Annotated in this window: 202 protein-coding genes, 6 tRNA genes and 1 pseudogene (2 of these 209 cut by a window edge); 74 read left to right on the forward strand and 135 right to left on the reverse strand. The window is 67.8% G+C overall.

The features are described 5' to 3' along the window. The 4 genes from O5M90_RS07820 to O5M90_RS07835 all read left to right on the forward strand — a co-directional run. Positions 1-144, forward strand: partial view of a hypothetical protein gene (locus O5M90_RS07820; RefSeq protein WP_137941733.1) — the end only. 204 nt of this gene lie to the left of the window's left edge; the window shows 144 of its 348 coding nt (coding positions 205-348); its start codon lies beyond the left edge, outside the window; its stop codon occupies positions 142-144. An 80-nt stretch (positions 145-224) separates the two neighbouring features. Continuing rightward, the gene (locus O5M90_RS07825; RefSeq protein WP_269840576.1) at positions 225-1805 is read left to right on the forward strand and encodes an ABC transporter substrate-binding protein; all 1581 of its coding nucleotides are present in this window, start codon (positions 225-227) and stop codon (positions 1803-1805) included. Between the two features lie 101 nt (positions 1806-1906). Beyond that, on the forward strand, positions 1907-3502 hold the full coding sequence (locus O5M90_RS07830) for an ABC transporter substrate-binding protein (RefSeq protein WP_269840577.1): 1596 nt from the start codon (positions 1907-1909) through the stop codon (positions 3500-3502). A gap of 116 nt (positions 3503-3618) precedes the next feature. Further along, positions 3619-5019 (forward strand): IS1182 family transposase, encoded by a 1401-nt coding sequence (locus tag O5M90_RS07835; protein WP_262968893.1) that lies wholly within the window; start codon positions 3619-3621, stop codon positions 5017-5019. A gap of 199 nt (positions 5020-5218) precedes the next feature. On the opposite strand, the gene O5M90_RS07840 is transcribed toward O5M90_RS07835, so the two are convergent. The 4 genes from O5M90_RS07840 to O5M90_RS07855 form a co-directional block, all read right to left on the reverse strand. Then, positions 5219-6172, reverse strand: coding sequence for an NAD(P)H-dependent flavin oxidoreductase (locus tag O5M90_RS07840; protein WP_269840578.1), 954 nt, complete (start codon positions 6170-6172; stop codon positions 5219-5221). 31 nt (positions 6173-6203) lie between these two features. Then, positions 6204-7994, reverse strand: coding sequence for an acyl-CoA dehydrogenase (locus O5M90_RS07845; RefSeq protein WP_269840579.1), 1791 nt, complete (start codon positions 7992-7994; stop codon positions 6204-6206). Between the two features lie 76 nt (positions 7995-8070). After that, complete coding sequence (locus O5M90_RS07850; RefSeq protein WP_262969575.1) at positions 8071-9003, reverse strand: electron transfer flavoprotein subunit alpha/FixB family protein; 933 nt, start codon at positions 9001-9003, stop codon at positions 8071-8073. 1 nt (position 9004) lies between these two features. Beyond that, the gene (locus O5M90_RS07855; RefSeq protein ID WP_137941728.1) at positions 9005-9754 is read right to left on the reverse strand and encodes an electron transfer flavoprotein subunit beta/FixA family protein; all 750 of its coding nucleotides are present in this window, start codon (positions 9752-9754) and stop codon (positions 9005-9007) included. A gap of 166 nt (positions 9755-9920) precedes the next feature. On the opposite strand from O5M90_RS07855, the gene murI reads away from it, so the two are divergent. Next, complete coding sequence (gene murI / locus O5M90_RS07860) at positions 9921-10715, forward strand: glutamate racemase (RefSeq protein WP_269840580.1); 795 nt, start codon at positions 9921-9923, stop codon at positions 10713-10715. Here the strand turns inward: murI and O5M90_RS07865 are convergent. The 13 genes from O5M90_RS07865 to O5M90_RS07925 all read right to left on the reverse strand — a co-directional run bounded on the left by O5M90_RS07865 (position 10712) and on the right by O5M90_RS07925 (position 23193). Further along, the gene (locus O5M90_RS07865; RefSeq protein ID WP_440401928.1) at positions 10712-12037 is read right to left on the reverse strand and encodes an MFS transporter; all 1326 of its coding nucleotides are present in this window, start codon (positions 12035-12037) and stop codon (positions 10712-10714) included. The two genes, murI and O5M90_RS07865, sit on opposite strands and share 4 nt — an antisense overlap. Continuing rightward, positions 12037-12123 (reverse strand) — tRNA-Leu (locus tag O5M90_RS07870). Before O5M90_RS07870 ends, O5M90_RS07865 begins: the two co-directional genes overlap by 1 nt. A gap of 64 nt (positions 12124-12187) precedes the next feature. Next, positions 12188-12263, reverse strand: a tRNA-Gly gene (locus O5M90_RS07875). A gap of 59 nt (positions 12264-12322) precedes the next feature. Beyond that, a tRNA-Gly gene (locus tag O5M90_RS07880) sits at positions 12323-12398 on the reverse strand. 10 nt (positions 12399-12408) lie between these two features. Then, positions 12409-12482, reverse strand: a tRNA-Cys gene (locus O5M90_RS07885). Between the two features lie 86 nt (positions 12483-12568). Further along, a tRNA-Gly gene (locus O5M90_RS07890) sits at positions 12569-12644 on the reverse strand. 131 nt (positions 12645-12775) lie between these two features. After that, a complete protein-coding gene (gene lon / locus O5M90_RS07895) occupies positions 12776-15187 on the reverse strand; it encodes an endopeptidase La (RefSeq protein WP_137941725.1) in 2412 nt (803 codons plus the stop codon). A 72-nt stretch (positions 15188-15259) separates the two neighbouring features. After that, a complete protein-coding gene (gene clpX / locus O5M90_RS07900; RefSeq protein WP_266005794.1) occupies positions 15260-16528 on the reverse strand; it encodes an ATP-dependent Clp protease ATP-binding subunit ClpX in 1269 nt (422 codons plus the stop codon). A gap of 114 nt (positions 16529-16642) precedes the next feature. Beyond that, positions 16643-17251 carry an ATP-dependent Clp endopeptidase proteolytic subunit ClpP gene (gene clpP, locus O5M90_RS07905; protein ID WP_137941723.1) on the reverse strand — a complete coding sequence of 203 codons (609 nt, stop codon included), beginning with the start codon at positions 17249-17251 and terminating at the stop codon, positions 16643-16645. Positions 17252-17377: 126 nt separating this feature from the next. After that, positions 17378-18691 carry a trigger factor gene (gene tig / locus O5M90_RS07910; protein ID WP_269840582.1) on the reverse strand — a complete coding sequence of 438 codons (1314 nt, stop codon included), beginning with the start codon at positions 18689-18691 and terminating at the stop codon, positions 17378-17380. A gap of 23 nt (positions 18692-18714) precedes the next feature. Then, a tRNA-Leu gene (locus O5M90_RS07915) sits at positions 18715-18801 on the reverse strand. A gap of 129 nt (positions 18802-18930) precedes the next feature. Then, positions 18931-22071, reverse strand: a complete 3141-nt coding sequence (locus O5M90_RS07920; RefSeq protein WP_262969587.1) for an efflux RND transporter permease subunit — start codon at positions 22069-22071, stop codon at positions 18931-18933. 18 nt (positions 22072-22089) lie between these two features. Further along, positions 22090-23193: an efflux RND transporter periplasmic adaptor subunit gene (locus tag O5M90_RS07925; protein ID WP_269840583.1), complete on the reverse strand. Its 1104-nt coding sequence runs from the start codon at positions 23191-23193 to the stop codon at positions 22090-22092. Positions 23194-23335: 142 nt separating this feature from the next. Here O5M90_RS07925 and hpnC point away from each other — a divergent pair, with 142 nt between their 5' ends. The 3 genes from hpnC to hpnE are packed head-to-tail and all read left to right on the forward strand — an operon-like array spanning position 23336 to position 26294. Continuing rightward, positions 23336-24199, forward strand: a complete 864-nt coding sequence (gene hpnC / locus O5M90_RS07930; RefSeq protein ID WP_269840584.1) for a squalene synthase HpnC — start codon at positions 23336-23338, stop codon at positions 24197-24199. Then, complete coding sequence (gene hpnD / locus O5M90_RS07935; protein WP_269840585.1) at positions 24196-25044, forward strand: presqualene diphosphate synthase HpnD; 849 nt, start codon at positions 24196-24198, stop codon at positions 25042-25044. The genes hpnC and hpnD overlap by 4 nt, the downstream gene beginning before the upstream one ends. Next, the gene (gene hpnE, locus O5M90_RS07940) at positions 25041-26294 is read left to right on the forward strand and encodes a hydroxysqualene dehydroxylase HpnE (protein WP_269840586.1); all 1254 of its coding nucleotides are present in this window, start codon (positions 25041-25043) and stop codon (positions 26292-26294) included. Before hpnD ends, hpnE begins: the two co-directional genes overlap by 4 nt. Here the strand turns inward: hpnE and O5M90_RS07945 are convergent, their stop codons facing one another. After that, complete coding sequence (locus tag O5M90_RS07945) at positions 26295-27371, reverse strand: TIGR03790 family protein (protein WP_269840587.1); 1077 nt, start codon at positions 27369-27371, stop codon at positions 26295-26297. Between the two features lie 42 nt (positions 27372-27413). On the opposite strand from O5M90_RS07945, the gene O5M90_RS07950 reads away from it, so the two are divergent. Beyond that, on the forward strand, positions 27414-28181 hold the full coding sequence (locus tag O5M90_RS07950) for an IclR family transcriptional regulator (protein WP_137941716.1): 768 nt from the start codon (positions 27414-27416) through the stop codon (positions 28179-28181). A 58-nt stretch (positions 28182-28239) separates the two neighbouring features. On the opposite strand, the gene pbpG is transcribed toward O5M90_RS07950, so the two are convergent. From pbpG to O5M90_RS07985, 7 genes are all read right to left on the reverse strand, one after another. After that, a complete protein-coding gene (gene pbpG / locus O5M90_RS07955) occupies positions 28240-29223 on the reverse strand; it encodes a D-alanyl-D-alanine endopeptidase (RefSeq protein ID WP_332909498.1) in 984 nt (327 codons plus the stop codon). A 157-nt stretch (positions 29224-29380) separates the two neighbouring features. Beyond that, the gene (locus tag O5M90_RS07960; RefSeq protein ID WP_269840588.1) at positions 29381-30922 is read right to left on the reverse strand and encodes a 2-isopropylmalate synthase; all 1542 of its coding nucleotides are present in this window, start codon (positions 30920-30922) and stop codon (positions 29381-29383) included. Between the two features lie 23 nt (positions 30923-30945). Further along, the gene (gene leuA, locus O5M90_RS07965; protein WP_269840589.1) at positions 30946-32634 is read right to left on the reverse strand and encodes a 2-isopropylmalate synthase; all 1689 of its coding nucleotides are present in this window, start codon (positions 32632-32634) and stop codon (positions 30946-30948) included. Positions 32635-32827: 193 nt separating this feature from the next. After that, positions 32828-33676: a CDP-diacylglycerol--serine O-phosphatidyltransferase gene (gene pssA, locus O5M90_RS07970; protein WP_262969594.1), complete on the reverse strand. Its 849-nt coding sequence runs from the start codon at positions 33674-33676 to the stop codon at positions 32828-32830. A gap of 83 nt (positions 33677-33759) precedes the next feature. After that, on the reverse strand, positions 33760-34776 hold the full coding sequence (gene ilvC, locus O5M90_RS07975; protein ID WP_137941711.1) for a ketol-acid reductoisomerase: 1017 nt from the start codon (positions 34774-34776) through the stop codon (positions 33760-33762). Positions 34777-34832: 56 nt separating this feature from the next. Then, a complete protein-coding gene (ilvN, locus tag O5M90_RS07980; RefSeq protein ID WP_137941710.1) occupies positions 34833-35324 on the reverse strand; it encodes an acetolactate synthase small subunit in 492 nt (163 codons plus the stop codon). Positions 35325-35483: 159 nt separating this feature from the next. Next, a complete protein-coding gene (locus O5M90_RS07985; RefSeq protein ID WP_440401932.1) occupies positions 35484-37271 on the reverse strand; it encodes an acetolactate synthase 3 catalytic subunit in 1788 nt (595 codons plus the stop codon). Positions 37272-37526: 255 nt separating this feature from the next. Between O5M90_RS07985 and O5M90_RS07990 the strand changes: the two genes are divergently transcribed. The 4 genes from O5M90_RS07990 (at position 37527) to O5M90_RS08005 (ending at position 39962) form a co-directional block, all read left to right on the forward strand. After that, on the forward strand, positions 37527-38093 hold the full coding sequence (locus O5M90_RS07990) for an RNA polymerase sigma factor (RefSeq protein ID WP_137941708.1): 567 nt from the start codon (positions 37527-37529) through the stop codon (positions 38091-38093). After that, entirely contained in the window at positions 38090-38584 is a 495-nt protein-coding gene (locus tag O5M90_RS07995; RefSeq protein WP_137941707.1) for a DUF3619 family protein, read from the forward strand. Before O5M90_RS07990 ends, O5M90_RS07995 begins: the two co-directional genes overlap by 4 nt. A 75-nt stretch (positions 38585-38659) precedes the next feature. Then, positions 38660-39436, forward strand: a complete 777-nt coding sequence (locus tag O5M90_RS08000) for a DUF3106 domain-containing protein (RefSeq protein WP_269840591.1) — start codon at positions 38660-38662, stop codon at positions 39434-39436. A 7-nt stretch (positions 39437-39443) separates the two neighbouring features. Continuing rightward, positions 39444-39962 (forward strand): RDD family protein, encoded by a 519-nt coding sequence (locus tag O5M90_RS08005; RefSeq protein ID WP_269840592.1) that lies wholly within the window; start codon positions 39444-39446, stop codon positions 39960-39962. A gap of 27 nt (positions 39963-39989) precedes the next feature. Here the strand turns inward: O5M90_RS08005 and O5M90_RS08010 are convergent, their stop codons facing one another. After that, a complete protein-coding gene (locus tag O5M90_RS08010; RefSeq protein ID WP_102769755.1) occupies positions 39990-40328 on the reverse strand; it encodes a P-II family nitrogen regulator in 339 nt (112 codons plus the stop codon). Between the two features lie 55 nt (positions 40329-40383). Then, positions 40384-42426, reverse strand: coding sequence for an NAD(+) synthase (locus O5M90_RS08015; RefSeq protein ID WP_269840594.1), 2043 nt, complete (start codon positions 42424-42426; stop codon positions 40384-40386). A 58-nt stretch (positions 42427-42484) separates the two neighbouring features. Here O5M90_RS08015 and O5M90_RS08020 point away from each other — a divergent pair, with 58 nt between their 5' ends. Continuing rightward, positions 42485-43645 carry a GNAT family N-acetyltransferase gene (locus O5M90_RS08020; protein WP_269840595.1) on the forward strand — a complete coding sequence of 387 codons (1161 nt, stop codon included), beginning with the start codon at positions 42485-42487 and terminating at the stop codon, positions 43643-43645. 53 nt (positions 43646-43698) lie between these two features. Here O5M90_RS08020 and ppa read toward each other — a convergent pair whose 3' ends face one another. Beyond that, on the reverse strand, positions 43699-44238 hold the full coding sequence (gene ppa / locus O5M90_RS08025; protein ID WP_137941702.1) for an inorganic diphosphatase: 540 nt from the start codon (positions 44236-44238) through the stop codon (positions 43699-43701). A 212-nt stretch (positions 44239-44450) separates the two neighbouring features. Here ppa and O5M90_RS08030 point away from each other — a divergent pair, with 212 nt between their 5' ends. Beyond that, positions 44451-46607, forward strand: coding sequence for a sodium-translocating pyrophosphatase (locus O5M90_RS08030; protein ID WP_262969602.1), 2157 nt, complete (start codon positions 44451-44453; stop codon positions 46605-46607). A gap of 106 nt (positions 46608-46713) precedes the next feature. Then, positions 46714-47562 (forward strand): J domain-containing protein, encoded by an 849-nt coding sequence (locus O5M90_RS08035; protein WP_137941700.1) that lies wholly within the window; start codon positions 46714-46716, stop codon positions 47560-47562. Between the two features lie 23 nt (positions 47563-47585). On the opposite strand, the gene polA is transcribed toward O5M90_RS08035, so the two are convergent. Beyond that, positions 47586-50351 (reverse strand): DNA polymerase I, encoded by a 2766-nt coding sequence (polA, locus tag O5M90_RS08040; protein ID WP_269840596.1) that lies wholly within the window; start codon positions 50349-50351, stop codon positions 47586-47588. 52 nt (positions 50352-50403) lie between these two features. Between polA and O5M90_RS08045 the strand changes: the two genes are divergently transcribed. The 3 genes from O5M90_RS08045 to O5M90_RS08055 are packed head-to-tail and all read left to right on the forward strand — an operon-like array spanning position 50404 to position 52555. Next, a complete protein-coding gene (locus O5M90_RS08045) occupies positions 50404-50697 on the forward strand; it encodes a hypothetical protein (protein WP_137941697.1) in 294 nt (97 codons plus the stop codon). A gap of 44 nt (positions 50698-50741) precedes the next feature. Beyond that, entirely contained in the window at positions 50742-51713 is a 972-nt protein-coding gene (locus O5M90_RS08050) for a homoserine kinase (RefSeq protein WP_269840597.1), read from the forward strand. Positions 51714-51718: 5 nt separating this feature from the next. Further along, complete coding sequence (locus tag O5M90_RS08055; protein ID WP_137941695.1) at positions 51719-52555, forward strand: BPSS1780 family membrane protein; 837 nt, start codon at positions 51719-51721, stop codon at positions 52553-52555. 10 nt (positions 52556-52565) lie between these two features. Here O5M90_RS08055 and O5M90_RS08060 read toward each other — a convergent pair whose 3' ends face one another. The 11 genes from O5M90_RS08060 to O5M90_RS08110 form a co-directional block, all read right to left on the reverse strand. After that, complete coding sequence (locus O5M90_RS08060; RefSeq protein ID WP_137941694.1) at positions 52566-53726, reverse strand: aromatic ring-hydroxylating oxygenase subunit alpha; 1161 nt, start codon at positions 53724-53726, stop codon at positions 52566-52568. 72 nt (positions 53727-53798) lie between these two features. Beyond that, positions 53799-54536 carry a siderophore ferric iron reductase gene (locus O5M90_RS08065; protein ID WP_269840598.1) on the reverse strand — a complete coding sequence of 246 codons (738 nt, stop codon included), beginning with the start codon at positions 54534-54536 and terminating at the stop codon, positions 53799-53801. Then, positions 54533-56416, reverse strand: coding sequence for an IucA/IucC family protein (locus tag O5M90_RS08070; RefSeq protein WP_269840599.1), 1884 nt, complete (start codon positions 56414-56416; stop codon positions 54533-54535). Before O5M90_RS08070 ends, O5M90_RS08065 begins: the two co-directional genes overlap by 4 nt. Then, a complete protein-coding gene (locus O5M90_RS08075) occupies positions 56413-57021 on the reverse strand; it encodes a GNAT family N-acetyltransferase (protein WP_269840600.1) in 609 nt (202 codons plus the stop codon). Before O5M90_RS08075 ends, O5M90_RS08070 begins: the two co-directional genes overlap by 4 nt. Continuing rightward, complete coding sequence (locus O5M90_RS08080) at positions 57011-58216, reverse strand: MFS transporter (RefSeq protein ID WP_269840601.1); 1206 nt, start codon at positions 58214-58216, stop codon at positions 57011-57013. The genes O5M90_RS08075 and O5M90_RS08080 overlap by 11 nt, the downstream gene beginning before the upstream one ends. A gap of 14 nt (positions 58217-58230) precedes the next feature. After that, complete coding sequence (locus tag O5M90_RS08085; protein ID WP_269840602.1) at positions 58231-59556, reverse strand: lysine N(6)-hydroxylase/L-ornithine N(5)-oxygenase family protein; 1326 nt, start codon at positions 59554-59556, stop codon at positions 58231-58233. A 41-nt stretch (positions 59557-59597) separates the two neighbouring features. After that, positions 59598-61976 (reverse strand): TonB-dependent siderophore receptor, encoded by a 2379-nt coding sequence (locus O5M90_RS08090; RefSeq protein ID WP_269840603.1) that lies wholly within the window; start codon positions 61974-61976, stop codon positions 59598-59600. Between the two features lie 76 nt (positions 61977-62052). Further along, complete coding sequence (locus tag O5M90_RS08095; RefSeq protein WP_269840604.1) at positions 62053-63069, reverse strand: FecR family protein; 1017 nt, start codon at positions 63067-63069, stop codon at positions 62053-62055. Next, complete coding sequence (locus O5M90_RS08100) at positions 63066-63614, reverse strand: sigma-70 family RNA polymerase sigma factor (protein WP_440401934.1); 549 nt, start codon at positions 63612-63614, stop codon at positions 63066-63068. The genes O5M90_RS08095 and O5M90_RS08100 overlap by 4 nt, the downstream gene beginning before the upstream one ends. Before the next feature lie 171 nt (positions 63615-63785). Next, a complete protein-coding gene (locus O5M90_RS08105) occupies positions 63786-65990 on the reverse strand; it encodes a PhoX family protein (RefSeq protein ID WP_269840605.1) in 2205 nt (734 codons plus the stop codon). Positions 65991-66168: 178 nt separating this feature from the next. After that, entirely contained in the window at positions 66169-68571 is a 2403-nt protein-coding gene (locus O5M90_RS08110) for a UvrD-helicase domain-containing protein (protein WP_269840606.1), read from the reverse strand. Between the two features lie 65 nt (positions 68572-68636). Here O5M90_RS08110 and O5M90_RS08115 point away from each other — a divergent pair, with 65 nt between their 5' ends. Both O5M90_RS08115 and O5M90_RS08120 read left to right on the forward strand, forming a co-directional pair. Continuing rightward, positions 68637-69593, forward strand: a complete 957-nt coding sequence (locus O5M90_RS08115; protein ID WP_269840607.1) for a bifunctional helix-turn-helix transcriptional regulator/GNAT family N-acetyltransferase — start codon at positions 68637-68639, stop codon at positions 69591-69593. 5 nt (positions 69594-69598) lie between these two features. After that, a complete protein-coding gene (locus O5M90_RS08120) occupies positions 69599-69997 on the forward strand; it encodes a YchJ family protein (protein WP_269840655.1) in 399 nt (132 codons plus the stop codon). Here the strand turns inward: O5M90_RS08120 and O5M90_RS08125 are convergent. Further along, entirely contained in the window at positions 69990-70121 is a 132-nt protein-coding gene (locus O5M90_RS08125) for a hypothetical protein (protein WP_262969680.1), read from the reverse strand. The two genes, O5M90_RS08120 and O5M90_RS08125, sit on opposite strands and share 8 nt — an antisense overlap. A 187-nt stretch (positions 70122-70308) precedes the next feature. Between O5M90_RS08125 and O5M90_RS08130 the strand changes: the two genes are divergently transcribed. Further along, a complete protein-coding gene (locus O5M90_RS08130; RefSeq protein WP_269840608.1) occupies positions 70309-71034 on the forward strand; it encodes a pseudouridine synthase in 726 nt (241 codons plus the stop codon). Here O5M90_RS08130 and O5M90_RS08135 read toward each other — a convergent pair. Continuing rightward, positions 71013-72095 (reverse strand): WD40/YVTN/BNR-like repeat-containing protein, encoded by a 1083-nt coding sequence (locus O5M90_RS08135; RefSeq protein ID WP_440401935.1) that lies wholly within the window; start codon positions 72093-72095, stop codon positions 71013-71015. The genes O5M90_RS08130 and O5M90_RS08135 overlap by 22 nt on opposite strands. Positions 72096-72099: 4 nt before the next feature. Beyond that, positions 72100-72369, reverse strand: a complete 270-nt coding sequence (locus tag O5M90_RS08140; protein ID WP_262969683.1) for a MoaD/ThiS family protein — start codon at positions 72367-72369, stop codon at positions 72100-72102. Positions 72370-72538: 169 nt separating this feature from the next. On the opposite strand from O5M90_RS08140, the gene rarD reads away from it, so the two are divergent. Beyond that, positions 72539-73447: an EamA family transporter RarD gene (gene rarD / locus O5M90_RS08145; protein WP_269840610.1), complete on the forward strand. Its 909-nt coding sequence runs from the start codon at positions 72539-72541 to the stop codon at positions 73445-73447. A gap of 49 nt (positions 73448-73496) precedes the next feature. On the opposite strand, the gene O5M90_RS08150 is transcribed toward rarD, so the two are convergent. The 4 genes from O5M90_RS08150 to lysA all read right to left on the reverse strand — a co-directional run bounded on the left by O5M90_RS08150 (position 73497) and on the right by lysA (position 78054). Then, positions 73497-74153 carry a PEP-CTERM sorting domain-containing protein gene (locus O5M90_RS08150; protein WP_269840611.1) on the reverse strand — a complete coding sequence of 219 codons (657 nt, stop codon included), beginning with the start codon at positions 74151-74153 and terminating at the stop codon, positions 73497-73499. A 228-nt stretch (positions 74154-74381) separates the two neighbouring features. Beyond that, the gene (gene ahpF, locus O5M90_RS08155; RefSeq protein WP_269840612.1) at positions 74382-75947 is read right to left on the reverse strand and encodes an alkyl hydroperoxide reductase subunit F; all 1566 of its coding nucleotides are present in this window, start codon (positions 75945-75947) and stop codon (positions 74382-74384) included. 160 nt (positions 75948-76107) lie between these two features. Beyond that, positions 76108-76671, reverse strand: a complete 564-nt coding sequence (gene ahpC / locus O5M90_RS08160; RefSeq protein WP_137941677.1) for an alkyl hydroperoxide reductase subunit C — start codon at positions 76669-76671, stop codon at positions 76108-76110. 141 nt (positions 76672-76812) lie between these two features. Continuing rightward, entirely contained in the window at positions 76813-78054 is a 1242-nt protein-coding gene (gene lysA, locus O5M90_RS08165) for a diaminopimelate decarboxylase (protein WP_269840613.1), read from the reverse strand. Between the two features lie 107 nt (positions 78055-78161). Here lysA and O5M90_RS08170 point away from each other — a divergent pair, with 107 nt between their 5' ends. Further along, positions 78162-79067, forward strand: coding sequence for a LysR family transcriptional regulator (locus O5M90_RS08170; protein ID WP_269840614.1), 906 nt, complete (start codon positions 78162-78164; stop codon positions 79065-79067). On the opposite strand, the gene dxs is transcribed toward O5M90_RS08170, so the two are convergent. From dxs to O5M90_RS08185, 3 genes are read right to left on the reverse strand one after another with little or no spacing between them, the layout of a single operon-like run. After that, positions 79064-80956, reverse strand: a complete 1893-nt coding sequence (gene dxs / locus O5M90_RS08175; protein WP_137941674.1) for a 1-deoxy-D-xylulose-5-phosphate synthase — start codon at positions 80954-80956, stop codon at positions 79064-79066. The genes O5M90_RS08170 and dxs overlap by 4 nt on opposite strands. Positions 80957-80998: 42 nt before the next feature. After that, positions 80999-81886: a polyprenyl synthetase family protein gene (locus O5M90_RS08180; RefSeq protein ID WP_269840615.1), complete on the reverse strand. Its 888-nt coding sequence runs from the start codon at positions 81884-81886 to the stop codon at positions 80999-81001. Positions 81887-81888: 2 nt separating this feature from the next. After that, positions 81889-82143, reverse strand: coding sequence for an exodeoxyribonuclease VII small subunit (locus tag O5M90_RS08185; RefSeq protein WP_137941672.1), 255 nt, complete (start codon positions 82141-82143; stop codon positions 81889-81891). 329 nt (positions 82144-82472) lie between these two features. Between O5M90_RS08185 and O5M90_RS08190 the strand changes: the two genes are divergently transcribed. From O5M90_RS08190 to O5M90_RS08205, 4 genes are all read left to right on the forward strand, one after another. Beyond that, on the forward strand, positions 82473-83588 hold the full coding sequence (locus O5M90_RS08190; RefSeq protein WP_262969691.1) for an aromatic ring-hydroxylating oxygenase subunit alpha: 1116 nt from the start codon (positions 82473-82475) through the stop codon (positions 83586-83588). An 84-nt stretch (positions 83589-83672) separates the two neighbouring features. Next, positions 83673-84566: a DMT family transporter gene (locus O5M90_RS08195; RefSeq protein WP_137941670.1), complete on the forward strand. Its 894-nt coding sequence runs from the start codon at positions 83673-83675 to the stop codon at positions 84564-84566. Then, entirely contained in the window at positions 84563-85408 is an 846-nt protein-coding gene (locus tag O5M90_RS08200) for a sulfurtransferase (RefSeq protein ID WP_269840616.1), read from the forward strand. The genes O5M90_RS08195 and O5M90_RS08200 overlap by 4 nt, the downstream gene beginning before the upstream one ends. 94 nt (positions 85409-85502) lie before the next feature. Further along, positions 85503-85937: a universal stress protein gene (locus O5M90_RS08205; RefSeq protein ID WP_137941668.1), complete on the forward strand. Its 435-nt coding sequence runs from the start codon at positions 85503-85505 to the stop codon at positions 85935-85937. 19 nt (positions 85938-85956) lie between these two features. On the opposite strand, the gene O5M90_RS08210 is transcribed toward O5M90_RS08205, so the two are convergent. Then, complete coding sequence (locus O5M90_RS08210; protein ID WP_137941667.1) at positions 85957-86733, reverse strand: ZIP family metal transporter; 777 nt, start codon at positions 86731-86733, stop codon at positions 85957-85959. A gap of 73 nt (positions 86734-86806) precedes the next feature. Then, the gene (locus O5M90_RS08215) at positions 86807-87682 is read right to left on the reverse strand and encodes a dienelactone hydrolase family protein (protein ID WP_269840617.1); all 876 of its coding nucleotides are present in this window, start codon (positions 87680-87682) and stop codon (positions 86807-86809) included. A gap of 96 nt (positions 87683-87778) precedes the next feature. On the opposite strand from O5M90_RS08215, the gene ppx reads away from it, so the two are divergent. Then, entirely contained in the window at positions 87779-89287 is a 1509-nt protein-coding gene (gene ppx, locus O5M90_RS08220) for an exopolyphosphatase (RefSeq protein WP_269840618.1), read from the forward strand. 74 nt (positions 89288-89361) lie between these two features. On the opposite strand, the gene ppk1 is transcribed toward ppx, so the two are convergent. Further along, on the reverse strand, positions 89362-91428 hold the full coding sequence (gene ppk1, locus O5M90_RS08225; RefSeq protein WP_137941664.1) for a polyphosphate kinase 1: 2067 nt from the start codon (positions 91426-91428) through the stop codon (positions 89362-89364). Continuing rightward, on the reverse strand, positions 91425-92291 hold the full coding sequence (locus O5M90_RS08230; RefSeq protein WP_269840619.1) for a UDP-2,3-diacylglucosamine diphosphatase: 867 nt from the start codon (positions 92289-92291) through the stop codon (positions 91425-91427). Before O5M90_RS08230 ends, ppk1 begins: the two co-directional genes overlap by 4 nt. An 88-nt stretch (positions 92292-92379) precedes the next feature. Here O5M90_RS08230 and O5M90_RS08235 point away from each other — a divergent pair, with 88 nt between their 5' ends. Then, entirely contained in the window at positions 92380-93309 is a 930-nt protein-coding gene (locus O5M90_RS08235; RefSeq protein WP_269840620.1) for a hypothetical protein, read from the forward strand. Then, the gene (gene recJ, locus O5M90_RS08240) at positions 93306-95039 is read left to right on the forward strand and encodes a single-stranded-DNA-specific exonuclease RecJ (protein ID WP_269840621.1); all 1734 of its coding nucleotides are present in this window, start codon (positions 93306-93308) and stop codon (positions 95037-95039) included. Before O5M90_RS08235 ends, recJ begins: the two co-directional genes overlap by 4 nt. Before the next feature lie 15 nt (positions 95040-95054). On the opposite strand, the gene O5M90_RS08245 is transcribed toward recJ, so the two are convergent. The 5 genes from O5M90_RS08245 to O5M90_RS08265 form a co-directional block, all read right to left on the reverse strand. Further along, entirely contained in the window at positions 95055-95681 is a 627-nt protein-coding gene (locus tag O5M90_RS08245; protein WP_262969699.1) for a hypothetical protein, read from the reverse strand. 597 nt (positions 95682-96278) lie between these two features. Next, positions 96279-96737, reverse strand: a complete 459-nt coding sequence (locus tag O5M90_RS08250) for a GNAT family N-acetyltransferase (protein ID WP_269840623.1) — start codon at positions 96735-96737, stop codon at positions 96279-96281. Positions 96738-96839: 102 nt separating this feature from the next. Then, the gene (locus O5M90_RS08255; RefSeq protein ID WP_269840624.1) at positions 96840-97370 is read right to left on the reverse strand and encodes a DUF4259 domain-containing protein; all 531 of its coding nucleotides are present in this window, start codon (positions 97368-97370) and stop codon (positions 96840-96842) included. Further along, a complete protein-coding gene (locus O5M90_RS08260; protein ID WP_269840625.1) occupies positions 97367-97666 on the reverse strand; it encodes a BrnA antitoxin family protein in 300 nt (99 codons plus the stop codon). The genes O5M90_RS08255 and O5M90_RS08260 overlap by 4 nt, the downstream gene beginning before the upstream one ends. A gap of 142 nt (positions 97667-97808) precedes the next feature. Next, a complete protein-coding gene (locus O5M90_RS08265) occupies positions 97809-98432 on the reverse strand; it encodes a DUF3885 domain-containing protein (protein ID WP_269840626.1) in 624 nt (207 codons plus the stop codon). Positions 98433-98579: 147 nt separating this feature from the next. Here O5M90_RS08265 and O5M90_RS08270 point away from each other — a divergent pair, with 147 nt between their 5' ends. The 5 genes from O5M90_RS08270 (at position 98580) to O5M90_RS08290 (ending at position 102627) form a co-directional block, all read left to right on the forward strand. Next, complete coding sequence (locus tag O5M90_RS08270; protein ID WP_269840627.1) at positions 98580-98705, forward strand: hypothetical protein; 126 nt, start codon at positions 98580-98582, stop codon at positions 98703-98705. A gap of 233 nt (positions 98706-98938) precedes the next feature. Continuing rightward, positions 98939-100078 carry a PEP-CTERM sorting domain-containing protein gene (locus O5M90_RS08275; RefSeq protein ID WP_269840628.1) on the forward strand — a complete coding sequence of 380 codons (1140 nt, stop codon included), beginning with the start codon at positions 98939-98941 and terminating at the stop codon, positions 100076-100078. Positions 100079-100171: 93 nt separating this feature from the next. Further along, positions 100172-101053 (forward strand): 3',5'-nucleoside bisphosphate phosphatase, encoded by an 882-nt coding sequence (locus O5M90_RS08280; protein ID WP_440401941.1) that lies wholly within the window; start codon positions 100172-100174, stop codon positions 101051-101053. Then, complete coding sequence (locus tag O5M90_RS08285; RefSeq protein WP_269840630.1) at positions 101050-101991, forward strand: DMT family transporter; 942 nt, start codon at positions 101050-101052, stop codon at positions 101989-101991. Before O5M90_RS08280 ends, O5M90_RS08285 begins: the two co-directional genes overlap by 4 nt. Before the next feature lie 9 nt (positions 101992-102000). Then, positions 102001-102627 (forward strand): L-threonylcarbamoyladenylate synthase, encoded by a 627-nt coding sequence (locus tag O5M90_RS08290; protein ID WP_269840631.1) that lies wholly within the window; start codon positions 102001-102003, stop codon positions 102625-102627. Between the two features lie 6 nt (positions 102628-102633). On the opposite strand, the gene O5M90_RS08295 is transcribed toward O5M90_RS08290, so the two are convergent. From O5M90_RS08295 to O5M90_RS08380, 18 genes are all read right to left on the reverse strand, one after another. Then, complete coding sequence (locus O5M90_RS08295) at positions 102634-103386, reverse strand: class I SAM-dependent methyltransferase (protein ID WP_262969708.1); 753 nt, start codon at positions 103384-103386, stop codon at positions 102634-102636. A gap of 162 nt (positions 103387-103548) precedes the next feature. Then, positions 103549-104010 carry a protein tyrosine phosphatase family protein gene (locus O5M90_RS08300; RefSeq protein WP_269840632.1) on the reverse strand — a complete coding sequence of 154 codons (462 nt, stop codon included), beginning with the start codon at positions 104008-104010 and terminating at the stop codon, positions 103549-103551. A gap of 99 nt (positions 104011-104109) precedes the next feature. After that, complete coding sequence (locus tag O5M90_RS08305) at positions 104110-105174, reverse strand: DUF1513 domain-containing protein (RefSeq protein WP_440401944.1); 1065 nt, start codon at positions 105172-105174, stop codon at positions 104110-104112. After that, positions 105158-106150 (reverse strand): imelysin family protein, encoded by a 993-nt coding sequence (locus O5M90_RS08310; protein WP_269840634.1) that lies wholly within the window; start codon positions 106148-106150, stop codon positions 105158-105160. Before O5M90_RS08310 ends, O5M90_RS08305 begins: the two co-directional genes overlap by 17 nt. Then, on the reverse strand, positions 106150-107559 hold the full coding sequence (locus O5M90_RS08315; RefSeq protein WP_269840635.1) for a di-heme oxidoreductase family protein: 1410 nt from the start codon (positions 107557-107559) through the stop codon (positions 106150-106152). The genes O5M90_RS08310 and O5M90_RS08315 overlap by 1 nt, the downstream gene beginning before the upstream one ends. Next, a complete protein-coding gene (locus O5M90_RS08320) occupies positions 107556-108752 on the reverse strand; it encodes an imelysin family protein (RefSeq protein WP_269840636.1) in 1197 nt (398 codons plus the stop codon). The genes O5M90_RS08315 and O5M90_RS08320 overlap by 4 nt, the downstream gene beginning before the upstream one ends. A 54-nt stretch (positions 108753-108806) precedes the next feature. Next, the gene (locus tag O5M90_RS08325) at positions 108807-109175 is read right to left on the reverse strand and encodes a glutaredoxin family protein (RefSeq protein WP_137945186.1); all 369 of its coding nucleotides are present in this window, start codon (positions 109173-109175) and stop codon (positions 108807-108809) included. Between the two features lie 9 nt (positions 109176-109184). Then, a complete protein-coding gene (locus O5M90_RS08330; protein ID WP_269840637.1) occupies positions 109185-109961 on the reverse strand; it encodes an MBL fold metallo-hydrolase in 777 nt (258 codons plus the stop codon). 72 nt (positions 109962-110033) lie between these two features. Then, the gene (locus O5M90_RS08335; protein WP_262969717.1) at positions 110034-110381 is read right to left on the reverse strand and encodes a RidA family protein; all 348 of its coding nucleotides are present in this window, start codon (positions 110379-110381) and stop codon (positions 110034-110036) included. Next, on the reverse strand, positions 110378-111100 hold the full coding sequence (gene plsY / locus O5M90_RS08340) for a glycerol-3-phosphate 1-O-acyltransferase PlsY (protein WP_262969718.1): 723 nt from the start codon (positions 111098-111100) through the stop codon (positions 110378-110380). Before plsY ends, O5M90_RS08335 begins: the two co-directional genes overlap by 4 nt. Before the next feature lie 6 nt (positions 111101-111106). Next, positions 111107-111613 carry a Cys-tRNA(Pro) deacylase gene (gene ybaK, locus O5M90_RS08345; protein WP_440401948.1) on the reverse strand — a complete coding sequence of 169 codons (507 nt, stop codon included), beginning with the start codon at positions 111611-111613 and terminating at the stop codon, positions 111107-111109. A 102-nt stretch (positions 111614-111715) separates the two neighbouring features. Beyond that, positions 111716-112138, reverse strand: coding sequence for a thioredoxin TrxC (gene trxC / locus O5M90_RS08350; protein ID WP_269840657.1), 423 nt, complete (start codon positions 112136-112138; stop codon positions 111716-111718). Between the two features lie 84 nt (positions 112139-112222). Then, positions 112223-112885: a GntR family transcriptional regulator gene (locus O5M90_RS08355; RefSeq protein WP_262969721.1), complete on the reverse strand. Its 663-nt coding sequence runs from the start codon at positions 112883-112885 to the stop codon at positions 112223-112225. A 68-nt stretch (positions 112886-112953) separates the two neighbouring features. After that, entirely contained in the window at positions 112954-113868 is a 915-nt protein-coding gene (locus O5M90_RS08360; protein WP_269840638.1) for an SMP-30/gluconolactonase/LRE family protein, read from the reverse strand. Further along, a complete protein-coding gene (locus O5M90_RS08365; protein WP_269840639.1) occupies positions 113837-114649 on the reverse strand; it encodes an NAD-dependent epimerase/dehydratase family protein in 813 nt (270 codons plus the stop codon). Before O5M90_RS08365 ends, O5M90_RS08360 begins: the two co-directional genes overlap by 32 nt. A 1-nt stretch (position 114650) precedes the next feature. Beyond that, complete coding sequence (locus O5M90_RS08370) at positions 114651-115400, reverse strand: ribonuclease activity regulator RraA (protein ID WP_269840640.1); 750 nt, start codon at positions 115398-115400, stop codon at positions 114651-114653. Further along, positions 115400-116599: a mandelate racemase/muconate lactonizing enzyme family protein gene (locus O5M90_RS08375; protein WP_269840641.1), complete on the reverse strand. Its 1200-nt coding sequence runs from the start codon at positions 116597-116599 to the stop codon at positions 115400-115402. Before O5M90_RS08375 ends, O5M90_RS08370 begins: the two co-directional genes overlap by 1 nt. A gap of 5 nt (positions 116600-116604) precedes the next feature. Next, positions 116605-117588 carry a Bug family tripartite tricarboxylate transporter substrate binding protein gene (locus O5M90_RS08380; protein ID WP_440401952.1) on the reverse strand — a complete coding sequence of 328 codons (984 nt, stop codon included), beginning with the start codon at positions 117586-117588 and terminating at the stop codon, positions 116605-116607. 115 nt (positions 117589-117703) lie between these two features. Here O5M90_RS08380 and O5M90_RS08385 point away from each other — a divergent pair, with 115 nt between their 5' ends. The 4 genes from O5M90_RS08385 to O5M90_RS08400 all read left to right on the forward strand — a co-directional run bounded on the left by O5M90_RS08385 (position 117704) and on the right by O5M90_RS08400 (position 122511). After that, on the forward strand, positions 117704-119152 hold the full coding sequence (locus O5M90_RS08385) for an aldehyde dehydrogenase family protein (protein WP_269840107.1): 1449 nt from the start codon (positions 117704-117706) through the stop codon (positions 119150-119152). Positions 119153-119217: 65 nt separating this feature from the next. Further along, positions 119218-120207, forward strand: coding sequence for a porin (locus tag O5M90_RS08390; protein WP_269840108.1), 990 nt, complete (start codon positions 119218-119220; stop codon positions 120205-120207). A gap of 55 nt (positions 120208-120262) precedes the next feature. Next, the gene (locus O5M90_RS08395) at positions 120263-121888 is read left to right on the forward strand and encodes a hypothetical protein (protein WP_269840109.1); all 1626 of its coding nucleotides are present in this window, start codon (positions 120263-120265) and stop codon (positions 121886-121888) included. A gap of 14 nt (positions 121889-121902) precedes the next feature. Next, positions 121903-122511, forward strand: a complete 609-nt coding sequence (locus O5M90_RS08400; RefSeq protein WP_269840110.1) for a PEP-CTERM sorting domain-containing protein — start codon at positions 121903-121905, stop codon at positions 122509-122511. Here O5M90_RS08400 and O5M90_RS08405 read toward each other — a convergent pair. From O5M90_RS08405 to O5M90_RS08420, 4 genes are all read right to left on the reverse strand, one after another. After that, positions 122470-123966 carry a PepSY domain-containing protein gene (locus O5M90_RS08405; protein ID WP_269840111.1) on the reverse strand — a complete coding sequence of 499 codons (1497 nt, stop codon included), beginning with the start codon at positions 123964-123966 and terminating at the stop codon, positions 122470-122472. The two genes, O5M90_RS08400 and O5M90_RS08405, sit on opposite strands and share 42 nt — an antisense overlap. Positions 123967-123968: 2 nt before the next feature. Continuing rightward, positions 123969-126101, reverse strand: a complete 2133-nt coding sequence (locus O5M90_RS08410) for a TonB-dependent receptor (protein ID WP_269840112.1) — start codon at positions 126099-126101, stop codon at positions 123969-123971. A gap of 78 nt (positions 126102-126179) precedes the next feature. After that, positions 126180-126584, reverse strand: coding sequence for a DUF2946 family protein (locus O5M90_RS08415; protein WP_269840113.1), 405 nt, complete (start codon positions 126582-126584; stop codon positions 126180-126182). Between the two features lie 27 nt (positions 126585-126611). Then, entirely contained in the window at positions 126612-127667 is a 1056-nt protein-coding gene (locus O5M90_RS08420; RefSeq protein ID WP_269840114.1) for an aldo/keto reductase, read from the reverse strand. Between the two features lie 164 nt (positions 127668-127831). On the opposite strand from O5M90_RS08420, the gene O5M90_RS08425 reads away from it, so the two are divergent. The 4 genes from O5M90_RS08425 to O5M90_RS08440 are packed head-to-tail and all read left to right on the forward strand — an operon-like array spanning position 127832 to position 129976. Continuing rightward, on the forward strand, positions 127832-128389 hold the full coding sequence (locus O5M90_RS08425) for a DUF2975 domain-containing protein (RefSeq protein ID WP_137945175.1): 558 nt from the start codon (positions 127832-127834) through the stop codon (positions 128387-128389). Between the two features lie 14 nt (positions 128390-128403). Beyond that, positions 128404-128640 carry a helix-turn-helix domain-containing protein gene (locus O5M90_RS08430; protein WP_137945174.1) on the forward strand — a complete coding sequence of 79 codons (237 nt, stop codon included), beginning with the start codon at positions 128404-128406 and terminating at the stop codon, positions 128638-128640. Further along, positions 128637-129191 carry a hypothetical protein gene (locus O5M90_RS08435; protein ID WP_440401957.1) on the forward strand — a complete coding sequence of 185 codons (555 nt, stop codon included), beginning with the start codon at positions 128637-128639 and terminating at the stop codon, positions 129189-129191. Before O5M90_RS08430 ends, O5M90_RS08435 begins: the two co-directional genes overlap by 4 nt. Before the next feature lie 35 nt (positions 129192-129226). Continuing rightward, the gene (locus O5M90_RS08440; protein WP_269840116.1) at positions 129227-129976 is read left to right on the forward strand and encodes a hypothetical protein; all 750 of its coding nucleotides are present in this window, start codon (positions 129227-129229) and stop codon (positions 129974-129976) included. Here the strand turns inward: O5M90_RS08440 and O5M90_RS08445 are convergent. After that, positions 129942-131681: an acyl-CoA synthetase gene (locus O5M90_RS08445; RefSeq protein WP_269840117.1), complete on the reverse strand. Its 1740-nt coding sequence runs from the start codon at positions 131679-131681 to the stop codon at positions 129942-129944. The two genes, O5M90_RS08440 and O5M90_RS08445, sit on opposite strands and share 35 nt — an antisense overlap. A gap of 84 nt (positions 131682-131765) precedes the next feature. On the opposite strand from O5M90_RS08445, the gene arsC reads away from it, so the two are divergent. Then, the gene (gene arsC, locus O5M90_RS08450; RefSeq protein ID WP_137945244.1) at positions 131766-132110 is read left to right on the forward strand and encodes an arsenate reductase (glutaredoxin); all 345 of its coding nucleotides are present in this window, start codon (positions 131766-131768) and stop codon (positions 132108-132110) included. Here arsC and O5M90_RS08455 read toward each other — a convergent pair. Beyond that, positions 132096-133544, reverse strand: a complete 1449-nt coding sequence (locus O5M90_RS08455) for an aminotransferase-like domain-containing protein (protein WP_269840118.1) — start codon at positions 133542-133544, stop codon at positions 132096-132098. The two genes, arsC and O5M90_RS08455, sit on opposite strands and share 15 nt — an antisense overlap. 190 nt (positions 133545-133734) lie before the next feature. On the opposite strand from O5M90_RS08455, the gene O5M90_RS08460 reads away from it, so the two are divergent. Beyond that, entirely contained in the window at positions 133735-135018 is a 1284-nt protein-coding gene (locus tag O5M90_RS08460; RefSeq protein WP_269840119.1) for an MFS transporter, read from the forward strand. Between the two features lie 24 nt (positions 135019-135042). Here the strand turns inward: O5M90_RS08460 and O5M90_RS08465 are convergent, their stop codons facing one another. Both O5M90_RS08465 and O5M90_RS08470 read right to left on the reverse strand, forming a co-directional pair. Then, on the reverse strand, positions 135043-135984 hold the full coding sequence (locus O5M90_RS08465) for a hypothetical protein (RefSeq protein WP_269840120.1): 942 nt from the start codon (positions 135982-135984) through the stop codon (positions 135043-135045). Positions 135985-136032: 48 nt separating this feature from the next. Further along, entirely contained in the window at positions 136033-136782 is a 750-nt protein-coding gene (locus tag O5M90_RS08470; RefSeq protein WP_269840121.1) for a DUF6345 domain-containing protein, read from the reverse strand. Positions 136783-137034: 252 nt separating this feature from the next. Between O5M90_RS08470 and O5M90_RS08475 the strand changes: the two genes are divergently transcribed. Then, positions 137035-140250 carry a hypothetical protein gene (locus tag O5M90_RS08475; protein ID WP_269840122.1) on the forward strand — a complete coding sequence of 1072 codons (3216 nt, stop codon included), beginning with the start codon at positions 137035-137037 and terminating at the stop codon, positions 140248-140250. A 10-nt stretch (positions 140251-140260) separates the two neighbouring features. Here O5M90_RS08475 and O5M90_RS08480 read toward each other — a convergent pair whose 3' ends face one another. Genes O5M90_RS08480 through O5M90_RS08495 form a run of 4 tightly spaced genes read right to left on the reverse strand, consistent with a single transcriptional unit; the run spans position 140261 to position 144975 of the window. Next, on the reverse strand, positions 140261-142795 hold the full coding sequence (locus O5M90_RS08480) for a chemotaxis protein CheB (protein ID WP_440401961.1): 2535 nt from the start codon (positions 142793-142795) through the stop codon (positions 140261-140263). A 58-nt stretch (positions 142796-142853) separates the two neighbouring features. Beyond that, positions 142854-143603: a Crp/Fnr family transcriptional regulator gene (locus O5M90_RS08485; RefSeq protein ID WP_269838888.1), complete on the reverse strand. Its 750-nt coding sequence runs from the start codon at positions 143601-143603 to the stop codon at positions 142854-142856. 22 nt (positions 143604-143625) lie between these two features. After that, on the reverse strand, positions 143626-143985 hold the full coding sequence (locus O5M90_RS08490; RefSeq protein WP_137945163.1) for a hypothetical protein: 360 nt from the start codon (positions 143983-143985) through the stop codon (positions 143626-143628). Between the two features lie 57 nt (positions 143986-144042). Beyond that, positions 144043-144975: a LysR family transcriptional regulator gene (locus O5M90_RS08495; RefSeq protein ID WP_137945162.1), complete on the reverse strand. Its 933-nt coding sequence runs from the start codon at positions 144973-144975 to the stop codon at positions 144043-144045. 163 nt (positions 144976-145138) lie between these two features. Here O5M90_RS08495 and O5M90_RS08500 point away from each other — a divergent pair, with 163 nt between their 5' ends. The 7 genes from O5M90_RS08500 to O5M90_RS08530 all read left to right on the forward strand — a co-directional run bounded on the left by O5M90_RS08500 (position 145139) and on the right by O5M90_RS08530 (position 152571). After that, positions 145139-146617, forward strand: a complete 1479-nt coding sequence (locus tag O5M90_RS08500; RefSeq protein ID WP_269838887.1) for an ABC transporter substrate-binding protein — start codon at positions 145139-145141, stop codon at positions 146615-146617. Between the two features lie 26 nt (positions 146618-146643). Then, positions 146644-147564: an ABC transporter permease gene (locus O5M90_RS08505; protein ID WP_137945160.1), complete on the forward strand. Its 921-nt coding sequence runs from the start codon at positions 146644-146646 to the stop codon at positions 147562-147564. Between the two features lie 6 nt (positions 147565-147570). After that, positions 147571-148467 carry an ABC transporter permease gene (locus tag O5M90_RS08510; protein WP_269838886.1) on the forward strand — a complete coding sequence of 299 codons (897 nt, stop codon included), beginning with the start codon at positions 147571-147573 and terminating at the stop codon, positions 148465-148467. A gap of 10 nt (positions 148468-148477) precedes the next feature. Further along, positions 148478-149479 carry an ABC transporter ATP-binding protein gene (locus O5M90_RS08515; protein WP_269838885.1) on the forward strand — a complete coding sequence of 334 codons (1002 nt, stop codon included), beginning with the start codon at positions 148478-148480 and terminating at the stop codon, positions 149477-149479. Next, complete coding sequence (locus O5M90_RS08520) at positions 149476-150306, forward strand: ATP-binding cassette domain-containing protein (protein ID WP_269838884.1); 831 nt, start codon at positions 149476-149478, stop codon at positions 150304-150306. Before O5M90_RS08515 ends, O5M90_RS08520 begins: the two co-directional genes overlap by 4 nt. Before the next feature lie 23 nt (positions 150307-150329). After that, on the forward strand, positions 150330-151733 hold the full coding sequence (locus tag O5M90_RS08525) for a M20 family metallopeptidase (RefSeq protein ID WP_269838883.1): 1404 nt from the start codon (positions 150330-150332) through the stop codon (positions 151731-151733). Positions 151734-151818: 85 nt separating this feature from the next. Next, on the forward strand, positions 151819-152571 hold the full coding sequence (locus O5M90_RS08530) for a sulfite exporter TauE/SafE family protein (RefSeq protein WP_137945155.1): 753 nt from the start codon (positions 151819-151821) through the stop codon (positions 152569-152571). Positions 152572-152589: 18 nt separating this feature from the next. Here the strand turns inward: O5M90_RS08530 and O5M90_RS08535 are convergent, their stop codons facing one another. The 3 genes from O5M90_RS08535 to O5M90_RS08545 form a co-directional block, all read right to left on the reverse strand. Next, positions 152590-154302: a GGDEF domain-containing protein gene (locus O5M90_RS08535; RefSeq protein WP_269838882.1), complete on the reverse strand. Its 1713-nt coding sequence runs from the start codon at positions 154300-154302 to the stop codon at positions 152590-152592. 96 nt (positions 154303-154398) lie between these two features. Continuing rightward, complete coding sequence (locus tag O5M90_RS08540) at positions 154399-155082, reverse strand: response regulator transcription factor (RefSeq protein WP_269838881.1); 684 nt, start codon at positions 155080-155082, stop codon at positions 154399-154401. Beyond that, complete coding sequence (locus tag O5M90_RS08545; RefSeq protein ID WP_440401964.1) at positions 155079-156980, reverse strand: sensor histidine kinase; 1902 nt, start codon at positions 156978-156980, stop codon at positions 155079-155081. Before O5M90_RS08545 ends, O5M90_RS08540 begins: the two co-directional genes overlap by 4 nt. 257 nt (positions 156981-157237) lie before the next feature. Between O5M90_RS08545 and ggt the strand changes: the two genes are divergently transcribed. Then, a complete protein-coding gene (ggt, locus tag O5M90_RS08550) occupies positions 157238-158923 on the forward strand; it encodes a gamma-glutamyltransferase (RefSeq protein ID WP_269838902.1) in 1686 nt (561 codons plus the stop codon). Between the two features lie 142 nt (positions 158924-159065). Here the strand turns inward: ggt and O5M90_RS08555 are convergent, their stop codons facing one another. The 3 genes from O5M90_RS08555 to O5M90_RS08565 all read right to left on the reverse strand — a co-directional run bounded on the left by O5M90_RS08555 (position 159066) and on the right by O5M90_RS08565 (position 161243). Continuing rightward, positions 159066-159638, reverse strand: a complete 573-nt coding sequence (locus O5M90_RS08555) for a hypothetical protein (RefSeq protein WP_269838879.1) — start codon at positions 159636-159638, stop codon at positions 159066-159068. A 118-nt stretch (positions 159639-159756) separates the two neighbouring features. Next, on the reverse strand, positions 159757-160167 hold the full coding sequence (locus O5M90_RS08560) for an SRPBCC domain-containing protein (RefSeq protein ID WP_269838878.1): 411 nt from the start codon (positions 160165-160167) through the stop codon (positions 159757-159759). 248 nt (positions 160168-160415) lie between these two features. Continuing rightward, positions 160416-161243, reverse strand: a complete 828-nt coding sequence (locus tag O5M90_RS08565) for a hypothetical protein (protein ID WP_269838877.1) — start codon at positions 161241-161243, stop codon at positions 160416-160418. Between the two features lie 162 nt (positions 161244-161405). Here O5M90_RS08565 and O5M90_RS08570 point away from each other — a divergent pair, with 162 nt between their 5' ends. Next, positions 161406-161558, forward strand: a complete 153-nt coding sequence (locus O5M90_RS08570) for a hypothetical protein (RefSeq protein WP_269838876.1) — start codon at positions 161406-161408, stop codon at positions 161556-161558. Positions 161559-161825: 267 nt separating this feature from the next. Beyond that, positions 161826-162746 carry a dienelactone hydrolase family protein gene (locus tag O5M90_RS08575; protein ID WP_269838875.1) on the forward strand — a complete coding sequence of 307 codons (921 nt, stop codon included), beginning with the start codon at positions 161826-161828 and terminating at the stop codon, positions 162744-162746. 4 nt (positions 162747-162750) lie between these two features. Here O5M90_RS08575 and bla read toward each other — a convergent pair whose 3' ends face one another. From bla to O5M90_RS08595, 4 genes are read right to left on the reverse strand one after another with little or no spacing between them, the layout of a single operon-like run. Continuing rightward, entirely contained in the window at positions 162751-163677 is a 927-nt protein-coding gene (bla, locus tag O5M90_RS08580) for a class A beta-lactamase (RefSeq protein WP_269838874.1), read from the reverse strand. A 33-nt stretch (positions 163678-163710) separates the two neighbouring features. Continuing rightward, positions 163711-165531, reverse strand: coding sequence for a M56 family metallopeptidase (locus tag O5M90_RS08585; protein ID WP_269838873.1), 1821 nt, complete (start codon positions 165529-165531; stop codon positions 163711-163713). After that, positions 165528-165932 carry a BlaI/MecI/CopY family transcriptional regulator gene (locus O5M90_RS08590; protein WP_137944617.1) on the reverse strand — a complete coding sequence of 135 codons (405 nt, stop codon included), beginning with the start codon at positions 165930-165932 and terminating at the stop codon, positions 165528-165530. The genes O5M90_RS08585 and O5M90_RS08590 overlap by 4 nt, the downstream gene beginning before the upstream one ends. Before the next feature lie 58 nt (positions 165933-165990). Next, positions 165991-166500 carry an Lrp/AsnC family transcriptional regulator gene (locus O5M90_RS08595; protein ID WP_262969763.1) on the reverse strand — a complete coding sequence of 170 codons (510 nt, stop codon included), beginning with the start codon at positions 166498-166500 and terminating at the stop codon, positions 165991-165993. Positions 166501-166650: 150 nt separating this feature from the next. On the opposite strand from O5M90_RS08595, the gene O5M90_RS08600 reads away from it, so the two are divergent. After that, positions 166651-167667 carry a 1-aminocyclopropane-1-carboxylate deaminase gene (locus tag O5M90_RS08600; protein WP_137944615.1) on the forward strand — a complete coding sequence of 339 codons (1017 nt, stop codon included), beginning with the start codon at positions 166651-166653 and terminating at the stop codon, positions 167665-167667. A gap of 23 nt (positions 167668-167690) precedes the next feature. Then, positions 167691-170354, forward strand: a complete 2664-nt coding sequence (gene mdeB / locus O5M90_RS08605) for an alpha-ketoglutarate dehydrogenase (RefSeq protein WP_269838872.1) — start codon at positions 167691-167693, stop codon at positions 170352-170354. On the opposite strand, the gene O5M90_RS08610 is transcribed toward mdeB, so the two are convergent. Continuing rightward, on the reverse strand, positions 170351-171784 hold the full coding sequence (locus O5M90_RS08610; protein WP_269838871.1) for a sensor domain-containing diguanylate cyclase: 1434 nt from the start codon (positions 171782-171784) through the stop codon (positions 170351-170353). The genes mdeB and O5M90_RS08610 overlap by 4 nt on opposite strands. A 99-nt stretch (positions 171785-171883) precedes the next feature. Next, positions 171884-172369, reverse strand: coding sequence for a GNAT family N-acetyltransferase (locus tag O5M90_RS08615; RefSeq protein WP_269838870.1), 486 nt, complete (start codon positions 172367-172369; stop codon positions 171884-171886). Positions 172370-172440: 71 nt separating this feature from the next. Between O5M90_RS08615 and O5M90_RS08620 the strand changes: the two genes are divergently transcribed. Continuing rightward, positions 172441-173367 carry an alpha/beta fold hydrolase gene (locus O5M90_RS08620; protein WP_269838869.1) on the forward strand — a complete coding sequence of 309 codons (927 nt, stop codon included), beginning with the start codon at positions 172441-172443 and terminating at the stop codon, positions 173365-173367. A 55-nt stretch (positions 173368-173422) separates the two neighbouring features. Beyond that, entirely contained in the window at positions 173423-175444 is a 2022-nt protein-coding gene (locus tag O5M90_RS08625; RefSeq protein ID WP_269838868.1) for an alpha/beta hydrolase family protein, read from the forward strand. On the opposite strand, the gene O5M90_RS08630 is transcribed toward O5M90_RS08625, so the two are convergent. The 6 genes from O5M90_RS08630 to O5M90_RS08655 form a co-directional block, all read right to left on the reverse strand. Then, positions 175445-176722, reverse strand: coding sequence for a TIGR03862 family flavoprotein (locus tag O5M90_RS08630; RefSeq protein WP_269838867.1), 1278 nt, complete (start codon positions 176720-176722; stop codon positions 175445-175447). A 41-nt stretch (positions 176723-176763) separates the two neighbouring features. Next, entirely contained in the window at positions 176764-178449 is a 1686-nt protein-coding gene (locus tag O5M90_RS08635) for an ATP-binding protein (protein ID WP_269838866.1), read from the reverse strand. A 75-nt stretch (positions 178450-178524) separates the two neighbouring features. Continuing rightward, complete coding sequence (locus tag O5M90_RS08640; RefSeq protein ID WP_137944601.1) at positions 178525-179421, reverse strand: SDR family oxidoreductase; 897 nt, start codon at positions 179419-179421, stop codon at positions 178525-178527. After that, positions 179418-179891, reverse strand: coding sequence for a GNAT family N-acetyltransferase (locus O5M90_RS08645; protein ID WP_269838865.1), 474 nt, complete (start codon positions 179889-179891; stop codon positions 179418-179420). The genes O5M90_RS08640 and O5M90_RS08645 overlap by 4 nt, the downstream gene beginning before the upstream one ends. After that, the gene (locus tag O5M90_RS08650) at positions 179891-180907 is read right to left on the reverse strand and encodes an NADP-dependent oxidoreductase (protein ID WP_269838864.1); all 1017 of its coding nucleotides are present in this window, start codon (positions 180905-180907) and stop codon (positions 179891-179893) included. Before O5M90_RS08650 ends, O5M90_RS08645 begins: the two co-directional genes overlap by 1 nt. Before the next feature lie 97 nt (positions 180908-181004). After that, positions 181005-182423, reverse strand: coding sequence for a short-chain fatty acyl-CoA regulator family protein (locus tag O5M90_RS08655; RefSeq protein ID WP_269838901.1), 1419 nt, complete (start codon positions 182421-182423; stop codon positions 181005-181007). A 125-nt stretch (positions 182424-182548) separates the two neighbouring features. On the opposite strand from O5M90_RS08655, the gene O5M90_RS08660 reads away from it, so the two are divergent. Next, a complete protein-coding gene (locus O5M90_RS08660) occupies positions 182549-182983 on the forward strand; it encodes an acyl-CoA thioesterase (protein WP_269838863.1) in 435 nt (144 codons plus the stop codon). Between the two features lie 120 nt (positions 182984-183103). Next, a complete protein-coding gene (locus tag O5M90_RS08665; protein WP_269838862.1) occupies positions 183104-183943 on the forward strand; it encodes a sterol desaturase family protein in 840 nt (279 codons plus the stop codon). Here O5M90_RS08665 and O5M90_RS08670 read toward each other — a convergent pair. Together O5M90_RS08670 and O5M90_RS08675 are read right to left on the reverse strand one after the other, a co-directional pair. After that, positions 183940-184686: a helix-turn-helix transcriptional regulator gene (locus O5M90_RS08670; protein WP_269838861.1), complete on the reverse strand. Its 747-nt coding sequence runs from the start codon at positions 184684-184686 to the stop codon at positions 183940-183942. The two genes, O5M90_RS08665 and O5M90_RS08670, sit on opposite strands and share 4 nt — an antisense overlap. Beyond that, a complete protein-coding gene (locus tag O5M90_RS08675) occupies positions 184683-185606 on the reverse strand; it encodes a LysR family transcriptional regulator (protein WP_137944596.1) in 924 nt (307 codons plus the stop codon). The genes O5M90_RS08670 and O5M90_RS08675 overlap by 4 nt, the downstream gene beginning before the upstream one ends. 108 nt (positions 185607-185714) lie before the next feature. Here O5M90_RS08675 and metE point away from each other — a divergent pair. Further along, a pseudogene (metE, locus tag O5M90_RS08680) lies at positions 185715-188029 on the forward strand (5-methyltetrahydropteroyltriglutamate--homocysteine S-methyltransferase). A gap of 10 nt (positions 188030-188039) precedes the next feature. Here the strand turns inward: metE and O5M90_RS08685 are convergent. The 6 genes from O5M90_RS08685 to O5M90_RS08710 are packed head-to-tail and all read right to left on the reverse strand — an operon-like array spanning position 188040 to position 194871. Beyond that, the gene (locus O5M90_RS08685; RefSeq protein WP_137944594.1) at positions 188040-188498 is read right to left on the reverse strand and encodes a PaaI family thioesterase; all 459 of its coding nucleotides are present in this window, start codon (positions 188496-188498) and stop codon (positions 188040-188042) included. A gap of 6 nt (positions 188499-188504) precedes the next feature. Beyond that, the gene (locus O5M90_RS08690) at positions 188505-189296 is read right to left on the reverse strand and encodes an SDR family oxidoreductase (RefSeq protein ID WP_137944593.1); all 792 of its coding nucleotides are present in this window, start codon (positions 189294-189296) and stop codon (positions 188505-188507) included. A gap of 31 nt (positions 189297-189327) precedes the next feature. Next, on the reverse strand, positions 189328-191145 hold the full coding sequence (locus tag O5M90_RS08695) for an acyl-CoA dehydrogenase (RefSeq protein WP_440401967.1): 1818 nt from the start codon (positions 191143-191145) through the stop codon (positions 189328-189330). Between the two features lie 13 nt (positions 191146-191158). Then, positions 191159-191581, reverse strand: a complete 423-nt coding sequence (locus tag O5M90_RS08700; protein ID WP_269838860.1) for a PaaI family thioesterase — start codon at positions 191579-191581, stop codon at positions 191159-191161. Further along, positions 191578-192753 carry an acetyl-CoA C-acyltransferase gene (locus O5M90_RS08705; protein ID WP_262969783.1) on the reverse strand — a complete coding sequence of 392 codons (1176 nt, stop codon included), beginning with the start codon at positions 192751-192753 and terminating at the stop codon, positions 191578-191580. The genes O5M90_RS08700 and O5M90_RS08705 overlap by 4 nt, the downstream gene beginning before the upstream one ends. A gap of 24 nt (positions 192754-192777) precedes the next feature. After that, positions 192778-194871, reverse strand: coding sequence for a 3-hydroxyacyl-CoA dehydrogenase NAD-binding domain-containing protein (locus tag O5M90_RS08710; RefSeq protein ID WP_440401968.1), 2094 nt, complete (start codon positions 194869-194871; stop codon positions 192778-192780). A gap of 288 nt (positions 194872-195159) precedes the next feature. On the opposite strand from O5M90_RS08710, the gene O5M90_RS08715 reads away from it, so the two are divergent. Together O5M90_RS08715 and O5M90_RS08720 are read left to right on the forward strand one after the other, a co-directional pair. Then, on the forward strand, positions 195160-195573 hold the full coding sequence (locus O5M90_RS08715) for a hypothetical protein (protein WP_269838858.1): 414 nt from the start codon (positions 195160-195162) through the stop codon (positions 195571-195573). A 134-nt stretch (positions 195574-195707) separates the two neighbouring features. Continuing rightward, positions 195708-198170 (forward strand): PAS domain-containing hybrid sensor histidine kinase/response regulator, encoded by a 2463-nt coding sequence (locus O5M90_RS08720; RefSeq protein WP_269838857.1) that lies wholly within the window; start codon positions 195708-195710, stop codon positions 198168-198170. A gap of 19 nt (positions 198171-198189) precedes the next feature. Here O5M90_RS08720 and O5M90_RS08725 read toward each other — a convergent pair whose 3' ends face one another. Next, a complete protein-coding gene (locus tag O5M90_RS08725; protein WP_269838856.1) occupies positions 198190-199716 on the reverse strand; it encodes a TonB family protein in 1527 nt (508 codons plus the stop codon). A gap of 200 nt (positions 199717-199916) precedes the next feature. Here O5M90_RS08725 and O5M90_RS08730 point away from each other — a divergent pair, with 200 nt between their 5' ends. After that, positions 199917-200474, forward strand: coding sequence for a GNAT family N-acetyltransferase (locus O5M90_RS08730; protein WP_269838855.1), 558 nt, complete (start codon positions 199917-199919; stop codon positions 200472-200474). Positions 200475-200515: 41 nt separating this feature from the next. On the opposite strand, the gene O5M90_RS08735 is transcribed toward O5M90_RS08730, so the two are convergent. The 6 genes from O5M90_RS08735 to O5M90_RS08760 form a co-directional block, all read right to left on the reverse strand. After that, a complete protein-coding gene (locus O5M90_RS08735; RefSeq protein WP_269838854.1) occupies positions 200516-201220 on the reverse strand; it encodes an ABC transporter ATP-binding protein in 705 nt (234 codons plus the stop codon). After that, the gene (locus O5M90_RS08740; protein ID WP_269838853.1) at positions 201217-202005 is read right to left on the reverse strand and encodes an ABC transporter ATP-binding protein; all 789 of its coding nucleotides are present in this window, start codon (positions 202003-202005) and stop codon (positions 201217-201219) included. Before O5M90_RS08740 ends, O5M90_RS08735 begins: the two co-directional genes overlap by 4 nt. Then, complete coding sequence (locus tag O5M90_RS08745; RefSeq protein ID WP_269838852.1) at positions 202002-203312, reverse strand: branched-chain amino acid ABC transporter permease; 1311 nt, start codon at positions 203310-203312, stop codon at positions 202002-202004. Before O5M90_RS08745 ends, O5M90_RS08740 begins: the two co-directional genes overlap by 4 nt. Before the next feature lies 1 nt (position 203313). Beyond that, positions 203314-204264: a branched-chain amino acid ABC transporter permease gene (locus tag O5M90_RS08750; protein WP_440402511.1), complete on the reverse strand. Its 951-nt coding sequence runs from the start codon at positions 204262-204264 to the stop codon at positions 203314-203316. A gap of 164 nt (positions 204265-204428) precedes the next feature. Then, positions 204429-205670 carry a branched-chain amino acid ABC transporter substrate-binding protein gene (locus tag O5M90_RS08755; RefSeq protein ID WP_137944582.1) on the reverse strand — a complete coding sequence of 414 codons (1242 nt, stop codon included), beginning with the start codon at positions 205668-205670 and terminating at the stop codon, positions 204429-204431. An 80-nt stretch (positions 205671-205750) separates the two neighbouring features. Next, the gene (locus O5M90_RS08760; protein WP_269838851.1) at positions 205751-207397 is read right to left on the reverse strand and encodes a 3-(methylthio)propionyl-CoA ligase; all 1647 of its coding nucleotides are present in this window, start codon (positions 207395-207397) and stop codon (positions 205751-205753) included. 219 nt (positions 207398-207616) lie between these two features. Between O5M90_RS08760 and O5M90_RS08765 the strand changes: the two genes are divergently transcribed. From O5M90_RS08765 to O5M90_RS08785, 5 genes are all read left to right on the forward strand, one after another. Beyond that, positions 207617-209161 (forward strand): methyl-accepting chemotaxis protein, encoded by a 1545-nt coding sequence (locus tag O5M90_RS08765; RefSeq protein ID WP_269838850.1) that lies wholly within the window; start codon positions 207617-207619, stop codon positions 209159-209161. A gap of 56 nt (positions 209162-209217) precedes the next feature. Next, positions 209218-209631: a peptide-methionine (R)-S-oxide reductase MsrB gene (gene msrB / locus O5M90_RS08770; RefSeq protein WP_137944579.1), complete on the forward strand. Its 414-nt coding sequence runs from the start codon at positions 209218-209220 to the stop codon at positions 209629-209631. Beyond that, entirely contained in the window at positions 209628-209891 is a 264-nt protein-coding gene (locus O5M90_RS08775; RefSeq protein WP_137944578.1) for a BolA family protein, read from the forward strand. The genes msrB and O5M90_RS08775 overlap by 4 nt, the downstream gene beginning before the upstream one ends. 55 nt (positions 209892-209946) lie before the next feature. Then, positions 209947-210750, forward strand: coding sequence for a peptidylprolyl isomerase (locus O5M90_RS08780; RefSeq protein ID WP_137944627.1), 804 nt, complete (start codon positions 209947-209949; stop codon positions 210748-210750). Positions 210751-210829: 79 nt separating this feature from the next. Next, entirely contained in the window at positions 210830-211387 is a 558-nt protein-coding gene (locus tag O5M90_RS08785; protein WP_262969790.1) for a DUF2062 domain-containing protein, read from the forward strand. Here the strand turns inward: O5M90_RS08785 and O5M90_RS08790 are convergent. The 4 genes from O5M90_RS08790 to O5M90_RS08805 all read right to left on the reverse strand — a co-directional run bounded on the left by O5M90_RS08790 (position 211378) and on the right by O5M90_RS08805 (position 214571). Continuing rightward, entirely contained in the window at positions 211378-211893 is a 516-nt protein-coding gene (locus O5M90_RS08790; RefSeq protein WP_269838849.1) for a protocatechuate 3,4-dioxygenase, read from the reverse strand. The genes O5M90_RS08785 and O5M90_RS08790 overlap by 10 nt on opposite strands. A 17-nt stretch (positions 211894-211910) precedes the next feature. Then, positions 211911-212603: a protocatechuate 3,4-dioxygenase subunit beta gene (pcaH, locus tag O5M90_RS08795; RefSeq protein WP_269838848.1), complete on the reverse strand. Its 693-nt coding sequence runs from the start codon at positions 212601-212603 to the stop codon at positions 211911-211913. Between the two features lie 22 nt (positions 212604-212625). Continuing rightward, complete coding sequence (pobA, locus tag O5M90_RS08800; protein WP_269838900.1) at positions 212626-213792, reverse strand: 4-hydroxybenzoate 3-monooxygenase; 1167 nt, start codon at positions 213790-213792, stop codon at positions 212626-212628. 92 nt (positions 213793-213884) lie between these two features. Next, complete coding sequence (locus O5M90_RS08805; protein ID WP_137944574.1) at positions 213885-214571, reverse strand: ABC transporter ATP-binding protein; 687 nt, start codon at positions 214569-214571, stop codon at positions 213885-213887. A 15-nt stretch (positions 214572-214586) separates the two neighbouring features. On the opposite strand from O5M90_RS08805, the gene O5M90_RS08810 reads away from it, so the two are divergent. Next, positions 214587-215231 carry an arylesterase gene (locus tag O5M90_RS08810; RefSeq protein WP_269838847.1) on the forward strand — a complete coding sequence of 215 codons (645 nt, stop codon included), beginning with the start codon at positions 214587-214589 and terminating at the stop codon, positions 215229-215231. Between the two features lies 1 nt (position 215232). Here O5M90_RS08810 and O5M90_RS08815 read toward each other — a convergent pair whose 3' ends face one another. Continuing rightward, positions 215233-217068 carry a DUF6600 domain-containing protein gene (locus tag O5M90_RS08815; protein WP_269838846.1) on the reverse strand — a complete coding sequence of 612 codons (1836 nt, stop codon included), beginning with the start codon at positions 217066-217068 and terminating at the stop codon, positions 215233-215235. 84 nt (positions 217069-217152) lie between these two features. Then, positions 217153-217689, reverse strand: coding sequence for a peptide deformylase (gene def, locus O5M90_RS08820; RefSeq protein WP_269838845.1), 537 nt, complete (start codon positions 217687-217689; stop codon positions 217153-217155). Between the two features lie 49 nt (positions 217690-217738). Between def and O5M90_RS08825 the strand changes: the two genes are divergently transcribed. After that, positions 217739-218701, forward strand: coding sequence for an MBL fold metallo-hydrolase (locus O5M90_RS08825; RefSeq protein WP_269838844.1), 963 nt, complete (start codon positions 217739-217741; stop codon positions 218699-218701). A gap of 12 nt (positions 218702-218713) precedes the next feature. Here the strand turns inward: O5M90_RS08825 and O5M90_RS08830 are convergent, their stop codons facing one another. The 7 genes from O5M90_RS08830 to O5M90_RS08860 form a co-directional block, all read right to left on the reverse strand. Continuing rightward, positions 218714-220345: a GGDEF domain-containing protein gene (locus tag O5M90_RS08830; protein ID WP_269838843.1), complete on the reverse strand. Its 1632-nt coding sequence runs from the start codon at positions 220343-220345 to the stop codon at positions 218714-218716. A gap of 24 nt (positions 220346-220369) precedes the next feature. Beyond that, a complete protein-coding gene (ntrC, locus tag O5M90_RS08835) occupies positions 220370-221833 on the reverse strand; it encodes a nitrogen regulation protein NR(I) (RefSeq protein WP_269838842.1) in 1464 nt (487 codons plus the stop codon). A gap of 30 nt (positions 221834-221863) precedes the next feature. Beyond that, the gene (gene glnL / locus O5M90_RS08840) at positions 221864-222958 is read right to left on the reverse strand and encodes a nitrogen regulation protein NR(II) (RefSeq protein WP_137944567.1); all 1095 of its coding nucleotides are present in this window, start codon (positions 222956-222958) and stop codon (positions 221864-221866) included. A gap of 33 nt (positions 222959-222991) precedes the next feature. Continuing rightward, positions 222992-223489, reverse strand: coding sequence for a hypothetical protein (locus O5M90_RS08845; RefSeq protein ID WP_269838841.1), 498 nt, complete (start codon positions 223487-223489; stop codon positions 222992-222994). Positions 223490-223609: 120 nt separating this feature from the next. Next, a complete protein-coding gene (glnA, locus tag O5M90_RS08850; protein ID WP_262969798.1) occupies positions 223610-225025 on the reverse strand; it encodes a type I glutamate--ammonia ligase in 1416 nt (471 codons plus the stop codon). Positions 225026-225277: 252 nt separating this feature from the next. After that, a complete protein-coding gene (locus O5M90_RS08855) occupies positions 225278-226084 on the reverse strand; it encodes a competence/damage-inducible protein A (RefSeq protein WP_269838840.1) in 807 nt (268 codons plus the stop codon). Further along, positions 226081-226167: the 3' end of an EI24 domain-containing protein gene (locus O5M90_RS08860; RefSeq protein WP_269838839.1), read on the reverse strand. It continues 795 nt past the right edge of the window; 87 of the gene's 882 nt are visible here — the last part of the coding sequence; its start codon lies beyond the right edge, outside the window — the gene reads right to left on this strand; the stop codon is at positions 226081-226083. Before O5M90_RS08860 ends, O5M90_RS08855 begins: the two co-directional genes overlap by 4 nt.

Genomic DNA, 226167 nt, shown 5'->3' on the forward strand with positions numbered 1-226167 from the left:
ACGGCCCTGGGCTGGGCCCGCCCGGGGCCGCGCTGGCTGAACCGCCTGATCGGCGCCTGGGCGCGCCGCATGATCGCCGCCGGCAAGGGTTGTGATGCCGATCTGCTGGTACAGCCGGCACCGGGCGAACAGCGCCCGCACTGAGACCCGGGCAAGCCACTAGAGCAGCGCACAGACCCACGGGCTAGGATCAATCTTCCTAACAGTTGTGGAGTGCGCAGACTATGAATCATCAGCTCAAGCTGGCTTCGATTTCGCTGGCCCTGGGCCTGTTGGCCGCGACCTCGGCCCATGCCGTACCGCTGCGCTGGGCAGCGCAGAACGACATCCTGACGACGGATCCGCACTCGCAAAACCATGCGACCACCAATGCGATCCTGATGCACGCCTATGAAGGTCTGACCCGCTACAACACCAAATACGATGTCGAGCCGGCCCTAGCCACCAAGTGGACCTTCATCAGCCCGACCCAGGTGCGCTTCGAGCTGCGCAAGGGCGTCAAGTTCCATGACGGCACGCCCTTCACCGCCGACGACGTGGTGTTCTCCTTCGGCCGCATCAAGCAGCCCCAGGGCACGATGCAGATCTATGTGACCGGCATCAAGGAGGTCAAGAAGATCGACAGCCACACCGTCGATCTGATCCTGGAAGCGCCCAACCCCATCCTGCTGCGCAACATCATCGACTTCCGCATCATGAGCAAGGCCTGGGCGGAGAAGAACAACACCGTCAACACCCAGGACTACAAGGCCAAGGAAGACAACTACGCCTCGCGCAATGTGATGGGCACCGGCGCCTACAAGATCACCGGCTGGCAGCCCGACCAGAAGATCTCGATGGTGCAGAACCCCGACTGGTGGGACAAGGCCCGCGCCAGCAACATCACCGAGGTCAGCTACCTGCCGATCAAGTCGGACCCGACCCGCGTCGCCGCCCTGCTGTCCGGCGACGTCGACCTGCTGACCGACCTGCCGACGCAGGACGTCGCCAAGCTCAAGTCCGACCCCAAGCTCAAGGTCGTCGAAGGCCCCGAGGTGCGCACCATCTTCCTGGCGCTGGACCAGGGCAGCGACGAACTCAAGGGCTCCAATGTCAAGGGCAAGAACCCCTTCAAGGACAAGCGCGTGCGCGAGGCGCTGAACCTGACCGTGGACCGCGAGGCGATCAAGCGCACCATCATGCGCGGCCTGTCGATCCCGGCCGGCATCATGGTGGCGCCGGGCGTCAATGGCAACACGCCGGACATCGACCAGCCGCTCAAGGTCGATGTCGAGAAGGCCAAGAAGCTGATGACCGAGGCCGGCTACCCCGAGGGCTTCGAGATCCAGATGAACTGCCCGAACAACCGCTACGTCAACGACGAAGAGGTCTGCCAGGCGGTCGTCGCGATGTGGGCCAAGATCGGCGTCAAGGGCCGCCTGGTGGCCACGCCTATGGCCCAGCACAGCGTGACCTTCCAGAAGTTCGACACCTCGTTGTACATGCTGGGCTGGGGCGTGGCCACCTATGACGCGCAGTACGCGCTGCAGTCGCTGGTGCGCACCAAGACCACCGGTGCCGACGGCAACTTCAACTACTCCAAGGTCAGCGACGCCAAGATCGACCAGCTGGTCGATGCGATGAAGACCGAGGTCGACATCCCCAAGCGCAACGCGATGATCCGGGAAGCCTTGCTGCGCACCCGCGACGAGTACCTGTTCGTGCCGCTGCACCACCAGGTCCGCCCCTGGGCGATGCGCGCCAATGTGACGACCGAGCACCGCTCGGATGACCGTCCGGAAGCGCGCTTCACCAACATCAAGTAAGCCGAGGCTGCCCGGGGCATAGGCCCCGGGCAAGTCAGTAGAGCTGCTCCGTGGATGCCGGGCTAGGATGCCCGCTTTTCAGTATTCCACGGAGGATGAAGATGCCGAATCGCAAGTTCAAGCTGGCCGCGCTGTGCCTGTCGCTGGGCCTCTCGCTTGGCATGATGGCCGCCAGCGGTGTGCAAGCCGTGCCGCTGCACTGGGCCGCGCAGAACGATGTGCTGACCCTGGATCCGCATTCGCAGAACCATGGCACCACCAGCGCCATCCTGGCCCATGCCTATGAAGGCCTGACCCGCTACAGCAAGACCTACCAGATCGAGCCGGCGCTGGCCACCAAGTGGACCCACATCAGCCCGACCCAGGTGCGCTTCGAGCTGCGCAAGGGTGTCAAGTTCCATGACGGCACACCCTTCACCGCCGACGACGTGGTGTTCTCGCTGGCCCGCATCAAGCAGCCCCAGGGCACCCTGCAGGCCTTCGTGAACGGCATCGCCGAGATCAAGAAGATCGACAGCCACACGGTGGACTTCATCCTGTCGGCCCCCAACCCCATCCTGCTGCGCAACATCGTCGACTTCCGCATGGTCAGCAAGAGCTGGGCGGAGAAGAACAAGTCGGTCAACCTGCCGGACGTGAAGGTCAAGGAAGAGACCTTCGCGACCCGCAACACCAACGGCACCGGCCCCTACAAGATCACCGGCTGGCAGCCCGACCAGAAGATCAGCATGGTGGCCAACAAGGACTGGTGGGATGCTGCCAACGCCAGCAATGTCGACAGCGTCACCTACTCGCCGATCAAGTCCGACGCCACCCGCGTCGCGGCCCTGCTGTCCGGCGAGGTGGACCTGCTGACCGATCTGCCGACCCAGGACGTGCAGAAGCTGCGCAACGACGCCAAGCTGGCGGTGCTGGAAGGCACCGAGATCCGCACCATCTTCATCGCGATGGACCAGGGCAGCGACGAGATCCGCGGCTCCAACATCAAAGGCAAGAACCCGCTGAAGGACAAGCGCGTGCGCGAGGCTCTGTCGGTGGCGATCGACCGCGAGGCGATCAAGCGCGCCATCATGCGCGGCCTGTCGGTGCCGGCCGGTCTCATGGTCGCCCCGGGCGTCAACGGCAACACACCGGACATCGACACGCCGCTGAAGGTCGATGCCGACAAGGCCAAGAAGCTGCTGGCCGAGGCCGGCTATGCGGACGGCTTCGAGGTGCCGCTGAACTGCCCGAACAACCGCTACGTCAACGACGAGGAGATCTGCCAGGCGGTGGTCTCGATGTGGGCCAGGATAGGCATCAAGGCCAGGCTGCAGACCGAGCCGATGTCGACCTTCAGCCCCAAGATCCAGGGCTTCGAGCACCAGCTCTTCCTGTTTGGCTGGGGCGTGCCGACCTATGACGCGCTCTACACCATCCAGTCCCTGGTGCGCACCAAGACCACCGGTGCCGATGGCAACTGGAACTACTTCCGCATCAGCGATGCCAAGATCGACCAGCTGACCGATGCGATGAAGATCGAGTCCGACGTCAGCAAGCGCAACGGCCTGATCCGCGAGGCCCTGCTGCGCATGCGCGACGAGCATCTGTTCATCCCCATCCATCACCAGATGCGCCCCTGGGCGATGAAGAAGGGCGTCTCGACCGTGCACCGCTCGGACGACCGCCCGGAAGCGCGCTTCACCAACATCAAGTAAGCAAGCGCAGCGCCTCAACGCGAAGGGCCACCCTCGCAGTCCGTGTCAATACTCTGACGCTAAGCTGAAGGCCTGAAGACAATGCCCTGCAACGCAAGTTGCAGGGCATTGTTCTTATGGGCTACGTGCAAGGACAGAGTCGAGACCAGGGCAGCCTGTTTCCGGTGTCGCTGGACGAGTTGATCGGACCGGAGCATGTGTGCCGGGTGATCGCGGCGTTCGTGGCGCGGCTGGACCTGAAGGCGCTGGGTTTTGCTCGAGCCCACAGCAAGGCCACAGGCCGCCCGCCGTACGACCCGGCGGACCTGCTGATGTTGTACCTGTACGGCTACCTCAATCGGTTGCGCTCATCGAGGCGTCTGGAGCGGGAGTGCCAGCGCAACATCGAACTGATGTGGCTGCTGCACCGGCTCACGCCCGACCACAAGACCATTGCCGAGTTCCGTCGCTGCAACGCGCAGCCGCTACGCCGAGCCGGGGCCGAGTTCGTGCGCTTTTGCGCCGAAGCCGGTCTGATCCGCGGAGAGTGGGTGGCCGTGGACGGGACGAAGTTCCAGGCCGTGGCCAGCGGCAAGGCCATCCTGGACGAGGTCCAGCGGGCCGAACTGCAGGCCAAGCTGGAGCAGCGCATTGCGCAGTACCTGCAGGAGTTGGAGGCGGCCGACCAGCAGCAAGGCGAGGCGGAGCTGGACGCTCAGGCGCTGCGCCAGGCGCTGGCGCGGCTGCAGCTACAGCAGGCCGAGCTGGCGAAGGTGGACAGCGACAAGCAGCGCTACGTGAGCACCGAGCCCGAGGCTGTAGTGCTCAAGGGCAAGGGCCCGGGCTACAACGTACAGACCGCCGTCGACGCCGAGCATGCCCTGATCGTGGCCCACGAGGTCAACGCGCAGGCGGGTGACAACGGCTGCCTGCAGCGCATGGGCGAATCGGCGCAGCAGACCCTGGGCGGCACGGAGCTCAAGCTGGTGGCGGATGCGGGCTATGCCAATGGCGAACAGGCGCAGGCGCTGGAGGATCAAGGCGTGCGGGTGCATGTCCCCGTCAAGCGCGCGGTCAACAACCAGGGCGAGGGGGACTTGTTCGACCAAGGCCGCTTCACCTACGACGCACAGGCTGACGCCTACGTCTGCCCGGCAGACAAACTGCTGCAGCGCAAGCAGTTGCATCGGGCGGGTAAGGTCGTGATCTATGCAGCGCAGCCCGGCGATTGCGGCGCTTGCGCGATGAAGGCGCGCTGCACGCAGGCCCCACGGCGCACGCTCAGTCGCCATCTCTACGAAGAGGCATTGCAGCGCATCCACCAGCGCGCTACACCCCAGGCGATGAGGCTGCGCCGCTGCACCGTCGAACACCCGTTTGCGGCCCTGAAGTTCCACATCTTCGAGAAGCCCCGCTTCCTGATGCGAGGCCTGACGGGGGCCGGCGCGGAGATCGCGTTGGCGACACTGGCCTACAACGTCAAACGGGCACTGGCGGTGCTGGGTGGGCAGCAAATGTTGCAAAAGCTAGCTATGTGATGCCGGTGCCAGTGTTTGTTGCGGTCCGACACAAGGCTTCGGCTGTTCAGCCCACCGTCACGCAATACGCTCCAATGGACACCTCGCGCGCGCCCAAACAAAAGCGCTCCGAGAAACTCGGAGCGCTTTGCTCTTGGCGCCCTTCGCAGCCGTTTTGACACGGACTGCGAGGGTGGCCTTTTTCAATGCAGGCGCCGTATCAGGCCAGGACCAGACGCTCGCGGGCCGCCCGGTACTCGCGCGCCAGTCGCTCGACCAGTGCTCGTGCCGGCACGATCTCGCGCACCGCGCCAATGCCCTGGCCGCTGCCCCAGATGTCCTTCCAGGCCTTCTTCGAGTCGCCGCCGAAGTTCATCGCGCTGGGGTCGCTCTCGGGCAGCTTGTCGGGGTCCATGCCGGCGTTGACGATGGAGCCGCGCAGATAGTTGCCGTGCACGCCGGTGAACAAATTGCTGTAGACGATGTCATCGCTGTTGGAGGCGACGATCATCTGCTTGTAAGCCTCGGTGGCACGTGCCTCCTCGGTCGCGATGAAGGCCGAGCCGATGTAGGCGAAGTCCGCGCCCATCGCCTGGGCGGCCAGCACCGCATCGCCGCTGGCGATCGCGCCCGACAGCGCGATCGGGCCATCGAACCACTCGCGGATTTCCTGGATCAGCGCGAACGGGCTCTTGACCCCGGCATGGCCGCCGGCCCCGGCCGCCACCGCGATCAGGCCGTCGGCGCCCTTCTCGATCGCCTTCTTCGCGAACTTGTTGTTGATGATGTCGTGCAGCACCACGCCACCCCAGGCATGCACCGCGGCATTGACATCCTCGCGCGCGCCCAGCGAGGTGATGATGATGGGCACCTTGTACTTGGCGCACAGCGCCATATCGTGCTCCAAGCGGTCATTGCTCTTGTGCACGATCTGGTTGATCGCAAACGGCGCGGCCGGCTTGTCGGGATGGGCCTTGTTATAGGCCGCCAGCTCGGTGGTGATCTCGTTGAGCCATTCATCCAGCAGCTCGGCCGGACGGGCATTGAGTGCGGGCATAGCGCCGACGACGCCGGCCTTGCACTGCTCGATCACCAGCTTGGGATTGCTGATGATGAACAGCGGCGAACCGATGATGGGCAGGGGCAGGTTTTGCAGGACGGGAGGCAGGGCCACAAAGGTCTCCGTTCGTTGTGTCAGTGGGCGATCAGAAGGCGTCCAGCGCCAGCGCGGTGACGCTGTCAGCGCCTTCGACGATGGCGTCGCGCAGGCCCGAGCTGCGGCTCAGGATGTGCTCGGCATAAAAGCGCGCCGTCGCGATCTTGGCGCTCATGAAAGGCACCTCCTCGCCGGCGGCGACCTTGTCCTCGGCCACGATCAGCGCGCGCGCCAGCTGCCAGCCGGCCACCAGATTGCCGGCCAGCATCAGATAGGGCACCGAGCCGGCATAGGCCGCGTTCGGATTGCCCTTGCCCTGGGCGGCGATAAAGTCCACCACGTCGAGATAGGCCTGGCGGGCCGCGCCCAGGCGCTTGGCCACGGCCTTGGATGCCGCGCTGCTGCGCTGTTTCAGCAGCCCTTCGGTGGCCTCGATCTGGCCGGCAATGGCGCGGGCGAGCTGGCCGCCGTCGCGCGTGGTCTTGCGGCCGACCAGGTCATTGGCCTGGATCGCGGTCGTGCCTTCGTAAATCGTCAGGATCTTGGCGTCGCGGTAGTGCTGGGCCGCGCCGGTCTCCTCGATGAAGCCCATGCCGCCATGCACCTGCACACCCAGGTCGGTGACCTCCAGGCTCATCTCGGTGCTGTAGCCCTTGACCAGCGGCACCATGAATTCGTAGAAGGCCTGGTTCTGCTTGCGGGTGTCGGCGTCGGGATGGTGGTGGGCCGCGTCATAGGCTGCGGCTGCCACGCTGGACATCGCACGGCAGCCCTCGGTCAGCGCGCGCATCGTCATCAGCATGCGGCGCACATCAGGGTGATGGATGATGGCGGCGCTGCCGGCCACCGAGCCGTCGACCGGTCGCGACTGCACGCGGTCGCGCGCGTAGCTCACCGCCTTCTGATAGGCCCGCTCGGCCACCGCGATGCCCTGCACGCCGACGCCGAAACGGGCGGCATTCATCATGATGAACATGTACTCGAGGCCGCGATTCTCCTGGCCGACCAGGGTGCCGATCGCGCCGCCGTGGTCGCCGAACTGCAACACCGCCGTCGGGCTGGCCTTGATGCCCATCTTGTGCTCGATCGACACGCAGTGCGCGTCATTGCGCGCGCCCAGCGAGCCGTCCGCATTGACCAGGAACTTGGGCACGATGAAGAGGCTGATGCCCTTGACGCCCTCGGGCGCTCCGACCACGCGGGCCAGCACCAGATGGACGATGTTCTCGGCCATATCGTGCTCGCCATAGGTGATGAAGATCTTGGTGCCGAAGATCTTGTACGTGCCGTCAGCCTGCGGTTCGGCGCGGGTGCGCACCTGGGCAAGATCTGACCCCGCCTGCGGCTCGGTCAGATTCATCGTGCCGGTCCACTTGCCGGCCACCAGATTGGGCAGGTAGATGGCCTTCTGCTCATCGCTGCCGGCCGTCAGCAAGGCCTCGATGGCGCCATCGCTGAGCAGCGGGCACAGCGCGAAGCTGACATTGGCGCTGTTGATCATCTCGCCGCAGGCCGCGCCTATGGTCTTGGGCAGACCCTGGCCGCCGAATTCGGTCGGGTGCTGCAAACCCTGCCAGCCGCCGTCGGCGAACTGGCGGAAAGCCTCCTTGAAACCCGGGGTCGTGAAGACCTGGCCGTCCTTGAAGTAGGAGGGGTTCTTGTCGCCTTCGAAGTTCAGCGGCGCAATCACGTCCTCGTTGAGCTTGGCGCATTCCTCCAGCACGGCCTGGGCCGTATCGATGCCGAAGTCGGCAAAGGCCGGGATCTCGGTCAGCGCCTGCAGGCCGGCAAGCTCCTGCATATTGAACAGCATGTCTTTGACGGGGGCACGGTAGCTCATGGTGTCTTGTCTCCAGATACAACAAGGGCGCCGCGACCAGACAGTCGGGCGCCCTTCATCGGTTTCGAGCGGGCGCTCAGAGGGCGTTGATCAGCTCGGGCACGGCGGTGAACAGATCGGCTTCCAGGCCGTAGTCGGCCACCGAGAAGATCGGGGCTTCCGGATCCTTGTTGATCGCGACGATCACCTTGGAGTCCTTCATGCCGGCCAGGTGCTGGATCGCGCCGGAGATGCCGGCGGCGATATAGAGCTGGGGCGCGACGATCTTGCCGGTCTGGCCGACCTGCCAGTCATTGGGCGCGTAGCCGGCATCCACGGCGGCGCGCGAGGCGCCCAGCGCCGCGCCGAGCTTGTCGGCCAGCGGGGTCAGCACCTCGTTGAACTTGTCGCTGCTGCCCAGGGCACGGCCACCGGAGACGATGATCTTGGCGGCGGTCAGCTCGGGGCGGTCGCTCTTGGTCACTTCACGGCCGGCGAAGCTGCTCTTGCCGGAATCGGTGGCGGCGGCCAGCGTTTCGACGGCGGCCGAACCGCCCGCAGCGGCGGCAGCGTCAAAGCCGGTCGTTCGCACGGTCAGCACCTTGGTGGCGTCGCTCGACTGCACGGTGGCGATCGCGTTGCCGGCGTAGATCGGGCGCTCGAAGGTATCGGCGCTGATGACCTTGGTGACATCGCTCAGCTGGGCCACGTCCAGCAGGGCCGCAACGCGCGGCGCAACGTTCTTGCCCGAGGCGGTGGCCGGGAACAGGATGTGGCTGTAGCCACCGGCGATGGCGACCACTTGCGCGGCCAGGTTCTCGGCCAGGCCATCGGCCAGTTGGGCAGCGTCGGCATGCAGTACCTTGCTGACGCCGGCGATCTGCGCGGCGGCGGCGGCAGCGGCGGCGGCATTGGAGCCGGCGACCAGCACGTGGACATCACCACCGCAGGCGGCGGCCGCGGTGACGGTGTTCAGCGTCGCGCCCTTGATGGAGGCGTTGTCGTGTTCAGCAATTACCAGAGCAGTCATCTCAGATCACCTTCGCTTCATTCTTCAACTTGTTCACCAGCGTGGCCACATCCGGCACCTTGATGCCGGCGCTGCGCTTGGGCGGCTCCTCGACCTTCAGGGTCTTGATGCGCGGCGCCACGTCCACGCCCAGATCGGCCGGCTTGACGATGTCGAGCTGCTTCTTCTTGGCCTTCATGATGTTGGGCAGGGTCACGTAGCGCGGCTCGTTCAGGCGCAGATCGGTCGTGATCACGGCCGGCAGGCTCAGCTTGACGGTTTCCAGGCCGCCGTCGACTTCGCGGGTCACGGAGACCTTGCCGTCGGCGACTTCGACCTTGGAGGCGAAGGTGCCCTGCGGCAGGCCGGCCAGCGCGGCCAGCATCTGACCGGTCTGGTTGCAATCGTCGTCGATGGCCTGCTTGCCGAGGATCACCAGCTGCGGCTGCTCCTTGTCGACCAGGGCCTTGAGGATCTTGGCGACGGCCAGCGGCTGCAGCTCGGCATCGGTCTCGACCAGGATGGCGCGGTCGGCACCGATGGCCATCGCGGTGCGCAGGGTTTCCTGGCACTGGGTCACACCGCAGGAGACGGCGATCACCTCGGTGACCACGCCTTTTTCCTTCAGGCGCACGGCTTCTTCGACGGCGATCTCGTCAAAGGGGTTCATGGACATCTTCACATTGGCGATGTCCACACCGGTGCCGTCGCTCTTGACGCGCACCTTGACGTTGTAATCGACCACTCGTTTGACAGGAACCAAGACCTTCATCGAAGTACTCCAAGGCTAATTGACGTTAACGTTAATCGGATTCTACGGGCCAGCCCCGGCAACGCTGAGTCATCCAGGCGTCAAATGTCCGAAAAAATAGCACGACCGTTCTATTCTAGCGACGTCTTGGGCGCGAGCGGCCCGACAAACTAGACTGCGCAACCTGATGACAAGCACCTCCAGCCCCACTTCCCCCTGCCTGGGCGTTTTCGATTCCGGTGTCGGCGGCCTGACCGTGCTGCGCGAATTGCGCGAGGCCCTGCCGGGCGCGCCGCTGCACTATCTGGCCGACACCGCTTATGCGCCCTATGGCGAGAAAAGCAGCGACTTCATCGCCGCCCGCAGCCTGGTGATCGGCGAGTACCTGCTGAACCGAGGCGCGGTGATGCTGGTCGTCGCCTGCAATACGGCCACCGCCCACGCGGTCAACGCCTTGCGCGAGCGCTGGCCCGAGTTGCCCATCGTCGGCATCGAACCCGGCATCAAGCCAGCCGTGGCCGCCAGCCGCAATGGCCGCATCGGCGTGCTGGCCACACCGGCCACCATCGCCAGCGCGCGCTACCAAACCTTGATTGAGGCCCATGCCCGAGGCGTGCAGGTCTTCAGCCAGCCCTGCCCCGGACTGGCCGACCTGATCGAGACCGGTGAGTTGGACGGCCCGGCCCTGCGGGGCCTAATCGAGCGCTGCTGCGCACCGCTGCGCGAGGCCGGTGTCGACACCGTGCTGATGGGCTGCACCCATTACCCGCTGGTCCAGCCCCTGTTCCAGCAAGCACTGGGCCCAGAGGTCCAACTGCTGAAGATCGAGGCGGCCGTTGCAAAGCAGGCCCAGCGCTATTGGGCCGGCGACGGTACGCCGAGCCTGATCCTGGAAAGCACCGGCGACCCCACCATACTGAGGCGCCTGGCCGCTAGCGCCATGGGTGGAACCACGCCGTCAACGCGCCAGGTCCGTATCTAAGCGCGCGCGGCCGCCACGCCGCGCTGCACATTAACGCCGGCCAACACCCACCAGCCGAGCAGGAAGAAGACGCCGGTGCTGAGGATGGCCAGGCGGTGGTTACCGGCCGTCAGCCAGGTCACCAGGCCATAGGTCAGCGGCCCGATGATGGCCGCCAGCCGGGTCGCAAAAGCCCACAGGCCGAAAAACTCGGCCAGGCTGGCCGGCGGCGCCAGCGCACCGACCATCGCTCGGCCGCAGGACTGGCTCGAGCCCATGCACAGGCCCGCCAGCACGGCGGCCACCCAGAACAACGCCGGCCCCTGAGCGACAAAGGCCAGCAGAATCATCGCCACCCAGCCCAGCAGGGTGAACTTCAAGGCCCGGCTGTGGCCGACACGATCCTCGAAATAGCCGAAAACAAAGGCTCCGACCGCCGACGCGATATTGACCAGGAACACCAGGGCCATGGTCTCGGCCTGCTTGAAGCCCAGGGTCTGCTCGGCATAGACCGCCGCCAAGGCGATCACCACCGCAATGCCCGCCTGATAGCTGACACCACAGGCCAGAAAGCGCATGAAATCGGGGTAGCGCCGCGCCCGCTGCCAGGACGCCTTCAGGCGATTCAGCGCCGATTGCGCCGGCGCCGGCTGCGTCTGAACCTGGGCGCGCTCGCGCAGCAGCACAAAGGTCGGCAGCGCGGCCAGCGCGTAGACACCGGCCGTGATGTACATGGTCACCGGCACAAACTCGCTGGCGCTCAGCCCCGCCGCCTGCGCATGCAGCACATAGGCCAGGCTCAGGCCCAGCGCCAGCATGCCGCCGAAATAGCCGAAGGCCCAGCCCCAGCCGGACACCCGCCCCAGCGAATCGCGCCGCGCCAGTTCGGGCAGGAAAGCCCCGATCAAGGCCTCTCCGCAGGCATAGCAGGTATTGGAGACAACGACCGCCAGAGCGGCCCAAGCCAGTTGTCCCTGACCGGCCAGGCCCAGCCCTATCGTCGAGATGACACAGCCAGTGGTCATCAGCATCAGCAGCCGCTTCTTGGCCGCGCGCGCATCGGCATAAGCCCCCAACGCCGGCATGATCAGCATGACGAGAAAGCTGGACAGCGCGATCAGCGAGGTCCACAGCAAGGTGGCCGAAGCGCTGGACTGCGCGATGACGCCGACGAAGTAAGCGTTGTATACCGCCGTCAGCACCACTGTGGTGTAACCGGAGTTGGCGAAGTCATACATCGACCAGCCGAACACCTCACGCTTCTTGACGCCCGGATTCAGCAACTCTTGCGCAAACAGTCCCACCGCCACCCCTCGTTGGTCGTTATGGCCCTCGAAGGGCATGGTGCCCAGGACGGGAATCGAACCCGTACGACCGCAAGGTCGGCGGATTTTAAGTCCGCTGCGTCTACCAATTTCACCACCCGGGCGTGGGCTGCATTATCACTGCGGCACAAATGAGAAAGGGAAGCCATCAGGCTTCCCTTTTCATTTTGGAGCGGGTAACGAGGCTCGAACTCGTGACCTCGACCTTGGCAAGGTCGCGCTCTACCAACTGAGCTACACCCGCATTTCATTCGCCGCATTTTGTTCCAGCCTGCTGGCCGAACCCGGTGCGAGCCGGTTTTCTGGAGCGGGTAACGAGGCTCGAACTCGTGACCTCGACCTTGGCAAGGTCGCGCTCTACCAACTGAGCTACACCCGCATTGAATTCTTGGAGGCGCGGTCCGGAGTCGAACCGGACTAACCGGATTTGCAATCCGGGGCATAACCGCTTTGCTACCGCGCCTTAGAAATCAGATTTTCTTACCGCCATCACTGCTTTTGGTGAAGCACTGATGGAAATGGGAAGCCGGGGCTTCCCATTTATATGCCTGGAGCGGGTAACGAGGCTCGAACTCGTGACCTCGACCTTGGCAAGGTCGCGCTCTACCAACTGAGCTACACCCGCATAGTTTCAACACACTGCTCGCTGGATGTTTGAATTTCTTCAATCGTCCTGCGCCGTTTGCGCTGAAGCAGCTATTCTATACCGGATTTTAGAACTCATGCAAGGCCTCGAGGCCTTGCATGACTCAAATCTCAGTGCGTCGCCGCCGGAGGCGCCGCCACGGCCGCTTCGGCCTTGGCCGCCACGGCCGGCTCTTCATCAGGCAGTGCCACCGGCATCGACTCCAGCGCCACTTCCAGCACCCGATCGATCCAGCGCACCGGCACGATCTCGAGCTGGTTTTTGACGTTCTCCGGAATGTCCTGCAGGTCCTTGACGTTCTCTTCCGGAATCATCACGGTCTTGATGCCACCGCGGTGCGCGGCCAGCAGCTTTTCCTTCAGGCCGCCGATCGCGGTGACCTCGCCACGCAACGTGATTTCGCCGGTCATCGCCACATCGGCACGCACCGGGATGCCGGTCAGCGCCGAGACAAAGGCCGTCGTCATCGCCGCGCCGGCACTGGGACCATCCTTGGGCGTTGCGCCATCGGGCACATGGATGTGCACGTCGCGCTTCTCGAAGGCCTCGTCCTTGATGCCCAGGCGGCGGGCGCGCGAACGCACGACGGTGCGGGCCGCCTCGACCGATTCCTTCATCACATCGCCCAGCGAACCGGTGCGGATGATGTTGCCCTTGCCCGGCATCGCCGTGGCCTCGATGGTCAGCAGATCGCCGCCCACCTCGGTCCAGGCCAGACCGACCACCTGGCCGACCTGGTTCTTCTTCTCGGCACGGCCGAAGTCGTACTTGCGCACGCCCAGGAAGTCGTTGAGATTGTCCTCGGTGACGACGGCCTGGCCCTCGACGGTCTTCAGCGCCAGGTTCTTCACCACCTTGCGGCAGATCTTGGAGATCTCGCGTTCCAGCGAGCGCACGCCAGCCTCGCGGGTGTAGTAGCGGATGATGCCGCGGATGGCCGACTCGGTGACGTCCATCTCCTCGTCCTTGACGCCATTGTTCTTGCGCTGTTTGGGCAGCAAGTAGCGCTGGGCGATATTGACCTTCTCGTCCTCGGTGTAGCCGGACAGGCGAATGACCTCCATACGGTCCAGCAGGGCCGGCGGGATGTTCATCGAGTTCGAGGTAGCCACGAACATCACATCGCTAAGGTCGAAATCGACCTCGACGTAATGGTCGCCGAAAGTGTGGTTCTGCTCGGGGTCCAGCACCTCCAGCAGCGCCGATGACGGATCACCGCGGAAGTCCATGCCCAGCTTGTCGATCTCGTCGAGCAGGAACAGCGGATTGCGCGTGCCGACCTTGGACAGCGATTGCAGCACCTTGCCCGGCATCGAGCCGATATAGGTGCGGCGGTGGCCGCGGATCTCGGCTTCGTCCCGCACACCGCCCAAGGCCATGCGCACGAACTTGCGGCCGGTGGCGCGCGCCACGGACTGACCCAGCGAGGTCTTGCCGACACCCGGGGGGCCGACCAGGCACAGGATGGGCGCCTTGACCTTGTCGACGCGCTGTTGCACCGCGAGATATTCGAGGATGCGGTCCTTGACCTTGTCCAGGCCGTAGTGGTCTTCATTCAGCACGCCTTCGGCATTGCTGAGGTCGTACTTGATCTTGGTCTTCTTGCTCCAGGGGAGGTTGACCAGGGTCTCGATGTAGTTGCGCACCACGGTGGCTTCGGCCGACATCGGCGACATCAGCTTGAGCTTCTTCAGCTCGCTGTCGGCCTTCTTGCGCGCTTCCTTGGGCATGCGGGCGGCCTGGATCTTCTTGTCCAGGTCTTCGAGGTCCGCGCCCTCTTCGCCGTCGCCCAGTTCCTTCTGGATCGCCTTGACCTGCTCGTTCAGGTAGTACTCGCGCTGGCTCTTCTCCATCTGGCGCTTGACGCGGCCGCGGATGCGTTTCTCGACCTGCAGGATATCGACCTCGTGCTCGAGCAGATCGAGCAGCTTCTCCAGGCGCTTGCCGACCTCGGACAGGTCCAGCACCGACTGCTTGGCGTCGAGCTTGAGCGGCAGATGCGCGGCGATGGTGTCGGCCAGGCGCCCGGCATCGTCGATGCCGGCGATCGAGGTCAGGATCTCGGGCGGGATCTTCTTGTTGAGCTTGACGTACTGGTCAAACTGCTGGGTCACCGCGCGACGCAGCGCCTCGACCTCGGGCTTGGTATCGGCCTCCGGCGGGATCGGTACGACCTCGGCAACGAAATGCTCCTCGGTCTCGGTGATGCTGCTGGTGCTGGCGCGCTGCAGGCCTTCGACCAGCACCTTGACCGTGCCATCGGGCAACTTGAGCATCTGCAGAATGCTGGAGACGCAGCCGACCTCGAACATATCGTCGGGCTTGGGTTCGTCCTTGCCGGCGGCCTTCTGGGCCACCAGCATGATTTGACGACCGGCTTCCATCGCGGCTTCCAAAGCCTTGATGGACTTGGGGCGACCCACGAACAGCGGGATCACCATATGCGGGAACACCACCACATCGCGCAGCGGCAGCAGCGGCAGGGTGATGGGTTCGGCGGGCAGAACGGGATGACCGGACATGAAAACCTCTCTTTCTCAGGCCCATCTGCGGCCTGAGGGGGTAAATGCAAGACGCCGAAGGGGAAGGATAGATCAGGCGCTGGCCTTGGCCTGCTCGCGATACACGAGCAGGGGTTTGGCCTCTTCCTCGATGTTGTGCTCGTCCAGCACCACCTTGGCCACACCGTCCAGGGCGGGCAGTTCGAACATGGTGTCGATCAGCGACTGCTCCATGATGGAGCGCAGGCCGCGGGCACCGGTCTTGCGAGCCAGGGCCTTGCGGGCGATCGCCGCCAGGCCGGAGGGTCGCACTTCCAGCTCCACACCGTCCATTGCGAACAACTGCTGGTACTGCTTCAGCAAGGCGTTCTTGGGCTCGGTCAGGATCTGCACCAGCGCGTCCTCGGTCAGCTCGCCCAAGGTGGCCACGACCGGCAGACGGCCGACAAGCTCGGGAATCAGACCGAACTTGATCAGATCCTCGGGTTCGACCTCGCGAAACACCTCGGAGACGCGGCGCTCCGACTTGGTCTTGACCGTCGCACCGAAGCCGATGCCCGACTTCTCGGAGCGGTTCTGGATCACCTTCTCCAGGCCATCGAAAGCGCCGCCGCAGATGAACAGGATGTTGGTCGTGTCGATTTGCAGGAAGTCCTGGTTCGGATGCTTGCGCCCGCCCTGCGGCGGCACCGAGGCCATCGTGCCCTCGACCAGCTTCAGCAGCGCCTGTTGCACGCCCTCGCCCGAGACATCGCGGGTGATCGAGGGGTTGTCAGCCTTGCGGCTGATCTTGTCGATCTCGTCGATGTAGACGATGCCGCGCTGGGCGCGCTCGACGTCGTAATTGCAGTTCTGCAGCAGCTTCTGGATGATGTTCTCGACATCCTCGCCGACATAGCCGGCCTCGGTCAGCGTGGTCGCATCGGCGATCACGAAAGGCACGTTCAGCAGGCGCGCCAAGGTCTGGGCCAGCAAGGTCTTGCCAGAGCCGGTGGGGCCGATCAAGAGAATGTTGCTCTTGGACAGTTCGACCGAATCCTTGTTGCCGGCCATATGGCGCAAGCGCTTGTAATGGTTGTAGACCGCCACCGCCAGGGTGCGCTTGGCGACGTCCTGGCCAATCACATAGTTGTCGAGGCTGGCCTTGATCTCGCTGGGCACGGGCAGATCGGACTTGCTGGCGCGCGCCGGCGTGCTGTCGGCGGGCACTTCATCGCGAATGATGTCGTTGCACAGCTCGATGCACTCGTCGCAGATGAATACCGACGGGCCGGCGATGAGCTTCTTCACCTCATGCTGGCTCTTGCCGCAGAAGGAGCAGTACAAGACTTTTTCGCTGGAGTTGCCTTTTTTCTCGGCCATGGATCTGCTTCAAATTCAGGCGTGAGTGCCTGATGGGATGATAGTTCAAACGCCGACGGGGCCCTTGCGTCGATAAGGGCCCCGATCCAGCACCAGTTGAGTCCGGCCCCGAGCTCAGGGGCGCTTTTCGAGCACCTGATCGATCAGGCCGTAGCTCTGCGCCTCGGGAGCGGACATGAAATAGTCGCGCTCGGTGTCCAGCTGGATCTTCTCCAGGCTTTGACCGGTACGCTCTGCCAGGATGCGATTGAGCTGCTCGCGGGTCTTCAGGATCTCGCGGGCATGGATCTCGATATCGGTGGCCTGACCCTGGGCGCCGCCCAGCGGCTGGTGGATCATGATCTTGGCATTGGGCAGCGACATGCGCTTGCCCTTGGCGCCGGCCGCCAGCAGGAATGCGCCCATGCTGGCCGCCATGCCCATGCACAGGGTCGCCACCTGGGGCTTGATGAAATTCATCGTGTCGAAGATCGACATGCCGGCCGAGACGCTGCCGCCGGGGGAGTTGATATACAGGGAAATGTCCTTGTCCGGATTTTCGCTTTCCAGGAACAGCAGCTGGGCCACCACCAGATTGGCCACCGCGTCATTGACCGGGCCGACCAGGAAGACGATGCGCTCACGCAGCAGGCGGCTGTAGATGTCATAGGCGCGCTCGCCGCGGCCCGATTGTTCGATGACGATGGGCACCATGCCCAGATTGCTTGTTTCCAGCGCGCTCATGAATTTCCTCGCAAGTGATGCTTTGTTATTGGGGCTGATTATGTCGCTTCAAGACGGGAGGCCGCAGAAAGGGCAAAGGCGCCGGCCTTGCGGCGCGGCGCCCTTGCGCTCAGCTCAGACCAACGCTCAGTTGGCAGTCGCCATCAGCTCGTCGAACGGCAGGGCCTTGTCGGTGACCTTGACCTTGGACAGCACGAAGTCCGTCACATTGTTCTCGATCACGACGGCCTCGACCTCGGCCAGACGCTCGCGGTCGCTCAGGTACCAGCGCACCACCTCGGCCGGCTTCTCGTAGCTCTGTGACAGCTCTTCGATATGGGCTTGCAGCTGCTCGGGCTTGGCCTGCAGGCTGTTGGCGCGCACCAGCTCGGCCACCACCAGACCCAGGCGCACGCGGCGCTCGGCCTGAGGCTTGAACAGCTCCTCGGGGATCGGTGCCTTGTCGGCGTCCTTGATGCCGCGCTTCTTCAGGTCTTCGCGGGCATTGGCCACCAGACGCTCGGTCTCGCTGGCGATCAGCGCGTTCGGCACGTCCAGCTCGGCAGAAGCCACCAGAGCATCCATCACGGCGCCCTTGTTGCGGGCCAGCACGCGGAACTTGACCTCGCGCTCGAGGTTCTTCTTGATGTCGGCGCGCAGCGCCTCGACCGTGGCTTCCTTGATGCCCAGCGACTTGGCAAAGGCCTCGTTCACTTCGGGCAGGTGCTGGGCCTCGATCTTCTTCAAGGTCACCAGGAAGTCGGCTTCCTTGCCAGCCACGTCCTTGCCGTGGTAGTCCTCGGGGAAGGCCAGCGGGAAGGTCTTGGACTCGCCCGACTTCATGCCGCGCACGGCCTTCTCGAAGGCTTCCAGCATCTGGCCTTCGCCGATGATGAACTGGAAGGCCTCGGCCTTGCCGCCGGCGAAGGGCTCGCCGTCGATCTTGCCTTCGAAGTCGATCGTGACGCGGTCCTCGTCGCTGGCAGCCTCGGCGGCGGCGCGCTGAGCAAAGGTGCGACGCTGCTTGCGCAGGATCTCGACGGTCTTGTCGATCGCGGCATCGGTCACTTCGCTGCCGATGCGCTCGACTTCGGCGGCCGACAGGTCGCCGATCTTGACCTCGGGATAGACCTCGAAGGTGGCGTCAAATGCCATCTGGCCTTCGCCGGCCTCGTCCTTCTGGGCAATGCGGGGCATGCCGGCCACACGCAGCTTGGCTTCGTTGGCGGCGCTGGAGAAGGCCTCGCCCAGCTTGTCGTTCATGACCTCGTACTGGACCGAGTAGCCATAACGCTGGGTGACCACGCTCATCGGCACCTTGCCGGGGCGGAAGCCGTCGGCCTTGACCGTGCGGGCCAGCTTCTTCAAACGGGTTTCGACTTCGCTGTTGATGTCAGCGGCCGCCAGCGTGAGCGTGATGCGGCGTTCGAGCTTTTCGAGGGTTTCGACGGTGACAGCCATAGTTGACTCAATACAAAGTTATCTGGTGCGCGGGGCCGGACTCGAACCGGCACGCCCGTGAAGGCGTCAGGACCTAAACCTGGTGCGTCTACCAATTTCGCCACCCGCGCGAGTGGATCCAGGATTGTGTCGATGCCGAAGAAGATCCCCGGCGCCGCCTCAACCCTGTGGCAATTCGGCAAACCGGAGATTGTAGCCTCTCGCCGGCATGAAAATTTGGCCCAGGTAAACCCGGCCCGTCAGAAGCGCGACGCGGCGTCGCTCGGGCGCTGGATGCGGAACCAGGCCGCATACATCGCCGGCAGCGCCAGCAGGGTCAGCGCGGTCGCGACGATCAAGCCGCCCATGATGGCCACGGCCATCGGCCCCCAGAACACCGAGCGCGACAGGGGCACCATGGCCAGCACAGCGGCGGCGGCCGTCAGCACGATGGGTCTGAAGCGCCGCACGGCCGATTCGACAATCGCCTGCCAGGCCGGCACCCCGCGCTCGCGGTCCTGCTCGATCTGGTCGATCAGGATCACCGAGTTGCGCATGATCATGCCCATCAGCGCGATCACGCCCAGCAGCGCGACAAAGCCGAACGGCCGGTCCAGCAGCAGCAGCGCCGCCGCCACGCCGGCAATGCCCAGCGGCCCGGTCAGGAACACCAGCATCGAGCGCGAGAAGCTCTGCAGCTGCAGCATCAGCAAGGTGAAGGTGATGAACAGCATGATGGGCACACCGGCCGCGATCGAGCCCTGGCCCTTGCTGCTTTCCTCCACCGCCCCGGCCACATCGATCGAATAGCCCAGCGGCATCTTGGCCTGCAGCTCCTTGAGCTGCGGCCAGATCTGGGCCGAGACCGTGGCTCCTTGCAGGCCCTCGGCCACATCGCCCTGCACGGTGATCGCGTAATTGCGGCCCTCGCGCTGCAGCAGACCCGGCTCCCATTCGAAGCTGACCTTGGCGATCTGGGTCAGCGGAATGCTGCGCCCGCTGGCGGTCGGCACATAGGCATTGCCCAGATCGGTGATGGCCTCGCGCTCGGCCAGCGGCTGGCGCAGCACGATGTCGATCAGCTTGTCGCCCTCGCGGTACTGGCCTATCGTGCTGCCGGACAGCAGGGTGCGCGAGGCCTGCGCCAGGCTCTGGCTGCTGACGCCCAGCGCGCGCGCCTTGTCCTGATCAACCTCCAGGCGCAGCGACTTGACCGACTCGTTCCAGTTGTCGTTGACGCCCCGCATATTTGGGTTGGCGCGCAGAATCGCCTTGGCCTGGTCGGCCCACAGCCGCACGGTCGCGACATCGCTGCCGGCGACGCGGAACTGCACCGGATACGACACCGGCGGCCCGTTGGGGAGCAGCTTGACGCGGCTGCGCACCTCGGGGAACTCGGCCGCCACCAGCGCCGGCAGGCGCTTGCGCAAGGCCTCGCGCTCGCGCAGGTTCTTCGGCAGCACGATGGCCTGGCTGACGTTGGGCGCCGGGAATATCTGGTCCAGCGGCAGATAAAAGCGCGGCACGCCGCTGCCTATCCAGGTGCTGACCGAGTCGACACCCGGCTCGCGCATCATGCGTGCCTCGAAGCGCTGCGCGATCGCGCGGCTCTGCTCTATCGTCGCGCCCTCGGGCAGCGTGAAGTCGACCAGGATCTCCGGGCGGCTGGAGTCCGGGAAGAACTGCTGCTGCACCCGCCCCATGCCGACCAGGCCCAGCGCGAAGATCAGCACCGTCATGCCGATGGTCTTCCAGCGGTTCTGCACGCACCACAGCACCAGGCGGCGGAAGCGGTTGTAGAACGGCGTGTCGAACAGCTCATGCGCCCCGCCCTCGCCGGCCACATGGCTGCGCAGCAGCAGCGAGCCCAGATAGGGCACGAAATAGATAGACACCACCCAGGAGATCACCAGCGCGGCCGCCGTCACCGCGAAGATCGCGAAGGTGTATTCGCCGGTGGCCGACTGGGCCATGCCGATGGGCAGGAAGCCCACCGCCGTGATCAGGGTGCCGGTCAGCATGGGCATTGCCGTCGCGTCGTAGGCAAAGGTCGCGGCGTGCATCTTGTCGTAGCCCTCTTCGAGCTTGCGCACCATCATCTCGACCGCAATGATGGCGTCGTCGACCAGCAGGCCCAGCGCGATGATCAGCGAGCCCAGCGAGATCTTGTGCAGGCCCACGCTCCAGTAAAACATCGTCACAAAGGTGATCGCCAGCACCAGCGGGATCGTGATCGCCACCACCAGGCCGGGCCAGATGTCGATGCGCAGCGGCTTGGTGTGCAGACCCAGCGCGATGAAGCTGACCGCCAGCACGATCACCACCGCCTCAATCAGCACCTGCACGAACTCGTTGACCGAGCGCGTCACCGCTTGCGGCTGATCCTGGATCTGTGCCAGCTCGATGCCGGCCGGCAGCTCCTTGCGGATCTTGGCGCTGGCCGCCTGCAAGGCCTTGCCCAGCGCGATGATGTCGCCGCCCTTGGACATCGAGATGCCCAGCGCCACCACATCCTTGCCCTGGTGGCGCACCATGATGGACGGCGGATCGGCATAGGCGCGCTTGATCTCCGCGATGTCGGACAGGCGGATGCTGCTGGCGATGCCGGTGGCCGGATTGATCGCGCGGATCGGGAAGTCCTTCAGCGCCTGCACCGAATTGAGCTGGCCGCCGATACGAACCTGCAGATTGCCGCTGCCGGCATTCAGCACGCCGGCGCCCTCGACGGCGTTCTGCGCCCCGAGCTGATTGATCACCTGGCCGAAGTCCAGGCCCAGTTCGGCCAGGCGCTTCTGCGAGATCTCGATGAAGAGTTTTTCCGCCTGGGCGCCAAAGGTTTCGACCTTGGCAACATCGGGCAGCTTCAGCAGCTGGGCCCGCACCCGGTCGGCATGCTCGCGCAACTCCTCGCGGCTGAAACCATCGGCCGACAGCGCCAGGATGGAGCCGTAGACATCGCCGAATTCGTCATTGAAGAGCGGCCCGAGCACCCCCTGGGGCAGGGTGTGGCGCATATCGCCGACCTTTTTGCGCACCAGATACCAGGTGCCCGCGACCTCCTTGGCCGGCGTGCTGTCCTTCAGCTGGAACAGGGTCAGCGACTCGCCCGGCTTCGTGAAGCTGCGGATCTTGTCGGCATGCGGCACCTCCTGCAGCGTCTTCTCGATCTTGTCGGTCACCTGCTCGGCCACCTGCTGCGCGGTCGCGCCGGGCCAGAAGGCCTGGACCACCATGATGCGGAAGGTGAACGGCGGGTCCTCGTCCTGGCCCAGCTGGAAATAGGCGGCGAAGCCCATCACCATCAGCACCACCATCAGATAGCGGGTCAGGGCCGGATGCTCCAAGGCCCAGCGGGACACATTGAAGCGTGAGCCCACATAGGGCTTGGTCGAAGTGCTCATGCGCGCCTGGCCTTGTTCTTAACGGGAAGCGGCCGCGGCTGCGGGCTCGGCATAACGCTTGACCTTCAGGCCCGGTGTCAGCACATGGACACCGGCGGTCACGACTTCCTGGCCGGGCACCAGCCCGCCGGACACAACCACCTCATTGCCATCGGCACCGGCCACCTGGATCGGCTGCAGCTTGATCGTCATGGTCTTGCCGTCGAGCAGCCAGACCGAGGTCTTGCCCTGCTGCTCCAGCACCGCCGTCAGCGGCAGCTTGATCACATGGGCCTGCTTGGGCAGCTCCAGCAGCACGGTCGCCGTCTGGCCGAGCCGCGCATCGAGCTTGCCGGCATCGGCCTTGACCAGGAAGGTGCGCGTGGTCGGATCGGCCGCCGCCGACACCTCGCGCAGCTGCACCGGCTGCGCCGCCTGCTCGCTGCCCCAGAGCTTGACGGTCAGCGCGCCGGGCCGGCTGGCCGCCGCGCGCAGGCTGGCGATCATCTGCTCGGGCACCGAGAACACCACGTCTTTGGGCCCCGCATGGGCCAGCTGCAGCACCGGCGTGCCGGCCGCCACCACCATGCCCGGCTCGGCATACACCGCCGTCACCACACCGCCGGCATCGGCCGTCAGCTGCGCATAGGCCGACTGATTGCTCTGCGCGCTGGACTGCGCCTTGGCCTGGTCCAGCTGGGCCTGGGCGGCCTTGAAGGCGGCGTCGCGCCGCTCCAGCTCGGCCGCGCTGATGAAGCCCTGCTGGTGCAGCTCGATGAAACGCTTGTAGTCGGCACCGGCCTGGTCGCGGTTGACGCGGGCGGCCTGCATGCCGGCGCGCGCCGCGTCCTGGGCGAGCAGCAGGTCCTGCGCATCGATGCGGGCCAGCAGCTGGCCCGGCTTGACGGTATCGCCCAGATTGACGCGGCGCTCCAGCAGCTTGCCGCTGACCCGGAAGGACAGGCGCGACTCGGTGCGGGCGCGCAGCTCGGCCGCGTACTCATGGGTCAGCCCGGCGCTGTCACTGGCCACCACCAGGGTGCGCACGGCCCGCTCGGGCTCGGGCGCGGGAGCGGGCTTGCTGCAGGCGGACAGCAGCAGGGCCGACGCCAGCAGCAGACCCAGGGATTGGACTTGGGACATGGGTAACCTCATCAAAGCCGGCAGCGCCGCAGTAACTGACTAATTGGTCAGTAATGTATTTGTCGCTTTGAGGCCTGTCAAACCCGGCTGTGCCTTGTTTTGGCGACCTCGCGCATCGGCACACCCTCCGGCTGCGCACACAATGCCGGCCGTGAGCATAGAACACTACGAAAATTTTCCCGTCGCTTCCTGGCTCTGTCCGCCGGCCCTGCGCCCGGCCATTGCCGCGATCTACCACTTCGCCCGCACCGCCGACGACATCGCCGACGAAGGCGAGGCCTCGGCCGAGCAGCGCCTGGCCGAGCTGCGCGCCTACCGCGCGGATCTGCAGGCGGTCTCGCGCGGCCAGCCGCCCTCGCCGCGCTGGGCCGCCCGCGTCTTCACTCCACTGGGCCCGGCGCTGCAGCGCCACCGGCTGCCGCTGCCCCTGCTCGAAGCGCTGCTGGACGCCTTCGAGCAGGACCTGGTCAAGACCCGCTATGCCGACCGCGCCGAGCTGCTCGATTACTGCCGTCGCTCGGCCGACCCGGTCGGCCGGCTGCTGCTGCATCTGTATGGCGTCGGCGACGCGCAGGCGCTGCGCCAGTCGGACGCGATCTGTTCCAGCCTGCAGCTGATCAATTTCTGGCAGGACATGAGCCGCGACGGCCCGCGCGGCCGCGTCTACGCGCCCCAGCAAGACCTGGCACGCCACGGCCTGAGCGCCGAGGCCCTGCAGCGCTGCGAAGACAGCCCCGCCGCCCGTGCCCTGCTGCGCGAGCTGTGCGACTGGGCCGAGCGCCTGATGCACGAGGGCGCGCCGCTGGTGCACCGCCTGCCCGGCCGGGCCGGCTGGGAGCTGCGCCTGGTGGTACAAGGCGGCCTGCGCATTCTTGCGAAAATCAAGGCCATGGATCACGCCACCCTGCTCACCCGCCCCCGTCTGCATGCGATAGACCTGCCCACGATGCTGTGGCGGGCCCTGCGTATGAATGCGAGCCTGAACGCTCGCATGGAGGTCCAGTGACACCCGAGCAATACGTTCAGGACAAGGCGGCCAAGAGCGGGTCGAGCTTCTACTACGCCTTCCTCTTTCTACCGCCGCCGCGCCGCGCCGCGATCACCGCCTTCTACGCCTTCTGCCGCGAGATCGATGATGTGGTGGACGAAATCCAGGACCCCGGCATCGCCGCCACCAAGCTGGCCTGGTGGCGCAAGGAAGCGGCCGGCGCCTTTGCCGGCTCGCCCCAGCATCCGGCGATGAAGGCGCTGATGCCCCATGTGGCCGACTACGACATCCGGCTCGAGCATCTGATGGCGGTCATCGAGGGCTGCCAGATGGACCTGGAGCAGACCCGCTATCTGGACTACCCGGGCCTGCAGCGCTACTGCCATCTGGTGGCCGGCGTGGTCGGCGAGGTGGCCTCGGGCATCTTCGGCCGCAGCGAGCCGGCCACCATCGCCTACGCCCACAAGCTGGGCCAGGCCCTGCAGCTGACCAATATCATCCGCGACGTCGGCGACGATGCGCGGCGCGGCCGCATCTATCTGCCGATCTCGGAGCTGCAGCAGTTCGACGTCAAGGCCCACGAGATCCTCAAGCGCGAGAAGCCCTGGGGCTATAGCGAGCGCTTCAGCGCGCTGATGCAGTTCCAGGCCCGGCGTGCCCATGCGCTCTACGACGAAGCCTTCGCGCTGCTGCCCGAGACCGACCGCCGCACGCAAAAGCCCGGGCTGATGATGGCCCATATCTACCGCGCGCTGCTGCGGGAGATCGAGGCCGAGCAGTTCCAGGTGCTGCATCAGCGCATCTCGCTGACGCCGTTGCGCAAGCTCTGGATCGCGATGAAGACCAATTGGCGCGGCCGGTGAAGCGCGTCGCCGTCATCGGCGGCGGCTGGGCCGGCCTGGCGGCGGCGGTGCGGGCCACCGACGCCGGGCACCGCGTCACGCTGATCGAGATGGCGCCGCAGCTGGGCGGCCGCGCGCGCAGCCTGGCGCAGCCGCCACGGCTGGACAACGGCCAGCACATCCTGATCGGCGCCTATGTGGAGAGCCTGGCGCTGATGCGCCGGGTCGGCGTCGACCCCGCGGTGGCGCTGTGGCGCGCGCCGCTGCGGCTGCGTTATCCCGAGCATGAGGGCCTGCGCCTGCCGCCGGGGCCGCCGCTGATCGCCTTCACCCGCGCGGTGCTGGCGTGCCGGGCCTGGCCGCTTGGTGCCAGGCTGGCACTGCTGCGCGCCAGCCTGGGCTGGGCGCTGGCGGGGTTTCGCTGCGATGAGAAGCTCAGCGTTGACACACTGTGCCGCGCCCTGCCCGCGCCGGTGCGGCAGGAGCTGATCGACCCGCTGTGCGTGGCCGCGCTGAACACGCCGGCGACCGAGGCCAGCGCGGCGGTGTTTCTGCGCGTGCTGCGCGATGCATTGTTCAGCGGCCGCAGCTCGGCCGACCTGCTGCTGCCGCGCCTGCCCTTGAGCGAGCTGCTGGCCGCGCCGGCGGCGCAATGGCTGCGCGCGCGCGGCGCCGAGCTGCGGCTGGGCCGGCGCGTCGATCATGTCGATGCCCATGGCCGGGTCGATGGCGAAGGCTTCGACGCCGTGATCCTGGCCTGCAGCGCCACCGAGGCCGCGCGCCTGGCCGAGCCGCTCGCGCCCGGCTGGGCCGCGCTGGCCCGCGGGCTGCGCTTTGAGCCCATCGTGACCGTCTATCTGGAAAGCCCCGGCTCGGCGCTGCCTGCACCGATGCTGGCCTTGCACGAAGGCCCTGAGGCGCCGGCCCAGTTTGTCTTTGACCTCGGCCAGCTCGGCCATGCCAGCGGCCGCTTCGCTTTTGTGATCAGCGGCGCCGCGCCCTGGATCGAGCGCGGCCTGGAGGCGGCCGGCAGCGCGGTGCTGGCCCAGGCGCTGGCGGTGCTGCGCTGGCACAGCCCGCCGAGCATGCTGCGGGTACTGGCCGAGAAGCGCGCCACCTTTGCCTGCACGCCGGGGCTGCGGCGCCCGCCGGCGGCGATCGCGCCGGGGCTGTGGGCCGCCGGCGACTATATCGACGGCCCCTACCCGGCCACGCTGGAGGGCGCGGTGCGCGCCGGTCAGGCGGCTGCGGCCGCCGTCCAGCAGGGCTGATCAGGGCTGATCCGGCTGACGCGCAAACGGTGCCGCCAGCGGCTCGCCGACGAACACACTCTGCGTCGGCCAGAGCACGCTGCGCCAATAAGCCTCCAGCGCACTGACGCCCTGCAGATAGTTCAGCAACAGCAGCTGCGGATGCGGGAACTTTTGCAGATGGTTGCAGGGTTCGCTGACCGCGCCGTGGCTGGCGGTGGCCCCCGCCGCTAGCCAGTCCAGCGCGCTCATCTGGGGACCCGTCGTGCGCTCCAACTGGCCGCCCGACGAGGTCAGATGATCGGCCAGCGCGCCGGGCAGGAAAGGGATCTGGTCCAGGCCCTCGACCCGGGCCAGCCCAGTCTGGTAGAGCACCACCTCGGCCAGCGGCGGCAGCTGGTCCTGATCGAGCTGGCGCACCTCGACACCCCAGGCCCACAGCCGACCCGGCGGCGGGAACAGCGGCGCGCGCACATTGCGGGCCTTGTCGGCCGTGCTGGCGAACACCGCCTGCACCGGCGGCGTGCCGCGCTGCGCCAGGCTGTGATCGGCGGCCACGCCGCGGTCGATCAGCGCCCGGGCCTGCTCGACCGAGCGGGCGGCCAGCAGCATGGCCGGCCGCCAGCCGAGATCGCTGAAGGGCTTGTGGCCGGTATAGGCCACATAGGGCGAGGGCTTGGAAGGCGCGCAGCTCTGCTTGCAGAGCTCGGCCTGAAAGCCCAGCGCCAGCGCGCCGGTGATGGAGTTGCAGGCCACAGCATAGGGCTGACTCCAGGCCAGCGCCAGTGCCTGTACCCGACCCGGCAGGCGGCGCTGCAGCTGCGCCTGCCACTCATCGAACTCGGCCGGGCTCAAGCTCGGCCGCAGCGGCAGCTCGACCCGCAGGACCTGCTCGGCGGCCAAGCCGCGCCGCCGGGCGTAGTACTCGCCCACCGCCACCGAATAGGGATCGGCCGTGTTGATCACCACGGCAATATCGGCGGCCGTCAGCCGGCCCGTCACGGGCGGCACCCGCAGCCATTGCGACTGGGCCGGGGCCTGCGCCTGAGCGAGCCCCACCAGCATCAGCCCGGCCAGCAGCGCGGCCACTGTCTTCATTTCGCCATGTAGAAAATTCACAAAATCCCGCACAATGAAAGCATGAAAAACAAAGAGGGGCAGACGCCCGCAGTTCAAGTCCTGGAACGCGCCTTTACCTTGCTGGACGTTCTGGCCAGCCATCAAGACCCCGTTTCACTGAAGCAGATCAGCGAAACCACCGGTCTCCACCCCTCGACGGCGCACCGCATTCTCAACGACCTGGCAATCGGCCGTTTCGTCGACCGGCCCGAGGCCGGTAGTTATCGGCTGGGCATGCGCTTGCTGGAGCTGGGCAATCTGGTCAAGGCGCGGCTGGATGTGCGCGATGCGGCGCTGGGGCCTATGCGCGAGCTGCACAAATTCACCCACCAGCCGGTCAATCTGTCGGTGCGCCAGGGTGACGAGATCGTCTATATCGAGCGCACCTACAGCGAACGCTCGGGCATGCAGGTGGTGCGGGCCGTCGGTGGCCGGGCGCCGCTGCACCTGACCTCGGTGGGCAAGCTCTTCCTGGCCAGCGACGACGCCCAGCGGGTGCGCGCCTACGCGACCCGCACCGGCCTGGCCGGCCACACCAAGAACAGCCTGACCGAGATCGGCGCGCTGGAGCGCGAAATGGCCCTGGTGCGCCAGCGCGGCGTGGCGCGCGACGACGAGGAGCTGGAACTGGGCGTGCGCTGCATGGCCGCCGGCATCTATGACGACCAGGGCAAGCTGATCGCCGGTCTGTCGATCTCGGCGCCGGCGGACCGGCTGGAGGAGAGCTGGCTGGCGCGGCTGCGCGAGACCGCCGCCCAGATCTCGCAGGCGCTGGGCTATCGCGGCTGACCCAGCGCCCAATCAAAAAAGCGCGCCAGTGGCGCGCTTTTGTACTGATGGGCTCAGTTCAGCCCGAGATGCCCGGCAGCGCGGCGCTGACTTCGGGATTGGCGCTGATCCATTTGCGCACCCGCTCGGCATCGCCGATACGCGAGTACTTGCCGGCCGAGTCCAGGAACACCAGGATCAGCTTGCGGCCGGCCATCTGCACCTGCATCACCAGGCAGCGACCGGCCTCGTTGATGAAGCCGGTCTTCTGCAGGCCGATATCCCAGGAACCGCTGCGCACCAGGCCGTTGGTGCTGTGGAAAGCCACCTGGCGACGGCCCAGGGTCACCAGATGCTCCTTGGAGGTCGACAGCTCGCGCAGCAGCGGGAACTCATGCGCCACCCGCACCAGCGCGGCCAGATCCTTGGCGCTGCTCTGATTGCGGCTGGACAGGCCGGTGGGCTCGACGTAATGGGTGTCGCTCATGCCCAGGGCCTGAGCCTTCTGGTTCATCGCCGTGACAAAGGCCTTCAGGCCGCCGGGATAGTGGCGACCCAGCGCATTGGCGGCGCGGTTCTCGGACGACATCAGCGCCAGATGCAGCATCTCGCTGCGGCTCAAGGTGGTGCCGATCGCCAGACGCGAGCGGGTGCCCTTCTCGGTGTCGATGTCTTCGTCGGTGACGGTCAGCATCTCGTCGAGCGGCTGCTTGGCCTCGACGACGACCAGGGCCGTCATCAGCTTGGTGATGGACGCGATCGGCAACACCGCCTGGGAATTCTTGGACAGCAGCACCTCGTTGGTCTCCTGGTCCATCACCAGGGCCACGCTGGACTTCAGATCGAGCGGGTCTTCGACCGCATGCAGGCCGTAGATCTGGCCAAACGAGGGCCGGGCCGGGGCGGCAGCCATCACGGCCTTGCGCGGCGCGCGCAGCGTGCGGGAGGCGGGCTTGGCCTTGCGCACCGTCTTGCCGGCCTTGCTGCTGCTCTTGCTGGCGCTGGCCGCATGGGCTTGCTGGGCCGGCAGCAGCGATCCGCCGGCCATGAGGGCGCAGCTCATCACCGCGCTCGACAACAAAGTCACAAAAGTCTTCAATCCAGCCCCCAATGCTTGCGTCGCAAGTGTAGGTCAAAGGAAAAAGTCGGGCAAGATCAAAAACTTATGCGCGCCTCCTAAAGTGAAGCATCGCGTAACTTAGTTCCCAACCGGCCCCGGTTCAGCCCTGCGCCGCGACTCTTTCGGTCTTGCTTTGCAGCTTGTTCAGTGCGCTCAAATATGCCTTGGCCGAGGCCACGACGATATCGGGGTCGGCACCAACGCCGTTCACCACGCGCCCGGCATGCTGCAAACGCACCGTGACTTCGCCCTGCGATTCTGTGCTGCCGCTGGTGATCGCATTGACCGAATAGAGCAGCAGTTCGGCGCCACTTTGCACCTTGGACTCGATGGCACGCAGGCTGGCGTCGACCGGGCCGTTGCCGTCGCTCTCGGCATGGTGCTCGACGCCGCCGGCCGCAAAAGCGACCTTGGCATGGGGGCGCTCGCCGGTTTCCGAGTGCTGGGACAGGGCCAGCAGGCGGTAATGCTCCTGCTCGGCGGTGACCGACTCGTCCATCACCAGCGCGATGATGTCCTCGTCGAAGATCTCGTTCTTGCGGTCGGCCAGGTCCTTGAAGCGCACGAAAGCGGCATTGATCTCGGCCTCGGACTCCAGCGCAATGCCCAGCTCCTGCAGGCGCTGCTTGAAGGCATTGCGGCCGCTGAGCTTGCCCAGCACGATCTTGTTGGCACTCCAACCCACGTCTTCAGCCCGCATGATTTCGTAGGTGTCGCGCGCCTTCAGCACGCCGTCCTGGTGGATGCCGGAGGCATGGGCGAAGGCATTGGCGCCGACCACGGCCTTGTTGGGCTGGACCACGAAGCCGGTGGTCTGCGAGACCAGGCGCGAGGCCGCGACGATCTGGGTCGCGTCAATGCCGACGTCCAGGCCGAAGTAGTCGCGCCGGGTCTTGACCGCCATCACCACCTCTTCCAGCGAGCAGTTGCCGGCGCGCTCGCCCAGGCCGTTGATCGTGCATTCGATCTGGCGCGCGCCGCCTATCATCACGCCGGCCAGCGAGTTGGCCACCGCCATGCCCAGGTCGTTGTGGCAGTGCACGCTCCAGATCGCCTGGTCGGCGTTGGGCACGCGCTCGCGCAGGGTCTTGATGAAATTCCCGTACAACTCGGGGATCGCATAGCCGACCGTGTCGGGGATGTTGATCGTGCGCGCGCCTTCCTTGATCACCGCCTCGACGACGCGGGCCAGGAACTCCGGATCGGAGCGGTAGCCGTCCTCGGGCGAGAACTCGACATCGTCGGTCAGATTGCGGGCGAAGCGAACCGCCTGGATGGCCTGCTCCAGCACCTGCTCGCGTGTCATGCGCAGCTTCTTCTCCATATGGAGCTCGCTGGTGGCGATGAAGGTGTGGATGCGCGAGCGCGCCGCGCCCTTCAACGCCTCGGCCGCGCGCGCGATGTCGCGGTCATTGGCGCGCGCCAGCGAGCAGATCGTGCTCTCGCGCACCGCGTCGGCAATCGCCTTGACGGCTTCGAAGTCACCATTGCTGGAGGCCGCGAAGCCGGCCTCGATCACATCGACCTTGAGCCGCTCCAGCTGGCGCGCGATGCGCAGCTTCTCGTCCTTGGTCATCGAGGCGCCGGGCGATTGCTCGCCGTCGCGCAAGGTGGTGTCGAAAATGATCAGCTGCTGGCTCATGAGCGGGCTCCCGGTGGATGTGTTCAGGCGGTGATGGAGGTGGCGAACTGCAGCTGGCCGCGCTCGGCGGCGCGGCGCAGGCCGGAGCTGATGGCCTTCAGCGAGGCCGAGACGATGTTGGCATCGATACCGACACCGAAGAGTGTCAGCGCGTCCCCGATGCGCAGCTCCAGATAGGCCACGGCCTTGGCGTCGGCGCCGCTGCCTATCGAATGCTCGTGGTAGTCGAGCACGCGCACGGCGGAGCTCAGCTGGGCGTTCAAGCCGTTGATGAAGGCGTCGATCGGGCCGCTGCCCTCACCTTGCACTTGCAGCTGGCGCTCGCGCAGATCGGCGCTGGCGCGCAGGCTGACCCGGCCCTCGGCCGACTCGCTGATTGCCGGATGCAGGGCCGCACCGGCGCTGATGCCGTATTCGCGGTCGAAGATGCCCCAGATGTCGGCGGCGCTGAGTTCCTTGCCGCTGTCGTCCATCACGGCCTGCACGACCTGGCTGAACTCGATCTGCAGGCGGCGCGGCAGCTCGACCCCGTACTCGGCCTCCAGCAGATAGGCGATGCCGCCCTTGCCCGACTGGCTGTTGACGCGTATCACCGCGTCATAGCTGCGGCCCAGGTCCTTGGGATCGACCGGCAGATAGGGCATGTCCCAGATGTCGCCGTCCTTGCGGGCGGCGAAGGCCTTCTTGATCGCGTCCTGGTGCGAGCCCGAGAACGAGGTGTAGACCAGGTCGCCGGCATACGGGTGGCGCGGATGCACCGGCAGCTGGGTGCAATGCTCGGCGCAGCGGCGCACCTCGTCGATGTCGGAGAAATCCAGCTCGGGCGAGACGCCCTGGGTGTAGAGGTTCAGCGCGATATTGACGATGTCGACATTGCCGGTGCGCTCGCCGCTGCCGAACAGGCAGCCCTCGATGCGGTCGCCGCCGGCCATCAGCGCGAACTCGGCCGCGGCCGTGCCGGTGCCGCGGTCGTTGTGCGGATGGATGGACAGCACGACGCTATCGCGGCGCTCGATATGGCGGTGCATCCACTCGACCATGTCGGCAAAGATATTGGGCGTCGAGTGCTCGACGGTGGCCGGCAGATTGATGATGACCTTGCGCTCGGGCGTCGCGCCCCAGGCCTCGGTCACCGCATCGACGACGCGCTTGGAGAAGGCCAGCTCGGTGCCGGAGAACATCTCGGGCGAGTACTGGAAGCGGAACTCGGTCTCCGGCTGCGCCTCAGCCATGCGGCGGATCATCTGCGTGTGCGTGACGGCCAGCGCGACGATCTGGTCCTCGTCCATGCCCAAGACGACCTTGCGCATCACCGGCGCGACCGCGTTGTAGAGATGGACGATGACGCGGCGCGCGCCGCGCAGCGACTCGAAGGTGCGCTCAATCAGCGGCTGGCGCGCCTGGGTCAGCACCTGGATGGTCACGTCATCAGGGATCAGGTTCTGCTCGATCAGCAGGCGCACGAAGTCGAAATCGGTCTGCGAGGCCGAGGGGAAACCGACCTCGATCTCCTTGAAGCCGATGCGCACCAGCATCTCGAACATGCGCAGCTTGCGCTCGGCATCCATCGGCTCGATCAAGGCCTGGTTGCCATCGCGCAGATCGGTGCTCAGCCAGATCGGTGCGCGGCTGAGCTGGGCGTCCGGCCAGGTCCGGTCGCGCAGACCGATGGCAGCGAAGGCGCGGTACTTGACGTTGGGTTGCTTCAACATGGATCTTGCTTCCTGGTGAGTCTGGATCGCAACCTGCAGACTCGAAAAGACCAACGGCCCGCTGCAGGGTGCATACGGGCCGTTGAGATCAAAAACGCTTGGACGTGCGCGATCAGCGAACCCGAGGTTCACCTAGTAGTAGCAGCGCGAACGCGAACAAGGTCTTCATGGGCGATGAATATAGCACGTGAGTTCAGCGATGCAGGCCCTGCTCATCGGGCTCGTCGGTCGATGTGGCAATCATGCTGACCTGCTTGCCCTTGGCCTTGCGCCAGAAATAGATCACGTAGCCCGACAGGCCATAGGCGCAGAAGATCGCGAACAGCCCCAGCGGCGGGTTCTGGCTGATCAGCACGATGGCCAGCGCGATCGCGACCAGCACCACGAAGGGCACGGTGCGCCGGGCGCCCACCACCTTGAAGCTGTAGAAGGGCGCATTGGTCACCATCGACAAGCCGGCGAACAAGGTCATGCCGAAGGCGGTCCAGACCACCCAGGGCAGATGGGTGACCTGCTTGAAGCCATAGTCATCGAAGGCCCAGATCATGCCGATCACGATGGCCGCGGCGGCCGGGCTGGGCAGGCCCTGGAAGAAACGTTTGTCGACCACGCCGATATTGACGTTGAAGCGCGCCAGGCGCAGCGCCGCACCCGAGATATAGACAAAGGACGGGATCCAGCCGAGCTTGCCCATGTCCTTGAAGGCCCAGACATAGACGATCAGCGCCGGTGCTGCGCCGAAGCTGACCATGTCCGACAGGCTGTCCATCTGCTCGCCGAAGGCGCTCTGTGCATTGGTCATGCGCGCGACCCGGCCGTCCAGGCTGTCCAGCACGGCGGCGCAGAAGATTGCGATGCAGGCCAGCTCGAAGCGGCCATTCATCGACATCACGATCGCGTAGAAGCCGGAGAACAGCGCTGCCAGCGTGATGGCATTGGGCAGCACATAAATGCCCTTGCGACGCGGGCGCACCGGCGCCGGCACGGTGTCCTCGTCCTCGTCCGGCAGCTCGGTCGGGCTCTTCTTGTTCGGTTCGGTCATGGGGCGGGAGGATACAACAGGCACTCCATAGAAAAAGCCGCGAGGCCTGAGGGCTTCGCGGCTTTCAAGTCCGGCTTGACGGATCAGTTCTTGCTCTGGTCGACCAGGCGGTTCTTCTTGATCCAGGGCATCATCGCGCGCAGCTTCTCGCCAACCTGCTCGATCTGGTGCTCCGAGGTCAGGCGACGGCGGCTCAGCAGGGTCGGTGCGCCGGCCTTGTTCTCAAGGATGAAGCTCTTCGCATACTCGCCGGTCTGGATGTCCTTCAGGCACTGGCGCATCGCTTCCTTGGTGGCTTCGGTGACGACCTTGGGGCCGGTCACGTACTCGCCGTACTCGGCATTGTTCGAGATCGAGTAGTTCATGTTGGCGATACCGCCTTCATAGATCAGGTCGACGATCAGCTTGAGCTCGTGCAGGCACTCGAAGTAGGCCATCTCGGGCGCATAGCCGGCTTCCACCAAGGTCTCGAAGCCGGCCTTGATCAGCTCGACGGCACCGCCGCACAGCACGGCCTGCTCGCCGAACAGATCGGTCTCGGTCTCTTCGCGGAAGTTGGTCTCGATGATGCCGGCCTTGCCGCCACCGTTGGCCGAGGCGTAGCTCAACGCCAGATCACGGGCCTTGCCGGTCTTGTCGGCATAGACGGCGATCAGGTGGGGCACGCCGCCGCCTTGGGTGTAGGTGCCGCGCACTGTGTGGCCGGGGGCCTTGGGGGCGACCATCCAGACGTCCAGATCGGCACGCGGCGTCACCTGGCCGTAATGGACGTTGAAACCGTGGGCGAAGGCCAGCGAGGCGCCTTGCTTGATATGGGGCTCGACTTCGCGCTTGTAGACCTCGGCGATCTGCTCGTCGGGCAGCAGAATCATCACGACGTCGGCAGCCTTGACCGCATCGGCGATCTCGGCGACCTTCAGGCCGGCGTTCTCGGCCTTGGCCCAGGACGCGCCGCCGCGGCGCAGACCGACGGTGACCTTGACGCCGCTGTCGTTCAGGTTTTGCGCATGGGCATGGCCTTGTGAGCCGTAGCCGATGATGGTGACGTTCTTGCCCTTGATCAGGCTCAGGTCGGCGTCCTTGTCGTAATAAACGTTCATGTCGTGCTCCAGGAAAAAACGGGTCGGGTGTTGTTGGGTGGGGAAAATCTAGAAACTCAGACGCGCAGGATGCGCTCGCCGCGGCCGATGCCGCTGGTGCCGGTGCGCACCGTCTCCAGGATGGAGCCGCGGTCCAGCGCGCCGATGAAGGCGTCGAGCTTGGAGGCCGTGCCGGTCAGTTCTATCGTGTAGGTCTTCTCGGTGACGTCGATGACACGGCCGCGGAAGATGTCGGCGGTGCGCTTCATCTCCTCGCGCTCCTTGCCGACCGCGCGCACCTTGATCAGCATCAGTTCGCGTTCGGTGAAGTTGCCTTCGGTCAGGTCAACCACCTTGACCACCTCGATCAGCCGGTTCAGGTGCTTGGTGATCTGCTCGATCACCTCGTCCGAGCCGGTCGTGACGATGGTCATTCGCGACAGCGAGGGGTCCTCGGTGGGCGCCACCGTCAGGCTCTCGATGTTGTAGCCGCGGGCCGAGAACAGCGCAACGACGCGCGACAGCGCGCCCGGCTCGTTCTCGATGAGCAGTGCAATGATGTGTTTCATAGAGTCTCGTCCTTCGCGCTCTTCAAGCCGGCGGCGGTAACCGACGGCTCTTGGCCACGCTCTTCGATTGAAAGGGAGTCGGTCCGGGCCTTGGGATTCGTCGACCAGGCTTTCGGCCCCGCGCGGTAACGCAGCGGCCCCGGCCTGGCTTGCCGAAACTCAGAGGTCTTCGGACCCCAGCAGCATTTCCGAGATGCCCTTGCCCGCCTTGACCATGGGCCAGACGTTCTCGGTCGGATCGGTGCGGATGTCCAGGAACACGGTGCGATCCTTCAGGCGCATCGCCTCGCGCAGCGCGCCCTCGACATCGCCGGGCTTCTCCACCAGCAGGCCGACATGGCCATAGGCCTCGGCCAACTTGACGAAGTCAGGCAGCGCTTCCATATAGCTGTGCGAGTAGCGCTTGCCGTAGTCCAGCTCCTGCCACTGCCGCACCATGCCCAGGTAGCGGTTGTTCAGCGAGACAACCTTGACCGGCGTGTTGTACTGCTTGCAGGTCGACAGCTCCTGGATGCACATCTGGATCGAGCCTTCGCCGGTGATGCAAAACACATCCGACTCCGGCTTGGCCAGCTTGATACCCATCGCATAGGGCAGGCCCACGCCCATCGTGCCCAGGCCGCCGGAGTTGATCCAGCGGCGCGGCTCTTCGAAGCCGTAGAACTGCGCGGCCCACATCTGGTGCTGGCCGACGTCCGAGGTCACATAGGTGTCGCGGCCGCGGGTCAGGTTCCACAGCGTCTCGACCACCATCTGCGGCTTGATGACGGCGCTGTCCTTGTCATAGGCCAGGCAGTCGCGACCACGCCACTCGTTGATCTGGCTCCACCAGCTGTTCAGCGCCTGGCTGTCGGGCCTGGCCTGGGCTTCCTTGAGCTGATGGATCAGCTCCTGCAGCACGTCCTTGACGTCGCCGACGATGGGAATGTCCACCCTCACCCGCTTGGAGATCGACGAGGGGTCGATGTCCACATGGATGATCTTGCGCTCGACCGAGCCGAAGTGCTGCGGGTTGCCGATCACGCGGTCATCGAAGCGGGCGCCGACTGCCAGCAGAACATCGCAGTTCTGCATCGTCATATTCGCCTCGTAAGTGCCGTGCATGCCCAGCATGCCCAGGAAGCGCGGGTCGCTGGCCGGCATCGCCCCCAGACCCATCAGGGTGTTGGTGCAGGGATAGCCCAGCAGGTTCACCAGCTCGCGCAGCTCGGCCGAGGCCTCGCCCAGCACCACGCCGCCGCCGGTGTAGATATAGGGGCGCTTGGCCTGCAAGAGCAGCTGCACCGCCTTGCGGATCTGGCCGGAATGCCCCTTGCGCACCGGGTTGTAGCTGCGCATCTCCACGTGCTGCGGATAGGCGAAGTGCGTCTTGTACAGCGACACATCCTTGGGGATGTCCACCACCACCGGGCCGGGCCGGCCGGTACGGGCGATGTGGAAGGCCTTTTTCATCGTCATCGCCAGATCGCGCACATCCTTGACCAGGAAGTTGTGCTTGACGATGGGGCGGGTGATGCCGACGGTGTCGCATTCCTGGAAGGCATCCAGGCCGATGGCCGGTGTCGGCACCTGACCCGTCACGATCACCATCGGGATCGAGTCCATATAGGCGGTCGCGATGCCGGTGATCGCATTGGTGACGCCGGGGCCCGAGGTCACCAGGGCCACGCCGACATCGCCGGTGGCGCGGGCATAGCCGTCGGCCGCATGGACCGCTGCCTGCTCATGGCGCACCAGCACATGCTGGATGGTGTCTTGTTTGTACAGTGCGTCGTAGATGTACAGCACTGCGCCGCCCGGGTAGCCCCAAAGGTATTTGACACCTTCGGCCTGCAGGCAGCGAACGAGGATCTCCGAGCCGTTCAGCTCCGAAGACGCGGGGGAAGAAGGGGGGGAATGCAGTTGTGCCGCGGTGGCACGCTTGACTTCCGCGCTAGACATGTCCATTTCGAACCTCTGTGAATTTCTCTGACGAAAAACCATTGGTGCTCCTTCTCGCGCCCTCGTGAGGCGGATGTGGAGCCTGCGCGATCAAAAAGGTGGCGCCCCAGTCGGGCGGCCAGCTAAAGACCAAATTCAGCTCTTGTGCGAAGCAGCATTATGCACGGACTCGCCGCTTATTCGCCATTTCGACGGAGACTGACGGGCCTAATGCAATAATTCGCGGCGTTTTCGCCAGCTCAGGGCTCGCCCGCCAAACTTTTGGCCACCGACAAAGAACTCAACGAATTCCTCCGCAGCGTCGAAAAAAGGGCGTTCAAACGCAGCGCCTATATGGTGCGCGATGACGATGCCGCCCTGGACATCGTGCAGGACGCCATGATTCGCCTGGCCGAAAAATACTTCGACCGCCCGGCGGCGGAGCTGCCGCTGTTGTTCCAGCGCATCTTGTCGAATGCGACGATGGACTGGTTCCGCCGGCAAAAGGTGCGACGCGCCGTGATGCAGAACATGTCAGACTTCGAGTCTGCGGATGCCGATGGCGACTTCGACCTGCTGGAATCGCTCGAAACCCGCGACGGTGCCCTCGGGGCGCTGAGCGCGGCAGACGAGGTGTCGAGACAGCAAATCCTGCAGGCGATCGACAAGGAAGTCTCGGAGTTGCCAACGCGTCAACGCGAAGCCTTCCTGCTGCGTTACTGGGAAGAGCTGGATGTGGCGGAGACCGCATCCGTGATGGGGTGTTCGGAGGGCAGTGTCAAGACGCATTGCTCCCGGGCCGTCCATTCGCTTGCAAAATCATTGAAGGCCAAGGGAATCACACTATGAACAAGCCTCAGCGTTCGCATCTCGCACAGGAGCAGGACACCCTCGTGTCACGCTTTGGCCTGCGCGTCGCCGCAGGCTTGACCGAACAGGGTGAGCAGCTGTCGCAAGACGTCAGCGAGCGCCTGCGCTTCGCCCGCGAGCAGGCCTTGCTGAAGGCGCGCAGCGCCCGCGCCGCGCAGCCGCAGCTCGCCACCGAGGCGGTGCAGCAAGGCGGCGCGAGTCTGGCCTTGCGCGGTCCCGGCGGCGGTCGCTGGCTCAAGCTGGCCTCCTTGCTGCCGCTGCTGCTGCTGGTCCTGGGCCTGCTGCTGATCCAGCACAGCCAGTGGTACCAGCAGATCACCGCCGCCGCCGAAGTGGATGCCGCCCTGCTCTCCGACCAGTTGCCGCCGGCCGCCTATGGCGATCCGGGCTTCCGGGAGTACCTCAGCGACGAGGAGCAGGCCCAGCAGCCGCCCGAGCAGCAGCAACAACAAGCGCGCGAGCAGAAGTAACGAGCCGGCCGCATGACATGTCCTGCCCCGGCGCTGCGCTCAGCCCTTTCCCTCGCTCCTCCTCTCGCCCGTTCCATGCTGCGGGCCCTCGGCGCCGCCGTGCTGATCGCCTCGGCCCAGGCCCAATCGCCAATGCCGCCGCCGACCGGTACGGAGACGGCGCCGCCGTCTGAGCCGGCTGTCGGAGCCTCCGCAGCGCTGCCGGTCAAAAAACCAGCCGCCGCCGATTCCGGCGCCCAGTGGCAGACACTGAACCCCAGCCAGCAGCATCTGCTCGCGGCGCTGGAGGGCGAGTGGAGCGAGATGGACCCGTCCCGCAAGGGCAAATGGCTGGAACTGGCGGCCCGCTACCCCAGCCTGCCGGCCGATGAGCAGCTGCGCGTGCAGGAGCGCATCAGCAGCTGGGCCAAGCTGAGCCCGGCCGAGCGCCAGCAGGCCCGCCTCGGTTTTCGCGCCGCGCGCGAACTCAAGGCCGATGAGAGGCAGGCCAAATGGGAGGCCTACCAGGCCCTGCCCACCGAGCGCCGCCAGGAGCTGGCCGACAAGGCCGCCCAGAAGCTGAGCCAGCCGACCAGCGGCAGCAAGCCGGGCGCGCGCCCCGCCACCAAGGCGCCGGCGCCGCCCACCGCACAGCCGCTGATGGTCCCTGTGCTGCCCAAGAACCAGCCCGAGCTGCCGCTGGGCCCGACGCTGCTGCAGGCCAAGCCCGGCGCCAGCACTGTGCTGATCAACCAGGGCAAGGGCGCTCAGCGCCCGACAGGCCGGGTCAAGCCCGGCTTCGATGCCAGCCTGGTCGACAGCGCCACCTTGCTGCCCAAGCCGGCCCGGCCACGCGCCTCAGATAACAATTGATCCACCGATGACTGAATCTTCTCGCGGCGCAGCCGGCGACGCCGCCCCTGGCGTGGCCCGCCGCCTGGCCTGCTTCATTTACGAAGGCGTGCTGCTGTTCGGCGTGGTCTTCATCTCGGGCTATCTGTATTCAACCCTGACTCAACAGCGCCATGCGATGCAGGGCCAGCACGGGCTGCAGGCCTTTTTGTTCATCGTGCTGGGGATCTACTTCGTCTGGTTCTGGTCGCACGGAGGCCAGACGGTGGCGATGAAGGCCTGGCATATCCGCGTTGTCGACAGCCAGCAGCGCCCGCTCGGTCAGCGGCGCGCGCTGGCGCGCTATGTGCTCAGCTGGCTGTGGTTTCTGCCGGCGCTGCTGAGCGTCTGGCTCTTGGGCCTGCATGGCCTGGGTGCGATCTTCGGCAGCCTGTTCGCCGGTGTGCTCGCGTACGCGGCGCTGGCCTGGCTGCATCCGCAGCGCCAATTCCTCCATGACGCAATCTGCGGCACCCGGCTGATCACTCAGCGCCCGGTCAAGCGCTGAGCTGACGGGGCGGCGGGGCCGCTGCGCTCAGACGGCCGCTTCGTCAGTCTCGCCAGTGCGGATGCGCACCACCTGCTCGACCGGGGTCACGAAGATCTTGCCGTCGCCGATCTTGCCGGTCTTGGCGGCCTTCAGGATCGCATCGATGCAGCGCTCGACGTCCTCGTCCTTGACCACCACCTCGACCTTGACCTTGGGTAGGAAGTCGACCACGTACTCGGCGCCGCGGTAAAGCTCGGTATGACCTTTCTGGCGACCGAAACCCTTGACCTCGGTCACCGTCAGACCCGAGGCGCCGACTTCGGCCAGCGACTCACGGACTTCGTCCAGCTTGAAGGGCTTGATGATGGCGGTGATTTGCTTCATGGCGAGGGCTCCGAGGGGATTTGAACTGTTTGTGATTTAAGCACGAACCCGGGGCCTAATCGGGGATGCGATCGAGATCGGCCAGCCAGATCGCCGACTCCGAATCACTGGGCGCACGCCAATCGCCCCGCGGCGACAGCGAACCGCCGCTGCCGACCTTGGGCGCGTTGGGCACACAGCTGCGCTTGAACTGGCTGCCCTTGAAGAAGCGCTGCACAAAGATGCGCAACACCCGCTTGATCTCGGCCAGCGTGTACTCGTTGCGCTGCACATGGGCCTCGTCCGGCCAGGCGCCGCGCTCGCGCGAGCCCCAGGCATGGCGCGCCAGGAAGGCGATCTTGCTCGGCGCATAGCCATGCCGCAGCGTGTAGAACAGGTGGAAGTCCTGCAGCTCGTAGGGCCCGATCATGGCCTCGGTGCTCTGCAAGACCTGACCCTCGCCGCCTGCGGGGACCAGCTCGGGGCTGATCTCGGTGTCCAAAATGTCCAGCAAGACCTGGTGGTCGGCGCCGCCCAGCTGACCGGTCTCGGCCACCCAGCGCACCAGGTACTTGATCAAGGTCTTGGGCACGCTGGCGTTGACGTTGTAGTGCGACATATGGTCGCCCACGCCATAGGTGCACCACCCCAAGGCGAGCTCGCTCAGATCGCCGGTGCCCAGCACCAGCGCGCCCTGGTGGTTGGCCAGGCGGAACAGGTGGTTGGTTCGCTCGCCGGCCTGCACGTTCTCGAAAGTGATGTCGTAGACCGGCTTGCCGTCCGCATAGGGATGGCCCAGGTCCTTCAGCATCTGCTCGCAACTGGGTCGGATGTCGATCTCGGACGCGCTGCAGCCGATCGCCCGCATCAGCCGCCAGGCCTGGTCGCGGGTGCGCTCGCCGGTGGCATAGCCGGGCATGGTGTAGGCCAGGATATGGCTGCGCGGCAGGCCCAACTGGTCCATCGCCCGCGCGGCCACCAGCAAGGCATGGGTGGAGTCGAGCCCGCCCGACACGCCGATGACCAGCTTGGCGATGCCGCTGGACGCCAGCCGCTGCACCAGGGCCTGCACCTGGATGTTGTAGACCTCCTCGCAGCGCTCGTCACGGCGGCCGCGATCGGCCGGCACATAGGGAAAGCGCTCGATCTTGCGCTGCAAGGCCAGCGGCGCCTCGCGCTCGATGTCCAGGTCGAACTCTATCGTGCGATGCGCCTTGACGGCGGCGGCATGGCTGCGCACCGACTGGCCGAAGCTGGTCTGGCGCATGCGCTCGCGCGCCAGCCGCTCCAGGTCGACATCGGCCGTGATCAGCTGCGAGCGGCGCTGAAAGCGCGCCGACTCGGCCAGCGCCTCGCCGTTCTCGTAGATCAGGGCCTGGCCGTCCCAGGCCAGATCGGTGCTCGATTCGCCGGCCCCGGCCGAGCTGTAGACATAGGCCGCCAGGCAGCGCGCCGACTGCTGCGCGACCAGTTGCCGGCGGTAGTTGGCCTTGCCGACGATGACGTTGGAGGCCGACAGATTGACCAGCACGGTCGCGCCGGCCAGCGCCGCGAAGGAGGACGGCGGGATCGGCGTCCAGACGTCTTCGCAAATCTCCACATGCACGCGCAGCAGCGGCAGATCGGAGGCGGCGAACAGCTGCTGGCTGCCGAAAGGCACACGCTGGCCCAGCAGCGCAATCTCGCTGACGGTGGCCTCCTCGGCCGCACTGAACTGGCGCGCTTCGTAGAACTCGCCGTAATTGGGCAGATAGGTCTTGGGCACGACACCCAGCAGCCGGCCCCGCTGCAGCACCACGGCGCAGTTGAACAGGCGCTGCTCGACCCGCAGCGGCATGCCGACGATGGCCAGCGTCGGCAGCGCTTCCGAGGCCCTCAGCACCGCCGCCAGCGCGGCCTCGCAGCCGTCCAGCAAGGCCCGCTGGTGGAACAGATCGTCGCAGCTGTAGCTTGAGAGGCCCAGCTCGGGGAAGGCCGCCACGGCCGCGCCGCTGGCAGCGGCCTCGATCAAGAGCGCTGCGGTCTGTTGCCCGTTGTAAGCCGGATCGGCGACGCGGCACAGCGGCACGCCGACGGCGACACGGGCGAAATCGTGGTTATAGAGATTGTCGAAACGCATGGACGAATCCTGCCATCAAAGCGAAGGACTTGCGCTTGCCCCTAAGATTTGTTGATCCATGAAGCCCTCCTCTGCGACGCTGCGCGTCGATGACAACCCCCTCGCCCTGGCGCCCGAAGCCTGGAACGCCTTGCTGGCGGCATCGGCGCGGCCGACGCCCTTCATGCGGCACGAATACCTGCAGGCCCTGCACGAGTCCGGTTCGGCCGTCGAGGCCACCGGCTGGCAGCCGCTCTTCCTCAGCGCCTGGCAAGACGAGCAGACCCTGATCGCCGCCTGCCCGGCCTACCTGAAGAGTCATTCCTACGGCGAGTATGTGTTCGACTGGGCCTGGGCCGATGCCTACCGCCGCCATGGCCTGGACTACTACCCCAAGCTGCTGGTGGCCGTGCCCTTCACGCCGGTGCCGGGCAGCCGGCTGCTGGCGCGCGATGACGAGGCCCGCGCGCTGCTGATGCGCGGCCTGCAGGCGCTGGCCGAGCAGCAGGGCCTGTCCTCGGCCCATCTGCTGTTCGGCGACGCGCAAGACCAGGCCGCGGCGCAGCAGCGGGGCTGGATGGCGCGCAGCGGCGTGCAGTTCCATTGGCGCAACCGCGAACCCCTGCCCTATGGCTCGTTCGAGGAGTTCCTGGCCACGATGCAGCGCGACAAGCGCAAGAAGGTCCAGCAGGAGCAGCGCAAGGTGCGCGAGGCCGGCATCGTCTTCGAGGCCCGGCATGGCGCACAGATCAAGGCCGAGGACTGGGACTTCTTTTACCACTGTTACCGGCTGACCTATCGCGCCCACCACAGCACGCCCTACCTGACGCGGCCCTTCTTCCAGGCCATGGCCGAGACCATGGCCGAGCACTGGCTGCTCTTCATCGCCCGGCGGGGTGAGGAGCGCGTGGCGGCATCGCTGATCGCGCTGGACCCCGAACGCGGCCATGCCTATGGCCGCTACTGGGGCGCGACCGAGACCATTTCCTGCCTACACTTCGACGCCTGCTACTACCAGCCGCTGGCCTGGTGCATAGAGAACGGCTTCCACAGCTTCGAGGGCGGCGCCCAGGGTGAGCACAAGATGGCCCGCGGGCTGATGCCGGTGGCCACCGGCTCCAGCCACTGGCTGGCCCACCCGGATTTCCGCGACGCGGTCGGCGATTTCCTCGCCAGGGAGGGTCAGGCCATGCGTGGCTATGTCAACGAACTGGAAGAGCACCGCCCCTTCAAGGCGTAAAAAAGCCCCGGCCTTGCGGGGCGGGGCTTGCTTCGACCGGGGACAGGTCTTGCTTACTTCTGCTCGGCCTTGGCATAGTTGGCCAGACCGGACACGATCTCGGCCTTGGCGGCCTCCGGGCCTTCCCAGCCCTTGACCTTGACCCACTTGCCGGCCTCCAGGTCCTTGTAGTGCTCGAAGAAATGCTGGATTGCCTTCAGGCGCATCTGGTTGATGTCCTCGGGCTTTTGCCAATGCGAGTAGATCGGCAGCACCTTGTCGATCGGCACGGCCAGCAGCTTGGCGTCGCCGCCGGCTTCATCGTCCATCTGCAGCACGCCGATGGCACGGCAGGTCACGACCACGCCCGGGGTCAGCGCGAACGGCGTGATCACCAGCACATCGACCGGATCGCCGTCATCGGCCAACGTGCGCGGGATGTAGCCGTAGTTGCAGGGGTAGTGCATCGCCGTCGTCATGAAGCGGTCGACGAACAGCGCGCCGCTTTCCTTGTCGACCTCGTACTTGATCGGGTCGGCGTTCATCGGGATTTCGATGACGACATTGAATTGCTCGGGCGCCTTGGCGCCGGGGGTCACGTTGTGCAGGCTCATGATTTTTGAAACGCCAGGGGAAACCCGAATTCTAGCGGCAGGCCTTGCCAGCGCCTGACACCGGTGTCGGCGACCCACCCACTGGTAAACGCTCAATCGCCGGGGCGGGCCGCTCCCTTAGCATGCGCCGACCGACCTGTTCGAGCGTGCGGGACTGGCGTTGTGTGCGGGCGTTCATCCAAAACGGCAGATACAACAGAGGAGACATCTACATGTCGACGAGTTTGGCGCTGTACTTCGCGCTGGCCTGCGGCCTCGCCGCAGTCTTGTATGGGTTTATTCAACGCAGCTGGATCCTGAGTCAGGACGCGGGCAATGCCCGCATGCAAGAAATCGCCTCCGCCATCCAGCAGGGTGCGGCCGCCTATCTGGCCCGTCAGTACAAGACGATCGCCGTCGTCGGCATCGTGCTGGCCGTGTTGATCGCGGTCTTCCTGGACCTGACCTCGGCCATCGGCTTCGTGATCGGCGCCGTGCTGTCGGGCGCCTGCGGCTTCATCGGCATGAACGTCTCGGTGCGCGCCAATGTGCGCACCGCCCAGGCCGCCACCCAGGGCATAGGCCCGGCGTTGAATGTCGCCTTCAAGGGCGGCGCGATCACCGGCATGCTGGTCGTCGGTCTGGGCCTGCTGGGCGTGGGCCTGTTCTTCTGGTACTTGAGCGGCGGCGAGAAGGTCGACCCGGCCACCTTGAAGCCGCTGCTGGGCTTTGCCTTCGGCTCCTCGCTGATCTCGATCTTCGCGCGCCTGGGCGGCGGCATCTTCACCAAGGGCGCCGATGTCGGCGCCGATCTGGTCGGCAAGGTCGAGGCCGGCATCCCCGAGGATGACCCACGCAACCCGGCCGTGATCGCCGACAACGTCGGCGACAACGTCGGCGACTGCGCCGGCATGGCGGCCGATCTGTTCGAAACCTACGCGGTCACCCTGATCGCGACGATGGCGCTGGGCGCGCTGGTCGTGACCGCGGCGCCGATGGCGGCCGTGCTCTACCCGCTGCTGCTGGGCGGCGTCTCCATCATCGCCTCCATCATCGGCTGCGGCTTCGTCAAGGCCTCGCCGGGCATGAAGAACGTGATGCCGGCGCTCTACAAGGGCCTGGCGGTGGCCGGTGTGCTGTCGCTGATCGCCTTCTACTTCGTCACCAAGGCGGCGATGCCCGATGACGCGCTCGGGGCCGGCACGCAGCTGCGCCTGTTCGGTGCCTGCGCCGTGGGCCTGGTGCTGACCGCCGCCCTGGTCTGGATCACCGAGTTCTACACCGGCACCCAGTACTCGCCGGTCAAGCACATCGCCCAGGCCTCGACCACCGGCCACGGTACCAACATCATCGCCGGCCTCGGCGTGTCGATGCGCTCGACCGCCTGGCCGGTGCTGTTCGTCTGCCTGGCCATCATCGCCGCCTACCAGCTGGCCGGCCTCTACGGCATCGCGGTGGCCGCCACCGCGATGCTGAGCATGGCCGGCATCGTCGTTGCCCTCGACGCCTACGGCCCGATCACCGACAACGCCGGTGGCATCGCCGAGATGGCCGAGCTGCCCAAGAGCGTGCGCGATGTGACCGACCCGCTGGACGCGGTGGGCAACACCACCAAGGCCGTCACCAAGGGCTATGCGATCGGCTCGGCCGGCCTGGCCGCGCTGGTGCTGTTTGCCGACTACACCCACTCGCTGGAAGCGCGCGGCATGAGCATCGCCTTCGACCTGAGCGATCCCAAGGTCATCGTCGGCCTCTTCATCGGCGGCTTGATCCCCTATCTGTTCGGTGCGATGGCGATGGAGGCGGTAGGCCGTGCGGCCGGATCGGTGGTGGTCGAGGTGCGGCGCCAGTTCCAGGACGGCCAGATCATGGCCGGCCAGCGCAAGCCCGACTACAGCGCGGCGGTCGACATGCTGACCTCGGCCGCGATCAAGGAGATGGTCGTGCCCTCGCTGCTGCCGGTGGTCGTGCCGATTCTGGTCGGCCTGCTGCTGGGCCCGGCCGCGCTGGGCGGGCTCTTGATGGGCACCATCGTCACCGGCCTGTTCGTCGCGATCTCGATGTGCACCGGCGGCGGCGCCTGGGACAACGCGAAGAAATACATCGAGGACGGCCATCATGGCGGCAAGGGCAGCGAGGCCCACAAGGCAGCGGTCACCGGCGACACCGTCGGCGATCCCTACAAGGACACCGCCGGCCCGGCCGTCAACCCGCTGATCAAGATCATCAACATCGTCGCGTTGCTGATCGTGCCGCTGCTGCCGATGACGGCCGCCAGCACCAAGCCGGCAGTGCCGGTCGTGGCCCCGGCAGCCGAAGCGTCAGCCCCGGCGCTCGCCGCCTCCGAGCCGGCGGCGCTGCCACCCAGCGCACCGGCCTCCCAGCCCTGAGCACCAAGCCCCAAAAAAACAGCCCGCATGCGGGCTGTTTCTACTTTGAAGCCGGCCCGCCAGGCCCCACAATCAGCCGCACAGGGACACAGGGATTTCTATCGCCATGATGAGCAGCCGGGCCATCACGCCACACGAGCTTTCGCGCCGCCGCGCCCAGCTGGGCGATCTGCAGCGCTACCTGCTGACGCAGGAGCAGGAGTTCGGCGCGCTGCGCGATCAGGTGCAGGCCTTTGTCGGTCGCTATATCGAGGCCCTGGGGCCGCTCTATCTGGAGCTGGACGCGCTGGAATCGCAGCTCTTCTGTGCCACCCAATACCTTTACGAGGCGCTGCGCCGCAACGGCGTCGACGCCCGCGAACCGCGAGCGCCGCAGGCCACCGCGCTGCCGCAGATCCCGCAGCTGCCGATGGGCGCGCCGCCGCCGGCCGAGCCCGAGGGCGGCCTGGTCGAGCTGGCCCCGCCCTCGCTGAAGCAGCTGTACCGGCGCGCCGCCATGCGCCTGCACCCCGATCTGGCGCCCAGCGATGCCGAGCGCCGCCACCGCGAGCAAGCGATGATGACGGTCAACGAGGCCTATGCGGCCAATGACCGCCGCCGGCTCGAAACCCTGCTGCTGGCCGCTGGCGAGCATCCGGTCAAGGTCACCGGCGGCAATGCCGATGCGGTGCTCGAATGGCTGCGCCGCAGCGAGCTCGCGGTGCAGGGCCGGCTGCGCGTCGTGCAAGCCCATCTGGTGGCGCTGGCCGCGCACCCCATGCACCAGCTCTGCAAGGCCATCGTCCAGGCCGAGGCCAAAGGTCTCGACCCCTTGGCCGTGATGGCCAGCCGGCTGCGCACCCAGATCGCCGAGCGCCGCCAGGAGCTCTATATCGGCCAGCGCCTGCAGCCCGAATCGGGCATGGCGCAGGCATTTCTGCACCGGCGCCAGGAGCGCCTGGGCGCCGGCCTCTGAGCGCGGCGGCTCAGCAGGGCACCTCAGTGCGCTTCATCCCAATTCGACCCGACCCCCACCTCGGCCAACAGCGGCACCTTCAGCGCCGCCACGCCGGCCATCAGCTTCGGCACCTCGGTCTTGACCCAGTCCAGCTCTGCTGAAGGCACCTCGAACACCAGTTCGTCGTGCACCTGCATGATGATGCGGCTGGCCTTGCCCTTTTCGTCCAGCACCTTCTGCACCGCGATCATCGCCAGCTTGATCAGGTCGGCGGCCGTGCCCTGCATCGGCGCGTTGATGGCCTGGCGCTCGGCGCCGGCCTTGCGCGGGCCATTGCCGCCCTTGATCTCGGGCAGATAGATGCGGCGGCCGAACAGGGTCTGCACATAGCCCAGCTCGCGGGCCGAATCGCGCGTAGCGTCCATGTACTGCTTCACGCCGGCGAAGCGGGTGAAGTAGCGGTCGATATAGTCCTTGGCCGCTTTCGTCTCGATGCCCAGGCTGCTCGCCAGGCCAAAGGCGCCCATGCCGTAGATCAGGCCGAAGTTGATGGTCTTGGCATAGCGGCGCTGCTCGCTCGTGACCTCGGCCACCGGCACGCCGAACACCTCGCTGGCCGTGGCCTTGTGCACGTCGATGCCTTCGCCGAAGGCGCGCAAGAGGCCCGGGTCCTCGCTGATATGGGCCATGATGCGCAGCTCGATCTGCGAATAGTCGGCGCTGACCAGCACATGGCCCGGCGGCGCGACAAAGGCCTCGCGCACGCGCCGGCCCTCGGCGGTGCGGATCGGGATGTTCTGCAGATTCGGATCGTTGCTGGACAGGCGGCCGGTCACCGCCACCGCCTGCGCGTAATTGGTGTGGACCCGGCCGGTGCTCGCATTGATCTGCAGCGGCAGCTTGTCGGTGTAGGTGCTCTTCAGCTTGGCCAGGCCGCGGTACTCGAGGATCTTGGCCGGCAGCGGGTAGTCGGCCGACAGCTTCTCCAGCACCTCCTCGTCGGTCGAGGCCGCGCCGGTGGCGGTCTTCTTGACGACCGGCAGGCCCAGCTTGTTGAACAGGATTTCGCCGATCTGCTTGGGCGAGCCCATATTGAAAGGCTGGCCGGCGATGTTGTAAGCCTCCTGCTCGATCGCGACCAGGCGCTGCGCCAGCTCATGGCTTTGCGCCTGCAAGCGAGCCGCATCGATCAGCACGCCGGTGCGCTCGATGCGACCCAGCAAGGCGCTGCTGGGCATCTCAATGCGCTCGTAGACGAAACGCAGGCCGGCATCGGCCTGCAGCTCGGGCCACAGCCGCTCGTGCACCTGCAAGCACATCTCCGAGTCCTCGCTGGAGTATTCGGCGGCCTTGGCCACGTCGACCTGCGCGAACGGGATCTGGTGCGCGCCTTTGCCGCACAGATCCTCGTAGCTCAGGCCGCTGCGGCCCAGATAGCGCTCGCCCAGGGCGCCCAGGCCATGGGTCTTGTGGGCCTCCAGCACATAGCTCTGCAGCATGGTGTCGTGCTGCACGCCGCGCAAGGCGATGCCGTGGTTGGCGAACACATGGGTGTCGTACTTCAGGTTCTGGCCCACTTTGGCGGCGGCCTCGTCCTCCAGCCAGGGCTTGAGCCTGGCCAGCACCTCGTCCAGCGGCAGTTGCTCGGGCGCGTCCGGGCCGGCATGGCGCAGCGGGATATAGGCCGCCTCGCCGGGCTTGACGCTGAAGGAGATGCCGACGATGCGGGCCAGCAGCGGCTCCAGCGAATCGGTCTCGGTGTCCAGCGCAGCCAGCGGCGCGACCTGCAGCCGCGCCAGCCAGGCGTCCAGTTGCTCCCAACTGAGTATGGTTTCGTAGTGGCGGTCGGACGCGGCGGCCGAACTCGGCGCGGGCGCGTCGGCGAACAGGTCGCCGCTGGCCGTGGCCGGCTTGGCCTTGGCAGCCGGCGCCGCCGTCTCGCCCGTCAGCTCCTTCAGCCAGGTCTTGAAGCCGTTGCGAGTGTAGAAATCCTGCAGGCCGGCCTTGTCGACCTCCTTCAGCGCCAGCGCATCCAGCGCCGGCCACTGCGGCACATGGCCGGCCAGATCGCAGTCCAGCTTGACCGTCACCAGCTTGCGCCCCATCGGCAGCCAGTCCAGCGCCTTGCGCAGGTTCTCGCCGGCCACGCCCTTGATCTTGTCGGCATTGGCGATCACACCGTCCAGCGAGCCGTACTCGGCGATCCACTTGGCCGCCGTCTTCGGGCCGACCTTGTCGACGCCGGGCACATTGTCCACCGCATCGCCCATCAGGGTCAGGTAGTCGATGATGCGATCCGGAGGAACGCCGAACTTGGCCTGCACGCCGGCCACGTCCAGGGTTTCATTGCTCATCGTGTTGATCAGGGTCACGTCTTGCGTGACCAGCTGGGCCAGGTCCTTATCGCCGGTCGAGACGATGACGCTGTGGCCCGACTCGGCCGCGACACGCGCCAGCGTGCCGATCGCGTCGTCCGCCTCGATGCCCGGCACTTCCAGAATGGGCCAGCCCAGCAGCCTGACCACCTCGTGGATGGGCGCGATCTGCTCGCGCAAGGCGTCGGGCATCGGTGAGCGCTGGGCCTTGTACTCGGGATACCACTCATCGCGGAAGGTCGGGCCCTTGGCGTCGAACACGCAGACCGCATGCTCGGCGCCGATCTGCTCGCGCAGCTTCTTCATCATCGCCACCATGCCGTGGACGGCGCCGGTGGGCACGCCCTCGGGCCCGCGCAGATCGGGCATCGCATGGTAGGCGCGGTACAAATAGCTGGAGCCGTCGACCAGCAGCAGAATGGGTTTGCTCATGGGCAGCGATTGTCGTTCAAGCCACAAGAGCGGGCCGCCTTAGAATGGCAGCATGCACCGAATCCCCGCCCTCCTCGCCCTGCTGCTGGCCGCCGGCGCCCCGCTCGCTCATGCTGCGGACGCGCCCGATGCGCGCGTCCAGCAGATCGTCGTGGAGGACGACCATACCCGTGTCGAGGAACTGCGCGTGCGCGGCCAGGCCCAAAAGGTCACGGTCCAGAACAAGAACAGCAGGCTGCCGGCCTATGAGATCGTCACCGGCGACGGCAGCCGCGACCTCTCCGCCGGCGCCAACACCTCCCGTGGCGCCGCCGGCCAGCGCGTCTGGCGCCTGCTGGATTTCTGACCACCGCGCCCGCGCCAGCGGCGCGGCCGGCCACCTCTTCCGACATGGCAGTTTTTACCGAAGTCACGCACGAGCAGGCCCAGGCCCTCGTTGATCGTCTGAGCCTGGGCCAGGTCCAGGCCCTGCGCGGCATCACCGCCGGCATCGAGAACACCAACTACTTTCTCAGCACCGACCGCGGCGAGTTCGTGCTGACGGTGTTCGAGCGCCTGTCCTTCGAGCAGCTGCCCTTCTATCTGCAGCTGATGAAGCACCTGGCCACCCATGGCCTGGCCGTACCCGATCCGCAGGCCGATGGCGGCGGCGCCATCCTGCACGAGATCGGCGGCAAGCCGGTGGCCGTGGTGAACCGCCTGCGCGGCGGCCATCAGCTGGCACCCGACGTCTTCCATTGCGAGCAGGTCGGCGCGGCGCTGGCCCGCATGCATCTGGCCGGCCAGGACTTCCCGCTGCACCAGCCGAATCTGCGCGGCCTGCCCTGGTGGGCCGAGACCGTGCCGGTGGTGCTGCCGCATCTGATGCCGGCTCAGGCCGAGCTGATACAGGCCGAGTTGAGCTACCAGCAGCAGCTCGCCGCCTCGCAAAGCTATGGCGAGTTGCCGCGCGGCCCCATCCATGCCGACCTGTTCCGCGACAACGTGATGTTCGAGGGCCTGCCCGGCCGCGAGCGGCTGACCGGCTTCTTCGACTTCTATTTCGCCGGCGTCGATGCCTGGCTGTTCGACCTGGCGGTCTGCATCAACGACTGGTGCATCGATCTGGCCAGCGGCCGTCTCGATGAGCTGCGCGCCCAGGCCTTTGTCGACGCCTACGAATCGGTGCGGCCGCTCAGCGGCACCGAGCACCGCCTGCTGCCGGCGCTGCTGCGCGCGGCGGCCCTGCGTTTCTGGATCTCGCGGCTGTGGGACTTCCATCTGCCGCGCGACGCCGCCCTGCTCAAACCCCATGACCCCGGTCATTTCGAGCGCGTGCTGCGCGAGCGCATCGCCGCGCCCTGGCACGCGATCAAGGCCTAGAAAAAATGTCCATGCTTTTGCATTTGCAAACCGTACCGGCCCGCAACGGCCTGCTGTGGGTGCGCCACGGCTTCAAGGTGTTCCAGCGCAAGCCGCTGGCCATCAGCGGCCTGTTTGCGATGTTTCTGTTCGCGGGCTTTGCCTTGCTGCTGCTGCCGGTGCTGGGCTCGATGCTGCTGCTGATGGCGCTGCCACTGCTGAGCCTGGGCTTCATGCTGGCCACCCATCTGGTGCTGCAGAACCAGACCCCCACCGCCGCAGTCTTCATCGCGCCGCTAAAACTGACACCGCAGCGCCGCAACACCCAGCTGGCGCTGTGCGGCGCCTATGCGCTGGCCACCGTGCTGATCATGCTGCTCAGCAACTGGGTGGACGGTGGCGCCTTTGAGGCCTTGCAGCAGTTGCTGGCCAAGCCCGAAGCCAACGATCCTGCCTATGAGAAGGCCGTCGAGGCCGCGCTGGCCGAGCCGAGCCTGATGTGGGGCATGATGACGCGGCTGGGCCTGGCGGCCCTGCTCTCGGTGCCTTTCTGGCATGCGCCGGCCCTGGTGCACTGGGGCGGCCAGGGCGCGCTGCAGGCACTGTTCTCCAGCACCCTGGGCATCTGGCGCAACAAGGCCGCCTTCGCGCTGAACGCGCTGGTCTGGGCCGGCCTGGTCGTCGGCCTGGCCCTGCTGGTCAGCCTGGTCGTCAGCCTCCTGGGCCTGGGCCAGCTGCTGCCGATGCTGGCCCTGCCGCTGGGCCTGTTCCTGTCCAGCGTGTTCTACGCCTCGCTGTACTTCACCTTCGTCGACTGCTTCATGTTCGGCGCACCACGCGAGCTGCCGGGCGAGAAGGCCTGACCGAGCCTCGTCAGGCCGCCAGGCGGCTGCCCATCAGGCGCCGGTACCACTGGTGGAAGTGCCGCATGCCGTCCTCCAGCGGCGACTGATAGGGGCCGGTTTCCGAGACCCCGCGCGCCAGCAGCGCCCGCCGCCCGGCGTCCATGCGCTCGCCGATCTCGTCGTCCTCGCGGGCCGTCTCCATATAGGCGGCGCGATGCGCCTGGACAAACTCGGGCTCGAAGGCGGCGATCTCCTCGGGATAGTAGAACTCCACCACATTGAGCGTGTCCTGCGGACCTTGGGGATACAGCGTCGACAGCACCAGCACATGGGGGTAGAGCTCGATCATATGGGTCGGGAAATAGGTCACCCAGATCGCGCCGAAGTCCGGCGCACTGCCGCCTCGATAGCCGAGCAGGCGCTCGTGCCAGTCGCGGTAGATCTCCGACCCTGGCACGCCCAGCGCCTGGTGCACACCGACCCGCTGCATGCTGTACCAGTCGGCGAACTCCCACTGCAGATCGGTGCAGCTGACGAAGCCGCCCAGGCCCGGGTGGAAGGGCGCGACATGGTAGTCCTCCAGATAGACCTCGATGAAGGTCTTCCAGTTGTAGCGGCAGGCATGGACCTCGACATGGGCCAGCACGTAGTCGGAGAAGTCGAACTCGGGCCGCGCGAACAGCGCCGCCATGTCCTGGGCCGGCTCGCGCAGACCCTCGAACAGCAGGCCATGGCAATGGCGCAGCGGGAAACGCTGCAGGTTCTTGCAGGGCTTGGGGTCGAACTGCGGCGCGCCCAGCAGCGCGCCGCGTTCGTCATAGGTCCAGCGATGCAGCGGGCAGACGATGTGGCCGCCCGAGGCGCCCAGATTCCCGCTGCCATGCGCCGGGCCCGCCACGTCTGCGGCGCTGCCGCCCAGCATCAGGGCCTGGCGATGCCGGCAGACATTGGACAGCAGCTCGACGCCCTGACCATGGCGCAGCAGCACACGGCCACCACTCTCCTGTGCCAGGCGACGCCAGTCGCCGATTTCTGGCACCGCCTTCTCGTGCCCGATATAGCGGGCCGACTGGCCGAAGATCAGCTCCTGCTCGCGCGCGAACAGCGCGGCATCGAAGTAGGCGTTGACAGGGAGTTGAGGGCCGCTGACCCGCTGCAAGTTCGCCAGACGGGCGACAACATTGTTCATCGGATTCTCCAGGCATGGGCCGCGCGCCGGCGCGTGCCGGCGCTGGTGTTGCGCGACAGAAATGCGCCCGGTCTAGGCGGGTTCGGCCTGCAGGCGGCCTATGCGCGCGTCGAGCGAGAGCTTGGGGCAGGTGCTGCAGTACTCGCCGTCGCGGCGGCGGAAGTAGTGGCAGCAGACCTTGCGATCCAGCGCCAGCGAGGCGGTGCCGTCGCGCGCGCGGTAGGCGAAGAAGCCGCAGCCGCCGGCAATGCCCAGCTGGGCCAGCCACTGCGCGCCCAGCGCTTCGAGATCGGCCAGCGCCGGCCGGGCGCGTTGAAGGCATAGCAAGGCGCCCAGCACGCATTCCGCCTGCAGACGCTCGGCCGCGCGCGCATGCAGGCTCACCGATGCCGCCAGCGCGGCACGGGTGGCCTGGCAGAGCGCGCGCAGCTCCTCGGCAGCCAGGCCGATGCGCTGAGCCAGCGTGGGCGCGGCTCGCGGCGTATGCGGCGGCAGCAGCAACGCGTTCGGAAAGCCTCGAGCTACCGGCTGGGCCAGGCCGGCCAAGCATGGCACGGCGCCGCCCAGGTGCGCGGCGACCACGCTCAGATAGACAGGCTGCCAGATCGCCAGCCCCCAGCAGCGCAGTGCCAGGTAGTGCGGGCCGGCCTCGGGATAGGCCAGCGCCCAGTGGCGGCACAGGGCTTCGAAGGACTCAGCGTCCTCGAGGCGCAGCGCCCCGGCGGGCGCGAGCTCACCCTGGGCAGCACGCAAGCCCGGCACCAGCTGCTCCGCCAGATCCAGCAAGCGGCCGAGCTCGGGATTGCTCACACCAGACTTTCCGCCACGACCGGTGCCGCGGCCGCCGCTGCACGACGGAACGGAGCGATCGGATTGCGCAGATGGCCGGCCATCTTGAGGCTGGAGGCCGGATCGGCCAGATTCACCATCTGCACGTTGTTACCCAGCTGCAGGCGATTCAGGCAGGAATGCAGGAACTCCGGCATGAACATGTCGTAGCGCGCGAACTGGGCGGCCAGCTGGGGCTGCGAGTCCTGGTAGTCGGACACGCAATCGGCCACCGCGCGCCAGAAGTCGTCCTCCTCGCAGCAGCCGTACTCGATCAGCAACTGGTTGACATGGCGCAGCACGCCGTCGAACACATCGATGAAGATGCCGAGCAGCTTGAAGTCATCCGGCACCTCGACCGCCAGGCGTTCGACGCGCTCGGGCAGGCTGGCCTTGACCGAGATGTCGAGAATGGCGCACTCCTCGGCGATGTCCTTCATGATGGCGCGCACCGGCACATGGCCGTCCAGCACCAGTATCAGGTTCTCGCCGTGCGGCATGAAGCTCAGCTCATACCTGTAGAAGCAATGCAGCAGCGGCGTCAGATAGGCGCGCAGATAGCGGCGCAGCCAGGTCGCCGTATCCAGGCCCGAGCGCTCGATCAGCAGCGGCAGCAAGGCCTGCCCCTCCTTGTCGACATGCAGCAGCGCGGCCATCGTCATCAAACGCTCACCGGGCTGCAGCAAGGGCAGCGGGCTCTCTCGCCAGAGCGCCGAGAACATCTTCTTGTAGGGCGTGTCCGCCGGGATCGCGGCCTCGTAGTAGAAGTTGCGAAAACCGATCGACGCAACCTCGCGCAGCAGGGTGAAGCCGTTGGCGCGCAGCACCGGGTCGTCGTCGACCAACTGCTTCAGGTATTCGTTGATGGCCGGTGTGCCCGACATGTAGTACGGCGACAACCCGCGCATAAAGCCCATGTTCAGAATGGACAGCGAGGTCTTCACATAGCGCTTGCTGCGGTCCGAGGCATTGAAGAAGGTGCGGATCGACTGCTGGGCCGTGTAGCGGTCGGCGCTGTAGTCCAGGCAGACGATCTTGCGCTGCGCCACATAGCCGGCAAAGGCGATCGACAGCTTGTTGAACCATTGCCAGGGGTGGGCCGGCATGAACCAGTAGTCCTGCGGTGCCAGGCCCAGCTCGCGCAGCTGGCGACGGAAGCCCTCGACCGTCGCCTCACCCAGCTCCTCGGCCAGCAGCTGCTCGTAGCTGAGCGAGGCAATGCTGGCGAAGGCCGCATGACTTTTGTGCACCGCCAGCCAGATCACGCGGATCGCCGCGCCGGCCTCGGGCGCATAGGCGCGGTAGTCGATCGCATTGAAACCCAGCCGGCCGTTGTTGGCGACGAAGCCGGGATGGCCTTCGATCATCGCCGCCTCGATCAGCTGGAAGTCCTCGGTCTCGGCCAGCACAGCACTGTCGGGGGCATCGGCCTTGCTGCGCTTGTAAGCGCTGCCGAACAAGGTGCTGCTGATCTCGTCCAGATAGATCGGCAGCAGCTCCTCGCGGATACCCAGGCGCTGGCGGCACTCGATGATGAACTGCAGCGCATCGAGCGGCTGCTCGACGCCGTCGACCAGCCGATGGATCGAAACCGGATCGATATACCAATGGCGCAGCGCCAGGCGCCGGGCCAGGAACTGGTAGCTGACGCTGCCGTCGTCGGACCGTACGCGGTAGGTCGCGAACAGGCGCGGTTGCGCCTGCAGCGGCTCCAGCGGCTCGGGTTCGATGATCAGCTCATGCGCATATTCGGCCAACGCCTTGCGCAGCAGCAATCGATTGGCCTGGGCCCAGACCTCCGGCGTCAGATGGGCGGCAACCGCGGCGGGTCGCTCGCTGAGAGTGGCAATGTCGAGATTCATGGGTGGACTTGCTCCTGGATGGTGGCCGTGGCCTGTTCAAAATCCCGCCTGGTGCAGAAGGCGAGGCTGGCGATCTTTTCGGTGAAGACCACATCGCGCTCGTAGACGAAGCCGGCCGAGCGGTTCAGCGCGTGGATCTTGTGGTTGCCGGCATCGGGTTCGACGACGATGCGCCGCGCGCCCAGGTGCACGAACATGAAGCGCATCAGCGCATGGAAGGCGGCGCGCGAGAAGCCGGCAATGCGCTGCTGCGCGGGCGGGCCGACGAAGATGTGCATGCCCAGGTCGCCCGGCTGCACCGGATAGAACTCGCGGATGCGGTCGTGCGCCGGGTCGTAGCATTCGGCCAGAAAGGCCGGCAGCCCGTGATGCCGGACCAGGTAGGCGCTGGCATGGCCCGAGTCCATCAGCGCCCGGTAGATACGCTCTACCTCGTCCGCGTTCTTGTCCTGCATCAGCCAGAACGCGGCCCGCGGCTCGGTGAACCAGCGGTGCAGCAGCGCGATGTCCTCGGGCAGACGCAGCAGCTCGAAGACGAAGCCGTCGGCATCGCGATAGGGCCGCCGGACCGCGTCGGCGCGGCGGTGCTGGGTATCAGCCGGCATGGGCGGGCACCTCCGCGCCGGGGCTGGCACTGGGCACGCGCAGGATGCAGCGGTCCAGCAGCGCGGTCAGCACGAAACCGCCTGCCGCCAGCATGAACGGCAGGGCCAGGCCGTACCGCTCGACGATGGCACCGGCCGCGAACGAGGACAACAGCACGCCCAGGTTCTGGAAGAAATTGGTGATGCTGTAGTCCTGCGCATAGCGCTGCGGCGTCGACAGGCGGAACAGGTTCACCTCCAGCTTGACGATGATCTGGAACAGCGACCAGCCGTACAGCACCCGCCCCAGCACGATCAACAACGGCTCCGGTGCGGCCTGCAACAGCAGGCCGGTGGCGCCCAGCAGCAGATTGCCCAGCGTGTGATCGGGTTGCTTGCCGCCGCGCGCGCGGATGCGGGCCTGCAGCCACAGCGCCAGCAGTGCGACGGCACCGGGAATCGCGAAGGCCGCGCCCGACAGCAGCTCGCTGGGATTGCCGCTGGCGCGCTGCCAGTACAGCGCGAAGAACGGGCGTATCAGGTAGGCACTGAAGTCGAACATCAGCATCACCAGGGCCAGCCGCAGGACGGGCAGGCGGGCGCGCCAGTCCCAGCGCGGCTGCGCCGTGGGCGGCGCCGCTGCGTCGGCGCTGCCGTTGACCGGCACGATCTTGCCGCTGCGTATCAGGTGGATGCAGACCGCCATCTGGAAGAAGTCGCCGGCCGCCATCGCATAGATGCCCGCGCGTGGCCCCCAGCTCTGCAGCACGAAGCCGCCGACCACAGCACCGAAGATGGCGCCGAAATGCACGATCACCGACAGCATACCTATCGTCGCCGCATGCTGGTCCTTGGGCGTCAGCCGCATCAGATAGGGGTACATCAGCAGATAGCTGCTCTTGCACATGAACATCAGCATCGACAGCAGCCAGAAACTGGGCACATCGGGCGCCCGGTCGCACAGCAGGCTGAAGCAGCCGGCCGCGCACTGCGTGTAGACCAGCAGGCGCAGCGGCTCGATGCGGCGCGCGACGCGCGCCCACAGCGGCAAGGTCGCCATCACCGCGACCGAGATCGCCGCCACATAGGCACCGGCATGGACCGGGTCGTCCAGCCCGTAGCGGGCGCTGAAGAACTGCGGGTAGAACGGAATCAGGATGGCATCGCTGATGACGGCCAACAGCGTCATCGTCAGAATGTGCAGGCGCAGGCTCATGGCGGGGTCCTGGCTTACAGCCGCACGAAATCGGCGCCGACCGGCACCGCGAAATCCTGGATCGCGACGCGTCGCTCGATCTTGTAATGCTCGACACCGGTCAGCTCGCGCAGGATGTAGGAATTGCGGTAGCAGCTCATGCCCAGGTCCTGGTTGGTCATGCCATGGGTGTGCTGGCCGGCGTTCTGCACAAAGATCTCGTTGCCGTTCAAGTCGGCGGCGTAGTTGCGCGCCAGGCGGTAGCGGCCCTGCTCGTCCCAGCGCAGGCGTGCGCGAATGCCGTCGACGAAGGGCGGGATGTTCTCGCGGTAGCCGGTCGCGAACACCAGGCCTTCGCAGCGATGCGCATAACGCGTCTCGCAGTCAAGCTGGCGGAACTCCAGCGCATAGCTGTCGCCGTCGCTATCGGTTTCGTAGCGGCAGCCCTGCAGCTCGCAGTTGGCGATCAGACGGCTGCGCAGCGGCAGGCCGCGTTTGCGCCGGTCGTCGAGCAGGTCGTAGATCTGGTTGATCAGGCTGGCGTTGACGCCCTTGTAGAGGCTGTCCTGGGTGCGCACGATGCGCTCCTTCTTGCGCTCATCGAGCTGGTAGAAGTAGTCGATGTAGTCGGGCGAGAACATCTCCAGGGTCAGCTTGGTGGTCTCCATCTGGAAGAAGCGCGGCGAGCGCGTGATCCAGGTCAGCCGGTACTCGTGCGCATCGGCCTCCTTCAGCAAATCGTGATAGACCTCGGCCGCACTCTGGCCGCTGCCGACGATGGTGATCGAGCGCTTGCGCTGCAGCCAGGCTTTGTGGGCGATGTAGTCGGCGCTGTGCAGCCAGCGGTGCTCGCGCGGTTCGCAGAATGCCGGCAGCAAGGGCTTGGAGCCGACACCCAGCACCAGCTTGCGAGCCCGCAGCACAAAAGGTTCGCGCCGCTCGCCCCGCACGCCGGTGATCACATAGCAGCCGGCCTGGCTGTCATAGACCAGTTCCTGAACCTCATGACCGAAGCGCACCTTGCTCAGCCGTGCCGCGGCCCAGCGGCAGTAGTCGTTGTACTCGGCCCGCGTCAGGTAAAAGTTCTCGCGGAAGTAGTAGGCATAGAGCTTGCCCTCCTCCTTGCAATAGTTCAGAAAGCTGAACGGGCTCTTCGGGTCCGCCAGGCTGACCAGGTCAGCCAGAAAGGGGTTCTGCAAGGTGCAGCTGTCGATCAACATGCCGGGGTGCCAGCTGAACTCGGTATTGCGCTCCAGGAACAGGCCGTCGAGCTCGGCGATGGGCTCCGCCAGACAGGCCAGGCTCAGGTTGAAGGGCCCGAGCCCGATCGCGACGAAGGCATGGACATTGGTGTTCTTCATGGCACTCCCACTCCCGCTTACCAGAAACTGCTGCCGGTGCCCTACCAGCGATAGGCCAGCGTCGCGACCAGGCTGCGCGCATCGCCCCAGTAGCAATAGGCCTGGCCGTAGCAGGACGCCACATAGCTTTTGTCGAACAGGTTGTTGGCGGCCAGGCGCAGGCTGCTGCCCTTCAGCGCCGGGCTGAGCTGCTGCAGGTCAACGCGCAGCATCAGATCGACCAGGGTGTAGGGCCGGGCCTTGAAGCTGTTGTCGTCGTCGCCCCAGCTGCTGCCGACATGGCGCAGGCCCGCGCCCAGCGCATAGCCGGGCGCGAAGCGCCAGTCGGCCCAGGCCGAGGCCATATGGCGCGGTGCCTGGTAAGGCGTGTTGCCGGTGTGGCCCGAGGCCGACTTCACATAGCTCATGTCGGTGAAGGTGTAGCTGGCCTGCAGCGACAGCTGGGCGCTCAGTGCGGCGCGCGCCTCCAGCTCCAGGCCGCGCGAGCGCACCTTGCCGGCCGGCACGTCGTAGTACTTGCCGACCGGCCGCGTTGCCACCTTGTCCTGGTTCAGCTCGTAGACCGCCGCCGACAGCAGCGTGGCTGAGTTCGCCGGCTGGTAGCGCAGGCCCAGCTCGGTCTGACGCGACTCGGCCGGCGGCAGGATCTGGCCGGCCTCGTCATTGCGCACGCCCGGGTTGAAGCCGTCCGAATAGCTGATGTACGGGGCCAGGCCGTTGTCGAACAGATAGACGGCGCCGGCCCGCTTGGTGAATTTGGAGCCCCGCCATTGCGCCGGACTGCCGGTGCCCATCAGGTTAGCGGCGCTGGCGCGGTCGTGGCGCCCGCCCAGGGTCAGGCGCCAGGCGCCCAGCGCCATCTGGTCCTGCAGGTAGACGCCGGTCTGCTCCAGCCGTCGATCGATGTCCGCGCCGCCCAGATCGCTGAGGCCCGGGTTGCCATAGCTGGGCGTGAAGACATTGATCGGTGTGGCATTGCCCCAGGACCAGCGGCCGTCGACGCGGCGCTTCTGGTAGTCCAGCCCGGCCACCACGGTGTGCTTGACCCGGCCGGTCTCGAGCTGCCCTTCGAGCTGGTTGTCGACCGTGTGGCCGCGGGTCGACTCGTCGGCGCCGGAGTAGTAGCGGGTCAGCGTGTCGGGGCCGGCCCAGCCATAGCCATAGACCTGGCGCAGGGTCGTGTCGGCCGTCACATGGCGCAGATGCTGGCGGAACTTCCATTGCGGGTTGAAGTGATGCTCCAGCTGGTAACCGAGGAAGCGCTGGGTGCGGCGGTACTGCTCGACGCTGGGATCGCCATCGAAAAAATGGCGCGAGATGCGCCGGCCGTTGTGTTCCGTCGTCAGGCTGGCATCGACCGGCACGCCGCTGTGATAGCTGCCCTGCGGGTCATGCTGGAAATAGGCCTGCAGCAGCAGCACCGTGTCCTTCGAGAGGTTGAGGGCCAGCGAGGGCGCGATGGCCTGGCGCTGCTCCTTGACATGCTGGAACTGCGAATCCAGGCCGCGCGCCAGCCCCATCAGGCGGTAGGCGGCCACGCCCTGCGCGTCGACCGGCCCTGTCAGATTGAAACCGGCCTCCACGCGGCCGCGGTTGCCCAGCGTCAGCTCCAGCTCACGCTGGGGCTGGAACTGCGGCGTCATGCTGGTCAGCGCGACGACCCCGCCCGGCGAGGCTCGGCCGTAGAGCACCGAGGCCGGGCCGCGCACGACGTCGATGCGCTCCAGGAAGAAGGGGTCGACCTGCATCGAGGTGTAGCTGCCCTGATCGCTGAGCAGGCGCAGCCCATCGAGCAGGGTGCTGTCGACGCTGCTGTCCTTGAAGCCGCGCAGCGCCACATAGTCGTAGCGGTTCGATGCGCCGACCAGGCCGGTGAAGGTGCCGGGGGTGTAGTTCAGCGCCTCGGGGACGGCACGAGGCCTCTGGTCCTCAAGCTGCTGCCTGGCGACGACCGAGATCGATTGCGGCATCTCCAGCAACAGCGTGTCGGTCTTGCTGCCCGCAGCACTGCGTTTGATGAGAGGGTCGCCCTCGCCTCCCGCAGCGGCCGCCCGCTCGGCCCGCGCACGCACGAGCGGCAAGGCCGGCGAACCCGCCGCCCTGACGATGACCGCCCGGCCATCGATGACGGCGCTCAGCCCGCTGCCGGCCAGCAAGCGATCCAGCGCCTGCTGCGGTGTCAGCCGCCCGGACAGGGCCGGCGCCGATTTGCCCGTCACCAACTCGGCCTGCACCATCAACTCCAGTCCGGCCTGCCGGGCCAGCTCGTTGAGCGCGCTCGCCAGCGGCTGGGCCGCCATGTGAATCTGGGCCGTGCCGGGCGCCTCGCCGACCGGCTGGGCATGCACCCCGGCGATGGCCAGCAGCAGGGCCAGCGAGGCGGAAGGGAGTGGGAGTCGTCGAAGGAGTGTCGTTGTCATGAGATTGAATAAGAATTCTTCTCATGTAGACGCAGCAAGCGCCCGGCACCCCAGGTCGATCCGAAACTTTCTTTTCTCAGCGCGCGACGATCTCGATGACGCCGCCCTGCTCGCGCAGGCGCACCGGCAGCACCTGGGGCAGGATGCGGCCGAAGTTGTCGAAGCGCCGCAGATCGAAGCTGCCGCTGACGCGCAGCGCCGCAACGGCCGGGTCGCGCAGCGCCCAGGGCACCGGGCCGTAGCGCTCGAACTCGGCCAGCACGGCGGACAGCGGCATGTCGACAACGCTCAGCCGGTGCTCGCGCCAGGGCGCGATGCCGGCCGCAGCGACGACGCTGACCGGCCCGAGCCGGCCGGTGGCATCGCTGGCTATCTGCTGACCGGCCCTCAGCTCCAGCGTCGGTCCCTGCCGCGCGCTCAGTTGCACGCGCCCCTCCTCGACCGCGACGCTCGCGCCGCCATGGCCCGGCAGGCCCGGTGTGTGGCGCACCGCGAAGCGGGTACCGACCACGGTGATGCGCAGCGGTCCGGCCTGCACCTCGAACGGCCGCGCCGCATTGCCCTTGACCTCGAAAACCGTCTGCCCCTCGCGCAGGCGGACCTCGCGGCGCGAGCGGTACAGGGTCACCTCGGCGCGCGAGGCACTGTCCAGGCGCAGCTGGCTGCCGTCGGGCAGGCTGACCTCGAGCTGCTGGCCGCGCGCGGTGGCGAACTGCTGAGCAAACACCGGCGCCTGCCACCAGGCCCAGCCCAGACCGCTGACGGCCATCAGCAGGCCGGCCAGCAAGGCGCCCGCCCACCGGCGCTCGTGCCAGTGCTCGCGCCTGCACACGCCGCGCTCGCTGGCCAGTTGTCGGCGCAGGCGCTGCACCCCGGCGCTTGGCAAGGCGTCAAGCGAGCGCCAGTCGCCCTGCCAGCGCGCCAGCGCCGCCGCATGGGCGGCATCGGCCGCCAGCCAGGCCTGCAAGGCGGCCCGCTCGGCCGCGTCCAGCGGCGTGCCGCCGGCGCTGCGCACGAACCAGTGCAGGGCGAGGCGCTCGATCTCGGCCAGCGGCGGATCGGCTGGCAAGGAAGCTGGCAGCTCGGTTCTCATGGCGTGCTTTTTTTCTTCGGCGGCGGCACCTTGGCCCGCAAGTCCTGACCCTCGCGGCAGCGCCGGCAGGCCTGCAGGGCCAGCGCAATATGCTGCTCCACCATCTTGCGCGAGATGCCCATGCGCTGCGCCACCTCGGCATGAGGCAGGCCGTCGAACTTGTGCAGCACAAAGGCCTCGCGGCAGCGCAGCGGCAGGTTTTCGATGGTGGCCAGCAAGGCCTCGACCGCCTGGCCCGAGGCCAGCACCGTCTCGGGCTCGCAGGCCGTCGGCGCGGCGAACTCCCTCATCGGCTCGTCGGCCTCGTCCACGGCCTGCCCTGTGCTGCTCAACTCGGCGCGCACCGCGCCGCGCCGGTGCTGGTCAATCTGCAGATTGCGCGCCGTGCGGTAGAGCAAGGCACGCGGCTCGGGCACCGGCTGGCCGGACTGCTGGAGGGCCAGCACCCGGGCATAGCTTTCCTGCACCAGATCGGCGGCGGCCTCGCGGTCGCGCAAGGCACGGGTGCAGAAATTCAGCAGTTCTTGGTAGTAGCGCTCGAACACGGCTCGACCATGGATTGACGGAGGCCCTGGCAGACGGGCGTCAAGGTATGGCGGCGGCGAACCCGATGCAATTAACAATAATTCTCATTATTAACCAAGCGAGCGACAGAAATAAGAAAGCCCTCGGGTCCCGACCCGAGGGCTTGTTTCATTTCAATCGATGTCTGCCGCTCAGCTGCCGATCACCCCGCCGTCGTTCTTGGTGATCACGATGGTGGCCGAGCGCGGGCGGGCATTCGGACCGCCAGCGCCGTAGCCGGCATTGCCGGGCCAGTGGCTCAGGTACTTGCTCGGGTCAGTCACCGTGGCCGATGTGATGGTCTCGCCCGGGTGCTGGATGTTGACGAACAAGGCCTTGCCATCGGGCGTCTCGGCGCAGCCGGTGATCTCGCAGTCGACGGGGCCGACCAGGAAGCGCTTCAGCGTATCGGCCGTCGGTGCCTTGCCGATATAGGTGTCGACGCTCTTGCCGGTGTAGGCCAGGGTCTTCTTGGCGCCGTCGCCGACGCTGCCGGGGATGCCGGCCAGCATCATGCAGTTGCTCTTGTCGGTGAAGGCGCCGTCGTCGGTCTGGATCCAGCACAGGCCGGTGGCGCGGCTGAACCACAGGCCGTCGGGGCTGGACATGTCCTGGTCTTCGGTCAGCGAGGACAGATTGACCAGGCCCTTGTCGGCGCCGGCCTCGGCACCGAACAAATAGACGTCCCACTTGAAGGTGGTGGCGGTCGCGTCGCCGGCGACCTCAGCGACACGGATGATGTGGCCGTTGACATTGCCGCTCTGCTTGGTGCTTGCGCCCTTGGTGTCGTCATAGGCGCGCGGGTTGGCGGCATCGGTCGTCGCGACGGTGCGGTTGCTGTTGTTGGTCAGCGTGAAGTAGACCTCGCCGGTGACCGGGTGGCTGGCGCACCACTCGGGGCGGTCCATCTTGGTCGCGCCCACCGCGTCGGCGGCCAGGCGGGCATTGACCACCACGTCAGCCTGGTCGGCGAAGGCGTAGTTGGTCGCGGCCTTGATCACGGCGTTGCCGATCGCCAGCTCGATCCACGTGCCCGTACCGTCGGCGTTGAACTTGGCGACGTAGAGCTTGCCGGCGTCCAGGTACTTGTCGCCGGTGGCGATGCGGTCGGCCGGGTTGGCATCGGCGGCGGCCCAGTTGGCGGCCGACACCCATTTGTAGATGTACTCGCCGCGCGAGTCGTCACCCATATAGACGGCCAGGGGCTTGCCCTCGACCAGCTTGCTGAAGGCAGCGCTCTCGTGCGCGAAGCGGCCCAGGCTGGTGCGCTTCTTGATGGCGCTGGTCTTGCTGTAGGGATCGATCTCGACCAGATAGCCGAAGGTGTTCAGCTCGTTGCGGTAGTCGTCGCTGCCGTCGGCGGAGGCACCCTTCTTCGAGATATCCCAGCGCGCGTACTTGTCGTCGGCGCCGCCGGTCTCCCAGCCATGGCGGCTCGCGGCGCCCTGGTTGCGGCCATAGCGCTTCAGCGAGGCGACGCTCTTGTCATTGCCGCGCGCTGCATCGTCCGCTGTGCCACGGGTGAAGTAGCCGGCCCAGTTCTCTTCGCCGGTCAGCGTCGTGCCCCAGGGGGTGGAGCCGGTGCCGCAGTTGTTCAAGGTGCCGCGTGCGGTCTTGCCGTCGGTCGAGTACTTGGTCTTCATCAGGCCCGAACCGGCGCCCAGGCCGGACAGCGTGACCGGGGTCAGCGGCGTGATGCGGCGGTTGAAGGCCGAGTCCTTCACATAGGCGAAGGCGGCGCCGCTCTTCCTGACCTCGACGACCGAGACGCCATGCAGCGGCACTTCGCGGTCGACCTCGGCGGCCGGGCGCGGTAACGTGTTGGTGCCGCCGTTGATATGCACAAAAGCCGAGGCGCGCTCGCTGCCGCTGTGGCTGGTCGCCTCATGGTTCATCACCAGCAGGCCGCGGGCCGAAGCCTTGGCATCGGGCTTGCCGTCGGCGGACAGGCCGTAGTACTCCATGCCGTCGTGGTGGTCGCCGGCGCGGTTCTCGAAGTCGGCATCGCTGCCGTCGTTCTTGTAGGCGGTGGCGGTGGCGGTCAGCGGATCGCCCAGCGCATAGATGATGCTGGCGCTGTAGCCGGCGGGCACAACCACCTGGTCGGCCAGGCTCTTGGCCACGGCGGTGAAGCCCAGCTTCTCCAGCGGCTTCAGCGGCGCTGGTTCATCATCGTCGCCGCCGCCACAGGCCGACAGCGTGATGCCGCCGAACACCGCCGTTGCCGCGCTGCCGATGGCGCCGCGCAGGATGGAGCGGCGCGCCAGGCGTGCCTGCAGCACGCTCTGGAAGCTCTCGTTGGCGCTGTTGTTGTGGTCGATCTCGTCGGGGTCGACGTAGCGGGTGTCTTGGGACATGGGGGACTGCCTCTGGTGCTTGCTTGAAGCCGCGCAGTCTGATCATGGCCGGTGAAAATTCCGTGACATATCAAAGACTCGACTGTGACAGCACGACGCGGCGCAGGCCCCGATCCGGACTTGGCCGGCAAAGGCGGGGCTCAGACCAAGCAGCGCGCGTGCGCCCAGCGCCCAGCCCTCAGTCGATCGGCGTCAGCTTGGCCACGCTCAAGGCCAGCCACTTCATGCCATGCCGCCCGAAGTTGACCTGGGCGCGCGCATCCTGGCCGCTGCCCTCCAGGGTCACCAGCACACCCTCGCCGAACTTGGTGTGGAACACGCCCTTGCCGACCTTCAGGCCGCCGTGTTCCTTGTCTTCCTTCTTCTGCATCGAAGGGGGTACCGGTGGTTGGGCCCAGGCGGCCTTCTCGTGGTTGACACGACCGGCGCCGACCATGGACTTGAGTCCCGAGCCGCGCGACCAGGCGTCCTGGTACTCCTTCGCAAAGCCCGAACCGAAGCCCTGGTTGCGCGGCGTCAGCCATTTCAGCGCGGCCTCGGGCAGCTCGTCGAAGAAGCGGCTCTTGACGTTGTAGCGGGTCTGGCCGTGCAGCATGCGGGTCTGGCTGAAGCACAGGTACAGGCGCTGGCGCGCCCGCGTGATCGCCACATACATCAGGCGCCGCTCCTCCTCCAGGCCGTCGCTGTCGGACAGCGAGTTCTCGTGCGGGAACAGCCCCTCTTCCAGCCCGGTGATGAAGACCGCATCGAACTCCAGGCCCTTGGCCGAGTGCACGGTCATCAGTTGCACCGCGTCCTGGCCGGCCTGGGCCTGGTTGTCGCCGGCTTCCAGCGAGGCATGGGTCAGGAAGGCCGCCAGCGGCGACATGATTTCGCCGGTCTCGGCATCGGGCGTGAAATTGGCCGGGGCCACCGCTGCGGGCAGGCCTTGCGCAATCGCTCCGGGCGCCAGTTCGTCCACGGGCAGCGCCACCGCATCCTTGCCAAAGCCCTCCTGCGTCACGAAGGCCTCGGCCGCGTTGATCAGTTCGCCCAGATTCTCGAGCCGCTCGGCGCCGTCCTTGTCGTTGCGATAGAACTCGTTCAGACCGGAAACTTCCAGGATCTGCTCGATGATCTCGCGCAGGGTCAGGCCTTGCGTCAGATTGCGGGTCGAGTCGATCAGCGCGGTGAAGCCCTGCAGATTGCTGCCGGCCTTGCCGGCCACCGCGTTGACGCTCTGGTAGAGGCTGCGGCCCGAGGCGCGCGCCGCGTCCTGCAGGAGCTCGATCGCCCGCGCACCGATGCCGCGCGTCGGAAAGTTGACGACGCGCAGAAAGCTGGTGTCGTCGTTCGGGTTCTCCAGCAGGCGCAGATAGCTCAGCGCATGCTTGACCTCGGCCCGCTCGAAGAATCGCAGACCGCCGTAGACGCGGTACGGGATGCCGGCATTGAACAGCGCCGACTCGATCACCCGCGACTGCGCATTGCTGCGGTAGAGCACGGCGATTTCCTTGCGCTCAATGCCGCTGCGATGCATGGCCTGGGCCTCCTCGATCAGCCACTGCGCCTCGGCGAAATCGCTGGCCGCCTCGTAGACCCGCACCGGCTCGCCGGGGCCTGCGTCCGTACGCAAATCCTTGCCCAGGCGCTTGGTGTTGCGGCTGATCAGCTCATTGGCCGAATCGAGGATGTTGCCGAAGCTGCGGTAGTTCTGCTCCAGCTTGATCACGCGCTTGACCCGGTACTCACGCTCGAAGTCGGCCATATTGCCGACCCGCGCGCCACGGAAGGCATAGATGCTCTGGTCATCATCGCCGACCGCCAGCACGCTCTGGCCCCGCCCCGGCGGCGCAAACATCTTCAGCCAGGCGTACTGCAGCTTGTTGGTGTCCTGGAACTCGTCGACCAGGATGTGCTGGAAACGGCGCTGGTAGTGCTCGCGCACCGCCTGGTTGTCGCGCATCAGCTCATAGGAGCGCAGCATCAGCTCGGCGAAGTCGACCACGCCCTCGCGCGCGCACTGGTCCTCGAAGGCCTGGTAGATCAGGACCTGGGTCTTCATCTGCTCGTCGTAGGCTTCGATGTCCTTGGGTCGTAGCCCGTCCTCCTTGGCGCCGGCGATGAACCAGCTGACCTGCTTGGGCACGTAGCGCTCCTCGTCCAGCTTCATCGCCTTGATCACGCGCTTGATCGCCGACACCGTGTCGCTGGAATCGAGAATCTGGAAGCCCTGCGGCAGGCCGGCCAGTTTCCAGTGCGCGCGCAGGAAACGGTTGCACAGGCCGTGGAAGGTGCCTATCCACATGCCGCGCACATTGACCGGCAGCATCGCCGACAAGCGCGTCTGCATTTCCTTCGAGGCCTTGTTGGTGAAGGTCACCGCCATCACGCCGCCGGGCGAGACCTGGCCGGTCTGCATCAGCCAGGCGATGCGGGTGGTCAGCACCCGGGTCTTGCCCGAACCGGCGCCGGCCAGTATCAGGGCCGGCTCGGCCGGCGCGGTGACGGCCGCGTACTGCTCGGGGTTGAGGTTCTTCAACAGTCCGCCGGCCGCCTCGGGCGGCGGCGCGAACAACTCGTCTTGGGGGTGCTGACTCATCGCGGCATTCTAGTTGGCCGGCCAGATGCTTGCCAAAAGCAAGCATCTGGCCGAAGATAGCCGCCATGGATGCAACAAGCCTGATCGAGCCCGCCGGCGCCGTACGCGCCTTCAACCGCTTCTACACCCGCCGCATCGGCGTGCTGGACGAGGGCCTGGCCCATAGCGAGTTCTCGCTGACCGAGGCTCGCGTGCTGTGGGAGCTGGCGCATCAGCCCCAGCTCAGCGCCGTCGAGCTGAGTCGCGAGCTGCGCCTGGACGGCGGTTATCTGAGCCGGCTGCTGCGCGGCCTGCGCGAGCGTGGTCTGGTCAAGGCCCGCGCCAACCCCGCCGATGCGCGTCAGAGCCTGCTGAGCCTGACGGCGGCCGGCCGGCGCGCTTTCGCGCCCTTGGACCAGGGCTCGCAGGCGCAGACGGCCGAGATGCTGGGCAAACTCAACAGCGCCCAGCAGGCGCGGCTGCTGCGGGCCATGGGCGAGGTGCAGCAACTACTGGAGGGCGGTCCCACCGCAAGCCCCCGGCTGCGTGCGCTGGTGCCCGGCGATCTGGGTTGGGTGGTATCGCGCCACGGCGCCCTCTATGCGCAGGAATTCGGCTGGGATCTGAGCTTCGAGGCCATGGTGGCTCGCATCGCCGCGCAATTTGTCGAGCAATGGCAGCCGCAGCGCGAGCGCGGCTGGATTGCCGAGCGCGAGGGCGGCGAGGGCCAGCGCCTGGGCTGCGTCTTCCTGGTCCAGGCCCGCGACGAGCAGGGTGCCGAGCGGCCCGGCGTGGCCCAGCTGCGCCTGCTGCTGGTCGAGCCCGAGGCGCGCGGCCTGGGCCTGGGCAAGCAGTTGGCGCAGGCCTGCACGGCCTTTGCTCGCGAAGCCGGCTACCGGCGCATCACGCTGTGGACCAATCAGCGGCTCAGCGCCGCGCGCGGCATCTACCAGGCCGAGGGCTACCGGCTGACGCACAGCGAAACCCATCACAGCTTCGGGCATGATCAGGTCGGAGAGACCTGGGAGCTGGATCTGGAATGACGAGCATGGCCGCCGATGACCGCTGCCCTTGCGGCAAGAACTCGAACTATCAAGACTGCTGCGGCCGCTGGCACGCCGCTTTTGCCGCCGGCCAGGGCCTGCAGGCACCCGATGCCGAGGCCTTGATGCGCTCGCGCTACAGCGCCTATGTGCGCGGCCTGAGCGCCTATGTGCTGGCCAGCTGGCATGCCGACAGCCGGCCGGCGGCGCTGGCGCCCGATGAGCCAGGGCTCAAATGGCTGGGCCTGGAAGTGAAAAAGCATCTGCGGCAGGACGCCGACCATGCGACAGTGGAATTCGTCGCCCGCAGCAAGCTGGGCGGCCGCGCCCATCGCCTGCATGAAACCAGCCGCTTCGTGCGCGAGCACGGCGCCTGGTACTACCTGGACGGTGAGCTCAGCTGAGCAGGGAGCGGGTCACGCGCTGCCGCGGCGGCCAGGCCTCGGGCTCGCGACCCAGTTTTTGCAGCAGCCAGGCCCGGGCCGAGGCAAGCAGCGAGCGGTGTCCGACGGGCAGGATTTGCGGCATGGTGAACTCCAGGAGGCTGGCGGTAGATCAATGATGAACACAAGCAATGACAGAATTCTTTCGAGGACCCTCCTCGCTGTCATTCCCCCCTTTTGGGGTTAATCCTAGTAAGCGACCGTTTCTCGCCCGAATCAATGCCTTGTGCCCCGCAAGCCGGGGACAAGCGCGAACTCCATCACGCCGCTTGATGTTGCAGATCCTCCACATCGACGAGCACCTCGTCGCCATCGACAAACCGGCCGGCCTGCTGGTGCACCGCACCGCGCTCGATGCGCAGGAGCAGCGCTTTGCGCTGCAGATGCTGCGCGACCAGCTGGGCCGGCCCGTCTGGCCGGCGCACCGGCTGGACAAGGGCACCTCGGGCCTGCTGCTGTTCGCGCTCTCCGGCGAGATGGCCTCGCTGCTGGGCCAGGCCTTCGAGAGCGGGGCGATGAAGAAGCGCTATCTGGCCCTGGTGCGGGGCTGGCCGGCCGAGCAAGGGCTGATCGACCACGCGCTGGCGCGCGACCCCGAGCGCGCCTCGGCCGGCCAGGAGCTGCTGGCGGCGCGCACCGGCTGGCAGCGGCTGGCCCGGGTGGAATGGCCGCTGGCCGTCGATGACCGCTTCCCGAGCAGCCGCTATGCACTGGTCGAGGCCCATCCCGAGAGCGGCCGGCGCCACCAGATCCGCCGCCACCTGAAGCACATCGCCCACCCCATCATCGGCGACGCCACCCATGGCAAGGGCCCGTTGAACCGCGCGGTGGCCGGCTTCCTCGGTCTGCAGCGGCTCTGGCTGCACGGGCTGGAGCTGCGCCTGACCCACCCCATCAGCGGCGAGGCGCTGTGCCTGCAGGCGCCGCCGGGGCCGGAGTGGCAGGCGCTGCGCGAGCGCGGCGACTGGCTCGAGGATCAGCCGATGCGCAGCGCGTAGATAGGCGGCAACCCGCGCGAGACCTCGGTCCAGCTGTCGCCCGCGTCATCGCTGGACCACAGGCCGCCGGTGGTGCTGCCCATCAGCAGGCGGCTGCCACTGTCATCGACCGCCAGCCCGTGGCGGTAGATCAGCTCGTAGCAGTGGGTCTGCGGCAGGCCCTCGCGCAAGACCTCGAAGCTCTGGCCGCCGTCGCGGGTGCGGGTCACGCACAGCGCGGCATCGACCGGCACGCGCTGCTCGTCCTTGACGGCCGGCACGAACCAGGCCGTGCCCGGATCCTGCGGATGGGCCGCGACCGCGAAGCCGAAGCTGGAGGGCCTGGCCTTGAACTCCTGCCAGGAGGCGCCGTTGTCGGCCGAGCGCCAGATGCCGCAGTGATGCTGGCACCACAGCACCTCGGGCGCGCCGGCGCAGCGCTGGATGCGGTGCGGGTCCTGGATGTTCTGCTCGTCCAGGCGCTCGGGCGGCATGAAGTCGGCCCGCATGCCGGCGGCGCGCAGATCCCAGTTCGCGGCGCCGTCCGTCGTACGCCAGGCGCCGCCACAGGAGATGCCCAGCAGCAGTTCCTCGGGCCGGCCGGGATAGGGGCAGATCGAGTGGATGCCCGGCGAGTCGTAACCGCCGCCGAACCATTCCAGGCGCTCGGGCCGGTTCCACAGCGACTCGACCAGCTGCCAGCTCGCCCCCTCGTCATCGCTGCGGAACAGACCGCCGGGATTGGTGCCGGCCCACAGGGTGCCGCCGACCCGCTCCAGCGACCAGATCTGCTGCAGCTTCCAGGCCGGACCCTCGGCGCCCTCGGGCTGGGGCGGATAGGCCGGCACGGCCAGCTCGGTCCAGGTCTTGCCGCCATCGTCCGAGCCCTGCAGCTTGGTGCCGAAATGGCCCAGATTCAGCGCCGCGAACATGCGCCCGCCGCCCTTGGGCGCGGGCAGCACCATGCTGACCGGCTCGGCCAGGAAGCTGATGTTGCCAATCTCCCAGCTGCCGCCGGCGCGGGGCTTCAACTCGAACAGGCCCTTGCGGGTGGCGACCCAGGCGTATTCATCAAAGCTCATGACATCAACCTCCAGACAGGGCTTGCAGGACATGGACGGCGCTGTCTGCCGCCAGCGCGTCGCTCAGGTCGCGCCCATCGCGCAGGCGGCGACCGTCGATGAAGACCGCCACATTGGCGCGCAGATGACCCTGCTCATCCAGCACATAGCCGCGCAGCCGCGGATTGACGGCGAAGGCGGCCTCCAGCCCGTCGCGCAGGCTTGCGGCCGAGGTCTGGACCTCGGGAGTCTCGACGAAGCGACGCAACTGCGGCGTGAAAACGATGCGGGCCATGGTCTGCATGGTGCCGCCGTGCAGCAGGTCGCGACAGAGGGAAGATCAGGAGGAAAAAGCCGTCGGTCCCTGTCGAAAAACGCCCCTCAGAAACGTGCGGCCTCGCGAGTCGGCAGAATCGCGCACCAGGCCGGGCTCTGCGCCCGGCCATCCAGGGAGTTTCCAGACAATGAACCCGGGCGTTGCCTATGCCGCCCTCGCCTACCTGTGCTGGGGCCTGTTTCCCTTGTATTTCAAGCAACTGAGCGAGGTGCCAGCGCTGGAGGTGGTGGCGCATCGCACGCTGTGGTCGCTGTGCTTCGTGGCCCTGCTGCTGACCTTGCTGCGGCGCTGGGCCTGGGCCCCGGCCGTGCTGCGCCAGCCGCGCGTGCTGGGCCTGTTCCTGCTGTCGGCCTGCCTGCTGGTGATCAACTCGCTGGCCTATGTCTGGGCGGTCCAGCATGGCCATGTGCTGGAAGGCAGCCTGGGTTACTTCATCAACCCGCTGATCAATGTGGCGCTGGGCTTTGCATTTCTGCGCGAGCGGCCGCGACCGCTGCAATGGCTGGCCGTGGGGTTGGCGGCGTTTGGCGTGCTGTGGGTGACCACGCAGACCGGGCGGGCCCCATGGATCGCGCTGATCATTGCCTTCAGCTTCGGCTTCTACGGCCTGGTGCGCAAGACCGCGCCTCTGGGAGCCCTGGAGGGCTTGACCTTGGAGACCCTGCTGATCGCGCCGGTGGCCGCCGGCGCGCTGGCCGTGTGGACCGTGCAGGGCCACAGCGCCTTTGCGCTGGGCGAGCCGCTGCGCATCACCTGGCTGCTGCTGGCGGGACCGCTGACCGCCGTGCCCCTGCTGCTGTTCGCCGCCGGTGCCCGGCGCCTGCCGCTGACCACCCTGGGCCTGATCCAGTACATCTCGCCGACGATGCAGTTCCTGCTGGGCGTCTGGCTGTTCCGCGAGCCGCTGGAGCCGGCCCGTCTGGTGGCCTTTGCCTGCATCTGGGCGGCGCTGGCGCTCTACAGCCTGGAGGGGCTGTGGACGAGCCGGCGCGCTGCGCCGACCACGCTAGGCGCCCTTCAGCGGAGCAGCGAGTGAGGAGCCTGCCGAGCGGCACGCCCAGCGCTGCCGCTGTGCAGCGATCCGGTCAGCGATGGCGCGCGGCGGCACGACGCGCGGCCAGGGCCGCCAGACCTGCACCCATCAGTAACAGCGTGCCCGGTTCAGGGACTGGTGATTGCGTGAAGCTGACATTGTCCAGCCCGGTGGATCCCAAGTTGCTCAGGTACAGACGCACGGTGCCGGTGCCCGTCACCGGTGCTGACAGTGGCTGGTACAGGGTCTGCGGGCTGAGCGTGCCCGCAAACGACAGCAGGTTGGGCTGCGCAAAGCTGCCGTTGTCATCCCAGACGCGGATGTCGGTAGCGTAAGAGCCGGAGGACCAGGTGGCGATATCGAAACCGCGCAAGGTCACGGCCACGCCGGCGTCGGGCACAAAATCAATTTGGTACGGGACATCAAAGGAACCATGTCCCAATGCCCAAGTCAGCGAGGCATAGCCGGACGACCACAAGGTCGCGGGACCACCTCCACCGAGCGTAGCGAACACCAGTTCCACATCGGGCGTCCATCCCGCGCCTTCGGAATAACTGGCGCCGTCCTGGGATGAGCCGGTGATCCGATCTCCGTAGGAAGCCAGGCCACCGGAGCCGAAGGTCGATGTGAAGGGCAGGACCGTGGCCTGGGCCAGCAATGGCAGCCCCATCAGGGCGGACATCGATAGAAGCGTTCGGGCATAGGACATGGGCGACTCCTGTGGCGGGGACGGCATGAAACTCCGGTATCGAGAGATACCGGCGAAACATTAGCGTTGCCGCGCCAGGCGGTACATCCCCAACACCGACACCCTTGTGAACACTGCGACCGGCGCCGTCTCAGGCCCAAACGCAAATCGCCGGCATCCATCGGTCGGCCTATGTCGCCGCAAGCCTGAGGGCTGCGATGGGTAGACCGCTCGGGACAGCCCCATCGATCAGTGGCGGATCAGGTGATCGAACGCCGCCAGCGCGGCCTTCGCGCCATCGCCAGCGGCGATGATGATCTGCTTGAAGGGCACGGTGGTCGCATCGCCGGCGGCGAACACACCCGGCACCGAGGTCTGACCCTTGGCGTCGACGATGATCTCGCCGTGCTTGCTGAGCTCGATCACGCCCTTGAGCCACTCGGTATTGGGCACCAGGCCGATCTGCACGAACACGCCTTCGAGCTCGATGCGCTTGGCCTCGCCGCTGACGCGATCGATGTAGTTCAGGCCGTTGAGCTTGCCGGCCGCGCCGGTGAACTCGCTGGTCTGGGCCTGCTTGATGATGGTGACATTGGCCAGGCTCTCCAGCTTCCTGACCAGCACCGCATCGGCACGCAGCTGATCGCCGAACTCCAGCAGCGTGACATGGGCGACGATGCCGGCCAGGTCGATCGCGGCCTCGACACCCGAGTTGCCGCCGCCGATCACCGCGACGCGCTTGCCCTTGAACAGCGGGCCGTCGCAATGGGGGCAGTAGGCCACGCCCTTGTTCTTGTATTCCTGCTCGCCGGGCACATTGACGTTTCTCCAGCGCGCGCCGGTCGACAAGATCACTGTCTTGCTTTTCAGCGAGCCGCCATTGGCCAGTTGCACTTCGATGAGACCGCCGGGCACGCTGGCCGGTATCAGCTTGTCGCCGCGCTGCAGATTCATCACGTCGACGCCATAGGCCTTCACATGGGCCTCCAGGCTCATCGCGAACTTCGGGCCATCGGTCTCCAGCACCGAGATGTAATTCTCGATCGCCAGCGTGTCATTGACCTGGCCGCCGAAACGCTCGGCCGCGATGCCGGTGCGTATGCCCTTGCGCGCCGCATAGACGGCCGCTGCCGCGCCGGCCGGGCCGCCACCGACCACCAGCACATCGAAAGCCTCCTTGGCCGACAGCTTGGCGGCATCCTTGTCCGCCGCGCCGGTGTCGAGCTTGGCGACGATCTCCTCGACCGTCATGCGGCCCGAGCCGAAGGGCGCACCGTTGAGCCAGACGCTGGGCACGGCCATGATCTCGCGGCCATTGACCTCGTCCTGGAACAGGCCGCCGTCGATGACCACCGTCTTGACCCGTGGGTTCAGCACCGACATCAGCGACAGCGCCTGCACCACGTCCGGGCAGTTATGGCAGGTCAGCGACATATAGACCTCGAAGGCGTAGTCGCCGTCCAGGGCCTTGATCTGGGCTATCACCTCGGGCTCGACCTTGGGCGGATGGCCGCCGGTCCACAGCAGGGCCAGCACCAGCGAGGTGAACTCGTGGCCCAGCGGGATGGCGGCAAAGCGAAGGCTTTGCTCCGTACCTGCGCTTTGATTCAGGCGCTTGAGGCTGAAGGACGGCTTGCGGGCATCCTGGCCATCGGTCTTCAGCGTGATCTTGTCGGACATCGCGTCGATGTCCCGCAGCAGGGCCAGCAACTCCTGCGCGCTGGCGGAATCGTCCAGCGAGGCTTCAATCTCGAAGGGCTGGGTGACGCGCTCCAGATAGCTCTTGAGCTGGGTCTTCAGGCTGTCGTCCAACATGATGGTCATCCTTTGCTGTTTTCAGGCGTGGCGATACATGCCACTCTGAAAACGCCCGAGGAGACCGGGGACGTTTTCAGCGGGGCTGTCTAAGCCTTGGGGGGACCGCAAGCCCGTTCGGGCCTGCGGTTTTCTTGCCGATCAAATCAGCGCAAGCGCTTTAGATCTTGCCGACCAGATCCAGCGACGGAGCGATGGTCTTGGCGCCTTCGTTCCACTTGGCCGGGCAGACCTGGCCGGGGTTCTTGGCGGTGTACTGGGCAGCCTTGAGCTTGCGCAGGGTTTCCTTGACGTCGCGGGCGATCTCGTTGGAGTGGATCTCGGCGGTCTTGATCACGCCATCCGGGTTGATCACGAAGGTGCCGCGCAGGGCCAGGCCTTCTTCGGGGATGTGCACGCCGAAGGCATTGGTCAGCGCGTGGGTCGGGTCACCAACCAGCGGGAACTTGGCCTTGCCGACGGCCGGCGAGGTCTCGTGCCAGACCTTGTGCGAGAAGTGCGTGTCGGTCGTGACGATGTAGACCTCGGTCTCGGCCTTCTGGAACTCGGCGTAGTGCTCGGCCGCGTCTTCCACTTCGGTCGGGCAGTTGAAGGTGAAGGCAGCCGGCATGAAGATCAGGACCGACCACTTGCCCTTCAGCGACGCTTCGGTCACTTCAACAAACTTGCCGTTGTGGAAAGCCTGGGCCTTGAACGGTTGAACTTGGGTGTTGATCAAAGACATGGGAAAACTCCGCTAAGGGTGGATGGGAATGGACTGAATCATATCGGCCCCTATCGGCCCTTAGTTTTGATTAATCAAATCGGAGTCATTGCCTGAGCCTATTGATAAAGGCTATTGCACTGAAAATGTGCGATAGCAACATCAATCTTCGAGCAGCAACAGCTCCTCGACCGTCTGCCGACGCCGGATCAGGCGGGCCGAGGCCGGGTCGTCGCCATCCACCATCACCTCGGCGATCAGCGGCCGGCTGTTGTAGTTGCTGGACATCGAGGCGCCATAGGCGCCGGTGTCATGGATCACCAGCAAGTCGCCGACCTGGGCCTGCGGCAGCTCGCGCGGCACCACCACGCCGCCATCCTCCTGGGTGAAGACATCGCCCGACTCGCACAGCGGGCCGGCCACCACGCTGGGCCGGCTGGGGCGCGGCTGCCCGTCCTTGGCCAGCAGGCTCATCGCGTGATAGCTGCCATACATGGCCGGGCGCATCAGCTCGTTGAAGCCGGCATCGACCAGCACGAAGTGATTGCGGCCGGCATTCTTGGCGGCGCGCACCTCAGTGAGCAGCAGGCCGGATTCCGCCACCAGGAAGCGGCCCGGCTCGATCTCCAGCCCCAATACATGGCCGACTATGCCCTCAGCCTGCTTGCGCGCGGCATCCCAGAGGCCGAAGTAGTGGGCGGTGTCGATCACCGCCTCGCCGTCCCGGTAGGGAATGGACAGACCGCCGCCGGCCGAGATCGCCTGCAGATCATGGCCGGCCGCACGGGCCTGGCGCACCAGCTCGACCATCGCGCCGCAGACCTGACTCAGATGGCTGTAGTCGACGCCCGAGCCGATATGCATATGCAAGCCCACCAGCCTCAGGCCATGGGTCTTGATGGCCGCCAGTGCCGCGCCCAGCTCGGTATGCCAGATGCCATGCTTGCTGTGCTCGCCGCCGGTATTGGTCTTGTTGCTGTGGCCGTGGCCGAAACCGGGGTTGATGCGCAGCCAGACCGGATGGCCGGGCGATGCGGCGCCCAGCTGGCCCAGCATATCGATCGAGCCGGCATTGACCGGCACGCGGTGCTCGACCACGGTGGCCAGCGTCTCGCGGTCCAAGAGGTCGGCGGTGAAGACGATCTCGTCGCCGCCCGCCTCGAAACCGGCCTTCAGCGCCCGCAGGATCTCGCCGCGTGACACCGCATCGACCTTGACGCCCTGCTCCCGCATCAGGCGCAGCACATGGGTGTTGGAGCAGGCCTTCTGGGCGAAACGCACGGTGTCGAAGGCCTTCAGCGCGGCGATGCGCTGGCGGATCACGGCCGCGTCATACACCCACAAAGGCGTGCCGAAGCGCTCGGCCAGCGACCAGAGCAAGGGGGCGGAATGGGGACGGGGCATGGCGTGCTCGCAGGCAGTCGGGAGATGGCGGCCAGCATGCCTGCATCTACCCATTCATTCAAATGCTTTCATTTCCAATACCCATTCAATCCTGATATGGTTTGCTGATGTTGACCCATCGCCATATCGAGGTGTTCCGTGCCGTGATGACGTCCGGCAGCGTCACCGGCGCGGCCGGCCTGCTGCACAGCTCCCAGCCCACCGTCAGCCGCGAGCTGGCCCGGATAGAGCAGTTGCTGGGCTATGCGCTGTTCGAACGCCAGCAAGGCCGGCTGCGCGCCACCGCCCGGGCGCTGGCTCTGTTCGACGAGGTCGAACGCAGCTATCAGGGCCTGCAACGGGTCACCGAGCGCGCGGCTCAGTTGGGCCGGGCCGAGCAGACCCGGCTCGCGGTGCTGTGCCTGCCGGCCTTGAGCCATGCGCTGCTGCCCGGCGCCTGCGCCGCCTTTGTGCAGCGTCACCCGGCGGCCGAGCTGTCGATCACGCCGCAGGAGTCGCCGCTGCTGGAGGAATGGATGACGGCCCAGCGCTTCGATCTGGGCCTCAGCGAGCAGGCCCAGGCGGCGGCGGGCACGCGGCTGGAGCCGCTGTGGCAGGGTGACGAGGTCTGCGTGCTGCCGGCCGGTCATGCGCTGTTGGCCAAGACCGTGCTCGAGCCGGCCGATTTCGAGGGCCAGGGCTTCGTCAGCCTCTCGACCGAGGATCCGTACCGGCTTCAGTTCGATGCGATTTTTGCGGCCGCCGGCGTGCGGCGCCGGCTGGCCATCGAGACCCACAGCGCGGCCGCCGTCTGCGCGATGGTGCAGGCCGGTCTGGGCCTGGCCATCGTCAATCCGCTGACGGCCCTGGCCTGCGCCGGGCCGGGTCTGCAGCTGCGGCGGTTTGCGGTGTCGGTGCCGTTCCGGGTCAGCGCGCTGCTGCCCCAGTACCGCCCAGCCCAGCCGCTAGTGCAAGACCTGCTGGACTGCCTGCGCAGCCATGCGGCCGCGCTGCAAGACCGCTTGCCCGTTTAGCTGTTGGCGGCCCGGGCCAGCGTGGGCCGGGCACCGAAGCGCTTCAGGATGCTTTGCTCGATGCCGGCGGCATCCAGCCCGCACAAGGCCATCAGCTTGGCCGGGTCGCCATGTTCGACAAACTCGTCGGGCAGACCCAGCTGCAGCACCGGCACCGCCAGCCCTGCGGCTTGCAGCGACTCCAGCACGGCCGAGCCGGCACCGCCCATCAGGCAGCCATCCTCCACCGTCACCAGCGCGTCGTGCGTGCGCGCCAGCTCGGCCACCAACTCATGGTCCAGCGGCTTGACGAAGCGCATATTGGCCACGGTCGCGTCCAGCGACTCGGCCGCCTTCAGCGCCGGGTACAGCAAGGTGCCGAAGCTCAGGATGGCGATGCGCGAGCCGCGCCGGCGCAGCTCGCCTTTGCCCCAAGGCAGGGCCTGCATGGCCTTTTGCACTTCGACGCCGGCACCCGAGCCACGCGGGTAACGCACCGTGACTGGCCCCGCATGCTGGAAGCCGGTGAACAAGGCCTGACGGCACTCGTTCTCGTCGGCCGGAGTCAGAATGGCCATATTCGGGATGCAGCGGGTGTAGGCGATGTCGTAGTTGCCGGCATGAGTCGCACCATCACCGCCGACCAGGCCGGCACGGTCCAGCGCGAACAGCACTGGCAGATTCTGGATCGCCACATCGTGCACCATCTGGTCATAGGCACGCTGCAAGAAGGTCGAGTAGATCGCCACCACCGGCTTCAGGCCCTCGCAGGCCAGGCCGGCCGCAAAGGTGACCGAATGCTGCTCGGCAATGCCGACATCGTAGTAGCGGGTCGGGAAGCGCTTGTGGAAGTCCACCATGCCCGAGCCTTCGCGCATCGCCGGCGTGATGCCGACCAGGCGCTGGTCCAACTCGGCCATATCGCACAGCCAGTCACCAAATATATGCATGAAAGCCGGCTTGGGCGGCGACGCGGGCTTGACGAAGCCCACCGCCGGATCGAACTTCGCCGAAGCCGCGTGGTACTTGACCGGATCCGCCTCAGCCAGCTTGTAGCCCTGGCCCTTCTTGGTCACCACGTGCAGGAATTGCGGGCCTTTCTTGCCGCGCAGATTCTCCAGCGTGGGAATCAGCGAATCGAGGTCATGGCCGTCGATGGGCCCGACATAGTTGAAGCCGAACTCCTCGAAGATCGTGCCGGGCACGACCATGCCCTTGGTGTGCTCCTCGAAGCGGCGCGCAAACTCGTACAGCGGCGTGTTCTTCAGCACCGACTTGGCGCCCTCGCGCGCGGTGGCGTAGAACTTGCCGCTCATCAGCCGCGCCAGATACTTGTTCAGCGCACCGACCGGCGGGCTGATCGACATATCGTTGTCGTTCAGTATCACCAGCACATCGCCCAGCAGGCCGCCGTGGGCGACGCCGGCATTGTTCAGCGCCTCGAAGGCCATGCCGGCCGTCATCGAGCCATCGCCGATGATGGCGACGACCTTGCGGTCCTCACCCTTGAGCTTGGCGGCCATAGCCATGCCGTGCGCCGCCGAGATCGAGGTGCTGGAGTGGCCGGTGCCGAAGGTGTCGTACTCGCTCTCGTCGCGGCGCGGAAAGCCGCTGATGCCGTCCAGCTGGCGCAGCGTGCCCATGCGGTCGCGCCGGCCAGTCAGGATCTTGTGCGGATAGGTCTGGTGGCCCACATCCCAGACCAGGCGGTCCTGCGGGGTGTTGAAGACATAGTGCAGGGCCACGGTCAGCTCGACCGTGCCCAGATTCGAGCCCAGATGGCCACCGGTCTTGGACACCGAATCCAGCACAAAGGCGCGCAACTCATCGGCCAGGCGCGCCAGATCGGTGCGCGGCAGGCGGCGCAGATCGGCGGGGCTGTTGATTTGGTTCAGCAGGGTCTTGTTCATGATGTTCCCCAGCTCTCAGTGGTAGCGCAACTGGCTCTCAAGTCAGTTATCCCGCTCGACGACCTTGTCGGCCAGCAGGCTCAACCAGGCCGTGTTGGGCAAGCCGCTGGCGATCAGCGCCTGATGCGCCTCGTCGCGCAACTTGTCCGCATAGCGGCGTGCCGCGTCCAGGCCCAGCACCGACACATAGGTCGGCTTGTTGGCATCCTGGTCCTTGCCAGCCGTCTTGCCCAGCACCTCGGAATCTTGCGTCACATCCAGGATATCGTCCACCACCTGGAAAGCCAGGCCGATGGCGGCGCCATACTTGGACAGTCCGTCCCAGGCCGCCGGCGTGGTCGCGCCGCAGGCCGCGCCCATCAGCACGCTGGCCTGCAGCAGCACGCCGGTCTTGCGGCGGTGCATATCGCGCAACTCGGCCTCGTCCAGCGCCTTGCCAATACTGGCCAGATCGATGGCCTGACCGCCGGCCATGCCGGCATGGCCCGACGCACGGGCCAGCAGCGCACACAGCCGCGCCTGCAGCGCCGGTGCCACACCGCTGTCGGGCGTCAGCACCTCGAAGGCCAGGGCCTGCATCGCATCGCCGGCCAGCATGGCCTGGGCCTCGCCGAAAGCCACATGGACGGTCGGCTTGCCGCGGCGCAGCACGTCGTTGTCCATGCAGGGCATATCGTCATGCACCAGCGAATAGGCATGGATCAACTCGACCGCACAGGCCGCGCGCATCGCCGCCTCGGACTCGCCCTGCACCGCATCGCAGGCGGCCAGCACCAGCAGCGGGCGCAGGCGCTTGCCGCCTTCCAGCACCGCATAGCGCATGGCCACACCAAGGCCGGCCGGGGCCGATTCCGGCACCCAGGCGTCCAACGATTCTTCATAAGAGCACAGCGAACGCTGCACCCATTGTTCAAAAACTCCGGCATCCACGCTTAAGAGTCCTCCCATGGCTTCAATTCCCCACCCTCCAGAACCTTGACTTGTTGTTCTACGGCCTGCAGTCGAGTGCGGCAGAAACCAAGCAACTCCGCGCCGCGCCGGTAGCTGTCCAGCAACTGATCGAGCGGCAACTGACCCGCTTCCATCGTCGCCACCAAACGCTCCAGTTCGCCGAGCGCCTGCTCGTAACTGGCTGAAACCGCGTCCGTGGTGGACGCTTTCTTGGCGGCGGCAGAGGTCTTGGTCATTGCAAAACGCGAAACCGCCATTGTATCGGGTCAACCCTCGGTGCCCATTCACCCCCAAGAGGGCTGTCAGCTACCCGCCACAACAGGCCTCTCTGAGCTTGCCTTTACCCGCTCTTTACCTTCATTGCGCCCGCTCAAGGCGGGTACGCACCGAGCTGGGTACAATGCGCCCCTCGCTCCCGGCCATCATGGCGTGGCAGCGTGCCCCTCCCGAGCCCGGCACCACCGGGCTTTTTTGACACAAACCCGGTCTCACGCGCGCAGCCCTGTGCTGCGCACGGCAACGAGCCGGGGGGTTGACATTGGTTTCTTGGAGACCCTCTTGGATCATGTCCGACCTGAGCCTCACTCTCTCGGTTCTTGAACGCAGCGCCACAACTCAGCTGCCTGTTACGTCCTACTTCGATGAGGGCCTGTTCCGCAGGGAGCAGGAACTTATCTTCCAGCACGGCCCGCGCTATCTGGGACACGCGCTGGCCGTGCCCGAGATCGGCGACCACTACGCCCTGCCTCAGGAGGGCGAGGGCCGCGCGCTGGTGCGCACGCCGCAAGGCATCGAGCTGCTGTCCAATGTCTGCCGGCATCGCCAGGCGGTGATGCTGCGCGGGCGTGGCAACACCCGCAGCAATATCGTCTGCCCGCTGCACCGCTGGACCTATGACCTGAAGGGCGAGCTGATCGGCGCACCGCATTTCGAGCAGGACCCCTGCCTGAACCTGAACCGCTACAAGATCCGCGAGTGGAATGGCCTGCTGTTCGAGGACAACGGCCATGATGTGGCCGCCTCGCTGGCCAAGCTGGGCACGGCCGGCCAGCTGGATTTCAGCGGCTATGTGCTGGACAAGGTGCATGTCCATGAGTGCGACTACAACTGGAAGACCTTTATCGAGGTCTATCTGGAGGACTATCACGTCGGCCCCTTCCACCCGGGCCTGGGTCAGTTCGTCAGCTGCGAGGACCTAGCCTGGGAGTTCGGCCGCCACCATTCGGTGCAGACCGTGGGCATCAAGCAGGCTCTCGGCAAGCCCGGCTCCAGCACCTATGCCAAATGGCATGAGCAGGTGCTGCAGTTCGGCAATGGCGCGCCGCCCGAGCAGGGCGCGATCTGGCTGACCTACTACCCGCACATCATGGTGGAGTGGTATCCGCATGTGCTGGTGGTCTCGACCCTGCACCCCAAGGGCCCGCAGAAGACCACCAATATCGTCGAGTTCTACTACCCCGAGGAGATCGCCGCCTTCGAGCGCGACTTCGTCGAGGCCCAGCAGGCCGCCTATATGGAAACCTGTGTCGAGGACGACGAGATCGCGCTGCGCATGGACCAGGGCCGGCGCGCGCTGATGGAGCGCGGCGACAATGAGGTCGGCCCCTACCAGAGCCCGATGGAAGACGGCATGAAGCATTTCCACGAGTGGTACCGCCGCGAAATGAAGTTCGCCGGCTGAGGGAGTTTTCTCCTGCATGCGCCAAACGCCCCGTACAGCTCGCTGCCGGGGCGTTTTTGCATCTGCTGACGCGACAATATGTCGATGTCTGCCCCCTTGCTGATGATTTGCGCCACCTTTCTGTTCGCCACGATGGGGGTCTGCGTCAAGCTCGCTTCCGCGCACTATGACGCCAGCGAGATCGTCATGTACCGCGGCCTGATCGGCGTGCTGATGATGGCCGCGTTGTGCCGCTGGCAGGGTCAGACCTTGCGCACCCGGGTGCCGGCCATGCATTTCTGGCGCAGCCTGTCGGGCGTGCTGGCCTTGTCGCTGTGGTTCTACTCGATCGGCAAGCTGCCGCTGGCCACCGCGATGACGCTGAACTACATGTCCTCGGTCTGGATGGCGCTGTTCCTGATCGGCGGTGCGGTGATGCTGGGCAGCGCCCGGGTCGACGGCCGCCTGGTCGGCGCGGTGCTCCTGGGCTTTGTCGGCGTGGCCCTGGTGCTGCGACCGACGCTGGACCAGCAACAGCTCTGGCACGGTCTGGCCGGCCTGCTCTCGGGCATGTTGTCGGCGCTGGCCTATCTGCAGGTCACCTCGCTGGGCCGGGCCGGCGAGCCGGAAGACCGCATCGTGTTCTATTTCTCGCTGGGCGGCGTGCTGGCCGGCGCGCTGGGCACCCTGGGTTTCGGCGAGCTGCATGCCCACAGCCTCGAAGGCGCGGCCCTGCTGCTGGCGGTGGGCCTGCTGGCCACCGCCGCCCAGCTGATGATGACGCGCGCCTACGGCCGCGGCAGCACCCTGGTCAATGCCAGCCTGCAGTACCTGGGCATCGTGTTCTCCTTCATCTACGGCGCGCTGCTGTTCCGCGACGCGATCACCTGGACGGCCCTGGCCGGCATGACGCTGATCATCGCGGCCGGCCTGGCCGCCACCCTGCTGCGGGCCCGCAGCACCCCCAAGGACAGTCAACACTCGGTCACAGAATCATGAGCCATCACACCCTGGTTTCCGCGCTGCAACTGCAAGCCCTGCTAGCCCAGGCCGAGCGCCCCGTGCTGCTGCTGGATCTGAGCTTCGATCTGGCCGACACCGGTGCCGGCGAGCGCGCCTACGCGCAAGGCCATCTGCCCGGCGCCCACTATCTGCATCTGGACCGCGATCTCAGCGCCCCCAAGACAGGAAGCAATGGCCGCCACCCGCTGCCCGAGCGCCAGGCCTTCGCCGAGCGGCTGGCGGCACTGGGCCTGAGGCACGACAGCCAGGTGGTCTGCTACGACGCCCAGGGCGGCATGTATGCGGCGCGCGCCTGGTGGATGCTGCAGTGGCTGGGCCATGCCGATGTGGCCGTGCTGGACGGCGGCCTGCAGGCCTGGCTGGCCTCGGCCGGTGTGCTGAGCACCGATCTGCCGCCACAGCAGGCCGGCGATTTCAGACCCGGCCCGCCGCTGGTGCAGGCGCTGGATGCCGATCGCCTGCAGGCTAGCCTGGGCCGGGTGCGCCTGATCGATGCCCGCGCCGGCGAGCGCTTTCGTGGCGAGGTCGAGCCGCTGGACGCCAAGGCCGGTCACATCCCCGGCGCCAGCAACCGCCTGTTCAAGAGCAATCTGGGGCCTGATGGCCGGTTCCTGCCGGCCGAGCAGCTCAGGCAGGAATTCAGCGCCCTGCTGGCGCCCTATGCGCCAGCCCAGACGGTGCACCAGTGCGGCTCAGGCGTCACCGCCTGCCACAACCTGCTGGCGATGGCGCATGCGGGCCTGGTCGGGTCCGCGCTCTACCCCGGTTCGTGGAGCGAATGGTCGTCCGACCCGCGGCGCCCGGTGGCCCTGGGATGAGACGCGCTTGAGATAGCGCAAGACAAGCCGGGCGCGGCAAGGCAAGATCAGCCCAACCCCGAACCCCGGGGTGCCAGGCACAAGGAGGATCGCCATGTTCAAGCGCATCATTGTCCCGACCGACGGCTCCGAGATCACGGCCAAGGCCGTCGGCACCGCCGTCCAGCTGGCCAAGATCCACGGCGCCCGCCTCTATGCGGTCAGCGTCAAGGAGCCTTTCCCCTACAGCGCCGTCTCCGAGATGCAGCCGACCCCGCCGCAGGAGTTCTTCGATGCCCAGGAGCGCATCGCCAGCGCCCGGGTCAAGGAGGTCGTGGCCGCGGCCGAAGCCGCCGGCGTGCCCTGCGAGGGCCACACGGTCGAAGCCCTGCACGCCTGGGAAGCGGTGATCGAACACGCCAAGACGCATGAGGCCGATCTGGTCGTGATGGCCTCGCACGGCCGGCGCGGCTTTCAGGCCATGCTGCTGGGCAGCGAGACCCAGAAGTTGCTAACCCACTGCACGATCCCGGTGCTGGTGGTGCGCTGATGGCTGGTGCGGCCGCCGCTCAATGCGCGTGGCTGCCGCCCACCAAGACCAGAACCAGCCCCAGACCCGCCGCCAGCCAGGCCAGCTGGGCGGCGGTTTCGCGCCAGGGCAGGCGGCGCTGCAGCTGCGGGATCAGATCGGCCACCGCCACGTAGATGAAGCTGCTGGACGCCGCCACCAGCAGATAGGGAAACAGGTCTTGCCAGGGACCGACCACGAAGTAGCCCAGCACCCCGCCGACCACCGCCGCCAGGCCCGAAATCGCGTTGTAGAGCAGGGCCTTGGCGCGCGAGAAGCCGGCGTTCAGCAGCACGATGTAGTCGCCCACCTCCTGCGGGATTTCGTGGGCGATGATGGCCATCGCGGTGACGAAGCCCAGATGGGTGTCGGCCAGAAAGGCCGCGGCGATGATGATGCCGTCGCAGAAATTGTGGATCGAGTCGCCCACCAGCACGGCCAGCCCGCCGCGCCCCGCCTGCTCCGAATCGAAGTGGTGGTGATGGTGGTGGCCGTCGCCCTCGTGGTGATGGGTATGGCGGTACAGCTCGGCCTTCTCCAGCAAGAAGAAGAACATCAGCCCGCCCAGCAGCACCAGGAACAGCTCATGCGGGCTGGCCTGGCCCTCGAAAGCCTCGGGCAGCACATGCAGCAAGGCCGTGCCCAGCAGCACGCCGGTCGACAGGCTGACCAGGTGCTTGACCACGCGCCCCAGCAACCCGACGGTCAGGCTGGCCGCGATCAGCACCGACAGCAGCCCGCCCACCAGGGTGGCGAGCACGATGTAGAAAAGAGTCATGAAAATCCAGTGAACAAAAACAAACCGCGCCCGATCGAGTCTCGGACGCGGTTCGCCGCCAGGCCGGCGCGGCTCAGCCCGCGCCGTTCGCCTTCAGCCAGCGCAGACAGCGCTTCCAGCCATCCTCGGCCGCTTCCTTGCGGTAGCTGGGGCGGTAGTCGGCATGGAAAGCATGCGGCGCCTCGGCATAGAGATGGAACTCGCTGCGCTTGGCGGCCGCCGAGCCTTGGGCCAGGGCAGACTTCATCTTATCAACCGTGTCAAGAGGGATGCCAGCATCCTGGCCGCCGTACAAGCCCAGCACCGGGGCATGCAACTGGCCGGTGACATCGATAGGAAACCTGGGCTGCAGCGGCACCGACTGCCCCACCAGGCGCCCGTACCAGGCCACGCCGGCCTTCACGCCCGGGTTGTGGGCCGTGTAGAGCCAGGTGATGCGGCCGCCCCAGCAAAAGCCGGTGATGGCCAGCCGCGAGGTATCACCGCCCTGGGCTTTGGCCCAGGCCACGGTGGCATCCAGATCGGCCATCACCTGAGCGTCCGGCACCTGGTTGATCACCTCGGCGATCAGCTTGGCGGTCTCACCGTAGCTGCCGGCATCGCCCTGGCGCACGAACAGCTCGGGCGCGATCGCCAGATAACCCTGCTTCGCGAAACGCCGTGCCACATCGGCAATGTGCTCGTGCACGCCGAAAATCTCGCTGATCACCAGGATCACCGGCGGATTCTTGGCGCCGGCGGGCTGGGCGCGGTAGGCCGGCAGCTTGAAGTCGCCCGCCGTGATCATCACCTCGCCGACCTCCAGGCCCTGGCTGTCGGTCTTGATCACAGTCTGGGCCATCACCGGCAGCACGGCGGCGGCAAAGCCGCTGCCAACCGCGGTGTGGACGAAATCGCGGCGGTTGAAGTCGCGTCCCGGATGCAGGCTCTCCACATCTTCCTTCGGCATTTCAGACTCTCCTGTGACAGGTGTTGCGTTGCAGGGACAGCGGATTCTAGGTGGCTGCCATCGGCGCGCCTTGGTTTGCCGCGACAATCCTCCGCCATGAGTTTGCCCGCCACCCTGAACGCACCGTCCACGCTTGCCGCCATCGACATGGGCTCCAACAGCTTTCGCTTGGAGATCGCCCAGCTGCACCGAGAGCAGTACAAGCGGCTGGAGTATCTGAAGGAGACCGTGCGCCTGGGGGCAGGTCTTGATGCCGAGGGCCGGCTGACCGAGGCCGCCATGCAGCGGGGCCTCGATTGCCTGGCCCGCTTTGCGCAACGGCTGCAGGGATTCGCGCCGCAGCAGGTGCGCGCGGTCGCCACCCAGACCCTGCGCGAGGCGCGCAACCGCGACGAGTTCCTGCGCCGTGCCGAGCAGCTGCTGGGCTTCCCAATCGAGGTGATCTCGGGCCGCGAAGAGGCGCGCCTGATCTATGCCGGCGTGGCGCGGCTGCAGGCCTCGGACAAGCCGCGCCTGGTGATCGACATCGGCGGCCGCTCCACCGAGATGATCCTGGGCCAGGGCCGCACGCCCATCACGGCCGAGAGCTTCCAGGTCGGCAGCGTCAGCCTGTCGATGCGCTTTTTCCCCGAAGGCCTGTTCACGGCCGAGGCCTTCCGCGCCGCCCAGGTGGCGGCCGGCGCCGAGCTGGAGGAGGCGCTGAGCCTTTTCGACCGCGCGCTGTGGCGCGAAGCGTTGGGCTCCTCGGGCACGGTGGGCGCGGTCTCGCAGCTGCTGGCCGGCAGCGGCATCACCGATGGCCGCATCACGCCCGATGCCTTGCGCTGGTGCATCGCCCAATGTCTGGAGATGGGCCATGTCGACAAGCTCAAGCTGCCCGGCCTGAAGGAAGACCGCCGTGCGGTGGTCGGCGGCGGGCTGTGCATTCTCTACACCTTGCTGACTCAGTTCGGCATCGAGGAGCTGCTGCCCACCAAGGGCGCGCTGCGCCAGGGCGTGATCTTCGATCTGGCCGAGCGTCTGGAGGCCGAGCGCCACGCGACGCTGGGCGATATGCGCGACCACTCGGTGACGGCGCTGCAGCAGCGCTTCGGCGTCGACACCGGGCAGGCCCAGCGCGTGCGGCAGCTGGCCCTGGGTCTGTACAAGCAGCTGCAGCCGCAGGCGCCGCGCGAGCTGCAGCGCGAGCTGGGCTGGGCTGCCGCGCTGCACGAGATCGGCATGATGGTGTCGCACCACGACCATCACCGCCACAGCGCCTATCTGCTGTCCCATGTCGATGCAGCCGGCTTCTCGCAAAGCCAGCTGCGCCGCCTGGCCGATCTGGCGCTGGGCCAGCGCGGCGGCCTGCGCAAGCTGGAGGCCAAGCTGCCCGATGCCGACTTTGTCTGGCAGCTGCTGGCCCTGCGCCTGGCCGTGCTGGCCTGCCATGGGCGCAGCGCCGTCAGTCCGCAGGCGCTGAAACTGACGCGCGACAAGCAGGGCGTGCTGCTGAGCCTGACCCAGCGCTGGGCGGCGCAGCAGCCGCGCGCGGTCTACCTGCTGCGCGAGGAGGCCGAGGCCTGGACGCGCAACGGGGCCTTGAGCCTGCGACTGCAGGCGTGATCAGCGCTTGCCTGCGGCTGCAGGCGTGACCAAGGGCGGCCTGCGCCTGCAGGCCTGAGTGCCCCGGGGCCGGCTCAGTCCGGCCCGAAGTGCCGCATCAGCACCTGCTGGGCGCTGACGCCGCTGTCGGAGATGCGGTTGGAATGGCCGTCGGGGCCCAGCTGCCAGGCATCCAGGCTGTCGTGCAGATAGGGCTGCAGCGCCTCGTCGATGACGCGCTGGCGCAGCTTGGGGTCCAACACCGGCCAGGCCACCTCGATGCGGCGGAACATATTGCGGCTCATCCAGTCGGCGCTGGAGAGGTACAGCGCCTCCTGCTCCTCGCCATCGCCCCAGCGGAAATAGCTGACGCGCGAGTGCTCCAGAAAACGCCCCACCACCGAGCGCACCAGGATGTTCTCGCTGACGCCCGGCAGCCCCGGCGGCAGCATGCAGGCGCCCCGCACGATCAGATCGACCCGCGCACCGGCCTGGCCGGCCGCGAGCAGACCGCCGATCAGCTCGGCATCGGTCAGCGCATTGATCTTCAGCACCACCCGCGCCGCATAGCCGGCACGCGCGGCCTCGGTGACCTGCTGCAGGAACTCCATCATGCGGCTGTGCATATTGAAGGGCGCCAGCAACAGACGCTTGGGCGCCTTGATCTTGCCCAGCGAGGCGAGCTGGCGGAACACCGTGTCGGCATCGGCGGTGATGTCGGGGTCGGCGGTCAGATAGCCCAGGTCGGTGTAGAGCCGCGCGGTCTTGGGGTTGTAGTTGCCAGTCGACAGATGGGCGTAGCGGCGCAGCACCGGCTTGCCACCGTGCATCTCGCGGCGCATCACCATCAAGAGCTTGGCATGGGTCTTGTAGCCGACGATGCCGTACACCACCTGGGCGCCGACCGCCTCCAGCCGCTCGGCCCAGTTGATATTGGCCTCCTCGTCGAAGCGCGCCTTCAGCTCGACGACCACCATCACCTCCTTGCCGCGCCGCGCCGCCTCGATCAAGAGATCCATCAGCTCGGACTTGCTGCCGGTGCGGTAGACCGTCTGCTTGATCGCCAGCACATCGGGGTCATGCACCGCCTCGCGCAGGAACTCCAGCACCGGCTCGAAGCTCTCGAAGGGGTGGTGCAGCAGCACATCGGCCTTCTTGATGCGGTCGATGATGGACTTGCCGCGCGGCAGCCGGCCCTCGGGCCAGACCGGCTCGTGCGGCGCGAAACGCAGCGCGGGCGCGTCGGTCTGGTCGATCAGCTCGTTCAGCCGCACCAGATTGACCGGGCCGTTGACACGGTAGAGCGCCGCCGGCGGCAGCACGAACTGCTCCAGCAGAAACTGCGACAGCTCCTCCGGACAGGTGTTGACCACTTCCAGCCGTACCGCGCGGCCGAAATGCCGGGTCGTCAGGCCCGAGCGCAGCGCATGGCGCAGGTTCGCAATTTCCTCCTCGTCGACCTCCAGGTCGGAGTCGCGGGTGACGCGAAACTGCGAGAAGGCCTCGACCTGGCGCCCCGGAAACAGCTCCTCCAGATGGGCGCGGATCACGCTGGTCAGCAGCACAAAAGCCTGCTGGCCACCGCTGATCGCCTCGGGCAGCTTGATCACGCGCGGCAGCACGCGCGGCACCTTGACGATGGCGATGCGGTTGTCGCGGCCGAAGGCGTCCTTGCCCGACAGGCGCGCGATGAAGTGCAGCGACTTGTTAGCCACCTGCGGGAAGGGGTGGGCCGGATCCAGGCCCACCGGCATCAAGAGCGGCCGCACCTCGCGCTCGAAGAACTTGCCGACCCAGCGGCGCTGCTCCTCGTTGCGGTCGGCATGGTTGAGGATGCAGATATGCTCCTTCAACAGCACCGGCATCACCTGCTCGTTGAAGATCGCGTACTGCTGGTCGATCAGCACATGGGCAGCGCGGCCGACCCGCTCGACATCGCGGCTGCTGACCTGGCTGGCTGGATCGCGGGCCGCCTCCAGCATGTCGGCGAAGCGCACCTCGAAGAACTCGTCGAGGTTGGACGAGACGATGCAGATATAGCGCAACCGCTCCAGCAGCGGCACATCGTCGCGCTGGGCCTGGGCCAGCACACGCCGATTGAATTCGAGGATGGCCTGCTCCCGATTGAGCAGGGCGAGCGAAGGCGTAGCCGGCAGCGTCATTGAATGATTTTATGAACGGTGGATGACATTTTCATGACGGACACCAGCCGCTTTGTGACGGGTTCCGGGGCCGCCGCGCGCAGCGCGCTCCAGTCCAGGATCTCGAGCCGGCCATCGGCATGTTCGACCAGGGCGGTCAGGCTCTCGACCCAGTCGCCATCGTTGGCGTAGAGGATGCCGTCGATATCGCGCAGCTCGGCATGGTGGATATGGCCGCAGACCACGCCCTGCACGCCGCGCTTGCGCGCCTCGCGGGCCAGCGCCTCCTCGAAATCGGACACATAGCTGACGGCGCGCTTGACCTTGAGCTTCAGGTATTTGGACAGGCTCCAGTAGGGCAGGCCCAGACGCGCGCGCAGCGAGTTCAGATAGCGGTTGAGCTTGAGCGTGAACTCGTAGGCCGTGTCGCCGACATGGGCCAGCCATTTGGCGCACTGGATAACGCCGTCGAACAGATCGCCGTGCGTGACCCAGAGCTTGCGGCCGTCGGCCGTCTCATGGATCCACTCCTCGGCCACCTCGATGCCGCCGAAGCTGTGCTGCAGATACTTGCGGGCGAACTCGTCGTGGTTGCCGGGGATGAAGACCACGCGGCAGCCCTTGCGTGCCTTGCGCAGCAGCTTCTGCACCACATCGTTGTGCGCCTGCGGCCAGTACCAGCTGCGCCGCAGCTGCCAGCCGTCGATGATGTCGCCGACCAGGAAGAGCTGCTCGCACTCGACTTCGCGCAGGAAGTCGAGCAAGGCCTCGGCCTGGCAGCCCGGCGTGCCCAGATGCAGGTCCGAAATCCAGACGGTGCGAAAGCGCAGGCTGCCACGCTCGTCGGGGGCATCGCTCGGGTCCATGTCGTGGGCTCGCTTCATGGTCCTTCAGCATGGGCACCGCCGATGTCGGCGCCGTGGCGGGGCCGTGAAGAATGGGTGACAGCGGCCGGCCTCGATAATCGCGCCCATGCATCTGATGATTCCCCACGCCTGCGCCCTGGGCGAGGCCGGCCGCCACGCCGCCCAGACCCTGGCCCTGCCCCGCCTGGCCGCCCTGCTGGGCCGGCTGGCCCCCGACAGCAGCCTGGGTAGCGACGAATACAGCCCCCACACCCCGCTGGAGCTGGCCCTGGCCGCCCAATGGGGTTGGGCCGCCGACACCCCGCTGCCCTTCGCGGCGGCCCAGGCCGCCGATGACGGCATCGCGGTCGAGGCCAAGGCCTGGGCCTTGCTGACGCCGCTGCATCTGTCGGTCGGCAGCGACCAGATCACCGCCTTCAACCCGCAGGCGCTGAAACTGGACGAGGCCGAGTCGCGCGCCTTCTTCGAATCGCTGGCCTGGCTGTTCCCTGCCGATGAGGGCTGGACCATGGCCTGGGGCGCGCCGACCCGCTGGTATGTCGCGCATGAGAGCCTGGCCGACTTGCCGAGCGCCAGCCTGGAGCGCGTCATCAACCGCAATGTCGACCCCTGGATGCCCGAGGCGCGGCGCCTGCGCAGCCTGCAAAACGAGCTGCAGATGCTGCTGCACCGCCACGCGCTGAACGAGGCCCGCGAGGCGCGCGGCGCGCTGCTGCTGAACTCGGTCTGGATTTCCGGCTGCGGCCGCGCCCGGCCGCGCGCGCCGCAGCCCGATTTACACGTCGACACCCGGCTGCGCGAGCCGCTGATCAACGAGGACTGGGCCGCCTGGGCCGAGGCCTGGGCCCAGCTGGACGCCGAGCCGCTGCGCGAACTGCTGCAGCGCGCCGAGGCGGGCCAGCCGGTCGAGCTGACGCTTTGCGGCGAACGCTTCGCGCGCCACTACCGGCCCCAGGCCAGGAGCGGCCTGAGCCAGCTCTGGCACAAGCTCGCTGCGCCCAAGGGCGATGTGCTGGCCGCTCTGGAGGACCTATGAGCGCGCCGCAGCTGCTGACCCGCGAGGTCTCGCCGCGCGCCAGCTGGGCGCTGGAGCAGGCCGGCCTCTCGCCGCTGCTGGCCCGGCTGTTCGCGGCCCGCGGCGTGCGCACGGCCGATGAGCTGGACGACGGCCTGGCCCGGCTGCTGCCGCCCGAGGGCATGAAGGGCATGGCCGCAGCCGCCGCGCTGCTGGCCGACACGATAGAGGCCGGCGCGCGCATCTGCATCGTCGCCGACTACGACTGCGACGGCGCCACCGCCTGCAGCGTCGCGCTGCGCGGCCTCAGGATGCTGGGCGCAAGACCTGACACCGTCGGCTATGTGGTGCCGGACCGCGCCGTGCACGGCTACGGGCTGACGCCCACCATCGTCGAGCTGGCCATGCAAGGCCCTGAAAGTCAGCGCCCCGCCCTGCTGATGACGGTGGACAACGGCATCGCCAGCCTGGCCGGCGTCGCCCATGCCCAGGCCCTGGGCCTGAAGGTGCTGGTGACCGATCACCATCTGCCGGCGCTGGTCGATGGTGTCACCGTCGTGCCCGAGGCCGAGTCCCTGGTGAACCCGAATCAGCCGGGCTGCAGCTTCGAGAGCAAGAACCTGGCCGGCGTCGGCGTGGCCTTCTATGTGCTGCTGGCGCTGCGCAGCGAGCTGCGCCGGCGCGGCCGTTTCGACGCCACGAGCCAGCCGCGGCTGGACGGCCTGCTGGACCTGGTGGCGCTGGGCACGGTGGCCGATGTCGTCAGACTCGACGCCAACAACCGCCGCCTGGTGGCCCAAGGCCTGCGCCGCATGCGCGCCGGCCGCATGCAGCCCGGCGTCGCGGCCCTGTTCAGCGCCGCCGGCCGCGATGCCTCACGGGCCAATGCCTTCGACCTGGGTTTCGCCTTGGGGCCGCGCATCAATGCCGCGGGCCGCCTGTCCGATATGACCTTGGGCATCGAGTGCCTGTGCACCGATGACCCGGCGCGCGCGCTGGAGCTGGCCCGCCAGCTCGATGCGATCAACCGCGAGCGCCGAGAAATCGAGGCCGGCATGCGCGAGCAGGCCGAGGCCAAGCTGGATGAGCTAATGCCTAGCGGCGACGCCCCGCCGGCCCTGTGCATCTACGAGCCCGAGTTCCACGAGGGTGTGATCGGCATCGTCGCTGGCCGGCTCAAGGACCGGCTGCACCGCCCCACCTTTGTGTTCGCCACCGGCGCCGACGGCCAGCTCAAGGGCTCGGGCCGCTCGATCCCCGGCTTTCATCTGCGCGATGCACTGGACCTGGTCTCCAAGCGTCACCCCGAGCTGCTGAAGAAGTTCGGCGGCCATGCCATGGCGGCCGGCTGCACCTTGGTCGAGCACGGCTTCGAGGCCTTCGACGCGGCAATGCAGCAGGTGGCCCGCGAGTGGCTGGACGCCGCCGCGCTGACCCGCACCCTGCGCACCGACGGCCCGCTGCCTGCCGAGGCCTTCACGCCCGAGACCGTGCGCGAGCTCGACGCCCAGGTCTGGGGCCAGGCCTTCGAGGCGCCGCTGTTCTGCGACGAGGTGCAGGTGATCTCGCAACGCATCGTCGGCGAGCGCCATCTGAAGCTGCGTCTGCGCCAGGGCGGTGTGCTGCGGGACGCGATCTGGTTCGGTCACATCGACCCGGTGCCCGAGCGCGGCCTGCTGGCCTACCGGCTCAGCCTGGACGAGTACCAGGGGCAGCAGCGGGTGCAGATGATTGTGGAGGCGATGGCGTAGCGGGTCGGGGCGCGTCTATATCGTGGCTGCCCGCAGGACCACTTCGCCTATGAACGTGCGGCAATTGACCTGAGGCTCCCCAGAAACTGCCATCGCCGTCTCACCTACGCTTGACACAGCAAAACCAATGGATGCGTCGCCTCGGTTGAGCGCACCAAGCAAGTAGTCGCGTACATCGATCTCCACTCGAGCAATGCCCGGCCCAGTTGCCGTCACTGTGGCGCGCCCGGTGGTGCCGGAAGGCTGCAACTGGGCCAAATCCTGGATTGGCGTTGCGGTAGTGGGAGGGAAGGATGCCACCAGACCGGCAACGGATGACGAAGGGAGCTGTAGCGAGCGAGCAAGTCCCGGAGTCACGATTGTGCCCGGGCGTAGAAGAAGCAGGTTTGCCGCACCGCCAGAGAAGCCTCTTGAGCAGGTGATTCCCGCGCCGGTCTGCAGCGGTGTGTTCTCAACGATATTGAACACAAGTTTGGCAGAGGCCAGGGCATCCTGCAGCGATAGATTCCCCGTTGGAACCGCTCGCAAGGGCGCCAAGCTGAAGCTCATGTGCGGCCGGAACAAATCATGCCGAACCACACCACAGCCAGGATTTGTGTTGCTCCATAAGTTGAAGCCGACCACTGCATTGGCTGCAGTCACGGTAGTTCCAAGACCAGCCCACCACGCATTCACATCTGGCGCCGCTGGGGATGGGTTCGCATTGCATTCGGGGGAACCGATCGGGGCTCCGCCTGGGTCGGTTAGCGCTAGCGAGCCCCATGAGGTCCCGATAGTTGGCTGCAGATCTGTAACAGTCGTCCGTACATTGCCAAAGATCTGGCACGACGAAAGAACAATTGCGGAGCTGACGAGAGCTAGTACGCCAACTGTCTTCATCTCAATCTCCCTGTGTACAGAAAACTAACAACGAGAATTTGCGGGCCGACTGGCATGTTCACGCTTTGCACCGTTCGACCGCATTTGAGGGTTCTACCTTGTTCGGTAACCGTGCACATCCAACAACCTGACTAGAGACGTGCCTCAAGCAGCGCCGTGATGAGCGACCTTCTGGCGGGCGCACTACGCACCATGTTGAATCGTGTCCACCATCGTCTGATCGCGGACATGATCCTTGCCGGCTCAGCGGCAAACTTCAAGACGGGATGGCAGGACGGCTACAGATCGGCTGACCGAGCTCATCGAGCGACTCGGCAAGCACTGCCCTCGGGGCACCGGATCGCCCCACGGACGGGCGACTCAAGCAAGACCCGGATGCCTCAACTCTGACACCGTCACCGCGAAACTCTCGTTGCCGGGCATGCGCCCATGGGCCTGACCGGTCTCGACAAAGCCGGCCTTCTTGTAGGTCGCCAGTGCGGCCTTATTGCCGTCGAGCACCTCGGCGCTCAGTGCTGCCCCCGTCTCGCAAAGCGCCGCCTGTATCAGGGCCGAGCCGACGCCCCTGCCGTAGAACAGCGGGTCGACGTAGAGCCAGGCCAGTTCGTCCGGCGAGAAAGCCACAAACCCCAGGACATGCCCGTCGTCGCGCTCGGCGACACGAATCTCGTACTCATGGAAGCCTTCGTTGTCGGCCGTCTGTGCCAGCGTCAGATAGGCATCGCCGAGCCCGGCTGCGGCCAACTCATCGCGACGGGCCGCGTCGTGGATTTCGCATACGCGAGTCCAGTCATTGGGGGTGTAGGGACGGATATTCATTTGTTGTCTAGAAAAGATGGCTTCGCGACGATTTCAAATCGCGGCCAGGCCCTCGGCAGCTCGCGTCAGCCTCAGTCAGAGGGGGAAACAGCCTGTTGGGCGTCAATTGGCCCCGAGCGCTGCCCGTAGGCTTGCAAGCTCATCATCAATGGTGTGCTCGAAGTCGGGGGACTCTTCCGAGTACATGGCCTTGATGGTCTCGAGTCGAGCGATTGCGAGCTTCAAGTGATCGTCTAGCTGGTCGACCGGCCAGATATACGTCCTGCCAAGGGCAATGAGCACATGTGCGGCGGCCCGAATCTCGTCGGGTGAGTCTTCGGGGTCTTGTTCAAGCGCACGCTGCACGAATTCCGCCAGCCTGGTCTCTTCGAACATGTCGGCAAACCAGTCGGCCGCCGAGTCGTTGTCCCATGCTGCGGGTCCCCAGGTTCCCATTGCCATCTCCCTTTGTTGCGTGGCGCTTGATTCTGTCAGAGGTGCGAATGACATGGCGTTGCGACCAAGGGCAAGAAGCGCGGCCGCGCCCGCAACGCGCCCAAGTTCGATCTGCGCCGCCAGCTCTGGCAGATTTACGCGGATCACAGCCTTGTCGTCGTACCCTGCTCGCTTCGTGAGCGAATGGTTCGGCCTCACGCTCGCCGCGATTGACGAGCAACGTATTGCCGAAGCACGCCATCCATGCGTGACTGCCACCCCTCGCCGGTTGACTTGAAGTAGGCCACAACCTCAGGGCTGTAGCGGACCGACACCAGCAGCTTCTTGTTCTCAGACTTGGGCCGGCCGCGCAGGGCTTTCATCGGCACCATGGCTTGCAGTTGTTTCGGGGTCAGGGGTTGCGCGTCGGGGTCGGCCTTTGCGGCCGTCGTGATTGCCTTGTCCTCCACCACCGTCGGCATGACGATGGCAGGGCGCTTAGAAACTTTGGACATAGTGCTTCACCTCGCGTCGGTTGGCTCTGCGCAAGCTGATGATTCTTCGCGTCTCGCCACGATCTACAAATGCCACGAGGGTTAATTCGTATGGCAGGGGGCTGCTAGAAAATTGGCTTTGTGACGCAGGCGGCACGACTTATCAAAGGATTCCGAATTTCGCATCCATTGCCGATCGATCGTGGTCGAGTAGAAAGCGCTCGTGCTTCTTATAGAGCGAGGCAAGGAATTGCGTGTCGTTGCCAGCGACGTCCATGCCTCTGTCGTCGTACGGCCAAACCGCGATTTCTTTGCTTAGATCGAAAAGGTAAATGAGGCCGCCTGGGTTGGGTCGGATACTTGAGAAATCATGTGAAAGCGCACACCACAGGAGATTCTGAAGCTTAGCTCTTGGGACACTGAATGCGATGTTCGCCCATCGTTCATTAAGCCCTTCTTCGATGCGATCCTCTTCAGGTACAGGCTCATCCCATAAACAGCGAGCGCGCGGAGGGCGAATATCCGCAGCTCTAAGCTCTCGAAGCATTTTTCGGTGTTCGAACCGTGAGCCGTCGTGCCAGAAGCGAAGACAGACCACCAAATCTTCATCTGGAGCGAAGATATCCTCGCAGATGGTTAGGGCCTTGTTGAGCGCAGATAGAAACTGCGCGATCGCCGAATCGCCTTCGGACAGCTCGAACCGCAGGGCTTGGCCGTACTCGTAGAACAATGGACGAACAAAGACCTTTCCGTGGAAGATCCTTTCGATGTCGGTGCGCAGGCTCAAGGAAACCTCTAGACAAGATGGCGTCGTGACACCGGGCGGCCTGACCCCTGCGATACCTTAGGTTGCAGGCGCTGGGCCTGCAGAGCTACACCAATGCACCCTGCAGACGGGCCGCTGGGTCGTTGTGAGCTTGCGAGGAGTCGGGCCATGGCGAGCAAATCTACCAGCATCTGCTTCGTCGGATTGGACGTCCGCAAGGACAGTATCGACATCGCTACGGCAGAGGCACCGCATGACGGCGCACTCCGCCATGTCGGCTGTATCAAGACCTGACCCTGCTTGCTTCGAAGTGATGCACGATCTGCTCGAACGGGCCTACCCCCTCTGACTCGGGGGAGGCCGGGCAAGGCCTCGGAATTGCGATGGTGCGAATTGGCAGCCCCTGGCTATAGTCGGCGCCGGTGGCCGGCAACGGCACGCGATAGCGTGCATCCGGCCCCGTTTCGACGCCCATCGGGTGCGGAGCAATAGCAAAAACTGGAAGATTCCAGTACAGGGAGAGAGAGATGCGATTGAAGAAGACTGCGTTTGCGCTGGTCGGTTTGTGCGTGGCCACCTTTGCCGCAGCGGCGGATTATCGGACCACGCTGCTGGGCGGGCTGGCAGAGAGCGAGAGCTCCGCCTGGGGCGTCAATCAGTCGGGGCAGGTCGTGGGCCGTGTCTCCACAGCCGAGGGAGGCTGGCGGGCTAGCTTATGGGAGGCGAACGGTTCGTGGGTCGCGTTGGATCTGGTCGGCAACACGGTTTCCAGTCGCGCGGTCGCCATCAACAGCTCCGGACAGATGGTGGGCTCCTCCATGATGAGCAACGACCGGTATAGCCCTGGCTATGTCGCAACGATGTGGAGCAAGGATGGCCGGGGCAAGGCGCTCGGAACCCTCGGCGAGGGTCAGGGTCTTGCGATGGGCATCAATGACGCCGGTCAAGCCGTCGGAGCCTTCGACCATTTTGGTCAGAGCTTTGAGACAAGTGCCGTGCGCTGGGACGCTGATGGTGTGGCCCACCGCCTCGCCAGCCTGGGTGGCAGCTACAACCAGGCCAACGGCATCAACAACAAGGGGCAGATCGTCGGCTATTCGGGGACTGCATCCGGCGGTGGGAGCGCCGTGCTCTGGGAGGCCGACGGGTCCATCAAGCAATTGGCGCTGTTGAGCGAGACGGCGCGGTACAACTGGTCGACGCGTATCAACGAGCAGGGCCAGATCGCAGGTCTTGCCATCTTCAGCGATATCGGCGTTGACGATCGACCCAACACATGGGGCCCCGATGGCTCGGTGCAGGCGCTCGATCTAGCTGGCGCCATCGGTGGGGCTGCCTATGACCTGAACGATAGCGGTTCGGTGATAGTGGGCTACTCGGTGCTCGGCGGCGGTATCCGCCACGCCACGCTCTGGGACCAGGGGGTGGCCAAAGATCTGAACAGCTTCATCGACGCGGGGCTGGCGGAGGCAGGCTGGTACTTCAGCGAGGCCCGGGACATCAACGAGCAGGGCTGGGTGGTGGGCGAGGCCCGCAACCGGCTCACCGGCGGGGTACAGGCTTTCGTGCTGAGCCCGGTGCCGGAGCCGTCGAGCTATGCGCTGATGCTGGGCGGCATGGGCACGCTGCTCGCTTGGCGCCGCCGTGCGACCTCGAAGCGGGCTTGATAGATGCCTTGAGAGCGCCGCTAAGTTCGATCATGCTGCGCCCCCAAAACCCCGCCATCCCGCCCAATCTCCCCGCCCACCTAAAATGCGGGAGTGAACACCACCACCCCCCTGACCAACGCCGACCTGCATTGCCATTCCAAGGTCTCGGACGGCACGCTGGAGCCCGAGGCTCTGGCGGCGCGCGCCCAGGCCAATGGGGTGGAGCTGTGGGCGCTGACCGACCATGACGAGATCGGCGGCCAGCAGCGTGCGCTGGATGCGGCGCTGGCCCTGGGGATGAGCTATCTGACCGGCACCGAGATCTCGGTCAGCTTTGCCGGCCGGGTCGTGCATATCGTCGGCCTGGGTTTCGATCACCACAACGAGGCCCTGATCGCCGGCCTGCGCGCCACCCGGGGCGGGCGCGAGCAGCGCGCCCGCGAGATGGCGGCCGGCCTGGCCCAGGTGGGCATCAAGGGCGCTTACGAAGGCGCGCTGACCTATGTGGGCAATCCGGAGCTGATCTCGCGCACCCATTTCGCGCGCTTCCTGGTCGAGGCCGGCCATTGCAGCGATGTCAGCGAAGTGTTCCGCCGCTACCTGACCGAGGGCAAGCCCGGCTATGTAGAGCACCGCTGGGCCGGTCTGGGCGAGGCGGTGCGCTGGGTGCGCGAGGCCGGCGGCATCGCGGTGATCGCCCATCCGGCGCGCTACGCCTTCACGCCCACCGAGGAATACGCGCTGTTCACCGAATTCATCGCCCATGGCGGCCGCGGCGTCGAGGTCGTGACCGGCAGCCACTCGGCCGCCGATGCGGCCAAGTACACCGAGACCGCGCTGGAGTTCGAGTTGCTGGCCTCGCGCGGCTCCGATTTCCACTCGCCCGAAGAGAGCCACACCGACCTGGGCCGGCTGGCCGATCTGTCGGGCCGGCTGAGCCCCGTCTGGCAGGCGCTGGAGCACCGCATCCACCGCCCCGCTGCTCCATCTTGAGCGCCGCCCGTCACCGCCCGCTGCTGGGCATTGCGCTGATCGTGCTGATGGCCGCGTGCTTCGCGTCCATGGACAGCACGATCCGCTATCTGGGTGCTTTCCTGCCCGTGCTGCTGATCCTGTGGGCGCGCTACAGCTTCCAGGCCCTGACGATGGCTGTCTGGCTGGGCCTGCAGCGTGCGCGCGGCGACACCGGTGCCTTCCGTTCGGCCCATCCGAAGTTCCAGGCGGTGCGCGGCCTGCTGCTGCTGGCCACCAGCGCGATGAGCTTTTACGGCGTGCAGTACATGCCGGTGGCCGAGTTCACCGCGATCAATATGCTGACCCCGGTGGTCGTGACCCTGCTGGCGGCCCTGGTGCTGCACGAGCGCGTCTCGCGCCTGCGCTGGGCCCTGGTGATCGGCGGCTTTGCCGGCGCGCTGATCGTGATCAGGCCCGGCAGCGGCATGTTCGGCTGGGCCGTGCTGTTCCCGCTGGCCGGCGCGCTGACCTATGCGAGCTTTCAGGTGCTGACCGCCAAGCTCTCGGCGCTGGAGAGCCCCTACACCACCCATTTCTACACCGGCCTGACCGGCATGCTGCTGCTGAGCCTGCTGCTGGCGCTGGGCCCCTTTCCGGTGCTGGAGCCGCTGCGCGCCGCCACGGGCGGGCAGCTCGCGCTGATGGCCTTCATCGGGCTGCTGGGCACCCTGGGCCATCTGCTGCTGATCCTGGCGCTGGGCCTGGCGCCGACCGGCACCCTGATGCCTTTTGTCTATGTGCAGATCGCGGTAGCGGCGGCGATCGGCTGGCTGTTTTTTGACCATGTGCCGGACGGCTATGCCTGGCTGGGCATGGGCGTGCTGTCGGCCTGCGGCGCGGCCTCGGCCTGGCTCAATGTCAGGCGCTCGCAACGCCCTCCCCCATCGGCGGTGGCCATGGACACCATTGCCGACTGAGAATGGGCCATGGCCCAACTCTTCGAAGTCCACCCCGACAACCCGCAGGTCCGCTTCCTGAAGCAGGCGGCGCAGATCCTGCACAGCGGCGGCATCGCCGCGATCCCGACCGACTCCAGCTACGCCCTGGTCTGCCATCTGGACGACAAGGCCGCCGCCGAGACCTTGCGCCGCATCCGCGGGGTCGACGACAAGCATCACCTGACCCTCTTGTGCCGCGACCTCAGCGAGCTGGCCAGCTATGCGCGGGTCGACAACAAGCAGTACCGCCTGCTGAAGTCCGCCACGCCGGGCGCCTTCACCTTCATCCTGGAAGCCACCAAGGAAGTGCCGCGCCGCGTCTCGCACCCCTCGCGCCGCACCATAGGCCTGCGCGTGCCCGATCACCGCGTCACGCAGGAGCTGCTGGCCATCTTCGGTCAGCCGCTGCTGGCCACCACCTTGATCCCGCCCGGCGAGAGCGAGCCGCTGAACGACGCGCAGGATATTTCGGCGCGCTATGACAAGCTCTTGCAAGTCATCATCGACGCCGGCGCCTGCACGATGGAGCCCACCACCGTGGTCGATATGACGGGGGACGAGCCGGTGCTGGTGCGGCGCGGCTGCGGCGACCCGGCCTGTGTGGGGCTGGACTGAGCGGTCTCAGACGCGCCGCGCGGCGATCAGCAGAAACATCGGCCGCTCGCGCTCCTCGGCCAGCGCCGGCGCGGCGGCGATCTGCGCGTCGCTGGGATGCCACTCCTGCAGGCTGCTCAGCGCAAAGCCGTGGCGCAGCAGCGCGTTCAGATAGCTGTCCAGCCGCCGGTGCTGCTTGATCACGCCCGGCGCAAGCCAATCGCTGACGCGCGGGCCCTCCAGCGCGTAACCGTCCACCGGCCAGTGACGCTGCCCGTCGGCATCGCTGGCCCAAGCCTGGCGGCGTGGCGCGGTGAAGATCGGATGTTCCAAAGACAACACCAGGGCCGCGCCCGGTGCCAGCAGGCGCTGCAGCTCTGCCAGCAGGCCATCGAGGTTCTCGATGTAGTGCAGCACCAGCGAGCTGTAGGCCAGATCGAAGCCGGCCTCGGGCAGGGCCAGCCGCTCCAGGTGTTCGAGATCGGCGCGCTGGTAGCGCGGCGCCGCCGCGTCGCCGGCCGGCCCCTCGGCGCGCGCACGCGCCAGCATGTTCTCCGACACATCCAGGCCCAGCACCTCGGCCGCGCCCTGGCCCAGCGCCCAGCGACTGAACCAGCCGAAGCCGCAGCCCAGGTCCAGCACGCGCCGCCCGGCCAGCGGCGGCAGCAGCGCCCGCAGCGCCGGCCATTCCGGCGCACCGTCCAGGCCTTGCACCGAGCGGGCCAGCTGGCTGTAGCCGGCAAAGAACTGCGGATCGTCGTAGATGTTTTGTGTGCTCATGACCGATTGTCGCCAACTGACCCAAGGACTACGGCTCGACGACTTCGGGCGGCACAGCCGGCCCCGGCACAAAGCCATGCCACCGGTAGGACCCAGCCTTGCCCCTGGCGCTGAACCGCTGGATATCGCCGATGCCGCGCCGCTGGAAGTCGGGGCGGACGATCATCTCGGTGACAAAGGCATGCCAGCGATGGCCTGCGCAATGAATTGCTCCCAGGTGGCATCGGGCTGCCAGGCGTCGCGCATCGCCGCCAGCGCGGCGGCCTCGCTCCAGCCCTGCTTGGCGATGCGATGCAGCGCGACGAAGACCGGCACGCGCTTGTTGTGTGCGCAGTGGATGAACACCTTGCGCCGGCCGACCTGCTCCATCGCATCGAAGAAGGCCTTCAGATCGGGCAGGGTCGGCGTGGAGAACTGCACCGGGATATGGATATAGCGCATGCCCAGCGCAGCAACGCTGGCCGCCTCATCCGCCAACGAATAGCGCGGATCGTTGTGAAGAGCCAGATTGATGACAACCTCGAATCCGGCGGCCGCCACATCGGCCAGCTGCGCCTCGGTAGGCTGGCCGGCCGTGGCCAGCGAGTCGGTCACGGGCAGGTAGCGGGTGATGGACTGGAGCATGGTGGCCTTGGTGCCTGCGGGATGGAAAGACTGCCAGTGCGCCGCCGACGTGGCGACCGTGGGCAGCATATCCGCGTCAGAACCGATCAGCCACGGAGCTCAGAGCCGTATCCAATGATTGTCCAGCTCCACCGCCGGCAGCGCCTTGCCGGCCCCGTCCGGCAGATGCAGCACCCTTCCCCGCCCGCCGGCCCAGATGCCTTCGCGACCGTCGCCACTCTCGGCCAGCGCGCAGGCCTCGGGCAAGGGGGTCAGGCCTTGCCATTGCCCCTGGGCATCGAAGCGGGCCACGCCGCCGCTGCGCGGGCAGCCGATCGCAAAGCCCTCGGCGCTGGCTGCGATATCGCCGCCGTAGCCGGCCAGAGCCGGCTGGCTCTCGGCCAGGCGCAGCGCGCGGCCGTCGAAGACCGCGAGTATGGGCGCGGACGCCTTGGCGGCCTTGTCCTCATGCTCGGCCTGGATCGCGATGCCCAGCCTGCCATCGGGCCGCCAGGCCAGATGGCGCAGGCTCAGGCGGGTATCGTCCACGCGCCATTGCCCGCGCAGCTCGCCACTGCCGGCGTCGAGCCTCACCAGGGACGAGTCCATCGCCGCCAGGTCCAGCTTCAGGCGCCCGCTCTCGGGCCGGGTCTGGATGCCGCCATTGGCGACCCAGAGGCTGTCGCCGCGCGGCAGCAGCTCATGCACATCGACGCCATGGCTGGGCCACTCGGCGATCTTCTGCAGACTCTTCGCGTCGCGCAGGCCGACCAGGCCGGCACCGCTGTCCAGATCGGTCTCGCCGCTGTAGAGGTGGCGGCCATCGGGGCTCAGCGCCAGATGGCCGGTGAAAGCCCGCTCGGGCTCGATCCACTGCCACTGCAGCGCGCGCCCGGTCTGCGGCGAGAAGCGCAGCAGCCAGTCGCCGGGCCGGCGCGCCACCGCCAGCAGGCTGGCGCCGCCGCGCTCGCGCAGCAGGCCATGGGCGCGGGTCGGCACCTCGATGCTGGCCGCGATGCGCAGCGCCGCGCCGGCCGCCTCCAGCCGGCCGACCCGGTAGCTGGGGGCCTCGTCGCGCCAGGCGGCGGCCAGTTGCACGGCGCCGCCGGCCGCCCGGGCCAGCCCGCCGGCCAGCAGGCCCGCGCCCAGGGTCAGGACTTGCCGGCGGTCAATCACCATCGGCATCCGAAAAGCCCAGGCTCAGATCCAGCGCCGGCGCCACCCGCTCCTGGACCAGACGCTTGAGCGCCTCCAGCGCCTTGGCGGCGGCCAGCACCGGCGCCGGCTGGGCCGGGTTCAGGCCCTGCAGCTTGGCATCGGCGGCCAGCGCGCTGCTGCGCAGCGCATCGGCCTCCTGGTTGCGGCCGCGGCCGCGCAGCCAGCTCTCCAGCGGCACCAGGCCCTCGCCCGGCGCCGGCGCGCGCTGCCGGCCCTCGAACAGGGCCAGGCCGCGAAGGCTTTGCCATTGCGCCGCCCAGGCGGCGGCGGTCAGGCCGCTGGTGGCACGGGGCAGGGCTTCCTTGCCCGAGCGCAGCGGCTTCTCCATCTGGGCCCAGCGCAGGCGTTCAAGCCCGCCGACCCATTGGTTCAGCAGCTCGGCGCTGCCGGCCAACTGGGTCTCCTCGTCCCAGGCCTCGGGCTCGCGGCCGGCCAGTTCGGCAAAGCCCTGGCGCAGCGCCTGCGCCTCGGCCACCAGCTCCTCGACCAGCAGCGCCGCATAGCGCCGCGCCGACGGTTCCATGCGCGGCTGCCACAGCAGCTGCTCCAGCGCCGGCAGGCCCTTGGCCGGCGTGCCGACGCGCTCCAGCCCCTTCAGATCGGCCGGCGCGGCCGCGATGGCCTTGGCGATCAGGGCCGGCCGGCTCGGCGCGAAATCGATCTGACGCTGCGAGCGCCGCGCCAGCACCGGACCCAGGGCCGGCGTCGCCAGCCGCTCCCAGGCCAGCATCGCGCCGGCCCAGGAAGGCCGGTCCAGACGCTGCTGCAGCTGGGCCACCGCCTGGACAAAGGCCTCGGCGCGCGGCAGCGACCAGTGGCGATACAGGCCCTGCAGCATCTGCAGCGGCGTGTAGGCCGGCACCGCCTCGCGGGCCCAGTCGCTCTGGGCGCGGGCCAGGCCGCAGACGCTCAGGCCCGCCAGGAACAGACGACGGTCCAGCATCACAGCGACTCCACGAACTTCACCAGCGCCGCGCGCTCGGCGCGCGTCATGCCCAGCACCTGCTGCTTGGCCGCTTCGGCCTCGCCGCCATGCCAGAGCACGGCCTCCAGCACGCCGCGCGCGCGGCCGTCGTGCAAGAGCCGGCTGTGGCCGTTGACGTCCTTGATCAGGCCGACACCCCACAGCGGCGGCGTCTTCCACTGCCGGCCGCTGGCCTGGAAGTCGGGCCGGCCATCGGCCAGGCCCTCGCCCATATCGTGCAGCAGCAAATCGGTATAGGGCCAGATCTTCTGGCCGTTCAGCGCCTTGCTGCTCAGGCTGGGGAACGGGCCTTCGGCGGTGGTGTAGCTGGGCCGGTGGCAGGCCGCACACTGGGCCTGTTGGAACAAGACCTGACCCTTCTTGACCTGCAGATCGTCGATCCTGCGGCGCGCCGGTGGCGCCAGCGTGGCCTGATAGAACACCACATCGGCCAGGGTCTTCGCATCGATCTCCGGACTCGCGCCCTTGGCACCGCTGGGCGCCGCACGGCAGTCGGCCTGAGCCGGCATGCAGTCTTCCTGCGGGAACTGCGGCGAGGTGATGCCCATATCGCCGAGAAAGGCGCCGGCGCTCTGGTGCGCGATGGTGGCCACATTGGCCTTCCAGCCGAAGCGGCCGATCATGGGCTTCTCGGCAAAGGCGTCCCAGACCCGATTCACCTGGCCCTTGATCGGGCCCGGCGTGGCCGCCTGCTCGGCGGCATTGCGCAGGATCTCGGCCTCGGGAATCGCTTCCAGCAGGCCGACGCCGATCAGCTGCGGCGCGATGCGCGGGCCGACCATCACATCCGGCGCCATCGCGCCGTAGCCAAGCTGGCCAAAGCTGTAGTACGGCTTCAGCAGGCTGTAGCGGCTGCCGTCCTTGAAGCGGCCGGCAACAGTCTCGTAGCGCAGCAAGACCTGACCCTCGGGTCGGACGCCTTGCACCGCCGCGTTGTTGAACTGCCCGCCATAGACCGGCTCCGGCGCCGGCCCACCATGGGCATCGGTGCCCGGCACCGACAGCCGCATCAGCAAGCCGACCGGCTGGTCATGCAGACCCTTGCGGAAGCTCGGCGGCGCGCCGCGCCCGTCCTGCACATGGCAGCCGCCGCAGCTGCGGGCGATGAAATGCGGGCCCAGGCCGTCGCGGGCGGTGGTCGAAGCCGGGGCCTCGACCCAGTTGCGGCGGAAGAAGCTGTTGCCGATCGCGAAGCGGGTGCGCTCCTCGTCGCTCAGATTGGCGGCCGGGAAGGAGAAGGCATTGCGGCCATCGGCATAGACCGTGGTGGCGCCGCCGGTCTTTTCTGCGTCGTCACTGGTGGCAGCACCCACGCCATACACGACGGCCGCCAGGCTCGCGCCGGCGGCCAATATCCATCCCCTCATGGCTGGACCAGGGTCAGCTTGGTGATGCCGATGGCACTGGCAGCCTCGACCAGCAGCTTGCTCTGCGCCGTCAGGCTGTCAATCGTGGCCTGGATGCGCAAGCGCCCCGGCGCCGTCTTGTCGCCCAGGATCTCCTGGTCGAACGGTGCCTGGATCTTGCCGGCCGCAGCCACGGACGTGGCCAGTTGCTCGCTCAGGCGCTGAGCCAGCGCCGCGTCCTTGGCGGCCACCAGATCGCGCAGCGCCAGGCCCTGCAGCAGCGTGCCGTCGGCCCGCTGGTAGCGGCCCAGCCAGACGTTCTCTATGCCCAGCGCATTGGTCACCGCGTCGCGGTGGGTGTTGTCGGAGAAACAGGAGTGCTCGTCTTCCTGGTCCTGGCTGGCCAGCGCCACTTCCAGGCGCTCGCCGGCCAACTCGCCGCGCGACAGCGAGCCCAGGCCCACCAGCATCTTGCGCAGCGACTCCTGACCGCCCTTTTCGAACTTCGCGCGGTAGTTGTTCTTGGCGCCGGGCGCCCAGGCCTTGAGCAGGCCTTGCAGATCGTCGATCAGCAGATCGGTCACGACCGCGAGGTACTGACGGCGCCGGTCGGCATTGGGAGCCTTGCCGTCGACAAAGTCCTCGAAACTGCGCTTGCCGGGGCCGGTGGGGGACAGGTCTTGCCCCCACAGCAGGAACTCGATCGCATGCCAGCCGGTGGCGACGTTTTCCTCGCCGCCGCGCTCGTTCTGCGCCGCCAGGCTGGCCTTCGTGATCTTGAAGCCGCGCTTGTTGATCAGACCGCTGGCGTTCTTGCCCTCGATGCGGTCCACATAGCTCTCGTCCATCGGCCAGGCATTGAGCTGGCCTTCGGGGCCCTTGTCGTTGTCGATCGGGCCGCCATAGAAACGGAAAGCCTCGGTCTGGCCATAGAACTCGCGCGCGGCCAGCCAGGCCTGGCGCGCCGCCTGCAGCCGCTCGGGCGAGGGCTGGGCGATGAAGTCCTTGATAGTCTGGCGCAGGGCCTGGGCGGCCTGCAAGGTGTCGGCATAGTTGGCGTGAACCAGGGCCGCGTAATGGGTGTTGACGGCGGCAGGGGTGGCGCTGGCTGCGGCGGCGACCGCGGTTTGCTGGGCCTGGGCGGGCAGCGCGGTCAACGCAGTCAGCAGGGCCGGGCCGGCGGCCAGGCTCAGAAGCAGGGCAAGAGATTTCATGGCAACCATGTAAATGCGAGTAATTTGCATTCTCGCATTTAATCCAGCCCCGTCTCAAGCCGGCGGTCGCAAGAGCGCACGGATGCGCTCGCGGTCGAAGCCCAGGATGGTGTGCCCGCGCACGACAAAGGTCGGCGTGCCGCGTGCGCCGCGCGCCTGGTACTCGGCCAGGCAGGCCGGCTCGCGCTCGACGAAGCATTCGCGGTGCGGCACCTGGTGCTCTTGGAGCCAGGCGCTGGCGCGCTTGCAGAACACGCAGCTGGTCGAGGACAGCATCAGGATGTCCTGCGGCCCGGCCCAGCGGCGCAGGTCCTCGGCCTGCTCGTCGGCATGCAGCGAGCCGGCCCATTTCGACAGTCCCCACACCGCCCCGACGATCAGCAGCAGCGAGACGAGACCGGAGCGCGTTGATTTCTTCAGCATCGCGCGATGCTACGCCGGCAGCCGGTAGTGGCCGGCGCTCATCAGATCGATGCCGCAGGCCAGGCCCTCGGCCCAGGCGATGAAGTCGGGCACGGCCGCGCCCGCCAGCGGCGCGCCGTGCTGGGGCACGATCATCGCGATATCGAGCTCGCGCACCATCGCCGCCCACAGGCGCAGCACCTTGTTGCTGACCATATAGCGGCGGTGAAAGCCCTCCATGTGGCGGATATGGCCGTCCAGCCGGGTGACGGTCTGGCCGGGCTCGGCGCCCAGCGAGGCGCCCAGATCGCCGGAAAACAGAATGCGGCTGATGGGGTCGTAGAACTGGAAATTGCCCTCGGCGTGCAGGAAATGCGCCGGCAGCGCCCAGAGCTCAAAGCCGTCGGCCTCGCCCTGCCCCAGACGCAGACGGGCGCCGGCGTCGGGCAGGCCGATGATGCGGCCCACGGTCTTGCCGGGCTTGCAGAAGTGCGGAGCGAAGCGCTCCCAGATGCGCGAGATATAGACCGGCGCCGTCGTGGCTGTCATCCAGCGGTCCAGCGAGGCGATGATGTCGGGGTCGGCATGCGAGGCCAGGATGGCCGCCAGCTTGTGCGGCGGCATATGCCGGGTCAGCCCCAGATAGAGCTCGTTGTAGGCGAGATTGCCGCCGGGGTCGAGGATGGCGCCGGTGGCCCCATGCACCAGCAGAAACTGGTTCGATTGCACCGCCTCGCCGTCCTCCTGGGTCAGATTGGAGAACATCAGGCACAGGTGCGAGCCCTGACGGAACAGTTCGGTCGGCATCGCGCCCCTCCCCTCTTGTGGAGGGAGGGACTCTAGCCAGCCGGCCTGGCAGCCGGCTTGAGCAGGATCAAGTCAGACCGCCGCCGTGACGACGATCTCAACCTTCCACTCCGGCCGGGCCAGATTGGCCTCGACGGTGGCGCGCGGCGGGGCGTTGTCCTTGGCGACCCAGGCGTCCCAAGCGGCATTCATGCCGGCAAAGTCGGCCAGGTCCTTGATGAAGACCTCGGCACGCAGGATCTTGCTCTTGTCGCTGCCGGCGCGCGCCAGCAGCTTGTCGATCGCGGCCAGCACCTGGGCGGTCTGGCCGCTGATGTCCTGGCTGGCGTCGTCGGGCACCTGGCCGGCCAGATAGGCCACACCGTTGTGCACGGCCATCTCGGAGATGCGGGCGCCGACGTCGAATCGCTGAATGCTCATTGCTTTTTATCCTTGGGGTGGTGGTGAGAATGGCCGCGCGGCTTGGGGCCTTCGCCGTGCGGGTGTTTCTTGCTCGCGCCGGCCGGCGGCACTGCGGCCGAACCTTGTGCTTTCTGGCCGATCTTGCTCTCGGTGCCGTTCATCAGCTTCTTGATATTGGCGGCATGGCGCCAGATCAGCAGCAGGCCCATCAGGCCGGCACACAGCACGATGGGGCCGGCGCCCCAGATCAGCATCTGGTAGAACGGTGCGAACACCGCCGCGACCAGCGAGGCCAGCGAGGAGTAGCGCGAGAAATAGGCAATGATCAGCCAGGTGGCCAAGGTGGCCGCGCCCAGCAGCGGGTTGATGGCCAAGAGCACGCCGGCCGCCGTGGCCACGCCCTTGCCGCCCTCGAAGCGGAAGAACACCGGCCACAGATGGCCCAGGAAAGCCGCCAGCCCCACCAGGGCCGCCGTGCCCTCGCCCAGGCCGACATCGGGCCCGAACAGCAGCACCAGCAGCACCGGCACATAGCCCTTGAGCGCATCGAACACCAGGGTCAGGATGGCGGCGGCTTTGTTGCCCGAGCGCAGCACATTGGTGGCGCCGGGGTTGCCCGAACCGTAGCTGCGCGGGTCTGACAGCCCCATCACGCGGCTGATGATGACGGCAAAGGACAGCGAGCCGATCAGATAGCCGGCCAGGATGGCCAGCAGGGGGTAGAAGGTATCTTGCATGGGCCGCTATTGTGCATCGGCGTCCAGTGCGCAATGGACGCTGCGCAGCGGCAGCAAGTCGGGCAGAACCCGCGGGTCAATGCCGACCAGATAGCCGCGCCGCCCACCGTTGATGCAGATCTTAGGCAAGGCCAGAATCGTCGCCTCGACGAACACCGGCATCGCCTTGCGCGTGCCGAAGGGCGAGGTGCCGCCCACCATATAGCCGCTGTGGCGCTGCGCCACCTCGGGCTTGCAGGGCTCGACCTTTTTACAGGGGATCTGGCGCGCCAGCTCCTTCAGGCTGACCTGGCGGTCGCCATGCATCAGCACGATCAGCGGCTGGGCTTTCTCATCCTGCATCACCAGGGTCTTGACGACCTCGTGCTCCGGCACGCCCAGCTGCCGCGCCGACTCGGCCGTGCCGCCGTGCTCGACATAGTCGTAGACATGCTCGCTGAACGCGATCTTGCGCTGGCGCAGCAGCTGGGTGGCCGGCGTCTCGCTGACATGGGGGGAGGACTTCTTGCTCATGGGCGAATTCTGGCCCAAGCCCGGCCCTCGGGCTTGTACCGGATTGCGCCAGCGGCCCAGCTGCCTCGCTCAGCCATGCTGCAGGCAGATGTCGCCGGCCAGCTAGCGCAGCTGCGCCTGCAGCCAGCGCTGCAGATCGGCCGCGCTCAGCGCGCCGGCCTGGCGGGCGATCTCGCGGCCGCCCTGGAACAGCATCAGAGTCGGGATGCTGCGGATGTTGTAGGCCGCTGCGGTCTGCCGGTTGGCCTCGGTGTCGAGCTTGGCGAAACGGATCAGCGGCTGCTGGGCCGCGGCCTGGGCGAAATGCGGCGCCATCATCTTGCAGGGGCCGCACCAGTCGGCCCAGAAGTCCACCAGCACCGGCAGCTCGGTCTTGCCGACAAAGGCGGCGAAGCTGGCGTCGCTCAGATCGACCGGCCGCGCCGCCATCAGCTCGGCCCCGCAGCGCCCGCAGACCGGCTGGTCTTCGAGCTTGGCTTCGGGCACGCGGTTGGTGGCGGCGCAGGCGGGGCAGACGAGGTGCATGGTGGGCATCGTGAAGACAGTCGATGTCAGCACATCAGGGGACGAAGACCTGGATTGCAAGCCCCACGGCCCGACCGCCTTCCTTCAGGCGCTGGTCTTCAACAGCTCCAGCAGATCCTGCCGGGCCGAATCGGCGTGGGCCAGCACCGCCGCGCTGGCGGCATCGGCATCGCGCTTGACGATGGCCTTGACGATCTTGCGGTGCTGGGCGATCACCTTGTCCTGGCGGCCCGGGCCATAGCCATGGACGCGACGGAAGGCGTCGACCAGGCTGCTGCGAGCCTGCAGCACCTCGAGCGCCTGGGCGTTGTCGGCCAGGCTGTCCAGATGGTGATGAAACTCGCGGTTGGCCGCGACGCTGGCCGCCACATCGCCGGCGCTGGCCGCGTCCTCATAGGCCCGCGACAGCTGCTCCAGGGCCTTCAGCTGCGCGTCGGAGGCGCGCAGGCAGGCCAGCCGCGCCAGCATCGACTGCAGCGCACCGCGCAGATGGTAGGTGTCATCGATGAACTTCGCATCGACGCTGGGAATCACCGCGCCGCGGTTCATGCGCATCTCGATCACGCCCTCGCCCTGCAGCTGCAGCAGCGCCTCGCGCACCGGAATGTTGCTGACCTGGTAGTGCGCGCCCAGCTCGGCCAGCGTGATGTGGGAGCCCAGCGCCCAGACGCCCGCAACGATGTCATCGCGGATCTGCTCGCGCAGCCGCAGATAGGTCGGGGTGTTGATCGCTTGCCTGACTGCCATTGTTGTTCCTGTCCCTGCTCTCTGTCTTCGAGACTCGGAGTTGATTTTATTAAATGCACTTTACTACTTCAGCCGGCCTGCAGCAGCGCGGCCGGCAGCCCGCCGCCAAATCCGGCGATGCGGTAGAGCTGGCCGTCTGCCCCGCCCGGCGCCCAGCCCGGCCGCTGCAGCGAGGTGATGAACAGGTCCTGCCCGCCGGCGCCGCCATGGCAGGGCATGGTCGGCGCGCGACAGGGCAGCGGGACGGCGCCAAGGCGCCGGCCCGCCGCATCGAAGCGGTTCAGGCAACCGGCCGACACACCGGCCGACAGGTAGTCGTCCTGCGCGTCGACCAGCGCCCCATCGGGCCGGCCGTCGGCCTCCAGCGAGCACGCAAACGGGACCGGCGCGCCCATCAGGCCGCGCGCCTCGTCCCAAGGCGCTCGCCAGATCTGGCCGCTGGCACTGTCGGAGAAGTAAAGCCGATGCCCGTCGCGGCTCCAGGCCAGGCCGTTGGCCACCGTCAAGCCCTCGTGCAGGCGCACAACCTGCCCCTGCGCGTCGATACGGTAGAGCGCGCCACGCGGCTGCTTGTCGGCCACGCTGTCGTCCATCGAGCCGACCAGCCACCAGCGCCCGCCTGGCGAGACCTTGCCGTCATTGAGGCGATTGCCGGGGCGGTCGGTCTCGACCTCGGCGAAGGCACTCAGCGCGTGGCACGCCGGGTCGAACAGCCAGGCCTGGCGGCGCAAGGCCAACAGCAGCCGCCCGTCCTGGCGCAGCGCCAGCGCACCGATCGGCTCGGGCAGCGTCCAGCGCGAGACCTGGGCCGTCTCGGGGAATAGCCTCAGCAGCTCGGGCGCCCGCACATCGATCCACCACAGGCAGCCGCGTGCGGCGTCCCAGAGCGGCGACTCACCGACCCGGTTGTCGACCCGGAAGACACTCAGGCGATCGTCCAGCGGACGGTGCTCAACGCTGGCGACGCGCTCGGTCAGGATCACCGTCATACTCCGCAGCGGCAAAGTGGCCACCCTGATAGATCTCGCCGACCGGGCTGTCGCTGCGCCGGCCCAGCAACCGCTCGGCGAAGGCATCGGCGCTGTGGCGCGGCCGGTAGCCCAGCGCCTCGGCGCGCCGGTTGTCCCACCAGCTGCGGCTGTTGGCCGAGGCGCCGTAGACGATCTCGCAGTGGTAGTCGGCCGTCAAACCGATACCCACCAAGGCCGCCAGGTCCTCCGGGTGGATCCAGTGCGAGAGCATGCGCTCGTCGCTGGGTTCGGGCGCGCAATGGCCGATGCGCAGGCCAAAGCCGCGCAGCCCGTGCTTGTCGGCATAGAGGCTGGCCAGCCCCTCCATGAAGACCTTGCTGAGGCCGTAGCGCGAATCCGGGCGTGGCGGCACCGTCTCGTCCAGGCGTTGGCCGCGCGGGTAGAAACCCACCGCATGGTTGGAGCTGGCGTAGATGATGCGCTGCACGCCCTGTTGGCGCGCCGCCTCCCACAAGCGCGTGGTGCCGATGACATTGGCCGGCAGCAGGGTCTCCCAGTCGGCCTCGCGCGGATAGCCGGCGAAATGCACGATGGCATCGACACCGGCCAGCAGCTCCGGCTGCTCGCCGATATTGACCAGCTCGCCGATATGGACGGGACAGCCCGGCGCCTCGAAGGCCACACGGTCGCTCAGACGCAGCTCGGCACAAGCCTCGCGCAGCGGCGCGCGGATGCTGCGGGCCAGGCGACCGGCCGCGCCAGTCAGCAGGACAACAGGTTTTTTTGTGCTCATGTCAGAGATGAGGATAGCGGGACTGCTGCGCCAGGGTCCAGGCGGCATAGGCCGTCTTCTTGTCCTCGTCCAGCAGCGGATACAGGCCGAACAGGCCGTCGCCGGCGATGATGCGCTCGTTGACCCAGTCCTCGTACATGGTCTGGCGATAGGCCTCCTCGGCCACCGCATCGGCCAGATGGCGCGGGATCACGACCACGCCCTCAGCGTCCCCCATCAGCACATCGCCGGGGTAGACCGACACCCCGCCGCAGGCAATCGGTCGCTGCAGGTCGACGGCATGGTGGCGGATCAAATTGGTCGGCGCCGAGGCACGCTGGTGATAGGCCGGGAACGGCAGCGCCGCGATCTCGGGACTGTCGCGGAAACCGCCGTCGGTGATCACGGCGGCGCAGCCGCGCTTCATCAGACGGGTGACCAGCAGATTGCCGCTGGACGCGGCCTGCGCGTCGCCGCGGCTGTCCATCACCAGCACATGGCCGGCCGGGCACTCCTCGACCGCGACGCGCTGCGGATGGGCGCGGTCCTCGAAGGCGTTCAGCGGATCGAGGTCCTCGCGCGCCGGGATGTAGCGCAAGGTGAAGGCCGGCGCGACAAAGCGCGCGCTTGCCGGGTTCAGCGGATGCACGTTCTGCATGAAGACATTGCGAAAGCCACGCTTGAACATCACCGTGGTCAGGGTCGCGGTGGACGCGGCCAGCAGGCGGGCATGGGTCTTGGGGTCGAGTGCGGACTCGTGGGGGGTGCTCATCAGACGTTCTTTCTGAACAGTTGCAGGCGGTGGCGGCGGGCTTGGAGGGTCAGGCTCTCGGCCTCGGTGCCGGGGTTGTAGCCACCGGTGGCGATGGCCAGATTGCGCTGGCTTGGGAACTGGGCGATGCGCTCGGCGGCGATGGCGGTGCCCAGGCCCGGCGCCGTGGGCACGGCAATATGGCCGTCGGCGATGGCCAGGGTTTGCGTGATCACCGTGTCGCGCTCGGACCAGTCGGGGTCCATGCGCTCCAGCACCAGGCCATTGGGCAAGGCGCCGAGCAGATGGACGGCGGCGAACTCGGCCAGCGGGCCCAGCGAGCCGCTGTGGGGGGCGACTTGCAGCGAATGCGCTTCGGCGATGGCGGCGAGTTTGCGCATCTGGGTCAGGCCACCGAAGCGACCGGTATCGGGCTGCACCACATCGACCAGGCCCTCGGTGATGAAGGGCAGCATCTCGGCCAGGGTTGACAGGCGCTCGCCGGTGGCCAGCGGCAGCGCCAGCTTGTCGCGCACCCGGCGCCAGCCGGGCAGATCGTCCGAGGCCACCGGCTCCTCCAGGAACAGCAGGCCCAGCGGCTCCAGCTCGCGGCCGATGGCGATGGCGTCGGCCGCATTGAGCCACGGCGGGCCATGCAGATCCACCATCAGATCGATGTCGGGCCCGACAGCGGCCCGGATCGCATGGGATCGCTCGACCACGCCCGCGATGCCGCCGACCTTGATTGCCTGCACGCCGCGCGCCACGGCCGCCTGCGCGGCCGCAACGCTGGAGGCATGGGTGTAGTAAGGCACACGCTCGCGCAGCGGGCCGCCCAGCAGTTGGCAGACCGGCACACCCAGGGTCTGGGCGCGCAGATCCCACAGCGCCATGTCGATCGCCGCGATCGCGCCGCCGCCCACCGTGCCGACCTGGCCATGGCCCATCAGCGCGGTGCGCATGCGCTGATGCAGGCGCTCGATCGACAGCACGGGCTCGCCGGCCAGAAAGTCGCCCAGGCCCTCGACCGCCGCCGCGACCACGCGCGGCCAGCCCGACCCCTCGCCGCAGCCGATGCGGCCGTCGTCGGTGTGCACGGTGACGAACAGCCAGTTGCGGCTGCTGGCCAGCGCGCTCTTGCCGGTGGCGGACCAGCCGGTCTGCGGCGGCCCGCCGGCCTGCATCAGATGGGTATGAATCGCGGTGATGCGTGGAGGCATCGTCTTCACTCCGGCTTGATGTTGGCGGCCTTGATCAAGCTACCCCAGCGGCCCAGCTCGGCCAGGTAGTGCTTCTGGAACTCGTCCGGCGTCTTGCTGGTGACCACGGTATAGCCCAGCTGGTCGCCGACACGGCCGGTGAAACTCGGGCTGGCAGCGGCGGCGACCACGGCCTTGTGCAGCTTGGCCAACACCTCGGGCGGCGTGCCGGCCTTGACGGCAATGCCCTGCCAGCTGCGGATGAAGGTCTCCGGCGCCAGACCCAGCTCGGCCGCGCTCCTGACCTGGGGCAGTGCAGCGACGCGCTTGTCCTGCATCACCGCCACCGCGCGCATGCGGCCCGAGTCCACCATCTGCTTGAGCCCGCCCGACATCAGATCGAACATCACATCGATCTCGCCGGCCAGCAAGGCCTGGTTGGCCGGCGCGCCGCCGCGATAAGGCACATGCAGGAAAGGCACGTTCTGGCTGCGCGAGAACAGTTCCAGCGCCAGATGCGAGGAGGTGCCGATGCCGCCCGAGCCGGCCTTGAGCCCACCGCTGGTCTTGTGGGCCGCACGCACGATGTCCACCGGTTGCTGGAAGCTGCCGCTGCCCGGCGTCAGCATCACCACCGGCACGCTGGTGATCTGGCTGACCATGGTCAGGTCCGACTTCGGCTCGTACTTGACGCCGGCCAGCCAGGGGTTGGTGGCCAGATGAATCGCTGCGAACAGCAGGGTGTAGCCATCGGCCGGCGCGCCTAGCACGGCCTGCGTGGCGATGTTGCCGCCGGCGCCGCTCTTGTTGTCGATATTGACGCGCTGGCCCAGCTGCTTGCTGAGCTCCTCGGCCAGCTGGCGCGCCACCGTGTCGGCCGCGCCGCCTGGTGCAAATCCCACCACCAGGGTGACGGGCTTGTCCGGGTAGGCCTGTGCCACACCGCCAAGCGCGCTCGCTGTGGCGAGCGCCGCGAGCAACACCGTATTGAGCACCATCGATCGCTTCATCTTGTCTCCAATGTCTTGTCTGAAGGGTATGCGATCCGGCGCCCTCTCGGCCACTGCACCGCATGCTGGAAAGTATAGGCTATACATTTTATAAAATCCATCGTATGCTTTATTCATGACATCAGAAATTGCACTCAGCCCTCTGCTGATCGACGGCGAATGGCTCGCCACCGACCGGGTTTACGAGAACATCAACCCCTCCGACACCGAGGAGCAGGTCGGGCGCTTTCACCTGGCCGATGCGGCACTGGCGCGCCGCGCCGTCGCCGCCGCGACGCTCGCGCAGCCGGCCTGGGCCGACCAGTCACCGCAGCTGCGCGCCGAGGTGCTTGATCGTGCCGGCAGCGAGCTGCTGGCGCGGCTCGCCGAGCTCGGCGAGCTGCTGGCCCGTGAAGAGGGCAAGACCCTGCCCGAGGCCACAGGCGAGGTGCAGCGCGCCGCGCAGATCTTCAAGTTCCAGGCCCAGCAGGCGCTGCAGGCCGAGGGCGAGCTCTATGCCTCGACCCGCGCCGGGCTGCGCGTGGAGGTGCGGCACGAACCGGTGGGCGTGGTGGGCATCATCACGCCCTGGAACTTTCCCATTGCCATTCCCGCCTGGAAGATCGCGCCCGCCCTCGCCTACGGCAACACGGTGGTCTTCAAGCCGGCCGAGAGCGTGCCGGCCAGCGCCTGGGCCCTGGTGGACATCCTGCAGCGCGCCGGCCTGCCGCCGGGGGTGCTGAACTTCGTCCCCGGCAGCGGCCGCGAGGTCGGCCAGACCCTGCTGGACGACGCGCGCGTGCGCGCCATCAGCTTCACCGGCTCGGTGGCCACCGGCCAGCGTGTGGCCGCAGCCTGCAGCGCCCGCCAGGCGCGCTACCAGCTTGAGATGGGCGGCAAGAACCCGCTGGTGGTGCTGGACGATGCCGATCTGGAAATCGCGCTGGACTGCGCGGTCCAGGGCGCGTTCTATTCGACCGGCCAGCGCTGCACCGCCAGCTCGCGACTGATCGTCACCAAGGGCATCTACACCAAGTTCCGCGATGCGTTGATAGCGCGGGTGGCCGCGCTGCGCGTCGGCCATGCGCTGGATCCCGATACCCAGATCGGTCCGGTGGTCGACGAGGCGCAGCTGGCCCAGGACCTGCGCTACATCGCGCTGGGCCGTGAGGAAGGCGCACGCCTGGCGGTGGGCGGGGAGCTGTTGCACCGCCGCCGGCCCGGCCACTACCTGGCGCCGGCCTTGTTCGTCGATGCCGACAACGCGATGCGCATCAGCCAGGAGGAGATCTTCGGCCCGGTGGCGGTGCTGATCGCGGCCGACGATGCCGAGCATGCGCTGGCCCTGGCCAATGACACGCCCTTCGGCCTCTCGGCCGGCGTCTGCACCGGCTCGCTGAAGCTGGCCCATCACTTCCAGCGCCGGCTACAGGCCGGCATGGTGATGGTCAACGCGCCGACCGCCGGCGTCGACCACCACGTGCCCTTCGGCGGCAGCAAGGCCTCCAGCGTTGGCCCCCGCGAGCAGGGCACGCAGGCCCGGCAATTTTTCACGCAGACGAAGACCAGCTACATCCGCCCCTGATCTTTTATTGGCCGCCCGAAGACGGCCCCACTTTCCCATCACTACCCTCAAAGAAGGAGACAAGCATGAAACATACAAAACCTCTCTTGCCGCTGGCCTTGCTGGCCCTGGCCGGTGCCGCGCAGGCGCAGTCCGGTGTGACGATCTACGGGCGTCTGGACCTGAGCATCACCAAGCAGAACAGCGGCACTTCGGCGCTGACGGCCAACAACGGCCGCAGCGGCCCGGCCGGCAATCGCTGGGACCTGCGCCATGGCTCGGAGAACCGGCTCGGTTTTCGCGGCATCGAGGATCTGGGCGGCGGGCTGCAGGCCGGCTTCCAGATCGAGCATCGCTTTCTCGGCGACACCGGCGTGGCCGATCCGGTGTTCTGGAAGGCGCGCTCCTTCGTGCATCTGGACAGCAAGGAACTGGGCAGCGTGTATCTGGGCCGCGAGTATGTGCCGATCTTCTGGCCCGCGCTCAAGCTCGACCCCTGGGGCTGGGATACCGTGGGCTCGCCCAGCCTGAACCATCAGCTGGCGACCTACCGCATCGACGGCCATGCGCGCGCAAACAACTCGGTCGGCTACCGCTCGCCCACGCTGCATGGCTTCAGCAGCAATGTGGCCGTTTCAGCCGGCGAAGGGGTGCGCGATCGATCGGTAGGCGCCAATATCGAGTACACGGCCGGTGCGCTCTATCTGGCCGCCGGCTTCGACCGCCAGGCCAGCAACAACCGCGTTGCACTGATCGGCGGCGCCTATGACTTCGGCTTCATCCGCCCCCGTGTCTCCTTCACCAGCGCCGAGGTGGGCGGCCGGGCCGCGAAGAACCTGACGCTGGCCGCCAGCATGCCGGTGGGCAACCATCTGGCCCGGTTCGCTGTGGCGCGGCTGGACCCCGAGGGCGGCAATAACAACACCACCAAGCTGGGCGTCGGCTACGAGCACTTCCTCAGCAAGCGCACCTCGGTCTACAGCGATCTGGGCAGCTCCAAGCAACAAGGCACGGTCGCCGGCAAGGCGCTGACCCGCAGCACCGTCGTGGACTTCGGGCTCAAGCACAACTTCTGAGCCACGGGCGCCGAGCGCGCCCTGATTGCCTCGCACTCAATCCTGGAGACAAGCCATGATCAAGAAGAACGCCGCGCTTGCGGCATCGACAATCGCTGCAATGGCAGCCCTGCTGCTGACGACGCTCGCTCAGGCCCAGACCGCGCCGCCGCCGCGCGTGCCGCTGGCGCCGCAGGCGCTCTCCAACGGGCCCATTCATGCGAAGGATGCGGCCCGTTTCGGCTACCTCGGCCTGGTCCGCACGCGCAGCGCCGCCGAGATCCGCGCCGCAGGGCTGAGTCACCCCTTCGGCATCGGCGGGGAGACCACCGACCGCGACTACAGCAGCTTCGATCTGTGGAAGAGCTATCTGGGCCCCACCGGCGCGCTGAAGGTACGCGTGCAATCGGGCTGGCACGACATCGAGAAAGTCATCACCCAGCCTGCCAGCTACGACTTCGCCAAGCTCGACAAGATCGTCGATGGCGCGCTCGCCCGGGGTGTTGAGCCCTATGTTTTCTTGGGCTATGGCAACGAGCGCCCGGGCTGCCTGAACTGCGGCACCCGCAATCTGGCCGGCGCGCTGCCCACCGGCACCGGCAAGCAGAAGTTCCTCGACTATGTACGCGCCACCGTGACACGCTACAGCCAGCCGACCGCTCGCGTCACCGACTGGGAGATCTGGAACGAGCCGGACGGACATGTGCCCGTCGATCACTATGCGCAGCTGATCGTCGAGGTGGCCCAGTTGATCAAGAGCATCCAGCCCCAGGCCAAGCTGACCATTGGCTCCTTCACCGCTGGCGTCATGGGTGGCTCGACCACATCGAGCTCCATTTATGCAAAGACGGCTGTCGACTACTTCGCCGCCAACCGCGGCCCCGGCGTGCCGGCCGCCGATGTGGCGGTCGCCTATCACCCGTACTACGCGTCGGTCGACCATGACAACTTCCCCAGCGAATTGGCCAAGTACCAGTGGTTCAAGGACATGGTCGAAGCGCATGGTTTCCGCATCCGCCAGAACGAGAACGGCGCACCGTCCGGACCCTGCCTGTACTACGCGCTGTGCGGCCTGGCCTGGACCGAGGAAGATCAGGCCAAATACCTGCTGCGGCGACTGCTGGGAGACTTCTCGCGGGGCGTCGAGTCCAGCATCTTCACCCTGGTCGACCTGCACTACGACGCGACCAAGAACGTCAAAGGCCTGCTGGAGACCGGCACCTGGGACGGCAATCTGGACACCCCCTACTTGAACGGCGACCAGACCGTCAAGCGCCAGAAGGTGGCCTACCGTGCCTACCAGCACGTCACCGCCATCTTCGACAACCGCCTCAAGCTCGTGCCGGACGCCGGCTGCAGCAAGCCCTATGGCTACACCGTTCAGGCCTACACGCGCAACGAGCCCGGTGGCGTGGTGCGCAATCTGATCGCGGTCTGGCGCAAGGTCGATGCCCTGCCGCGCCCCACCACCGAAGCCTCTATCGACATCACATGCAGCAAATTCCACTTTCCCCGTTTTGCCGGCAACCCGACGCTGCGCCCGCGACTGGTCGACATGGTCGATGGCCGGGTCTATGCGCTGAACACCTCCGACACGGTCGCGCTCAACGACGCAGTCGGTAACAAGCTGCAGATCAAGGGGCTGCCGGTAGCGGACTACCCGGTGCTGCTGTCCGACCAGGGCATCGTGCTCTTCGATTGATCAGGAGCGCTGCGATGAAAACTCTGCTGCTATCCCTTGCGCTGCTGGGCGCATCCACCGCCCATGCCGGCGTACTGAGCTTCGACGATCTGCCGCCCGGCAGCACCCGGGCCATGCCGGCCAGCTACCAGGGCTTTGGCTTCAGCGGCTGGTTCCACAGTGACTACGAGTACCCGGACGGCGACCCGAGCACGCCCTGGAGCCCCTACCAGCCCGCGTCGGGGATGCGCAATATCTTCACCGACTTCGCGGATCCGTCCGACCCTGCGGCCCAGTTTGCGACGCTCGGACCGGTGATCAGCGCCGCAGAGGACTTCGTGTTCGACGGCGCCCATGTGTCGGGCTACTCGCCGGTCAGCTTCGTGCTGTTTCTCGCCGGCGTCGAGGTGCATCGATCGGCCACGCTGCCGCTGGCGCCGGGCGCTGATGGCACTCACGCCTTCCTGGTCAGCGGCTACGCCGGTCGGGTGGACGCGGTGGCGGTGCACGGCGTGCAAGGCTATTACGCGCTGGACGACTTCAGCTTCTCTGCCGTCTCTGCGGTACCCGAACCGGGCAGCCTGGGTCTGATGGGCGCGGGCCTAGGCCTGCTGGCCTGGCGCCTGCGCCGGCGAGCGCCGTAGCCGGCGCCAACCCATCACCACGCCCGTCAGGCTCAGGCCCAGCCCGGCCAGGCTGAAGATCAGCATCCAGCCATCCCATAGCGGCCGTAGCGCCAGCAGCTGCGGCAGATCGAAGCTGTGCGCAAAGGCGAACAACCAGCGCTCGAGCCGCTGGCGGCTGTTGCTGACCTGCAGCACCGCGCCGCTGGCCGGGTCCAGCACGATGTGGTGGGCCAGCGCATCGCCGAACATCAGGCGCAGCGCCGGCAGCGGGCGCTCGCGCTGGCCGGTCATCGTGTGGGCCTCGCGGGCGTAGTAATGGGCGTCGTAGCCGCGCAGCCACTGGCGCTGCAGCAGCGGCGCGCCGGGCAGCATGGCGCGGGCCGCCGTCACCAGACTCGCTTCGTCAAGACCTGGCACCACCTCGCCTCGCGCATCGAGCAGCCGCGCGCTGCTGGCGCTCTGGGCCCAGACGTAGTGCGCGCCACCGATGCGGCGCCACTCCAGCAGCCGCGCCTCGAAGCCCCGCGCGGCCAGACGGGCCAGCACCAGATCGGCCGGCGGCGCCGCGCCGGCCTGCAGCGGGCCGCCGGCATAGGCCTGGCGATCGGGCTTCAGCCCTTGCACCTCGAACACCTTCCAGGGATTCATCGACAGCAGGCCGCTGATCACCCAGCTCAGCGCCAGCGTGCCGCCGAGCAGGCCGAGGATGTGGTGCCAGCGCGCCATCCGGCCGCGATAAGGCGAGCGCGAGCCGCTCTTGTAGCGACCCTTGAAGCGCCAGCGCCAGATGCCGACCACCAGGCCGCTGAGCCCCAGCATGCCGCCGGCCAGCGACAGCCAGATCACGATATCGGTCCACCAGGCATTCAGCGCCCCGCCGCGAAAGAGGTAGAGCCAGTGCAGCCAGGCGCCCAGCCAGCCCCAGGTCCGCTCGGTCAGGCTGGCATCGCGCACCACCTCGCCGCTGACGCCGCTGATATAGAGCCAGCGGCCGTCATCGACCGCCACGCGATGCAGCGGCCGGTGGGCGTCGAGCGCGCGCGAATGGGTCCAGGCATCCTCCTGCACCGGGCCCAGGCTGCGCGCCGCAGCGTCGCCGGCAAAGTGCGCGGCCGCCGCCACCGCCTGGGCCTCATCCACGCCGGTGATGCGCGCGCCGCTGCGCGCATCGACCGCCACGACGGTCTTGCCACGGGCGTCGCTGAACAGATAGCGCGGCGCTCCGGCCACCGAGCTCAGGCGCCACTGCGTCGGCGCCTTGTCCAGACCGGCGGCCTGCAGGGCCTGTTCCAGCGGCACGCAGCAGCCCTGCGCCGGCAACGGTGCCAGCCCCTGCAACTGCTCGGCCGGGGTGAGCTTGGGATAGCCCACATACATCATCACCATGCCGGACAGAAACCACAGCGCCATCACCAGGCACAGCGCGATGCCGGCCCAGCGATGCAGCAGATAGAGCCAACGCTTGAGTCTCATGCTCAGAACTTCCAGTCCACCGCCAGGCTGACGCTGCGCGGCGCGCCCAGATAAGGCAGGTTGCTGCTGAGGCTGGCCACATAGCGCTCATCGCCGAGGTTGTCGACGCGGGCCTGCAGCGTGGTCTGGCGGTCGATCTTCAGCGTGGCGCTGGCGCCGACCAGGTTGTAGGCGCCGTCCCAGACCGTGTTGGCGACATTGGCATAGCGCTTGCCGACATGGCGCCAGTCCAGGCCCAGGCCCAGGCTCTGCAGCGGCTGCCAGTCCAGCGCGGCGCCGGCCACCCAGGTCGGCACATTGGCCGGGGTCTGGCCGGCGCGCGAGACCGTGCCTTCGGTGAAGGCCTGGTAGCGCGCGCGGGTGTGGCTCAGCTGGCCGCTCAGGCTCAGCTGGGCGCTGGGCCGCCAATGCGCGCTGAGCTCCAGGCCGCGGCTGCTCTGCGCACCGACGGGCAGCGCGTTCGTGCTGTCGTTCGGGTCGGTGATGGAGAAGTTCTTGCGGCGCAGGTCGTAGAGCGCCACGGTGGCCTGGCCGCGCCCCTGGTCGAAGGCGAGCTTGCTGCCGATCTCGACCTGGCGGCCGCGCGTCAGCTCGAAGCGGCGCAGCGCACCGAAGCCGGCCGTGGCCAGCACGCCAGACGGCGGGTCGGCGGCGCTGCTGGCCTGGGCATAGACCTGCCAGTCCTTGCTGAGGTCCTTGACCAGGCCCAGCCGGCCGGTCAGCGGCTTGAAGTCGGTCGTGAACAGGGCCGGGTTGGTGGCCGTGACCGTGCGGTGGTTGCGTACATCCAGCGCGATGCGGTCCCAGCGCAAGGCGCTGACCAGCGCGTAGCCGCTGCCCAGCACGGTGCGGTTCTCGACGAACAGCGCCAGCGTGCGCAGCAGATTGCTGGCGCCGGGGTTGTAGCCGGGCTTGATGCCGGGGGTGCTGTAGAAGTAGCTGGCGGCGGGCTGGTAGGGATCGGTGTTGCCAAAGGGGCCCGGCACCGACAGCGGGAAGCGGGTCTGGCGGTTGAAGCTCCAATCGATGCCAGCCGCGAAGTCCGAGCGCAGGCCGGCGATCTCGCTGCCGTGGCTCAGCTCGGTGCGGCTGCCCCAGACGCGCTGGTCATGGCGCTGCAGCAGCGCATCGCGGCGCTCGACCGCGCTGTTACCGTTCTTGAAGACATAGGTCTCGACGTTTTCGTAGTCGCGCAGCGCGTCGTAGAGGTAGAGGGTGTGGCTCAGCCGCGTGCGGTCATTGAGCTTCCATTCGAGGATGGAGCGAGCCCAGCTGACGTCCTGCTGGTAGCGGCCGTCGAGCACGTTGTAGTTCACACCCAAGGTCGCGGCATCGAAGTGCAGCTGGCCGGCGGGCACCGTGCCGTCGGCGGCGCGCAGCATCGGTGTGCCCCAGTAGGGCTGGGTGACCTTCTCGTGCTGGCGCTCGACGGCCAGCATGTGCGTCAGGCCGGCGCTCAGCGGCGCCAGCCAGGAGGCGCTGGCCTGCCAGGCGCTGCGCTCGCGGCCCTGGGTCCAGAGCGCGCCTTCGTTGCGGTTGAGTTCGACTCGCAGGACCTGCTCGCCGAGGCTGCGCTGCAGGCTGGCCGAGCCCTGGGCGCCACGGTCGCCCAGACCCAGTCGCAGGCGGCTGATGTCGCCGCTGCGATCGGCGATCTTGCTGATCACATTGATCGTGCCGCCCACCGCGCCGGAGCCGTTCAGAAAGCTCGAGGCACCGCCGATGGCCTCGACCCGCTCGACCAGCCAGCTGTCCAGCGGCCGCGCGGCGATCGCGTCGTACTGCACGCTGATGCCGTTATAGAGCTGGGACAGCGAGCCCGAGCCGAAGCCGCGGTAGAACACCGTGCCGGCCGAGCCCGGCGGGTCGGCAAAGACCACGCCGGGCACGCTCTTGAGCACCTCCTGGGTGTTGGCATAGGCACGCCGCTCAATCTCGTCGCGGCTGACCACGGTCACGCTGGCCGGGGTCTCGCGCAGGCTCAGGCCCAACCGGGAGCTGCTGCCGGCGGCCTCGTCGAGAGCGCTGCGCTGGGCGCTGCCGGTTATCAGGACCGACTGCAGTTGTTCATGTTGATGGGCACGGGCGTGGGCGCAGGCCAGCATGGCCAGCACGCTGATCAGATGTTTTTTCATTGACAGACATGACAGTGAGGCCGGCCACTGCAAGCAAGAAGGCAGGGCCGGCGAAATCGGGAGAAGCGGAAGGAACTGTCAGGTCGTCAGCGGGGGCGCACGCGCCTGGGCCGTGGCCCAGATGGCGAGCAGGCGCGGGGCGCGCCAGAAAGCGAGCGGGCGCTCGAAGCCCAGGGTCGGCGAGGCGCCGGCGGGCAGGGTCGGCGGCGGAGCCGCGTGATCGATGGGCAAGGTGCACAGCGGGCAGTGCTCGCCCCAGGGGCTGCTCTTCTTGCCCAGCTCCAGCGGCGCCAGCGGATCCTCGGCCAGGGCCGCCGTATCCAGGCGCACAAAGCCGGGGCCCTGCACCGTGCAGACCTCGACCCAGACGCTGTCCGAGCGGGTCTGCAGCGCATGGGCAAGACCCGGCACCAGGGCCGCCCACAGCAGCGCCAGCACGGCCAGCAAGGCCGTGCAGCGGTGGAAGGAGGTGTGGGCGCGCATCGCGGGGCGGATTCTAGCCCGCGAGCTTCACTGCGCCGGGTCGCGGATCTCCCAGCGGACCTTGTCGATCTCGGCCAGCAGCTCGGGTGCCAGCACCGTGCCCCAGGCGGCGATGTCCTCGTCGAGCTGAGCCTGGCTGGTGACGCCGATGATGGTGCTGGCGGTCTGCCAGCGGCCATAGCACCAGGCCAGCGCCATGCGGGTGGGCGTCAGCCCATGGTCGCGGGCCAGCGCGTTGTAGCGCCGCGCCGCGGCCAGCGTCTCGGGCCGGGCCCAGCGCTGCTTCTTCATGCTCTCGAACAGCGCCAGCCGGCCAGCCGTCGGGTCGGCCAGGCCGCTGGCGTCGTACTTGCCGGTCAGCGTGCCGAAGCCCAGCGGCGAGTAGGCCAGCAGCGAGACCTGGTGGCGGTACAGCGCCTCGTCCAGCCCGTTCTCGGGCACGCGGTTGACCAGGCTGTAGGCGTTCTGCACCGAGACCACGCGCGGCAGGCCCTGCTGCTCGGCCAGATGGACGAACTCGGCCACCCCATGCGGCGTCTCGTTGGACAGCCCGATATGCCGCACCTTGCCGGCCTTGACCAGCTGGCCCAGCGCTTCGAGCTGGGCCAGGATGGGCGTGACCGGCTGGTCCTTGGCCGGCTCGAAGAACTGGCCGCCGAACATCGGCACATGACGGGCCGGCCAGTGGATCTGGTAGAGGTCGATATGGTCGGTCTGCAGGCGCTGCAGGCTGGCCTCGCAGGCGCTGATGATGTCGGCGGCCGTCAGATCGGGCGAGCCCTGGCGTATCCAGCCATAGCCGCGCGAAGGGCCGCTAACTTTGGTCGCGATCACCAGCTTTTCGCGCAGGCCCGGCCGGCTGCCGAGCCAGCGGCCGATGATGCGTTCGGTATCGGCAAAGGTCTCGGCGCGGGCCGGCACCGGGTACATCTCGGCCATGTCGATGAAGTTGATGCCCTGGGCCACGGCGCTGTCCAGCAAGGCATGGCTGGCCGCCTCGTCGACCTGCTCGCCGAAGGTCATCGTGCCCAGGCAGATCCGACTGACTCGCAAGTCCGAGCGACCCAATGTGGTGAATTCCATTCTTGTTACTCCTTACGCCTGCCTGCTCCGTGCAGGCCTGATCAGGCGGCAGTGTGCCGCAAGTCGCGGCAGCCCAGCGGCGCTCGCTATGCGCCCGGATACTTTTTGCTTTACATCTATTTTTTATTGTTTTACAGTAAATTTCTTGTCAACACACGGTCACCATGAGCACCCACACCAGCCATTTCGGCGGCCAGCGCCGCATCCAGGGCCTGATACGGCTGGTGCGCCTGCTGGCCCTGGTAGGCGGTGCGGCCCAGCTGCTGCTGCCCTTGCTGTTCTGGAGCCAGCCGGAGTGGGTGGCCCGGGTAGCACACCAGGAATGGGGCTCCGGAGCCGCCAATCTGCAGCTCGATGCCGGCGCCCGCCTGGCCGGGCTCGCCGCCTCGGCCCTGCCGGCCCTGGTGGGCGCCTGGGCGATGTGGCAGGTCTGGTGCCTGTTCGGCTGCTATGCGCGCGGCGAGCTGCTGGCTCTGGCGCCTGTGCGTCATCTGCACCGCCTGGGCCTGGCACTGGTCGGCCTGGCGCTGGCGATGCCGCTGGGCCAGACCCTGGCACTGCTGGCCCTGACCCTGGGCAATCCGCCCGGCGAGCGCCAGCTGGCGCTGACGCTGTCGTCCGAACACTATCTGTGCCTGCTGTTCGGCCTGATGCTGCTGGCCATTGCCGCGGTGATGCGCGAGGCGGTGCGGGTGGCGGACGAGAACGCCGAGTTCATCTGAGAGCGGCGCCCGGCATGCCCATCCTCGTCACCCTGGACCTGATGCTGGCGCGGCGCAAGATGCGCTCGCGCGAGCTGGCCGAGCGCATCGGCATCACCGAGGCCAATCTCTCGCTGCTGAAATCCGGCAAGGTGCGCGGCGTGCGCTTCGAGACGCTGGCTCGCATCTGCGCGGTGCTGGACTGCCAGCCCGGCGATCTGCTGGGCTACGAGGCCGGGCCGGAAGCGCCCGGCGAGGGGCCGGACGCATGATCAGGCGCCAGGCCCGGCCGGCGTTGTTGCTGTTGGTGCTGCTGATCCACGGCCTGCTGTGGCTGCTGCTGACCCAGGGCCGCTCGCCCGCACCCAAGCCCGCGCGGCAACTGATCAGCCTGCGCCTGCAGCCCCTGCCCAGACCGGCAGCACGCCCGCAGCCGGCAGCGGCCACGCGCAAACCCACCGGCACCCCACAGCCGCGCGCCACAGCACGACCGGCACCCAACGCGATCAGCACGCTGCAGCCGGACCCCGAGACCATAGCGCTCGCCGCCAGCCCCTCCGCCGCGCCGCCGGCCTCCGCCCCCCTGCCCTCGCTGCTCGACAGCGAGGCCACCCGCCGCGCGGTGCGCCAGGCCGCGCTGAGCGCACCGGAGGCGGCGCAGGCGAAATCCCTGCCCGAGACCACCCAGCAGCGCCTGGGCCAGGGCATCGCGAAAAGCGCCGACGGCGACTGCCTGAAGGGCGAGTTCGCCGGCGCCGGCATGGGCTTGCTGAGCGCGCCCTTCTGGCTGCTGGCCGAGGCGCGTGGCAAGTGCAGACGCTGAGCCAACAAACCATCCGATCAACCAGGGAGTCCCCCATGACCAAGCCGATCTGGCTGCTGTACTTCATCGCCCTGCCCGCCGCACTGGCGCAGACGCCGCCACCCGCCCAGCTCGACACCGTCCAGGTCGGTCTGGTGCGCGACCCCGCCGCGATGCCTTACGAGCGCATGAACACCATGCTGCAGGGGCTGAAGAAATACGGCCAGGGCCTGATCGTGATGGACTTCAAACTGGGGCCCAAGACCTTCGCGGCCCAGCCCGCGCCCAAGCTGGCGGTGGCCCATGAGGAGGGCTATCTGCCGATCAAGGTCGACGCCGAGGGCCGCTTCGAGCTGCCCTTGCTGCCGCCAGAACAGGCCAAGGGGGCCGAGCTGGCCAGCAATATCCCGCGCGGCGCCGCCGAGATGCAGGGCCGCATCCGCCTGACCACGCCGCCGGACCAGCTGAGCATGGCCACGGTGCGCCGCATCATGGGCATCGCCCGCACCCTGCGCAGCGAGCTGCTGCCCTGGTATGCGCGCTGGCTGTTCCCGCAGATCCAGGGCGTGCGGGTCTGCAGCGCCGAACCCAAATGGGAGCTGGAATGGCGCGACGAGCAGGGCCAGCTGCTGGGCCTGCCGCTGGCGGCCGAGCCCAAGGACCGCGACCCCGACGCGCCCAGGGACAAGCCCAGCCCGCCCTGCACCACGCTGACCGGCGCCGAGCCCTGGCCCGACGCGGCCCGCCTGCTGGCGCCGGCCGATGCGCGGCTCAGCGTGCGGCTGACAAGCTCGCGGGCGCAGTAACGCCGGCTGCCCGCGCCCGCTCCTCCTCCTGCCGCCGCAGCACACCGCGCTGCAGCTTGCCGGTGGTGGTCATCGGCAGGGCCTCGATGAACTCGATCTCCTTCGGGTATTCGTAGGGCGCCAGCCGGCCCTTGACATGGGCTTGCAGCTCGGCGATCAGTGCCGCCGAGCCGTGCCGCCCCGGCGCCAGCACCACATAGGCCTTGACCAGGGCGCCGCGCTCGGCATCGGGCTTGGGCACCACGGCGGCGTTCGCGACCGCCGCATGCTTGACCAGGCAGTTCTCGATCTCGCTGGGGCCGATGCGGTAGCCGGCCGACTTGAAGACATCGTCGCTGCGGCCCTGATACCAGAGGTAGCCGTCCTTGTCCTGCAGCGCCATATCGCCGGTGCGGCACCAGCTGTCCTCGGGATCGCCGGTGAACTTGGCCCGGGTCGCGTCCGCGCGGCCCCAGTAGCCCAGGAAGAACACCGGGTCGGGATGGCCGTGCACATCGCGCCGGTGCACCGCCACATCGCCGGCCACGCCCGGGGGACAGGTCTTGCCCTCGGCGTCGATCACCGCGACCCGGTGGCCCGGATAGGCGCGCCCCATGCTGCCGGGCCGGGCCGGCCAGAAGCGGCTGCAGTTGCCGACCACATAGTTGATCTCGGTCTGGCCGAACATCTCGTTGACCGTCACGCCCAGCTGCTCGCGGCAGTAGGCGAACACCGCATCGCCGACCGCCTCGCCGGCGCTCATGATGGCCTCGAGCTTGAGCGCATAGCGCTCGCGCGGCCGCGGCAGCGCCTTCATCATCGCCTTCAGCGCGGTGGGGAACAAAAAGGTATGGGTTACGCCATGGGCGGCCATCAGCTCGAAGGCCTTGTCCGGCGCGAAGCGGCCCTGGTAGGCGACGATGGGCCGGCCGAAGTACAGCGTCGGCAAGAGCGCATCCATCAGCCCGCCGGTCCAGGCCCAGTCGGCCGGGCTCCAGAACACCGCCTGCGTGCCCTTCTCCGGCGCGGCCGGGTCGAAGCCGAACCAGTTCTGGCTGGCGACAAAGCCGCTCAGATTGCCAATCAGTGCGCGGTTCGGGATCAGCGCGCCCTTGGGCGGGCCGGTCGTGCCGCTGGTGTAGATCAGCACCGCGGCCTCGTCGGCCTTGGTTCGCTCGGCCGTGAAGCGGGCATCCTCGGCCTGCAGCGCGGCCATCCAGCCGATCTCGTCACAGTCCGCCTGGCATTCGCCGACGACGATCAGATGGCGCAGCGCCGGGCAGCGCGCGCGCACGCCGCGCAGCGCCTCCAGCGCCGCGCATTCGACCAGGGCCAGCACCGCGCCGCTGTCCTGCAGCCGGTACTCCAGCGCCTCGGGGCCGAACAGCATGGACAGCGGCATCGCCACCGCGCCGAGCTGGCTGATCGCGATCTGGGCCACCGCGGTCTCGAAGCGCTGCGGCAGCACCACCGCGACCCGGTCGCCGCGCCGCACGCCCAGGCGCCGCAGCGCGTTGCTGAGCCGGTTCGCGGCGCGCTGCAGCTGGCCGTAGCTGTAGTGCGCGCGGCAGCCGCTGTCGCTGTCGAACAGCACGGCCGTGGCCTCGGGCGTCTCGCGGGCCCAGCGGCCGCAGCAGGCCTCGGCGATATTGAAATACTCGGGCACCTGCCAGCGGAACGCGCTGTGCAGTGCCAGGTAGGCGTCGTCTTGTTGTTTGGTGGTCATCGGGCCTCCGCCTCGCGCTCCAACGAGCCGCTGAGGGTAGCGAGCGCAGCCGGCGCCGGCCTCATGGCTTACCCTAGCGCCATGCTGACCACGATTTATCACAACCCCCGCTGCTCCAAGTCCCGCGAAGCCCTGGCCCTGCTGCAGGCCCAGGGCCTGAAGCCGACGGTGATCGAATACCTGAAGACACCGCCCGATGTGGCTGAATTGCAGGGCCTGCTGGCCCTGCTGGGCCTGCCGGCGCGCGAGCTGCTGCGCAGCGGTGAGGACGAGTACCAGCGCCTGGGCCTGGCCGATCCGTCGCTGGACGAGCCGGCGCTGCTGGCCGCGATGGCCGCCCACCCCATCCTGCTGCAACGCCCCATCGTTGTGCACGGCCGGCGTGCGCTGATCGCCCGGCCGCCGGAGCTGCTGCTAGGCTGGCTCTGAGACGCGGCGCCGGGAACTGCCGGCCGCCAGCAAGCGGGTGGCCAACTCGCCCAGGCAACGGACGCCCTGCAGCCGCGACGCATCGAGCGGATGGCCGGCCGTCAGCCGCAGGCAATGATCGAACTGCGTGCCCGTGCTGAAGACCGCGCCGGGCACAAAGCTGTAGCCCCGGCGCCGGGTCTCCTCAAGCAGCGCGCAAGCGTCCAGGCCGCCGGGCAGCGCCAGCCACAGCACATAGCCACCATCCGCGCTGCTGACCCGCGTGCCCGGCGGGAAGTGGGCTAACACGGCCTCGCGCCAGGCCTGCAGCTGGGCGGCCAGGCGCTGGCGCAGCCGGCGCAGATGGCGGTCCATGCCGCCGCCGGCCATAAAAGCAGTCAGCACCTGGTCGGTCAATGCGGGCAAAAGCTCGCCATGCACGGTGCGCTCAGCGCGCAGCTGCAGACGGTAGCGTCCGCTGACCATATAGCCGAGGCTGAAACCCGGGCCGGTGATGCAGGCCAGGCTGCCGCAGTACAGCACGCGGTCGTCGCCATCAAAGGCCTTCAGCGGCCTTGGCCGCTGGGCGCCGTGATAGAGCTCGCCCATCATGTCGCACTCGATCAGCGGCAGGCTGTGCTCGGCCAGCAGGGCCGCCAGCGCCTGCTTGGCGGCGTCGCTCATCCGGCTGCCGGTGACACGATAGAAGTTGGGCTCGAGCAGGCAGGCGGCCAGCTGGTGCTGCTGGGCGGCCAGAGCCAGCGCCGACACCGACAAACCGGCCTCGGCCGAGGCCGGAATCTCCAGCACGCGCAGCCCTAGGCTGGCAATCAGCTCCAGCGCATGGAACGGTGCGGGGCTGGCCACCGCGATCAGCTCACCGGGCTTGGCCAGCAGTCGCAGGCATAGCGCCAGCGACTCGGATTCGCCCTGTGTAATGACGATGTCCTCGGCATCGAAGCGGCAGCCCAGGCGCCGCGAGCGCTGCGCCAGTTGCTCGCGCAAGGCCGTCGATCCATAGACCATGCCGCTGCCCAGCACGGCCGCGTCGCTGCGCAGCTGCTGCGTCAGCAGACGCTGCAGCGCCGGCAGCGGCAGCAGGGCGGCCGGCAGAGCCAGATGGCTCAACGACAAACAGTCCGCCCGCGTCGCGGCCAGCTCGATCAGGCGCTGGCGCCGGCCGGCCAGCGCGATAGCCGCCGTTGGCGCGGGGTCCAGCGCCGCAGTCGGCGATGCCGGGGCGCAGGCAAAGAAGCCGCGCCGCGGCCTGGCCTCGATCAGGCCGGCATCCTCCAGCTGGTGCAGCGCATGGGTGACGGTGGCCAGGCTGGCGCGATGCTCGGCGCAGAGCTGGCGCACCGAGGGCAGCTGGCTGCCGGGCGGGTACAGGCCGGCACGCAACTGCTCGGTCAGCAGGGCGGCCAGGGCACGGTAGCGGTAGGGGCTGGGGTTCACGCAAAGCAGGCGAGTCGCGGGGTCGCCACGATAGCGTCAATTGCCGGCGCTGCATCGATACACAGACCATACGGCCGCATCGATACAGCTCGGCCCTGTATCGATGCCGACGGCCCGCGCCTGGGTCTTATCGAGCCGGCCCCGGCTTTCTAGACTGCCCGCCATCCCAGCCCTCCAAGAGGACGACCCCATGCGGCAACTGCGCGCCCGTATCCATGCCTGTGCGCCGGCCCTGCGCCTGCTGATGCTCAGCGAGATGCTGAGCCTGCTGGCCGCTGCGGTGGGCCAGATCACCATCGCCTGGTGGATCGCGCGGGACGGTGGCGCCCTGGACCTGAGCCGCTATGGCGTCTGGATGGCCCTGTGTTCGCTGCTGGCCATGCCTATGCTGTCGCCGCTGGGTGATCGCTACGAAAAGCGGCTGCTGATAGGGCTGGGCCAATCGGGTCTGCTGCTGGACGCGCTCGCGCTGGCCCTGCTGGCCAGCAGCGGCATCTACAGCCTGCCGCTACTGTGCGCCTGCGGCGGCCTGGCTTTGCTGGCCCAGGCCCTGCTACTGCCGGCCCAGGCCAGCATCCTGCCGGAGCTGGTCGCGACCGCGCAGCTGCCCGAGGCGATACGGCTGCGCCGCGGCGCCCAGGCCCTCGGCGGCCTGCTCGGGCCGGGGCTGGGCGGCGCCGCGCTGGCCCTGGGCGGCATCGCGACGGCGATGCTGCTGAACCTGCTGATGTTCGGCGTCGCCACCGTCGTCGCCTGGCGCATCGTCGCGCCGCCCTTCCCCGCCCAACGCGCGGTCGGCGCTGGCTGGTTCGCCGATCTGGCGGCCGGCCTGCGCGCCAAATGGGGCGTGCCGCTGGATCGCTGGTGGACCCTGGTCGGGGCCTTGATGATGGTGTTCCTGCTGCCGGCCACCGGCCTGCTGCTGCCGCTGCGCCTGCAGTCGCTGGGGCTGTCGGCGCTGTGGTTCGGTGCCTGCGCGGCGGCCCTGTCGCTGGGCCTGCTGGTGGGGGTGGCCGGCGTGGCCGACGCACTGATCGCCCGCCTGGGCCGGCTGCGGGCGATCTTTGCTGCCGTCGGCGCATGCGGCGGCGCCGCCGGCGCGATCGGCCTGTGCGACTGGGCGCCCGGCCTGCTGCTGCTGTTCGCGCTGATCGGCCTGAGCATGTCGGTCACCCAGCTGGTCGGCCAGACCCACCGCCTGCTGGCGATGCCGGAAGACTTCCGCGCCCGCATGACGGCCGGGCAGATGGCACTCGCGCAGCTGGCCGCCGCGGCAGCCCCGGCACTGGCCGGCGTACTGCTGCTGCATTGGCCGGTGGCTCAGGTCTATCTGCTGCTGGCGGCAGGCTTTCTGCTCAGCGGCGCGCTGCTGCTGGCGGTGCCGGAGCTGCCACGCTTTCTCTCGCTGGACCATGCCGAGGTGAGGAACTGGTACGAGCGTCAGCACCCCGAGGCCTTCGCCAGAGGGCGCTGACGGATCGCCGGGCCTCGGCCGGCTTCAGCAGCAGCGCTTGCCGGCGGTCTTGCTGCTCAGCGTCGGCAGGTTTTCCTGGCCCGGTGGGTTCAGCGGCAGATACTCCTTCTCGGTCGCGGCGGTCACCAGGATCAGGCCCTGGCGCAGCTTGTCGTGGGTGACGTCGATGGTGGCCATATAGACCGGCGCCAGCAGGCGTTGCACCTTGCGCTTGGACAGGCTCAGATAGCCGAAGCGCAGGCCCTCGCGGCACTCGAAGTCGATCGGGCTGTCCTGCTTGCCGCGCTGCAGCTCGAACTTCGCCTGCAGCTGGCTCAGCAGCTGGCGCACCGCGCGCTCCGGGTGCAGCGGCTTGGCGCGGTCCAGCGCTTCGCCGCCGGGGCTGCGCAGCAGGGTCGAGAGCATGTCGAACTCGCCGTTACCGGCAATCTGCAGCGCCGCCGAAGCCGGGCCCAGCACCGGGATGCCCTCGATGTGATGCCGGAACGCCCCTATCGCTCGGCACAGCACCGGCTCGCTCTGATGACCGCTGCGATCGGTGGCGGCCGCCTTGATCTGCCACAGCCGCTCGAAGCTCAGCGTCTCGCCACGCCCCAGCGCGTCATGCAGGCCCAGCGATTGCAGCAGCTTGGCCGTGTGATCGGCGAGCTGCTGCTTGGGCTGTGCCTCCTTGAACAGCGCCTCCATCGGCGCCAGCCCGCTGCTGAGCTTGACGGCGCCGCTGGCGTGGTAGAGCACGGCCCGGGCACCCTCGGGCAGGCGCACCAGCGTGTGGTCGTCGAAAGTCTCCCACTGGCCGCGCTCGAAGTTCTGGTCGCAGGCCTCGCTGCTGCCCTTGAGCAGCTTGCGCAGGCGGCGCTGCTGATCGTCGACCGAGCTGCGGCGCAGCTCCAGGATGGCCAGCTCGGCGGGCAGCTCCTGCTTGAAGGACGAAGCCAGCGATTCCATCAGTTGATTGATGTCCATGATGTTGATGTCCGGTAAGAGGTTGTTGAACGCGTCAGCTTTCGGTGCTCAGCCCTCGGTCCAGCGCCACAGCAGGCAGGCCTGGCGGCTGGGCGGCAGATCGGGCACGACGCTGCCATGACCCCACAGATGGTCGCGGTTGAGCGCGCTCAGGTCCCAGCGGATGTTGCCGCTGTTCCAGGTGGCGGCGTCGCCGACGCAGACGGTGATCGGGTGGTTGTCGACGGCCCAGTCGGAGACGCCGTCGTGCCAGGCATGCGAGACGGTGTCGCCATGCACCAGGTTGTGGGCCACGTCCTCGCCGCACTCGTCGGTGGTCCAGGCGTCATACATGTTCTCCCAGGCACCGCAGTAGATGTGCAGGCCGGCGAAGATGTTCCACAGCCCGGCCACATTGTTGCGGTCCACCGTCTTGCACGAATAGGCCATCACCCATTCGGCGTTCCAGTTCTCGCCCAGCTGCCAGTCGCCCGAGAAGGTGAACCAGCCGGTCTGCGGCGTGTCGTAAAGCATCAGCGCCTGGCCGTCGGCGGTGTGGTTGCCATGGGTCTCGATCCAGAACAGATCGACATCGTCGACCCAGCTGCGATCACCGCCGCCGCGGTCGTTGTCGCGGATGTCGGTCTCCCAGCAGTCGGTATTGGCCCAGTAGAACGCACGGCCGTGGCCGGCGCTGCGCAGCTTGCTGTCGAAGCCGTTGGCGCGGTTGAAGGTGTAGGTCAGGTCACTCGATGTGGTCACGCCGGCGGCGCGGGCGTGGTTGCAGTAGCGAATGGCTTCGATGCCGAATCTGGCCATGATTGCCTCCTTGAGGGTAGCGGCCGGCAGGAGCGCCGGCTTGCTGTGCAGACTAGGCAGCGGGCCAAGCCCGCTCAACGATCAAGCTGGGGGGGGACCCGGCTTCTAGGGGCCTGCCTCTCATCAGCCTGCAGGACGGAATGCCGCGATCGGGCCGGGCGCGCCGCGCCACTCCCTTGTTCATCGGATGCGATGCGCCGGGCCCAGACCTAGTGTCCGAACAGGCCGAGCGCGGATCGGCAGGGAGTCGCAATGAGCACGGAATCCAGATGGGGTGGCAGCGGGCTGTTGAGCAGCGGCTGGCTGGCGGCGGTGCTGCTGGCGGCCGGCGCCTTCGTGCTGCGCGAGCCGCTGCTGCAGAGCACGCGGCCGGCCGCCAACGAGCCGCGCATCGAGCAGCGCTTCGCGGCCCAGGATGTCGACGCACGGCTGTGGCAGGACCCGCTGGGTGCAGTGATGCGCGCCCGCGAAGAGCGTGTGCGCAAGCTCGGTCGGGCCGAGCAGCAGGCGCTGGAGCGCCAGCAGCAAGGCCTGGCCGCCTTCCAGCAAGAGATCGCCGCCCGCCTGCCGGCGGGCGACCCGGCCGGCCGCATCATCGTGCTGGCGGCGATGGTCTCGGGTGGCCCCTATGCCGAGTCGGTCGAGAGCCGGCGGCGCATGCGCTATGCGGTGCTGGCGGCGCTCAATGCGGCCGACTACGCGCCGGCCGACACCGAGCATCTGGGCTACTTCCTGCCGCAGAGCCAGCCGCCCCGCACGCTGCCCGAGGCCGTGCCCTACGAATGGTTCAAGCCACTGCCGGGCCGTCAGCCCGTGGCCCACCCGGTGCTGGTGCTGTGGCTGGACAACGGCCCGTTTTACGACCGGCCCTTCGACAAATGGCGCGAGTTGCTCCGGCAGCTCGAGCCCGAGTCATCGCAGCCGTCACGGCTGCTGTGGCGCGCGCTCGGACCGATGGGCTCGGACGGCCTGCACGCGATGATCAGGGACAGCGAGCGTCAGGACTTCGACCTCGATCACTTCAAGGGCTGGGACCTGCGCTTTTACTCGCTGGCCGCAACGGTCTCGGACGCCAAGCTGCTGGAGGACACCTGGCGCGCGCGCAACGAGAGCCTGAGCGACTATTTCCAGCGCAAGGGCATCACGCTGCTGCGCACCATCGGTGACGACAAATCGCTGGCCGCCAGCCTGGTGAACGAGCTGGGGCTGCGCGGGCTGAAAGTGCGCGCCAGCCCCGAGCCGGGCGGCAATGGCCAGGCCCGGCAGGAGCGCTACCGCGAGATGTGCCGTGTCGGGACCCAGCGCGCCGACTCGCCGCACCAGATCGCCATCGTCGCCGAATGGGACACCTTGTACGGTCGCAGCCTGCGGCGCGAGTTCCGCATCGCCGAGGACGACGACAAGGGTTTCTGCGTCAACCGCTTCCACTACGTCCGCGGCCTCGACGGCCAGATGCCCGAACACGGCAGCGCGCCATCGGCGAGCGGCGGCGCGAAGGACGGCAGCACCGCCAAGGATGCCGAGCGGCGCAGCGACGGCAGCTTCATCGAGCGCGCCGAGGGCCAGAGCCAGTACGACTATCTGCGCCGGCTGGCGGCGCGGCTGCGCGAACGCGACCGTGAGCTGCGCGCCGGCAGCGTCGACGGCGCCGGTCTGCGCGCCATCGGCGTGCTGGGCAACGATGTGCACGACAAGCTGCTGGTGCTGCAGGCGCTGCGCGCGGACTTCCCGCACGCGCTGTTCTTCACCACCGATCTGGACGCGCGCTTTCTGCATCCGCGCGAGCAGCCCTGGACGCGCAATCTGATCGTGGCGTCCAATTTCGGCCTGCGCCTGACGGACGGGCTGCAGGCCGGCACACCGCCGTTTCGCGACAACTACCAGACCTCGGCCTTTTTCTCGACCCGGCTGGCGCTCGACGACCAGACGGGCGCCGGCCGCGTCGGCCCGCAGCAGCTGGCGCGCTGGCTGGGCCAGCCCCGCATCTTCGAGATCGGGCGCAGCATGGCCTTCGACTTCAGCGCGCCGGCGCAGGCCGGCAACGACGAACGCCGCGCCTGCCGCGGCAGCCAGCTCGCCACCTGCGCCGACATCCACCCGCCGGGCTCGCCGCGCTACCCCCATATCTCGCCGCTGGTGCTCTCGCTGCTGGCCGGCGTGCTGGTGCTGCTGGTCTGGCTGCCGCCGCTGGCGCTGAACCGTGCCCTGCAGCGCCGGCTGCGGCGCTTCGCCATCCATCGTGGCGGCCCATGGCCGGCCTGGCTGCGTCAGGCCGTGCTGGCCCTGCTGCTGATGCTGCTGCAACTGGTGCTGCCGGTCGTGCTGGCGCATCAATGGCCGGGCTTCGCCGATTGGCTGACCCGGGACGGCAAACCGATCAGCTTCAGCGAGGGCATCAGCCTGTGGCCTACCGAAGCCATCCATCTGCTGACCCTGCTGCTGTGCCTGTACCTGGTGTTCCGGGGCTGGACCGCGCTGACGCGCAATCTGGACCGGCTCAGCCTGACCCTGCATCTGGGCCAGACCCGGCGCCGGCTGGTGGCCGAGCAGGCGCGCGAGGACGCGCGGCTGAGCCTGCGCTGCCGGCTGGCCCATGTGTTCACGCTGCGCGGACCCAGCGAGTCGGACAGCAGTCATCCGGCCGCGCTGCGGGCCGGGCGGATGACCGCCGGCCGGCTGGCGCTGTGGCGCCACTTCATCGTGCAGAACCGCACCGGCTCGCGCTTTCTGCGCAGCCTGGCCTGCACGGTGCTGGTGCTGGCCGTCGGCCTCGCGCTGCACACCGGCCTGGCCGAGCCTTCGGGCGCGCCGCAGCGCGGGCCGGTCTCCAGCTCGGTCCATCTGCTGCTGGCGATTGCCGCCATCGTGCTGATGAACTTCCTGGTCTTCTATGTCGCCGATGCCACGCTGATCTGCCTGCGCTTCGTGCGCGAGCTGCGACCGGGCCGCGCCAACTGGCCGGACCGCGCCATCCAGTTCTTCGGCCGCCAGATGGGCATCGCCAAGCCCGAGGTGGTCGATCATTGGATCAATCTGCAGTTCATCGCCCAGCGCACGCGCTGCGTGACCGGGCTGATCTACTACCCCTTCATCGTGCTGTCGCTGCTGCTGCTGTCGCGCAGCCAGTTCTTCGACAACTGGCAGATGCCGACGATGGCCCTCGCGATGGCCTTGTTCGATATCGGCGTCGTGCTGCTCAGCGCGATCTGCCTGCGCCGCGCGGCCGAGAAGGCGCGGCGCCAGGCCCTGACGGCCGTCGGCGACTGGCTGCTGCAGGCCCATGCGCCCGATGCCCAGGCGCTGCCGGCGCCGCGCCAGCTGGAGCTGCTGCGCGAGCGCATCAAGACGCTCGATGAAGGCGCCTTCGCGCCGTTCTCGCAGCAGCCGCTGCTGAAGGCCGTGCTGCTGCCCTTCGCAACGCTGGGCGGCTCCAGCTTGCTGGACTTCCTCGCGATGGCGAATATCTAGGGCCCGGACCTCAGCCCTTCGAGGCCAGCCGCAGCCGCGCCTCCAGCTCCTTGGTCGCGGTGATGTCGACAAAGGTGATCACCGCGCCGTCGATGACGTTGTCGAGCCGACGGTAGGGCATGATGCGCACCGAGAACCAGCGCTGCTCGCTGCTCAGGATCTGCTTCTCGGAGAACACCAGGGTGCGCAGCGTCTCGTGCGCGTCCTCGTGCAGATCGGGGTACTGCAGGCTGGTGGTCAGGTCGCTGAGCGGCCGGCCGATATCGCTGTCGCGCAGATTGATCAGCTTGGACGCCCGCTCGGTGAAGCGCCGCACGTTCAGGCCCTGGTCCAGGAACAGCATCGCGATATCGGTGCTGTTGAGCAGATTCCTCATATCGCTCTGCGCCAGCGCCAGATCGTCGAGCTTGGTCTGCATCTCGGCATTGACGGTCTGCAGCTCCTCGTTCATCGACTGCATCTCCTCCTTCGAGGTGGTCAGCTCCTCGTTGGCCGACTGCAGCTCTTCGTTGGTGGACTGCAGTTCCTCGTTGGCCGACTGCAGCTCCTCCTTCGTCGCCCGCGCCTCCTCGCGCAGCGCCTGGATCTCGTCGCGGCATTGCTGCAGCTCGGCCGAGGCATCCGGGGCGGCCGGGGTCTTGCGCCGGCCGCGGCCGGCCGGCGGCGCGGCGACATCGCGGAACACAATCATCACCATGCCCTGCAGCACCCCGGGCTCGCGCACCGCCTGCACGGTCACATCGACCGTCTGAACGCCGGGCGCGGTCGGCAGTTGCAGGCCGCGCAGCAGCACCGGCTCGTCCTGCAGCGCCACCTGGCGCAGCGCCTCGCTGACCGGCCCGCGCAGGCCCTCGCGCACCATCGCATGGAAGTTCCAGTTGGCCTTGCCGGCAGCCGGTTCCAGATACTTGCCGGTGCGGCCGCTGATGTAGACGATGTCGCCGGCCGGGTTCACCACCACGGCTGGCGGCGCATGCTGCTGCAGCAGCAGATGGTCGGCCGCCATCTGAAGGCTCTCGGGATGGTCAGGGCCCGCAGCGGGGGATTGGCTTGAGCGCACGGCGGACTCCTGGCTGAGCTTGGACAGAGGGGGGAAGGAGGTCATCATGAATTCGCTGCCGGCAAGGGCATGGTCCTGGCGCAGGTACAGACGCAGCTTGGAGTCGATCGCACCGAACAGATGGGTGAAGCGCCCTACCGTCTCGGAGCTGCCCAGCAGCAGCACGCCACCCGGCCGCAGGCTGTAGTGGAACAGCGGCAGCAGGCGCCGCTGCAGCGCCGCGTCGAAGTAGATCATCAGATTGCGGCAGCACAGCAGGTCGAGCTTGGTGAACGGCGGGTCCAGCAGCACATCATGCTGCGCGAACAGCACGCTGTCGCGGATGCTCTTGCCGATGCGGTAGCCGCCCTCATGCGCGGTGAAGAAGCGCGCCAGCCGCTGCGGCGAGAGCTGCTCGCGCAGCGTGGCCGGGTACTGGCCCCGGCGCGCGCTGCCGATCGCGTCCGGGCTCAGGTCCGACGCGAAGATCTGCAGGCTGCAGCCGCGGTGCTGCGGCAGGCGCTGCACGACTTCGGCAAACACCATGGCCAGCGAGTAGGCCTCCTCGCCGGTCGAGCAGCCGACCACCCAGGCGCGCAGCTGGGTCTGGCCGGCGCGGCGCGCCAGCAGCTCCGGCAGCGTCTGCTCGGCCAGCTGCTGCCAGACCGGGCCATCGCGGAAGAAGTGGGTCACCCCGATCAGCAGCTCCTTGAACAGCAGCTCCACCTCCTGCGGGTTCTCGGCCAGGAAGTCTGCATAGCCGGACAGGCTCGTCAGCGCGTGGATGGCCATGCGCCGCTCGATACGGCGGTGCAGGGTGCTGGGCTTGTAGAGCGAGAAGTCATGCCGGGTGTGCTGGCGCAGCAGGCCGAAGATGCGCGGCAGATCGCCGGGCTGGGCGGCCGGCGCCGGCTCGCGCGCCAGCCACGACAAGATGCGACCCGGCAGCTCCTGCGGCGGCGCCACCAGCGCGACACAGCCGGCGGCGATTGCGCTTTTGGGCATCGCATCGAACTGCGCGGTCTCGGGCGTCTGCGCGGCACCCAGCCCGCCCACCGCATGCACGGCCTGCAGCCCCAGCGTGCCGTCGGCCCCCATGCCCGACAGCACCACCGCGATGGCACGGCGCCCCTGCTCGCGGGCCAGCGAGGAGAACAGCACATCGATAGGCAAACGCAGGCCGCGCGGCTCCGAGGGCGGGGCCAGCTGCAGCCGGCCGGCCACCACGCTCAGCTCGGTGTTGGGGCCGATCACATAGACGCTGTCGGGCGCGATGCGCTGCTGCGCCTCGGCCTGGCGCACCGGCAAGGCCGTCACCCGCTGCAGCAGCTCGGGCAGCAAGGCCTTCTGGGTCGGATCGAGATGCTGGACCACGATATAGGCCAGGCCGCTGCGCGCCGGCACCTGGGCCAGGAACTGCTCCAGCGCCACCAGCCCGCCGGCCGACGCACCCAGGCCGACGATGCGGGGGCAAGCGGGCTGGGGCGTGGTGTCCGGTGGACTCATCAGGGTGCAGTCAGGGCAGGCAGGAGGGCGCGCCGAGTATCCCCCGGCGCCCGCTGCCTCAGAGCGGCGGCAGCAGGCGCTCGCACTCTCGCCGCAGCACCCGGTAGCACTCGCAGGCCCGCGCCTCCAGGCCCAGGCGGTCCAGCACGGTGATATGGCCGCGGCTGCCCTCGATCAGACCCAGCTCGCGCAGATGGCCGGTGGCCTCGCTGACGCCCTCGCGGCGCACGCCCAGCAATCCGGCAATGGTTTCGTGGGTGATCACCATCTCATTGCCGCTCAGGCGGTCCAGGCTCAGCAGAAGCCAGCGGCACAGCTGCTGCTCCAGCCCGTGGCGCCGGTTGCACACCGCCGTCTGCGCCATCTGCGTGATCAGGGCCTGGGTCGAGCGCAGCAGCAGCTGGGTCAGCGCGCCGCCGCGATGGAACTCCGCCAGCAGCGGCACCGCCTTGATGCGCCAGGCCTGGCCGGCGCATTGCACAAAGGCCCGGCCCGGCATGCTGCCGCCGCCCATGAACAGCGCAACGCCGACCACCCCCTCGTTGCCCACGACCGCGATCTGCGTCGCCGCCCCGTTCTCGGTCGGGCACAGCAGGCTGACCACGGCACTGACCGGGAAGTACAGATATTTCAGATCCAGGCCGGGCTCCTGAATCACCTGGCCATAGCGCAGCAGCACCGGCTCCAGATCGGGCCGCAGGCCTTGCTGCTCGGTCTCGCTGAGTGCCTCCAGCAATCGGTTGACCGGCGCCTCGGGCGCGGAGGTTTGTGAGGATTCCGGCAGCGGGCGGGAGAGTGCATGTCCCATCGTGGGTCGGCCTGCCGGCCGCTCAGGCGCGCGGCACAGCTGCGAGCAGGGGCGGCGCACGCAGGCCGGCAGCGTCCATCAGGGCCTGCAGCGCATCGCCGCGCTGTTCGGCGCGGCGCAGGGTCTCGCCGAGCTCCAGCAACTGCTGCTCCATCTGCTCATGCTGCAGATCCAGCTCCACCTGATGCACCTGCAACTCGTGCAGCAGCTTCAGCGCATCGGCCGCGCTGGCCGGATCGCTGGCCAGGCGGTGCAGCAGGCTCAGCGCCTGCGCACTGCTGCTCCAGCCCAGGGTCTTGGGTGCCTGGCCGCCTTGCAGGCGTGCCTCGGCATGCTGGCGCAACTCTGAAAGCTTGCTCGGGTCAACGGCATGCATGGACATTTCGTCCTCCCTGGGATTGCGTCGCACGAGAGCGCTGATAGTAAGCCCAAAGACCGCTCAAACCGCCGGGCCGCCCAGCTGCGCCTTCAGATACTTCAGAAAGGCCTGGGCCGCATGCGAGAGCGTGCGGCCCATCAAGGTCTGCACGACGATATTGCGCAGGTCCAGGCCGCGGTCGCGCAGGCGCACGCAGGCCAGCTCGCCGCGGTCGACCTGGTAGCGGATCGAGATCTCGCCCGAGATCGTCACGCCCTCCTCCTGGTGGCGCAGAAAGCCGAACAGGCTGCCGATGTAGTTGCTGGTCAGGACAGGCGCGACACTCAGGCGCTGGCGGCTGCAGGCGATGTCGAAGAGCTGGCGCACCGTGGTGTCCTGCTCGGGTAGCGCGATCGGATAGGCCAGCAGCTGGGACAGGCCGAGCTGCTTGAAGCGCGTCAGCGGATGGCCGGCGCGCATCACCGCCAGCACCGGCGAGGGCTGCGAATGTTCGACCTTCAGGTCCTTCTCGGCGCTGCGGCTCATCGTGATGCCGATGTCGGCATCACCCTGCAGCACGCGGCGCGTCGCCTCGGCCGGCGGATCGACCGAGAGATGGAACTGGATGCCCGGATGCTGGCGCGAGAAGTCGGCGATCAGGCGCGGCATGAACTCCATCGAGAAGCCCTCGGTCGAGGCCAGATGCACGCGGCCGCGCTGCATGCCCTTGAGCGCCTGGATGTCGTGCACCGCGCGCTCGGCGTCGTGGGCCGACTTCAGCGCGTGCACGGCCAGCACCTCGCCGGCCGCGCTGGGCACCATGCCGCGCGCATGGCGGTCGAACAGGCTGGCGCCCAGCAGATCCTCCAGCTGGGCGATATGGCGGCTGATCGAGGAGCCGGCGACGTTCAGGCGCTGCGAGGCCTCGCTGATCGATCCGCAGCGGACCACCTCAAGAAAGTAGCGCAGTGCGGTGTCCTGCAGCTGGCGGGCAAGGAGGGGATTGTTGGACATCAGGGTTAACGCTTGCCTTGCCTTTTAGGCATCGCAGGCCTCGAAATTTGGAAATGGCGCAAAGCTCGCGCCGCCCGCATTCTTGCCGACATCGCGATGTTTTTCGCCCGGACTGACGAAGGAATCGACCGCCATGCGCCTGACTGCTATCGCCGCCCTCCTCATGTGTTCGTCGCTTGCTGCCCACGCCGGCAAGGCCAACGACACCCTGGTCTACGCCTCGGACAACGAGGTCGAGAACGTCAGCCCGTATCACAACAATATGCGCGAGGGCGTGATCCTGGCGAATATGGCCTGGGACACGCTGATCCATCGCGACACCAAGACCGGCGAGTACAAGCCGCAGCTGGCCACCGCCTGGAAATGGGAATCGCCGACCGCGCTGCTGCTGACCCTGCGGCCCGGCGTCAGCTTCCACAACGGCGACAAGTTCTCGGCCGACGATGTGGTGTTCACCTTCAACACCGTGACCGGCCCTGACGCGAAGATCTCGACGCGCCAGAACACCGACTGGATCAAGGACGTGGTCAAGCTCAGCGAGACCCAGGTGCGCATCAAGCTGAAGACACCCTTCCCGGCCGCGCTCGAATACCTGGCAGGGCCGACCCCGATCTATCCGGCCGCCTACTTCAAGAAGGTCGGCCTGGAAGGCTTCAGCAAGGCGCCCGTCGGTACCGGCCCCTACAAGATCACCGCGGTGACACCAGGCCAGGGTGTGACCATGGTCAAGAACAGCGGCTACTTCAAGGACAGCCCGCTGGGCCAGCCGCAGATCGGCACGGTCAAGTTCGTCGTGATCCGCGACCCGGAGGCGCGCGCCGCCCAGCTGATGACCGGTGCGGTTGACTGGATCTGGCGCGTGCCGGCCGACCAGGCCGAGTCCTTCAAGGTCATGCCCAAGATGAGCGTGCTCAGCGGCGAGACCATGCGGGTGGGCTTCCTGTCCATCAACAACAATGGCACGACACCGGAGAGCGCGCCCTTCAAGGACCCGCGCGTGCGCCAGGCGCTGAACCATGCGATCAACCGCAAGGGCATGGCCGACAACCTGGTGCGCGGCGGCAGCCAGCCGGTCTACGCGCCCTGCTTCCGCACCCAGTTCGGCTGCGACACCAGCAGCGTCGTCAAGTACGACTACAACCCCGCCAAGGCCAAGGCCTTGCTGGCCGAGGCCGGCTATGCCAACGGCTTCGACACCGACCTCTGGGCCTACCGCGAGCGCGACTATGCCGAGGCCATCATCGGCGACCTGCGCAAGGTCGGCATCCGCGCGCGCCTGCACTTCGTCCAGTACCCGGCGCTGCGCACCGAGCTGCGCTCGGGCCGGGCACCGCTGAGCTTCCAGGCCTGGGGCTCGTTCTCGATCAACGACGCCTCGGCCTTCGTCGGCAACTACTTCAAGGGTGGCCCCGACGACACCGCCAAGGATCCGCAGACCATCGCGCTGCTGCAGACCGCCGACGCCACCGTCGACAAGGCCGAGCGCAAGAGCAAGTACGCCAAGGCGCTGCAGCGCATCTCCACCGAGGCCTTCTGGGCGCCGATGTTTTCGTATTCGACCAACTACGCCTTCACGTCCGACCTCAAGTTCGAGGCCCAGCCGGACGAGCTGCCCCGCTTCTTCAAGGCGAGCTGGAAGTAAAGAGCCACCAAGCCGGGAGTGCTGCCATGCTGATCTACATCCTGCGCCGGCTGCTGGTGGCCTGCAGCGTGATGCTGACGGTCGCCGTGCTCAGCTTCATGCTGCTGCACCTGTCGGGCGACCTGGCCACCGCGATCGCCGGGGCCGAGTCGACCTCGGCCGACATCGAGAAGATACGCGTGCAGTACGGCCTGGACCGGCCGATCACGACGCAGTTCTTCGACTGGCTGGGCGCGGCGGCGCGGCTGGACTTCGGCCGCTCCTTCTATTTCCAGAACACCGTGATGGAGCTGATCGGCGAGCGCCTGCCGATCACGCTGAAGCTCGGCGCGGTGGCCCTGCTGCTGGCCGTCGCGGTGGCGATCCCGCTGGGCGTGCTGGCCGCGATCTACCGCGACAGCTGGGTCGACCGCCTCGCGCTGATGATCGCCGTCGTCGGCCAGGCCATGCCGAACTTCTGGTTCGCGCTGACCCTGATCCTGATCTTCGCGGTGGGCCTGCAATGGCTGCCGGTCGCCGGCAACGAGAGCTGGCTGCATTTTGTGCTGCCGGCCATCGCGCTGGGCTATTACGCGATGCCTTCGCTGATGCGACTGACGCGCGCCGGCATGCTGGACGTGCTGGGCTCGGACTACATCCGCACCGCCCGCGCCAAGGGCCTGAGCCCGGCCCGCGTGATCTTCAAGCACGCGCTGCGCAACGCCATCATCCCGGTGGTGGCGCTGGCTGCGGTGGAACTGGGCTTCATGCTGGGCGGCTCGGTGGTGATCGAGTCGGTCTACTCGCTGCAGGGTCTGGGCCAACTGGCCTGGGACTCGATCGCGCGAAACGACTATCCGGTCGTGCAGGCGGTCGTGCTGATCATCGCCAGCTTCTATATCGCGCTGACCTTCCTCGCCGACGTGCTGAACGCCGCGCTCGACCCGCGCATGCGCACCAAGGAGTAAGCCGTCATGAGCTCCACCACACAAGCCCTCCCCACGCCCCTGACGAAACCGGCGCTGCCGCGCTGGCTGCGCCGCATCTTCGGCCATCACGGCCTGACCCTGGGCAGCCTGATACTCGGCGCCATCGCCCTGGCCGCGCTGTTCGCGCCCTGGATCGCGCCGCATGACCCCTTCGCGCAGGACATCAGCCAGCGCCTGATCCCGCCGGTCTGGCATGAGCGCGGGACCTGGGAGCACATGCTGGGCACCGACAAGCTGGGCCGCGACTATCTGAGCCGCTTGCTGTACGGCGCGCGCGTCTCGCTGCTGATCGGCCTGTCGGCCGCGCTGATCTCCGGCCTGATCGGCACGACCATGGGCCTGCTGGCCGGCTATTTCGGCGGCAAGGTCGACGCGGTGGTCAGCTACATGATCACGACGCGGCTGGCGATGCCGGTGGTGCTGGTGGCGCTGGCGATGAGTTCGCTGGTGGGCGGCTCGCTGAAGGTCGTGATCGTGCTATTGGGCCTGCTGCTGTGGGACCGCTTCGCCATCGTCACCCGCTCGGCCACCCAGCAGCTGCGCGACGCCGAGTTCATCGCCGCGGCCAAGGCCCTGGGCGCGTCGACACCCTACATCCTGCTGCGCGAGCTGCTGCCCAATCTGATGAGCGCGCTGACGGTGGTCACCACGCTGGAGATGGCCCACGCCATCCTGCTGGAATCGACGCTGTCCTTCCTGGGCCTGGGCGTGCAGCCGCCGACGCCCTCCTGGGGCCTGATGGTGGCCGAGGGCAAGGCCTATATGTTCTTCCAGCCCTGGGTCATCGTGATCCCGGGCCTGGTGCTGGCGCTGCTGGTGCTGGCGATCAATCTGGTCGGCGACGGCATCCGGGACATCACGGCCCCCGATGGCCGCAACTGAGGAGCGAGCGATGAGCGACGACGTTCTGTTGGACGTGAAGAATCTGCGCGTCGACCTGCCCACCGAGCGCGGCCTGCTGCACGCGGTGCGCGGCATCGACTTCCAGGTGCGGCGCGGCGAGATGCTGTGCCTGGTCGGCGAATCGGGCTGCGGCAAGTCCATGACCTCGCTGGCGCTGATGGGGCTGCTGCCGCGCAAGGCGCAGCGCAGCGCCGATCACATCCGCTTCGCCGGTCAGGACCTGCAAGGGCTCAAGGAGCGCGAGATGGCGCGGCTGCGCGGCGAGCGCATCGCGATGATCTTCCAGGAGCCGATGACCTCGCTGAACCCTTCGTACACCTTGGGCGACCAGCTCTGCGAAGCGCTGCGCGCGCACCGCAAGGTCAGCGCTGCCCAGGCCAGCGAGCGCGCGGTCTATCTGCTGGAGCGCGCCGGCGTGCCGCAGGCGGCCGAGCGTCTGGGCCAGTATCCGCACCAGCTCTCCGGCGGCCTGCGCCAGCGCGTGATGATCGCGATGGCGCTGATGTGCGAGCCCGAGCTGATCATTGCCGACGAGCCGACCACGGCGCTGGACGTGACCATACAGGCCCAGATCCTGCGGTTGATACGCGAGCTGCAGCAGGAGTTCGGCACCGCGGTGGTCTTCATCACCCATGACCTGGGCGTGGTCGCGCGCATCGCCGACCGGGTCGCGGTGATGTATGCCGGCCAGATCGTCGAGACCGCACCGGTGGCCGAGCTGTTCGCCCGGCCGACCCATCCCTACACCCGCGGCCTGCTGGGCTGCATCCCGGTGCGCGGCAAGACGCTGCCGGGCAGCCGGCTGCAATCGATACCCGGCGTCGTGCCCAGCCTGATCGGCCCGGTCGAGGGCTGCGCCTTCGCGAACCGCTGCCCGCAGGTGCAGGCCCTGTGCCAGCAAACGCCGCTGAATGTGCCGCTCAATGAGCGACACGCTGTGCGCTGCGTGTCGGCCCGCCCCGATCTCGCCCTGATTGCGGAGGCCGCATGATCGAAGCGAATGACATCGCGCTGGAACTCTGCGCGCTGAGCCGGCGCTTCAAACTCAAGCGCGGCCTGTTCCGCGCGCCGGGCGTGATCACCGCGGTGGACAACATCTCGCTGCGCATCCGTCGCGGCGAGACGCTGGGCCTGGTCGGTGAATCGGGCTGCGGCAAGAGCACGCTGGCCAAGATCCTGCTGGGCCTGCTCAAGCCCAGCGCGGGCAATGTGCTGGTCGACGGCAAGGAGGTCAATCCGCGCGAGCGCCGTGCGCTGGCCCGCCGCATCCAGCCCATCTTCCAGGACCCCTATTCGTCGCTGAACCCGCGCCGCACCGTGGCCGACAGCGTCGGCGTGCCGCTGCGCCTGCACCGGGTCGGCACGGCCGCCGAGCAGCAGGCCAGCGTCAAGAAGATGCTGGATCTGGTCGGCCTGCCCGAGCGCACACATGGCCAGTACCCGAGCCAGCTCTCCGGTGGCCAGCGCCAGCGGGTGGCCATTGCGCGCGCCCTGGTGCTGCGGCCCGATATCCTGATCTGCGACGAGCCGACCTCGGCACTGGACGTCTCCGTCCAGGCCCAGATCCTGAACCTGTTGATGGACCTGAAGGCCGAGTTCGGTCTGACCTATCTCTTCATCAGCCATGACCTGGGCGTCGTCGAGCATCTGGTCGACCGCGTGGCCGTGATGTACAAAGGCCAGATCGTCGAGCTCGGCCCCCGCGAACAGATCTTTGACCGCCCTGCCCATGCCTACACCCGCATGCTGCTGGCCTCGGCGCTGACGCCCGAGCCAGGCCTGGGCATCCCCGATATCGACCGCGTCGCGGTCGTCTGAATTTTCTGAAGGAGACTCCGCTCATGAGCCGCGAACAAGCCATCGCCCAGACCCTCGCCACCTTCGACGACGGGCGCTTCTTGCAGACGCTGGCGCGCCGCGTCGCCTACAGGACCGAAAGCCAGGATCCCGCCAGCGGCCCCATCCTGCACGCCTACCTCAGCGAAGAGATTGCGCCCTATCTGCAGACCCTGGGTTTTCGCTCGCGCATCGTCAACAACCCGGTGCCGGGCAAGAGCCCCTTCTTGCTGGCCGAGCGCCTCGAGCCCGATGCCGCCTTCACGGTGCTGACCTATGGCCATGGCGATGTCGTGCGCGGCTACGACGCGCAGTGGCGCGAAGGGCTCAAGCCCTGGGATGTCGTCGTCGAGGGCAATCGCTGGTATGGCCGCGGCACCGCCGACAACAAGGGCCAGCACAGCATCAATCTGAGCGCGCTGGAGCAGGTGCTGGCGGTGCGCGGCGGCAAGCTGGGCTACAACGTCAAGATCATTCTGGAGATGGGCGAGGAAGACGGCTCGCCCGGCCTCAACGAGGTCTGCGCCCTGCATGCCGAGCTGCTGAAGGCGGACCTGTTCCTGGCCTCGGACGGCCCGCGCGTCGCGGCCTCCAAGCCGACGATGTTCCTCGGCTCGCGCGGCGTCTTCAATTTCGACCTGCACCTGAAGCTGCGCGACGGCGGCCACCACTCGGGCAACTGGGGCGGTCTCTTGCGCAACCCCGGCATCCGCCTGGCCCACGCGATCGCCAGCCTGGTCGACGAGAACGGCCGCATCCTGGTGCCAGGCCTGCTGCCGCCCGAACTGCCGGCCAGCGTGCGCGCCGCGCTGAAACTCATCGAGGTCGGCGGCGGCCCGGATGACCCCGAGATCGACCCGGACTGGGGCGAGCCCGGCCTGACCCCCACCGAACGCGTGATCGGCTGGAACAGCCTGGAGGTGCTGGCCTTCACCTGCGGCAACCCGACCATGCCGGTGCACGCGATCCCGCCGACCGCGCGCGCGCACTGCCATATGCGCTATGTGGTCGGCAGCGAGCCGGCGCAGTTCCTGCATCACATTCGCGAGCACCTGCTGGCCCATGGCTTCGACGATGTCGAGGTGCGCGGCACCGATGTGCATATGGCCGCGACAAGACTTGACCCCGATGACGCCTGGGTGCGCTGGGGCCTGGCCTCGATGGAGCGCAGCAGCGGCAAGACGCCGGCCCTGCTGCCCAATCTGGGCGGCTCGTTGCCCAACGATGTGTTCTCCGAAACCCTGGGCCTGCCCACGCTGTGGGTGCCGCACTCCTATGCCGCCTGCTCCCAGCATGCGCCCAACGAGCACATCCTGGCCGACCTGAGCCGCGAGGCGCTGCAGATCATGGCGGGGATGTTCTGGGACCTGGCCGAGCAAGGGCCGGCCGTGATGCGGCAGCGGGCCTGAGGGGCTGAAGACCGCGGCTGTCTACACTGGGCGCTGGCCTACCCACACCGGGGTCAGGTCCTGCCTCAGGAGGGGATGGACGCCAATGGAAGCGCAGTGGCTTGTCATCGTGGTCGGCGCCGCTGTCGCCGGCTTTGTGCAGGGCTTGTCAGGCTTCGGCTTCGGCCTCACCGCGATGTCCTTCTGGGCCTGGTCGCTGGAGCCCATGCTGGCCGCCTCGCTGGCGGTGTTCGGCTCGCTGACCGGCCAGATCGTCGCGGCCCTGACCGTGCGGCGCGGCTTCGACTGGCGCGCGCTGCTGCCCTTTCTGCTCGGCGGTGCCGCCGGCATTCCGATCGGCGTGGCCATACTGCCGGTGCTGGACGTGCCCTGGTTCAAGGCCGGGCTGGGCTTGTTCCTGGTGCTGTGGTGTCCGGCGATGTTGCTCAGCGCCAGTCTGCCCCGCATCCAGCGCGGCGGTCGCGTCGCCGACGGCATCGCCGGCGCGCTGGGCGGCATGATGGGCGGCCTCGGCGGCTTTACCGGCACGATACCGACCCTGTGGTGCACCCTGCGCGGCTTCGCCAAGGACAGGCAGCGCGCCATCATCCAGAACTTCAACCTGGCCGCGCTGAGCGTCACGATGGCCATCTATCTGGCCAAGGGCATCGTCACCGGCGAGATGCTGCCGATGTTCGCCGTGGTCGCACCGGCACTGCTGCTGCCCAGCCTGCTCGGCGCGCGGCTGTACCGCAGCATCTCGGAGACCGGCTTTCGCCGCCTGGTGCTGAGCCTGCTGACGCTGTCGGGCCTGGCCCTGCTGGCCTCGGCCGTGCCGCAGCTGCTGCAAAGGCTTTGAGCCGGGCGGCGCGTACCGCTAGGCCGTGACCGCCGCGCTGCCGCAGTAGCGGCCGCGCCCGGCCGCCTTGGCCGCATAGAGCGCCCGGTCGGCCTGGTTCAGGAGGCTGTCGAGCGATTCCTGCGGCAGGGCAAGATGACCGCCGACGCTGACCGACAGGCGCAGCGCATGGCCCTGCTCGTCGCGCAGCTCGGTGGCCGCTGCCACCGCCGCGCACAGGCGCTCGCCCAGCGCATCCAGGGCCTCGGCCGTGGCGCCTTGCAGCAGCACGACGAACTCGTCGCCACCCCAGCGGGCCGCCACGTCATAGGGGCGGATCTGCGACTGGATGCTGCGCGCCACCAGCTTCAGCGCCGCGTCGCCGACCGCATGGCCATGGCCGTCGTTGATGGCCTTGAAGCAGTCGACATCCAGCCACAGCAGGCCGAGCCGGCCGTGCTCGCGCCGCGCCCGCTCCAGCTCGGCGGCCAGGCGCTCGCTCATCCCGCGGCGGTTGAAGAGCTCGGTCATCGGATCGATCTTGGTCAGCCGGTCCAGCGCGGCCGTGCGCTCGCTGACCTTGTGCTCCAGCTCGCGACGCGCCTGCAGCACCGCGCTGGCCATGCGGCCGAAATGCTGGATCAGCCGGCGCACCTCGCCGGCGCCACGCCGGTCCAGCTGCGGGCTCGGGTCCTGGCCGTCGGCGACGCGGGCCATCGCGCGGTCCAGGCTGCCCAGCGGCGTCAGCACCAGCCGGTTCAGCACCAGATTGAACAACAGCAGCGCCACCAGCATGCTGCCGATATAGAGGCCCAGGATGCCGTAGAAATAATGCGGCGGCAGCAGCACGTCCAGGTCCAGCAGCGTGATCTCATACCAGTCGATCTCGGCCACATGGGCGATGCCGGCCAGATGCCTGCGGCCGCCGATCTGCACGAACACCGAGACCACTTTTTCGGGCCGCGCCTCGGCGCTGCGCATTGCCGCGCGCACCGCGGCCTGATCGGCCGCGCGCTCGAACAGCAGGTTCAGGCTCTTCTTCTGCGTGCCCTGGCGCTTGCTGACCGAGGCGAAGTCGATCAGCGTCTGGTCGCGGTGCAGCTGGATCGCACCGGCATGGTCGACGAACAGGCTGGTGATGCCCGGCGACCCCTCCTCGACCACATTGCGCAGAAACTCGCTCAGGTCCAGGCCGGTGCCGGCAATGCCCAGCACCTGCTCGCCGTCGCGCATCAGCACATCGATCCACAGCTTCACGACGCCCAGCTTGGCATCGGGGCTGACGTTGATGTGCATATCGCGGTTCATCCGTATCAGATCGAAGAACCAGGCATGGCCGGGATCGCGCGGATCGAGCGTATAGCGCAGCTCGCGGCCCGCGTACTCGTTGGCGGCGTTGTTGTGGAAGTAGTGGCCGCTGCCGGCCATCGCGACGAAATAGCTCTTGTCGCCGAAGTTGTGCCGGTAGCTCTCCATCTCGGCGATGGCCTCGCGCAGGCGCTGCGCGTCGCCGGGGTGGCGGGCCAGCTCGCGCAGCCGCGACGAGGCGGCCAGCTGGCGCGACAGCGCGATCTCGCGCAGCAGCGGCTGCAGCGTGCGGCTCTTGTCGTAGAGCACCTGCTTCTCGGCATAGCGCACCGCCCACTGCTCGACGATGCCCTCGGCCAGCATGCGCACCGACCACCAGACGCCCACCGACGAGATCAGGGCCAGCACCAGGGTCAGAAGCAGGAAACGAGGTTTGAGATTCATTGACTCGACGAGTCAGGCCCAGCGCCTGCGCTCGCGCGAGCCTAGCGCAAGCCGGGCCGGCGAGGCTGACAAAAGCTGACCGATCAGCGCAGCGCGCTACTGCACCCGCAGCCCCTCGACAAAGGCATAGCCGAAGCCGCGCAGCGTGCGCAGCGGCGCCTCGGCGCCGGTGGCCACGGCGATCTTGCGGCGCAGCCGGCTCAGCACCGTCTCGATGCGCCGCTCGTCATACAGCAGCCAGTCCTCGCCCAGGGCCTCGACCAGCTCGCGCCGGCTGGCACGGCGCAGCGGCGCGCGCGCCAGCGTCGCCAGGATGCAGGCCTCGACGGCATTCAGCGGCAGGGGCTCGCCCGGGCCGGCCGGCAGGCGCAGTTCCAGCTGATGCAGGTCGAGCACCCAGGCCGGCAGCTCGCTGAGCCGCAGGCGACGCTCCAGCGAGCGCAACACGGCCAGCAACTCCTCGGCATCGACGGGCTTGCACAGATAGTGGTCGGCGCCGCCTTCATGGCCGGCCAGACGCTCGCGCAAGCTGGTGCGCGCCGTCAGCATCACGATGCCCAGCTGCGGCCGGCTGGCCCGCAGCCAGCGCGCCAGCGCCAGGCCGTCCTCGTCCGGCAGGCCCAGGTCGAGCACCAGCATCTGGGGCTGGAAGCTCGCCAGCAGCGCGCGGCAGCCGGCAGCATCGGCCGCACCCTCGGCGTCGAAGCCGGCATGGCGCAGCTGGAACAGCACATCGTCCAGCAGATCCGGGCTGTCTTCGATGACCGCCACGCGGCTCATGGCTCACCCTCCAGCGGCAGGCTCAACAGGAAAACGCTGCCGCCGCCCGGCCGGGCCGACAGCCTGACCTGGCCGCCATGCAGGCCGGCGATACGGCGCACCAGATACAGGCCCAGGCCGGAGCCGGCCACGCCGCCGACGGCGGGGCCGCGGGTGTAGCGCTCGAACAGGCGTGCGGCCAGCTCCGGCGCGATGCCCTGGCCCCGGTCGCTCACCGCGAACTCGACCCGGCGACCGTCCGAGCGCAGGCTCAGCCCGACCTCGGCCGGCGAGTACTTCAGCGCATTGCCCAGCAGATTGCCCAGGGCCGTGGCCAACAGGGTGCGGTCGGCGTGCAGGCGCGGAGCGGCGGCGGGCAGGTCCAGGCGCAGGCGGGCCTGGTCCTCGCTGGCCTCGGCCAGCTCGGTGCACAGCGCGGCGGCATCAAAGCGGCTGCGCTGCAGGCCGAACTGCTCGTCGTCGAGGCGGTCCTGGTCGAGCAGTTGCTGCAAAAGCTGCTCGATGCGGGCGACGCCGCGACGGATGCGCCGGTGTCGGCGCTCGACCTCCTCGGAGGCGCTCGGCACGAGCTTTTGCAAGGCCTGGGCGGCGCCGGCGATCATGCTCAGCGGCGTGCGGATCTCGTGCGACAGCATCGCGATGAAACGGCTTTGCTCGCGCCGTGCCGCGCGTTCGTGGGCATGCTGGCGCAGCGCCTGCTCGGCCCGCTCGCTGGCCTCGCGGTGCGCCGCCTCCAGGCCCTGGCGCCGCAGCAGCACCACGATGCCGAAGGCCGCCATCGTCAGCAGGCTGCCGATCTGCGAGCTGTAGAGCAGCCAGAGCTGGCCCGGCGCTACGCCCAGCAGCAGCAGCACGATGGTGAACACGCCGGACAGCGAGATCAGGTGCGCCAGCGCCAGCATGCGGCTGCCGGGTCGGCCGGCGCGCCACAACCACAGGCTGCGCCCGAAGCCGACCAGCGTGGTCAGCAGGGTCAGCTGGAACAGCGCGCCGGCTACCTCGGTATAGAGGCCCAGTGCCGGCGCCAGCAGGCCCAGGCCGTAGGCATAGAGGGCCAGGCGGTTGAGCCACCAGATCCAGCGCCCCGGCCCCTCGCGCCGCAGCTCCAGCGCATGGCGGTAGAACCAGTTGGCCGCCAGCCCCGACAGCAGCGTTGCATAGGAGGTGGCCTGGTCGGCCAGGCCCGCCCAGGCCTCGGGCAGCCAGAGCCCATGCAGGCCGTTGATGCAGGACATCAGCAGCAGCAGGCTCAGCAGCGACACCAGATAGGCCCGGTGCAGCAGGTCATGGCGCCAGACCCCTTGCCAGAAGCAGAAGGCGCACAGCGACAGCAGCAGGCCGTAGTAAAGACCGAAGGCGCCCAGACGCAGGCCGTTGGCCGCGGCGAACTCGGCCGGCGTGCGCGCGGCCAGCAGCAGCAGCGAGCTGCTGCTGGTCTCCAGCCGCAGCCACAGCGTGCGGCCCGCGATGGCCTCGGCGCTCAGGCGGAAGACATAGCCGGTGCTGGCGAGCTCGCGCCGGCCGGCAGACCGCTGCTGATCGCCGGCGCGCTGCTCCTGCAGCGCCGCCCCGGCACGCTCGGGCGCATACAGGCGCAGATCGTCCAGATAGGGCGGCTGCACCTCCAGCCAGACCTCGCCGCCGGCCGATGGCATATCGACACGAAAGCGCAGCCAGTGCACCTGTCGGGTATAGCCGGCAGCGAAGCCGCCGGCCACCGGCCGGAAGTCGCGCTGGCGCGCCGGCGCGCTGATGCTGGCCAGCGTCTCGCGGCCCAGCGGGTCGGCCAGCACGGCCAGCTCGCGGATCTGCAGGGACTGGGCGGCGGCCGGCAGCGCCAGCAGCACGACCAGCAACAGGCAGGACCGCAGCAGGCTGCCGATCAGACTCACGGGCACAGATTCGAACTCATCGCTTGCTCCTCAGGCGCCCGGTCGCGGCCGGGCCGGCGCGAGCTTACCGGATGCGCTGCGGCGTCGGCCTACACTGGCTCCGCCATACCCATCGTCACACCGCCCGCGAAGGCGCGGGCCGACCAGCAAGGAGCGTTCCGATGACCGAAGCCGCGGCCCCATCCCCAGCAACCGCCCACCCACGACAGCGCCACAGGCTGCTGCGCCTGGCCGCCGCCTGCCTGCTGGCCGGCTCCGGCGGCATGCTGCTGCTGGCGCCGCAGGCCCAGGCCGCCTCGGCCGCGCCGGTGGCCGCCGAGAACGGCATGGTGGTGACCGCCCAGCATCTGGCGACCCGGGTCGGCGTCGATGTGCTGAAGGATGGCGGCAATGCGATCGACGCGGCGGTGGCCGTCGGTTATGCGCTGGCCGTGGTCTATCCGGCCGCCGGCAATCTGGGCGGTGGCGGCTTCATGACGCTGCAGCTGGCCGACGGGCGCAAGACCTTCCTGGATTTCCGGGAGAAGGCGCCGCTGGCCGCGACGGCCAATATGTACCTCGACAAGGACGGCAATGTCATCAAGGGCCTGAGCACCCATGGCCATCTGGCCGTGGGCGTGCCCGGCAGCGTCTCGGGCCTGGAATACGCGCGCGAAAAGTACGGCACGCTGAAGCGCCCCGCCCTGCTGGCGCCGGCCGTCGCGCTGGCCGAGCAGGGCTTTGTGCTGAACCAGGGCGATATCGAGATGCTGCGCACCGCGAGCGCCGATTTCCGCAAGGACCCGGCCTCGGCGGCGATCTTTCTGAAGAAGGGCGGCGAGCCCTTCGAGGTCGGCGACAAGCTGGTGCAGCAAGACCTGGCACGCACGCTGAAGGCGATCAGCGCCCAGGGCCCGGCCGGCTTCTACAAGGGCGCGGTCGCTGCGGCCCTGGTCAAGAGCAGCCAGGGCGGCGGCGGCATCATCACCCAGGCCGATCTGGACCAGTACACGACCCGCGAGATGGCGCCGATCGAGTGCGACTACCGCGGCCTGCGCGTGATCTCGGCGCCGCCGCCGAGTTCCGGCGGCGTCATCATCTGCGAGATGCTCAACATCCTGGAGGGCTACCCGCTGAAGGACTGGGGCTTCCGCTCGGCCCAGGCGGTGCACCACCAGATCGAGGCGATGCGCCATGCCTATGTGGACCGCAACAGCTATCTGGGCGACCCCGACTTCGTCAAGAACCCGATCGCGCGGCTGACCGACAAGGCCTATGCCGCGCAGATCCGCGCGGTGATCGACCCGAACAAGGCCGGCGTCTCCAAGGACATCAAGCCCGGCGTCGCGCCGCACGAGGGCAGCAACACCACGCACTACTCGATCGCCGACCGCTGGGGCAATGCGGTCTCGGTGACCTACACGCTGAATGACTGGTTCGGCGCCAAGGTCACGGCCGCCGGAACCGGCGTGCTCTTGAACAACGAGATGGACGACTTCACCGCCAAGATCGGCGTGCCCAATATCTACGGCCTGGTGCAGGGCGAGGCCAATGCGATCGCCCCGGGCAAGCGCCCGCTGTCCTCGATGAGCCCGACCATCGTCAGCAAGGACGGCCAGCCGGTGATGGTGGTCGGCACGCCCGGCGGCAGCCGCATCATCACGGCCGTGCTGCACTCGCTGCTCAATGTGATCGACTACGGCATGACGGTGCAGGAGGCGGTCGATGCGCCGCGCTTTCACCAGCAGTGGCTGCCCGACCTGACCAATGTCGAGACCTTCGCGCTCTCGCCCGACACCCGTGCGCTGCTCGAAGCCAAGGGCCACAAGCTCGGCGCGCCGCAGCCCGCCAACCACATGGCCGCCATCCTGATCGGCGCGCCCTCGCTGGGCGGCAAGCCGGTCGGCAAGAACCGCTTCTACGGCGCCAATGATCCGCGGCGCAATAGCGGCTTGGCGCTGGGGTATTGAGCGGGGAGCCGCGACTGACTCGGAGCGGCTTGGCCGGGCTGGGCTTGTTGATCGCAGGCGATGGGGTGAAGGTCTGCTTGCCCGGGCGGCGCTCGATCGCAAGCGGTTCTTCAGACACAGTTCGGCGCCGACTTGTGGGGGCTCACGGGTCTGCCCGCCCGTCCTGCATGGCGGCGCTGATCGCCATCTCGCTGGACCGGATCAGCAGTTCGCCCCCTTTGTGCCGGCGCAGCCTCAACGCCTCGCCGAGCACCTGGATGGCTTGCGCCTTGTCGCCGGCCTGCAGCAGGGCCTTGCCGTTGTGATGAAGCGCGAAGTCCTCAAGCTCGGCGAGCGCCGGCGTGCTGCGCACGGCGGCGAGGGCCGCTCTGGCCTCGCTGAGCGCTTCGGCCGGCCGGCCCAGTTCCTGAAGCACCTGGACCAGCCTGAGCCTCGACACGACGAGCGGGCGCACAGGACCGCTTGCTTGCGTGCGCAGCGCATCACGGAGCAGGCACTCTGCCGACGCGGCGGCACCGGCAGTCGCAAGCATGAAGGCGGCCTGGCTCTTCCTGGAGGCGGCCTGGCCAGCATCCTCGGCTGCCTCGCCGGAGCGCGCCAGATCCGTTGCGATCGCTCGCATGGTCGTCGGATCGAGAGCGACTGCGCGCAGACTGACCGGATCGATGCCGTACTCGGTGCCAGGCCCAGCAATGGTGAAGACGAGTGGGGGCATGGAGCGAAGAAGTGCTTGGGGAGATCCATTTCCCTGCGGCGGAAGGGTCAGCCCTCGGTCGGTGCATTTCTCGACCTGAGCATCGCCCGCATGAATGCGACGGTGACGCCAGCGACGTTCAGTCTTTGCGTGCCGAAACGTGGCGTGCGAAGTTGTCCAGGATTGCCTGCCAGCCGCTGCGCTGAGCCTCCTCGGAGTGGCTGTCCTCGCTGTCGAATGTCACCGTGACCGTGACACCGGCGGGACCTTCCGAAAACTCCACCAATCCGACGCGATCGCCAAATGTGTATTCGATGAGTTTGTGCGGCGTGACCTGCGTGTACTCGCCTTCAAAGTCGAAGCCAAAGGAGCCGTCCTTCGCCTCCATGCGAGATGAGAACTTGCCGCCCACACGGAGATCGACTGTGGACGCTGTGGTGTGCCAATCTGGGGAAGCAGTGTTCCAAATCTTGATGTCGTCGGGCGAGCTGTACCTGCGCCAGACCTCAGCGATGGGGGCTGCGACGACGGTGGATACGGTGATTTTCATTGAAGCTCCAAGGTGTGGGACGCGGGTTGTGAAGTCTCATGTTCGAACCAACCGGATCACTGCTGCGAAAAGGCTTGGCCCGCCGTAGCTAGTCCGAAGCTTGAGCGATAGGCTAGACCGCGCGTCAGTTCGTGATGTGGATGGTGCTCTGGGCCCGCTTGAGGGCGCGCTTTCTCTTGCTGTTGGGCGCTTGATATGAGAGGCGGCCGATGGGCGTAGCCCGTTGGACATCCTCTCGATGGGAGGGGTTAGGCCGCATCCGCGACGCTGGCCTTTGAGGCGCCCCGATTCAGAATCGCGCCCAGTATCGAACCGACCAGTGCTGCGGCGGCTAGCCAAAGAGTCAGATACCAGAAGCTAGATAACTCGGCCGTGATGTAGAACGCCAGGAAAGCCAGCATTCCGATTAGCATGATGATGATATTCGAGAGTATTGCGGCCCGTCGCCTCATTACTACGAGACGCCTCTTGCTAAGGAAACCGATGTCGTGTGCGTCTGATGCGGCAAAGCAGAGAGTAGCGAGCAGGAGGTAGAACGCGGGGTGTCTAAGAATGGGTGGGAAACGGGAAGAGTCAGTAAGCCTGATGTTGGAAACGCCTGATACCCGGGCTGCGGGCCGAAGCGCTGTTGGCTTGCCCGCAGTGAGCAGAGCTAGGGTGAACTCATCACCTGGATTTAGAAGCATCGGCGCTATGGACACCGTCCTCCCATCAACGGTTAGCAGAGGCTTGAGGTCGGCGGGCTGCCTCGCCGTGACCTGCGCAGCCACCAAGAGTGAAGCGCCTTCCGCGTCAATCAGGATTGGACTCTCAAAGTCGGCAGTTGCAACCGGGCGCGAGCCGTCGTTGGTGACTGTCACCAAGGAGAGTACTGGATCGGGTACTGGTTTGCCACCGTGCACGACCTGGACGTCTTTCAGGGCATCGAGTGCAGACGCGGCTATGGGAGTCTGTGACTTCAACACCACCGCTAGGGACTTGGACGAGAGATCGGTGCGGTAGATCCACACCGATACCGCCACACCTATGACGGTTGCGATCAAGGACACGAAGGGGACATTCAGGAAGCGTGACATCTCGCAAGCTCTTGGTATGCGGCCTAGACAAGATGGCTTCGTGACGCCGGGCGGCCCGACCCCTGCGATGCCGTAGGTTGCAGGCGCGGGGCCTGCTGAGCTACACCAAGGTACCCGGCGGACGGGCTGCCGGGGCGTTGCAAGTTTGCGAGGAGTCGGGCCATGGAGAGCAAATCTAACAGCATCTTGTTTGTCGGTCTGGACGTCCACAAGGACAGTATCGACATCGACATCGACATCGACATCGCCGTTGCGCAGGCGCCGCGTGACGGTGAACTCCGCCACATCGGCTGCATCAAGGGCGACCTGGCATGACTGGACAAAGCGCTGAGCAAGCTGATCAGCCGGGGCCAGGTCTTGCACAGCGTCTAAGAGGCCAGCTGCAGCGGGTTCGTCATCTGGCGCCACCGCAGGATCCCTTGGTGCTGCGAGAGCCAGGCCGCAGCGGCTGAACGAGCGGCAGTTGCGCCCGGCCGGCTATGACCCGACCGCCTGCGGGAAATCCCGGGACTCACGCCGGCCGGCCGGGCGGTGTACAACGCAACCTCGCTCATCCTGTCGTCAACTCGCGGAGGTTTTGCCATGAATCCACAAGCGTCTGCAACTGCAGCCGAGCCCGTCATCGACCCCAGCCAGTTCGACCCCGAGCTGTGGTGCCTGTTCGACCAGTATGTGCATGGCGACATCGACCGCCGCGGCTTTCTGGACCGGGCGGCCCGCTTCGCGCTGGCCAGCGGCACCACGGCGGCGGCGCTGCTGGCGGCGCTGAGCCCGGACTTCGCGCAGGCGCAGAAGGTGGCGCCGGGCGATGCGCGGGTCAAGGCCGAGTTCGTCGAGTTCGCGTCGCCGGCCGGCTATGGCAAGGTGCGCGCCTATGTGACGCGGCCGGCCCAGGCGCCGGGCCCACTGCCGGTGGTGCTGGTGATTCATGAGAACCGCGGCCTGAACCCGCATATCGAGGACATCGCGCGGCGCCTGGCGCTGGACGGCTTCATCGCGGTCGCGCCCGATGCGCTGTTCCCGCTGGGCGGCTATCCGGGCGACGAGGACAAGGCCCGCGAACAGTTCGCCAAGCTCGACCAGGCCAAGACACGCGAGGACTTCGTCGCTGCCGCCGGCTTCGCGCGCGGCGTCACCGGCGGCAATGGCAAGCTCGGCGCGGTGGGCTTCTGCTATGGCGGCGGCATGGTCAACTTCCTGGCCACCCGGCTGCCCGAGCTGCAGGCCGGCGCGGCCTTTTATGGCGCGCCGGCGCCGGCCGAACAGGTGGGCCAGATCAAGGCCGAGCTGCTGATCATCTTTGCCGAGAACGATGAGCGCATCAACGCCGCCTGGCCCGCCTACGAGGCCGCACTGAAAAGCGCCGGCACCAAGCACGAGGCCTTCAAGTACGCCGGCACGCAGCACGGTTTCAACAACGACACCACGCCGCGCTACGACGCGAGCGCGGCGCAGCAGGCCTGGGCGCGCACGCTGGCGCTGTTCAACCGGACCTTGCGCTGAGGGTTCAGCGCGGCTGGCGCGAGAGCCACCAGGCCGCCGCCAGCCGTCCGACCTCGGCCAGCACCGCCTGGTCCTGGTCGCGCATATGGTCGTGCCGGCCCGGGCCTTCGTAGTAGGCCGACACGATCAGCGGCGGCCGCCCCGGCGGCCAGGCGATCGCGACATCGTTGTACTTGTCATCTACGCCCGGGCCCATGAAGGTGCCGGTCTTGTCGCCGGCCTTCCAGCCCGCCGGGAAACCGGCGCGCAGGCGCTTCAGGCCGGTGTCGGTCGCGATCATCCACTGGGCCAGCCGCTCGCGCGAGGCCGGCGCCAGCCAGTCGGAATTCAAGAGCCGGTCGGTCGTGCGGGCCATCGCCAGCGGCGTGCTGGTATCCCTCAGCTCACCGGCGTGGACCACATCGACCACATTCATCTGCGGCTCGTAGCGGTCCAGCCGGGTCTCGCCATCGCCCAGCTCGCGCAGCCTGGCCGTCAGGCCGGCCGGGCCGCCGAGCTCGCGCAGCAGCAGATTGGCGGCGACGTTGTCGCTGGTGGTCTGCGTGGCCTCGGCCAGCGCGGCAATGCTCATGCGGCCGCTGGCCAGATGCCGGCCCGTCACCGGTGCATGAGGCACCATATCGGCCAGCCCGTAGCGCAGCGGCCGATCGAGCTGCAGCCGGCCCTGGTCGGCCTCGCGCAGCACCACGCCGGCCAGCGGCAGCTTGAAGGTGGAGCACAGCGCAAAGCGCTCCTGCCAGCGGTGGCCGATCAGCGCGCCATCGGCACAGTCCAGCACGGCCACGCCGAGCCGGCCGCCGGCCTTCTGTTCCAGCGTGGCAAAGGGGGCATGGGCCATCACCACGGCATTGGCGACGCCGGGCAGGCCGCCCAGCAGCAGCGAGGAGGCGCCGGCCTGCAGCAAGAGTTGACGACGAGAGAAGGTGTTCATCGGTATTGATTCCATGGGATAGAGGTTCTTGGCTCAGCCCTGCAGCGCAGCGCGGATGCGCTCCAGATCGGCCTCGCGCTGCGCGGCGTCCGGCGCCCCCAGCAGGACCACGCTCAGACGCCGCCCCTGCAGGCGCATCTGCAGGGCCACGCAGCGCCCGGCCGCCTGTGTGAAGCCGGTCTTGGCCAGCAGCATGGGCCAGCCGGGGGCACCGACCAGCGGGTTGCTGTGGAGGGATTCGATCGGCTTGCCATCGACCAGCACGCGGGCCCGCGCCGCGCCGGCGGCTTGCCGTATCAGCGGCTCGCTGGCGGCGGCCTCGAGCAGACGGGCCACATCGGCGGCGCTGGCCCGGCTGCTGGACGGTACGCCGGTCGGGTGGCGCAACTCCGCCGTCTGCAGACCCAGGCTGCCGGCCTTGTCCTGCGTGGCCTGTTCGAAGGCGGCCAGGCCGCCCGGATAGTGGCGCGCCAGCAGCTGGGCGGCGCGGTTGTCGGAGGACTGCAGCATCAGGGTCAGAGCCGCCTCGCGGCTCAGCCGCTGGCCCGGCCGCAGCGACGCGCTGCTGAAGGGGCTGGCCCGCACATCCTCGCGCGAGACGCTCAGCTGCTGCTGCAGGTCCTGCCCCGCGTCCAGCACCACCAGGGCCGTCATCAGCTTGCTGATCGAGGCAATCGGCACCGCCTGCTGCGCGTTGCGCGCCAGCAGCACCTCGCCGGAATCGGCATCCAGCACCAGCGCATGGCTGGAGGCCAGCGCCAGATCGGCGGGCAAGTGAGGGCCGGCGCTGGCAGGGACTGCGCTTGCCAAGCCGGCCTGCGCCGTCGCGTTGTGCATGCCGGCCAGCGGCAGCACGCCGGCCAGCAGGCCCAGCAAGAGCAGCGCGGACAGCAGCCGCGGCCCCTCCCCGCCCGGCGGCGCGCGCCGGACCAGGGCGCGCACCCGCTGCGCCAGCTCGCCGCCCTGGGCCGCAGCGGCCAGCGCCGGCGCCTGCGGACCGAGCGCCAGCGCCTGCAAGGCCTCGGCCAGCTGGCGCGGCGCGCCCAGCTGCTCGGCCGCCAGCGCGTCGGCCACCAGCTCGCGCTCGATCCGCAGCCGGCGCGACAGCCACCAGATGACGGGGTGGAAGAACAGCAAGGCCTCCACCACCTTCTGCAGCAGATGGGCCAGATAGTCCCAGCGCCGCACATGGGCCAGCTCGTGCGCCAGCAAGGCCTCCAGCAGCGGCGCCGGCAGGCCCGTCAGCAGGCCGGCCGGCAGCAGCACGACCGGTCGCCACCAGCCGACGGTGAAGGGACCGGCGGCCACATCGACCGAGGTGGGCAGCAAGCGCAGCGCCACCGACTGGCCCAGGCCCATGCGGCGGGCCAGCTGATCCAGGCGGGTCTGCCACAGCGCCGGCGCGGGCCGGCTGCGGCGGCGCCAGCGCGCGACGCAGGCCAGGCCGGCAAGCAGACGCAAGCTCATCAGCGCGACGCCCAGCAACCAGGCCCAGGCCAGGCCCTGGCGCCAGGGCGTCTGCGTCGCCCAGCGATCGGGCTCCTCGACCTGTTGTGACTGCACGGCGCCGTAGCCCTGGGCCTTGAGCGCGCCGCCGCCCCAGAACGGCTGCGCCGCCGGCGTGGCCGGCGGGGTCTGCGCCTCGGCCCAGCGCGTACCGAACTGCAGCGCCGCCAGCAGCAGGCTCAGCAGCAGGGCCACGGCGCAGACCGCATAGCGCAGGCGGGCGGCGCTGTGGCGCAGCACATGCAGCAGCAGCGCGGCCAAGCCGCCCAGCACGCCGAGCTGCCACAGCAGCTGCAGCAAGGTGTCGCTGAGCGGCTGCACCCAGAGGGTCCAGCTCGTGCCGCTCATGAGCGCTTGCCTTTGCCGGCCGCATCGCCCTGGCTCAGCAGCTGCGCAATCTCGTCGCGCTCCTGCTGGTTGACCTGGGTCTTCAGCGCGGCCATCACCAGGGCCTTGCCGGAGCCGCCGAAGAGCTTGGAGACCATGTCCTTGAGCAGCTGCTGCTGCAGCTTGTGCTGCGCGTGGGCGGCCGCATAGACCTGCGGGCGCTGGCCCTCGTCGCGCGTCAGCAGGCCCTTGCTGTGCATCAGCTGCAGCTGGCGCAGCACATTGGCCTCGGTGATCTCGGGCCGCTCGAGCTTCAGCGCCTCATGCGCCTGGCGGGCCGTGCAAGCCCCTTCGCGCCAGATGACGCGCAGCAGATCCAGCTCTGCGGCGGTGGGTTTGGGGAGTGAGGATGAATGAGCCATGCATTCAGAATAACTTTTCTAGAAATTATTGTCTAGAACTTTTATTCTGAATATGGCACTACAAAGGGATCTCTGTCGTCGACAGCACCTGCTTGAGCACCATGAAGCTGCGGATCTGCCGCACGCCCGGCAGATAGAGCAGCTGCTCGGCATGCAGGCGGTTGAAGCTGTCGCTGTCCTTGGTGCGCAGCATCATGAAGTAGTCGAACTCGCCGGTCACGACATGGCATTCCATGCAGCCGGAGATCTTGGCGGCGGACTTCTCGAAGGCCGCGAAGGACTCCGGCGTCGAGCGGTCCAGCACCACGCCGATGATGACCAGCATGCCGGCATCCAGTGCCGGCGGGTCCAGCAGGGCCACGGTCGCGCGTATCAGCCCGGCGCGGCGCAGGCGCTCGACCCGGCGCAGGCAGGCCGGCGGGCTCAGATGCACCTTCTCGGCCAGCGCCACGTTCGAGATCGAGGCGTCGCGCTGCAGCGCGCGCAACAGCGTCTTGTCGGTGCGATCCAGCGCGATCGCCTCCGGGGCCGCGAGCTTCGCCTGGCCACGAACTTTTGTTGTGCTCAATTCAATTCTCCAGCAATAGGAAGCCACATCAGTAGCAAACAGTCAGCAAGACGTTTGCCAGCCCATCAATCTTTGCAACCCTGTGAACAGGCATTCTTCCTAACATTCCCAGCGCAGCCAAGCTCTTCCCTCTCTCCCCGGAGTCTTCACATGAATCTGCAACGTTTCCCCCGCCACCCGCTGACCTTCGGCCCCTCGCCCATCCAGCCGCTGAAGCGCCTGAGCGCCGCGCTCGGCGGCGAGGTCGAGCTCTATGCCAAGCGCGAGGACTGCAATAGCGGCCTGGCCTTTGGCGGCAACAAGACCCGCAAGCTGGAGTACCTGATTCCCGAGGCGATTGCCGGCGGCTACGACACCCTGGTGTCGATCGGCGGCATCCAGTCCAACCAGACCCGCCAGGTCGCGGCCGTCGCCGCCCATCTGGGCATGAAGTGCGTGCTGGTGCAGGAGAACTGGGTCAACTACTCGGACGCGGTCTACGACCGGGTCGGCAATATCGAGATGTCGCGCATCATGGGGGCCGATGTGCGCCTGGACGCGGCCGGCTTCGACATCGGCATCCGTCCGAGCTGGCAGCAGGCGATGGACGATGTCAAGGCGCGCGGCGGCAAGCCCTTCCCGATCCCGGCCGGCTGCTCCGAGCATCCTTACGGCGGCCTGGGCTTCGTCGGCTTCGCCGAGGAGGTGCGCGCGCAGGAGGCTGAGCTGGGCTTCAAGTTCGACTACATCGTGGTCTGCTCGGTGACCGGCAGCACACAGGCCGGCATGGTGGTGGGCTTCGCGGCCGACGGCCGCGCCGACAAGGTGATAGGCATCGATGCCTCGGCCAAGCCGGCACAGACCCATGCCCAGATCCTGCGCATCGCGCAGCACACGGCCGAGCTGGTCGAGCTGGGCCGGCCCATTGTGGCCGCTGACGTGGTGCTGGACACCCGCTACGGCGGCCCCGAGTACGGCCTGCCCAGCGAAGGCACGCTGGAAGCGATACGCCTGTGCGCGCGCACCGAAGGCATGCTGACCGACCCGGTCTACGAGGGCAAGTCGATGCAGGGAATGATCGATAGGGTGCGCAAGGGCGAGTTCCCCGCAGGCTCGCGGGTGCTCTACGCGCACCTGGGCGGCGTCCCCGCATTGAACGCCTACAGTTTCTTGTTCCGCAACGGTTGACATCAGCAGACAGGAGCCAGCGCATGCACCCGACCGATGTCGACGAGGAACTTCAGGAGTGGTGTGCGGCGCTGGACGGCCTGCTCGCCGCCTGGGGGCCGCATGAAGGGCGCGAACGCGCGGCCGCCCTGCTGGACGGCCTGCTGGCGCATGCGCGCCAGCAGCAGCTGCCCTGGCGGCCGGCGGCCGTCACGCCCTATCTGAACAGCGTGCCGCTGGCCCAGCAGCCGCCCTACCCCGGCGACCTGGCCATCGAGCAGCGGCTCTCGGCCATGCTGCGCTGGAACGCACTGGCGATGGTCGTGCGCGCCAATGCCGCGCACGGCGAGCTCGGCGGGCATATCGCCAGCTACGCCTCGGCGGCCGATCTGTTCGAGGTCGGCTTCCAGCATTTCTTCCGCGGCCCCGCGGCGCCGCAGGGTGCCGATCTGGTGTATTTCCAGCCGCATTCGGCGCCGGGCGTCTATGCGCGCGCCTTCCTCGAGGGCCGACTCGACGAGGACGCACTGCGCCACTACCGCCAGGAACTCAGCGCGCAGAAGCAGGGGATCCAGGGACTCAGTTCCTACCCCCACCCCTATCTGATGCCGGAGTTCTGGCAGTTCCCGACCGGGTCCATGGGCATAGGCCCGATCAATGCGATCTACCAGGCCCGCTTCATGCGCTATCTGGCCGACCGCGGCCTGCAGGCCACCGAGCAGCGCAAGGTCTGGGGCTTTTTCGGCGACGGCGAGATGGACGAACCCGAGTCGATCGCCGCGCTGACCCTGGCCGCGCGCGAGAACCTCGACAACTGTGTCTTCGTGATCAACTGCAATCTGCAGCGCCTGGACGGCCCGGTGCGCGGCAATGGCCGCATCGTCGACGAGCTGGAGGCGCTGTTCGCCGGCGCCGGCTGGCATGTCCTCAAATGCCTGTGGGGCTCCGAGTGGGATGCGCTGCTCGCGCGCGACGAGACTCATGCGATCGCGCGGGCCTTCGCCCGCACCGTGGACGGCGAGTTCCAGACGCTCAGCGCCAACGACGGCGCCTTCAACCGCCGCAGCTTCTTCAGCCGGTCGCCCGAGCTGCAGGCCCTGGTCGCGCACCTGGCCGACGAGGACATAGACCGGCTGCGCCGCGGCGGCCATGACCCGGTCAAGATCCACGCCGCCTTCGCACGCGCCCGCGCCCATCGCGGCCAGCCCACCGTCGTGCTGGCCAAGACCATGAAGGGCTATGGCATGGGCACGGCCGGCCAGGGCCGCATGACCTCGCACCAGCAGAAGAAGCTCGGCACGGACGATTTGCTGGCTTTTCGCGAGCGCTTTGCGCTGCCGCTCAGCGACGCCCAGGTGGCGGAGGCGGCCTTCTACAAGCCGGCCGAGGACAGCGCCGAGATGCGCTATCTGCAGACGCGCCGCGCGGCGCTCGGCGGTTCTCTGCCGGCCCGCGCCACGCTGGCGCCGCCGCTGCCGGTGCCAGGTCTTGCCGAGACGGCCGGCTTCGCGCTGCAGGCCGACGGCAAGAGCATGAGCACGACCATGGCCTTTGTGCGCCAGCTGGCGGCACTGATCAAGGACGAGAGGCTGGGCCCGCGCATCGTGCCCATCGTCGCCGACGAGGCGCGCACCTTCGGCATGGCCAGCCTGTTCCGCCAGGTCGGCATCTACGCCCCCTTCGGCCAGCTCTACCAGCCCGAGGACGCCGGCTCGATGCTGGCCTACCGCGAGGACAAGAGCGGGCAGATCCTCGAGGAAGGCATCAGCGAGGCCGGCGCGCTGTCGTCATGGACGGCGGCGGCCACCAGCTACTCGACGCACGGGCTGGCGATGCTGCCTTTCTACATTTTCTACAGCATGTTCGGCTTCCAGCGGGTCGGCGACCTGATCTGGGCCGCGGCCGACCAGCGCGCCCGCGGCTTCCTGATCGGCGCCACCGCCGGCCGCACCACGCTGGGCGGCGAAGGCCTGCAACACCAGGACGGCCACAGCCCGCTGTTCGCCTCCACCGTGCCGAACTGCCGCGCCTATGACCCGGCCTTCGCCGGCGAGCTGGCCCTCATCATCGACCACGGCATGCGCCGCATGCTGGAGCAGCAGGTCGACGAGTTCTACTACCTGACCGTCACCAACGAGAACGTCGTCAACCCCAGCCTGGCCGAGGCCGACCATGCCGGCGTGCTGCGCGGCATTTACCGGCTGCGCAGCGGCCCGGCCGCGCTGCCGCAGCGGGTGCAGCTGTTCGGCAGCGGCGCCATCATGGGCGAGGTGCTGAAGGCGGCGGCGCTGCTGGAAGAGCAGCACGGCATCGCCGCCGATGTCTGGAGCGTCACCAGCTATATCGAGCTGGCCCGCGAGGGCGCCGCGCAGGAGCGGCTGTGGCGCCAGGGTCTGAAGCCGGCGGTCGACAGCTGGCTGGAACAGCAGCTGCGCGCCAGCAGCGGCCCCATCATCGCCGCCAGCGACTATGTGCGCGCCCTGCCCGAGCTGGTGCGCGCCTATCTGCCGCCGGGGCGGCGCTATCTGTGCCTGGGCACCGACGGCTTTGGCCGCAGCGACTCGCGCGCCGAGCTGCGCGCGCATTTCGAGGTCGACGCCGCCGCCATCGTGCAGGCCAGCCTGCGCGCGGTCCAGGAAGTCTGCAAGGCCGAGAATGCCTGCGAGCAAAGCCGTCTGGCCGCGCTGGTGTCGATGGCGCCGACCTAGCGGTCCGGCGGCCCGGCCACGACGCGGTCGCGCCCGCCTTCCTTGGCCCGGTAGAGCGCACCGTCGGCGGCCACGATCAGCTGCGCCATCGTCATCGAGCGTGACGGGTCGACCATGGCCAGGCCGATGCTGACGCTGATGTGCGGGCCGGTGGAACAGCTTGAATGCTCGATGCCCAGCGCCGCGACCGCGGCCCGGGCGGCTTCGGCGGTGTGCCGGGCGCCCGTCAGGTCGGTGTCCGGCAGTATCAGCGCGAACTCCTCGCCGCCGTAGCGCGCGGCCATGTCCGCCGGCCGGCGGCAGCAGGCCTGCAGCGCCGCCGCCAGCCGCTTCAGGCACAGGTCGCCGGCGTGGTGGCCGTAGTGGTCGTTATAGGCCTTGAAGTGATCGACATCGATCAGCACCAGGGCCAGGGCTCTTTTGTGGCGCACCGCCACCGCCATCTGCTCGGCCAGATAGCGATCGAAGGCGCGCCGGTTCGCCAGCTCGGTCAGCCCGTCCTGCTGCGACAGCTGCCAGAGCTGGTCGTTGGCCGCGCTCAGATCGGCCGACAGCCGCACCAGCCGCGCATAGTGCCGGGCGTTCTCGCTCAAGAGCACGATCAACAGGAAACCGGCCGCCAGCAGGCCGTAGATGCGGCCGGCATACCAGCCCAGGTCGTAGCGGCCGGTGTTCAGGATGGCCGCCAGCGCCAGGTCGAACAGCCACACGGTCATCACCACCAGCAGCCAGACATCGAGCACCGTGTGCGGCCGGCGCCGCCAGACCATGGCCAGCGCCAGCAGGCTCAGGGTCCAGACGCCCAGCAGGACGGCGCGCCCGGCAGCGGTGGTCCGGTCCCCGTGCAGAAACACCGGCAGGTGCTCGTGCCCTGCGGTCGCAAAAGCCGTGAATGCGGCCACGGTGGCCAGCACCAGCGCCACCATCAAAACGATGACCATCTGCGCCCGCAGGCGCCGCGCCCGGTTGAAGCTCGGCCGACCGGAGCCTCCCGCCTTGACCCTCGCATAGGCCATCACCATCAGCGGGAAGCCGCCATGCCAGAACATATACAGGGCCGAGGAGGTCTGCGGCCCCGAGCCCAGCAGGCCCGTCGCGGCGAACAGGCCCGGAAAGATCAGCGCATAGGCCGCGGTGGCGGCGGCGGTGAACAGATAGCCGCCGCCCAGGACCAGCAGTTCCAGCGACTGCAGGGCCCGGTACTGGCTGAACAGCAGCACCGCCGTGATCAGATCGCAGATCACCAGCGCGGTGACATAGATAGGGATGAAGGCGGGCAGCTTGGCCAGCGGCGTGGCGGCAAAAGGCAGGGCCGCCACGAAGACCATGGCAGAGAGGGCGATCAGGCCGAGCGCGGCGCGGAACTCGCGCGGCCCGGCCGGCTCGGTCGAGAGATGCCCCCAGAACTCGCGCGCCTGGCCTGGCTGCATAGGGCCACCGTTCAAATGTGACCACTCCCTGGTCGCTAGGCCTCAGTCTATGACGGTCGCGGCCGGCCGGGGCCTTCTTTTGATCCCTCTTGCAAGGGGTCAGCGGCGCGCGGCGAACGAGCTCAAGGCCTCGCCGGTCATGCGGCAGATGCGCCACTCGGGCAGCACGCTGGCACCCATCTTCTCGTAGAAGCGGATCGCGTCCTCGTTCCAGTCCAGCACGGTCCAGTCGAAGCGGCCGTAGTCGCGCTCGACGGCAATCTGCGCCAGGCGCTGCAGCAGGCCCTTGCCCAGGCCGCTGCGGCGATGTGCGGGCCGCACATACAGGTCTTCCAAGTAGAGCCCGGGCTTGGCGAGAAAGGTGCTGAAGTTGGTGAAGAACAGCGCGAAGCCCACCATCTCGCCATCGACCTCGCCGACCAGGGCCTCGACCACCGGCTTGGATCCGAACAGATGCGGGTGCAGCTTCTCGGCGGTCAGCTGCAGCATGTGCGTGAGGTTCTCGAACTCGGCCAGCTCGGCGATCAGGTCGGCGATGGCCGGCACATCGCTACTCTGGGCGGGGCGTATCGTGTAGGTGCTCATGACCGCATTGTCCACGCAGCTTGTCGCCGGGCCGACAGCCTGCCGGCACTGCTTGTCCTACAGTCGCCCGCATGATGCCCATCGCCTACACCGCACGCCGTCCGCACCGCAGCCAGTTCATCTCCTTGCGCGGCCTGCGCCACCACGTCCTGAGCTGGGGCCGGCCCGAGCTCGCGACCACCGAACGGCCCACGCTGCTGATGCTGCATGGCTGGATGGATGTGGGCGCATCCTTCCAGTTCGTCGTCGATGCGCTGGCCGACGAGCGCCACATCATCGCGATGGACTGGCGCGGTTTCGGCCTCAGCGACAGCAGCGGCGCCGACAGCTACTGGTTCCCCGACTACCTGGGCGATCTCGACGCGCTGCTGGACGCCGTCGCGCCGGGCCAGGCGGTCGATCTGCTGGGCCACAGCATGGGCGGCAATGTGGTGATGAGCTATGCCGGCCTGCGGCCCGAGCGCATCCGCCGCCTGATCAATCTGGAAGGCTTCGGCCTGCCCGAGACGCAGCCCGAGATGGCGCCGGCGCGCCTGATCGAGTGGCTGGACGATCTGAAGACGCCGCAAAGCCTGAAGCACTACGACAGCCTCGCCGGCGTGGCCCAGCGCCTGATGAAGACCAACCCGCGCCTGGCCGCCGACAAAGCCGCCTGGCTGGCGCCGCACTGGTCGCGCGAGCAGGACGGCCCCGAGGGCAAGACCTGGCACATTCTCGGTGACGCGGCCCACAAGCGCGCCAACCCCATCCTCTACCGCAAGGCCGAGATTCTGGCCTGCTGGGGCCGCATCAGCGCGCCTGTGCTCTGGGTCGAGGGCAGCGAGACGCAGATGAGCCAGTGGTGGGGCGACCGCTACCCACGCGAGGACTTCGAGGCCCGGCTCGCCGTAGTGCCGCAGCTGCAGCGCGCGCGGCTGCAGGGCGCCGGCCATATGCTGCACCATGATCAGCCCGAGGCGCTGGCCGCGCGGCTGCAGGCCTTCCTGGACGCCGACTGAGAGCCCAGGCTATTCTTCGCCCCATCAAAAAAACTGCCACAGGCAGGGAGGATGGATGAAGAGTTTCTGGCTCAGCCTGGCCGCGCTCGCCGCGGCCCTGTCGATGCAACAGGCGTCGGCACAAGCGCAGCAGCCGATCCCGCTGGAACGCTTCTTCCAGCGCCCGGCGGTGCTGGAAGCCAAGCTCTCGCCCTCGGGCAAGCGCCTGGCGGTCAGCACCTCGCGGGGGTCGGCACGAGTCGGCCTGGCGGTCATCGATCTGGAGGCCGAGCCCAAGGCCAGGCGTGCGGCATTGTTCTCCGACGCCGACATCGTGCGCTTCGACTGGGTCAGCGACGAGCGCCTGGTCTTCAGCGTGTTGGACCTGGAAGCCGGCAGCGGCGAGGATCGACGCGCCGCCCCCGGGCTCTACGCCATCAATGCCGATGGCAGCGACTTCCGCATGTTGGTGCGCCGGCGCGGCCTGCCCTTCATCAGCGACGGCAGCACGCGTGACAAGGCGCTGGAATGGAACCACCTGTTGCTGCATGTGCCGCTGCAGCAGGACGGCGTAAAGCCCGACGAGATCGTCATCGGCGCGATGAATTTTTCCAGCCGGGACCTGCTCTCCATCACGCCGATGTGGCTCAATGTCCGCAACGGGCGCACCCGCTCGATAGGCCTGGGCGATGCGCCGCGCAACGCCACCGGCTGGCTGTTTGACAGCAAGGGCCAGCCACGCCTGGCAAGCGTGCGCAGCGAAGGCCGCAGCAGCCTGCACTGGCGCGGCCCGGGCCAGGACTCGTGGCGCCAGATCGTCGAGAGCGAGCTGCTGCGCGAGCCCTTCCAACCCAGCGTGGTCGACGACAGCGGCACGCTCTACATCACCCAGCGCAGCGGTGCCGAAGGCTATGCGGTGCTGACACGCTATGACTTCGAGGCCGGCAAGCCGCAGACCCCGGCCCTGGTCTCCGCCCCGGGCTTCGACTTCAGCGGCGGCCTGGTGCTGGACCGCGCCGGTTCGCGGGCGCTGGGCGTGCGCGTCGAGACCGATGCCGAGCAGACCGTCTGGTTCGACCCGGCGATGAAGCGCATGCAGGCCCTGGCCGACGAACGCCTGCCAGGCCGCATCAACCGGCTCAGCTGCAGCCGCTGCGGCGCCGAGGATATGGTGCTGCTGGTGCGCTCTTTCGCCGACCGCGACCCGGGCCGGCTCTGGATCTACGAGGCGGCAAGCCAGCGCTGGCAGCCGGTCAGCCGCCTGCTCGACGACATCGACCCGCAGCGCATGGCCGGCGTGGCGTTGGAGCGCATCAAGGCCCGCGACGGCCGCGATCTGCCGGTCTGGCTAACCCTGCCCGCCGGTGTCGAGCCGGGCAAGCCGGCACCGGCCGTGGTGCTGGTGCATGGCGGCCCCTGGGTGCGCGGCGGGCATTGGCGCGGGCAGGCGATGGAGCAGTTCCTGGCCTCGCGCGGCTATCTGGTGATCGCGCCGGAGTTCCGCGGCAGCAGCGGCTACGGCGAGGCCCATTACCGAGCCGGTTGGAAGCAATGGGGCCAGACCATGCAGGACGATGTGGCCGACGCGCTGCTGTGGGCCCGCCAGCAAGGCCTGGCCAGCCCCGACCGGGCCTGCATCGCCGGCGCCAGCTATGGCGGCTACTCGACACTGATGGGCCTGGTGCGCCACCCCGAGCTCTACCGCTGCGGCATCGCCTGGGTCGCGGTCACCGACCCCTTCCTGCTGCTGAAGGGCTCCTGGTGGGTCGACGACGACGTCAGCGACCAGGGCCGCCGCCACATGTTGCCCGAGCTGGTCGGCGACGCCGACAAGGATGCGGCGATGCTGACCGCCGCCTCACCGCTGGCCCAGGCCAGGCAGATCAAGGCCCCGCTGCTGCTGGCCTTCGGCGAGGCCGATCTGCGCGTGCCGCTGGCCCACGGCGAGCGCCTGCGCAAGGCCTTGACCGAGGCCGGCCGCCCGCCCGAATGGGTCACTTATGCCAACGAGGGCCACAGCTGGCGCCAGGTCTCAACCCAGGTGGACTTCGCGCGCCGCATGGAGCGCTTTCTGGGTGAGCATCTGAACAAGCCCTGATCAGCGCTGCTGCGCCAGCCAGGCCGCCGCGCCCTCGCCCGCGACGCGGCCGCTGGCCATGCTGGCGGTCAGCAGATAGCCGCCGGTGGGGGCCTCCCAGTCCAGCATCTCGCCGGCGCAGAACAGGCCCGGCATGGTCTTGACCATCAGGCCGGCATCCAGGGCCTCGAAGCGCACGCCGCCGGCCGTGCTGATGGCCTCGGCCACCGGCCGGGCCGCGACCAGGGTCAGCGGCAGGCGCTTCAGGCGCGCGGCCAGCACGGCCGGGTCGGCGTACTCGGCCTTGCCGAGCATCTCGTGCAGCAGGCCGGCCTTCAGTCCCTCGATGCCCAGCCGGCTTTTCAGATGGGTGGACAGCGAGCGCGGGCCGCGCGGGCGCGCGACCTCGGCCGCGACAAAAGCCGCATCGCGATCCGGCAGCAGATCCAGATGCAGCGTGACCTGGCCGTGCTCGGCGATCTCGTCGCGCAGCAGCGCACTGGCCGCATAGATCAGCGAGCCCTCGATGCCGCTGGCGGTGATCACGAACTCGCCCTGGCGCTCAAAGCGGCGCCCGCCGGCGCCCTCGATATGCAGGGCCACCGGCTTGACCGGCAGGCCGGCAAAGCGCTCGGCAAAGACGGCGCTCCAGCCCGGCCCGTCCGGATGGGCAGCGGTGGCGCCGACATCGAAACCGCAGTTGGCCGCGCGCAGCGGCGCGATCTCGACGCCGCGCGCACCCAGGCTCTCGACCCAGGCCCCGTTCGAGCCCAGCTGCGGCCAGGAGGCCCCGCCCAGCGCCAGCACCACGGCATCGGCTTGCACTTGGATCTCGCCCTCGGGGCCGGCAAAGCGCAGCGCGCCGTCCTCGCCCCAGCCCAGCCAGCGCGAGCGCTGATGAAAGCGCACGCCGGCCGCGCGCAGCCGCGTCAGCCAGGCACGCAGCAGCGGCGCAGCCTTCATATCGACCGGAAAGACCCTGCCCGAGCTGCCGACAAAAGTCTCGACGCCCAGGCCCTGCGCCCACTCGCGCAACGCCGGGCCATCGAGTCGCTTGAGCAGCGGGGCGATGGCCTCGGCGCGTTCGCCGAAGCGCGCCACAAAGGGCTCGAAGGCCTCGGAGTGGGTCAGGTTCAGCCCGCCCTTGCCGGCCAGCAGGAATTTGCGGCCCACCGAGGGCATCGCGTCATGCACATCGACCGCGACACCGGCCGCCGCCAGCGCCTCGGCCGCCATCAGTCCGGCCGGGCCGCCACCGATCACAAGGGCGCGGCGGGAGGTGTTGGGGGCAATAGGCATGGGGGCGGACGGTCGGATGGCGGGGTCGGCAGTGTGCCAGATCAACTCGCCTGCAGCTCCAGGATGAAACGGCTGCCCTGGCCGGCCTGGCTCTCGACGCGGATCTGGCCGCCCATGCGCTCCATCAGCTGCTTGCTGATCACCAGGCCGATGCCGGTGCCCTGCTGCTCGCTGCGGCCCAGGCGGTTGAAAGGCTGGAACAGCTGGGCCAGCTGCTCGGCGCTGAGGCCCAGGCCGTTGTCGGCCACCTGGATCAGCAGGCCGCGCGCCGGCTCGGCCCAGGCCCGCACCTGGACCCAACCGCCGGGGCGGTTGTACTTGATCGCGTTGGACAGCAGGTTGTGCAGCACCTGCTCCAGCCGCACCGGATCGGCCTGGGCCAGCGGCAGCGGGGCCTCGTCCAGGCGCAGCTCGATGCCGGCCGAGGCAGCGGCCGGCCGGGCCAGTTCGACACAGCGGCGCAGCAGCGGGCCGGCCTGCAGCGGCAGCGGCGTCACCGCCAGGCTGCCGGACTCGAGGCGCGACAGGGTCATCATGTCCTCGATCAGGATCAGCAGATGGCGGGCCGCCGCATCGATATGGCCGACGCGCTCGCGCTGCAGCGCGTCCAGCGGGTGCTGGGCGTCGCCGCCGAGCAGTTGGGCGAAACCCAGCACCGCGTTCAGCGGCGTGCGCAGCTCGTGGCTGGCCTGGGACATGAATTCGGTCTTGGCCTGGTTGGCGGCCTCGGCCAGCGCCCGGGCGTGGTCGGCGGCTTGCAGGCGCTGGCGCTCGGCCAGCTCGATGCGCAGCTGCTCGGTACGCGCCACCACCTGGCGCTGCAGCGCCCGGTTCCACAGCAGCACCAGGCCGAGACCCAGCAGCACCAGGGCCAGCGCCGCGGCGGCGGCCAGCAGCAGGCGGCGCTGCCAGGGGCTGCGCTCGGCCTGCAGCGAGATCCAGCGGTCCACCATGGCCTGACGCTCGGCCGCGTCGATGCGGGCCAGGGTCTTGTCGAGAATGCGGCCCAGCAGGGCCAGCTCGCGCCCGTAGCCTATGCCCAGCTCGTAGGCATAGCCGACATCGCCCTGCACGCGCAGATTGCCTATGCCCTCGCCGCGAATCTGGAAGGTGGCGCTGGCCAGGTCCATCACGGCCGCGTCGATCTCGCCACTGGCCAGCCGGCGCAGCATGCTTTTGTCGTCGGTCTCGACCTGCTGCGGGTTGTCGGGATAGCGCTGGCGCAGGAAGTCGGCCGCCGCAAAACCCTGGCCGACCGAGACCGGCTCGCCCGGCATCAGCGCCTGGCGCTCGCTGCCGACCCGGCGCAACAGCACCACCGGCACCGAAACATAGGGACGGGTGAAGCCCATAAACTCGGCCCGCTCCGGCGTCTCGCGCAGCGACATCAGCAGGTCCAGCTCGCCGGCGCGCAGCGCCTCCATATTGCGGGCAAAGGGCTGGGGCGCGACAAACTCCAGCCGCAGGCCGCTGAGCTCGTTGAGGCGCGAGACATAGTCGACCGACAGGCCGCGCAAGCGCCCCTCGGCATCGACAAAGGTGAAGGGCCCATAGCTGGGCGTGCTGGCGACCCGCAGCACCCGCTGCTGGGCAATCCAGGCGCGCTCCTCGGCCGTCAGCCAGGGTCTGTCCTCGGCCGAGGCCGCCAGTCCGCCAAGCAGCAGCCCGCCCAGCAGCATGAGCCGGGCGGCCAGAGCGAGAAAGGAAACAAGGGAGCGGACCTGCACGGCCCGATTGTGCGGCCCGAGGGCGCCGGTCGGCCAGGATCGCCGGTGTTCAGCGCCGCGCCAGCGGCAACAATGTCACGCCTGGCGCAGCGCCGCCTTCAGCTGCTGACCCAGCTCGGGCTTGTCCTTGAAGGGGTCGGTCGGATTGCGCAGCTGCATCACATCCTCCATGCGGGTCTGCACACCGGCCAGCGAGCGCGGGTGGCTGAAGACATAGAAGCGCTCCTCGTCCAGCGCCGCGAACACCATGGCCGCGACCTCGGCGGCGGTGATCTTGCCGGAGGACACCGCCTTGTCGCTCATCGCCTGGCCGATCAGCTGGCTCTTCGTTGGCTTCGCCGAGGCCAGCTCGCCAGGCCGGTTGCGATGGCTTTGCGAGATGCCGGTGGGCACGAAGAAGGGGCACAGCACCGAGCAATGGATCTGCTCGGTCACCAGGGCCAGGTCTTGATAGAGGGTCTCGCTCAAGGACACCACCGCATGCTTGGAGACGTTGTAGACGCCCATATTCGGCGCATTGAGCATGCCGGCCATCGAGGCGGTGTTGACGATATGACCCTCGTAAGACGGGTCGGCGGCTGCCGCCTCCAGCATCATCGGCGTGAACAGGCGCAGGCCATGGACCACGCCCATCAGATTGACGCCCAGCACCCAGTCCCAGTCGGCCAGGCTGTTCTCCCAGACCAGGCCGCCGGAACCGACGCCGGCATTGTTGAAGACAAAGTGCGGCGCGCCGAAGCGGGCCCGGACGGCGGCGGCCAGCGCCTCCATCTCGGCGGCCTTGGACACGTCGACCCGCCGCGCCAGCAGCGGGTGATCGCCGAACTCCGCCGCGGCCTTGTCCAGCGCATCGGCCTGCACATCGCAGAGCACCAGGTTCATGCCGCGCGCGGCGGCCAGGCGCGCCACCTCCAGGCCGAAGCCGGAACCGGCGCCGGTGATCACGGCCGTGCGGCCCTGGTAAGTCTTCATGCCGGGTCTCCTGCTGCGCGTCTCATATCGATATGGGCGATGCCGTCCTCGTCATAGGGCGCCGAGCTCGGCACGAAACCGAGGCTGGCATAGAAACCCTGCAGATGGGCTTGCGCGCCGATGTCAATGCCCAGCCCCGGCCACAGCCGCGCGCATTCGGCGATCGCCTGCTGCATCAGCGCCCGGCCCTGGCCGGCACCGCGCGCGCTGCTCGCGGTGACGACCCGGCCAATCATCGGCAGCGTCTGCTGCGGCCCTTTCAGCAGCGGCGGCAGCAGCCGGGCATAGGCCTGCAACTCGTCCTGCGCGCCGCGGCCCTGCAGATGCCAGCACTGCGGGTCGAGCCCGTCGGGGTCCAGATAGACGCAGCGCTGCTCCAGCACAAAGACCTGGGACCGCAGCGACAGCAGCGCGTAGAGCGCCGATGCACTCAGCGCCTCGAAGCGCTCGCAATGCCAGCGCATCGCCATCAGATCAGCTTGACCAGCTGCTTGCCGAAGTTCTTGCCCTTCAGCAGGCCCAGAAAGGCCTCGGGCGCGGCATCCAGGCCCTGGGCCACCGACTCGCGGTACTTCAGCTTGCCGGTGGCCACCAGGCCGCCCAGCTCCTTCAGCGCCTCGGGCCAGAGCTCCATATGCTCGCTGACGATGAAGCCCTCGATCTTCATGCGGTTGACCAGGATCAGCTGGGGCGCGCTCATCGGGATGGGCTCGCCGTTGTAGCCGGAGATCATGCCGCACATCGCGATGCGGCTGAAGGCGTTCGCACGCAGCATCACCGCGTCCAGAATCATGCCGCCGACGTTCTCGAAATAGCCGTCGATGCCATTCGGGCAGGCCGCCTTCAGCGCGGCCGATAGGCTCTTGACGTCCCGGTGCTGCTTGTAGTCGATGCACTCGTCAAAGCCCAACTCCTCGACCACCTGGCGGCATTTGTCAGGGCCGCCGGCGATGCCCACCGCACGGGCGCCGCGCACCTTGGCCAGCTGGCCCACCGCGCCCCCGACCGCACCGCTGGCGGCACTGACGACGACGGTCTCGCCGGCCTTGGGGTTGATGATCTTGACCAGGCCATACCAGCCGGTCACGCCGGGCATGCCTACCGCGCCCAGATAGGCCGACAGCGGGATGTGGCTGGTGTCCACCTTCTGCAGCACGCCGCGCTGGCTCGCATCGACAAGCTGGAACTCCTGCCAGCCGCCCATGCCGACCACCTTGTCGCCGGGCTTGAAAGCGGCGTTCTTCGACTCGACCACCTCGCCGACCGTGCCGCCAATCATCACCTCGTTCAGCGGCTGCGGCTGGGCATAGCTCTTGCCCTCGTTCATGCGGCCGCGCATATAGGGGTCCAGGCTCAGGTAGTGGTTGCGCACCAGCACCTGGCCCTCGGCCAGCGCCAGCAGCGCCACCTCGACCAGCTTGAAGTTGTCGGTGCTCGGCTCGCCCTGCGGGCGCGACGCGAGTTGAATCTGGCGGTTGATGGTCATGGCGGGCTCCTCGAATGCAAGAGCGCCGATTGAATCACGGACGCTCGGACCTCGGGCGTCTCATGGGTGACAAAAAAGAACGGTCGTTCGATTCCGCTCAAGCGGCCGCATAGGGCTCGCGCAGGCGCTCGCCCTCGTCGATGCGCAGGCGCCGCCCCAGCGCCGGAAAGGCGCGCTGGGCGCAGCCCTGGCGCTCGCAGAGCTTGCAGCCGGGGCCTATCGGCGTGGCGCTGCCCGGGTCGCTCAGATCCAGGCCCTGGGCATAGACCAGCTGGGCCGCGTGGCGGATGTCCACACCCAGGCCGATCGAGAAGCTGCGCGCTGGCGAACGGTAGCCGCCGCTCTGGCGGCGCTCGCTGCGCGCAATCCACAGATAGCGGCGGCCATCGGGCATCGCGGCCAGCTGGGTCAAGACCTGAGCCGGCTGGGCAAAGGCTTCGTAGACCGTCCACAGCGGGCAGGTGCCGCCGCTGCGCGAGAAATGGAAATCGGTGGCCGACTGGCGCTTGGAGATATTGCCGGCGCGGTCGACCCGCACAAAGAAAAACGGCAGGCCGCGTGCCTGCGGGCGCTGCAGGGTCGAGAGCCGGTGGCAGACGGTCTCGAAGCTGACGCCAAAGCGCTGGGCCAGCAGCGCGATGTCGTAGCGCAGCGCCTGGGCCGCCGCCAGGAAGCGGCCATAGGGCAGGACCAGGGCGCCGGCGTAATAGCTGGCCAGACCGATGCGGGCCAGGGCCTTGGCCTCGCCGCTGGCGAAGCGGCCCTCACCGGCGGTCGCCTGTATCAGCGACTCGGCCTCCAGATAAGCCAGCTGGGTGGCCAGCTGGAAGGCGCGCTGGCCGGGTGTCGCGCCGTCGCTGAGCTGCAGCAGGCGCCGGGCCGGCTCGTAGCGGCGCAGCGGCGCCTGCTCGGCGCTCAGGGTCTGGACGCTGACGCGGTGCCGCGTCGCCAGGCGCGCTTCCAGCAGCGCCGCCAGGTCGGCGCCCGGCGGCCCCTCGGCCAGCAGCTGTTCATGGCAGGCCTCGGCGGCCTCGTCAAGCGCGGCCATGTAGTTGTGACGGGCATAGAAGAAATCGCGCACCGCCTCATGCGGCTGCTGGCCCGGCAGCTGCTCCTCGCCGCGCTCGCCGAGGCCGACGGCCAGCGTGGCGATGCGCTCCTCGGCGGCCCGCGCCCGGCCATGCAGCCGTATCAGCAGCTGTGACAGCCCCGGCATCTGCTGCGCCAGCGTACGCAACTCGGCATCCGGCACCCCTTCCGGCAGGGCGGTCTCGGCCACGATCTCGTGCAGCTGCGCGGTCAGGCGCGCCTCGTCGTCTTCGGAGAAGAACTGCAGATCCACGCCCAGCGCCGACTGCAGGCGCAGCAGCACCGGCACGGTCAGCGGGCGCTGGTTGTTCTCCAGCTGGTTCAGATAGCTGGGCGATAGCGCTAGCGCCTGGGCCAGCGCCGCCTGGGTCAGGCCGCGCTGCTCGCGCAGCGTCTTCAGCTTCACACCGAGAAAGGTCTTGCGCACCGTCATTCACCTTCGCAAACATTGCAAATTCAGCCAGATCACATCGCAAACATTGGCCAGTTCAGCTCTTGTTGTCAGCATACCAAAATGCAAATATTGCGAATATCAAAACCCCGGAATCCCCCATGAATGACTGGATCAGCGGCCTGGCTGCAACACCGACCAAGGAACTGCGACTGACCGAGCTGGTGCTGCCGGCCCAGGCCAACCACTACGGCACGCTGTTCGGCCCGCAGGCCCTGGCCCTGCTGGGCAAGACCGCCTATCTGGCGGCGGCCGGCTTCACGCAGCAGGCGGTCGTGATGGCCGGCGCCTCGCGCATCGACTTCATCGCCCCGGTGCCGGTGGGCGCCCTGCTGCATCTGCATGCCCGGGTCAGCCGGGTCGGCCGCAGCTCGCTGACGGTCGAGGTGCGGGCGGCGCTGGACGCGGCACCGGGCACCCGGCCCGGCGAGGTGCTGCGTGGCAGCTTCGAGATGGTGGCCGTGGATGCGCAGGGCCGCCCCAGCGCGCTGCGGCCCCGGCAGCGGCAAGCGGTGCCGGAGGCCCTGACGCGCTGAGGACGGGGCGCGCAGCCAGAGCCCGCCGGTGCGGCGACCCTGTCGAGGCAGCCGCTGCGTTCAAGACAGCGCCGCCGCCGGCCGACACCATGGGCGCTCCTGAACCCTGTGGAGCGTCTCGTGAATTTTCTGTTGCTCAAGCGGATCTATGCACCGCTGATGCTGATCGGCTGGAATGCCGCCGCGCTGACCCTGCTGATGCGGGGCGGGCCCGGCATCGCGCTGCTGCCCCTGCTGCTCGGCGCCGTGGCCTGCTCCTTTCTTGCCGAGCGCTGGATCCCTTATGAGCCGCGCTGGAACCAGGCGCATGGCGACCGCTGGCGCGACACCGCCCACGCCCTGGTGAACGAGGGCCTGAGCCTGATGGGCGTGCTGGCCATTCCGCTGCTGGCCGCGCTTCGGCCCTGGCCCTCGATATGGCCGACGGACTGGCCGCTGGCCCTGCAATGGCTGCTGGCCCTGCTGGTGGCCGACGCCGGCATCACGCTGACGCATTGGGCCAGCCATCGCCTGCCGTGGCTGTGGCGCTTTCATGCGGTTCATCATTCGGTCGAGCGCCTGTATGGCTTCAACGGGTTGATGAAGCACCCGGTGCATCTGGCCATCGAGACCGCGGCCGGCACGGCGCCGCTGCTGCTGCTGGGCCTGCCCCAGCAGGTGGCGGCCTTGCTGGCCTTCTCGGTGGCGCTGCAATTGCTGCTGCAGCATGCCAATGTCGATATGCGCATCGGCGCGCTGCGACACCTGCTGGCGCTGGCGCCGGTGCACCGCTTTCACCATCTCAAATGGGCGGGCACCGGCGATGTGAACTTCGGCCTGTTCACGACGCTGTGGGACCGCCTGCTGGGCAGCGCCCACGACGAGCCGGGCCGCCGCTTCCGGCCCGGGGACTTCGGCATCGGCACCGCGCCCGACTATCCGAAAAGCTATCTGGCGCAGCTGCTGGCGCCCTGGCGCTAGGCCCGGATCTGCGAGGCCGTGACGCCGAACATCGCCTTCAGCGTGCGGGCCAGATGGGCGGCATCGGCAAAGCCGGCCCGATGGGCCGCCGCCGTGGCGCCCTGCCCGGCGGCCAGGGCCTGGCCGGCCAGCCGCAGCCGGCGCCACAGCACATAGCGCTTGAAGGGCAGACCCGATGCCTGCGCAAAGCGATGGCGCAGATGCTCGCTCGACAAGCCCATATGCGCGGCCAGATCGCCCAGCGCCAGACGCCCGTCCCCCAGGCGCTGCTCGATGAAGTGGCAGGCGCGCGCCAGCCAATCGCCATCGGCGCGATCGGCGCCATTGGGCTCGCGCCGGACCAACCAGAGCTGCCAGAAGGAGGCTTGCTGGGTCGGCGTTGCCGGCTCGCTCAGGCACAGCGCATTGACCAGCGCCGCCTCGAACCCGGCCGGCAGAATCGATTGGGCCAGCACCTGGCTGGCCGGCACCCAGGGCTCCAGAAACACCAGGGTTACGTCGGCGCCCACCGGCAGGCGATGCCATTGCATCGGCTCGATCAGCACGCAGGCCGCTTCGCAACGCCGGCCGTGCCGGTCCTCCACCACCGCCAGGCCTTGCCGGGCCAGCACCGCCTGCGCCGCCGTGTGCCGGTGCAGCAGACTGTCACCGGCCACGCCACGCCAGACCGCGCAGGCCGGGGCAATCGCCAGCCCGCCCTGCCAGTGCTGCGGCCGCCGCGATGCGCTGCCCTCCCTGATCACAGCAGACTCACGCCCGGCAGGTTCAGCAGCGAGGTCTCGCGCATGATGCGCACGAAGTCCGCGAGAAAGGGTTTGCGGGCCAGGGCCTCGGTACTGACGGCATAGAGCCTGCCGGTCAGCCCGGCCTCGCCGATGCGCTGGCGCGCCAGATAGCCGCGCGCCAGATAGCTCTCGACCGCCCACAGCGGCAGCGCCGCCAGGCCGCGGCCGCTGGCCACCAGCTGCAGCATCGCGACGGTCAGCTCGGTGCTGCGCCGCGGCGGCGTCACGCCGGCCGGGGCCAGCACGCGCCGCACCAGGTCCAGCATCTCGTCGGGCACCGGGTAGGTGATCAGCGTGTGCGGCGCGAAGTCCTGCGCCTCCAGCCAGGGCCGGGCCAGCAGCTCATGGCCCTTGGGCAAGAGGGCCACGATCTCGAAGCTGAACAGCGGATGCACGGCCACGCCTGACTCGTCGGCATCGACCTCGGAGACGATGGCCAGCTCGGCGCGGTCCTGGTGCAGCAGGCCTACCGGGTCGGCATGGAAGCCCGAGACGATATCGAGCTCGACCTCGGGCCAGCGGGCGCGGAAGGCGTCCATCGCCGGCATCAGCCAGTCGAAGCAGGTATGGCATTCGACCGCGATGCGCAGCGTGCCGGCCGAGCCGTCCACCAGGCGCCGCACCTCCCGCTCGGCCTCGTCGACCAGGGGCAGCACCGCATCGGCCAGGCGCAGCAGGCGCTGGCCGGCCGCGCCAAAGACCAGCGGGCTGGACTTGCGCTCGAACAGGCCGATGCCGTAGTGCGCCTCCAGGCCCTTCAGCTGATGCGACAGCGCCGACTGGGTCAGGTTCAGCAGCTGAGCCGCGCGCGACAGATTACCGGCCTCGCGCAGGGCCAGCAGGGTCTTCAGATGGCGCAGTTCAAGCAGCGAGTTCATGGCCTGGTGCATGAATGACATTCAGAGTCATCACAAGAAAGTTTCGTTTGAATCATAGAGCCGGTTTGCCGATGATGACGAATCAAATTCACCGCCATCACAAACAACATGATCAAGACTCATATTCTCGGCTTTCCGCGCATGGGCGCGCAGCGCGAGCTGAAGCAGGCGCTGGAGCGGCATTGGCGCGGCGAGATCGATGCGCAGGCGCTGGAGGCCACCGGCCGGGCCTTGCGCCAGCGGCATTGGGCGCTGCAGATCAAGGCCGGCCTGGCCTTCGTGACGGTGGGCGACTTCGCCTACTACGACCAGGTCGCCAACCATATCCAGCTGTTCGGCTGCGAGCCGGCGCGCTTCGGTTTCTCGGGGCAGGAGGCGCCGCTGCAGCGCTATTTCACGATGGCGCGCGGCATCGCGCCGACCCAGGGCCACGAGGGCTGCACCCACGCCCCGGCCGAGACCTTCGCGCTGGAGATGACCAAATGGTTCGACAGCAACTACCACTACCTGGTGCCCGAGTTCGATGCCCAGACCCGGTTCAGCCTGCAGGCCGAACGATTGCTGGCCGAGGTCGACGAGGCGATCGCGCTGCCGGCGGCGGTCAAGGTCGTGCTGCTGGGCCCCGTCAGCCTGCTGTGGCTGGGCAAGTCCAAGCAGGCCGGCTTCGATCGCCTGGACCTGCTGGAGCGCCTGCTGCCGGCCTATGCCGAGCTGCTGAACCGGCTGGCGGCGCGCGGCGTCAGCTGGGTGCAGCTGGACGAGCCGGTGCTGGGCCTGGATCTGGACCAGCCCTGGCAGGACGCACTGCGCCGGGCCTATGCGGCGCTGGCCCACAGCGAGCAGCAGATCCTGCTGGCGAGCTACTTCTCGTCGCTGCAGGGCAATCTCGCGCTGGCCTGCGAGCTGCCGGTGGCCGGCCTGCATATCGATGCGGTGCGCGCGCCCGAGGAGATCTTCGCGGTGGCGCGCCAGCTGCCGCGCGAGCGCGAGCTGTCGGTGGGCATCATCGACGGCCGCAACATCTGGCGCAGCAATCTCGACCAGGCCCTGGCCCTGCTGCGCGAGCTCAAGGAGCTGCGCGGCGGCCGGCTCTGGATCGCGCCATCCTGTTCGCTGCTGCATGTGCCCTTCAGCCTGCGCGAGGATGCCGCGCTGGATGCCGAGCTGCAGAGCTGGCTGGCCGGCGCGGTCGAGAAACTCGATGAGCTGCGCGTGCTGGAGCGCGCGCTCTGGGGCGACCAGGCCAGTGTCGCCGCCGAGCTGGCGATGCCCGCGCGGCCCTGGCGGCGCGCCGTCACAGCCCGCGTGTGCGCAATGCGGCGGTGAGCCAACGCCTGGCCGCGCTGCCGGCCGATGCCGACCGGCGCCGCTCGCCCTTCCCGGCCCGCCAGGCGGCGCAGCAGGCGCGCCTGAAGCTGCCGGCCTACCCGACCACGACGATAGGCTCATTCCCGCAGACCGCCGCGATCCGCGCCGCCCGCGCGGCCTTCAAGCGCGGCGAGCTCGACGCGGCCGGCTCCCGCGCAGCGATGCGCGCCGAGATCGCGCTGGCCGTGGCCAAGCAGGAAGCGCTGGGCATCGATGTGCTGGTGCATGGCGAGGCCGAGCGCAACGATATGGTCGAGTATTTCGGCGAGCAGCTCGACGGCTTTGCCTTCACCGCCAATGGCTGGGTGCAGTCCTATGGCTCGCGCTGCGTCAAGCCGCCGCTGCTGTACGGCGATGTCGCGCGCCCCGAGGCGATGACGGTGGACTGGAGCGTTTACGCGCAAGGCCTGACGCCCAAGCCGATGAAGGGCATGCTGACCGGCCCGATCACCCTCCTGCAATGGTCTTTCGTGCGCGACGACCAGCCGCGCTCGAGCACCGCGCTGCAGATCGCGCTGGCAATCCGCGACGAGGTGGCCGATCTCGAGGCCGCCGGCATCGCCATCATCCAGATCGACGAACCGGCCATCCGCGAGGGCCTGCCGCTGCGCCGCGCCCAGTGGCGAGAGTATCTGGAGTGGGCGGCCCGCGCCTTCCGCATCTCGGCCAGCGCGGTGCGCGACGAGACCCAGATCCACACCCATATGTGCTATTCGGAGTTCAACGACATCCTGCCGGAGATCGCCGCGATGGACGCCGACGTGATCACCATCGAGACCAGCCGCTCGGACATGGAGCTGCTGCGCGGCTTTGGCGACTTCAAGTACCCCAACGAGATCGGCCCCGGCGTCTACGACATCCACTCGCCGCGCGTGCCGTCCAGCACCGAGATGCTCAGGCTGATGCGCAAGGCCGCCGAGGTGATGCCGGCCCGGCAGCTCTGGGTCAACCCGGACTGCGGCCTGAAGACCCGGGCCTGGCCCGAGACCGAGACCGAGGCCGCGCTGCGGCGCATGGTCGAGGCCGCGATGACACTGCGCGCCGAGCTGGCCTGAGCGCGCGCGCTCAGCTGCGCTGCAGGGTCTTCAGGCTGCGGCCGCGCCCCGGCAAGGCCTTCAGGTATTTGAAGGTGCCGGTGGCATGGGCGCAGAGCTTGCCGTCCTCGCCCAGCACCGAGCCTTCGCAGAAGGCCATCGTGGTGGAGCGGTGCAGCAGTTTTCCGATGGCCCGCAGCTCGCCCTCGCCGGGGCGCATAAAGGACGTCTTCATCTCGATGGTGACGACGCCGGGCCCGAAGCCTGGCTGATCGCGATGGATGCTGCGCGCCGCATGGGCCATCGCCACATCCAGCAGTGTCATGATGACCCCGCCATGCGCCACCTCCCAGGAGTTCAGGTGCGCCTCCTTCAGGTCCACCCGCAGCTCGGCCTCGCCCTCGCCCATGCTGTGCAGCTCCAGGCCCAGCTGCTCGACAAAGGGGATGTGAACGGGAAATTGCAGCGGCGGCGGGGGCTTTTTACTCATCGTCGATCAGGTTCCGTGAATGGCCGAGACGCCGCCATCGACCGCCAGGATCTGGCCGGTGATGTGCTTGCCGGCGCGCGAGGCGAACAAGAGCGCGGCGCCCTTCAAGTCTTCATCATCGCCGATGCGGCGCAAGGGGGCGTGCGCGGCCAGGGTCTCCTCGCCGATGCTGGCCAGCAGGCCCTTGGTCATCTTGCTGGGAAAGAAGCCCGGCGCGATCGCGTTGACCGTGATGCCGTAAGGGCCCCACTCGCCGGCCAGCGCACGGGTGAAGTTGACCGCCGCGCCCTTGCTGGTGTTGTAGGCGATGGTCTTCATCACCGAGGAGTTGCCCGACAGGCCGGCAATCGACGCCACATTGATGATGCGGCCATAGCGACGCGGAATCATGCTCTGCTTCGCGGCCTCCTGGCTCATCACGAAGAGGCTGCGGATATTCAGGTTCATCACCTTGTCCCAGGCCTCGACCGGGTGTTCCTCGGCCGGCGCGCCCCAGCTGGCGCCGGCATTGTTGACCAGGATGTCGATCTGGCCGAGCCGCTCCATGGTCTGCGTGACGATGCCGCGCGCCTGGGCCTCGTCGGCCGCATCGGCGGCGATCCAGCGCGCGTCGATGCCACGGTCCTGCAGCAGGGCCACGGCCTCCTCCAGATCGGCCGCCTTGCGCGAGCTCAGCACGATCTTGGCCCCGGCCTCGCCCAGGCTCTCGGCGATCTGCAGGCCCAGGCCACGCGAGCCACCGGTCACCAGGGCCACCTGGCCCCTCAGGTCGAACAGTTCTTGGATGCGTTGTGTCATTGCTTGTGTCTCCACCAGGGTATCGCTTGAATCAGAACCAGCCGTCCCGCATCTCGCGGCACAGCGCTTCGCGGCTGCCGACCACGCCCAGCCAGGCATCGATCTTGGGCAGCTCGTAGGCGTAGAAATAACGGGCGGCGGCGCGCTTGCCCTGGGCAAAGTCCGAGGGGCCTGCGGCGCTGAGGCTCAGGTCCAGCCACAACCAGGCCAGCACCACATGGCCGAAGGCCTGCAGATAGGGCGTGGCATTGGCCAGCGCCTCTTCGGGCACGCCGCTGGCCCAGGCATTCTTGGTGGCGCGACCCAGCCGGGCCAGCGCGGCCGCGAGCGCATTGGCCTGCTCGGCCAGGCTCGGGTCTTGCAGCGCAGACTCGATCGTCCGGTTGATACGCGCGGCCAGCACCAGCAGCGCCGAGCCGCCGTTCATCACCACCTTGCGGCCCAGCAGGTCCAGGCCCTGGATGCCGTGCGTGCCCTCGTGGATCATGTTCAGGCGGTTGTCGCGCCAGTACTGCTCGACCGGGAAGTCGCGCGTGTAGCCATAGCCACCCAGCACCTGGATGGCCAGCGAGTTCGCTTCCAGACACCATTCGCTGGGCCAGCTCTTGGCGATCGGAATCAGCACCTCCAGCAGCTGGCGGGCCTCGGTCGCCGTCTCGGCGTCGGCGGTGTGCTGCTCATCGACCAGGCGGGCGCACAGCAGCTCCAGCGCCAGCCCGCCTTCAACATAGCTCTTCTGCGCCAGCAGCATGCGCTTCACATCCGCATGCTCGATGATGGGACGCTGCGGCGCCGCCGCGTCCTTGCCGGCCGGCCCGACCGGGCGGCCCTGCGGCCGCTGGCGGGCGTAGTCCAGGCTGGCTTCGTAGCCGGCATAGCCCAGCATCACCGCGCCCAGACCGACGCCGATACGGGCCTCGTTCATCATATGGAACATGCACTTCAAGCCTTCGCCGGGCTGGCCCACGAGATAGCCGATCGCGCCGGACTTGCCGCCCGGCTTGTACCGACCCTCGCCGAAGTTCAGCAGGCAGTTCGTCGTGCCGCGATAGCCGAGCTTGTGGTTGAGGCCGGCCAGCGCCACATCGTTGCGCTCACCGGTCAGCTCGGCGCGCTCGTTGACCAGGTGCTTGGGCACGATGAACAGCGAGATGCCGCGCGTGCCGGGCACCGTCTTGCCATCCGGGCCGGGGATCTTGGCCAGCACCAGATGGATGATGTTCTCGGTGATCTCGTGCTCGCCGGCCGAGATCCACATCTTGTGGCCCTTGAGCCGGTAGCGCGGCCCCAACGGGTCATCACCATCGGGCTCGGCCCGGGTCGCCACATCGGACAGCGAGGAGCCGGCCTGCGGCTCGGAGAGGCACATGGTGCCGAACCAGCGGCCGGCAAACTCGTTCCTGGCGAAGACCTCGCGCTGCAGCGCCGTGCCATGCGCCATCAGCAGATTGGCATTGCCATTGGTCAGCATCGCATAGCCGCCCATCGCGACACTGGCCTTGCTGAAAAAGGCATTGGCCGCCATCTCGATCACGCAGGGCAGCTGCATGCCGCCGAGCTCGTAGTCCTGCGCGGCGGCCAGCATGCCGGACTCGATATAGGCCTGCATCGCCGCATGGGTGCTATCCGGCAGCCGCACGCGCTCGCCATCGAAGTGCGGCTCCTGCGTGTCGACCAAGCGGTTGAAGGGCGCGAACTTCTCGCGGGCGATCTTCTCGCAGGTGTCGAGCACCGCATCGAAGGTCTCGCGCGAGTGCTCGGCAAAGCGCTGACGCGCGCTCAGCTCCTGGACCTTGAGCCAGTCGTAGAGCAGGAATTCCAGGGTCTGGCCCAGCGCTTGACTCTTCATCGCGCCCTCCTCGCTAATTGGCCTGGGTCACGGCCATCGTGCCCGAGGCCTTGACGCAGAGTTGGCGCTGGCCGTCGACCATCACCGCATAGACCTCGGCCTCGGTGAACATGATCTGCCGGCCGGGCTTGAGCACCCAGGCCTCGCAGACCAGCTTGTCGCCACGCGCGCCACGCAGCAGATTGGTCTTGAACTCGGCCGTCAAGATCCAGTGGCCGGCCGGCGTCATGGTCTGCGCGGCCGCGCCCATGCTGTGGTCGGCCAGCGAGGCCAGCACGCCGGCATGGACCACGCCGGTGTGCTGCAGATGGCGCGGCGCCAGCAGCAGCTCGGTCGTGACCCGCCCCTGCCGCACCGCCACCGGCTCGACACCCAGGTCCACCATGAAGGGTGCGCTGCGGAAGAAGCCGCGCAGGGTATCGAGGTCGATGTTCACAGCACCTCGAACACGCCGGCCGCGCCCATGCCGCCGCCTATGCACATGGTCACGCACACCTTCTTGGCGCCGCGGCGTTTGCCTTCGATCAGCGCATGGCCGGTCAGGCGCTGGCCCGAGACACCGTAGGGATGGCCCACCGCGATCGCGCCGCCGTTGACATTCAGGCGGTCCATCGGGATGCCCAGGGTGTCGGCGCAGTACAGCACCTGCACCGCGAAGGCCTCGTTGAGCTCCCACAGATCGATGTCGGCCACCGTCAGGCCCAGCTTCTTCAAGACCTTGGGCACCGCGAACACCGGGCCTATGCCCATCTCGTCGGGCTCGCAGCCGGCCACCGCAAAGCCGAGGAAGCGGCCCAGCGGTTTCAGGCCATGGCTCTCGGCGTACTGCTCGCTGACCACCACGCAGGCGCCGGCGCCGTCGCTGAACTGGCTGGCATTGCCGGCCGAGATCAGGCCGCCGGGCAGGGCCGAGCGCAGATCCTTGATGCCGTCATAAGTCGTGCCTTCGCGCAGACCTTCGTCGGCCGAGATCGTCACTTCCTTGCTCATCAGGCCCATCACCTTGTCGGCCACGCCCATGGTCGTCGTGACGCTGATCATCTCGTCGGCGAACTTGCCGGCGGCCTGGGCGGCGCAGGCCTTTTGCTGGCTGGCCGCGCCGTACTGGTCCATGCGCTCGCGGCCGATGCCGTAGCGCTTGGCCACCTGCTCGGCGGTCTGCAACATGCTCCAGTAGATCTCCGGCTTGTGCTTGACCAGCCAGGTGTCGGCATACATATGGCGGTTCGCTTCGTTCTGCACGCAGGAGATGCTCTCGACACCGCCGGCCACATAGACATCGCCTTCGCCGGCGATGACGCGCTGCGCGGCCATCGCAATGGTCTGCAGGCCCGAGGAACAGAAACGGTTGACGGTGACGCCCGACACCGTGATCGGCAGACCGGCGCGCAGCACGATCTGGCGCGCGATATTGCCGCCGGTCGCGCCCTCGGGCGTGGCGCAGCCCATCAGCACATCCTCGATGGCGCCGGCCTCGATGCCGGCCCGCTCGACGGCGGCCTTGACGGCATGGCCGCCCAGGGTCGCGCCATGGGTCATATTGAAGGCGCCCTTCCAGCTCTTGGCCAGCGGCGTGCGTGCGGTGGAGACGATGACTGCTTTGCTCATGATTGCAACTCGCTAGGAAGGGGGTTAGGAGAAGGACTTGCCTTCGGCCACAAGACGGGCCAGCAGCGGCGCCGGCTCCCAGAACTTCGCGTCGTCCAGCGGGTTCTTGGCAAAGCGCTTCATCGCCTGCACGACATTGAACAGGCCCACGGTGTCGGCATAGCACATCGGGCCGCCGCGCCACAGCGGGAAGCCGTAGCCGGTCAGGTAGACCATGTCCACGTCCGAGGCGCGCTGCGCAATGCCCTCTTCCAGCAGATGGGCGGCCTCATTGACCAGCGCGAACACCAGGCGGTGCACGATCTCCTCATCGCTGATCTGGCGCGGCGTGATGCCCAGCGCAGCGCGGTGCTTGTCCAGCATCTCGGCCACCACCGGTGACGGGATCGCGTCGCGCTTGCCTGTCTGGTAGTCGTACCAGCCGGCCTGGGTCTTCTGGCCGTAGCGGCCCAGTTCGCAGAGCAGATCGGCGCTCTTGGAGTAGCGCAGATGCGGCTTCTCCTGGTAGCGGCGCTTGCGGATGGCCCAGCCGATATCGTTGCCGGCCAGATCGCCCATGCGGAAGGGGCCCATCGCGAAGCCGAACTTCTCGGCCGCCTTGTCCACCTGGGCCGGCGAGCAGCCCTCGTCGAGCAGGAAACCGGCCTGGCGGCTGTACTGCTCGATCATGCGGTTACCGATGAAACCGTCGCAGACGCCCGAGACCACGGCCGTCTTCTTGATCTTCTTGGCCAGCTGCATCACGGTGGCCAGCACATCCTTGGCCGTGGCCGCGCCGCGCACGACCTCCAGCAGCTTCATCACATTGGCCGGGCTGAAGAAGTGCATGCCCACGACATCTTGCGGGCGCTTGGTGAAGTTCGCGATCTTGTTGACGTCCAGCGTCGAGGTGTTCGAGGCCAGGATCGCACCGGGCTTCATCACCTCGTCGAGCTGCTTGAACACCGCCTCCTTGACACTCAACTCCTCGAACACCGCCTCGATGACCAGATCGGCGCTGCCGATGTCGGCGTAGTTCAAGGTGGTGCTCAGCAAGGCCATGCGCTGCTGGTACTTGTCTTCCTTCAGCTTGCCCTTCTTGACCTGGGCCTCGTAGTTCTTCTTGATGGTCGCGACACCGCGGTCCAGCGCTTCCTGCTTGGTCTCGAGCATCGTCACCGGGATGCCGGCGTTCAGGAAGTTCATCGAGATGCCGCCGCCCATCGTGCCGGCGCCGATCACGGCCACCTTCTCGATCTTGCGAGCGGGCGTGTCCTCGGGCACATCGGCGATCTTGCTGGCGGCGCGCTCGGCGAAGAAGGCGTGTCGCAAGGCCTTGGATTCCGGTGTCAGCATCAGCGCGGCAAAGCCCTCTCGCTCGGCCTTCATGCCGTCCTCGAATTTCATCTTGACCGAGGCCGCCACCGCTTCCAGGCAGCGCAGCGGCGCCGGGAAGTTCTTACTCATGCCGCCAACCATATTGCGGGCGAACTGGAAGTAGGCCTCGGGGTCGGCATGGCGGGCTTTCAGCTCGCGCACCTTGGGCAGCGGACGCTTGTCGGCCACCTCCTGCGCAAAGGCGATCGCGCCTTCAAGCAGATCGCCCTCGATGATCTTCTGGAACAGCTGCTGCCCCGGCACCTGGGCCAGCAGCTCGCTGGCGACCGGCTCGCCACTGACGATCATGTTCAGCGCGGGCTCGACCCCCAGCGCGCGCGGCAGGCGCTGCGTACCGCCGGCGCCAGGCAGCAGGCCCAGCTTCACTTCCGGCAGCGCGATCTTGGCGCCTGGCGAGGCAACGCGGTAATGGCAGCCCAGCGACAACTCCAGGCCGCCGCCCATGCAGACCGTGTGGATCGCGGCCACCACCGGCTTGCTGCAGTTCTCGACCACTGCGATCAGGCTCAAGAGGTTCGGCTCGGCCAGCGCCTTGGGGCTGCCGAACTCCTTGATGTCGGCGCCGCCCGAAAAGGCCTTGCCGGCCCCGGTGATCACGATGGCCTGCACGGCCGCATCGTTCTCGGCCTGCTCGATGCCGGCGGCGGTGGCCTTGCGGGTGTCATAGCCCAGTCCGTTGACCGGCGGGTTGCTCAAGGTGATCACGGCGACATTGCCGCGGACTTCGTAAGTAGCTGTCATGCTGACCTCTTGCTCGGGGTGATCGGGGCGGGGACTACAAATAGAACGGTCGTTCGATTCTAGGCATGTGCCCCGACGATGATCTGTCCCTGTCGTGACAAAGTGCTTTGGGGGCTTGCTGCGGCTGTGCTTACAATGCAGGCCGACGCCATCGAAACATCGACGACGTCACCGCCGATTTACCAACTACTTGCGGGCGGACTACAAATGCGGCTAAAGCGTTGCGGCTCCGCTGCCCCGGGACCGGCAAACGCCGGTGACACCCATGGGCAGCGGAGTTTTTTCGTCATGCATGAACTGGCCAGCTTTGATCGCCTGATCGCTCGCTCACATCCGAGCCTGAGCCCCTTGAACAAGCCCGCCGCGCGCCTGCTGCGCGACCCCGAGGGTCAGGTCGTGAGCACGCTCGCCAGCGGCCCGGATCTGGCTCGCCGCATTCTGTTCGCCGCCCATCGCGTCGCCGCCGGCGACTGGCTGGGCCTGCTGGCCGACGAGAACCGGGCCCGTGGCCTGCAGCAGGCCTGGCGTCTGGCCCTGCTGCGCGCCGAGCGCCACGGCCAGCCCCGCACCCTGCGCGATGGCGGCCCGCTGTGGCTCAGCCCCGCCCTGCCCGGCCGCCCCGGTCTGGCCCCGGCCCTGCTGCGCCAGCAGGTCGAGGCGCTGGCGCTGCGCCAGCTGTGGCAGCAGGGCTGGCGCTGGTAAGCAGCGCTAGGGTATGTCCCGGGCTGGATCGGCGCAAATTACAACACCGCCTCCGAGCCTGCGAACGGCATCGCCAGGGTAGATTCAGGCATGGGCGACCCATGCGTCGCTCGCGGACTGGATGAACGCTAGCGATGAATGGCACCGTACCCAGCGATGTGGATCTGGCCCTGCTCGATGCCGCCTATGCCCGCAAGCCCTTGAATGTCGGCATGACGCTGGCCGTCACGCTGGCGATGGGGCTGCTGCTGTGGCCGGTGCTGGCGCCCCAGGCGCTGCTTGCGGGCTGTGCGGCTTTGCTGGCGAGCTCGCTGTGGGGGCATCTGGAATGCCGCGCCTATCGTCGCGCGGCGCTGGGCCAGTCGAATCTGCGGCGCTGGCAGCGGCTGTTTGCGCTGCAATCGGCTGCAGCCGGGCTGGCCTGGTCGGTCGCGCCGGTGCTGACGATGGCGACACGGCCCGACGGGGACAGCCTGGCACTGTTCGTCGGCATTCTGCTGGGGGTCAGTGCGGTCGCGATGAATTCGATGGCCGGGCAGCGCGCGGGCATGTTCGCCTTCCTGCTCGGCACGCTGCTGCCGACCGGCCTCGTTGCCGGCCTGGCCGACGCGCCGGCCCAGCGGCTGGTGGCCCTGGTGCTGGCCAGCGCCCTGCTCGCGCTGCTGGTGGTCGGCCACCAGTCGCATCTGGCGCTGCGCCGCCTGATCGAGACCGGGATGCGGCTGCAGGCCAATCTGGACGCCTCGCACGATGCCGTCGTGGGCATGGACGACAGTGGCCGCATCACCGACTGGAATCGCCGCGCCGCCGAGCTGTTCGGCTGGACTTCAGCGGAAGCCATCGGGCGCATGCTGGACAGCACCATCATCCCCGAGCGCATGCGCGAAGCCCATAGGCAAGGCCTGGCACGCTATCTGGCCACGGGCGTGCCGCGTGTCATGCACAGGCGCGTCGAATTGCCGGCGCTGCACCGCGATGGCCGCGAGTTCGTCGTCGAGATCGCGCTGAGCCCGCTGGGCAGCGGGCCCGCCCGCAGCTTCACCGCCTTCCTCACCGACATCTCCGAACGCAAGGCTGCGCAGGAGAGGCTGGCGCTGTTCCGGCGGGTGTTCGATGCCAGCACCCAGATGATCAGCATCGTCGACGGCGAGGGCTACGCGGTCTATCAGAACCAGGCACACCAGGCCGGCCTGGGCTATCGCGACGAGGAGATCATCGGCCAACACTTCTCGCTGACGGTGGCTCCCGAGGCCCTGGCCGCCTTTCGTGCCGAGATCGGCGTGGCGATGCGCAACGGCCTCAGCTGGACGGGCCAGTTGCTGCTGCAGCGCAAGGACGGCAGCCGCTTCATCGCCAGCAAGCACATCGGCTTCATCAAGGACGAGCAGGGCCGCGTGCAGTACGCCTTTGACATCTTCTACGACTTCAGCCCGGAACTGGCCCGGCGCGAGGAACTGGCGGGCGCCAAGGAAACGGCCGAGCGCGCCAGCATGGCCAAGTCCGACTTTCTGTCGAGCATGAGCCACGAGCTGCGCACGCCGATGAACGCGATCCTCGGCTTCGCCCAGATCCTCCAGTACGATGGCTCGCTGCAAGCCAGGCAGCTTGATCAGGTGCAGGAGATCCTGCGGGCCGGCCGGCATCTGCTGGATCTGGTCAACGAGGTGCTGGACCTGGCCAAGATCGAGTCCGGCCATCTGCAACTGGCGCTGGAGCCGGTCCCGCTGGCCGCCGTGGTCGACGACTGCGTGCAGCTGATGCAAGCGCTGGCCGCGCCGCGCCATATCGAGCTGCAGACCCAGCTGCCGCTTGACGCCGAGCTGCATGCCGATCGCACCCGCGTCAAGCAGATCCTGCTGAACCTGCTGTCGAATGCCATCAAGTACAACCGCGACGGCGGCAGCGTGCGGCTGACGGCCGAGCCGGCGCACGGCAGGCGCTGGCGCATCAGCATCAGCGATACCGGGCGGGGTCTGTCGACGCAACAGATCGACCAGTTGTTCCAGCCCTTCAACCGCCTGGGCGCCGAGCAGGGCAGCATCGAAGGCACCGGCATCGGCCTGACCATCACGCGCCGGTTGACCGAGCTGATGGGCGGCAGCGTCGGCGTGCAGAGCACGCTCGGCGAGGGCTCGACCTTCTGGCTCGAACTGCCAAGCCGCTCACGGCCGACGCCGGCCGCCACAGAGCCGCCTGCGGCAGCGGCCATGCCCGCCGTGCCGCTGCCCAGCCACAGCGTGCTCTGCATCGATGACAACCCCGTCAATCTGCGCCTGCTGGAGCAGCTGCTGACGCTGCGGCCCCAGATCCAGGTGCTGACGGCCAGCAGCCCCGCCCAAGGCCTGGCGCTGGCCTCGGCGCAGCGACCGTCGCTGATACTGCTGGACATCCACATGCCCGAGATGGACGGCTATGCGGTGCTGGCCGCGCTGCGCGCCGACCCGGATCTTCAATCCATCCCGGTGGTCGCCGTCAGCGCCAGCGCGATGCCGCAGGACATCGAACGCGGGCGCGTCGCAGGCTTCAACGACTACCTGACCAAGCCGCTGGATCTGGGCAATTTTCTGCATGTCGTCGACCGCTGGCTGAGCCGATAGCCATCCCCGCCGGCGGCGATCAGTACAAGCGCACCGCCATATCGAAGCGCCAGGTCCGGCGGATCTCGATCACATCGAACTCGCGCGCCAGGGCAGGCGGGAAGGCCGGGTAATTGGCCTGGCTCTCGACGATGCGCCTGACGGCCGCGTCGATCGCCGGCACCCCGCTGGAGCGCACAAAGCTCACCGACTCCACCGAGCCATCGCTGCGGACGGCCACCGTCACCAGCGGCTCGGCATGCGGCTGCCTGGCCGCCTCGCGCACCAGCTCGAAGGTCTGGTTGAGTTCTATCTTGCGGCTCCAGGCCTCGGCATAGAGCACCAGCTCCGAATTGGCATCGCTGCGCCCGAACAGCCGGCCGCGGCGGATGCTGCTGGCCGAGGGCGGCAGCCGCGCGGCGATGGCGTCGCGCCGGGCGGCCTCTTCGTCGAGCTGGCGGCCGATCGCCCGCAGCCGCTCTTCGCGCTGTGCCTCGGCCTGGGCCTTGGCCTGGGCAGCCGCCAGCCGCGCGGCCTCGGCCCGCGCGGCGTCCTGGCGGGCCATCTCCTCACGCGCCGCCTGCTCAGCCTCTTTCACAGCCGCAGCCTGGCGTGCCGTCGCCTGGCGCTGAGCCTCGATGCGAGCAGCCTCCTGCCTCAAGACCTCCTCCTGGCGCGCAGCCTCCTGCCGCGCTGCCTCTTGTCTGGCGGCCTGCTCGGCCTCCGCCCGCCGCGCCATGGCTTGCGCCTCGCGCTTCTGGGTCTCCAGGCGCGCGGACTCTTGCCGCGCGGCAGCCTGCCGGATGGCCTCCTGGCGCAGGGCCTCGGCCCGCAGTGCGTCCTGCCGGGCTGCTTCCTGGCGTGCCGCCTCCTGCCGCGCGGCTTCCAGCCTGGCCTCCAACTCCTGGGCCGCTCGTCCCCCGACGCGATCCAGCACGGCCAACTCCGGTGCGCGCGTCGCGGCCATCGCGTCGACGGGCACCGGTGCCGCCATCGTGGTGGCCGCACGCAGCTCGCGGGTCTGCGGGCTGGAGGCACTGGGTGCCACCGCGATGGCCGGCAGCAGCGGCAGCGTCGCCGGCACGGCCGGCAAGGCCCAGGAGGTGTGATCAGGCCGCAGCGCGCGGATCACGTCGGGCGGTGCCCGAAGCGTCGGCGGGATCGGCTCGGCAGCGGCGGCAGGCTCATCGGGGCTGGGGTCGGCCACAGGCGGCTCCGCCGACATCATCGCTTCGGGCGCCATCAGCGACAGGCTGGCGACCGCCGCCACCGTCTGCTGTGGGGCCGGCGCGGGCAACTCGGGCGGCGCCGGCTCAGGAGCCGCGGCAGGTTCAGGGGCCGCCTCCGCAGCTTCGGCCGGCGCGGCCGCGGGCGCCAGCGCTGCTGTCTGCGGCGCCTGGGTCAGCACGACGCGCAAGTCCGGCGCCTCGGCGCGCCGCTCCTGCCAGGGGAAGACCAGACCCGGTAGCCCCGGCCCGTCGCCGCCGAAGCTCAGGCTCAACAGTAGCGCATGGATCAGCAGGGAGAGCCCCAGCGCCGTCATCCGGCGCCTGCGTTCAGCCCTCATGCGCCGGCACAGCCCGTGGCACCGGATGGCATGGCCCGGCGACCACGGCGGTAACAAAGCAACTCGGAGGCGGTCGGGGTCTGCATCCGCCCTATTGTCTTATCCAAAGCGCCTGCGATTGGCGGACTGGTGGGGTCAGGTCTTTCCCCAGGGGCCGGCAGTGACAACGCCCGACCGATGGCCGATGGCACACTTGCACGATGGCCTATGACATCGTCGTGCTGCAAGTCGATCAATTCCCAGCGTTCGCCGCCTATATGAATGATCACCTCTGCGACAACGGGATCGGGAACACTTCTTTATTCCAACCGCTGGCGGCTGTGGACTGCCGCTTTGACGGAGACCGTGCTGAACGCTTCAGGTCTGCCTTGTCCACAGCGACCGACGGCCCGGGGTGGCGCCGGGCCTGGGTCGCGATGAGCGATGCGGGTCGGATAGTGGGTCATGTCGATCTGCGCGACCACCCTCTCCCGTACACACGACATCGCTGTCTGCTGGGTATGGGAGTCGACCGCAATCGCAGAGGGACGGGTCTGGGCCGGCAACTGTTAGACACGGCCACACAATGGGCTGCCGAGCAGGGGTGGATTGACTGGATCGACCTGCAGGTGATTGCGTCGAATGCCCCGGCAGTCAGGCTCTACGAGAAAGCCGGTTTCGTTCAAACAGGTAGCACGGCCGATCTGTTTCGCTTTGACCAGCGCTCTGTTGACTTCGACTCGATGTCACTGCGGTTGAAGTCCCCTCCTGACGCTTGACCACTGTCGAGTGGCGGCCAGCTCTGTGCGACCGCCGCTCCTCACACCTCCAACCACTCCTTGCGGATATAGGCATTCCCGCGCAGATCCGCCGGCGTGCCCTCGAACACGATGCGGCCGTGGCCCATCACATAGCAGCGTTCGGAGATTTCCATTGCGATGGCCAGCTTCTGCTCGACCAGCAGCACGGCGATGCCGCGGCGCTTGAGTTCCTTCAGGTATTCGGCCACCAGCTCGACGATCTTGGGTGCCAGGCCTTCGGTGGGCTCGTCGATCATGATCAGGTCGGGGTCGCCCATCAGCGTGCGGCACAGGGTCAGCATCTGCTGCTCGCCGCCGGAGAGCACGCCGGCCTCGGTGTGCTGGCGCTCCTTCAGGCGCGGAAACATGCCGTACATATCGTCGAAGCCCCAGCGCGGCGTTTTCGCGCCGCTCTTCTGACCCAGCAGCAGGTTCTGGTGCACGGTCAGCTTGGGGAAGATGTCGCGGTTCTCGGGCACATAGCCTATGCCTTGATGGGCGATCTCATAGGCCTTTTTCCCAAGCAGTTCCTTGCCGCCGAACTGGATCGAGCCCGTGCCGTCGACCTGGCCCATGATGGTCTTGACCGTGGTCGAGCGGCCCGAGCCGTTGCGGCCCAAGAGACTGACGATCTCGCCGGGGCGCACCTCCATGCTGACGCCGTGCAGCACATGGCTCTTGCCGTAGAAGGCGTGGACGTTGTCGAGCTTGAGCGCGCGGGTCATGCCGGCACTCCCGCGGCGGCCTGCTGCTCGGCCAGCACCGAGCCCAGATAGGCTTCCTGCACCCGCGCGTTCGCGCGCACCGCCTCGGGCGTGTCGAAGGCGATCACCTCGCCATAGACCAGCACCGCGATCTTGTCGGCCAAGCCAAACACCACACCCATATCGTGCTCCACGGTCAGCAGCGTCTTGCCCTCGGTGACCTCGCGGATCAGCTGGATGAAGCGCTTGGTCTCGCTCTTGCTCATGCCGGCGGTCGGCTCGTCGAGCAGCACCACCTCGGCGCCGCCGGCGATCGTGATGCCGATCTCCAGCGCCCGCGCCTCAGCATAGGTCAGATTGGTGGCCAGCACATCGCGCTTCTTATCCAGCTTGATCATCTCCAGCACCTGGTCGGCACGGTCATTGGCATCGTCCAGATCGGCCAGGAACTTCCAGAAGGCATAGCGATAGCCCATGCTCCACAGCACCGCGCAGCGGATGTTCTCGAATACCGACAGCCGTGTGAACAGATTGGACACCTGGAAGCTGCGCGACAGGCCCAGGCGGCTGATCTCATAGGGCTTTCGGCCATCGATGCGCGCGCCGTTGAGCCGGATCTCGCCGCTGCTGGGCGCGAAGCGGCCGCTGATCAAGTTGAACAGCGTGCTCTTGCCGGCGCCGTTCGGACCGATGATGGCGATGCGCTCGCCGGGCCGCACCTGCAGCTGCGCGCCACGGATGATCTCGCTCTTGCCGAAGCGCTTATGCACGTCCAGCAACTCCAACGCGAATTCGCTCTTGCTCACAGGGTCTCCCGGCGTTTGATCTCTTTCTCGATCTCTTCCTGGGTCTGGTCCCATTCGCGCTTGAACTGCCGGCGCGACAGCTCGAACAGGCCCAGGCCCACCAGCAGCAGCATCGAGGCGCCGAACCAGGCGTCGATGCGTTCGCTGTTCAGGCTCACGCCCATGAAGCTCAGCTCCGGGCCTAGCGCGGCATTGAGCTGCCAGTGGTAGAGCATCTCCACCATCGCCGCAGCGCCGATCAGCATCGCCAGCGCGGTGCCGCCCAGGGCCAGATAGGAGGTCCAGAGCCGACCCAGTTTGCCAAAGGCCGCGACGCGCAGATTCATCATGATCAGCGCCGCAAAGCCGCCCGGCGCATACATCACCATGAACAGGAAGATCAGGCCCAGATAGAGCAGCCAGGCCGAGGTCAACTCGGACAGCAGCACCCCCGCCAGCACCATCAGCACCGCGCCGATGATGGGGCCGAAGAAGAAGGTCGCGCCGCCCAGAAAGGTGAACAGCAGATAGGCGCCCGAGCGCAGCGCCCCCACCACCTCGGCCGTGACGATCTCGAAATTGATCGCGCCCAGGCCGCCGGCAATGCCGGCGAAGAAGCCCGAGATCATGAAGGCCAGAAAGCGCACCCACTGCGTGTCGTAGCCGATGAATTCGACCCGCTCGGGGTTGTCGCGCACGGCGTTGAGCATGCGGCCCAGCGGTGTGCGGGTCAGCGCGAACAGCGCCGCAGTGCAGACAAAGCAGTAGACCGCGATCAGGTAGTAGACCTGGATCTGCGGCCCGAACGTGATGCCCATCACCGGCTTGCCGACCACGCGGTTGCCGCTGATGCCGCCCTCGCCACCGAAAAACTCGGGCAGCATCAGCGACATCGACCAGATCAGCTCGCCCAGGCCCAGCGTGATCATCGCGAAGGGCGTGCCCGACTTCTTGGTCGACACATAGCCGAACAGCGCCGCGAAGAACAGGCCCGCCAGTCCGCCGACCAGCGGGATCAGGCTGACCGGCACAGCCCAGGCGCCGGCAGAGACCTGGTTCAGCGTGTGGATGGCCAGAAAGGAACCCAGGCCGCTGTAGACCGCATGGCCGAAGCTCAGCATGCCGCCCTGGCCCAGCAAGAGGTTGTAGGCCAGGCAGGCGATGATGCCTATGCCCATCTGCGAGAGCATGGTGTGGGACAGACCCGAGGTCCAGATCAGCGGCGACACCAGCAGGACCAGGGCATAGAGGCCCCAGATGATCCAGCGGCCGACGTTGTAGGGCTTGAAGTGGTAATGGGGGCCCGAGGCGCGTGTGCGTGTCGTCATCTCATTCGTCTCGCGTGCCCATCAAGCCCTTGGGGCGGAAGATCAGGATCAGCACCATCAGCAGATAAGGCAGGATGGGCGCCACCTGGGCCAGGCTCAGTTTCAGCACCGGGTAGCCCCAGGTGTCGGGGCCCAGCTTGAACAAGGTGGCCAGCGAGCCGTCGACGGTCAGCGGCAGGGTCTGCAGCAGGCCGATCAGGATGGAGCCGACAAAGGCCCCCGCCAGCGAGCCGACCCCGCCGACCACCACGACCACGAAGATGATGGAGCCGACGATGACGGCCATCGAGGGCTCGGTGACGAAGGTGATGCCGCCGATCACGCCGGCCAGCGCCGCCAGCGCGCAGCCGCTGCCGAACACCAGCATGAAGACGCGCGGCACGTTGTGCCCCAGCGCCTCGACCATCTCGGGATGCTTCAGCGCAGCCTGGATCACCAGGCCGATGCGGGTGCGGGTCAGCAGCAGCCACAGCGCCACCAGCATCGCCAGGGCCACCAGCATCATGAAGGCGCGGGTCAGCGGAAACTTGGAGCAGATCACGCCGGCCGCGCTGCACACGCCGGCGCCGGCCTCGCCCAGCGCGAAGCTCAGACCGCTGGCGGGGTTCTGGATGAAGGTGAAGGCCGGGCCCTGTAACTCGGGCGGCGGCGAGAACGGCACCGCCGTGCGGCCCCAGATCAGCTGCACCAGCTCCAGGATCAGATAGGACAGGCCGAAGGTGATCAAAAGCTCGGGCACATGGCCGAACTTGTGCACCCGGCGCAGCGCCATGCGCTCGAAGCCCGCGCCGATCAGGCCCACCAGCAGCGGCGCCAGCAGCAGGGCCGGCCAGAAGCCCAAGAGGCCCACCAGGGTGTAGGCGATATAGGCACCCAGCATATAGAAGCTGGCGTGGGCAAAGTTCAGCACGCCCATCATGCTGAAGATCAGCGTCAGGCCCGAGCTGAGCATGAACAGCAGCAGCCCGGAGGACAGGCCATTCAGCAGATTGATCAGGAATTGGTCCACAGGATCTCGCCAATGCAGGGCATCTCAGTGAATCTCAGGAAAGGGGCCACCCCAAGGATGGCCCCGCCAGGATCGGCGCCAGAATCTGCGCCAAGCGCCACGCCTACTCAGGACGGTCGCTTCATCTCGCAGGAGGTCGGCGTGCTCGACACATAGGGCTCGAAGGTGCGCACCGGCACAAAGGTCATGCCGGTCTTCTCGGGGCTGTAGGTGTTCTTCGCATCGGTCTTCTGCCAGACCGACAGATACAGGGTCTGCTGCAGCTGGTGGTCGGTCTTGCGCATCTCGACCTCGCCATTGAAGCTCTTGGTCTTCATGCCCTCCAGCACCGCGGCCACCTTGACCGGATCGGTGCTCTTGGCCTTGGCGAAGGCCTCGCCCAGCAGGGTGTAGATATGGATCACGCTGCCGGTATAGAAGTCCGAGTTGAACTTGTCCTGGAACTCCTTTTGCCACTTGGACATCTGGCCGCCCATGTTGTAGTGGTTGTAGGAGATCTGGTAGACGCGGCCGGCCGAGCCGGTGCCCAAGGCCGTGGGTGTGCCGGTGACGCCGGCGTAGTAGGTGAAGAACTTGCCGTTGTAGCCGGCCTCATTGGCGGCCTTGACCAGCAGGGCCAGGTCCGAGCCCCAGTTGCCGGTGATCACGGTGTCGGCGCCGCTGGCCTTGATCTTGGCCACATAGGGCGCGAAGTCGCGCACCGCGGCCAGCGGGTGCAGGTCCTCGCCGGCGATCTTCACATCGGGGCGCTTGCGGGCCAGCATTTCCTTGGCATAGCGCGCCACCTGGTGGCCGTGGGCATAGTTCTGGTTCAGCAGGAAGACGCTCTTGATATCGGGCTGGTCCTTCATGAAGGTGGTCATCGCCTCCATCTTCATCGAGGTGTCGGCGTCGGTGCGGAAATGCCAGTAGCTGCACTTGCTATTGGTCAGGTCGGGGTCGACGGCCGAGTGGTTCAGGTACAGCACCTCCTTGCCGGGATTGCGCTCGTTGTGCTTGTTGACCGCATCGATGATGGCCAGCGCCGCGCCCGAGCCATTGCCCTGGGTCACATAGCGCACACCCTGGTCGATGGCGGACTTCAGCGCGTTCAGCGACTCGGCCGGGCTCAGCTTGTTGTCGATCGCGATGATCTCGAACTTGACGCCGGCCGGATTGCTGGCGTTGAACTTCTCGGCAAAGAACTGGAAGCTCTTGACCTGGTTCTGCCCCACCGGCGCCATCAGGCCGGACAAGGGATCGATCCAGGCAATTTTGACCGTCTCGCCCTTTTGAGCGAGCGCTGCGGAGCCGGCCAGCACCAGGGCGGCCGCTGCGGTGAACTTCAGGACGTGCTTGCTGCTGTACATCGTTGTCTCCTTTGTGGTTTGCAAGGCGTGTAGAGCTTAAGAGGCGGCGCGGGCAAAGCAGCCTGCGGTTTGCCCGGGGATCAGGCGCCGGGCAGTCGGTGGCTCTTGAACTGCTCGCGCAGCCTGAGCTTCTGTATCTTGCCGGTGGCGGTGTGCGGGATCTCGGCCACGAAAGCCACATCGTCGGGGATCTGCCATTTGGCGATACGTCCCTCGAAGAAGGCCAGCAGTTCCTCGCGCGTGACTTGGGTGTCCGGCTTCTTGACCACCACCAGCAGCGGCCGCTCGTCCCACTTCGGATGGGCGCAGGCGATGGCCGCCGCCTCATGCACGGCCGGATGGGCCATTGCGATGTTTTCGAGATCGATGGAGCTGATCCACTCGCCGCCGCTCTTGATGACGTCCTTGCTGCGGTCGGTGATCTGCATGAAGCCGTCGGCATCGATGGTCGCCACATCGCCGGTCGGGAACCAGCCGGGCTGGCCGTCCACCGTCACCAGCGGCGAGCGCGGCTCGCCGAAATAGCTGCTGATGACCCAGTGACCGCGCACCACCAGATTGCCCGAGCTCTGCGCGTCCCAGGGCAAGGCCTGACCCTCGTCGTTGATCACCGCCATATCGATGCCGTAAATCACCTTGCCCTGCTTCTCCAGGATGCGGCGCTGCTGCTCGGCCGGCAGCGCGAGCTGCTTGGAGGTCAGCTTGGACAGCGTGCCCAGCGGCGAGAGCTCGGTCATGCCCCAGGCGTGGATGACCTCGACGCCGAAGTCATCCATCAGGCTGGCCAGCATCGCCGGCGGGCAGGCCGAGCCGCCGATCACCGTGCGCTTGAAGCTGCTGAACTTCAGGCCATTGCTCTTCACATAATTCAGCAAGCCCAGCCAGACCGTGGGCACACCGGCGCTGAAGGTCACGCCTTCGGTCTCGAACAGCTCGTACAGCGATTTGCCATCCAGATGCGGGCCGGGGAACACCAGCTTGGCGCCGACGATGGCACTGCTGTAGGGCAGGCCCCAGGCATTGACGTGGAACATCGGCACCACCGGCAGGATCACGTCCTTGCTGGAGCAGTCCATCGCATCGGGCAGCGCCGAACCGTAGGCATGCAGCACGCTGGAGCGGTGGCTGTAGACGGCGCCCTTGGGGTGGCCGGTCGTGCCCGAGGTGTAGCAGATGCTGGAGGCGGTGTTCTCGTCGAACTCGGGCCAGCGGTAATTCCCGTCCTCGGCCTCGACCAGGTCTTCATAGCACAGCAGATTCGGGATGCTGCTGGCGGCCGGCATATGGGCGCGGTCGCTCATCAGCACATAGTGGCGGATGCCGGGCAGCTGGGTGCAGAGCTTCTCGACCAGGGGCAGAAAGCCCAGGTCGAAGCACAGCACCTGGTCATTGGCATCCTGGGCGATCCAGACGATCTGCTCGGGGAAGAGTCGCGGATTGATCGTGTGGCACACCAGGCCGGAGCCCGAGCTGCCGTAATAAAGCTCCAGATGGCGGTAGCCGTTCCAGGCCAGCGTCGCGACCCGGTCGCCCGGCGCCAGCCCCAGCCGGCCCAGCGCCTGGGCGACCTGGCGCGAGCGCCGCTCGGCATCCCGCCAGGTGTAGCGGTGCAGATCGCCTTCACAGCGTTTGCTGACGATTTCGGTATCGCCCGAATGCCGCGCCGCATGTTGGATCAGCGACGAAATCAGCAAGGGCATGGTCATCATTTGACCCATCAGCGCCATCGGCGGTCTCCTGTCTTTGTGTGGCCTCGGCAGGCCTGTTCGAATCAGTTTAAACCTCGCATCCGACCGGCCATAGTCACCGGAGTTACACAGCCGGCACCGGTGGCCTAGGGGTATTCACCGGCGTTTCGTGAGCATCGCACGTCGCCTGCCCCGCATCAGTTGGCAAATCGGGCGTGCATGCTCAGAATCGGTGCACGCCTTGATGCTGGAGTCCGCATGAACCTGAACAACCTCGGTCTTGCCCGCAAACTCTCCGGCGCCATCGCGCTGCTGCTGCTGGCCATGTTGCTGGTCGGAGGCCTGACCCTCTACCGCGGCCAGGTGATCGCCCGCGAGGCGAACACCGCGATCGACCAGGCCCAGGACCTGATACGCCAGTCGGTGCGCTGGCAGGGCATGACCCAGGTCGCGGTGACGCGCAGCATGGCCGCCTCGATCAGCGCCGACCCGGCCGTCGGCGAGCTCTTCAAGGAACCGATGGCCACCGACACCCCAAGGGTGCAGAAGCTGCGCGAGGAGATCACCAAGCAGGCCCAGACACCGGAGGATCAGGCCCAGCTGAAGATCATCGTCGGCCATGGCGGCGCGCTGCTGGCCGCCAGCAAGAAGGCGCGCGAGGCCGGCGCCGGCGGCAACCAGGCCGGCGCCCAGGCCATCATCCGCGACGAGTACGCGCCCGCCGTCGGCCGCTATCTGGGCGCCATCGAGGACTTCGTCAAGCTGCAGGAGCAAAAAGCCGAGCGGGCCGATGCACAGGCCGCGGCGGCACGCGCCGGCCTGCTGTGGATGGGTGGCATCGGCGCGCTGCTGGTGGTGGGCGTGGGCATGGCGATCGCGTGGCTGCTGGTGCGCTCCATCGTCACGCCGCTGGCCGAGGCGGTCAAGGTGGCCGAGGCGGTGGCCGGCGGCGACCTCAGTTCGCGCATCGAGGTCAAGGGCACGAACGAGACCGGCCAGCTGCTGGGCGCACTCAAGCGCATGAACGACAGCCTGGTGAGCATCGTCGCCCAGGTGCGCGCCAGCAGCGACTCGATCGCCACCGGCACCGCCGAGATCGCGAGCGGCAATGCCGACCTCTCCCAGCGCACCGAGGAGCAGGCCGCCAATCTGGAGCAGACTGCCGCCTCGATGGAGGAGCTGACAGCCACCGTCAAGCAGAACGCCGAAACCGCCCGCACCGCCAACCAGCTGGCCACCAGCGCCTCGGGCGTCGCGGCCCAGGGCGGCTCGGTGGTCGGCCAGGTGGTCAGCACCATGGAGCAGATCAGCGCCGCCTCGCGCAAGATCAGCGACATCATCGGCGTGATCGACGGCATTGCCTTCCAGACCAATATCCTGGCGCTGAACGCGGCCGTCGAGGCCGCCCGCGCCGGCGAGCAGGGCCGCGGCTTCGCAGTAGTGGCCGGCGAGGTGCGCACGCTGGCACAGCGCAGCGCGCAGGCGGCCAAGGAGATCAAGAGCCTGATCGGCGACAGCGTGGCCAAGGTCGAGGCCGGCAGCGCGCTGGCCGCCAATGCCGGCAAGACCATGGGCGACATCGTCGGCCAGGTCAAGCGCGTCACCGACCTGATCGCCGAGATCAGCGCCGCCAGCGCCGAGCAGAGCCAGGGCATTGACCAAGTCGGCGAAGCCGTGTCCCAGCTTGACCAGGTGACCCAGCAGAACGCCGCGCTGGTCGAGCAGAGCGCGGCGGCGGCCGAGAGCCTGAAGTACCAGGCCGCCCGCATGACCGAGGTCGTCTCGGTGTTCCGCCTGCAGTAAGGCCGCAAGACCCCGCAGCGGCGCGGGCACGGGCCGCTGGCTACACTGGAGCGACCATGAGCGATCACGACTACCCCATCAAGAAGACCGAGGCCGAGTGGCGCGAGCAGCTCGACGCCATGCAGTACCAGGTGGCCCGCCAGGCCGGCACCGAGCGCGCCTTCACCGGCAAGTACTGGGACCACTGGGAAGCCGGCAAGTACCAGTGCGTGGGCTGCGGCACGCCGCTGTTTGAGGCCGACACCAAGTTCGACGCCGGCTGCGGCTGGCCCAGCTATTACGCCCCGGTCAATAGCGAGGTGGTGGAGCGCATCGTCGACCGCAGCCACGGCATGGTGCGGGTCGAGGTGCGCTGCAACAACTGCGGCTCGCATCTGGGCCATGTCTTCCCCGACGGCCCCGAGCCGACCGGCGAGCGCTTTTGCATCAACTCGGCCTCGATAGACTTCCGCCCCGAGCCCAAGCCATGAGCATGCTCGAAGAGATCGAACGCCGCCTGCGCGCGGCCCTGCAACCCAGCCTGCTGAGCTTGCGCGACGACAGTGCCCAGCACGCCGGCCATGCCGGTGCCCGCGAGGGCGGCCACTACCACGTCAGCATCGTCAGCGAGCGCTTCATCGGCCGCTCGCGGGTGGCCCGCCATCAGCTCGTATATCATTCCTTGGCTGAGTTGATGCAGCAAGGCATCCATGCGCTGGCGATCGACGCCCGCGCACCGGACGAAAGCTGACTCTCCCGCACCCCGCGCCGTCAGGCGCATTTTTCTACCTTTGCTGCCCATGTCCATGAAGAAGTTTGTGCTCGCCGCCACTGTCGCGGCCCTGTCCGCTGCGCTCGTGCCCGTGACGGCCAGTGCGCAAAACGTCGCCACCGTCAATGGCAAGCCGGTGCCCAAGGCCCGCGTCGACCTGCTGATCAACCAGGTCACCAAGAGCGGCCAGCAGCAACGCACGCCCGAGCTGGAAGCCCAGGTCAAGGACGAGGTCGTGCTGCGCGAGATCTTCATCCAGGAGGCCGAGAAGCGCGGCATCCCGGCCAGCGCCGACTACAAGGCGCAGATGGAACTGGCCCGCCAGAGCATCCTGATCCGCGAGCTGTTCGCTGATTTCGGCAAGAAGAACGGCGTCACCGATGCCGAAGCCAAGGCCGAGTACGACAAGTTCAAGGCCCAGAACAGCGGCACCGAATACCGTGCCCGCCATATCCTGGTCGAGAAGGAAGAAGACGCCAAGGCCCTGATCGCGCAGATCAAGGGCGGCGCCAAGTTCGAAGAACTGGCCAGCAAGAACTCCAAGGATCCGGGCTCGGCGGCCAATGGCGGCGACCTCGATTTCGCCAACCCGGGCAGCTATGTGCCCGAGTTCAGCCAGGCGCTGACGGCCTTGAAGAAGGGCGAGATGACACAGGAGCCGGTCAAGTCGCAGTTCGGCTTCCACATCATCAAGCTGGAAGACACCCGCGAGGCCCAGTTCCCGGCCTTCGACGACGTCAAGCCGCAGATCGTGCAGCGCCTGAGCCAGCAGAAGATCGCCAACTTCCAGCAAGAGCTGAAGACCAAGGCCAAGACCGACTACAAGTTCGCCAACTGAGTTGAGTTGAGCCTAAACCGCGCGACGCCCCCGGCGAGCGCGGTTTTTTTTCGTCTCTGGAAACGCCCAAGCGCAGCCCATGCCCGCCACCCGTCTTGCTCGCCGACTGCTGCCCCATCCCGACACCTTGGCCAAGACCCCGGGGCTGAAGTGGCTGGGCCACTACCTGTCGCCGCGGCCCTGGCTGTGGGTTGCGCACCGCCGCCGTGTCGCGCTGGGCGTGGGCCTGGGACTTGCCGTCGGTGTGATCCCGCTGCCGACGCAGATGGTGCTGGCGGCCGTCGTGGCGATCGCCTGCCGCGCCAATGTCGCGGCGGCGATTGCCGCCACCTGGCTGACCAATCCCTTCACCCTGGTGCCGATCTGGAGCCTGGCCATCCTGCTGGGCCGGATGGCCTCGGGCCATGATGGACCGATCGCGACGCCGGCGATGCTGGAAATCGACTGGACCGCGCCGCTGAGCTGGGGCCCGGCCCTGCTGGGCTGGATCCAGGCGCTGGGCAAGCCGCTGCTGATCGGCCTGCCGCTGGCCGGCCTGTTGCTGGGCGCGCTGGCCTATCTGGCGGTCTATATCGGCTGGTGGGCGGTGATACGCGGCGAGCGCCTGCGGCGGCTGCGCCGTCGTGCTCAGCGGTAGTCGAAGAACACCGTCTCGCCCTCACCCTGCAGGCGGATGTCCCAGCGGTAATGTCCCGGCGCCGCGTCGGGCAGCGCCAGCAGGCTGGCGCGGCGCGCCCCGGGCACCTGGGCCAGCAGCGCCGAGTCGGCCAGACCGGCGGCATCGGCCAGGAAGACCGCGCTGAACTGGTGCTTCAGCAGGCCGCGCGCAAACACCGTGATATGAGCCGCCGGCTCGCCATGGCCGACGGCCGGGCTCAGCCGCAGCACGAACTCGCCCTGCTCGCCGGTGGCCACGCGGCGAAAGCCCGGCAGCGGGCCGGCCTCGGCCACGCCCGGGGTCCAGGCCTCGATCCAGCCGTCATTGACGGGCTCGCCGGCGCCGTCGAGCAGGCGGCCCGCGATCACCACGGCCACAGCCCCCGCCACAGCGCCCGGCTGGGCCGAGGCGGCCCAGTGCCAGGCCTCATGCGGGAACGGGCCTATGGTTTGCGAACTTGTCAGCAGGCAATCGTGGTCGGGCATAGCAAGCTCCTGGCGGCTCACAGGCCGAAGGGGGTGGCCGCGCTGCCGCGCAGCACGATGTCGAAGCGATAGCCCAGCATCTCGGCGCCGACCGTGTCCTCCATGCTGAAGCGGGCGATCAGGCGCTCGCGCGCTTCCGCATCGGCAATGCTTTGGAAGATCGGGTCGTGGTCGAACAGCGGGTCGGCGGGGAAGTACATCTGCGTGACCAGGCGCTGGGCCATCACATTGCCGAACAGCGAGAAATGGATATGGGCCGGACGCCAGGCCTTGTCATGATTGCCCCAGGGATAGGGCCCCGGCTTGATCGTGATGAAGCGGTAGCGGCCCTCTCCGTCCGTCATCAGCTTGCCCAGGCCGAAGAAGTTGGGGTCCAGCGGCGCGGCATGCTGGTCCTTCTTGTGCCAGTAGCGGCCCGCCGAATTGCATTGCCAGACCTCGATCAGCGAGTCGCGCACCGGCCGGCCATCCTCGTCCAGCACCCGGCCGCTCACGACGATCTTCTCGCCCAGCGGCGCGGCCGCGCCCTGGCGGGTCAGATCGGCATCGAGCGGGCCCAGCAGCGCGCGGGCCAGGGTCAGGCCTTGCGTCGTCACGACCGGCGCGTCGATGCGCAAGGGCGGCTGCGCGGGCCCGCGGCTGCGCGTGGACTTGTAGGGCGGGTAGATCAGCGCGGGGTAGACGCCCGCCGGCACCGGCTTGAATTGCATCTGGCTCTCCTGGAGGTGCTCGTCAGAGCGGCAGGCCGACATAGTTCTCGGCGATCATGCCGCGGCCATGGGCCGATTCGAGCAGATAGCTCAACTCGGCCTGCTGAAGCCGGGCATCGAAGGCCGGCTGATCGGGGAAGCGGTGCAGCAGCGTGGTCATCCACCAGGAAAAGCGCTCGGCCTTCCAGATCCGCTGCAGGCAGCGCTGCGAGTAATGATCGACACCCAGCTCGCTGCCACGGTAGAAATCGGCCAGCGCCTGCCACAGATAGGCCACATCGGAGGCCGCCAGGTTCAGGCCCTTGGCCCCGGTCGGCGGCACGATATGGGCGGCATCGCCGGCCAGGAAGAGGCGGCCGAAGCGCATCGGCTCGGCCACGAAGCTGCGCAGCGGCGCGATGCTCTTCTCCAGCGCCGGCCCGCTCACCAGGCGCGCCGCCTCGGCGGCCGGCAGGCGCCGGCGCAGCTCGTCCCAGAAGGCCTGGTCCGACCATTGCTCGACCCGCGCCTGGCTGTCGCACTGCAGGTAGTAGCGGCTGCGCGTCGCGCTGCGCTGGCTGCACAGCGCAAAGCCACGCTCATGCCGCACATAGATCAGCTCGGGCGAAACCGGCGGCACGTCGGCCAGCACGCCCAGCCAGCCGAAGGGATAGACCTTCTCGTGGGTGGTCAGCAGCGCGGGCGGTACGCTGGCGCGGCAGACGCCGTGAAAACCGTCGCAGCCGGCGATGAAGTCGCAGCGCAGCTCGCGGGCCTGGCCGTCCTGGACAAAGCGCACCCTTGGCTGCCGGCCGTCGAAGTCCAGCACCTCGACCTGCTGGGCCTCATAGACGCTCTCCAGCCCGGCCTCGGTGCGCGCGTCCATCAGGTCGCGGGTCAGCTCGGTCTGGCCGTAAATCATCACCTGCTTGCCGGTCAGCGCCTGCAGATCGATGCGCTGCAGGCGGCCGTCTATGCACAGCTCGAAACCGCCATGCGGCAAGCCCTCGCGGTGCATGCGCTGGCCGACCCCGGCCTCGTCCAGCAAAGCCACCGTGCCCGGTTCCAGCACGCCGGCACGGATGCGCGACAGCACATGGGCGCGGCTGCGCTGTTCGATGATGATGTTGGCGATACCGGCCTTGGCCAGCAACTGGCCGAGCAGCAGGCCGGCCGGGCCGGCGCCGATGATGGCGACCTGGGTGCGGATCGCGGCGGGAGGATTCACCATCGGCCAAGCGTAGCCGGCGCCGGCGCGCTTCTCAATGGACACAAACGCTGCAGGCTTGCACTAATCGAACATCAGACCGTGGCCAGGCGCCCCGCTTCGATGCGCAGCTGGCGCTGGCAGCGCGCCGCGATCGCCGGATCGTGCGTCACCAGCACCAAGGTGGTGCCGGCCTCGCGGTTCATCTCGAACATCAGCGCCATCACCGCCGCGCCGGTCGCGAAGTCCAGGCTGCCGGTCGGCTCATCGGCCAGCAGCACGGCCGGGCGCTGCACAAAGGCCCGCGCCAGCGCCACCCGCTGCTGCTCGCCACCGGACAGCACGCGCGGATAGTGCCCGAGCCGCTCACCGAGGCCGACCCGCTGCAGCATCTGCGTGGCCAGCGCCCGGGCCTCGCGCTCGCCGCGCAGCTCCAGCGGCAGCATCACATTCTCCAGCGCGGTCAGATTGCCCAGCAGCTGAAAGCTCTGGAACACAAAACCGATGTGCAGCGCGCGCTGGGCGGCGCGCTGGTCCTCGTCCAGCACGAACAGATCCTGGCCGGCCAGACGCACCGTGCCGCTGCTGGGGGTGTCCAGGCCGGCGAGGATGGCCAGCAAGGTGCTCTTGCCCGAGCCCGAGGCGCCGACGATGGCCACCGATTCGCGCGCGGCCAGCGTGAACGAGATGTCATGCAGAATCGTCAGCACGCCGGTCGCGTCCTGCACCTGCTTGCCGACGTGGTCGACCTCAACAATCGCTGCGGAAATCACTTCAGACATAGGATTCGGATCGGGATGAAACGTCGTCAATGGATTCAACACTGTAGCCTGCCGGCCTTGCTGATCGCGGTGCCAGGTCTTGCGCAGACCGCGGCCGGCACATCACCGCGCCGCATCGTCGTGCTGGGCGACAGCCTGTCGGCCGAGTATGGCATTGCGCGCGGCAGCGGCTGGGTCGCGCTGCTGGAGCAAAAACTCAAGGACGAGAAACTGGCGGCCCAGGTGATCAACGCCAGCATCAGCGGCGACACCAGCTCGGGCGGGCGTTCACGCCTGCCGGCCCTGCTGAGCCAGCACAAGCCCACGCACCTGATCATCGAGCTGGGTGGCAATGACGCGCTGCGCGGCCTGCCTTTGTCGATGACACGCGAGAACCTGCAGGCCATGGTGCGCGCCGGCAAGGCCGCCGGCGCCAAGGTGCTGCTGGTCGGCATGCAGGTGCCGCCGAACTATGGCGCCAGCTACGGGCGCGATTTCGCCGCGCTGTTCGAAGCGGTGGCGCGGGCCGAGAAGACCGCGCTGACGCCCTTTCTGCTGGCGGGCGTGGCCGACCGGCCGGACGCCGAGAGCTGGTTCCAGGGCGACCGCATCCACCCACTGGCCAAGGCCCATCCGCTGATGCTGGGCCAGGTCTGGCGGGCCTTGCGGCCCCTGCTCTGACTCACTGAGCCTGCTCGCCGCGCCGGCCCGGCCCACCGGTCCACTCGCCGCGCCCGCGCTGCGGGCCGCGCTCCTGTGGCGGCTGCACCTGCGGCTGCTGCACCTGCGGCGGCCGCGCCGGCTCGGCCTCACGCTGCGGCCGCTCGATGCCGCGCGGCGGGGCCGGGATGCCGATCTGGGGCTGCGGCCGCGGCTCGGCGCCACGCTCCTGGAAACGCCCGGGGACGCGCGGCTCGAAGCCGGGCGGCCGACCATGGAACTCGCGGGGCGGCAGCGGCTCATCGGAGCGCCCCGCATTCGGATTCGGCGTCGGGCGCGGCGGCCCGACGCCATCGGCCGGTCGGCCGGGTCGGCTCGTCCAGCCCGGTCGCTCGAAGCGCTCGCCGCGCTCAGCCCGGTCGCCCCGATCGGGACGTTCGATGCGTTCAAAGCGTTCGTTGCGATCGATCCGATCGACCCGGTCAATGCGCTCGGGGCGGTCGGGGCGCTCACGCGGCGGCCGGGGCTCGACGATGGCCTGGGGCGGGCGCACGCGCGGCACCTGCCACTGCGGCAGTTCGCCACGCCCCGGCACCTGGGTCACCGGCCGCAGCGGCCCCATCTGGCCGGGATTGAAGGGCGAAGGCCGGCCGCGGCCCTGCTCGGGCAGCAGGCTGACGGCGCCGGGCACATCGATATTGCGATGGCGGCGATGCTCGGGGCGGCCCTGCCAGCCATGGCCATGCTCGCGGTTGACCCGCTGCCAGTAGCCGGGGCTGTGGCGATAAGCGGGCAGATAGGCCTCGCGCGGCGCCAGCGGATACCAGCCATAGCGCGGCGGAGGCGGCCGGCCGCCGCCAATATGGATGCCGACGCTGACCGCCGGCCCACCAACCCAGGCCACCAGGGCCGGCGCATAGACCGGCCGTGCCACATAGGCGCCGGGCGCCCAGCACCAGCGCCCGCCGTGATGCACCCAGCGGCCATAGTGGAAGGGCGCGAAGCCCCAGGGCGCGGCATCGATCCAGCTCCAGCCCCAGGCGCGCGTCCAGCCCCAGCGTCCATAGCGATAAGGCGCCCAGTCGACCGCCACTACAGTGGGCGTCCACAGCGGGCCGTACTCGCTGCTCTGCTCCCAGCGGCCATGGCGGTCCAGTTCCTCGGCGCCGGTCATCTCGGGCGAGACATAGCTGCTGGCCAAATGACGGCCCTCGGCCTCGCGCTGGGCCAGCAGCCAGTCGGCGAACTCGTCGCGCTGCAGGCGCTGGCGCTCGGTGCGCGGGCCGTCGGCCCACCAGAATTCGGCCTGCTCGTCGGCCTGCAGCCAGACCGGCGCGGCCTCGCGCGCGCGCGAATCAAAGCGCAGGCTGCCCTCCCAGTTCAGCGCGCGGCTGCCGCGCTCGAGCTGGTCGATGCGGTACAGGCCCTCGCGTTCGGCACTGAAACGGCCCTCGCGCGTCAGCAGCTGGTAGTCGTTGACCTCTTCGCGGTTGCGCAGCCGCAGCGCCAGCGAGCCCTTGTCGAGCCGGAGTTCGACGCGGCCGTCATCGAGGCGGCTGAATTCCAGATCGCTACCCTCGTCCAGCCACAGGCTGGTCGAGCCGACCCGCAGGCTGACGCGACCGCCCCCATCGGTGCGCAGGCGGTCGCCCGGGCCTATGGTCTGGTTGCGCTCCAGCTGCACCCATTCCTTGTCTTCGGCATCGAACAGCCAGGCTTCGCCGCTGATCTCGGCGACACGACCGGCCCGCGCCGGCGGATCCTCATCGGCCCGGGCGGGGCTCAGCAAGGTGCTCAGCGCCAGGCAGAACAGCAGTGAGTAAAGTCGAGGGAAGCGGGGCAAGGCAGCGGCTTTCATGCTGGTCTCCAGATAGCCGCTCTATAACGCCAGCGGACCGCGCGGCGCCGACCTGCTTACAAAACTTTGCTTGGCCGTCGGCGTTCAGTCGTCGGCGTTCGGGTCCAGCTCCGGGAACAGCACCGAGGTGTAGCCGAAGCGGCTGAAGTCCTTGATGCGCATCGGATAAAGCACGCCAAGCAGGTGGTCGCACTCATGCTGGACCACACGGGCGTGGAAGCCCGTGGCCTCGCGCTCTATGGGCAGGCCTTCCAGATCGAAGCCGCTGTAGCGCAGCTGGCTGTGGCGCGGCACGACACCGCGCAGGCCCGGCACCGACAGGCAGCCCTCCCAGCCCTCTTCCATCGCGTCGGACAGCGGCGTGATGAGCGGGTTGATCAGCACGGTCAGCGGCACCGGCGGCGCGTCCGGATAGCGCTCGTTGCGCTCGAAGCCGAAGATCACCAGCTGCAGGTCGACGCCGATCTGCGGCGCGGCCAGTCCGGCGCCGTTGGCGGCCTTCATCGTGTCCAGCATATCGGCCACCAGCTCACGCAGGGCCGGCGTGCCGAACTCGGTGACCGGTTTCGCCACCCGCAGCAGGCGCGGATCGCCCATCTTCAGTAGTTCTCTGACTGCCATCATTGATCCTGTCGGGCTATCGTTGGACGGATTCTAAGGAGACAAGACCATGTCCGAGTTTGTGCAGGCCCTCGGCGACGGCATTTACGCCATCGACACCGGCTTTCAGCGCGACCATTTCGACGCCGCCTATCTGCTGGTCGAGAACGGCCGCGCCGCCTTCATCGACTGCGGCACCAACCACGCCGTGCCGCGCCTGCTGGCCGCGCTGCAGCAGCTGGGCCTGGGGCCCGATGCGGTCGACTGGGTGATACCGACCCATGTGCATCTGGACCATGCCGGCGGCGCCGGCCTGCTGATGCAGTCCTTGCCGAGCGCCAGGCTGCTGGTGCACCCGCGCGGCGTGCGCCATATGGTCGATCCGAGCGCGCTGTACGAGGGCGCGCTGGCGGTCTATGGCGAGCAGGAGATGCAGCGCTCCTATGGCCGGCTGGTCGGCGTGCCGGCCGAGCGCGTGATGGCCAGCGAGGACGGCATGAGGATCCCCGTCGGCACAAGCGCACGGGAGTTGCTGCTGCTGGACACCCCCGGCCATGCGCGCCACCACCATTGCATCTGGGATGCGAGGAGCCAGGGCTGGTTCTCCGGCGACACCTTCGGCCTGTCCTACCGCGAGTTCGACACCGCGCTAGGCCCCTGGATCATGCCGACCAGCACGCCGGTGCAGTTCGATCCCGAGGCGCTGGAAACCTCGGTGGCCCGCCTGCTGAGCTATGCGCCGACGCAGATGTTCTTGACCCATTACAGCCGGGTCGGAGGCCATGCCGATGAGGTGCAGCGACTCGCCGGCCTGCTGCTGAGCCAGGCCCGCTCCATGGCCGAGACGGCGCGCAGCCTGCGCGGCCACCCGCTGCGCCACGAGGCGCTGAAGGACGCCTTGCTGACGCTCTACCTGCAAGGCCTGGCGGCACATGGCTGCACCTTGAGCCCGGCGCGCCAGACCGAGCTGCTGGCCATGGATGTGGAACTCAACGCCCAGGGTCTGGGCGTGTGGCTGGACAAGCAGGACTGAAGGGCGCGCGCCTCAGGCCTGAACGCGGTTGCGCCCCTGGGCCTTGGCCCGGTACAGCGCCGCATCGGCCCGTGTCAGCAGGGCCAGTCCGGCCTCGCCGGGTTCCAAAGCCGCCAGACCGATCGACAGGGTGACCTGGGACAGACCGCCCGCCAGCTCATCCCAGAGCATCGCGGCGATATCGGCACGCAGGGTCTCGGCCCAGGCCAGGGCCGTCGGCAGGCTCGCGCCCGTCAACAGCACACAGAACTCCTCGCCGCCATAGCGTGCCGCGAAATAGCCCGCCGGGCCGGTCTGGGCCTGCAGGGCCTGGGCCAGGCGGCGCAGCACCACATCGCCGACCGGGTGGCCGAGCCGGTCGTTGATGGACTTGAAGTGGTCGATGTCCAGCAAGGCCAGCACCAGGCCCTGCGGCTGAGCGCAGGCCTCGGCCAGCGCCAGCTCCAGATGGCGGCGGTTGGCCAGGCCGGTCAGGCCGTCGGTGCGGCTTTGCTGGGCCAGCTGCGCCAGCAGCCGGTCCTTCTCGGCCAGCGCGCGCTCCAGATCCTCGTGCAGGCCTTGCAGTTCCACATGGCGCAGCCGATGCAGCTCGGCCTGATGTCGGGCACGCTCCAGCGCATGCTGGACCTGCAGCGCGGCCAGCCGCTGGGCGCCGCGCTCGTCGAACAAGGCCCGCTCCAGCGCCATATGGGATTGCAGGCTCGCAAAGGCCTGGGCATGCAGGCCGGCCCCCTGCTGAGCCAGGGCCAGACCCAGCATATGGTCGGCTTCGGCGCGGCGCAGGCCCAGCTCGCGCGCATGCAGCAGCGCCTGCCGGTGGACCTCGCAGGCCTCGGCCCAGCGCCCCAGGCCGCGCAGGGCCAGGCCGCGCGCCGTGGCCAGCTGGGCCAGCACCGGGCCGGCCGGGGCCGGCAGCAGCGCCGCCAGCGGTTCCAGCACCGCCAGCGCCGCTTCGCAATGCCCGGCACTGGCCAGGGCCTCGGCCTCGTTGGCACCCAGCACGCGCTGCAACAGCGCATCCTCGCCCGCCAGGCGCTTGGCCTCGCGATAGCGAGTCGCCGCCTCCTCGTAGCGCCCCAGATTCTTCAGATTGATGCCCATATTGTTGAGCACCGCCAGGCGCTTGCGGGTCTGGCCCAGACGCGCATAGGCCGGCTCCAGCTCGGCGTAGAGCGCCAGGCCCTCCTCGGGCCGGTCCAGCCGCGAGACCAGCACCGCAATGCTGAGCCGCGCATTGAGCTCATCCAGCCCATCGCCCAGGCGCAAGGCCAGCTGCAGCGCCGCCTCCGCATGGATCAGGGCACTGTCGTAGCTGCCCAGCTGCTCATGGTTGACCGACAGCGCGCGCTCGACCTGGCAACGGGCTTGCAAATGTTCAGGCGCCTGCCCCGCAGACTCGGCCAGCAAGTCGCGGGCGCGGTAGAGATCGCCCAGCCCGTCCAGCGGCCGCGCTCCATGGGCGCGGGCCAGGCCGCGCAAGCGCAAGAGCTGCGCTCGCGGCAAGCCGGCGTGGTCCGGGCAGTTGGACAGCAGGCCGTCGAGCTCGGCCAGCGCGGCGACCGGCCCCTCGGCGACCAGCGTCTCAAGCCGGCTGAGCTCGGCGGCGGGTGGCGGCACCCAGGGCGGGGACAAGGCATTCAGCATGGGCCGGCATTGTCGCCGCGCCGCTCAGGCATCCAGCCCCAGCTCCTGGATCTTGCGCGTGATGGTGTTGCGGCCTATGCCCAGTTTCTGCGCCGCCTCGATGCGGCGGCCGCGCGTCACATCGAGCGCGGTCAGGATCAGGCTGGCCTCGAAGCGGCGGGTCAGCGCGTCCCAGACCTCGGGCTCGCCATTGGCCAGCAGGCGCCGCGCCTCGCGGGCCATCTCGGCCACCCAGGCATCGGGCCCGGTCGCCAGGGCCGGCAGCGGCGCGACGGCCGCTTCACCGAGCGCGGCCGGCACGGCCGGGCCCGCTGCGGCGGTCAGCAGCGTGGAACCTGCCTGCATCAGCTCCTGCGGCAGGTCCTTGGGCTCGACCACCTGGGTCGGCGCCATCACGCTGAGCCAGTGGCAGACGTTTTCCAGCTGGCGCACATTGCCGGGGAAGTCGAAGCCGACCAGCCGGGCCAGCGCCGCCTCGGACAGGCGCTTGGGCTCGACACCCAGCTCGGTGGCGCTGCGCTGCAGGAAATAGCGCGCCAGCACCGGGATGTCCTCGCGGCGCTCGCGCAGCGCCGGCAGGCGCAGGCGGATCACGTTGAGGCGGTGGAACAGATCCTCGCGGAAGGCGCCCTGGCGCACCCGGTCTTCCAGGTTCTGGTGAGTGGCGGCGATCACGCGCACATTGCTGCGCAGCGGGCTGTGGCCGCCGACGCGGTAGAACTGGCCATCGGACAGCACGCGCAGCAAGCGGGTCTGCAGATCCAGCGGCATGTCGCCGATCTCGTCGAGGAACAAGGTGCCGCCATCGGCCTGCTCGAAACGGCCGCGCCGGGTCGCCTGCGCGCCGGTAAAAGCGCCCCGCTCATGGCCGAACAGCTCGCTCTCCAACAGGTCCTTGGGGATCGCCGCCGTGTTGATCGCGACAAACGGGCCCTCGGCCCGCGGGCTGTGCTTGTGCAGCGCGCGGGCGACCAGCTCCTTGCCCGAGCCGGACTCGCCGGTGATCAGCACCGTCACATGGCTCTGGCTCAGGCGGCCGATGGCGCGGAACACATCCTGCATCGCCGGCGCCTGGCCCAGCATCTCGGGCACTTGCGCCGCGGCCTCCTCGGCCACCGCCTCGCGCAGGCTCTCCTCCTGGGCGCGGCGGATCAGCTCGACCGCGCGCGACAGATCGAAGGGCTTGGGCAGGTACTCGAAGGCGCCGCCCTGGAAGGCCGAGACCGCGCTGTCCAGATCGGAGTAGGCCGTCATGATGATGACAGGCAGGCCGGGCAGCTTGGCCTTGACCTTGGCCAGCAGATCCAGGCCCGAACCACCGGGCATGCGGATGTCGGAGACCAGCACCTGCGGGCTGTCCTCATCGAGCGCCGCGAGCAGGTCGCGGGCATTGCTGAAGCTGCGCACCGGCAGGCCCTCGCGGCTCAGCGCTTTTTCCAGCACGAAACGGATGGAATGGTCGTCGTCAACAATCCAGATGGATTTCATCTAAGGCTCCCCTTTGTCCCGAGCTGGTATTCAGGGCAAAGGCAGGGTCAATCGAAAATCTGTCCGGCCCGGTTCGCTGTCGCAGTCAATCATCCCCTGATGCTGCTGAGCGATGGTTTGTGACAGCGTCAGTCCCAAGCCCGTGCCTCCATCCCGCCCTGAGACCAGGGGGTAGAAGATGCGATCTCGGATCTCCGCCGGCACACCAGGGCCGTTGTCCTGCACATGCAATTCCAATGCCAAGCGCCAGCGTTGCTTACCAATCGTCACCTGTCGCGCCACCCGGGTCTGCAGATTGATCACGGCCGTGCCCTCGGCAATGCGGGCATGGCAGGCCTGGGCGGCGTTCTGCACGATGTTCAGCACCGCCTGGATGAGCTGCTCGCGGTCGCCGCGGAAATCGGGCAGCGAGGTGTCATAGTCGCGCCGCACCTCCAGCCCGCGCGGGTACTCGGCCAGTATCACCGAGCGCACCCGCTCGCAGACCTCGTGGATATTGACATCGACCACCACCTGGGCGCGCCGGTGCGGCGCCAGCAGGCGGTCGACCAGGGCCTGCAGCCGGTCGGCCTCATGGACGATGACCTGGGTGTACTCATTGAGCTCGGGGCCAAGGTCGGTGGGCTGCAGCTCCAGCGCCAAGAGCTGCGCCGCACCGCGGATGCCGCCCAGCGGGTTCTTGATCTCGTGGGCCAGGTTGCGTATGAGCTCCTTGGTGGCCTGCACCTGGTCCAGCGTGCGCTCCTCGCGGTCCTGGCGGGCCTGCTGGGCGTTCTCGATCAGCTCGACCAGCACGCGCTCCGGGCTGTCGGTCTGGCTGACGATCACATGCACCGGCAGCAGATCCTCATGCGGGCGCGGGCCGCGCCGCAGCAAGGCATCGAAGCGGCTGCTGGAGAAGGCATTCAGCGCCACCGCCTCGACCGTCTCGCTGAGCCGGGTCGCGTCGGCAAACCAGTCGAACAGATTGACGCCCTGCACCGTGCGGCGCGAGAGCCGCATCACGGTCTCGAAAGCGGTGTTGGCGAACAGGCATTCGCCATCGGGCCGCACCACGGCCACCATGGTGGCCAGCATGTCGAAGGCCTCGAAGCCCGAGGCGGGGCGGGATGAGTGCTGAGTCATGGTCCTGTGGCTCGTGCGGCCAGACCAGCGCACTCAAGGCAGCTTGCTGATCTCGCGCTTGAGCGCCTGTATATCGTTTTCCTGCCGGGTGATGCTGGTCTTGAGCTCGGCCACCCGGTCCAGATACTTCTGGAAATTGCGTTCGTCGCCGCGCCGTTCGGGCTGGCCGCCCTGGTATTCGCGCTGCAAGGCCGCGAGCCGCTCCTCGCTTTCACGCAGCTCGGTCTCGAGCACCTTGCGGCGCTCGCCGTCGCGGCTGCGCTGCTGGGCCGGGTCAACGCGGCCATCGCCACTCCTGGGCTCGGCGCTGGCGCCGGGCGCGGTCGGTGCGGGCGCGCGCGGGCGCTGCCCCTGCAGCACCGTGATCGGCGTGCCCTCGATCGAGCGGCAGCCCTTGTCCTGCGCCTCCTTGGGCGTCAGCGCGTCGGTGTAGAGCACCGGCGGGCCGGGACAGCGGTAGACCACGGACTGGGCCTCGGCGGCAACGCCGCAGGTCAGACCGATGAACAGCAAGGCGGAGCGATAGAGCATGGCGCGATTGTGGCTCATGCCGGGCGCGGGTTTCACAAAGCACAAGGGACGGCCACGGCCGTCCCTTGTTCGCTGACCCGGGCAGCGTCGCGTGGGGTGCACGCTCGCCGCCCATGGACATCACAGCGAGTAGTACATGTCGTACTCGACCGGGTGCGTGGCCATGCGGAAGCGGGTCACTTCCTGCATCTTCAGGTCGATATAGGCATCGATGAAGGAGTCGGTGAACACGCCGCCCTTGGTCAGGAAGGCACGGTCCTTGTCCAGATACTCGAGCGCCTGATCCAGGCTGTGGCAGACGGTCGGGATCTTCGCGTCTTCTTCCGGCGGCAGATGGTAGAGATCCTTGGTGGCGGCTTCGCCCGGGTGGATCTTGTTCTCGACGCCGTCCAGACCGGCCATCATCAGTGCGGCAAAGCACAGATAGGGATTGGCCGAAGGATCGGGGAAGCGCGCCTCGATGCGGCGACCCTTGGGGTTCGCGACATAGGGGATGCGGATCGAGGCCGAGCGGTTCTTGGCCGAGTAGGCCAGCTTGACCGGGGCTTCGAAGCCGGGGACCAGGCGCTTGTAGCTGTTGGTGCCGGGGTTGGTGATCGCGTTCAGCGCGCGGGCATGCTTGATGATGCCGCCGATATAGAACAGCGCGAACTCGCTCAGGCCTGCGTAGCCGTCGCCGGCGAACAGGTTCTTGCCGTCCTTCCAGATCGACTGGTGCACATGCATGCCGGAGCCGTTGTCGCCGACGATGGGCTTGGGCATAAAGGTCGCGGTCTTGCCGTAGGCATGGGCGACATTGGTGATCACGTACTTCTGCAGCTGCAGCCAGTCGGCGCGCTTGGTCAGCGTGCTGAACTTGGTACCGATTTCCATCTGGCCGGCGTTGGCCACTTCATGGTGGTGCACCTCGACCGGGATGCCCAGTTGCTCGAGGATCAGGCACATTTCCGAGCGCATATCCTGGCCGGCGTCGACCGGGGGCACCGGGAAATAGCCACCCTTGACGGTGGGACGGTAGCCGGTGTTGCCGTGCTCGTATTCCTTGCCGGTGTTCCAGGCGGCTTCTTCGGATTCGATCTTGTAGAAGCAGCCGGACATGTCATTGCCCCAGCGGATCGAGTCGAAGATGAAGAACTCGGGCTCGGGGCCGAAGTAGGCGGTGTCGCCCAGGCCGGAGGACTTCAGATAGGCTTCGGCGCGCTTGGCCAGCGAACGCGGGTCGCGCTCATAGGCCTTGCCGTCGGCCGGGTCGACCACGTCGCAGGACAGGATCAGCGTCGGCTCTTCGAAGAAGGGATCGATATTGGCGGTGTCCGGATCGGGCATCAGCAGCATGTCGGAGGCTTCGATGCCCTTCCAGCCGGCGATCGACGAACCGTCGAAGGCGTGACCGGAGACAAACTTGTCCTCATCGAAATGCGACACGGGCACAGACACATGCTGCTCTTTGCCACGGGTGTCGGTGAAGCGGAAGTCAACGAACTTGACTTCGTTGTCCTTCACCATCTGGATCACATCGGCGACGGTCTTGGCCATCAATCACTCCTAGCTAGCGGAAAGCTTTGTACAGGTGGTACGGGTATCGAACGAATTCGGCGAGCGCCTCGGCGCGTGCGTTTCTAACTAAGCAGTTTGCGTGCCAAGTCGGTGAGCAGCGAGCGCCAGCTCGGTGCATCACCGAGTGGCCGGGGCATTATCGGCCGGCCCGGCGCTGACGCCCTTGAGGACACACCGCCGGTCGGGCGACAGGCGCGCAACAAGCACCAAAACAGAGCAAGCCCGCACCGACTATCGCACCATTTCAGTGCTTATCACGGCACCAAATTGGATCAGCCCCTGCTTCAGCGCGGCATAGGCCTGCACCAGCCGCTCGGCCTCCTGCTCCGGGCCGGCCTTGACGCCCAGCTCGATATGCCGGCCCCATTGCGGATGGTCGACGCTGGGCAGGCTGAAGACCTTGATGCCGGCAAAGTCGGCCTCGATGCGCTCCATCAGCGGGGTCAGCGCCGCCTCCATCGCGCCCTGCACGATCAGCGAGCGTTCGCTGATGCCGCTGGCGCGGTGCAGATCGGCATGGCGTTGATCCAGCACCCATTCCATCATCGGGTGGGCCATCACCGGGAAGCCGGGCACGAAGTAGACCGTGCCGACATAAAAGCCCGGAATCTTGTTGAAGGGGTTGGGGATGATGGCCGCCCCCGCCGGGAACACGCCCATCTGGAAGCGGCGCAGGCTGTCGGGATGCTCGGGGTCGGCGCTCGTGCCCTGCTCGGCCGCCATCTCGCTGATGCGCTGCCAGATCAGCTCCCTGGCCTCGGGGTGCAGGACCAGTTCGCGACCCAGCGCCGCCGCAGCGGCCTGGCGGCTATGGTCATCGGGCGTGGCGCCGATGCCGCCGCACGACACCACCAGATCGCCGCTGGCGAAGGCGCGGGCCAGGCTGGCCGTCAGGCGCTCGCGGTCGTCGCCGACATACTCGGCCCAGGACAGCGAGAGGCCGCGCGCGGCCAGGATCTCGATGAACTTGGCCAGGTGCTTGTCCTGGCGATTGCCGGACAGGATTTCGTCACCAACGATGATCAGACCGATATTCATAAGGCGGGCGGCAGCAGGGTGGGCGGGGATGGCAATTCTTCGAGCACGGGCGGCGCTTCGGGGACAACGACGGTACGGGCCCG

The sequence above is a fragment of the Paucibacter sp. M5-1 genome (genome assembly GCF_027498415.2).
In the GTDB taxonomy this organism is placed as follows: Bacteria; Pseudomonadota; Gammaproteobacteria; order Burkholderiales; family Burkholderiaceae_C; genus Roseateles_E.

Excerpts from the sequence above, each read along its gene's own strand:
- O5M90_RS08695 (WP_440401967.1), bottom strand. The coding sequence starts at position 191,145 with ATGAAGAGTCAAGCGCTGGGCCAGACCCTGGAATTCCTGCTCTACGAC.
- pcaH (WP_269838848.1), bottom strand. The coding sequence starts at position 212,603 with ATGCAATTCAAGCCGGTGCCGGCGGGCGTCTACCCCGCGCTGATCTAC.
- msrB (WP_137944579.1), top strand. The coding sequence starts at position 209,218 with ATGAGCGATCACGACTACCCCATCAAGAAGACCGAGGCCGAGTGGCGC.
- O5M90_RS08215 (WP_269840617.1), bottom strand. The coding sequence starts at position 87,682 with ATGCCGAAGGAAGATGTGGAGAGCCTGCATCCGGGACGCGACTTCAAC.
- O5M90_RS08520 (WP_269838884.1), top strand. The coding sequence starts at position 149,476 with ATGATCGAAGCGAATGACATCGCGCTGGAACTCTGCGCGCTGAGCCGG.
- O5M90_RS08010 (WP_102769755.1), bottom strand. The coding sequence starts at position 40,328 with ATGAAGCAAATCACCGCCATCATCAAGCCCTTCAAGCTGGACGAAGTC.
- O5M90_RS08570 (WP_269838876.1), top strand. The coding sequence starts at position 161,406 with ATGGAGAGCAAATCTAACAGCATCTTGTTTGTCGGTCTGGACGTCCAC.
- O5M90_RS08775 (WP_137944578.1), top strand. The coding sequence starts at position 209,628 with ATGAGCATGCTCGAAGAGATCGAACGCCGCCTGCGCGCGGCCCTGCAA.
- clpP (WP_137941723.1), bottom strand. The coding sequence starts at position 17,251 with ATGAGCGCGCTGGAAACAAGCAATCTGGGCATGGTGCCCATCGTCATC.
- O5M90_RS08470 (WP_269840121.1), bottom strand. The coding sequence starts at position 136,782 with ATGGCCAGATTCGGCATCGAAGCCATTCGCTACTGCAACCACGCCCGC.
- O5M90_RS08525 (WP_269838883.1), top strand. The coding sequence starts at position 150,330 with ATGAGCCGCGAACAAGCCATCGCCCAGACCCTCGCCACCTTCGACGAC.
- O5M90_RS08020 (WP_269840595.1), top strand. The coding sequence starts at position 42,485 with ATGAAGCCCTCCTCTGCGACGCTGCGCGTCGATGACAACCCCCTCGCC.
- O5M90_RS08590 (WP_137944617.1), bottom strand. The coding sequence starts at position 165,932 with ATGGCTCATTCATCCTCACTCCCCAAACCCACCGCCGCAGAGCTGGAT.
- O5M90_RS08035 (WP_137941700.1), top strand. The coding sequence starts at position 46,714 with ATGATGAGCAGCCGGGCCATCACGCCACACGAGCTTTCGCGCCGCCGC.
- O5M90_RS08125 (WP_262969680.1), bottom strand. The coding sequence starts at position 70,121 with ATGCCGCAAATCCTGCCCGTCGGACACCGCTCGCTGCTTGCCTCGGCC.
- plsY (WP_262969718.1), bottom strand. The coding sequence starts at position 111,100 with ATGCAAGATACCTTCTACCCCCTGCTGGCCATCCTGGCCGGCTATCTG.
- O5M90_RS07825 (WP_269840576.1), top strand. The coding sequence starts at position 225 with ATGAATCATCAGCTCAAGCTGGCTTCGATTTCGCTGGCCCTGGGCCTG.
- polA (WP_269840596.1), bottom strand. The coding sequence starts at position 50,351 with ATGAGCAAACCCATTCTGCTGCTGGTCGACGGCTCCAGCTATTTGTAC.
- O5M90_RS08490 (WP_137945163.1), bottom strand. The coding sequence starts at position 143,985 with ATGTCCATGCATGCCGTTGACCCGAGCAAGCTTTCAGAGTTGCGCCAG.
- lon (WP_137941725.1), bottom strand. The coding sequence starts at position 15,187 with ATGTCCGGTCATCCCGTTCTGCCCGCCGAACCCATCACCCTGCCGCTG.
- O5M90_RS08430 (WP_137945174.1), top strand. The coding sequence starts at position 128,404 with ATGCCCATCCTCGTCACCCTGGACCTGATGCTGGCGCGGCGCAAGATG.
- O5M90_RS08050 (WP_269840597.1), top strand. The coding sequence starts at position 50,742 with ATGGCAGTTTTTACCGAAGTCACGCACGAGCAGGCCCAGGCCCTCGTT.
- O5M90_RS08190 (WP_262969691.1), top strand. The coding sequence starts at position 82,473 with ATGTCCGACCTGAGCCTCACTCTCTCGGTTCTTGAACGCAGCGCCACA.
- O5M90_RS08310 (WP_269840634.1), bottom strand. The coding sequence starts at position 106,150 with ATGCTGGACCGTCGTCTGTTCCTGGCGGGCCTGAGCGTCTGCGGCCTG.
- O5M90_RS08410 (WP_269840112.1), bottom strand. The coding sequence starts at position 126,101 with ATGAAAAAACATCTGATCAGCGTGCTGGCCATGCTGGCCTGCGCCCAC.
- O5M90_RS08845 (WP_269838841.1), bottom strand. The coding sequence starts at position 223,489 with ATGCTCTATCGCTCCGCCTTGCTGTTCATCGGTCTGACCTGCGGCGTT.
- mdeB (WP_269838872.1), top strand. The coding sequence starts at position 167,691 with ATGCACCCGACCGATGTCGACGAGGAACTTCAGGAGTGGTGTGCGGCG.
- bla (WP_269838874.1), bottom strand. The coding sequence starts at position 163,677 with ATGAACACCTTCTCTCGTCGTCAACTCTTGCTGCAGGCCGGCGCCTCC.
- O5M90_RS08205 (WP_137941668.1), top strand. The coding sequence starts at position 85,503 with ATGTTCAAGCGCATCATTGTCCCGACCGACGGCTCCGAGATCACGGCC.
- dxs (WP_137941674.1), bottom strand. The coding sequence starts at position 80,956 with ATGAACAAGACCCTGCTGAACCAAATCAACAGCCCCGCCGATCTGCGC.
- def (WP_269838845.1), bottom strand. The coding sequence starts at position 217,689 with ATGGCAGTCAGAGAACTACTGAAGATGGGCGATCCGCGCCTGCTGCGG.
- O5M90_RS08150 (WP_269840611.1), bottom strand. The coding sequence starts at position 74,153 with ATGTCCTATGCCCGAACGCTTCTATCGATGTCCGCCCTGATGGGGCTG.
- O5M90_RS08090 (WP_269840603.1), bottom strand. The coding sequence starts at position 61,976 with ATGACAACGACACTCCTTCGACGACTCCCACTCCCTTCCGCCTCGCTG.
- O5M90_RS08070 (WP_269840599.1), bottom strand. The coding sequence starts at position 56,416 with ATGAATCTCGACATTGCCACTCTCAGCGAGCGACCCGCCGCGGTTGCC.
- O5M90_RS07855 (WP_137941728.1), bottom strand. The coding sequence starts at position 9,754 with ATGAAGGTCTTGGTTCCTGTCAAACGAGTGGTCGATTACAACGTCAAG.
- O5M90_RS08365 (WP_269840639.1), bottom strand. The coding sequence starts at position 114,649 with ATGAGCACAAAAAAACCTGTTGTCCTGCTGACTGGCGCGGCCGGTCGC.
- O5M90_RS08530 (WP_137945155.1), top strand. The coding sequence starts at position 151,819 with ATGGAAGCGCAGTGGCTTGTCATCGTGGTCGGCGCCGCTGTCGCCGGC.
- pbpG (WP_332909498.1), bottom strand. The coding sequence starts at position 29,223 with ATGAGCTGCGCCCTCATGGCCGGCGGATCGCTGCTGCCGGCCCAGCAA.
- O5M90_RS08475 (WP_269840122.1), top strand. The coding sequence starts at position 137,035 with ATGAGCACGGAATCCAGATGGGGTGGCAGCGGGCTGTTGAGCAGCGGC.
- O5M90_RS08620 (WP_269838869.1), top strand. The coding sequence starts at position 172,441 with ATGATGCCCATCGCCTACACCGCACGCCGTCCGCACCGCAGCCAGTTC.
- O5M90_RS08115 (WP_269840607.1), top strand. The coding sequence starts at position 68,637 with ATGGATGCAACAAGCCTGATCGAGCCCGCCGGCGCCGTACGCGCCTTC.
- O5M90_RS08715 (WP_269838858.1), top strand. The coding sequence starts at position 195,160 with ATGCATGAACTGGCCAGCTTTGATCGCCTGATCGCTCGCTCACATCCG.
- O5M90_RS08555 (WP_269838879.1), bottom strand. The coding sequence starts at position 159,638 with ATGCCCCCACTCGTCTTCACCATTGCTGGGCCTGGCACCGAGTACGGC.
- O5M90_RS08385 (WP_269840107.1), top strand. The coding sequence starts at position 117,704 with ATGACATCAGAAATTGCACTCAGCCCTCTGCTGATCGACGGCGAATGG.
- O5M90_RS08300 (WP_269840632.1), bottom strand. The coding sequence starts at position 104,010 with ATGCTCCAGTCCATCACCCGCTACCTGCCCGTGACCGACTCGCTGGCC.
- O5M90_RS08485 (WP_269838888.1), bottom strand. The coding sequence starts at position 143,603 with ATGGGACATGCACTCTCCCGCCCGCTGCCGGAATCCTCACAAACCTCC.
- O5M90_RS08765 (WP_269838850.1), top strand. The coding sequence starts at position 207,617 with ATGAACCTGAACAACCTCGGTCTTGCCCGCAAACTCTCCGGCGCCATC.
- O5M90_RS08320 (WP_269840636.1), bottom strand. The coding sequence starts at position 108,752 with ATGAAATCTCTTGCCCTGCTTCTGAGCCTGGCCGCCGGCCCGGCCCTG.
- O5M90_RS08615 (WP_269838870.1), bottom strand. The coding sequence starts at position 172,369 with ATGAGCACCTACACGATACGCCCCGCCCAGAGTAGCGATGTGCCGGCC.
- O5M90_RS08375 (WP_269840641.1), bottom strand. The coding sequence starts at position 116,599 with ATGCCTCCACGCATCACCGCGATTCATACCCATCTGATGCAGGCCGGC.
- O5M90_RS08275 (WP_269840628.1), top strand. The coding sequence starts at position 98,939 with ATGCGATTGAAGAAGACTGCGTTTGCGCTGGTCGGTTTGTGCGTGGCC.
- O5M90_RS08500 (WP_269838887.1), top strand. The coding sequence starts at position 145,139 with ATGTGTTCGTCGCTTGCTGCCCACGCCGGCAAGGCCAACGACACCCTG.
- O5M90_RS08295 (WP_262969708.1), bottom strand. The coding sequence starts at position 103,386 with ATGAGCACACAAAACATCTACGACGATCCGCAGTTCTTTGCCGGCTAC.
- O5M90_RS08745 (WP_269838852.1), bottom strand. The coding sequence starts at position 203,312 with ATGACGACACGCACACGCGCCTCGGGCCCCCATTACCACTTCAAGCCC.
- recJ (WP_269840621.1), top strand. The coding sequence starts at position 93,306 with ATGAGCGCGCCGCAGCTGCTGACCCGCGAGGTCTCGCCGCGCGCCAGC.
- O5M90_RS07950 (WP_137941716.1), top strand. The coding sequence starts at position 27,414 with ATGAAAAACAAAGAGGGGCAGACGCCCGCAGTTCAAGTCCTGGAACGC.
- O5M90_RS08210 (WP_137941667.1), bottom strand. The coding sequence starts at position 86,733 with ATGACTCTTTTCTACATCGTGCTCGCCACCCTGGTGGGCGGGCTGCTG.
- O5M90_RS08750 (WP_440402511.1), bottom strand. The coding sequence starts at position 204,264 with ATGCTCAGCTCGGGCCTGACGCTGATCTTCAGCATGATGGGCGTGCTG.
- O5M90_RS07985 (WP_440401932.1), bottom strand. The coding sequence starts at position 37,271 with ATGGACATGTCTAGCGCGGAAGTCAAGCGTGCCACCGCGGCACAACTG.
- O5M90_RS07845 (WP_269840579.1), bottom strand. The coding sequence starts at position 7,994 with ATGAGCTACCGTGCCCCCGTCAAAGACATGCTGTTCAATATGCAGGAG.
- murI (WP_269840580.1), top strand. The coding sequence starts at position 9,921 with ATGACAAGCACCTCCAGCCCCACTTCCCCCTGCCTGGGCGTTTTCGAT.
- O5M90_RS08790 (WP_269838849.1), bottom strand. The coding sequence starts at position 211,893 with ATGCCCGACCACGATTGCCTGCTGACAAGTTCGCAAACCATAGGCCCG.
- O5M90_RS08095 (WP_269840604.1), bottom strand. The coding sequence starts at position 63,069 with ATGAGAACCGAGCTGCCAGCTTCCTTGCCAGCCGATCCGCCGCTGGCC.
- O5M90_RS07920 (WP_262969587.1), bottom strand. The coding sequence starts at position 22,071 with ATGAGCACTTCGACCAAGCCCTATGTGGGCTCACGCTTCAATGTGTCC.
- O5M90_RS08045 (WP_137941697.1), top strand. The coding sequence starts at position 50,404 with ATGCACCGAATCCCCGCCCTCCTCGCCCTGCTGCTGGCCGCCGGCGCC.
- ppa (WP_137941702.1), bottom strand. The coding sequence starts at position 44,238 with ATGAGCCTGCACAACGTGACCCCCGGCGCCAAGGCGCCCGAGCAATTC.
- ppx (WP_269840618.1), top strand. The coding sequence starts at position 87,779 with ATGAGTTTGCCCGCCACCCTGAACGCACCGTCCACGCTTGCCGCCATC.
- ilvC (WP_137941711.1), bottom strand. The coding sequence starts at position 34,776 with ATGAACGTTTATTACGACAAGGACGCCGACCTGAGCCTGATCAAGGGC.
- O5M90_RS07960 (WP_269840588.1), bottom strand. The coding sequence starts at position 30,922 with ATGAGCCAGCAGCTGATCATTTTCGACACCACCTTGCGCGACGGCGAG.
- ppk1 (WP_137941664.1), bottom strand. The coding sequence starts at position 91,428 with ATGACGCTGCCGGCTACGCCTTCGCTCGCCCTGCTCAATCGGGAGCAG.
- O5M90_RS07945 (WP_269840587.1), bottom strand. The coding sequence starts at position 27,371 with ATGAAGACAGTGGCCGCGCTGCTGGCCGGGCTGATGCTGGTGGGGCTC.
- O5M90_RS08335 (WP_262969717.1), bottom strand. The coding sequence starts at position 110,381 with ATGAGCATTCAGCGATTCGACGTCGGCGCCCGCATCTCCGAGATGGCC.
- O5M90_RS08005 (WP_269840592.1), top strand. The coding sequence starts at position 39,444 with ATGACTGAATCTTCTCGCGGCGCAGCCGGCGACGCCGCCCCTGGCGTG.
- O5M90_RS08110 (WP_269840606.1), bottom strand. The coding sequence starts at position 68,571 with ATGAGTCAGCACCCCCAAGACGAGTTGTTCGCGCCGCCGCCCGAGGCG.
- O5M90_RS07925 (WP_269840583.1), bottom strand. The coding sequence starts at position 23,193 with ATGTCCCAAGTCCAATCCCTGGGTCTGCTGCTGGCGTCGGCCCTGCTG.
- O5M90_RS08855 (WP_269838840.1), bottom strand. The coding sequence starts at position 226,084 with ATGAATATCGGTCTGATCATCGTTGGTGACGAAATCCTGTCCGGCAAT.
- O5M90_RS08440 (WP_269840116.1), top strand. The coding sequence starts at position 129,227 with ATGACCAAGCCGATCTGGCTGCTGTACTTCATCGCCCTGCCCGCCGCA.
- O5M90_RS07830 (WP_269840577.1), top strand. The coding sequence starts at position 1,907 with ATGCCGAATCGCAAGTTCAAGCTGGCCGCGCTGTGCCTGTCGCTGGGC.
- O5M90_RS08425 (WP_137945175.1), top strand. The coding sequence starts at position 127,832 with ATGAGCACCCACACCAGCCATTTCGGCGGCCAGCGCCGCATCCAGGGC.
- O5M90_RS08630 (WP_269838867.1), bottom strand. The coding sequence starts at position 176,722 with ATGCCTATTGCCCCCAACACCTCCCGCCGCGCCCTTGTGATCGGTGGC.
- O5M90_RS08355 (WP_262969721.1), bottom strand. The coding sequence starts at position 112,885 with ATGGCAGTCAGGCAAGCGATCAACACCCCGACCTATCTGCGGCTGCGC.
- O5M90_RS08130 (WP_269840608.1), top strand. The coding sequence starts at position 70,309 with ATGTTGCAGATCCTCCACATCGACGAGCACCTCGTCGCCATCGACAAA.
- O5M90_RS07865 (WP_440401928.1), bottom strand. The coding sequence starts at position 12,037 with ATGCCCTTCGAGGGCCATAACGACCAACGAGGGGTGGCGGTGGGACTG.
- O5M90_RS08435 (WP_440401957.1), top strand. The coding sequence starts at position 128,637 with ATGATCAGGCGCCAGGCCCGGCCGGCGTTGTTGCTGTTGGTGCTGCTG.
- glnA (WP_262969798.1), bottom strand. The coding sequence starts at position 225,025 with ATGGCCAAGACCGTCGCCGATGTGATCCAGATGGTGAAGGACAACGAA.
- trxC (WP_269840657.1), bottom strand. The coding sequence starts at position 112,138 with ATGCACCTCGTCTGCCCCGCCTGCGCCGCCACCAACCGCGTGCCCGAA.
- O5M90_RS08305 (WP_440401944.1), bottom strand. The coding sequence starts at position 105,174 with ATGCCGATGGTGATTGACCGCCGGCAAGTCCTGACCCTGGGCGCGGGC.
- O5M90_RS08575 (WP_269838875.1), top strand. The coding sequence starts at position 161,826 with ATGAATCCACAAGCGTCTGCAACTGCAGCCGAGCCCGTCATCGACCCC.
- O5M90_RS08510 (WP_269838886.1), top strand. The coding sequence starts at position 147,571 with ATGAGCTCCACCACACAAGCCCTCCCCACGCCCCTGACGAAACCGGCG.
- O5M90_RS08650 (WP_269838864.1), bottom strand. The coding sequence starts at position 180,907 with ATGACCATCAACCGCCAGATTCAACTCGCGTCGCGCCCGCAGGGCGAG.
- O5M90_RS08135 (WP_440401935.1), bottom strand. The coding sequence starts at position 72,095 with ATGAGCTTTGATGAATACGCCTGGGTCGCCACCCGCAAGGGCCTGTTC.
- rarD (WP_269840610.1), top strand. The coding sequence starts at position 72,539 with ATGAACCCGGGCGTTGCCTATGCCGCCCTCGCCTACCTGTGCTGGGGC.
- O5M90_RS08460 (WP_269840119.1), top strand. The coding sequence starts at position 133,735 with ATGCGGCAACTGCGCGCCCGTATCCATGCCTGTGCGCCGGCCCTGCGC.
- O5M90_RS08060 (WP_137941694.1), bottom strand. The coding sequence starts at position 53,726 with ATGAACAATGTTGTCGCCCGTCTGGCGAACTTGCAGCGGGTCAGCGGC.
- O5M90_RS08760 (WP_269838851.1), bottom strand. The coding sequence starts at position 207,397 with ATGGCGCTGATGGGTCAAATGATGACCATGCCCTTGCTGATTTCGTCG.
- O5M90_RS08640 (WP_137944601.1), bottom strand. The coding sequence starts at position 179,421 with ATGAAGACTTACCAGGGCCGCACGGCCGTGATCACCGGCGCCGGTTCC.
- O5M90_RS08830 (WP_269838843.1), bottom strand. The coding sequence starts at position 220,345 with ATGCTGAATGCCTTGTCCCCGCCCTGGGTGCCGCCACCCGCCGCCGAG.
- clpX (WP_266005794.1), bottom strand. The coding sequence starts at position 16,528 with ATGGCCGAGAAAAAAGGCAACTCCAGCGAAAAAGTCTTGTACTGCTCC.
- O5M90_RS08610 (WP_269838871.1), bottom strand. The coding sequence starts at position 171,784 with ATGCAGCCAGGCCAGGCGCGCGAGTTCTGGGGGCATCTCTCGACCGAG.
- O5M90_RS08120 (WP_269840655.1), top strand. The coding sequence starts at position 69,599 with ATGGCCGCCGATGACCGCTGCCCTTGCGGCAAGAACTCGAACTATCAA.
- O5M90_RS08585 (WP_269838873.1), bottom strand. The coding sequence starts at position 165,531 with ATGAGCGGCACGAGCTGGACCCTCTGGGTGCAGCCGCTCAGCGACACC.
- O5M90_RS08290 (WP_269840631.1), top strand. The coding sequence starts at position 102,001 with ATGGCCCAACTCTTCGAAGTCCACCCCGACAACCCGCAGGTCCGCTTC.
- O5M90_RS08330 (WP_269840637.1), bottom strand. The coding sequence starts at position 109,961 with ATGCCGACCGAACTGTTCCGTCAGGGCTCGCACCTGTGCCTGATGTTC.
- O5M90_RS08015 (WP_269840594.1), bottom strand. The coding sequence starts at position 42,426 with ATGCGTTTCGACAATCTCTATAACCACGATTTCGCCCGTGTCGCCGTC.
- O5M90_RS08140 (WP_262969683.1), bottom strand. The coding sequence starts at position 72,369 with ATGGCCCGCATCGTTTTCACGCCGCAGTTGCGTCGCTTCGTCGAGACT.
- lysA (WP_269840613.1), bottom strand. The coding sequence starts at position 78,054 with ATGCCCCGTCCCCATTCCGCCCCCTTGCTCTGGTCGCTGGCCGAGCGC.
- O5M90_RS08055 (WP_137941695.1), top strand. The coding sequence starts at position 51,719 with ATGTCCATGCTTTTGCATTTGCAAACCGTACCGGCCCGCAACGGCCTG.
- O5M90_RS08465 (WP_269840120.1), bottom strand. The coding sequence starts at position 135,984 with ATGGACATCAATCAACTGATGGAATCGCTGGCTTCGTCCTTCAAGCAG.
- O5M90_RS08600 (WP_137944615.1), top strand. The coding sequence starts at position 166,651 with ATGAATCTGCAACGTTTCCCCCGCCACCCGCTGACCTTCGGCCCCTCG.
- O5M90_RS08495 (WP_137945162.1), bottom strand. The coding sequence starts at position 144,975 with ATGTCCAACAATCCCCTCCTTGCCCGCCAGCTGCAGGACACCGCACTG.
- O5M90_RS08565 (WP_269838877.1), bottom strand. The coding sequence starts at position 161,243 with ATGTCACGCTTCCTGAATGTCCCCTTCGTGTCCTTGATCGCAACCGTC.
- pssA (WP_262969594.1), bottom strand. The coding sequence starts at position 33,676 with ATGACCGAACCGAACAAGAAGAGCCCGACCGAGCTGCCGGACGAGGAC.
- ahpF (WP_269840612.1), bottom strand. The coding sequence starts at position 75,947 with ATGTTGGACGACAGCCTGAAGACCCAGCTCAAGAGCTATCTGGAGCGC.
- O5M90_RS08170 (WP_269840614.1), top strand. The coding sequence starts at position 78,162 with ATGTTGACCCATCGCCATATCGAGGTGTTCCGTGCCGTGATGACGTCC.
- O5M90_RS08480 (WP_440401961.1), bottom strand. The coding sequence starts at position 142,795 with ATGAGTCCACCGGACACCACGCCCCAGCCCGCTTGCCCCCGCATCGTC.
- O5M90_RS08325 (WP_137945186.1), bottom strand. The coding sequence starts at position 109,175 with ATGCTGAAGAAATCAACGCGCTCCGGTCTCGTCTCGCTGCTGCTGATC.
- leuA (WP_269840589.1), bottom strand. The coding sequence starts at position 32,634 with ATGTTGAAGCAACCCAACGTCAAGTACCGCGCCTTCGCTGCCATCGGT.
- O5M90_RS08400 (WP_269840110.1), top strand. The coding sequence starts at position 121,903 with ATGAAAACTCTGCTGCTATCCCTTGCGCTGCTGGGCGCATCCACCGCC.
- O5M90_RS08075 (WP_269840600.1), bottom strand. The coding sequence starts at position 57,021 with ATGCCGGCTGATACCCAGCACCGCCGCGCCGACGCGGTCCGGCGGCCC.
- O5M90_RS08505 (WP_137945160.1), top strand. The coding sequence starts at position 146,644 with ATGCTGATCTACATCCTGCGCCGGCTGCTGGTGGCCTGCAGCGTGATG.
- O5M90_RS08660 (WP_269838863.1), top strand. The coding sequence starts at position 182,549 with ATGAATGACTGGATCAGCGGCCTGGCTGCAACACCGACCAAGGAACTG.
- O5M90_RS08690 (WP_137944593.1), bottom strand. The coding sequence starts at position 189,296 with ATGACACAACGCATCCAAGAACTGTTCGACCTGAGGGGCCAGGTGGCC.
- ybaK (WP_440401948.1), bottom strand. The coding sequence starts at position 111,613 with ATGAGCAAGAAGTCCTCCCCCCATGTCAGCGAGACGCCGGCCACCCAG.
- O5M90_RS08645 (WP_269838865.1), bottom strand. The coding sequence starts at position 179,891 with ATGGCGATGCGCTGGCATTGCGAGCGCTTCGAGGCGCTGAGTGCATCG.
- O5M90_RS08785 (WP_262969790.1), top strand. The coding sequence starts at position 210,830 with ATGCCCGCCACCCGTCTTGCTCGCCGACTGCTGCCCCATCCCGACACC.
- tig (WP_269840582.1), bottom strand. The coding sequence starts at position 18,691 with ATGGCTGTCACCGTCGAAACCCTCGAAAAGCTCGAACGCCGCATCACG.
- O5M90_RS08370 (WP_269840640.1), bottom strand. The coding sequence starts at position 115,400 with ATGAGCACCCCCCACGAGTCCGCACTCGACCCCAAGACCCATGCCCGC.
- O5M90_RS07995 (WP_137941707.1), top strand. The coding sequence starts at position 38,090 with ATGAACAAGCCTCAGCGTTCGCATCTCGCACAGGAGCAGGACACCCTC.
- ahpC (WP_137941677.1), bottom strand. The coding sequence starts at position 76,671 with ATGTCTTTGATCAACACCCAAGTTCAACCGTTCAAGGCCCAGGCTTTC.
- O5M90_RS07850 (WP_262969575.1), bottom strand. The coding sequence starts at position 9,003 with ATGACTGCTCTGGTAATTGCTGAACACGACAACGCCTCCATCAAGGGC.
- O5M90_RS08535 (WP_269838882.1), bottom strand. The coding sequence starts at position 154,302 with ATGAATCTCAAACCTCGTTTCCTGCTTCTGACCCTGGTGCTGGCCCTG.
- O5M90_RS08560 (WP_269838878.1), bottom strand. The coding sequence starts at position 160,167 with ATGAAAATCACCGTATCCACCGTCGTCGCAGCCCCCATCGCTGAGGTC.
- O5M90_RS08250 (WP_269840623.1), bottom strand. The coding sequence starts at position 96,737 with ATGAATATCCGTCCCTACACCCCCAATGACTGGACTCGCGTATGCGAA.
- hpnC (WP_269840584.1), top strand. The coding sequence starts at position 23,336 with ATGCCGGCCGTGAGCATAGAACACTACGAAAATTTTCCCGTCGCTTCC.
- O5M90_RS08315 (WP_269840635.1), bottom strand. The coding sequence starts at position 107,559 with ATGAGGGGATGGATATTGGCCGCCGGCGCGAGCCTGGCGGCCGTCGTG.
- O5M90_RS08755 (WP_137944582.1), bottom strand. The coding sequence starts at position 205,670 with ATGTACAGCAGCAAGCACGTCCTGAAGTTCACCGCAGCGGCCGCCCTG.
- O5M90_RS08515 (WP_269838885.1), top strand. The coding sequence starts at position 148,478 with ATGAGCGACGACGTTCTGTTGGACGTGAAGAATCTGCGCGTCGACCTG.
- O5M90_RS08085 (WP_269840602.1), bottom strand. The coding sequence starts at position 59,556 with ATGAAGAACACCAATGTCCATGCCTTCGTCGCGATCGGGCTCGGGCCC.
- O5M90_RS08405 (WP_269840111.1), bottom strand. The coding sequence starts at position 123,966 with ATGAGACTCAAGCGTTGGCTCTATCTGCTGCATCGCTGGGCCGGCATC.
- O5M90_RS08805 (WP_137944574.1), bottom strand. The coding sequence starts at position 214,571 with ATGTCTGAAGTGATTTCCGCAGCGATTGTTGAGGTCGACCACGTCGGC.
- O5M90_RS08720 (WP_269838857.1), top strand. The coding sequence starts at position 195,708 with ATGAATGGCACCGTACCCAGCGATGTGGATCTGGCCCTGCTCGATGCC.
- ntrC (WP_269838842.1), bottom strand. The coding sequence starts at position 221,833 with ATGAAATCCATCTGGATTGTTGACGACGACCATTCCATCCGTTTCGTG.
- O5M90_RS08705 (WP_262969783.1), bottom strand. The coding sequence starts at position 192,753 with ATGAGCAAAGCAGTCATCGTCTCCACCGCACGCACGCCGCTGGCCAAG.
- O5M90_RS08200 (WP_269840616.1), top strand. The coding sequence starts at position 84,563 with ATGAGCCATCACACCCTGGTTTCCGCGCTGCAACTGCAAGCCCTGCTA.
- O5M90_RS08260 (WP_269840625.1), bottom strand. The coding sequence starts at position 97,666 with ATGTCCAAAGTTTCTAAGCGCCCTGCCATCGTCATGCCGACGGTGGTG.
- O5M90_RS08810 (WP_269838847.1), top strand. The coding sequence starts at position 214,587 with ATGAAACGTCGTCAATGGATTCAACACTGTAGCCTGCCGGCCTTGCTG.
- O5M90_RS07835 (WP_262968893.1), top strand. The coding sequence starts at position 3,619 with ATGGGCTACGTGCAAGGACAGAGTCGAGACCAGGGCAGCCTGTTTCCG.
- O5M90_RS08235 (WP_269840620.1), top strand. The coding sequence starts at position 92,380 with ATGCATCTGATGATTCCCCACGCCTGCGCCCTGGGCGAGGCCGGCCGC.
- O5M90_RS08685 (WP_137944594.1), bottom strand. The coding sequence starts at position 188,498 with ATGAGTAAAAAGCCCCCGCCGCCGCTGCAATTTCCCGTTCACATCCCC.
- glnL (WP_137944567.1), bottom strand. The coding sequence starts at position 222,958 with ATGACTCAGCACTCATCCCGCCCCGCCTCGGGCTTCGAGGCCTTCGAC.
- O5M90_RS08415 (WP_269840113.1), bottom strand. The coding sequence starts at position 126,584 with ATGCGCGCCCACACCTCCTTCCACCGCTGCACGGCCTTGCTGGCCGTG.
- O5M90_RS08030 (WP_262969602.1), top strand. The coding sequence starts at position 44,451 with ATGTCGACGAGTTTGGCGCTGTACTTCGCGCTGGCCTGCGGCCTCGCC.
- O5M90_RS08420 (WP_269840114.1), bottom strand. The coding sequence starts at position 127,667 with ATGGAATTCACCACATTGGGTCGCTCGGACTTGCGAGTCAGTCGGATC.
- O5M90_RS08675 (WP_137944596.1), bottom strand. The coding sequence starts at position 185,606 with ATGAACTCGCTGCTTGAACTGCGCCATCTGAAGACCCTGCTGGCCCTG.
- O5M90_RS08815 (WP_269838846.1), bottom strand. The coding sequence starts at position 217,068 with ATGAAAGCCGCTGCCTTGCCCCGCTTCCCTCGACTTTACTCACTGCTG.
- O5M90_RS08270 (WP_269840627.1), top strand. The coding sequence starts at position 98,580 with ATGGCGAGCAAATCTACCAGCATCTGCTTCGTCGGATTGGACGTCCGC.
- O5M90_RS08380 (WP_440401952.1), bottom strand. The coding sequence starts at position 117,588 with ATGAAGCGATCGATGGTGCTCAATACGGTGTTGCTCGCGGCGCTCGCC.
- O5M90_RS08230 (WP_269840619.1), bottom strand. The coding sequence starts at position 92,291 with ATGAAGCGAGCCCACGACATGGACCCGAGCGATGCCCCCGACGAGCGT.
- ilvN (WP_137941710.1), bottom strand. The coding sequence starts at position 35,324 with ATGAAACACATCATTGCACTGCTCATCGAGAACGAGCCGGGCGCGCTG.
- O5M90_RS08780 (WP_137944627.1), top strand. The coding sequence starts at position 209,947 with ATGAAGAAGTTTGTGCTCGCCGCCACTGTCGCGGCCCTGTCCGCTGCG.
- O5M90_RS08390 (WP_269840108.1), top strand. The coding sequence starts at position 119,218 with ATGAAACATACAAAACCTCTCTTGCCGCTGGCCTTGCTGGCCCTGGCC.
- O5M90_RS08710 (WP_440401968.1), bottom strand. The coding sequence starts at position 194,871 with ATGACAGCTACTTACGAAGTCCGCGGCAATGTCGCCGTGATCACCTTG.
- O5M90_RS08540 (WP_269838881.1), bottom strand. The coding sequence starts at position 155,082 with ATGAGCCGCGTGGCGGTCATCGAAGACAGCCCGGATCTGCTGGACGAT.
- O5M90_RS08735 (WP_269838854.1), bottom strand. The coding sequence starts at position 201,220 with ATGACCCGCGCGCTCAAGCTCGACAACGTCCACGCCTTCTACGGCAAG.
- O5M90_RS08395 (WP_269840109.1), top strand. The coding sequence starts at position 120,263 with ATGATCAAGAAGAACGCCGCGCTTGCGGCATCGACAATCGCTGCAATG.
- O5M90_RS08445 (WP_269840117.1), bottom strand. The coding sequence starts at position 131,681 with ATGACCACCAAACAACAAGACGACGCCTACCTGGCACTGCACAGCGCG.
- O5M90_RS08000 (WP_269840591.1), top strand. The coding sequence starts at position 38,660 with ATGCTGCGGGCCCTCGGCGCCGCCGTGCTGATCGCCTCGGCCCAGGCC.
- O5M90_RS08080 (WP_269840601.1), bottom strand. The coding sequence starts at position 58,216 with ATGAGCCTGCGCCTGCACATTCTGACGATGACGCTGTTGGCCGTCATC.
- O5M90_RS08625 (WP_269838868.1), top strand. The coding sequence starts at position 173,423 with ATGAAGAGTTTCTGGCTCAGCCTGGCCGCGCTCGCCGCGGCCCTGTCG.
- O5M90_RS08105 (WP_269840605.1), bottom strand. The coding sequence starts at position 65,990 with ATGTCCCAAGACACCCGCTACGTCGACCCCGACGAGATCGACCACAAC.
- O5M90_RS08825 (WP_269838844.1), top strand. The coding sequence starts at position 217,739 with ATGTCCGAGTTTGTGCAGGCCCTCGGCGACGGCATTTACGCCATCGAC.
- O5M90_RS08730 (WP_269838855.1), top strand. The coding sequence starts at position 199,917 with ATGGCCTATGACATCGTCGTGCTGCAAGTCGATCAATTCCCAGCGTTC.
- O5M90_RS08185 (WP_137941672.1), bottom strand. The coding sequence starts at position 82,143 with ATGACCAAGACCTCTGCCGCCGCCAAGAAAGCGTCCACCACGGACGCG.
- O5M90_RS08725 (WP_269838856.1), bottom strand. The coding sequence starts at position 199,716 with ATGAGGGCTGAACGCAGGCGCCGGATGACGGCGCTGGGGCTCTCCCTG.
- O5M90_RS08195 (WP_137941670.1), top strand. The coding sequence starts at position 83,673 with ATGTCTGCCCCCTTGCTGATGATTTGCGCCACCTTTCTGTTCGCCACG.
- ggt (WP_269838902.1), top strand. The coding sequence starts at position 157,238 with ATGCTGCTGCTGGCGCCGCAGGCCCAGGCCGCCTCGGCCGCGCCGGTG.